Source organism: Citrobacter sp. wls706 (assembly GCF_005281305.1).
Taxonomy (GTDB): domain Bacteria; phylum Pseudomonadota; class Gammaproteobacteria; order Enterobacterales; family Enterobacteriaceae; genus Citrobacter; species Citrobacter werkmanii.
In genome coordinates, this window is sequence record NZ_SZXG01000004.1 from 1 (window position 1) to 230,686 (window position 230,686).

A 230,686-nucleotide genomic window follows, 5' to 3' on the forward strand; every position below is an offset into this window, starting at 1 on the left:
AGTGCCGTCGGTATTCAGCCAGAACCGTTTTATATTACCGTTGACTGCGGAAAAACTAACACAAATACGAATGCGCACCTGAGCATGGCCTCGACGTTCTTCAGCAACAGCAATGGAACGCTCAACAACGATGACTCCATCACCAACCCGGCAACTGGCGTTAACCTGGCGATCCACCAGGTCGATAACTCCGGCGCCGCGCTGGCCTATACCCAGGTCAAAGTAAATGACGCTGCCGACATTCACAATACAACTTTTAATACTGACGGCGTGGCGAAATTTAACTTTGTCGTTTCTTACGTTAAGCAGTCTGGTGCTGTCCCTGTAACCGCAGGCTACGTCAAATCTAACACAGCATATACCGTTACCTACGACTAATCATTCGTGTTTCACAGGAGGAAGAGCGTGTGCTTCAACATGATCCTCCTCCTTATTTACCCTCATGGAGGAACAATTATGACCAGGACGTGTCGCTCTCTTTTTTGTGTCATCTTTACCATTACTTCACTATCAGCTATTCAACCCGTGTTCGCAGATATTGTCCTTTCCGGCACTCGTATTGTTTATAAAGAGTCACAAAAGGACACCACCATCCGTCTGGAGAATAAAGGTTCAACTCCAGCGCTGGTACAAAACTGGCTGGATGACGGCGACTCAAATGCAGACCCCAGCACCATTAATGTGCCTTTTAACGCAACTCCACCGGTGTCCCGCATCGAACCAGGACGCGGACAGACGGTAAAATTAACCTACACTGGCAGTCGTGCATTACCGAAAGATCGCGAAAGCATCTACTGGTTTAACGTGCTTGAAGTGCCGCCCAAAATGAAAGACGCTGACGTGAATGAAAAAAACGTCCTGCAATTAGCTTTTCGTACACGTATTAAACTGTTTTATCGCCCGGAAGGACTGGAGGGTGCCGCGTCAGAAGCGCCGCAGAAATTACAGTGGCGTATACAACAGAATGCGGGGAAAACGGTACTTCACGTCACAAATCCCACTGGTTATTACATTTCGTTTAATAAAGTCGAAGCCGTTGTCAGCGGGCGAAAATATGCCGTTTCCTCTTCAATGGTTGCTCCCAAAGGAGAAGCCGACTTCATCATTCCTGGCTTAACAGGCGCGCCCGCCAAATCAAGTATTAACTATATCGCGATTAGTGATTTCGGCGGTGCAATCAACGGCAAGGTGGATATTTAACGCTTACCTATACCTATAAACTTTCGGATGCGCCAATGAAACAGCTGTCAAAAAATTTCAGGGTCACTTTCCTGGCTCGCTTTATTGTCTTTACGCTATTATCCGGCAGCGTCTGTGCCTGGGCCGAAAACGAAACGATTGAATTTGACAGCTCCTTTTTAATGGGCCCAGGTTCCAGTAAAGTCGACCTTAGTCGTTATTCCGACGGTAATACCATTGCCCCCGGCTTCTATGATGTCAGCGGCTATGTCAATAACGATCTGGTGACCACACTAAAGGTCGAATTTATTGATATTGCGAATAATGGCAAAACGCAGGCGTGTATTACACCCAAAATATTAAGCCAGTTGCATATCCGCATACCTGACGATCTGCCCGAAAAGGCGCTACTGTTGAAACGCGAAGAAAGCGTTAACAACTGCCTTGACCTGGCAAAAGCGATTCCTCTGTCGAAAAGCCATTACGACGGCGGCGACCAGCGACTGGATATTGGCGTCCCGCAAATGTGGGTACAAAAAGGCTTCGCCAACTATGTCGATCCCTCTCTATGGGATGATGGCATCCCTGCTGCAATGCTGTCCTACAACATCAGCGCCTGGAAAAATGAAAACAACTATGGTACTGAAGACAGCGTTTACGCTGGTTTTAACAGTGGCATTAACCTTGGCGCATGGCATTTTCGCGCCCAAGGCAACTACTCCTGGCAAAAAGACGGCGACAGCAATATTGAGTATCAGAACCGCTATGTTCAGCGGGATATCGCCGCACTGCGTTCCCAACTGGTCATCGGTGAATCCGGTACCAGCGGCGAAGCTTTCGACACTGTCAATATACGCGGTGTTCGCCTGTATAGTGAATCACAGATGCTGCCACCACAGCTTGCCAGCTATGCGCCAACAATCCGTGGCGTAGCCAACAGTAACGCCAAAGTTACCATCACGCAGAACGGCTATAAAATTTACGAAACCACAGTACCACCAGGACCATTTGTCATTGATGACCTTTCGCCATCCGGGTATGGCGCCGATTTAGAAGTCACCATTACTGAAGCCGACGGCTCGAAACACAGCTTTAGCCAGGCGTTTTCATCGCTGGTGCAAATGATGCATCCCGGAGTCGGCAAATGGGACCTCAGTGTAGGCCAGGTCAATGACGACAGCCTGCATGATGAGCCGGGTCTGGCTCAGGGCACCTTCTATTACGGTTTTAACAGTACCTTCACCGGTTTTAGCGGTATTCAGGCCACAGATAATGGCTATTTTGCCGGGTTACTGGGACTTGGAATGAACACTCTAATCGGCGCCGTATCTTTTGACATAACCCAATCTCAGACCGACATTCCTGACGATAAAACCTATCGCGGTCAGAGCTATCGCGTATCGTGGAATAAATTCTTCGCGCCGACGGACACCTCGTTAAACATCGCCGCTTATCGCTATTCGACAAAAGACTATCTCGGTCTGAACGATGCGCTAAGCATTATTGATGATGTCAAACACAGTAACGATAACACTGATCACGGCATGAACAGCTATTCGCGAATGAAAAATCAGTTCACGATCAGCCTCAATCAAAGTCTGCAAAGCGAAGACACAAACTACGGCTCACTCTATCTGAATGGCAGTTGGGCCGACTACTGGGTGACCAATGATTCCCGCAGCAGTTTCTCAGCGGGCTACAGCAACAGCCTGGGCTGGGCCAGCTATAGCATCAACCTGCAACGGACATATGATGAAAACGATAAACGTGATGACTCCATCTATCTGAGCGTGACTATCCCCCTGGATAAATTGCTCGGTACTGACAGAGACAAGGGCGGCTTTCACACCCTAAACAGCAGCATCAGCAGTGATTTCGATGGCAGTAATCAGTTCAATACCAGCGCCAATGGTTACAGCGCCGATAACCGATGGAGCTACAGCGTCAGTACCGCCTACGACATGGAGAAAGAGGAGAAAGATCTCTCCACCATCAGCTCCTACGTCAGCTACGACTCCGACTATGGCAGTATCGCCGCGTCAGCTTCCGCCAGCAACGACAGCTCGCGTCAGTATTCCTTAAATACCGACGGGGGCTTTGTGCTGCACAGCGGAGGACTCACCTTCAGCAACCAGAGCTTTGGCGATAGCGATACGCTGGTCCTTATTGATGCACCAGGCGCGGAGGGTGCGCGCATCGATTATGGTAACAGCACTATCGACCGTTTCGGTTACGGTATTGGCAGTTCGTTAACACCGTACAGGGAAAATCTCGTCTCGCTCGATATTAACGAGCTGGATAATGATATTGAAATGAAAAGCACCAGTGCGACCGTGATTCCACGGCGTGGTGCGGTGGTGGTGAGTCAGTTCGAAACTGACCAGGGGCGCTCTGCAATTATTAACCTTATCCGTAGTGATAGCCAGCCGGTTCCTTTTACCGCCGAAGTCTTCGATATGAACAATACTCTGCTGGGAACTGTTGGTCAGGGTAGCCAGGCATTTGTTCGTGGAATCAATGAGAGCGGCGAGCTGGAGGTGCGCTGGAATCAGCAGAATAAAATGCAGAGCTGCCGATTGCACTACCAGACCACATCAGGCAATGAAAAGGTGGTGGGTAAAACCACCATTTTCAACGCCGTCCCTTGCAAGATGCAATAGATTACGAGGACACAGGATGAGAACACACCACGTAGTCAACTCACTGGCACTCACCAGCGCGCTGCTGACGCAGTCAGCCTTTAGCAGTACTCAGGGATTGAGTCTTAACTTCACCGCCGTCATTGAAGAAACGACCTGTCTCATGAAGGTCAGCCCCCTTAGTAATGCATCGCTCAGCGGTAGCGACGCACAGTATGCGCTCACTATTCCCAATATCGGGATCGCCGAACTGCTTAAGGCCACCGCCAGCACCGAGGGCAGCTTTAAGCTCAAGCCGGAGGAGTGCAACAACGCAATCGCTTCAATCGCGATGACCATCAAAGGCGTCACGCTGTCGACGACCAACTTCATGATAAAAAACGACCTGACCGAGGGAAACGCTGAAAACGTTGGGCTAGGCTTTAAGCCCGCCGGCAGTGACGACAGCAGCCGCCTGAGACTCGATGGCACGCAACAAACCGACTGGAGCCAGAGCCAAATTGCCGACGGTATGGGGCTAAGCGCCTTTTTCCGCCGCGCAAGTACCTCAGTGACACCGACAACCGGTGATTTTCAGGCTAAGGCCATTTTTACCTTTACTTATAAATAAGCGGGAGGCTGCGTTGATGCGATATCTCATTCGGCTATGTAGCACACTGTCTGTTCTCCTTGCCGCCGCACCGGGCTACGCGGGCACAAACTCACTGGAAATGACGGTATCCACTACCATTACGCCGTCAACCTGCCAGGCCACGCTGCACGACGACAGCGGCAAAGCGAACGGGATTGTTGATATTGGCGACGTTTATATTCCGCAGGTTGTGAATAAAACCAACTCACGCGCCTTTTCGCTGGTATTCAGCGACTGCGTAGGTCTGGCTAAAAAGCAGGCGAATGTCACCCTGACGGCAAAAACCGGCTGCGATGGCGCTTCCGGCGGCGGCAATGGATTCCGCAATGCCTTAAACGGTAGCAACGACGCGGCAAACGTCTCTGCCGAGGTGTGGACCACCTCAACGCCGGGTAGCAGCGGCAGCAAACAGCTAAGCTGCGCCAACCCGGCGCAGCAACTGATCGATCTGGCGCAGGCCAGCGATGAAACCACGGTCGTCATGCCGCTCAGCGCCCGCATCGTGCTCGCCTCCGGCAGCACCGTCGCGGATTTACACACCGGCTCCTTCTCTACCCAGGGCCTGTTCACCATTACCTATGAGTAACATGTGATGAGCAAATTATTGTATGGCGCTGTCGGCATCGGCTTATCGTTGCTGGCCTCGCTAAGTCAGGCTGATACCGATGTGGAAATCAAAGCCAATATTGTCAATACCAGCTGTGAAGTCTCGCTTGACAATAATGGGCTCGTTGAGTTGGGCACCAAAGGCTATGACTACTTCGCCAGCGGCATCACCGCCGAAGACCTATACGATGGCGGCAGCACCTTCTATGTGCACGTGAAAGACTGCATGCCGGTCAGCGGCAAAGATCCGTCGAAAATTATCCTGCATTTCTCCCCATTGTCCGGCAGCTTTGCCCCCGGCTCTATGCAAATTTTCGCCAACGATGAAAGTAATGGAGCAAAAAATGTGGGGGTGGTGATTTTCTCCATTAACGATGCCAACAATATCTATAACGTGATGAACACCGACGGCACGCCGCGCAGCCAATATGACGTCACTGCCGCCGACTACGCCGATAGCCGCTATTCGTTTTACGCCCGGATGCAGAAGGTGCAGCCAGGGCAGTCAATTGTCAGCGGCCCGGTGAAATCCAGCGTGCTGGTGTCTGTTTATTATGAGTAAAAATTCACCGGTTTGAGAAGGAGATTTCAATGAGAAGGAGCGCGCCGATGCAATATGATAAAAACAGAGGATGGCAGAGGTCATTTCCCTTCATTTTATCAATGTATTTAATAATACAGATATTTTTTTCTGCCACAGCCTGTGCCCAGACGGATACTTTCGTATTAGGCAACGGTAAGCAGAACTATGAATATGATGGCCCATCAAGAGATGGTACCTATAAGCTCATCTATCCTGCTGGACGCACCGTCTACTTCAGCCGGACAAACGAGCTGGCGCCTGCTAACGTCACCATCAACTGGAACGACTCTCATGGCTCAGCATCAGCAGATAATAGCCTTTTCTGCTACGTTTCAGAGCAGGGCCAAAGCACTACGGGTGCCCTGTCCATCGAGTCTGGCCTCGTTTCCGCAGGAAGCTACGGCGGAGTCGATATTTTTAAGACGAACATTACGGGTCTCTATTTCTCACTCACGCTACGCAGCTTCCATTCGTACGTTCTGCAGGTAAGCGGTCCATCAACGGCAATGCAAAACGGCATCATGCACAACCTGATTTCAGTCAGTGCGGGTAACGGAAGGGGATGTACAGGGCCAGATTTATCAGGACCAGGGCATTACTATACCTGGGGTGGGTTGTCGTTTTATGCCGCAATCACCTTTTATACCGATCAAACCTATACACCAGGCAATTCAAAGATCACCTTGCTCAAAAACGGCGACTATCATCTCCGCATCTGGAATGAAAACCCAGCGGCAGGCGTTAATAGTTTTTATCAGAATGTAACCTTTGATATTAGCTCAGTAACCATCGCGGAGCCCACCTGCACCACACAGCCCGTCGCCAGCGGTAGCACCGTTAGCGGCACCACTGTCGATCTGGGCCGCTACAGTCCGAACGACATTATCAACGGTGCCACTGCTGTTCCATTTTCCATCCAGTTGGCAGGTTGCAAGGGTCTGCGCAATATTAACGTGACGCTCACCACCACCACGATGGCCAAAACGCCTACCCTGCTTGGCAATATTCTCACGATGAATAACGCCACCGGCGTGGGGCTGGAGATCAGCGGCGCGGCCAATAACTATAGCTCGCAAATGGTAATGATTCCAAACGACCCAACATCAGTCTATAACGATCAGCGCGATACTTCCGGCGATGATAATATCTACGGCAGCAGCGAAAACGGGAAGGTCCAGTCTCAAACTCTCAACTTCCTGGCCACGCTTAAACGTGATGGAACCCAGTCAATTGGGTCTGGAAATTTCAAAGCGAACGGTGTTTTTACCATCGACTATCCCTGATGACTGTTTAAGTGGTGGTCGATAAGATTCCCACAAAGGGCTAACGCTATTCCGCTTCATTCCCCTACAATGCGGCCATTCTATTCATCAATATTATGGCCGGAGAGGTTATGAGCAAACCCACTACTATCGCTGTGCTGCAGAAATGCAAACAAGAGAAAAAGCGCTTCGCGACGATTACCGCCTACGACTATAGCTTTGCCAAACTGTTCGCCGATGTTGGCATCAACGTGATGCTGGTGGGCGACTCCCTGGGCATGACAATTCAGGGGCACGACTCTACCCTGCCGGTCACCGTGGAGGATATCGCCTATCACACCCGCGCCGTACGCCGTGGCGCGCCCAACTGTCTGTTGCTCGCCGACCTACCGTTTATGGCTTATGCCACGCCGCAACAAGCGTTTGAAAACGCGGCCACGGTTATGCGAGCAGGCGCTAATATGGTCAAAATCGAAGGCGGCGCATGGCTTACGGATACGGTGAAAATGCTCACCGAACGCGCGGTGCCGGTTTGCGGTCATCTGGGATTAACACCCCAGTCGGTGAATATCTTCGGCGGCTATAAAATTCAAGGCCGCGGCGACGCCGGACAGATACTACTGGATGATGCGCTGGCCTTAGAAGCCGCGGGCGCTCAGTTGCTGGTACTCGAGTGCGTGCCGGTTGAACTGGCGAAGCGCGTCACTGAGGCTCTGTCGATTCCGGTAATCGGCATTGGCGCGGGCAACGTCACCGACGGTCAGATCCTGGTGATGCACGATGCGTTTGGCATCACCGGCGGTCATATTCCAAAATTCGCGAAAAATTTCCTTGCCGAAGCGGGCGACATGCGCACCGCCGTACGGCAGTATATGGCTGAAGTGGAGTCCGGCGTTTATCCGGGCGAAGAACACAGTTTCCATTAAGGAGTCTCGTTGTGTTAATTATCGAAACCCTGCCGCTGCTGCGCCAGCATATTCGCCGTCTGCGTCAGGAAGGCAAACGCGTCGCCCTGGTTCCCACCATGGGCAACCTGCACGACGGCCATATGAAGCTGGTCGATGAGGCAAAAGCCCGGGCCGATGTGGTCATCGTCAGCATTTTCGTCAATCCGATGCAGTTTGACCGGCCGGACGATCTGGTGCGTTATCCGCGCACGCTGCAGGAAGACTGCGAAAAGCTGAACAAGCGCAAAGTCGATTATGTATTTGCCCCAGCCGTGGAAGAAATTTATCCGCAGGGTCTGGAAGGCCAGACTTTCGTTGATGTTCCCGGTCTCTCCACCATGCTGGAAGGCGCCAGCCGCCCAGGCCACTTCCGTGGCGTTTCCACGATCGTCAGCAAGCTGTTTAACCTGATCCAGCCAGATATCGCCTGCTTCGGTGAGAAAGATTTCCAACAACTTGCGCTGATCCGCAAAATGGTGGCGGATATGGGTTATGACATTGAGATCGTTGGCGTGCCAATTATCCGCGCCAAAGATGGTCTGGCGCTTAGCTCACGTAACGGTTATCTGACCGCAGAGCAGCGCAAAATTGCGCCAGGTCTGCACAAAGTGATGAACGGCATCGCTGAAAAACTGATTGCGGGTAATCGTGAGCTGCAAGAGATTATTGCCATTGCCGAGCAGGAATTGAATGAAAAAGGCTTCCGTGCCGACGACATTCAAATCCGTGATGCCGACACGCTGCAGGAACTGACGGAAACCAGTAAACGAGCGGTAATTCTGGCCGCCGCCTGGCTGGGTCAGGCGCGTCTGATCGATAATCAAAGCGTTACATTAGCCCAGTAGACAGGGGTTAAAAATCAGGCAATACTGCCTGAGAATTTCTCAAAGCAGGCCATTCGCGCCTGCTTAGCCAAGGTAAACGACAGGGTATAGAAGTTATGATTCGCACCATGCTGCAAGGCAAGCTCCACCGCGTAAAAGTCACGCAGGCGGACCTGCACTACGAAGGCTCCTGCGCCATCGACCAGGATTTCCTCGATGCCTCTGGTATTCTGGAAAACGAAGCTATTGATATCTGGAACGTGACCAACGGGAAACGTTTTTCAACCTATGCTATTGCGGCTGAACGCGGCTCCAGAATCATCTCGGTGAACGGTGCGGCGGCGCACTGTGCTGAAGTCGGCGACATTGTGATTATCGCCAGCTTCGTCACTATGTCTGATGAAGAAGCCCGTACCTGGCGGCCGAAAGTGGCCTACTTTGAAGGCGACAACGAAATGAAGCGCACCGCGAAAGCTATTCCGGTCCAGGTTGCCTGATATTCTTACACTTCTCATTTAAGTCATCGATAGCCTCCAATGTATTATGGATGGAGGCTATTTAAGATGGTTCAATCTGGCTTACCCACTTTATTGCTTTACTTTTATTGCTGACAGACCATAAAGGTGACGCAAGCAAAAGATAAGTTAATACGTTTAGTTTTACATAAAGCACAAGCAGATTAATGGCTTTCACTTCTTTTATATTTATTACTCGGACCTTTAATACCAAAACCAATTTCCCGCCTGCTAATGATATTAGAAGAAACTGTATCTAGAATATAATATTAATTTTTTAAAATTTATTTTTACATCATATCAAAATAGATGAACCCCCTCAATTAAAACATAAAAATCCAGTTGTTTCATAAATACAGAAAGCAGAAAAAGGCACGACAACCCATTGAAAACAAATAACATTATTTTTCATTAAAAATTATTTAAGCAATTCTAATTATTAGAAAGGGAAAGTATTACTATATACTAAAAAAGTTAATATTATTAATGGCTAACGCTATGTAAATTAACCTCATTCTCGAGACGAGAAATATTTTTTTATATGGATATTAATCATGGCTTTTAAAAAATATACCTTAGCTGCATTCGTTTTGGCTGCATTCTCTGGTTCTGCGCTAGCCGCTAACACCGATGCAGGTACGATTACTTTCCACGGTCTGGTTTCTGGCAACACCTGCCAAATCTCACTGAAAGATGATCCAATCAATACTCAGGCAGCAACTAACGATTTCAACGTTACTCTGCCAACGGTATTTGTGAAAGACTTCGTGACCGGCTCGACTGACAGCGTTGATAGCGCGCTGGGGAAAACGCCGTTTACCCTGGTACTCTCGAACTGTGATGCCAGCGCAAAAGGCGCCAGCGCCCAATTTGACTCCTGGTCAGGCTCAAGCGCAAGCACCGCTGGTGCACTGGTCCCTCAAAGCGGCCTGCAAGGCGCCGCCTCCAACGTTAACCTGGTTCTGCACAACGCCGGTAACGGTGCAAGTGATCTGATCAAAATCGATCAGACCAACAACACTCAGCACGTCACCTGGGATCCAGATAATAATGAAAGCGGCGGTGAACTGATTTACAACGTAGCGTATATGAACACTGGCGCAGTCAGCAGTGGCGTTGTGCAGGCGCAGGTTGCTTTCACCATGCAGTACGAATAAGTCTCATCATTATGCTTCACTCCTCTGGCGTCAGGTCAGAGGAGTTTTTGCCAGATCCAACAGAGAGTGGATATTTCCATGCGTAATTTGACCTTCAGTACCGGCTTAAAAAGCTTTATTGTAGCAATGACTTGTGTCGCAGCCTTTCAGGCAAGCGCTGATATTGTCATTTCCGGCACTCGTATTATTTATCCGCAGTCTGTAAAAGATGTCGTTATTTCATTAGAAAATCGTGGGCAACGGCCGCTGCTGGTTCAAACCTGGTTGGATGACGGCCGTGATACAACCAACCCACAAGAACTCAAGCTGCCTTTCGTTATTACCCCCCCTGTTTCGCGCGTCGATCCACACAAAGGACAGTCAATACGTATTACCTATCTCGGGCAACCTTTGCCACAAGATAAAGAATCCATGTTCTGGTTTAACGCCCTGGAAATTCCCCCCAAAGCTAAACTAAAAGAAGGGGAATCCCCCAATCAGCTACAGTTGGCATTTCGTACCCGGATTAAACTTTTCTTCCGTCCTGATGGTTTAAAAGGAACGCCGGGACAGGCGGTCAAAGATCTGAAATGGTCGCTGCAAAAACAAAACGGTAATTATGCACTGGTCGCTCAAAATAACTCACCGTGGAACGTCTCTCTTTCCGCGGTCACCTTTAAGGTCGGTACCAGAGAGTTCCCGGTGAGCAGTAAATCTATTTTACCCTTTTCCAGTAGCGAAATGCCGGTTACCGACCTAAACAGCCAAACCTCAGGCACTGTGAAATATATGTCAATAAACGATAATGGTGGTGTGGAAGAGAATAACGCCTCAATATAACTCGGCGATAATCACCCTTATTACATAATAATATTATGCCGGTAGTGAGTACTGGCGTTGACGATTTGGGCTCATCATGCAGTTTCGATTTTCATTATTATCTCTGGCTATCTTTGTCTCGTTGCCACAATATGTTCTGGCAGATGGCAAAATTGCGCCATCTTCAAAATCAGATACCGTAGACGTAGAAGAAGCCATCGAATTTAATGAGCAATTCTTGCTTAATAGTGGTGGCGCCATTGATGTTAGCCGTTATACCTTAGGCAACCCAATCCCTGCAGGAAAATACCGTGCGACCGTCAATTTAAACGGTAAAATAAAAACTACAGTTGATATTGAATTTAAAGATAATGGCACGCCGCGCGCATCCCCTTGCCTGACGCCTCTATTATTAGCGCAGGCAGGTATTGATACCAGTAAATTAAACGAATCACATGATGATACGGTGACGTGTATTGATATCAAAGCGCAATATCCAGGCGCCAGCGTGAGTTACGATACGGGAAAACAATCCCTTGATCTGAACTTTCCGCAACTGTATGTACTTAAACTCCCGCAAGGATATGTTGACCCTTCACTTTGGGACAACGGTATCCCGGCGGCGCTATTATCTTATGATCTCAACGCGTGGCACAACGAAAGCAGTAGCAGTACTTCGGATACGGCGTATATGGGGCTGCATTATGGCCTGAATATGGGGCCGTGGCGCTTACGCTCACGCGGAAATATTGACTGGAACAGCGATAATGGCAGCCATTATTCCAGTCAGGATATCTATCTACAGCGTGATATTGCTCCGCTACGCGCGCAAATGGTCGCTGGCGACTCCTACACGCGCGGCGATACATTTGACTCTGTCAGCCTACGCGGTCTGCGCATGTACAACGATGACCGCATGTTGCCCGGCGCCAGTTCCACCTTCGCCCCAGTGGTTCGCGGAGTCGCTAACAGCAACGCCAAAGTCACCATTACTCAGAGCGGGAACAAGATTTATGAAACCACGGTTCCGCCTGGCGCATTTGAAATCAGCGATATCAGCACCACGGGGTATGGTAACGATCTGAACGTCACCATCGAAGAGTCCGACGGTAGCAAGCGAACGTTTTCGATCCCTTTTTCCTCCGTCACCCAGATGCTTCGTCCGGGCTCGGTTCGCTGGGATATCGGCGCCGGCGAACTCAATGACGATAGCCTGAGCGACAGGCCGAATGTGGCTTACGGTACACTGTATTATGGGATTAATAACACCTTTACTGGTTATCTCGGCGCTCAAGCAACGGATGACCACTTCTTTGCCGGACTGTTAGGGATTGCCATTAATACGTCCGTCGGCGCCTTCGCCTTTGACGTTACCCAATCGCAAGCCAAAATCGACGAAATTGGCACGTTAACCGGCCAGAGCTATCGCCTGAACTACAGCAAAATGGTCGAGATGACGAAAACCTCGTTTAACGTTGCCGCCTACCGTTTCTCTACTGAAGACTATTTGAGCCTGCACGATGCGGCTTCGCTGGCTAACGACGTCAAACATGGCGAATACCGGAATCAGTCCTACACTTCCGGCGAAGAGCTGTATAACCACTTTCAGCGGATGAAAAACCAGGTACAGATCAGCGTGAATCAACCGTTATCCACGGTCGATAGCGCATACGGCTCACTGTATATCAGCGGTAGCTGGCAGGATTACTGGAACGAAAGCGATGCCACCTCAAACTACAGCATCGGTTATAACAACAGTTTCCGCTACGGCAGCTATAGCTTGTCCGTGCAACGAACCTATGATGACAATGGCAACAAGGACGACAGCGTCTATTTAAGCCTCAATATCCCCTTTAACACCCTATTTGGCCAGGACAGCGCGACCGCCGGATTCTCCAGTCTCAACGTCGGCATGCGCTCCGACCTCAGCGGGAGCAACAGCATAAACACCACTGCCAGCGGCAGCACAAAGGACACCAGCCTGAGCTACTCCGTGACTGCCTCATCCAGCGGCGGAGATTATGGCGACATTAACCAAATTGGCGGTTATGCGACCTGGAACAGCCCATATGGGCCTCTGGGGACATCGATCTCCGCCGGCGACGACGGCAGCAAACAATATTCCGCAAGCTACAACGGCGGCATGGTTATCCATTCCGGCGGTATCACGCTGGCGCCGGGTAGTATCGGTGATAACGACGCGCTGGCGCTAATCAATGCCAACGGAGCCAAAGGGGCGCGGCTGAACTATGGCCATGGTGAGATTGGCAGTTCCGGCTACGGCATTTTGCCTTATATGTCGCCTTACCGTGAAAACCGCGTGGGTATTGATATTACCACCCTGGAAAACGACGTTGAACTTAAGAGTACCAGCACGGTTGTCGTGCCACGCGATGGATCCGTAGTCCGTGTCGATTTTAAGACTGACGAAGGTAAGTCGCTGATTCTGGAGCTATCACGTAACGATGGGGGCTTTATTCCTCTGGGCGCAGACGTACTCAATAGCAAAGGCGAGCTGGTCGGTAGCGTCGGTCAGGCAGGCCAGGCCTATGTTCGCGGGATAGAACAACAAGGAACACTACGAGTTGTCTGGGGTAATGCCAATGATAACGCCTGCGTAGTTCATTACCGGATCGCTGCAAACGCACCGAAAGCAGGGCTCACCACCGTTCTGGATAACCAAACATGTCAGATGCAATAAGCCATTTTATACAGGGAGTTCCCTTTATGACTTTTAACACATCCAAGTACCTCGCCCGCTTCTCCGCAGCGGCATTAGCGCTGGCGATATCCCAGCCCGTGTGGGCAAATGGTGATAGTTTGCAAGTCACCTTTAAAGCGACGATCCGCGAAACCACCTGCGATATGACCATTGACGGCGCCAGCGGCGCTGACAATACGATCACCCTTGGCGATAGCGGCCAGACGCGTCTGGATAATATTCTCTCAGGCACAGGCAATATTAGCGCGCCATTTACGCTTAAAATCGTCGAATGCCCGGATTCGCTGAACGCCATCAAAACCACAATTAAAGGTACCGGTTCAACAAGAATATCTACCGCCCTGATAAATACCTACACCGGCACCTCTCCAGCACCGACGTCTTATGTTGGCTTAACGATTGCCCGCGCCAGCGCGCTGAATGCCCCTTTCGTCATCAACAGTACAACCGACAGCGAAAGATTGGTATGGACAACCAATGAAATCAAAACGGCAAAAGCCGTCCCACTGGTCGCCACAATGGTGGCAACAGGTACCTCTACGCAGGTTAAAGCGGGCCGATTTGAATCCACCGCAACATTTGAATTTACTTACGAATAATTTCCCCAGCGCAATGGAGTCATTAAGATGAAACATACCCCCTTTTTTCTTGCACTGGCCCTCTGCGGTGGATTATTCACCCATACAGCGCATGCAGATATCGTCGGTACCCCCAGTCTGTCGGCTAAATTTGTCACAACAGTGGTTGCAGGCACCTGCTCCGCCACGGTGAAACAGGGCTCAACCACCACGGACACCATCAATTTTGGCGATGTCTTTAAGTCTGATATTGGCACCCGTACCGAACCTTTTAAGATTGCTTTCACCGGTTGCGCAGGCGTCGATTCGGCAAAAATCGCCGCCCAGGCCGGCAGCGGGAATACATGCGATAGCAATAGCGCCTCATTCGCCACCACCGGTACTGTCAATACCCATACGGCTGTTGAAATCTGGGGCGGCGCGGCCGGGAGCGGTACGCAACTGGCATGCACCAGCGGTACGCCTTCAAATACGGTCACAACCGCAATTAAAGGCGCTTCAACAGCGGAATACGCGATGAACGCGCGTTGGGTAGCGGCCAGCGGTTATACCGCCGCGCAGGCCGTTGCTGGCGACGCCTCGTCGGCAATTACCTTTGTTGTAACTTACGAATAAACCAGAACGGCAGGTGACGATGCGATATTTATTATTTTCTGTTCGCCCCACGACACTGGCTCTGTTCATGGGGTTGGCTACCGGGCAGTGGTCAGCGGCCAGCTATGCGGGCGATGGCCTGGATGTTAATTTCTCGGCAAGGATCGTCAATAACACCTGTCAAATCAGCCTGGACAATGGCGGAGACATTACGCTACCTACCGTCATGCGCAGTTGGTTTTATAATAGCGACGGCAGCGACCGCCTTCAGCCCACCACGGATGCAGGCGGCACACCTTTTACCATTCGGGTGGAGCAATGTGATGCCGTCGGTTCCGGCGGGAATACACTCCAGTCGCTGCATTTCCAGTTTAGTCCCCAGTCCGGCATCACCGCCGGAAATAAACAAGTCTTTATAAATGAAGCGAGAAATGGCGCAGCAACTAACGTCGGGGTAGTCATTTTCTCCGCAACTTACCACACCAACGTACTGAATAACGATGGCGAATCAGATGTCGAATATGACGTAAAAGGGAAATCAGCCGATGACTATTTGACTGAATATGCCTTTTACGCCCGCTATCAAAATACCGGCGCGGTGAGCAGCGGGAAGGTGCTCAGCAACGTCGTCGTCAACGTGACTTACGAATAATAAAAGAACTTATTATGCAAAAGCGCTATTTATTTCCTCTCCTGGGCTGTGCCTCGTTAGCTTTTTCCGGCAGCGTGATGGCATCAAGCGAATGTTATATTACTACTGGTGCAGCGGGTGATTACCACGTCATTATCGAACCAACCATCATTCAGCTACCTGTTACCTATATGGGCGCCATCGTGACTAACATGAACATTCCCGCCAGTTACACAATCCCCTTACGAGGAGGGATGGATTGCAATAACAGCAGGAGCAATAGCAACCAAATAACCTTAGGTGAGGCCGATGCGGGCCTGATGGATGTTTATACGGTTCCAGGAACAGGGGGGGGATTACTCAAAACCGATATTGAGGGCATCAGCTATACTTATATGCTGCGTTGCGTTAAAGGCAGCGGGTGCAACCACTCATCGGACGTTGGCGATGTTTATCTCAATTTCCCCGCCAGTGGATTAGCCACTATACCGTCACAAACCGGTGCCCCATGGAAGAATGCCGACAGCAACTGGGATCTGTTTTTCGATGTTTATCAGACCCCGAATTATCAACCCAGAGCTGGCCAAACCGATGGCTATGCCAAACCGGGTAAAATTGGTACTTTCCGTATGGGTTCAGTGGACCAGCCAAATACAATCACCTTCTCTGTTGACGCCTCCTCTTTGCATTTCAAGGTGATGGAGCCAACCTGCCAATGGGCCTCAGTCAACGATGCGTATTCAACGACGGTGGATCTTGGGCATTTCTTCGTTTCTGATATTAATAAAAATACCGCTCGCGAGATCCCTTTCACCTTTGAATTAACCAACTGCCTGATGACCAAGGTGACCGTCAAAATGAGTGGCAATTACCTGGCTGGCGACCCTACGATTCTGACGCAAAGCGGCGGTAATGCGAGCGGCGTCGGCGTAAAAGTTTACTCCGTGAAAGATGGCTACAAACAGATGAAAGCCGATGGCTCCAATTCATCAGGCACCGCCTTTTCTACCTGGGGCAACAATAGCGTCAGCCTTGATTATGCCGCGAAACTGGTCCCTACCGGAGCGACCGTCAAAGCCGGTGATTTCGAATCCGTCGCCACGTTTACTTTTACCTACGAATAAGCTTACCCCTGCGGCTGATTGACTATCAGCCGCGACATCGTCTCCAGCGAATCCGTTCTTAAAATATAAAGTCTTTTCAATAAGAACGGATTATCCCCCGGCTTCACCTTCCCTCTCACCGTGGTTACCGCCAGATGGAAACCGGCGTCGTTCGCCGCTTTTACCGCCGTGGCGTTATAACCGCCAAACGGATACGAAAGATACAGGACGTGGGGATTGAACTGGGACAGCGCCCGACGCGAACGAGCAAAATCGAACAGAATGTTGTGATAGTTGCGGCTCAGCAGGATCGGCCGATGATGAGCGTCCACTCGATGTAAAAAATGGGTATGCGACTGAAAGTCAAACACGTCCCTGATCGCATTCAGTTCAGAGACACTCATAAACTGTAGCGATTTCGGATCCCACTTCTGCGGATGGCGCTTAATGCGTGACGAGATGATAAACGCCGTTGCCTTCATGCCGTTCTGTTTCAACACCGGATAAGCATAACGACTCACCGACTTCAGACCATCGTCGAACGTCAGCACCACCGCCCGCGCCGGGAGGTTCATATTGTTGCGTACATAGCCTTCCAGTTGATACATCGTCAGCGTCGTGTAGCCGCGGTCGTGTAGCCAGGCCATCTGGTTGCTAAACGCGCGTACAGAGGTTGTCGTGGAGGTGTGGCGAAAGCGGGTATTCTCTTCATCGCGCAGAATATGATGATAGGTTAACACCGGTATACCGTTGTCTTCCTGCGCATCCAGAGCACTGATATAGGCCAGTCTGCCGCCAATGCGGATCTGGTACCACGTCTGGTTGAGTCGGTCTTTAAGCTTACTGATAATGGGATAGCGCAGATTATCCGCCAGCACGCCAAACGGGGCGCTACCGACATCCGGAGCATTATAAACCGGGGTATCTTTCCAGGTAATCAAGCTTTGATTGCTGAGCGGTTTATTGAGATCGCCCAGACCATCGTCAACTTTCTGCCGCCCCTGCACAGGCTCCAGATGTCCCTTATCAATAAACCCGGTCCCCAAGCCAAAGGTGAATTCGTAATAGTCTGCCGCAATCGGCTCTACGGCAAGGATCTGCCCGGCGCGAATATTTCCCACCGTCACCATTTTATCACCTATCTGCGCCCACACGGCAGCCGCTTCGGTAGTTTGCATGTAGCGAGCAGGCAAAGCCGCAGCTACGCTGCCAGAAGACAGGAGCAACAAAATAAGCACAACGCGCATAACCATATGAGATAACCGAACCGAGGCGAGAAACCTCGGCTATTGTAGCAAAAGCACCATCAATACCAACGATTAATACTCATACAAATCATGCTTCAATACGAAGGGGGGATTTTTTTGTTGTTGATGCCATAGACTTGAGACTTCCGGCCCGCCAAGCGTAACAATGCAATCGCGAAACGCAGAGCTGCTCATTGATTCCCGCGACGAAAGCATTCTCTCAAGCAATGAATAGCTGATACCTGAAATCACTTCACACTGGGGGTGTTTGTGGCTCATTAACGAGGCCACGCGGTATGGTGCGGCCCCCGCGGTATCCGTCAGGAAGATCACGCCCTCGCCTGAGTCAGTAGCATGCAGAGCGTGGCACATCATGCGGCTCAACATATTTGAGCTGAGTCCACGCCAAAAACTTACCGCCTGGCATTGGGCCAACGGGCCGTGCTTCTGCTCCAGACGATGCAGCATATCCTGTGCCTTATCGTCATGACAGGTAATTACCCAACCTAACATTGCCTACCTCCTTAGCAGGCAAGTAGTTTATCAGTGTGATAAATCCATAATGGTGATAAGCGTCAAAAGTCTTCCTCTCCCGAGCAGAGAGAGGAAGAAAGAATTAACTGCGCAAACCGCGCCCACGCTGGATCAGGTACCAGCACAGCAAATAAAACACCGCGATGAACACCACCAGCACGCCAAACGTGGTGACCAGCGGAACATCATGGATACCCAGGAAGCCGTAGCGGAACCCGCTGATCATGTAGACAATTGGGTTCAGGTGCGACAGTCCCTGCCAGAACGGCGGCAGCAGCGTTAACGAATAGAAAACGCCCCCCAAATAGGTCAGCGGCGTCAGCACAAAGGTTGGGATCAGGCTGATATCGTCAAAGGTTTTGGCGAAAACCGCGTTCAGCAGCCCGGCCAGTGAAAACAGTACCGCCGTTAACACTAGCGTGAGCGCAACAAAGACCCAGGAGTGCACCTGGAACGGCACGAAGAACAGTGAAATAGCCGTTACAAGGATCCCTACGCACAGGCCACGCGCCACGCCACCGCCGACAAAACCCGCGATAATGACGTGCGTCGGTACCGGAGCGACCAGCAGTTCTTCAATATTGCGTTGAAACTTGGCGCTAAAGAATGACGATGCCACGTTAGCGTACGAGTTGGTGATCACCGCCATCATAATCAGCCCCGGCACAATAAATTGCATGTAGCTAAAACCATGCATTTCGCCGATACGCGAGCCAATCAAATTACCAAAAATAATAAAATAGAGCGTCATGGTGATGACGGGAGGAACCAGAGTCTGGACCCAGATACGCATAAAGCGGTGGATCTCTTTCGCCCAGATGCTTTTTAGCGCAACCCAATAAAGCTGCATCATGCGCGATCTCCTTGTTTTTCATGCACCAGAGAAACAAACAGTTCTTCCAGTCGGTTCGCTTTGTTACGCATACTTAATACCTGAATACCCTGGGCGCTCAGTTGTGAGAACACGCTGTTAACCCCTTGCTCACGCAGAACTTCCACTTCCAGCGTCGAGGTATCAACCAGACGATACTGATACCCTTCCAGTTTTGGCAGCGGGCTTTTTGGCGCCAGATCGAGGATAAAAGTTTCAGATTTCAGTTTAGAGAGCAGACTCTTCATTGAGGTATTTTCCACCAGCTCACCGTGCTGAATAATACCGATATTACGACACAGCATTTCCGCTTCTTCGAGATAGTGGGTAGTCAGAATAATCGTGGTGCCTTTGTCGTTTAAATCTTTTAAAAAGCCCCACATTGAACGACGTAGCTCAATGTCGACGCCCGCCGTCGGTTCATCGAGAATCAACAGCTTTGGCTGATGCATCAGCGCCCGCGCGATCATCAGACGACGTTTCATCCCACCGGAAAGCATACGCGCACGTTCGTTACGTTTTTCCCACAAGTCGAGCTGTTTTAGATATATTTCGCTACGCTTAACGGCTTCTTTATGCTCAACGCCATAGTAGCCTGCCTGGTTGACCACGATCTGCTGCACGGTTTCAAACGGGTTAAAGTTAAACTCCTGTGGCACCAGACCAAGCTGACGTTTAGCGTTAACCGTATCTTTATCGAGATCGTATCCGAAGACGCTTACCCGTCCGGAAGTTTTATTCACCAGCGAACTGATAATGCCGATGGTGGTAGATTTACCTGCGCCATTCGGTCCCAAAAGCGCATAAAAATCACCCGCTTCGACTTGCAAATCTATGCCGCGTAGCGCCTGCACGCCACCGGGATAGGTTTTCTTAAGTTCTTGAAGTTCCAGAGCAATGGTCATGGTTTTTTACTTACCTTACGTTCTGACATTTCATATATAGTTTAATTAATGCTGGAGTTACCCTATATTAGCCCATCGAATTTATCTGGTTTCGGGTCGTACAACTCCATGAAAGACATAGATACACTCATCAGCAACAATGCACTATGGTCAAAGATGCTGGTAGAAGAGGATCCCGGATTTTTTGAAACGCTGACACATGCGCAGAATCCACGTTTTCTATGGATTGGATGTTCCGATAGCCGCGTTCCCGCTGAACGATTGACCGGTCTGGAACCGGGCGAATTATTCGTCCACCGTAATGTTGCCAATCTGGTTATTCACACCGACCTGAACTGCCTCTCAGTGGTTCAGTATGCGGTGGATGTGCTGGAAGTGGAACATATTATTATTTGCGGCCACTACGGATGCGGCGGCGTCCAGGCAGCGATTGAAAATAAAGAACAGGGGCTGATTGATAACTGGTTACTGCATATTCGCGATATCTGGTTTAAACACAGCTCACTGCTTGGCGAAATGCCGCAGGAACGCCGCATGGACACCCTGTGCGAACTGAATGTCATGGAGCAGGTCTATAACCTGGGTCATTCAACGATTATGCGATCCGCCTGGAAGCGCGGTCAGAAAGTCACCATTCACGGCTGGGCCTACGGTATTCATGATGGCCTGCTGCGCGATCTCGACGTCACCGCCACCAGCCGCGAAACGCTGGAGCAGCGCTATCGCCAGGGCTTATCTAACCTCAGCCAGAAACACTGCAACCATAAATAATGAGACATTGCCGGGAGGCGGCTATGCCTTACCCGGCCTACAAACCTGCGCCGTAGGCCTGATAAGTGAAGCGCCATCAGGCACTCCAGCCAATTACTCGTCCAGCAGCACCACTTTGCCAACGTACGGCAGATGGCGATAACGCTGAGCATAGTCAATGCCGTAGCCGACCACAAACTCATCTGGAATAGAGAATCCGATAAACTCAACCGGGACATCCACTTCACGACGGGAAGGTTTATCCAGCAGCGTACAGATAGCCAGGGATTTTGGCTCGCGCAGGCTCAGAATCTCACGCACTTTAGACAGCGTGTTGCCGGAGTCGATGATGTCTTCGACAATCAGCACGTCCTTGCCACGAATGTCTTCATCCAGGTCTTTCAGGATTTTAACATCACGCGTGGTAGACATTCCGCTGCCATAACTGGATGCAGTCATGAAATCGACTTCGTGGGAGACATGCACTTCACGGCACAGGTCCGCCATAAACATAAATGAACCGCGTAACAGACCAACCAGCACCATATCGCTGCCGCTGTCCTTATAACGTTCGTTAATCTGACGTCCCAGTTCAGCAATACGCGCTTTGATCTCCGCTTCCGGGATCATGACTTCAACAGTATGTTTCATATCTCTAACCATATGATTTAAAAACAAATCACTCAATGCTTACTTTTAATAAGCGAGCATCTAAGCGCAAGGCACGCAGTATACCAGCAAAAGCATTCATCCGCGGCATCTGTTGATAAAGTTCATAATGTGACAATCGTCACGCGTTTTAACTCCTATAATTAACTGCTATTAAAGAAATAACACCTGTGATGGTATTTTTTATGGCAAATAACAACGTACGATCCCAACGACTTATCGTGACACTGAGTGCTCTGTTCGCCGCACTTTGTGGACTCTATCTTCTGATTGGCGGAGGCTGGCTGGTCGCCATCGGTGGCTCCTGGTATTACCCGATAGCGGGTCTGGCCATGCTCGGCGTGGCCTTCCTGCTATGGCGTAGTCAACGCTCCGCGCTTTGGCTGTATGCCGTCCTGCTTCTCGCCACCATGATTTGGGGCGTATGGGAAGTCGGCTTTGATTTCTGGGCATTAACACCGCGTAGCGACATCCTGGTCTTCTTCGGTATCTGGCTGATTCTGCCGTTCGTCTGGCGTCACCTGCTCATCCCTTCCAGCGGCGCGGTAACGGCGCTGGTCGTCGCACTACTGATTAGCGGCGCGATCCTGACTTGGGCGGGTTTCAACGATCCGCAGGAAGTACACGGCACGCTGAGCGCGAATACCACCCCGGCTGAAGCAATTTCACCGGTGGCCGACGAGGACTGGCCCGCTTACGGGCGCAATCAGGAAGGTCAACGCTACTCACCGTTAAAACAAATTAACGCCGACAATGTACATCAATTGAAAGAAGCCTGGGTATTTCGCACCGGTGATTTAAAACAGCCAAACGATCCGGGTGAAATCACCAATGAAGTCACGCCGATCAAAGTTGGTGATACGCTCTATCTGTGTACCGCCCACCAGCGTCTGTTTGCGCTCGATGCGGCGAGTGGTAAAGAGAAGTGGCATTTCGATCCCCAACTCAATACCAACACCTCTTTCCAGCACGTAACCTGTCGCGGCGTTTCTTATCATGAAGCACGTGCCGATAACGCCAGCCCGGAAGTGGTGGCTGACTGTCCGCGCCGCATCATCCTGCCGGTGAACGATGGCCGTCTGTTTGCCCCTGAACGCGGAAACCGGCAAGCTGTGCGCAACCTTCGCCAATCAAGGCATCCTCAACTTACAAACCAACATGCCGGATACCACGCCGGGTCTGTATGAGCCGACGTCACCGCCCATCATCACTGATAAAACCATTGTGATTGCCGGGTCGGTGACCGATAACTTCTCCACCCGCGAAACTTCCGGCGTTATCCGTGGCTTCGATGTGAATACCGGTAAGCTGCTGTGGGCATTCGACCCAGGTGCCAAAGATCCCAATTTCATCCCGTCAGATGAACATACGTTCACCTTTAACTCACCAAACTCCTGGGCCCCTGCGGCCTATGACGCGAAGCTGGATCTGGTGTATCTGCCCATGGGCGTCACCACACCGGACATCTGGGGCGGTAACCGCACGCCGGAACAGGAACGTTATGCCAGCGCCATCCTGGCGTTAAATGCCACTACCGGGAAGCTGGCCTGGAGCTATCAAACCGTTCATCACGATCTATGGGATATGGACTTACCGGCGCAGCCAACGCTGGCGGATATCACCGTTAAAGGCCAGAAAGTCCCGGTCATTTACGCCCCGGCGAAAACCGGTAACATCTTCGTGCTCGACCGCCGTAATGGTGAACTGGTGGTACCTGCCCCGGAAAAACCGGTGCCGCAGGGTGCAGCCAAAGGTGATTACGTCAGCAAAACCCAGCCGTTCTCCGACCTTACCTTCCGTCCGCAGAAAGATTTGAGCGGCGCGGACATGTGGGGTGCCACCATGTTCGACCAGTTGGTGTGTCGCGTAATGTTCCACCAACTGCGTTATGAGGGCATCTTCACCCCACCTTCAGAGCAGGGCACGCTGGTGTTCCCTGGCAACCTGGGGATGTTCGAATGGGGCGGAATCTCCGTTGATCCCAACCGTCAGGTGGCGATAGCCAACCCGATGGCGCTGCCGTTTGTATCGAAGCTGATCCCACGCGGCCCAGGTAATCCGATGGAGCCGCCGAAAGATGCCAAAGGCACCGGCACAGAATCAGGAATTCAGCCACAGTACGGCGTGCCGTTCGGCGTCACGCTGAATCCGTTCCTGTCGCCATTTGGCCTGCCGTGTAAGCAGCCAGCCTGGGGCTACATCTCCGCCGTGGATCTGAAGACCAATGAAGTGGTGTGGAAAAAACGTATTGGCACCCCGCAGGACAGCATGCCGTTCCCAATGCCGGTTCAGGTACCGTTCAATATGGGAATGCCAATGCTGGGAGGGCCTATCTCCACAGCCGGTAACGTGCTGTTCATTGCCGCAACCGCCGACAACTATCTGCGCGCCTACAATATGAGTAACGGTGAAAAACTGTGGCAGGGCCGTCTACCGGCAGGTGGACAGGCGACACCGATGACCTATGAAGTGAATGGCAAGCAGTATGTGGTGATCTCCGCCGGAGGCCACGGGTCGTTTGGCACGAAGATGGGCGATTATATCGTGGCGTATGCATTGCCGGACGACGCTAAATAACTGAAAAGCGCGGTGGCGCTAAGCTTACCGGGCCTACGGATGCGACATGTCGGCCGGGCAAGGCGAAGCCGCCCCCGGCTTTTTTATACCGTGAATCCGAGCATCATGCCGGTATCTTCATGCTCTAACAGATGACAGTGCGCCATATAGGCATGCTCTTTCGGCGCGTCGTGGTCAAACTTCACCAGCACCTCGCTGACGCCGCCTTCTACCCGCACCGTATCCTTCCATCCCGCGCGGTGCGCGGCAGGCACTTTGCCATTCTCAGACAAAATGCGGAACTGGGTGCCGTGAATATGGAACGGATGCAGCATCATGTCGCCCTGACCGGAAATTACCCAGCGCTCATGCTGACCTTTCGCCGCGGCGAACATGGGTTTATTCATATCAAACGCCAGACCGTTAATCCGGTTGGCATTATGGAAATCAAATGATCCCGCCTGCTTCATGTTGCCATGCTGCATATTCCCCATGTTGCCATGGTTCATATTGCCATGATTCATCTTCCCGTGGCCCATATTGTCATTATTCATATGGTCCATCATCTTCCCATGATCCATACCCGCCATCGCCTGACCGCCGTATTTCTTCATCAGCATTTGCATGCCCATCATGTCGAGCATCGGATCCATAGACAGCTGTAGTTTGCGTACCGTCAGGCCATCCAGTGACGGCAATGACGGCATGGATGTCAGCGAATCAGGCAGCGTTGCGGAAGCGGTAATCAGCAACGGCTGAACGCGCATCACCGGGTGCGGCTTATCAAATGGCGCAACCGCCATCCCCATCTGGCTGACAGGCAGAGTGACCAGATCAAACGCCTTACCGTCGCTCACATCCACCAGCACTTCAAAGCGCTCGCCCATCAGCATAGGAAGTTCAGTTACTTTGACCGGTTCCGCCAACAGTCCACCATCGCTGGCAATAACGTACAGAGGACGATTGTCGCTGGCGGCAATATTCAGCGAGCGAGCGTTACACCCGTTCAGCAGGCGCAAACGCAGCCAACCGCGCGGCGCGGCATGTTGAGGATAAATCGCGCCGTTGGTCAGCAGCGTATCGCCAAACCAGCCGACGGCAGCGGTCATCATGTCCAGTTGATAGTTGATCTGTCCATCGGCGGAAAACTGCTTGTCCTGAATAATCACCGGCACATCATCAATGCCCCACTGCTTCGGCAGCAGCAGTTTGTGGATCTCTTCATCTTCAATCAGCACCAGTCCGGCCAGCCCCATCGCCACCTGGCGACCGGTTTTACCATGCTGATGTGGATGGAACCAACAGGTTGCTGCCCGTTGATCCGGTGTGAAAGTGACGGAACGTTTCCCGCCTGCCGGGATAATACCTTGCGGCCCACCATCAACTTCACCAGGAATTTCCAGCCCGTGCCAGTGCAACGTCGTCTCTTCGGCAAGCTGGTTGTGGATATCCACCGTCACCGATTGCCCTTTGTTTAGCTTTAGCGCCGGTCCGAGCAAATTGCCGTTATATCCCCACGTCGTGGCGGTTTTACCTGCAAAGTTCGACTGCCCGGCTTGTGCAATCAACTGAATGCGATTAGAAGCATCGGCGGTTAACAGGTCTGGAATGGGTAATGCCGGACGGTCGGCGGCAAATACGCTACGGCTCCACAGAGGTAATGCTGACGCGACGCCCAGCGCCACGGAGTACTTTAAAAAGTCACGACGTTGCATAATCACTTCCTTATATTCAGCAGCTTAAGCAGGCTATCTTTTAAGCATAAGCCTTCCCCTTACGGGAAGGTCAAGTAAACGGCTAATAATAAAGGTCGTCGCTTCGCTCGCAGTGTGCTAACGTTTAAATTCCGTGATGCAGTGGTAGAAGCAATGAAGACGTTTTTCAGAACAGTTTTGTTCGGCAGCCTGATGGCCGTATGCGCAAATAGCTACGCGCTGAGCGAGTCCGAAGCCGAAGATATGGCCGATTTAACGGCAGTTTTTGTTTTTCTGAAAAATGACTGTGGATACCAGAATTTGCCAAATGGGCAGATCCGTCGCGCACTGGTCTTTTTTGCCCAGCAAAACCAGTGGGACCTGAGCAATTACGACACCTTCAACATGAAGGCACTGGGTGAGGACAGCTATCGCGATCTCAGCGGTATCGGCATCCCAACGGCAAAAAAATGCAAAGCGCTGGCGCGTGACTCGTTAAGCCTGCTGGCGTACGTGAAGTAACAGACATAGCGGAGCCCGCTGGCTCCGCATGGATTAACGCTGTTGCACAAATTCGCGGTACGCCGCGACCACTTGCAGAAAATCCTCTACGCCGCAGAGCGAAAAGCTTTCTTCGTCGTAGTAGCTCATCCCCTCTTCCATTTCATCGCCCGAGAACTCGAGCTGATTGGCGCGAACCATCACCTCTTCGCCATCCAGCCAGAGCGTGTATTCATGCCCTGCTCGCCGCCAGGAGCGCTCACTGCCCTTCACCGCACGCGCCGCCTGTTCCACTTCATCAAGTAAGGCCAGGTTCTCTTTCACTTCCTCATTAAACCAGTGCCCCACCACCTCATGGCCCATGGACATACGCACTTTTACCACTCCGGTAATATCGCGCAGAAATTCGTAATCCATAATGTCTTCCTCTGCTCCCGGCAATGCGCCAATACCGCATTGCGCCTTGCTGTAATTATCGCAGCAGCGCGGCAGAAAAAAAGCGTAGCGGGTATAAGGAATAGAAATAAAAATGCCCGGAGAAGCTGACTTCTCCGGGCATTGATGCGTTTTTACACAAAACGCGTTAACGCATTAGACTGCGGTCTGGAAAATCACGCCGTCCGCTTTCTCAGTGTACTGAGAGAGCTGGTCGAAGTTCAGGTAACGGTAGGTATCCACCGCCGTCTTATCCACCTGCGCTACGTAGGTCTGGTACTCTTCCGGCGTCGGCAGTTTGCCGATCAGCGCCGCAACCGCCGCCAGCTCCGCAGAAGCCAGGAAGACGTTCGCACCGGTACCTAAACGGTTCGGGAAGTTACGGGTGGAAGTCGAAACCACCGTCGCGCCGTCAGCCACACGCGCCTGGTTACCCATACACAGGGAACAGCCAGGGATCTCAATACGCGCACCGCTCTTACCGAACACGCTGTAGTAACCTTCTTCCGTCAGCTGCGCGGCGTCCATACGGGTTGGCGGCGCCACCCACAGGCGCGTCGGCAGCTGGCCTTTGTGCGCATCCAGCAGCTTACCAGCAGCGCGGAAGTGGCCGATGTTGGTCATGCAGGAGCCGATGAACACTTCGTCGATCTTCTCGCCCTGCACGTCAGACAGCAGACGCGCGTCGTCCGGATCGTTCGGCGCACACAGGATTGGCTCTTTGATATCCGCCAGATCGATGTCGATCACCGCCGCGTATTCCGCATCAGCATCGGCTTCCAGCAACTGCGGATCCGCCAGCCATTTTTCCATGCCCTGCACGCGACGTTCCAGCGTACGACGGTCGCCGTAGCCTTCTGCAATCATCCACTTCAGCAGCACGATGTTGGAGGTCAGGTACTCGATAATCGGTTCTTTGTTCAGCTTGATGGTACAACCGGCAGCGGAACGCTCGGCGGAAGCATCGGTCAATTCGAACGCCTGCTCGACTTTCAGATCCGGTAGACCTTCAATTTCCAGAATGCGGCCAGAGAAGATGTTTTTCTTCCCTTTTTTCTCAACGGTCAGCAGACCCTGTTTGATCGCGTACAGCGGGATCGCGTGTACCAGATCGCGCAGCGTGATACCCGGCTGCATTTTGCCTTTGAAGCGCACCAGAACGGATTCCGGCATATCCAGCGGCATCACGCCGGTCGCGGCAGCAAACGCCACCAGACCAGAGCCAGCCGGGAAGGAAATACCAATCGGGAAACGGGTATGGGAGTCACCGCCGGTACCCACAGTATCCGGCAGCAGCATGCGGTTCAGCCAGGAGTGGATAACGCCGTCGCCAGGACGCAGGGAGACACCGCCACGGTTCATAATGAAGTCTGGCAGCGTGTGGTGCGTGGTCACGTCAACCGGCTTCGGATATGCGGCAGTGTGACAGAAGGACTGCATTACCAGGTCAGAAGAGAAGCCCAGGCACGCCAGGTCTTTCAGTTCGTCACGGGTCATCGGGCCAGTGGTATCCTGGGAACCCACGGAAGTCATCTTCGGTTCGCAGTACGCGCCCGGTCGGATGCCTTTCACGCCGCAGGCACGGCCAACCATTTTTTGTGCCAGAGAGAAGCCACGGCTGCTTTCTGCCACGTCTTTCGCCTGACGGAAAACGTCTGAGTGCGGCAGACCCAGCGCTTCACGCGCTTTGGTGGTCAGGCCACGGCCGATAATCAGCGGGATACGGCCACCGGCGCGGACTTCGTCGAGCAGCACGTCGGTTTTCAGTTCGAAGGTTGCCAGCAGCTCACCGGTTTCGTGGTTGCGCACTTCACCACTGTAAGGGTAAACGTCAATCACGTCGCCCATGTTCATGTTCGACACGTCGACTTCAATCGGCAGCGCGCCCGCATCTTCCATGGTGTTGAAGAAGATAGGCGCAATTTTGCCGCCGAGGCACAGACCGCCGCCGCGCTTGTTCGGCACATGCGGGATATCATCGCCCATAAACCACAGTACGGAGTTGGTCGCCGATTTACGGGAGGAACCTGTGCCGACAACGTCACCGACGTAGGCCAGCGGGTAGCCTTTTTTCTGTAATGCTTCGATTTGTTTGATCGGGCCAACTACGCCCGGCTGATCCGGGTCAATGCCTTCACGGGCGTTTTTCAGCATCGCCAGCGCGTGCAAAGGAATATCCGGGCGGGACCAGGCATCCGGGGCCGGAGAAAGGTCATCGGTGTTGGTTTCACCCGTCACTTTAAAGACGGTAACGGTAATTTTTTCAGCAAGCTGAGGACGGTTCAGGAACCATTCGGCATCAGCCCAGGACTGCATTACCTGCTTCGCATATTCGTTGCCCGCTTTGGCTTTTTCTTCTACATCGTAGAAGTTATCGAACATCAGCAGCGTTGAAGAGAGCGCTTTGGCGGCAATCGGCGCCAGTTTTGCGTCGTCCAGCGCATCGATCAGCGGATGAATGTTGTAACCACCCTGCATGGTGCCCAGCAATTCAATGGCTTTTTCTGGCGTGACCAGTGGGGAGGTGGTGTCGCCTTTCGCGACAGCAGCGAGAAAACCGGCTTTAACATATGCGGCTTCATCTACGCCAGGAGGAACGCGGTTGATCAACAGGTCTAACAGGAATTCTTCTTCGCCCACAGGCGGGGTCTTCAGCAGCTCGACAAGTGCGGCCATTTGGGTTGCGTCTAAAGGTTTTGGCACAATCCCCTGGGCAGCACGCTCAGCTACGTGCTTACGGTATTCTTCTAGCACGACGATATCTCCTCGCTCTCATTGTCATAATGCGGCGCTTTTGTTGATGGGCGATTCTCTTCACGCTCCTGTGAGACAGTAGTTAGTAGGGTAAATGCCCGGTACCGCATAAGGCACAATAACAGGATTTTCTTTAAGTGTTAATCCGTTTACAAAAAAGCAACATAAAAAATTGGCTGAATCGTTAAGAATGGTGTAGCGGCGAGGCGAGGCGCATTTCAGAGGGATTAAGATTGCCGTAAAGCGGTTGATTTTCAAGCGCGACATGCTGAATTTTCCAGCGTTTTTTAAGCCATCAGATATAATTGTGTAATAAATACTCACACTCTTTTTCCGGACCTGCCGGCTGAATCCCCAATAAAAGTCAAAACTGTCAAACACGGGTGCATGATACTCGCGACAACAGGAACGCCTCACGGCACAGCACTTGTCTCGTTGGAGTCATTTTATGAAGTTGCCATTTAAGCCACACCTGCTTGTTCTTCTGTGCAGTGCCGGGTTGTTTGCCGCCTCTGGCGTGATGTTCGTTAAAAGTCGCGTAACGGAGCCCGCTGCTCCGGCCCCCGTCGCACAACAACCTTCAGCGCCGGCTCCCGCCCCCGTAGCGGCCCCTGCTCCAGTTGACCAACCTGCGCCTGCTGCTGCGCCGACATACTCGGCTGCGCAAATCGATCAGTGGGTGGCACCTATCGCGCTCTATCCGGACTCACTGCTGTCACAAATTTTGATGGCCTCAACCTATCCGGCTAACGTCATCCAGGCCGCGCAGTGGTCAAAAGATAATCCCAAAATGCAGGGCGATGCCGCCATTCAGGCCGTTGCTGGTCAACCCTGGGATCCCAGCGTGAAATCACTGGTCGCCTTCCCACAACTGATGTCGCTGATGGGCGAAAATCCGCCGTGGGTACAAAGCCTGGGTGACGCTTTCCTCGCGCAACCGAAAGATGTCATGGACTCTGTGCAACGTCTGCGCGCGCTGGCGCAACAAACCGGGGCGTTGCAATCAACACCGCAACAGACCGTCACTACTGTGACAAAAGCAGCACCGGCTAAAACCGTCACCAGCGAGTCAACAACCAGTTCTACTACCACGACCGCCACGACAAGCCCAACGGTTATCAAAATTGAATCCGCCGATCCGCAGGTGGTGTACGTCCCCACCTATAATCCGAACACGGTTTACGGTACCTGGCCCAATACCGCCTATCCGCCAACCTATCTACCGCCAACGCCCGGCGAGCAGTTTGGCAACAGCTTCGTGAACGGTTTAGGCTTCAGTCTCGGTGTTGCCACAACCTATGCCATCTTCAGCAATATCGACTGGGATGATGACGATGACTGGGACCACCATCATCACGATGACTGGGATAACCATGGCGGGTATAACCGCAACGGCGATAACAACATCAATATAAACGTTGATAACTTCAATAAAATCAGCGGGCAACGGCTGACGGACGCCAACCGTACCTGGCAGCACAACCCGGCCTATCGCGAGGGGGTGCCGTACCCTAATAGCCAGCTTAATAACCGCTTTCACCCCACTAACACGGCAACGGGCTTAAGCTCAACCCAGCAACGACCAGTCAACCGTGATAGCCAGCGTCAGGCAGCCCTGAGCCAGATGGAAAAATCAACGGGGAAAACATTCCCGCAAACGGCGCGTACGGGCACGAGAGACGCCCAGCGTCAGGCATCCAGCCAACAGCTGAAGCAAATTTCTCAGCGTAATAACTACCGTGGTTACGATACCAAGCCGCAAACGGCGCAGCGGGCAAACACTCAGCAGCGTGAAAATCGCCAGGCTGCCGCCCAGCGCCAGGAGAAACGGATCACGCAACCGGCGCAGCAACGCAATGTGCAGCAGCGTAATCTTCAACAGTTCCAGCCGCGCGCCAATGCGCTGAGCGGTAATGACAGTCGCTCCGCCAACTGGCAGGCACAGCAGCAGCGAGGGGCCCAAAGCAGGCAGTTCGCCCGCAACCAACCATCTCGCCAGCTATCCGGCGGTCGTGCTGAACACCGTGAATTCCGTCATCGTTAAGGGAACCGACATGAAAAATAAACTACTCAGTGGAATGGTGTTGTTCATGGTTTCGGCCACCGCGATGGCACAGCAATCCTTCAGCACGCCGGACCAGGCCACCGATGCGCTGGCAAACGCTATCAGTGAGCAAAATGAAAGTGCGATGAACAACCTGCTTGGGGAAAACTGGCGCGAGTTTCTGCCGCCGGAAGGCGTCGACCCCGATGCGGTAGACCGCTTCCTGCGCGACTGGAAGGTTCGCCATAACACCGTTGTCGACGGTAATACCGCGCACCTGGTGGTCGGGGACAGCGACTGGCAACTGCCGATCCCGGTGGTTAAAACCACTTCTGGCTGGCAATTTGATATTAAGGAAGCGGCCGAAGAGATCCTGACCCGTGAGATTGGGCGCAACGAACTCGCTGCCATCGAGGCATTACATGCCTATGTCGATGCTCAGCAAAGCTACTTTGCGATGAACCAGACGTACGCACAAAAGATTGTCAGCTCTGAAGGGAAAAAAGATGGTCTGTACTGGCCCGTTTCACCCGGTGAAGCGCCAAGCCCGCTGGGGCCAGCCTTCAGTCCGCAGGAACCCGGCACAGGCTATCACGGTTATCATTTCCGTATTCTTCCCGACAAAGCCAGCGGCTTTGCGATGGTAGCCTGGCCCGTCAGCTACGATCATACTGGCGTGATGAGCTTTATGGTCAACGGTGATGACAAGGTCTATCAGGCGGATCTTGGAGAGGAGTCGCAGCGAAAAGCACAGGCGTTAACCGCCTACCACCTGGATAAAACCTGGCAGCCTGTCGCGCCCTGAATCCCCAGAATCGAAGGATGAGTTGCCGGGTAAGCGTAGCCACCCGGCAACTCGCAACAAATTACAGGATGTTAGCGACAGATTTCGCCAGTTGAGCTTCCAGAACCGGCTTCGCTTCTTCGAACTTCAGGTTCACTTTATTGGCATTAGATACTACTCGGGTCTGATATTTGGCGCGATCGCCTTGCGCAGTGCTGGTTTGCAGCTTGATGCCGGACGTCCCCTGACGCAGCGCGGCAACGTTATCTGTTGTCACTTTCGCTTTGCTGCGCTCGGAGATTTGCAGGTCAGTGACCATGGTGTAGTTTACGTCTTCCACCATCGCATCAGCAGCCATACCGATCAGTCCCGCTGCCAGGCCAACGCCCAGCGCCGCACCGGAGGAGTTGCTGTTATAAGCGGTAATCCCCGCGCCTAAAGCAGCCCCCATCGCCGCCCCTTCATAACCGGTCTTCAGGAAGCCCTGAGCTTCGCGCAGATCCATTTTGTCCGCTTTCAGTACGTTCGCCTGCACCCAGTAGTAAGCGCTGTCCGGTGAACTGGTCACTTTATAGCCCTTCGCGGACAGGTCATTTGCCAGCAGGGTTTGCAGGTTGCTCATGTCTTTATCGGAAGTGTTTTTCACCTGAATGTAGACGGTCTTCTCGCTGGAAGGCTCCAGCCAGATGGTCTCACTCATCTGCGTTTTCACTTCAAGATTACGTTTTTTAACGGCGGTGGTCATGGCGCCACACCCGGCCAGCGTCATTGTCGCGACAACCATGCCAACAACCGCGATTTTTTTTAAAGACATGTTTTTTCCTTTTTTCGTGTAATAGAGAGTCCAGAGCCTCTTAACCGCGCGGCCAGTAGCCACACAATGGCGAAAAAAGTATCGGCAGTTGCGCAATTTTTTTTAGCGGAAATATCAATAAGATGACTACCAGAACTGGTAGTTTGGAATTGGCGACGCTCACGTCAGCGTGAATTTGTCTGACGTGAGCGGGAGAGTTAATTCTGATGCGGCATTAATTCAGGATAACCTTTAAACGCCGGCTTCGTGCTGGTAAGTGCTACTTCATCAGCTCGAATGCTGCCAGAGTTTGTGGCCCACACACCTTCCTGTGTCTGGCTAATCTGCTGATGCTGCGCATTCAAATTTTGTCCCATTGCTGCAATATGCGTGCTTTCGGTACCACCGCTGTTGATAGCCCATGGGATGACGGCGTCCTGCGCCAGCGCCATGCCGGAAATAAACACGGTAGTCATTACTGCTGCTTTTAAAAAACGTTTCATCATTTCCCCTCTCAATTTGTTATCACGCTATTAGTTTAGAGGGTTATTAGTTTCATCTAATGACAAGATAAGGTGATTTATTTCTTGTGAAACAGTACGTTGACTTGGAATGGAGATTTCATGCGGTTCGGGCGTATCGTGCGGTACGGGAAAAAACATTTTCTGGCAATTCGGCGACTTACCTTAATTTTTGCCAGATTTTGACACTATTGTGTAACAAACACATAAAAAAAAGCGGCCATTCAGCCGCTTTTTATCATTTTGGAAAAATTACTTTTTCTTCGCTTTCGGGTTCGGCAGGTCGGTGATGCTACCTTCGAACACTTCAGCTGCCAGGCCAACGGACTCGTGCAGAGTCGGGTGAGCGTGGATGGTCAGCGCGATGTCTTCAGCGTCACAACCCATTTCGATCGCCAGACCGATTTCACCCAGCAGCTCGCCGCCGTTGGTACCGACAATCGCCCCACCGATCACACGGTGAGATTCTTTGTCGAAAATCAGTTTGGTCATACCGTCTGCGCAGTCAGAAGCGATAGCACGGCCAGAAGCAGCCCACGGGAAAGTGGCGGTTTCGTAGCTGATGCCTTTTTCTTTCGCTTCTTTCTCAGTCAGACCAACCCATGCAACTTCTGGTTCAGTGTACGCGATGGATGGGATAACTTTCGGATCGAAGTAGTGTTTCTTACCGGCGATAACTTCAGCGGCAACGTGACCTTCGTGAACACCTTTATGCGCCAGCATCGGCTGACCGACGATATCGCCGATAGCAAAGATGTGCGGCACGTTGGTGCGCAGCTGCTTGTCAACGCGGATGAAGCCACGGTCGTCAACTTCCACGCCAGCTTTGCCCGCATCGAGGTTTTTGCCGTTCGGTACACGACCGATAGCCACCAGCACGGCATCGTAACGCTGTGCTTCAGCAGGCGCTTTTTTGCCTTCCATGGAAACGTAGATACCGTCTTCTTTCGCTTCAACGGCGGTCACTTTGGTTTCCAGCATCAGGTTGAATTTCTTGCTGATGCGCTTGGTGAAGACTTTAACCACGTCTTTATCGGCAGCCGGGATAACCTGATCGAACATTTCAACCACGTCGATCTCTGAACCCAGCGCATGGTACACGGTACCCATTTCCAGACCGATGATACCACCGCCCATAACCAGCAGGCGCTTAGGAACAGTTTTCAGTTCCAGCGCGTCAGTGGAATCCCACACACGCGGATCTTCATGCGGAATAAACGGCAGTTCGATCGGACGGGAACCCGCCGCGATGATCGCGTTGTCGAAGTTGATCACGGTTTTGCCGTTTTCGCCTTCAACTTCCAGGGTGTTCGCCCCGGTAAATTTACCCAGACCGTTAACCACTTTCACTTTACGGCCTTTAGCCATACCAGCCAGACCGCCGGTCAGTTGAGTGATAACTTTTTCTTTCCAGGTACGAATCTTGTCGATATCGGTTTTCGGCTCGCCAAAAACGATACCGTGTTCAGCCAGCGCTTTGGCTTCTTCGATAACTTTTGCTACGTGCAGCAGCGCTTTAGAAGGGATACAGCCGACGTTAAGACAAACACCACCGAGGGTGCTGTAACGTTCTACGATGACGGTCTCCAGACCTAAATCTGCGCAACGGAAGGCAGCAGAGTAACCTGCAGGGCCTGCCCCAAGTACCACGACCTGAGTTTTGATTTCAGTGCTCATCATGACCTCTTAATTTATACCCGTCGTCCACCGGGTTGTTCTATCCGCCCGTATTTTACAAAATTGTTAACAATTTTGAAACAACAAACGGCAACCGATTTGTCTTTCGCACAATAACCTCACTGACTTCATGAGATTACCAGAAAAAAGCCGGCCGTCGGGCCGGCTTTTTCGCTTACATCACCAGGCGGCGAATGTCAGACAGCATGTTGTTGATGATGGTGATAAAGCGCGCACCATCCGCACCGTCAATTACGCGGTGGTCGAAGGAGAGCGAAATCGGCATCATCAGACGCGGCATAAACTCTTTACCGTTCCACACTGGCTCCATAGAGGACTTGGAGACACCGAGGATCGCCACTTCCGGCGCGTTAACAATCGGCGCGAAGTGGGTGGTACCCAGGCCGCCGATGCTGGAGATGGTGAAGCAACCGCCCTGCATTTCGCCAGCGGTCAGCTTGCCATCACGCGCTTTCTTGGAGATGGTGGTCAGTTCGCGAGACAGCTCAGTAATGCTCTTCTTGTTCACGTCTTTGAAGACCGGAACAACCAGACCATTCGGGGTATCTACCGCAACGCCGATGTTGATGTATTTCTTCAGGGTCAGACGCTGACCGTCTTCGGACAGAGAGCTGTTGAAGCGCGGCATCTGTTCCAGAGCGGCGGCAACGGCTTTCATGATGAAGACTACTGGGGTGAATTTCACGTCCAGTTTACGTTTTTCAGCTTCGGCGTTCTGTTGTTTACGGAACGCTTCCAGATCGGTGATATCGGTCTTGTCGAAGTGAGTAACGTGCGGGATCATCACCCAGTTACGGCTCAGGTTAGCACCAGAGATTTTCTGGATACGGCCCAGTTCCACTTCTTCGATTTCACCAAACTTGCTGAAGTCCACTTTCGGCCAGGGCAGCATGCCCGGAATACCGCCGCCTGCTGCTGCAGCCGGAGCCGCTTCAGCACGCTTGATAGCGTCTTTCACGTAAGCCTGAACGTCTTCGCGCAGGATACGACCTTTACGGCCAGACCCTTTCACTTTCGCCAGGTTCACGCCGAATTCGCGCGCCAGGCGACGAATCAGCGGAGTAGCGTGGACGTAAGCGTCGTTCTCAGCAAACTCAGATTTGCCTTCCGCTTTTGCGGCCGGAGCAGGCGCTGCTGCTTGTGCAGGCGCGGCGGCCGGAGCCGGAGCTGCTGCCTGAGCCGGCGCGGCAGCAGGTGCTGCGCCTTCAACTTCGAAGACCATAATCAGAGAACCGGTTTTCACTTTGTCGCCGGTGCTGATTTTGATTTCTTTCACGGTACCCGCGAACGGAGCCGGAACTTCCATAGAGGCTTTGTCGCCTTCTACGGTGATCAGTGATTGTTCAGCAGCAATTTTATCGCCCACTTTAACCATCACTTCAGTGACTTCAACTTCATCACCGCCGATGTCCGGTACGTTAACTTCTTTGGAGCCAGAGGCTGCCGGAGCCGGAGCTGCTGCTGGGGCCGCTTCAGCTTTCGCCGGGGCAGCCGCGCCAACTTCGCCCGCCACTTCAAAGATCATAATCAGGGAGCCGGTAGACACTTTGTCGCCGGTGCTGATTTTGATTTCTTTCACGGTACCCGCGAACGGAGCCGGAACTTCCATAGAGGCTTTGTCGCCTTCTACGGTGATCAGCGACTGCTCAGCCGCAACGGTGTCGCCCACTTTAACCATGACTTCGGTAACTTCAACTTCGTCGCCGCCGATGTCCGGTACGTGTACTTCTTTCGCCGCTGCCGCAGCAGGTGCTGCTGCCGGAGCCGCTTCTTTCTTCTCTTCTGCCGGAGCAGGTGCAGCGGCTGCTGCACCTTCGGCGGAATCGAAAATCATGATCAGTTTGCCGGTTTCAGTTTTATCGCCAACAGAGACTTTGATCTCTTTAACGATACCAGCCTGAGGAGACGGAACTTCCATAGAGGCTTTGTCGCCTTCTACGGTGATCAGTGATTGTTCAGCAGCAATTTTATCGCCCACTTTAACCATCACTTCAGTGACTTCAACTTCATCACCGCCGATGTCCGGTACGTTAACTTCTTTGGAGCCAGAGGCTGCCGGAGCCGGAGCTGCTGCTGGGGCCGCTTCAGCTTTCGCCGGGGCAGCCGCGCCAACTTCGCCCGCCACTTCAAAGATCATAATCAGGGAGCCGGTAGACACTTTGTCGCCGGTGCTGATTTTGATTTCTTTCACGGTGCCTGCGAACGGCGCCGGAACTTCCATAGAGGCTTTGTCGCCTTCTACGGTGATCAGCGACTGTTCAGCTTCAACTTTGTCGCCCACTTTGACCAGGATCTCGGTGATTTCAACTTCATCAGCCCCGATGTCCGGTACATTGATTTCGATAGCCATTATTCTTTTACCTCTTACGCCAGACGCGGGTTAACTTTATCTGCATCGATGTTGAATTTGGTGATTGCGTCAGCAACCACTTTCTTATCGATTTCGCCACGTTTAGCCAGTTCGCCCAGGGCCGCTACAACCACGTAGGAAGCGTCAACTTCGAAGTGGTGACGCAGGTTTTCACGGCTGTCAGAGCGACCGAAGCCGTCAGTACCCAGTACGCGGTAATCATCAGCCGGTACATAAGTACGAACCTGTTCGGCAAACAGTTTCATATAGTCAGTAGATGCTACTGCCGGTGCGTCGTTCATCACCTGAGCGATGTACGGAACGCGCGGCGTTTCCATCGGGTGCAGCATGTTCCAGCGCTCACAATCCTGGCCATCACGCGCCAGTTCAGTGAAGGAGGTTACGCTGTACACGTCAGAACCCACACCGTAGTCGTTCGCCAGGATCTGTGCTGCTTCACGCACGTGACGCAGGATAGAACCGGAGCCCAGCAGCTGAACTTTACCTTTGCTACCTTCGAGGGTTTCGAGTTTGTAGATACCTTTACGGATACCTTCCTCGGCGCCTGCTGGCATTGCCGGCATGTGGTAGTTTTCGTTCAGGGTGGTGATGTAGTAGTAAACGTTCTCTTGTTTCTCACCGTACATACGCTCCAGACCATCGTGCATGATGACCGCAACTTCGTACGCGTAAGACGGATCGTAAGAGATACAGTTCGGGATAGTCAGAGACTGAATATGGCTGTGACCATCTTCGTGCTGCAGACCTTCGCCGTTCAGCGTAGTACGACCGGAAGTACCACCAATCAGGAAGCCGCGCGCCTGCTGGTCACCAGCCTGCCAGCACAGGTCGCCGATACGCTGGAACCCGAACATGGAGTAGTAGATGTAGAACGGGATCATCGGCAGATCGTTGGTGCTGTAAGAAGTCGCAGCAGCCAGCCAGGATGCGCCGGCACCCAATTCGTTGATACCTTCCTGCAGGATCTGACCTTTCTCGTCTTCTTTATAGTAAGCAACCTGCTCACGGTCCTGCGGGGTGTACTGCTGGCCGTTCGGGCTATAGATACCGATCTGACGGAACAGACCTTCCATACCGAAAGTACGCGCTTCGTCAGCGATGATCGGAACCAGACGATCTTTGATCGACTTGTTCTTCAGCATCACGTTCAGGGCACGAACGAACGCGATAGTGGTGGAGATTTCTTTGTTCTGCTCTTCCAGCAGCGCACCGAAGTCTTCCAGAGCCGGCAGTTCCAGCTTCTCGGTGAAGTTCGGCTGACGAGCAGGCAGGTAACCGTGCAGTTTCTGACGCTGAGCGTGCAGATAGGTATGCTCTTCAGAACCTTCCGGGAAGGTGATGTAAGACAGGTTTTCAACCTGCTCATCGGTCACTGGAACGTTGAAACGGTCGCGGATATAACGCACGCCGTCCATGTTCATTTTCTTAACCTGGTGAGCGATGTTTTTACCTTCAGCGGTGTCACCCATGCCGTAACCTTTAATGGTATGGGCGAGGATTACAGTTGCTTTGCCTTTGGTTTCCTGCGCTTTTTTCAGTGCAGCGTAGACTTTCTTCGGATCGTGACCACCACGGTTCAGAGCCCAAATCTGCTCATCGGTCCAGTCAGCAACCAGCGCTGCGGTTTCCGGGTATTTACCGAAGAAGTGCTCACGTACGTATGCGCCATCTTTGGATTTGAAGGTCTGGTAGTCGCCGTCAACGGTTTCGTTCATCAGTTGGATCAGTTTACCGCTGGTGTCTTTACGCAGCAGCTCATCCCAACGACCGCCCCACATGACTTTGATAACGTTCCAGCCAGCACCTGCAAAGATGCCTTCCAGTTCGTTAACAATCTTGCCGTTACCGGTGACCGGGCCGTCAAGACGCTGCAGGTTACAGTTGATAACAAAGACCAGGTTGTCCAGTTTTTCACGGGTCGCGATAGTGATCGCACCTTTAGATTCTGGCTCATCCATCTCGCCGTCGCCGAGGAAAGCGTAAACGGTTTGTTTAGAGGTATCTTTCAGGCCACGGTGTTCCAGATATTTCAGGAATTTAGCCTGGTAGATAGCACCGATTGGGCCCAGACCCATAGAGACGGTCGGGAACTGCCAGAATTCCGGCATCAGTTTCGGGTGCGGGTAGGAAGACAGGCCTTTACCATGTACTTCCTGGCGGAAGTTGTTCATCTGCTCTTCGGTCAGACGACCTTCCAGGAATGCGCGTGCGTAGATACCCGGAGAGATGTGACCCTGGAAGTATACCAGGTCGCCGCCATCCTGCTCGTTGCGTGCACGGAAGAAGTGGTTGAAGCAAACATCATATACCGTTGCGGAGGACTGGAAGGATGCCATGTGGCCACCCAGCTCAAGGTCCTTTTTAGACGCGCGCAGTACGGTCATGATGGCGTTCCAGCGGATAGCAGAACGGATACGACGTTCCAGATCCAGATTACCCGGGTATTCCGGTTCATCTTCAACGGCAATAGTGTTTACATAATTGCTGGCCCCTGCACCTGCCGCTACTTTCACGCCGCCTTTGCGCGCTTCTGAAAGCAGTTGGTCGATCAGATACTGAGCACGCTCAACACCTTCTTCACGGATGACCGATTCGATCGCCTGTAGCCAGTCGCGAGTTTCGATCGGATCCACGTCATTTGGGAAACGTTCTGACATGGGGGTATTCCTTATCTATCTAATACGTTGAGTTATCTGGAACCTGTCCCATTACGTTCTCGTCAGAGAGCGTAATAAGACAGGTTCTGCGTTTAGTTGCCGCGCTTTTAGTTCGCGCTTGATTTACAACATCTTCTGGTTAACGTTCTGCCAGAAAAATCACTAATTCTTTCGTTGCTCCAGACGGCGTAAGGCGCGTTCACGACGGCTTTCCTCACGGCTTCTGTCCAGTAAAATCTCTTCGATAAACGCCAGGTGACGGTGAGACGCTTCACGCGCCTCTTCAGGCTTCCCGGCGATGATTGCTTCAAAGATACGGGTACGGTGACTGCTTACCAGCGGCAGCATCTCGCGACGCGCGTACAGCAATTCGAAGTTTTGCCGAACATTCTGGGCCAACATCGGCTCCATACACCTTAGCAGATGGAGCAGTACCACATTGTGTGCGGCTTCGGTGACAGCAATTTGATACTGGAGTACCGCATCGGATTCGCCGTCCAGATCGCCGGACTGTTGCGCAAGCTCGATCGCATGGTGGAGTTCACGGATACGCGTTTTGTCTTCATCCGTGCTGCGTAATGCAGCGTAATAGGCTGCAATACCTTCCAACGCATGGCGCGTCTCAAGCAGGTCAAACTGGGATTCAGGATGGTCAGAGAGCAGCTCTACCAGTGGGTCGCTAAAGCTCTGCCACAGGCTGCTCTGAACAAAAGTGCCACCGCCCTGACGACGAAGCAGTAACCCCTTCGCTTCAAGGCGTTGGATCGCCTCGCGTAAGGAGGGGCGGGAGACGTCAAACTGTTTTGCCAGCTCGCGTTCCGGTGGGAGTTTTTCTCCGGGGCGAAGTGTCCCCTCAAGAATTAAAAACTCCAGCTGCTGCTCAATCACATCGGAGAGTTTTGGTTGGCGGATTTTGCTGTAGGCCATGATTTCCTGTCTTAAGCCATTTGCCCGGAGTCAATTGGTCTTACCAATTTCATGTTCTTGACGCTAAAGTAACAAAGTATTCACCTTCTGTCCATACAGGTTTTGATTGAAATCAGTAAAGGGGGCATATTTTAACAACATTACAGAAATAACGTTTCAAACATGTAACTATGCACAAATGTTAAATTTACCCACCATGGGGTAGTTTTAACCGAATTGAAACGAAAAAATATATTATCTGAACCGATTCACCCACCTAATTATCGACTTTTAAAGCGAAATTAATGAATAAAAATTCAAAATGGAAATTTTGAGGTAGATAAACTCGCATTTACAAATGGTTTCTTTTTATTCAACTCGTCAACACCCTCGCATAAAGCAGGTGCATTCGCGCTCGCATAACATTATTCTGATCAAGACAAAAGTATTGAGGCAACATTTCCTTATTGGCATCTGTAAACAAATTAATACAACAAACGGAATTGCAAACTTACACACGCATTGCTGCGTAGTTCAAAAAATAAGTACTCGAAATATGAAGAGTAAAACCACACACGAGGTTTAATGATGGAAAGTCAACCGCATGGCGATCAGCTCAAGCGCGGCCTTAAAAACCGCCATATACAGCTAATCGCGCTGGGTGGCGCGATTGGTACCGGGTTATTCCTTGGTAGCGCATCCGTTATCCAGTCTGCAGGACCGGGGATTATTCTCGGTTACGCTATTGCCGGCTTTATCGCCTTTTTGATTATGCGTCAGTTAGGTGAAATGGTGGTTGAAGAGCCGGTTGCAGGCTCCTTTAGCCACTTTGCTTATAAATACTGGGGCGTTTTCGCGGGTTTCTCTTCCGGCTGGAACTATTGGGTACTGTACGTTTTGGTTGCCATGGCAGAGCTGACTGCCGTAGGTAAATACATTCAGTTCTGGTATCCGGAGATCCCAACCTGGGTTTCTGCGGCGGCCTTCTTCGTGCTGATCAACGCCATCAACCTGACCAACGTGAAGGTGTTTGGCGAGATGGAGTTCTGGTTTGCCATTATTAAAGTCATTGCCGTAGTTGCGATGATCCTGTTCGGCGGCTGGTTGCTGTTTAGCGGTAACGGCGGCCCACAGGCCAGCGTCAGCAACTTGTGGAGCCAGGGGGGCTTCCTGCCACACGGCTTCACCGGTCTGGTGATGATGATGGCGATTATCATGTTCTCCTTTGGTGGGCTGGAACTGGTCGGCATCACCGCAGCAGAAGCCGATAACCCGGAGCAAAGCATTCCGAAAGCGACTAACCAGGTTATCTACCGCATCCTGATTTTCTATGTCGGTTCGCTGGCGGTTCTGCTTTCCCTGATGCCGTGGACACGCGTCACGGCTGATACCAGCCCGTTTGTCCTTATTTTCCACGAGCTGGGCGACACCTTTGTTGCCAATGCGCTGAACATCGTGGTGTTGACCGCCGCCCTTTCTGTCTATAACAGCTGTGTATACTGCAATAGCCGCATGCTGTTCGGTCTGGCGCAGCAGGGCAACGCGCCGAAAGCGCTGATGAACGTCGACAAGCGCGGCGTACCGGTAAACACCATTCTGGTCTCCGCGCTGGTAACGGCTCTGTGTGTGTTGATCAACTATCTGGCGCCGGAATCCGCCTTTGGCCTGCTGATGGCATTGGTGGTTTCCGCCCTGGTGATCAACTGGGCGATGATCAGCCTGGCGCACATGAAGTTCCGCAAAGCCAAACAGCAGCAGGGCGTAACCACCCGCTTCCCGGCTCTGCTCTACCCGCTTGGTAACTGGGTGTGCCTGCTGTTCATGGCCGCAGTGCTGGTGATTATGCTGATGACGCCGGGCATGGCGATCTCAGTGTACTTAATCCCGGTATGGATTGGTATTCTTGGCATCGGCTATCTGTGCAAGCAGAAAACGGCCCGCGCGGTTAAAGCGCATTAAACTTCCCTCCCCCACCTGGACCGGGTGGGGGTTGTTACCTGCCTCACACTTTCCCATTCACGACTGTTTCGTCCATATCAGCGGCGTTATCCTGCAACGTAAAAACACCGGTACCAGACAATAATTCTCTCCATATCTCATTAATGGAGTGCAGTTGATGGAAACCAGTAAGCTCACGGTGAAAGAAAAGATCGGCTATGGAATGGGCGACGCCGGATGCAACATCATCTTTGGCGCCATCATGTTGTTTGTTAACTACTTTTACACAGATATTTTTGGTCTGGCGCCTGCCCTGGTCGGCGTATTACTACTCTCAGTACGCGTTATCGATGCCGTTACCGACCCTATAATGGGCGCGATGGCCGACCGCACACGCAGTAAATATGGTCGATTTCGTCCATGGCTTTTGTGGATGGCTTTCCCTTACGCATTATTCAGCGTGCTTATGTTTACCACCCCTGAGTGGACGTATAACAGCAAAGTTATCTATGCCTTCGTCACCTACTTCCTGCTCTCTATTACCTATACGGCGATCAACATTCCCTACTGTTCGCTCGGCAGCGTTATCACCAACGATCCCAAGGAACGCGTCGCCTGTCAGTCATATCGCTTTGTATTGGTAGGGATTGCAACCCTGCTACTCTCCCTCACCCTGCTGCCGATGGCTGACTGGTTTGGCGGGGAAGACAAAGCTAAAGGGTATCAGATGGCGATGGCGGTGCTCGCCTTCATCGGCATGTGTATGTTCCTGTTTTGCTTTGCATCAGTCCGTGAACGCGTTCGCCCCGCCGTGCAGACTAACGACGATTTAAAAGCCGACCTGAAAGATGTGTGGAAGAACGATCAGTGGGTAAAAATCCTGCTGTTAACCCTGTGCAACGTCTGCCCGGGCTTTATTCGCATGGCCGCCACCATGTACTACGTTACGTGGGTTATGCAACAAAGCACGCAGTTCGCCACGTTGTTTATCAGCCTCGGCGTCGTCGGCATGATGATCGGCAGCATGCTGGCGAAGGTATTAACCGATCGCTGGTGCAAACTGAAGGTGTTCTTCTGGACCAACATCATCCTGGCGATTTTCTCCGCTGCATTTTATTTCTTCGACCCGAAAGCCACCATGATGATCATGGTGCTCTACTTCCTGCTCAACATCCTGCATCAGATCCCTTCCCCGCTGCACTGGTCGTTGATGGCGGATGTCGATGACTACGGTGAGTGGAAAACCGGTAAGCGCATCACCGGGATCAGTTTCTCCGGTAACCTGTTCTTCCTCAAGCTGGGCCTGGCGATTGCCGGGGCGATGGTTGGCTTCCTGCTCTCCTGGTACGGCTACGACGCAGGGGCGAAAGCGCAAAGCGACTCTGCCATCAACGGTATTATGCTGCTGTTTACCATCATACCCGGCGTAGGCTACCTGATTACCGCAGGCGTGGTTCGCCTGCTAAAAGTTGACCGCGAGTTTATGCAGCAAATCCAGACCGATCTGGAAAAACGCCGTACCAACTACCGTGAACTGAATGAATACCACGATATAAAAACGACTGAACCCGTAAGGAAAGCCTAATGAATCAGTGGCCAAATCCCTTTATCGAACAACGCGCCGATCCGTTTATCTTACGCGACGGTAGCCACTACTATTTCATTGCGTCAGTACCAGAATATGACCGACTGGAGATTCGCCGGGCCGACTCTCTGGAGGGTTTGCGCTCCGCCACTCCCGTTGTCGTCTGGCGTAAGCCGGAAAGTGGTCCTATGAGCCAACTCATCTGGGCGCCAGAACTTCATCATCTGGCAGGCAAGTGGTACATCTATTTTGCCGCTACCCATACTCAGGCGCTTGATAAGCTGGGGATGTTCCAGCACCGCATGTTTGCTTTGGAGTGCGCAGACGCCGATCCGTTGACCGGCAAGTGGACAGAGAAAGGCCAGATTAAAACGCAGTTTGATACCTTCGCCCTGGATGCCACCACCTTTAATCATCAGGGAAAACAGTGGTATCTATGGGCACAAAAATCGCCCGATATCGCCGGCAATTCCAATATTTATCTCGCAGAGCTGGAAAACCCATGGACGATTAAAGGCGAGCCGGTCATGCTCAGCCATCCTGAGTATGACTGGGAATGCCGGGGTTTCTGGGTCAACGAAGGTCCGGCCGTCATGGTGCATGGCGACAAGCTGTTTATCAGCTATTCGGCCAGCGCCACCGATGAGAATTACTGTATGGGGTTACTGTGGATTGACCTCAACGACGATCCGCTCACCCCGCAGAACTGGCAAAAATCACCGCGCCCGGTCTTTACCACCAGCTATGAAAATCGCCAGTATGGACCGGGACACAACAGTTTTACGCAAACGCCGGATGGTGAAGATGTACTGGTGTACCATGCGAGAAATTACACCGAAATTGAAGGCGATCCGTTGTACGATCCAAACCGCCATACGCGTCTGAAACTGGTGCGCTGGGACGAAAACGGAATGCCTGATTTTGGCGTGCCGCCTGCTGATACGATCTAAGCCGTTGTACTGCCCGGTGGCGCTAATGCTTACCGGGCCTACACGTTTTACATTACAGGCCGGATAAGCGTTAGCGCCATCCGGCACAACGCTACACTAATGTGCCATAAATGGTGAGCAATGCGATAATCACCACCACCACAAAAGAGGTCTTCTTCGCCATTGAAACAGCCGCTTTTGGCGTTTCGACTTTATCAGTATGCGGTTCACGCGCCAGAGAGAACTGCGCCAGACGCGTTAACACCTGATATTGCGAAGTATGTAGATCGGCAAGCGATGCAAACCAGGCTGGCAGCGCCTTCTCGCCGTGTCCTAACAGCGCATAGACCACGCCCGCCAGACGCACAGGGATCCAGTCCAGCACATGCAGGATCGCATCAATACCCGATTGCAGACGCTGATGCGGGGTCTGATAGCGCGCCAGCCAGGACTGCCAGGCACGTAAAAAGGCATAACCCACCAGCGTCACCGGTCCCCACGGACCACCAACAATCAACCAGAATAACGGCGCCAGATAAAAGCGGAAGTTGTTCCATAACAACGCGTTCTGCAACTCGCGCAAGAACTCTCGCTCATCGCAATCCGGCGGAACCCCATGTATAAGCGTCAGCTCGCTGGCCATCGCTTCACGAGCATGTACATCATCACGAGATGCCGCCTGTAAATAGGCGTGATAATGAAGACGCGCCTTGCCTGCGCCAATGCACAGCAAGCCAATTAAGATCCACGCCACCAGTAACGGAACGTTAAACAGCAGCCCATGAACCGCGCGCAGCAGCAGGAATGTCAGCCCCATTGCAATCAGGGTCATGCCCACCGTACGCATCATCGAGAAGTGCTTAATTCGGCGGAAAAAAGCTTCCACCCGATGATCAAGCTGCCAGTGCTCACCCAGCTTAAACAGGCGTTCAACAATCAACACCAGTAATGTTGTAAACAACGTCATGTCATCTCCTTGTGCGACGAGGGGGTGACCAGGGCGCGAAATTTTGCCCAGTCAAAAGACGGCCCGGGATCGGTCTTACGTTCGGGGGCAATATTACAGTGTCCAGTCATATTGTTGGCAATGGCCGGATAACGCGTAATCAGTGCATTCGTCACGGCGGCCAGCTGCTTATACTGTGCATCGGTATAGGCCAGCGTATCCGTTCCTTCCAGCTCAATACCAATTGAAAAATCATTACAGCGCTCACGCCCCTGATAATTTGACACGCCCGCATGCCAGGCTCGTTTATCAAAAGGGACGTACTGCACAATCTCACCATCACGGCGGATCAAACAATGGGCCGAGACGCGCAAATGGGCAATCTCAGCAAAAAAAGGATGGGCCTTGGGATCAATCGTGCCGGTAAACAACGCGTCTATCCACGGGCCGCCAAATTCGCCGGGCGGCAGGCTGATATTATGCACCACCAGCAGAGAAGGGTTTTCGTCATCCGGGCGGCAATCGTAATGAGGAGAGGGAACGCGTCGCGCCTCTGCCAGCCAACCCTCATCTAACAACATGCAGAATCTCCTTATTGGTGGTGCTCATATCAGGTTCAGGGTAGCATGTTTCTACCTTATGATTCGTTAGCAATTTGGAGTTTTATCATGCCGCCTCGCCGCTATAACCCTGACTACCGACGTGACGCGCTGTTGGAACGCATAAATCTGGATATCCCTGCCGCTGTAGCCCAGGCACTGCGCGAAGATTTAGGCGGAGAAGTTGATGCCAATAACGATATCACCGCGCAGCTTTTACCCGAAGACATGCGCTCCCACGCCACCGTGATCACCCGAGAAAATGGCGTTTTTTGCGGGAAACGTTGGGTGGAAGAGGTCTTTATTCAATTGGCTGGCGATGATGTCAACATCACCTGGCATGTCGAGGATGGCGACAGCATTAAAGCTAATCAACCGCTGTTTGAGCTGGACGGACCTTCCCGCGTACTGCTGACCGGCGAACGTACCGCGCTTAATTTTGTGCAGACGCTTTCGGGTGTGGCGAGCGAGGTGCGTAAATACGTCGATCTGCTGGCGGGGACAAAAACCCAACTACTGGATACACGTAAAACGCTGCCAGGGCTGCGTACTGCCCTGAAATACGCCGTGTTATGCGGCGGCGGCGCGAATCATCGTCTGGGGCTTTCTGACGCCTTCCTGATTAAAGAAAACCATATTATTGCTTCTGGTTCGGTACGCCAGGCCGTTGAAAAAGCCTTCTGGTTGCATCCGGATGTACCCGTTGAAGTTGAAGTTGAAAGCCTGGAAGAACTGGACGACGCGCTGAAAGCCGGGGCGGACATCATCATGCTCGATAACTTCGAAACTGAGCAAATGCGCGAAGCGGTAAAACGCACCAACGGCCAGGCGCGTCTGGAAGTCTCGGGTAACGTCACCCATGAAACACTGCGAGAATTTGCCGAAACCGGTGTGGACTTTATCTCCGTTGGCGCACTGACCAAGCACGTCCGCGCGCTCGATCTCTCCATGCGTTTTCGTTAATTTCTAATAGCAAGGCCCGATGGCGCTTCGCTTATCGGGCATCCCCCAGCCGGATAAGGCATTTACGCCGTCATCCGGCAGTTTCTTCGAGCCCCTTCGCAAATACGTTGTCTGATGCTGTAATTTCGTAAATATCCTCTGAACCCGCCTTCCCGTTCTGTTTTTTGTCTCTCGCCAAAGATCCGTTCGATTTGCCAAAGTAGCGCCAGCTAACTCCAGGAGCGAATCAACAATGGATAAACAACGAGGCTTCACGCTTATCGAACTGATGGTGGTCATTGGCATCATTGCCATTCTTAGCGCCATCGGTATTCCGGCTTATCAAAACTATCTACGCAAAGCCGCCCTGACAGACATGCTGCAAACCTTTGTCCCCTATCGCACCGCGGTCGAACTCTGTGCGCTGGAGCATGGTGGAACTGAGACTTGCGATGCCGGGACCAATGGCATCCCCTCCCCCACAACCACCCGTTATGTCTCAGGCATGAGTGTTGAAAAAGGCGTTGTCAGTCTCACAGGCCAGGAAAGCCTGAACGGGCTAAGCATCACGATGACGCCGGGTTGGGATAATGCCAACGGTATTACCGGCTGGAGCCGTAACTGCGCCATTCAAAATGACAGCGCACTGCAACAGGCTTGCGAAGACGTTTTCCGCTTCGATACCTACTAAGGAAAAGAGATGAATACCACGCAACTTAAGGCGCTATGCCAACGTTATCAGGGAATATTACTCGATGCAGACAATGAAGTAGTACACATCGCCGTGGTGGATGCACCGTCCCATGAGCTGCTGGATGCCCTGCATTTTGCCACCACCCGACGTATCGACATTGTTTGCTGGACGCGCCAGCAAATGGAAGGGCACACGCATACGCCACAGAAAATGTTACCGGTCGTAGTGTCTGAAAGCAGCGCTACCGCAGCCGGGTTGCTGAATCAGACGTTTCAATCCGCCCTGGCTCAACGGGCTTCTGATATTCACTTTGAACCCGCGGAACATCGCTATCGGATCAGATTACGCGTGGATGGCGTATTACACGCTTTGCCGGAAGTCACAACTGAGATGGGCATCGCTATCACTGCGAGATTAAAAGTATTAGGCAGTCTGGATATCGCCGAGCACCGGCTGCCACAAGACGGACAATTTACCGTTGAGATTTCAGGGCAGCCCATTTCGTTTCGTATCTCCACCCTGCCCTGTCGCTGGGGTGAAAAGGTAGTGCTGCGGCTACTTCAACAGGTCGATCAGACGCTGGATATCACTACGCTGGGAATGCAGGACGAACAGCTGGCAGCATTTTCGCAAGCGTTGCAGCTGCCTCAAGGGCTGATTCTGGTTACCGGGCCTACCGGGAGCGGTAAAACGGTCACCCTGTACAGCGCGCTACAAACCCGAAATACATCAGATGTGAATCTTTGTAGCGTAGAGGACCCGGTAGAGATCCCGATCGCAGGCCTTAACCAGACACAAATTCACCCACGCGCAGGTCTTACTTTTCAGGGAGTATTGCGCGCTCTGCTGCGCCAGGATCCCGACATCATTATGGTCGGCGAAATCCGCGATGGCGAAACGGCTGAAATAGCGCTTAAGGCAGCACAAACCGGCCATCTGGTTCTGTCAACACTGCATACAAATTCCACCAGTGAAACCCTGGTGCGCCTGCAGCAAATGGGGGTTGCGCGTTGGATGATCGCCTCCGCGCTGACGCTCGTCATTGCCCAACGGCTGGTCAGAAAGCTATGCCCCCATTGCCGACAACGCCTGGAGACATCCATCACGCTCCCCAAAGCAATCTGGCCCATGCCACTGCCACGTTGGCATGCGTCTGGTTGCGAACATTGTTATCACGGGTTTTATGGCCGTACCGCATTGTTTGAAGTGCTGCCCGTTACTCCTGCATTACGCCAGAATATCGCCAGCGGCACATCCACAGACGGGGTCGAGTCAGATGCTCAGCTATCAGGGCGTACGCTTTTCGAGAATGGCTGTCAGGCTGTCGAACAAGGCTTAACGACATATGAAGAACTTATTCGCGTACTGGGCATGCCGCATGTCAGCTAAACAGCTTTGGCGCTGGCAAGGCATTAACAACGAAGGTGAGCCGTCGGAAGGCGTATTATGGGCTGAAACCCGACTCTCGCTGATACAAGCACTGGAGCAGCGGCATATCACGCCGTTACGTATTAAACGTATCCGTGTCAAAAACTCTCACTGGAGCCGTGAAAGAAGCGCCGAAACCATACATCAGTTGGCAACCTTACTGAAAGCAGGGCTAACACTCTCGGCAGCGCTAACCCTGCTGGCTGAACAGCATCCCAGCAGCCAGTGGCAGGCGCTACTGCGCACACTGGCTCACGATATGGAGCAGGGCATTTCCCTCTCCACCTCACTCGCAACATGGCAACACGTTTTTCCGCCACTTTATCAGGCAATGATCCGTACCGGAGAGCTTACAGGTAAGCTGGATGATTGCTGTTTTGAACTCGCCAGACAGCAAAAAAACCAGCAGCAACTCGCTGATAAAGTTAAAAAAGCCCTGCGCTATCCGATTATCATCATCACGATGGCGGTAATGGTCGTATTTGCGATGCTGCAGTTTGTGCTCCCTGAGTTTGCCGCCATCTACCAAACGTTCAACACCCCACTACCGGCGCTCACTCGGGGGATTATTGCCATCGCCGACTATAGCAGCCAATGGGGGTGGCTGGCGGTAGCATTCACTATGCTCTCGGTTATGACATATCACGTGATCAAACAAAAACCGTATTGGCTCATTCTGAGTCAGAAATGGTTGCTTGGGCTCCCTGTTACAGGAGCAATGGTCAGAGGGCAAAAACTCGCACAGATTTTTACCGTTCTGGCGTTAACACAAAACGCTGGCATTCCCTTTTTACAGAGTCTTGAGAGTGTTAGTGAAACGCTTGCCAGCCCTTTCTGGTCTCAACGTTTAGCGCAGGTTCATCACGATATCAGCGCCGGGAAACCTGTCTGGTTGGCGCTGAAAAATTGCGGTGAATTCAGTCCATTATGTATACAGCTGGTAAGAACGGGGGAAGCATCAGGTTCGCTGGATGCAATGCTGCGTAATCTCGCCCACCATCACGGAGAGAAAACGCTGTCTCAGGCGGAAAATCTGGCTGCGCTACTTGAGCCCGCGTTACTGGTCATTACGGGTTTGATCATCGGTACGCTGGTTGTCGCGATGTATTTACCGATTTTCCATTTGGGAGATGCAATGAGCGGCGTGGGATAAAGCTGGCGCATTACCACACGCCAGCTTGATCATGTTACAGACTATTGAAAACGCGGTTTTCTTGTTCCTGTACACGAATAAACGTTGTACGTTTGGTCAGCTCTTTCAGACGAGATGCACCGACATAAGTACAGGCTGAACGCAGGCCGCCGAGGATATCGCGAGCGGTATTATCAACCGGACCACGCAGCGGCAGCTTAACGGTTTTACCTTCTGCGGCGCGGTACTGTGCAACACCACCTACGTGACGCGTCATGGCAGATTCAGAGCTCATACCGTAGAACAGCATGAATTTCTCACCGTTCTCTTCAACAATTTTGCCGCCACTTTCTTCATGACCGGCCAGCATCCCGCCGAGCATAACGAAGTCCGCACCGCCGCCGAACGCTTTTGCCACGTCACCCGGCATTGTGCAGCCACCGTCGCTGACAATCATACCGCCCAGACCGTGGGCTGCATCGGCACATTCAATCACTGCTGAAAGCTGCGGATAGCCAACGCCGGTTTTTACACGCGTGGTACATACAGAACCTGGCCCAATACCGACTTTGACAATGTCCGCACCGGAAAGCACCAGCTCTTCACACATTTCGCCGGTAACTACATTGCCCGCACAGATCGTTTTCGTCGGCCATGCTTCACGCGCTTTTGAGACAAACTGAACAAAATGCTCTGAGTAGCCATTTGCCACATCAATGCAGATAAAGTTCAGCGCCGGGTTGAGCGCCAGAATCTGTTTGGTTTTTTCGAAATCAGCGTCAGAGGTGCCGGTTGAAACCATCACATGCTTGAGCACATCGGTAGAAGTCTCTGCGATAAAGGCAGACCAGTCTTCAACAGAATAGTGTTTGTGCACAGCCGTCAGGATGTCGAAAGATGCCAGAGCCTTTGCCATGGCAAACGTCCCGACAGTGTCCATGTTCGCAGCGATAATCGGTACGCCGGACCAGGTCTGACCTGAATGCTTAAAGGTAAATTGACGTTCCAGCTCAACATCGGAACGGCTTTTGAGAGTAGAACGCTTAGGGCGGATAAGAACGTCTTTGAAACCTAACTTCAGATCTTCTTCGATACGCATGTGCGGATTCCTGGGGTTAATGGCGAAAAATCGAAACTCACAACTCCAGTGACGCTATCATACGCACTAATCAATGCCGCGCAAGACTGCGAAATTCTCTTTTTTTACGCTACAATCCCATAAATTTACCTGGCGAATAGTAGGTTAATCCTGCAGCAGCCTCGCCTTCACGCGCTTAACTTTTAACTGTTTGATAATCAAACTTAAACTCCAGGATCTGCATCTATGAGGTATACAGTAGCCTTAACCGGCGGCATTGGCAGTGGTAAAAGCACCGTTGCAAATGCGTTCGCTGACCTCGGAATAAACGTGATTGATGCAGATATCATTGCGCGTCAGGTGGTTGAACCAGGTAAGCCTGCCCTCGTGGCGATTAAAGAACATTTTGGTTCCGACGTGATAGCCGCTGACGGGTCGCTACAGCGACGCATTTTACGCGAACGTATTTTTTCCAATCCTGAGGAAAAAAGCTGGCTAAATGCGCTGCTCCATCCGCTTATTCAGCAGGAAACACAGCGTCAGTTTGATCAAGCGACCTCGCCCTATCTGTTATGGGTTGTCCCGTTGCTGGTAGAGAATTCGCTGTATAAAAAAGCCAACCGCGTGCTGGTGGTGGATGTCACCCCTGAGACCCAGCTCAGACGAACCATGCAGCGTGATGATGTGACACGCGAGCATGTTGAACAAATTCTTGCTGCCCAGGCAACGCGTGAAGCGCGTCTGGCCGTGGCAGACGATGTTATTGATAATAATGGCGCACCGGAAGCCATCGCCTCGGATGTCGCCCGCCTGCACGCGCTCTATTTGCAATGCGCGTTGCAGTTTGTCTCACAGGAAAAACCGTAATGCACACCCAGGTCCTTTTTGAACACCCTCTCAATGAGAAGATGCGTACATGGCTGCGCATAGAGTTTTTGATCCAACAGCTCTCCGTTAATTTACCTATTGCAGACCATGCAGGGGCGCTGCATTTTTTCCGTAATATCGGCGACTTACTGGATGTCTTTGAACGCGGTGAAGTCCGAACCGAACTCCTGAAAGAACTTGAACGACAACAGCGTAAACTCCAGGCCTGGGTTGAAGTTCCCGGCGTCGATCAAAGCAGAATCGACGCATTGCGCCAACAGTTAAAAAGCGCGGGCAGCATTCTGATTTCGGCCCCACGCATTGGACAAACGCTGCGTGAAGATCGTCTGATTGGCCTCGTGCGTCAGCGTTTAAGCATTCCTGGCGGATGCTGCAGTTTCGATCTTCCCACCCTGCATATCTGGTTACATTTACCGCAGCCGCAACGCGACGCGCAGGTTGAAACCTGGCTTGCCAGCCTGAATCCGCTCAACCAGGCGTTGTCGCTGGTGCTGGATTTAATTCGTAACTCGGCGCCGTTTCGTAAACAAACCAGCCTGAATGGTTTTTACCAGGATAACGGCGAAGATGCCGATTTGCTGCGCTTGCAGCTGCCGCTGGATTCGCAGCTTTATCCGCAAATTTCTGGTCATAAGAGCCGTTTTGCCATTCGTTTTATGCCGCTGGATAGCGAGAATGGCCAGGTGCCTGAGCGTCTCGATTTTGATCTGGCGTGCTGTTAAGGAGTCAACATGTCTGAACAAACCATCGTCAACTGCCCAACCTGCGGTAAACCCGTAGTGTGGGCTGAAGTCAGTCCGTTTCGCCCATTCTGCAGCAAACGCTGCCAGTTAATCGATCTGGGAGAGTGGGCCGCAGAAGAGAAACGTATCCCAAGCTCTGGCGATCTGTCGGAAAGCGACGACTGGAGTGAAGAGCAGAAATAACTCTGCCAAAACGGGAGAAGGCAACGCCGCATCCGGCGTTGTATGTTGTTTTGCCTGATGGCGCTGCGCTTATCAGGCCTACGAACACCCTTAGCCCGCAATCAGCTTTTCAATTACCGGGGCATTCGCGGGCGGGAAGTCCTCCACATTCAGAGCATCTTGCACAATCCACTGCGCCGGTTGTCCCTCTTTGCCCCACGGTTCGCCTTCCCAGCTCTCAACCAGCCAGAACCATAGAGTGATGTGCCGGTCCGGAAACTGATACTCCAGCTTTTCGAACAGTGAATTCTGAGTCGGTGTGATCCCGACTTCTTCCTGTAGTTCGCGAATCAGCGCCTGCTCTGGCGTTTCACCCGCTTCAATTTTCCCGCCGGGGAATTCCAGCTTATTTGCCATATGGGCATCCGCCGCACGCTGGGTGATAAAAATTTCATTGTGCTGGTTACGAATAATCCCGACGGCGATCTGTAGTATTTTCATTTTCATCGTCCATAAAAAAGGCGCAGAAGTCTGCGCCTTTTCAATAAGTTATTTTCTTAGCTCAGACGGCCATGACACTGTTTGTATTTCTTGCCGGAACCGCAAGGGCACGGATCGTTACGACCCACTTTACGATCGCCGGTTTGTGCTGCCAGCTCTTCTGCTGCGGCGGAATCGTCACCTTTATGGCTCAACTGCTGCATCTGCGCTAAACGCTCAGCTTCTTCACGACGCTGCTGCTCCATCGCTTCTACTTCTTCTGGCATACGTACCTGAACTTTGCTCAGGGTACTGATCACTTCATACTTCAGTGATTCCAGCATTGATGCAAACATAGAGAAGGATTCGCGCTTATATTCCTGCTTCGGATCTTTTTGCGCATAACCACGCAGATGGATACCCTGACGCAGGTAATCCATTGCCGCAAGGTGCTCTTTCCACAGCGAGTCGAGCGTTTGCAGCATCACGCCTTTTTCGAAGTGACGCATCATCTCTGCGCCCACAACTTCTTCTTTGCGCTGATAAACTTCTACCGCGTTTGCCAGAATACGTTCGCGCAGCGTTTCTTCGTGCAGCTCAGGTTCTTTATCCAGCCACTCTGAAATCGGCATATCCAGATCGAAGTCGTTTTTCAGGCGCTCCTGCAGACCCGGAATATCCCACATTTCTTCCAGAGACTGCGGCGGAATATAGGCATCAATCGTCGCTTTGAAGACGTCTTCGCGGATACTGTTAATGGTTTCGCTAACGTCAGAGACGTCCAGCAGTTCGTTACGCTGGGTGTAGATTGCACGGCGCTGGTCGTTTGCAACGTCATCATATTCCAGCAGTTGCTTACGAATATCGAAGTTGCGGCTTTCCACTTTACGCTGCGCGTTTGCAATCGCTTTCGTCACCCATGGGTGTTCAATCGCTTCACCCGGCTTCATACCCAGTTTACGCATCATGCCGGACACGCGGTCAGAGGCAAAAATACGCATCAGCGCATCTTCCATCGACAGGTAGAAACGAGACGAACCCGCATCCCCCTGACGACCGGAACGGCCGCGCAGCTGGTTATCGATACGACGAGATTCATGGCGCTCAGTACCGATAATATGTAAACCACCGGCCGCTAACACCGCGTCATGACGAACCTGCCAGTCAGCTTTGATCTGGGCAATCTGTTCCGGAGTTGGGTCTTCCAGCTCGGCAACTTCCGCCTGCCAGCTACCACCCAACACGATATCGGTACCACGACCCGCCATGTTTGTCGCAATAGTTACGGCTGACGGATAACCCGCCTGAGCAACGATATCCGCTTCGCTGGCGTGGAACTTGGCGTTCAGTACGTTGTGCTTGATCCCCGCTTTGGTCAGCTCGTTAGAGACCACTTCCGATTTTTCAATGGAGATAGTACCCACCAGCACCGGCTGGCCATTTGCGGTACGCTCTTTAATATCTTCAATAATCGCCTGAATTTTTTCCGCTTCGGTCATGTACACCAGATCCGGTAAATCCTTACGGATCATCGGACGGTTGGTCGGAACGACCACGGTATCCAGTTTGTAGATGGAGCTGAATTCAAACGCTTCAGTGTCTGCAGTACCGGTCATACCGGCCAGTTTTTCGTACAAACGGAAGTAGTTCTGGAAGGTAATGGATGCCAGCGTCTGGTTTTCGTTCTGGATCTCCACGCCTTCTTTCGCTTCAACAGCCTGGTGCAGGCCATCGGACCAGCGACGCCCCTGCATCGTACGACCAGTGTGTTCGTCGACGATGATAACTTCGCCGTCTTTCACGATGTAGTCGACGTCACGGGTAAACAGCACGTGCGCGCGCAGTGCGGCAGTCACGTGGTGCATCAGCATAATGTTGCCCGGAGAGTACAGCGACTCGCCCTCATCCATAATGCCTTCGTTCACCAGCAGTTCTTCAATCAGCACCAGACCACGTTCGGTCAGGTTAACCTGGCGCGCTTTCTCATCAACGGAGAAGTGGCCTTCACCCTGGAACGTGTCGGAATCTTCCTTCTCCTGACGGATCAGGTGCGGAATGATTTTGTTCACTTTTTTATACATTTCCGAGCTATCTTCAGCCGGACCGGAAATGATCAGCGGCGTACGCGCTTCATCGATCAAGATGGAGTCGACTTCATCGACCAACGCATAGTGCAGTTTACGCTGAACGCGCTCTTCCGGGCTAAACGCCATGTTGTCACGCAGGTAGTCAAAACCGTATTCGTTGTTGGTACCGTAAGTAATATCAGCGTTGTAGGCTTCACGCTTGGCTGGTGCTGGCAGGCCAGACATGTTGATACCAACGGTCATGCCGAGGAATTCAAACAGTGGGCGGTTATTTTCAGCGTCACGCTGAGCCAGGTAGTCGTTCACGGTAACCACGTGTACGCCTTTGCCACTTAACGCGTTCAGGTACGCCGGCAGCGTTGCGGTCAGGGTTTTACCTTCACCTGTACGCATTTCCGCGATGCAACGGTCGTTCAGGACCATACCGCCCAGCAGCTGAACATCGAAGTGGCGCATGCCGAACACACGCTTACTCGCTTCGCGGACCACCGCGAACGCTTCCGGGATCAGGCTCTCAACGCTGGCGCCTTTTTCCAGACGGGCGCGGAATTCAGCGGTCTTCGCTTTCAGCTCATCATCGGAGAGTTTTTCCATCTCCGGTTCCATTGCGTTGATGACATTGACCACTTTACGCATACGACGCAGCGTACGTTCGTTACGGCTACCGAATACTTTTGTTAATAATTTGATTAGCATAATAAAATCTCAAACGCCCCGCGGTGCGGAGTCAAAAATTATAAGTTGGAAGGTTCTTTTTTAGCTGAGGCGTTGAGGGCCAGCGCGGATACCCTGCAGCTGGCTGATCCAGACCGGAACGCTAAACGCGGCCTGAGAGGTAAAGTGTGCGTATGTCACGCGACTTACTGTCGCGGGCGGAGTGCCTTCTTGCGTCAGCATCGCGCTGAGCGTATTCAGTAACGCAAGATGGTGCGCCTGGATTGGCAACGGCTCTTCGGCAACGGGCAGCGCCTGAGGAGCCATGGCAAAAGAAAGATGGCGAATGACCGTACGAATAGCATGCTGATGCCAGTAGTCGACGGTAAAATTCGGGCGGCGGTTGGTCGCTTCCAGCAAAGCAAGCTGGTTAAAGTTAACTTTAGCGCCTTGATCGTGATTGCTGGCGGTCGCCTTCGCGGGGGTATTAGGTTCAGCAGCATTACCGAGCGCGGGCAGGCCAAAACTAGCCGCGACCATCCCCAACAGGAGATGCGGCCAGAAGTACCGTCTGCCTAACTGTCGCCAGCGCGTCAGTATTCCACTCACGTTATTGCCACCTGATATACCCTGCGTTTGGGGTTACATATGCAAAACCATTTTTTGCGCACAAATATTACCATTAATGCGTTCGCACCACAGCAGTAATGACGCAAGTCGCGGGTAAATATGCTTAAGAAAGCAGCGATCGAACGCTATTTTACTCTGCCGGTGGGGAGAAAGTCGCTTCAGGGAAGGTGGTTTGCAATCGGAAAATAAAAAAACGACTGGTTCACCTGGCCGGAGAGAGTGCCAGATTAACCAGTCGAATTTATGCGACAGCGTATGTCGTTATGCCAGTACGGTCGAAGGTGCTTTGAACGCCAACGGCAGTTCTGCATCGTCCTGGAAGGTCACATATTCCCAGGCTTCCTGTTTCGCCAGGACCGCCTGCAACAGTTTGTTATTCAATGCATGACCGGATTTATACGCGGTGAATGCACCAATAATGTTGTGACCACACATGAACAAGTCACCAATCGCGTCGAGCATTTTGTGACGAACGAATTCGTCTTCAAAACGCAGGCCGTCTTCGTTCAATACGCGATAATCGTCAACAACGATGGCACAATCGAAGCTGCCGCCCAGGCACAGGCCGCGGGACTGCAGATATTCGATATCACGCATGAAGCCGAAAGTACGCGCGCGGCTGATCTGGCGCATGAACGCATCCGCAGAAAAGTTCATCGCGTAGCGCTGCGTGCTGGAGTCGATTGCCGGATGGTTAAAGTCGATGGTGAAATCCAACGTAAAACCATTATACGGCTTAAACTCAGCCCACTTATCGCCATCTTCGACACGAACGGTCTCTTTGATGCGAACAAATTTTTTGGCGCTGCTCAGTTCTTCAATACCTGCATCAAGCAGCAGATAAACGAACGGAGCGGCACTGCCATCCATGATCGGGATTTCCGGGGCGTTAACTTCAATAACGATGTTATCGATACCTAAGCCCGCCAGAGCAGCGTTAAGGTGCTCAACGGTTGAAATCCGTACATCATGCTCATTGACCAGACACGTACAGAGCATGGTATCACGCACAGATTTGGCATCGGCCGGGAAATCTACCGGAGGATTCAAGTCGGTGCGACGATAGATGACCCCGGTGTTGGCCGGCGCAGGGCGTAATGTCAGGGTGACTTTTTTGCCGGTATGCAAACCGACGCCAGTCGCCTGAACGATACGTTTAAGAGTCCTTTGTTTGATCATCGTATAATCTCGCCAAATTACCTATCCAACCGAAGTGTACTATACATTCGGTGGGCCAGTTTAGCACAAAGAGCCACAATTCCCAAATTCCAGCTAATTCTTAATCAGCTTGCTTACGCAGGAACGCAGGGATATCCAGATAATCCGGCTCTTTAGTGGTTTGCGGCGTATTGTCGTTCACCACTTTCGCAACCGGTTTTTGCTCTTGCGTCAACGGCGCCATACCGTGTTGCTGGTAACGATCCATTACCGGTTGCTGAACCTGCTTGTTGGTTACCAGAGTGATTTCAGGACGCTTGTCCATACCAATTCCAGTGGCAACAACGGTCACGCGCAGTTCGTCGTTCATATCCGGGTCCAGAGAGGTACCGATAACCACGGTCGCGTTATCCGATGCAAAGGCACGGATGGTGTTACCGACGGTTTCGAACTCATCCAGACGCAGGTCGAAGCCCGCAGTAATGTTGACCAACACGCCGCGCGCGCCGGACAGATCGATATCTTCCAGCAGCGGGGAAGAGATTGCCATTTCAGCCGCTTCTTCCGCACGGTCTTCACCGCTTGCCACGCCGGAGCCCATCATCGCGTAGCCCATTTCGGACATCACGGTGCGCACGTCTGCAAAGTCGACGTTCATCAGGCCCGGACGCGTAATCAGTTCAGCGATACCCTGGACTGCACCTTTCAGCACATCGTTCGCTGCGCCAAACGCATCCAGCAGGGAGATACCACGGCCCAGCACTTTCAGCAGTTTGTCGTTCGGGATAGTGATCAGAGAGTCCACGTGTTTGGACAGCTCGGTGATACCCTGCTCAGCGAATGCCATACGCTTCTTGCCTTCAAAGTTGAAAGGCTTAGTCACGACAGCAACGGTCAGGATACCTAAATCTTTTGCTACTTCAGCAACCACTGGCGCTGCACCGGTTCCGGTACCGCCGCCCATACCTGCTGCAATAAACACCATGTCTGCGCCGTCAAGCGCTGCACGCAGAGCTTCACGATCTTCGTCTGCCGCATTACGACCGACTTCCGGGTTTGCACCCGCGCCCAGACCTTTGGTGATGCCGCTACCAATCTGAATGGTCTGTCCAACCGCCGTTTTACGCAACGCCTGAGCGTCGGTATTCACCGCAAAGAATTCAACACCTTCGATGCGCTCGCGCACCATGTGTTCAACGGCATTACCGCCGCCGCCGCCGACGCCGATGACTTTAATCACCGCGTCATTGGTTAGTTCCATAGGTTCAAACATAGTTTCTCTCTCCGTTGTGCCTGTCGCCTGAGACCTTTAATGTGCGTCGGTCTCTTTAAAAATTAAAACTCTTTTCGCAGCCAGCTATTGAGTCGTTTAATCCACGAGCCAACTGACGCCGTTACGCGTTTTTCAACTTCAGCCTCACCACTTAAATGGGATTCTTTCCCGTAGTGAAGCAGCCCCACCGCCGTGGAATAGTACGGCTCCTGGGCATAATCCGTCAGACCGGTAATATTCAGCGGTGCGCCAATACGGACTTGCGTATGGAACACGCGCTGTGCGCAGGCCGCAAGACCTTCAATTTGCGCTGCGCCACCGGTTAACACAATCCCCGCCGCCAGATGATGTTTCACACCCTGCTGGCGAAGCTGTTCTTGTAATTGCAAAATTTCTTCGTTGACCAGGTTGAGCAGCTCGGTATAACGCGGCTCAATGACCTCTGCCAAAGTCTGACGCTGCAGGCTACGTGGCGGACGGCCGCCCACGCTTGGCACCTCAACGCTCTCGTCTTTACCGACGATGGAGCCCAGCGCGCAGCCATGACGAACTTTGATGGCTTCGGCATCGCTCGGCGGCGTACCGAAGGCATACGCGATATCGCTGGTCACCACATTCCCTGCATAAGGGATCACTTTGGTATGGCGCAACGCCCCGCCAGTATAAACGGCGATGTCCATTGTACCACCACCAATATCTACCACGCAGACACCCAGTTCACGTTCATCTTCCGTCAACACGGAATAACTGGCTGCCAGTCCGGCGAAAATCAGTTGGTCAACTTTCAGACCACAACGTTCAACGGCTTTGACAATATTCTTCGCCATGTCGTTATGGCAGGTAATAAGATGCACTTTTGCCTGCATGCGTACGCCGGAAAGACCGACCGGATTTTTAATACCTTCCTGGTAGTCAATGGCGTATTCCTGCGGAATAACGTGCAGAACACGATGTTCATCGCGCACGCGTACGGATTTTGCCGTATGTACGACGTTTTCCACATCTTCCTGTGTCACTTCCTCTTCGGAAATGGGCACCATACCAATTTCATTCTGACAGCTAATATGTTTGCCGGAAAGCGCCAGATATACCGAGGATATCTGGCAATCTGCCATCAGCTCAGCCTGGTCAATGGCGCGCTGTACGCATTTCACCACTGACTCAAGGTCATTCACCCCGCCTTTATCCATACCTCGCGATGGGCAACTGCCCACGCCAATGATATTGACCATACCGTCGGGCAGAACTTCCCCTACTAAAGCGGCTACCTTCGCGGTGCCAATCTCCAGTCCAACTACCAGTTTTCTGTCCGTCGCCTTGATCATTGTTGTTCTGCCTGTGCCTGATTCTGTTGCTGATTAGATTCCTCAGGAGGCAAGGGAACCCAGCCTACTGCCGCTCCTGAGTCATAACGCAAATCAACGTAGCTAATCCGTTTGCCATCGGTTTGCGCCTGCTGCTGTAAAACCGGGTAGAGTTCCACAAAGCGAGCCAAACGTTTTATCGTATCGCCCCTGCCCAGATTGAGCTTAATATCGTTATTCAGCGTCAACTGCCAGGAACGACGCGCGGTCATCGCCGCTTCCTTCAGGGTGAATCTATCCTTAGCCAGCACCTGCCCCATATCGCGGAACCCTTGCAGCACTTCACTTGCGCTGCCTTCCGGTCCGTACAACATGGGTAATACCTGCTTATTGGCCCGACCGGTTGGGACGCTGAACGTATTGCCTTCGGCATCCACCATATGCTGGTCATTCCAACGCGCAATTGGCACATATTCAACCAGATGAATCTTCAATTCATCAGGCCATTGCTTTCTGACGCTCGCCTGTTTAATCCACGGGAGGCGTTCAATCTGACTCTGGATGATGTTTACATCCTGCGTCATAAAGGTTCCCGGCGCGCCCAGCGCCAGAATGGACTGACGGATATCATCATTGCGCGTGTAATGCCGTTCGCCGGTTAACACCAGTTTTGACAACGGCAAACGCTGCGCATCTTCCATCCATCCCAACACTACCCAGCCGCTGACAAACACGGTGCACAGCACTGTCAGCAGGAACAGTATTCCTGCAAGACGCGTTCCATTATTGCGGCGTGAGGAGTTTACTTCTTCTTCATCACCGTTTCGCGTGTTCAGCGCAGCCTGCGACATATCAGTCCGCCAACTCCAGAATTCTTACCACCAACTGCGAGAAGCTCAGACCCGCCTGACGCGCCGCCATCGGCACCAGGCTGTGGCTGGTCATACCCGGAGAGGTATTGGCTTCCAGCAGATAAAACTGGCCATCGCTGTCCAGCATGACGTCAATGCGCCCCCAACCTTTACAGCCCAGGGCGGTCCACGCTTTCAGGACTAAATCCTGTAATCTGGCCTCTTGCTCGACTTCCAGACCTGCAGGGCAGAAATATTGTGTCTCATCAGAGAGATACTTCGCCTCATAATCATAGAAGGTTCCCGCGGGTTGGATACGTATTGACGGTAAAATTTCTTCGCCGAGTATCGCAACGGTAAATTCCGGGCCACTGAGCCATTTTTCAATCAGTACTTCTTCATCATGCTGAAAAGCCAATGCTAATGCACCCTGCAAAGCATTTTCTTCTTCAACTTTTGACATCCCTACGCTGGAGCCTTCACGGCTTGGCTTCACAATCAGCGGCAAACCTAACGCAGAGATTTTTGCAACCATCTCATTGCTAAGACCTTTTTCGAACTCAGCGCGGGTCAACGCAACCCATGGCGCGACGGGTAAACCTGCGCCCTGCCACAGCAGCTTGCTGCGCAGTTTGTCCATTGAGATCGCGGAAGCCATGACGCCGCTGCCGGTATACGGCAGGCCGATCTGCTCCAGCATGCCCTGCAACGTGCCATCTTCCCCGCCACGACCATGCAACGCAATAAACACCTTCTGAAAACCCATAGATTTCAGAAGAGTGACATCAACCTCTTTCGGGTCAACCGGATGGGCATCGACACCACCTTCGCGTAACCCTGCCAATACGGCCGCGCCGGAATTCAGCGACACTTCTCGCTCTGCGGAGGTACCTCCTGACAGGACCGCGATTTTATCAGCCATGTTGTTCTTCCTCCGGATTTTGCGGCTTCAGTTTGATTTCAGCTAAGGAACGCGCAATTTTGCCGATATTTCCAGCGCCTTGCACCAAAATCAGATCGTTGCCGGTTAATACCGGTGCCAACATTTCTGCCACCAGGGCCGGATCGGATACCAGAATAGGATCGATCTTACCGCGACCACGAATAGTACGGCACAGCGAGCGGCTGTCAGCGCCCGGAATGGCGGCTTCGCCCGCGGCGTATACATCCAGCATCAACAGCGTATCAACCTGAGTCAGCACGTTGGCAAAGTCGTCATACAAATCGCGAGTGCGCGTATACCGATGCGGCTGGAACAGCATCACCAGATTTTTGTCCGGCCAGCCTGCGCGTGCAGCTTTAATTGTGGCGTCCACTTCCGTTGGGTGATGGCCGTAATCATCAACCAGCATCGCGGTCCCGGCTTTACCGTTAACCGGCTCAAGTGGGAATTCGCCGAGGAAGTCAAAACGACGTCCGGTACCCTGGAAACTTTCCAGCGCGCGCAGGATCGCGTCGTCTTCAATACCTTCTTCCGTTGCGACAGCCACCGCAGCCGCGGCGTTCAGCGCATTGTGGCGGCCCGGCGCGTTTAACGTCACGCGTAGATCGGCCATCCCCTGACGCACCAGCGTGAAGTGCCCCTGCGGGCCGATCTGCTGGTAATCCTCAACGCGCACATCGGCATCATCACTGAAACCATAGGTTGTGGTTTGGCGGCCAACTCGCGGTAACAGTTCGCGGATCACCGGATCGTCAACGCACATCACCGCACGACCATAAAACGGCAAGTTATGCAGGAAATTAATAAACGTCTGCTTTAAATTTTCGAAGTCGCCATGGTAGGTATCCATATGGTCGGCTTCGATATTGGTGACAATCGCCACCATCGGCTGCAAATGCAGGAACGACGCGTCGCTCTCGTCCGCTTCGGCAATCAAATAACGGCTATGACCCAGGCGCGCATGGACGCCAGCAGCCTTCACCAGACCACCGTTAACAAAAGTCGGATCCAGCCCCGCTTCCGCGTAAATACTGGAGACCATCGCTGTGGTCGTGGTTTTACCGTGCGTCCCGGCAATGGCGATGCCGTGACGAAAACGCATTAACTCCGCCAGCATCTCAGCACGGCGGATCACTGGAATACGCGCTTCATGCGCCGCAACAATTTCCGGGTTATCCGCAGAAATAGCGCTGGAGACCACCACCACGCTCGCATCGCGCACGTTTTCAGGGCGATGGTTGAAGAAAATCGTGGCGCCGAGATTCGTCAACTGCTGCGTCACCGGATTTGGCGCTAAGTCAGAACCGCTGATCTGATAACCTTCATTGGCCAAAACTTCGGCAATACCGCCCATACCAGCACCACCGATGCCGACAAAGTGAATGTGCCGAACGCGACGCATTTCGGGCACGATGGAACGCAGTTTTGCCAGTTGTTGTGTATTCATTCTTTAGCCATTAACTTCTTAGTTCATGCGATGCAAAAGGCATCACCACAATTACGCCCGGGCAGCCCGGCTCACTTCATTTGCAACGCGTTCGGTGGCATCCGGTATGGATGCGGCGCGCGCACGTTCTGCCATGGTTAATAAAGTTTCTCGCGACCACCCGGCAAGGGTGCTGGCGACGGCGTCCACAGTAAACTGTGGTTGCTCTAAAATTTTGGCGGCGCCCGCTTTTTCCAGCGGCAACGCATTCCAGTACTGCTGTCTGTCTTTGTGCTGGAACGGCACAAACAGCGCAGGCAAGCCTGCGGCGGCAATCTCACTCACCGTCAGCGCGCCGGAACGGCACACGACAACATCCGCCCACGCATAAGCGGCGGCCATATCATCAATAAACTCAGTGACCTTATGCTGCGGTTGTCCCGCCTCGGCATAAGCGTGTTCAACGGTCTGCTGCGCGCCCTTACCGCTCTGGTGCCAGATAGTCACCGCCTCGCCAAGCTTTGCGGCAACCTGCGGCATCGTCTGGTTGAGGACGCGTGCGCCCTGAGAACCACCAACCACCAGCACACGAACCGGGCCTTCACGTCCAGCCAGACGCGCTTCGGGTAATGGCAGTGCCAGCACGTCCGTGCGTACTGGGTTCCCGACCACGTCCGCATTCGGGAAAGCGCCAGGGAAAGCCTGCATAACCTTCGTTGCAATCTTTGCCAGCCATTTATTGGTTAATCCCGCAATGCCGTTCTGTTCATGCAGTACGACCGGAATACCTAATGACCATGCAGCTAAACCTCCAGGACCTGACACGTAGCCGCCCATACCGAGCACCACATCAGGCTTGAATTGCTTCATGATGGCGCGCGCCTGACGCCAGGCGTTAAAAATACGCACGGGTGCGGCAAGTAGTGCGTTAACGCCTTTGCCACGCAGACCGGAGATGCGAATAAAGTCAATTTCAATGCCATGCTTCGGCACTAAATCCGCTTCCATACGATCGGCGGTGCCCAGCCAACGAACCTGCCAGCCCTGGGCCATTAAATGGTGCGCGACCGCCAGCCCCGGGAACACATGCCCGCCGGTACCGCCTGCCATCACCATTAACCGCTTCGGTTGACCACTCATCGTGCACCTCGTGTAAACGCCTGGGCTTTTTCCAGACGCGTTTCATAATCAATACGTAACAAAAACATGATGGCCGTCGACATAATCAACAAACTGGAACCACCATAACTGATCAGCGGCAACGTCAGACCTTTGGTTGGCAGCATACCTGCCGCCGCGCCGACGTTTACCAGCGCCTGGAAGCTAAACCAGATCCCGATGGAACAGGCTAAAAAGCCTGAAAAACGGTGGTCAATTTCCAGCGCTTTACGGCCAATCGACATCGCGCGAAAAGCGACGAAGAATACCATTAAAAGTGCCAATACCACACCGATATAACCCAGCTCTTCCCCAATGATGGCGAAGATGAAGTCGGTGTGCGCTTCCGGCAAATACTCCAGCTTTTGGACTGAGTTGCCTAACCCCTGCCCCCAAACCTCACCGCGGCCAAAAGCCATTAGCGATTGCGTCAGCTGGTATCCGCTGCCGAACGGATCTTCCCATGGATTCCAGAAAGAAGTTACGCGGCGAATACGATACGGTTCGGCAAGGATCAGCAGCACGACCGCCGATATCCCCATGCCGATAATCGCAATGAACTGCCATAATTTAGCGCCGGCAAGAAACAGCATCGCCAGCGTGGTGACAAACAGCACCACCACCGTACCGAGGTCAGGCTGCGCCAGCAGCAGCACAGCTAGCACCAGGATCACGCCCATCGGTTTCAGGAAGCCGCGCAGGTTGTTTCGCACTTCATCCACCTTGCGTACCAGGTAGTTGGCGAGATAACAGAACAGCGACAGCTTGGTAAATTCCGCAGGCTGAATACGCAGCGGCCCCAGAGCAATCCAGCGCGACGCCCCGTTAACGGAGCTCCCCACCACCAGCACGATCAACAGCATGATGATCGAGGCGATGAGCATCGTCGTACTGTATTTTTGCCAGAACTCCATCGGCAGACGCAGCGTGACCATCGCCAGACAGAACGCCAGGAAGATGTACAGCGCGTCACGTTTGGCAAACAGGAAGGGGTCGCCCGCCAGACGTTGTCCTACCGGCATCGATGCCGATGTCACCATGATGAAACCAATTGCCGCCAGACCAAAGGTCAGCCACAGCAGCATGCGGTCATACATGATTAGGCTGTCCGCGTCTTTATCGCGCGAAGCCATCACCCAGCCTTTAAGTGCCGCGAAGATCCACGCCAGGATACCCAGTCCCGGTAAGCGAGGCATTCTCAGACGAGGGAGAGATAAACGCATCAACCCAACTCCTTCGCCAGGCGCGTAAAGACGTCACCGCGTTGCTCAAAATTCTTGAACTGATCGAGGCTGGCACAGGCGGGCGACAGCAGCACCATATCACCGGGCTTCACGCGCGGCGCGAGCAGACGCATTGCCTGCTCCATGGTTTCAGTTTGTTCCGCAACCTCAGGTCGCAGCGCGGCAAGCTGCGCGCCATCGCGGCCAAAGCAGTACAGACGAATGTTGTCGCCGTTCAGATAACGTTGCAGCGGCATAAAGTCAGCGGATTTCCCGTCGCCGCCCAACAACAGGTGCAGCGTACCGTCAACGTGCAGGCCATTCAGCGCCGCTTCGGTACTGCCGACATTGGTCGCTTTTGAATCGTTGATCCAACGCACACCATTATGATTCAGTACCAGTTGGAAACGATGCGCCAGTCCGGTAAAGGTGGTCAGCGCTTTCAGGCTTGACGCCCGCGGCAGACCCGCAGCATCAGCCAGCGCCAGCGCTGCCAGAGCGTTGGTATAGTTATGCTGGCCGGTAAGCGTCATCTCTTTCACGTTGAGAACTTTTTCACCCTTCACCCGCAGCCAGGTTTCGCCCTGCTGACGATTAAGATGATAGTCACCCATGTTGACGCCAAAGCTCACGCAACGCTCATCGGCACCACGAACCGGCATGGTCAGCGCATCATCCGCATTGACCACGCAGACTTTCGCATTCTCATAAACGCGCAGTTTGGCCGCACGATACTGCTGCAAGCCAAACGGATACCTGTCCATATGATCTTCGGTGACGTTCAAAATAGTGGCGGCTACGGCCTGTAAGCTGGAGGTTGTTTCCAGTTGGAAGCTCGACAGTTCCAGAACATACAGCTCACGCTCATCATCCAGCAGCATCAGCACGGGCAGGCCAATGTTACCGCCCACCCCCACGTTCACACCGGCCGCTTTCGCCATTTCGCCAACCAACGTCGTAACGGTGCTTTTACCGTTAGAACCGGTGATCGCAACGATCGGCGCCTGCGCTTCGCGACAGAACAGCTCGATGTCACCGACAATTTCAATCCCCGCATCGGCGGCAGCGCTCAGCGAAGGGTGCGCCAGGGCAATACCAGGGCTGGCGACGATAAGATCGGCGTCCAGCAGCCAGTCATCATTCAGACTGCCAACATGACGCTCAACCGCTTCCGGTAATTTATCCAGGCCCGGCGGCGTCGCGCGGGTATCCATCACGCGCGGCGTTACGCCACGCGCCAGGAAGAAATCCACGCAGGACAGTCCGGTCAAACCCAGACCGATAATGACGACTTTTTTACCCTGGTAATCAGCCATGATTAACGTACCTTCAGCGTTGCCAGGCCAATCAGCACCAGCATCAGCGAAATAATCCAGAAGCGCACAATCACGCGCGGTTCCGGCCAGCCTTTCAGTTCATAGTGATGGTGGATCGGCGCCATACGGAAGATGCGCTGTCCGCGCAACTTAAAGGAACCGACCTGCAGAATGACCGACAGCGTTTCTACGACAAATACGCCGCCCATGATCACCAGCAGGAACTCCTGACGCAGCAGCACAGCAATAATGCCCAGTGCGCCGCCCAGCGCCAACGATCCGACGTCGCCCATGAAGACCTGCGCCGGATAGGTGTTAAACCACAGGAAGCCTAACCCTGCACCGACAATCGCCGTACAGACGATCACCAGTTCACCGGCATGGCGTAAATACGGAATGTGCAGATAGTTGGCAAAGTTCATGTTACCGGTCGCCCATGCCACCAGCGCAAAACCCGCAGCCACGAACACGGTCGGCATAATCGCCAGACCATCCAGACCATCGGTGAGGTTGACCGCGTTACCAGTACCCACAATCACAAAGTACGCCAGCAGGACGTAGAACAGTCCCAGTTGCGGCATCACGTCTTTGAAGAAGGGCACGACCAGTTCTGTCGCTGGGGTATCTTTGCCCGCGAGGTACAGCGCAAAGGCTACGCCCAGAGCAATCACCGACATCCAGAAATATTTCCAGCGCGCAATCAGGCCTTTGGTGTCTTTGCGTACCACTTTGCGGTAGTCATCGACAAAACCGATGATGCCGTAACCGACCAATACCACCAGCACGCACCAAACGTACGGGTTCGACGGGTATGCCCACAGCAGCACGGAGATAACAATCGCGGTGAGGATCATAATCCCGCCCATGGTCGGCGTACCGCGTTTACTGAAGTGTGATTCCGGACCGTCGTTACGTACGACCTGTCCAAAGGACATTTTTTGCAGGCGGGCGATCATGCGCGGGCCCATCCACAAAGAGATGAACAGCGCGGTCAGCAGGCTGACGATGGCGCGAAACGTCAGATAAGAAAAGACGTTAAAGCCGGAATAATATTTGACCAAATGTTCGGCCAGCCAAACTAACATGTCCCATTCTCCTGTAATGCGCGTACTACCTCTTCCATGGCGGCACTACGTGAACCCTTCACTAAAATCGTCATGATCTGATGTTCTGCAATCAGCGCCTTGAGATGCGCGACCAGCGCGGTTTTATCCGCAAAATGCTCGCCCACGCCGCTGGCGCCGCTAATTGCCTGACTCAGTTTCCCTGTACTCAGTACACGGTCGATGCCCGCGGTTTTCGCAGCAACACCTACCTGTACGTGACATGCTTCGCTTTCCGCGCCAAGCTCTGCCATATCGCCCACCACCAGCACGCGGTAGCCCGGCATTTCGGACAGCACCTGTACCGCTGCGGTCATCGAACCAACGTTAGCGTTGTAGGAGTCGTCCAACAGCAGCTGATTTTCTGCGAGTTGAATAGGGAACAGACGCCCCGGTACCGCTTGCAGATCCTTCAGGCCCGCTTTGATCGCCTCAGGCGTCGCGCCTACCGCCATAGAGAGCGCAGCCGCTGCCAGGGCGTTAGCTATGTTGTGACGACCCGGCAACGGCAGCAGAACATCAATGCTTCCGGTTGGCGTTTGCAATGAAAACTCCGTGCCGTGTGAAGTCACGTGAACGTTGGTCGCCGAAAAGTCGCTGTTGGCCGCATTCGGGGAGAAGCGCCAGACTTTGCGATCGCCAATGATGCTCTGCCAGTTCAGCCAGTCGTTGTTATCAGCATTCATGATGGCGATACCATTCGCCGACAGACCGCTAAAGATCTCACCTTTAGCCTTCGCAACGCCCGCCAGAGAGCCGAAACCTTCCAAATGCGCGGCGGCAAGATTGTTCACCAGCGCCGCTTCCGGGCGCGTCAGGCTAACGGTCCAGGCGATTTCGCCCTGATGATTGGCGCCGAGCTCAATCACGGCATAGTCGTAATCGTTATTTAAGCGCAACAGCGTCATCGGTACACCGATGTCGTTGTTCAGATTGCCTGCGGTATATAACGTTTTGCCGCACTGGCTGAGAATCGCGGCGGTCATCTCTTTAACAGACGTTTTGCCGGATGAGCCGGTCAGCGCGACAACGCGCGCCGGAACCTGGGCGCGAACCCACGCTGCCAGTTCGCCGAAAGCCAGACGGGTGTCTTTGACAATGACCTGTGGTAAATCAATATTGAGCGGACGGCTGACTAACAGCGCGCCTGCTCCCCCGTCTTTCGCCTTGTCGGCAAAATCGTGAGCATCAAAACGTTCGCCTTTCAGCGCCACAAACAGGCAGCCCGGCGTCACTTGACGCGTATCGGTTGTCACTGCATCGAGGGTCAGATCGGCCCCTTTTAGTTCGCCACGGAGGATTTCCGCCAGCTGGCTGAGCGTTACGCTAATCATGCGATCACCCCTAGCAGGCGCGCAGCCGTGACACGGTCAGAATAGTCGAGGCGCTGTGAGCCAACGATCTGGTAGTCTTCGTGACCTTTACCAGCCACCAGCACCACGTCGTTTTCTTTCGCCTGCATGATGGCGTTAGTCACTGCTTCTGCGCGACCCTCCATCACCCTCGCCTGTCCGGCATCCAGCATCCCCGCCAGAATGTCGTTGATGATGGCGCGCGGCTCTTCGGTACGTGGGTTGTCATCGGTCACCACGACAACATCAGCAAATTGTTCGGCAATCGCGCCCATCAGCGGACGTTTGCCTTTATCGCGATCGCCGCCGCAGCCAAAGACGCACCACAGTTTGCCAGTACAGTGCAGACGCGCCGCCTGCAGCGCTTTTTCCAGCGCATCCGGCGTATGAGCATAATCAACGACAACAGTGGTTTTACCCGGCGCGCTGAACACTTCCATGCGCCCGCAAACCGGCTGTAATTGCGCCGCCGTTTTCAGTAAATCGGCTAACGGATAACCCAGCGCCAGCAGCGTTGCCAGCGCCAGCAGCAGATTGCTGACGTTAAACGCCCCCATCAGGCGACTTTCTATTTCGCCCTCACCCCATGAAGAGGTAAAGCGAATCGTTGCCCCACTGTCGTGATACTTCACCTCAACCGCTTTTAACCAGCGACCATGACAGTTCGGGTTGATGTGGTCTTCCATCGAAACGGCCACCGCATCCGGGAGTTTAGCCAGCCAGCGACGGCCGACCTCATCATCCGCATTGACGATGGCCTGACCGCAATGGTGCGTGGAATACAGCAGCCATTTCGCAGCTTCGTAATGTTCCATGTCACCGTGGTAGTCGAGATGGTCACGGCTTAAGTTAGTAAATACCGATGCGGCAAACTTCAGCGCCGCAACGCGATGCTGAACCAGACCGTGGGAAGAAACTTCCATCGCGCCAACCGTTGCGCCCTGCGCAACCAGCCCCGCCAGCACATGCTGGACATCAACGGCTGAACCGGTGGTATTTTCCGTCGGGATCACTTTGCCCAACAGGCCATTGCCAACGGTTCCCATAACCGCGCTGGTTTCACCCAGCAGTTGGCTCCACTGCGCCAGCAATTGGGTCGTAGTAGTTTTACCGTTGGTCCCGGTCACGCCGACCAGACGCATTTTTTCAGAAGGCTCGTGGTAAAAACGGCCCGCCAGTGCAGATAAACGTTCGTTAAGCTGGCTGAGATAGATAACCGGAACGCCGTGCATTTCACGGATTTCACCGTCAGTCGCTTCATCTTTTGCTTCTGCAATAATGGCAGCCACACCTTGCGCTATCGCCTGCGGGATATACCGACGCCCGTCCGCCTGATGACCCAATACTGCTACAAAGAGATCGCCCGATGCAGCCACACGGCTGTCGAGCGTCATCTCCCGCAGTGCTCGCTCCGGTGCACCCGGCACCCATGGAGCAAGAAGGTCGCGCAAATTACGATCTGCCACCTGTTGCCTCGCCTTGATTATTCACAAATTCACTTTTATCGCTCGTTGCCAGCGCATCCGGCTCGATGTTCATGGTGCGCAATACGCCGCCCATGATGGCACCGAAGACCGGCGCGGAAACGGCGCCACCGTAGTATTTACCCGCCTGCGGATCGTTGATAACAACAACCAGCGCGAAGCGCGGCTGACTCGCAGGCGCAACGCCTGCGGTATAAGCAATGTATTTGTTGATGTAGCGACCATCCGGCCCTACTTTTTTCGCCGTACCGGTTTTGATAGCGATGCGATAGCCTTTAATCGCCGCCTTCACGCCGCCACCGGGCAGCGCCACGCTTTCCATCATGTGCACCACGGTACGAACGGTCGCTTCCGGGAAAATACGTTCGCCCGGTACAGGAGGGTCAACTTTGGTAATCGACAGCGGGCGATAAACGCCATAGCTGCCGATCGTTGCGTAGACTCGCGCTAACTGTAACGGGGTTACCATTAGCCCATAGCCGAAAGAGAAGGTGGCCCTCTCTATGTCAGACCACCGTTGTTTTTGAGGATATAAGCCACTGCGTTCTCCGACCAACCCCAAATTGGTCGCTTTTCCCAGCCCAAAACGTGAGTAAGTATCTACTAACGCTGAGGACGGCATCGCTAACGCCAGCTTAGAAACACCGACGTTACTCGACTTCTGCAAAACCCCGGTAAGGGTCAATTCGCTATAACGCGCCACGTCTTTGATTTCGTGGCCATTAATTCGGTAAGGAATCGTATTAAGTACGGTATTTTCGCGTACCACTCCACGCTGCAGCGCCGTCATTACCACCATTGGTTTGACGGTAGAACCCGGTTCAAACACGTCGGTAATGGTACGGTTACGCATGACATCTTTTTGCGTACCGGAGAGATTATTGGGGTTGTAGGACGGGCTGTTGGCCATCGCCAGCACTTCACCGGTGTTGACATCCACCAGCACGGCGCTGCCGGATTCCGCTTTGTTGAACGCGACGGCATTATTCAGTTCACGGTAGACCAGCGCCTGTAAACGCTCATCAATACTCAGCGCGAGGTTATGCGCCGCCTGGCTGTCAGTAGAGGAAATATCTTCAATTACGCGACCATAGCGGTCTTTACGCACGATACGTTCGCCCGGCTGTCCGGTGAGCCACTTATCGAAGCTCTTCTCAACGCCTTCAATCCCCTGGCTGTCAACGTTAGTAAAGCCAATGAGGTGAGCGGTCACTTCTCCGGAAGGATAGTAACGACGGGATTCTTCACGCAGGTGAATACCCGGCAGCTTGAGTTTTTTGATGTAGTCGGCCATGTCAGGGTTAACCTGACGCGCCAGATAGATAAAGCGTCCTTTCGGGTTGGCGTTAATGCGGGAAGCCAGCTGGTCGAGCGGTAGATTCAGCGCAGTCGACAGCGCTCTCCAGCGTTCACCAACGCTCACGCCGCCTGCGTCATGCACCTCTTTCGGGTCGGCCCAAATCGCTTTCACCGGAACGCTCACCGCCAGCGGACGACCGGAACGGTCGGTAATCATCCCGCGCGATGTGGAGACTTCCTGGACGCGCAGGGAACGCATGTCACCCTGACGCACCAGCATATCCGGCGCAATGATTTGCAGCCAGGCAACGCGCCCCAGCAGGAAACCTAATGCCAGCAAAATACAGCCGCACAGTAACGCAAAACGCCAACTGACAAAGTTGGCTTGTTCTTCCTGGCGTTTTGGTTTGTGCGTTTTTGCCGCTGCTTTCATGCGTCGCGTTTATCCTTATTTTTGTACTACGATATTTTCTTGTGAGGGATCAACATGCTGCATTTGCAGCTTTTCCGTTGCGATCCGTTCAACACGGCTATGGTCGCCGAGCGCGTTCTCCTCAAGGATCAAGTTGCGCCATTCGATATCCAGCGCATCTCGCTCCAGAACCAGTTGCTCACGCTGCGCGGTCAGTAACCGCGTATGGTGGGCTGTTGTCACGACGGTAACCGCCGTCAAAATAATGCAAATGAACAGGCAGAGTGGCAGCTTCCCATACCGCAAAAGATCGTCACCGATCACGCCAGGCAAGGCATGGCGCTCGTTGCTTCCTATCGATCCTTTAACTTTGCTGAGGGCTTCTGTCACTCTGCTGATCATGCGTTCGTCCTCTCTGCAATACGCAGAACTGAACTACGGGCACGAGGATTTTCAGCTACCTCTTCTTCACCCGGCATCATCTTGCCTAGTGCTCTTAACTCACGGCCGCCCAGCTTTTTGATCTGCGCTTCCGTCATCGGTATTCCAGCCGGAACCTGAGGACCACGGCTTTGTTCGCGCATAAAGCGTTTCACAATGCGGTCTTCAAGCGAATGGAAACTGATAATCGAAAGGCGACCACCTGGTGCCAGCACGCTGAGCGAGCTTTTTAGCGCCTGCTCTATCTCCTCCAGTTCACTGTTCACCCAGATGCGCACCGCCTGGAAGGTACGGGTCGCGGGATGTTTGAATTTGTCTTTCACCGGCATTGCCGCCGCAATCACTTCCGCCAGCTCTTTGGTGCGGGTCATCGGTTCGATGCGATTGCGCTCTACGATGGCGCGAGCAATGCGTTTACCAAAGCGCTCCTCGCCAAAGGTTTTAATCACCCAGGCAATGTCCGCTTCATCAGCGGTTTGCAGCCATTCGGCCGCGGACTGACCGCGTGTTGGATCCATACGCATATCCAACGGACCATCACGCATAAACGAAAAACCGCGCTCCGCGTCATCAAGCTGCGGTGAAGACACGCCAAGATCGAGGAGAATCCCGTCGATCTTACCGGTAAGCCCACGCTCGGCGACATAGTCAGCCAGCGCAGAGAAAGGTCCATGGACGATGGAGAAACGGGGATCGGTAATCGTCTGTGCAACGGCAATAGCCTGCGGATCGCGATCGATAGCCAGTAAACGTCCCTCTTCGCCAAGCTGGGAGAGGATCAGACGTGAATGACCACCGCGACCAAATGTCCCGTCTATGTAGATGCCGTCTGGACGAATATTCAGGCCGTTGACGGCCTCATCCAGCAACACCGTTGTATGTTTATAATTTTCCATCATTTTATAGAGACAAATCCTGCAATCGTTCCGACAGCGCGCCGGTAACAGACTGCTCAGCGTCGATATCTTCCTTGACCTGTTGATACCAGGTCGTTTCATCCCACAGCTCAAACTTATTGAACTGCCCAACCAGCATCACTTCTTTCGTTAGCCCCGCATGTTGCCGCAGAATGGGCGCTATCAATAATCGGCCAGCGCTATCCATCTGACATTCGCTGGCATGCCCCAACAACAGGCGCTGTACGCGACGCTCAACTGGATTCATGCTCGACAGACGCGATAACTTCTGCTCGATAATTTCCCATTCAGGCAGGGGGTACAGCAGCAGGCACGGGTGATGGATGTCAATGGTGCAAACCATTTGACCGGTAGCGCACTCGAGCAGTTGATCCCGATAACGGGTGGGCACCGATAAGCGCCCTTTACTGTCGAGATTAACTAACGTTGCTCCCCGGAACATGCCAGTCTCACCCCCGATTACCACTTTATCCCACAAAATCCCACTTAAAGGAGTTTACGGAGCGGAGGAAAACCTTGTCAAGCAAGTCACGGCGCTAAGCGGAGCAAAAAACACATTGTTTACGGCTAATATCAGCGTTGAACAAATTCCGTACAGCAAACGAAGCAAATTAACGTCATGAATATTTGTAAGAAAAAAATCCAACAACTCATGATTGTTTAAAACAACTGAATATCATCCAAAGAAAATATAAAGTGTCAGTTTGCGACGCGAGCGGCATTTTAGGACAATATGCAGCGAGATAACAGTACCAGTTAATCAGTCTGTATGCCGTGCAGGAGCGAGGTCAGCGTGAGGTTGTCGCCATAGGGCAGCAAAGTGTTTGTTAATTCGGCAAATCCCCACAAGCATGTAACAAAATAATACAACCGTAACGCATCTTTACGCTTCAATAACCCAAAAATGGCGAGTTGCATTTTTAATTCGGCATATTTCAAGAATCAATTTCAGATAATTCTAAAGAATATTCTTAATTATAATGAGGTTATTTCTGAGAATAGAATATTTGATGACGTCAGAGGCTTATGCCGTTGACGTCATCAAATGAGGCAACTTAGTTACGGCTCAGAATACCGCGACGGTACAGATTACGCCGTATACGCGTTAATCCTGGTTTGGGTTTACGCGGCTCATCCAGACTTGCCAGCACAATCTCCAGCACGCGTTCCGCTACATCACGATGGCGTTGAGCCACCGCAAGAACCGGACACTGCAGGAAGTCGAGCAGTTCGTGATCGCCAAAAGTCGCTATCGCCAAATCAGACGGCAACTGCCCATCGCGACGCAGGGTCACATCCATCACCCCCTGCAACAGAGCAAACGACGTGGTAAACAGCGCCTGAGGCATTGGATGCGTTTCCAGCCATTTATCAAACAGCTGCGCTGCCGCTTCGCGTTCATAGCTGTTGGCGTAGAGGAAATGCACCTCACGCGGATCATCTTTCCACGCGGTACGGAAGCCCTGCTCACGCAGGAAGCTGACAGATAATTCAGGGAGCGCGCCCAGATAAAGTACGGTTTCTGCAGGGAATTTACGTAACTCCTGCGCCAGCATTTCCGCATCATCCTGGTCCGCGCCCACGACGCTGGTGAAATGTTCGCGATCCAGCGCACGGTCCAGCGCCACAATCGGGAATGAACTGTTTGCCCAGCGCTGATAGAACGGATGTTCTGGCGGCAAGGAAGTCGACACAATGATGGCATCAACCTGGCGCTGTAAAAGATGCTCAATACAGCGCATTTCGTTATCTGGCTGATCTTCAGAGCAGGCAATCAACAGTTGATACCCGCGCTGACGCGCCTGGCGCTCCAGATAGTTTGCGATCCGGGTATAGCTTGTGTTTTCAAGATCCGGGATCACCAGCCCGATAGAACGTGTGCGTCCAGCACGCAGCCCGGCCGCCACGGCATTCGGGTGGTAATTATGCTCACGCACCACCGCCATGACTTTTTCAACCGTTTTGTCGCTTACGCGATATTGCTTTGCTTTGCCATTAATAACGTAGCTTGCAGTCGTTCGCGAAACGCCGGCCAACCGAGCGATTTCATCCAGTTTCACAATTGCCCCTTGCGTAAAATGTACAAACCATAACCTTTGTGATGGCATGGGTTAAGTTTCTTAACATCTAAGCGCAGAATAATGACTGCGGCAACCGCTTTTGTCTCTGGTTACTGCTGATTTCGCAAAAAAAAAAGCGCAACAGGAAGCATCAGCGAAAACGGGTACGTTACCTGTAGGCCGGATAAGGCGTTTACACCGCCATCCGGCATGACCTCCACGAGGATGCCTGATGACGCTGTGCTTGTCAGGCCTACAGTCGACTATTAGCGCATGATTTTATCGCCGCGAGAAAGCCCCACCACGCCGGAACGAGCTACCTCTACAATTTTGGCAACTTCCCGTAATGTTGCCAGGAACGCATCCAGCTTATCACTGGTGCCCGCCAACTGTACGGTGTAGATGGACGGCGTGACGTCGATGATTTGCCCGCGGAAAATCTCCGTGTTGCGTTTCACCTCTTCCCGACCATAGCCGCTGGCCTGAATTTTCACCAACATGATCTCGCGTTCAACATGGGCACCCTGCCCCAGTTCGCTCACGCGCAGAACATCCACCAGTTTGTGTAGCTGCTTTTCGATCTGCTCCAGGACTTTCTCATCCCCTACCGTCTGAATCGTCATCCGCGACAAGGTTGGATCGTCAGTGGGGGCGACGGTCAGGCTTTCAATATTGTATCCACGCTGGGCGAAAAGGCCTATCACACGCAACAAGGCACCCGACTCGTTTTCCAGCAATACCGATAATATCCGGCGCATAATCAGGTCCTCTCCGTTTTGCTTAACCACATTTCATCCATACCGCCCCCACGAATCTGCATCGGGTAGACATGCTCGCTGCCATCAACGGTGACATCGACAAACACCAGACGACGATTGCGCACATGCTCCAGCGCTTCACTCAGTTTGCTTTCCAGTTCTTCTGGATGGTTAATTTGGATACCAATATGCCCATAAGCCTCGGCAAGGCGCACAAAATCGGGCAGCGACTGCATATAAGATTGTGAGTGACGTCCGGAGTAGATCATGTCCTGCCACTGCTTGACCATGCCGAGATAACGGTTGTTCAGGTTGAGCACCAGTACCGGCAACTCATATTGCAGCGCCGTAGACAGTTCCTGGATGTTCATCTGAATACTGCCATCCCCGGTAACACACACTACCGTTTCATCCGGCAGCGCCATTTTCACGCCTAACGCCGCAGGTAATCCAAATCCCATGGTGCCGAGGCCGCCTGAGTTAATCCAACGGCGTGGTTTATCGAATGGGTAGTAGAGTGCGGCAAACATCTGATGCTGGCCAACGTCAGAGGTGACATACGCATCCCCTTTCGTCAGACGCCAGATGGTTTCAATCACCGCCTGTGGCTTAATGCTTTCACTTTGCGTGTCATATTTCAGGCACTGACGGGCGCGCCAGTGTTCAATCTGTTGCCACCAGTCACGGTTATCATCCAGCGGCTGCTGAGATTTCTCCTGATCCAGCAGTTCGAGCATCTGATCAAGTACCAGACGAGCATCGCCGACAATCGGAATATCCGCAGTGACGGTTTTCGAAATAGAGGTCGGATCGATGTCGATATGCAGCACGGTCGCATTTGGGCAATATTTTGCCAGGTTATTGGTCGTTCGATCATCAAAGCGCACGCCGACGGCGAAGATCACATCGGAATGATGCATGGTCATGTTTGCTTCGTAAGTTCCATGCATGCCCAGCATCCCAAGCGCCTGCCGATGTGTTGCCGGAAACGCGCCTAACCCCATCAGCGAGGAAACAACCGGCAGATTAAGTGCTTCAGCGATCTGGCCTAACTGCGCATGGCAGGCGGCATTAACGGCGCCACCACCCACGTACACAACCGGTTTTTTAGCCGCGACTAACGTCTGCAGAGCGCGTTTTATCTGCCCTTTATGTCCGGTCGTCGTCGGATTATACGAACGCATGCTCACCGACTCCGGCCAGCTATAAGGCAGTTTCTTAGCTGGATTCAGAATATCCTTCGGTAAGTCCACCACCACTGGCCCGGGACGACCGCTTGCCGCCAGCCAGAAGGCTTTTTTTAGCACCTGTGGGATGTCTTCCGTTTGTTTGACCAGGAAACTGTGCTTCACTACCGGGCGGGATATACCTACCATGTCGCACTCCTGGAAGGCATCGTAGCCAATCAGCGACGTTGCGACCTGTCCGGAGAGGATCACCAGCGGAATGGAATCCATGTAAGCCGTTGCGATTCCGGTAATCGCGTTGGTAGCGCCGGGTCCTGAAGTGACTAATACGACGCCCACCTTCCCCGTAGCGCGCGCAAGGCCATCAGCCATGTGTACCGCAGCCTGCTCATGGCGGACCAGCACATGATCAATACCACCGACTGTATGCAGCGCATCATAAATATCGAGGACGGCCCCCCCGGGATAACCGAATACCTGCTTTACACCCTGATCGATGAGCGATCGGACGACCATCTCGGCTCCAGACAACATCTCCATGGCTTGCCTCACTCTTATAATGAAAAACGGTTTAACAACACATTAACCGCTGACGATGACGCATGGCAATTGACTCCGCAGGGGTAGCCTCAGAGCAAATAAGAATAAAACGGAGGAAAGCGTCGATTTAATGGAGAATTAAACCAGGATAAGTAAATGATATGATAAATAATCGCTTAAAAAGGGGTACTTACAGCTATTACTCTATTTTTTTACACTTTTGGCTAAACCTGAAAAGTGGATTTCAGCATAAAATTTCATATACAAAGAAAAAAGCAGAACAAACAGGTTGCATTAACCGATTTGTTCTGCTGAATGCTATTGCTTACAGACGGAGACCAACAGCTCTTCCATCCATTGATGTCCTTTATCCCGGCCAGCAGCTTCATGCCAGGAAAGATAACATGTCCGACTATTCAATTTTAAAGGTAAAGGCAATATCTGAAGTTCTAACGAATCTGCGAACTCTTCTGCCAACCAACGTGGCGCAATCGAAACCAGATGCGTTTGCGATACAATATTAAGAACGCTAATTAATGCCATGCCCTGGTAAGCGACGCAAGATTGTTTATCCGGCGTGTCATACCACGGCTGACTGAAAGATGCGAAGCGGTCCAACGAAACCACCGCGTGCTGCTCATTATAAAGGTCGCTTTCCAATAATGGACCACTAATGCGCGGATGCTTTTTGCTCGCGACTAATACCATTTCATCATTGAATAACGGAATACTTGAGAATTCTGGACGGCGGAATTCTTCATAGCTAATAACAAACTCAGTTTCCTGGTAACGCAACTGATGCTCGGTATTTTGATTGAGTGAAGATTTAAATACGACATTAATGTTTGGCGCGACTTGTTCAACCCGATTATAAATCAATGATGTCAGGATATTATCTAATGGGCTGCATACGCAAAGATTGAATACACGTTCGCTGCTGGTTGGCTCAAAACCCGATCCAGGCAGCTCGTTTTGCACTAATTGCAATGCCTGACGAATGGAACCAAATAGCTGGAAAGCTCTTGCTGTCGGCTGGATCCCACGGCCGTAACGAACAAAAAGCTCATCATTAAACATGACCTTCAGGCGCGCTACCGCATTACTGACTGCTGGTTGCGACATTCCTAAGGTATGCGCTGCGCGGGTAATATTCTGTTCCTGCATCACCGCATCAAAAACAGTTAAAAGATTAAGGTCAACCATGCGAAGCTGCGGTTTTCCTGGCTCTAAAAGATTGGGTTTATCTATTATTTTTACTTCTGGCATAGTTAACTCCACTGTCACTCTAAACTCCCTTTTTCCAGACGGAGTGAAGAAATAACCTCCGTTAATATGATTTACCATGCATATAAAATGAGAAAAAGGAAAAACATTAAAATTAGGAAAACATAAAGGTACAAACCTAAATGAACAAAAGAGCAATGCGAGCGCAGTGTGGCAGAGGTCACTGCACGATGATTCATATGTTTAAATTTCAAAAACAATATAACCATAAGCACGGCGAATACACAATCATACATATTATGAATGTATATTTAAGTTTTAATTAAATGTTTATATTATTAATACATTAAAAGTTAACATTAATTTATCAATTATGAGCTTTTGCTCTCTTCCTATCTATTCAAAATTAGTATAAAAACAGGTAAATCATACAGATATAAAATCTCAAACAGGTCAACTACTTCAACCGATGGTTACAGTAAGTGCAAACAAATATGCTTAAATATGTCTAATCATGAAAAACATGTACAAGCATCAGCGGATTAATTTTATATACGGTAAAAAATTCAGCACAATTCGCTTAAGTTTTGCCTAAACTTTCCTCTGCTACAGGGGCATTTACAGAGGATGGGGTTGACATCGAAGTTCATATCCAGTACCACTAAAAGCATATCGCATTCGCCTGGAGCTTAATTGATGACTTACATTGCTCGTTTCAACGGTCTACTACTACTAAACGCATCTTCGTTGCGCGGTAGACTGGTGGACGACATTCAGCATTAAGTCAGCTCCAGTTAAGACAGAAACCCGCGCCGTTGCGCGGGTTTTTTTATGCTCGAAGCAAGGCGCCCTAAAGACCAAGGACCTAAACCATGAGCCAGCAAGTCATTATTTTCGATACCACCTTACGCGACGGAGAACAGGCGTTACAGGCAAGCCTGAGTGTGAAAGAAAAACTGCAGATTGCGCTGGCCCTCGAGCGTATGGGCGTTGACGTGATGGAAGTGGGTTTCCCGGTTTCTTCACCCGGTGACTTTGAGTCGGTTCAAACCATTGCTCGTCAGGTTAAGAACAGCCGCGTTTGCGCCTTAGCGCGCTGCGTTGAAAAAGATATCGATGTTGCCGCTGAATCCCTGAAGGTCGCTGAAGCTTTCCGCATTCATACGTTTATCGCCACCTCGCCGATGCATATCGCAACAAAATTACGCAGCACGCTGGATGAGGTTATCGAGCGAGCTATCTATATGGTTAAGCGAGCGCGTAATTATACGGATGACGTGGAATTCTCCTGCGAAGACGCGGGTCGTACTCCTATCGCAGACCTGGCTCGCGTGGTAGAAGCCGCCATTAATGCGGGTGCCAAAACCATCAATATCCCCGATACCGTCGGTTACACCATGCCTTTCGAATTTGGCGCAATCATTTCCGGTCTGTATGAACGCGTACCGAATATCGATAAAGCCATCATCTCCGTGCACACCCATGATGATTTAGGTCTGGGCGTCGGCAACGCGCTGGCGGCCGTTCATGCCGGTGCGCGTCAGGTGGAAGGCGCAATGAATGGTATCGGCGAACGTGCTGGTAACTGCTCACTGGAAGAAGTGATTATGGCGATCAAAGTGCGCAAAGATATCCTGAACGTACAGACCCGCATTAATCACCAGGAGATCTGGCGTACCAGCCAGTTAGTCAGCCAAATCTGTAACATGCCCATTCCGGCAAACAAAGCGATTGTCGGTAGCGGTGCCTTTGCGCACTCCTCCGGCATCCATCAGGACGGCGTACTGAAAAATCGTGAAAACTACGAAATCATGTCGCCTGAATCCATCGGCTTGAATCAGGTGCAGTTGAACCTGACCTCCCGTTCCGGACGCGCCGCGGTGAAACACCGTATGGACGAGATGGGCTATAAAGAAAATGAATACAATCTGGACAACCTGTATGACGCTTTCCTGAAACTGGCAGATAAAAAAGGTCAGGTATTCGATTACGACCTGGAAGCGCTGGCTTTTATTAACAAACAGCAGGAAGAACCAGAACACTTCCGTCTGGACTATTTCAGCGTGCAGTCTGGTTCTAATGATATTGCCACCGCCTCCGTCAAGTTGGCCTGTGGTGAAGACGTCAAAGCCGAAGCGGCGAACGGTAACGGCCCGGTCGATGCCATTTATCAGGCCATTAACCGCGTGACGGAATACAACATCGAACTGGTGAAATACAGCCTGACCGCCAAGGGGCACGGTAAAGATGCGCTGGGTCAGGTGGATATCGTCGCCAACTATAACGGTCGCCGCTTCCACGGCGTCGGTCTGGCAACAGATATCGTCGAGTCTTCCGCTAAAGCGATGGTGCATGTGCTGAACAATATCTGGCGCGCCGAGGAAGTCGAAAAAGAATTGCAACGCAAAGCTCAGAACAACGAGAACAACAAGGAAACCGTGTGATGTCGAAGAATTACCATATTGCTGTTTTGCCGGGTGATGGTATTGGCCCGGAAGTGATGGCGCAAGCCTTGAAAGTACTGGACGCAATTCGCCACCGTTTTAACCTGCGCATTACCACCAGCCACTACGATGTGGGTGGCGCCGCCATCGATAACCACGGTCATCCGCTGCCACCGGCAACAGTTGAAGGCTGTGAGCAAGCTGACGCCATTCTGTTTGGCTCCGTTGGCGGCCCGAAATGGGAAAACCTGCCGCCAAACCAGCAGCCTGAACGCGGTGCGCTGCTGCCATTGCGTAAGCATTTCAAATTATTCAGCAACCTGCGCCCGGCAAAGCTGTACCAGGGGCTGGAAGAGTTCTGCCCGCTGCGCGCCGACATCGCGGCTAACGGCTTCGATATCCTGTGCGTCCGCGAACTGACCGGCGGCATCTACTTCGGCCAGCCGAAGGGCCGCGAAGGCAGCGGCCAGCACGAGAAAGCGTTTGATACCGAGGTGTATCACCGTTTTGAAATCGAGCGTATCGCCCGCATCGCGTTTGAATCCGCACGTAAGCGTCGTCACAAAGTGACCTCGATTGATAAATCCAACGTGCTGCAATCGTCCATTCTGTGGCGTGAAATCGTCAGCGAAATCGGTAAAGAGTATGCGGACGTTGAGCTGGCGCATATGTACATCGACAACGCTACCATGCAGCTGATCAAAGATCCTTCCCAGTTCGACGTACTGCTGTGCTCCAACCTGTTTGGCGACATTCTGTCTGACGAGTGCGCCATGATCACCGGTTCAATGGGGATGTTGCCATCCGCCAGCCTGAACGAGCAGGGTTTTGGTCTGTACGAGCCTGCTGGCGGCTCCGCCCCGGATATCGCCGGGAAAAACATTGCTAACCCTATCGCCCAGATCCTGTCGCTGGCGCTGCTGCTGCGCTACAGCCTGGATGCCAACGATGCGGCAACCGCAATTGAGAGCGCCATTAACCGCGCATTAGAAGAAGGCATTCGCACTGGTGATTTGGCCCGTGGCGCTGCCGCAGTCGGTACCGATGAAATGGGCGACATCATTGCCCGTTACGTCGCAGAAGGGGTGTAATCATGGCCAAAACGTTATACGAAAAATTATTTGATGCGCACGTAGTCTTTGAGGCGCAAAACGAAACCCCGCTGCTGTATATCGACCGCCATCTGGTGCATGAAGTCACCTCTCCGCAGGCGTTTGATGGTCTGCGCGCACATGGCCGTCAGGTGCGCCAGCCGGGTAAAACCTTCGCCACCATGGACCACAACGTCTCCACGCAGACCAAAGACATTAACGCCTCCGGCGAAATGGCGCGTATTCAGATGCAGGAATTGATCAAAAACTGCAATGAATTTGGCGTCGAACTGTACGACCTGAACCACCCGTACCAGGGTATCGTGCATGTGATGGGGCCTGAACAAGGCGTAACGTTGCCGGGAATGACCATCGTCTGTGGTGACTCCCACACAGCCACCCACGGCGCGTTCGGCGCGCTGGCGTTCGGTATCGGCACGTCAGAAGTTGAACACGTGCTGGCAACGCAAACCCTGAAACAGGGCCGCGCCAAAACCATGAAGATTGAAGTCAACGGCAAAGCAGCGCCGGGCATCACAGCGAAAGATATCGTGCTGGCGATTATCGGTAAAACCGGCAGCGCGGGCGGTACCGGGCACGTGGTTGAATTTTGCGGCGAAGCCATCCGTGCGCTGAGCATGGAAGGCCGCATGACCCTGTGTAACATGGCCATTGAAATGGGGGCCAAAGCGGGTCTGGTCGCACCGGATGAAACCACGTTCAACTATGTGCAAGGTCGTTTACACGCACCGAAGGGCGAGGATTTTGCCCACGCGGTTGAGTACTGGAAAACGCTGCAAACCGACGACGGCGCAACGTTTGATACCGTCGTCACCCTGCAAGCAGAAGAGATCGCGCCGCAGGTGACCTGGGGAACGAATCCGGGTCAAGTGATCTCGGTGAACGATACTATTCCCGATCCGGCGTCATTTACTGATCCCGTTGAGCGCGCATCGGCAGAAAAAGCGCTGGCGTATATGGGGCTGAAACCGGGCATTCCGTTAACAGAAGTGGCTATCGATAAAGTGTTTATCGGTTCCTGCACCAACTCGCGCATTGAAGATTTACGCGCTGCGGCGGAAATCGCCAAAGGCCGCAAAGTCGCGCCGGGCGTACAGGCACTGGTGGTACCGGGTTCTGGTCCGGTGAAAGCGCAGGCGGAAGCGGAAGGTCTGGACAAGATCTTTATCGAAGCAGGATTTGAATGGCGCTTACCGGGCTGTTCCATGTGTCTGGCCATGAATAATGACCGCCTGAACCCAGGCGAGCGCTGCGCATCCACCAGCAACCGTAACTTTGAAGGTCGTCAGGGCCGCGGTGGTCGTACGCACTTAGTCAGTCCGGCCATGGCTGCCGCTGCCGCCGTCACCGGACATTTTGCCGATATTCGCAGCATCAAATAAGGAAACTACCATGGCAGAGAAATTTACCCAGCATACCGGCCTGGTTGTCCCACTGGATGCCGCCAACGTTGATACCGACGCAATTATTCCTAAACAGTTTTTGCAGAAGGTTACGCGCACCGGTTTTGGCGCTCATCTGTTTAACGACTGGCGTTTCCTGGACGAAAAGGGGCAACAGCCTAATCCAGAGTTTGTGCTGAACTTTCCGGAATATAAAGGCGCGTCGATTCTGCTGGCGCGGGAAAACTTTGGCTGCGGCTCTTCACGCGAACATGCGCCGTGGGCGCTGACCGATTACGGCTTTAAAGTGGTGATCGCGCCAAGCTTCGCCGACATCTTCTACGGCAACAGTTTCAACAACCAACTGCTGCCGGTGAAATTAAGCGACGAACAGGTCGATGAGCTGTTCAACCTGGTCAAAGCCAATCCGGGGATTACATTTGAAGTGGATCTGGTCGCGCAAGTAGTGAAAGCGGGCGATAAGTCCTACAGCTTTAAGATCGACGGCTTCCGTCGCCACTGCATGCTGAACGGTCTGGACAGCATCGGGCTGACGCTGCAGCACGAATCGGCCATCACCGAGTACGAAGACAAGCAGCCCGCGTTTATGCGCTAGTCATTGTTGTGCCGGATGCGCTGCGCATCCGGCAACATGATTAAACGTCCTTCACCCGCCCGGTCATCCACAGCGTGACCACCGAAATCGCCGCAATCACCCAGTAAACGGCAAAATGCCCGTAGCTTTGGGCAACCGCCCCCTGAATCACTCCCGCCAGAATCACGCCCGTTGAAATACTGTTGGTGAATAATGTGGTCGCAGAACCCGCGCGCCCCGGCATCAGATCCTGAAACCACAGCATTCCTATTCCGGCGATAATGCCGATAAACACCGCGTTAAACAGTTGCAGAACCAGCAGCGCCGTGCGGCTGTGAAAGAAGATCAAACCGAGATAAAACAGTACGCCCGCCGCTACGGCCGCAATCATCATGCGCCGCTTGCCAAAGCGTTTCACATAGTAGCCCGCCAGAATCATCGCCGGAATTTCCAGCCCGGCCGCGGTGCCCATCAGGATCCCGGCCAGCTTGTCCGGTAAACCCAGTTCAAGGCTGATCCACAGCGGCATATCGATGATGTACATGGTGTTGCAGGTCCACATCAGCGTGGAGGCAATAAACAGCATGCGTACATTTTTGTCCTGCCAACCGCCAGCCTGTTCCAGCGGCACATCGACAGGTTGTTCCACCCGCGCCACAGACGGCAGTATCAGCGCGATTAGCACGAGGCTAATAGCAAAAATGCCTGCGGCAATGGAAAACATCGCCGTGAAGCCGTAATTCAGCGCCAGCATAAAGGCCAGCGGCGGCCCAATCACCCAGGCCAGCGAAAGCTGCGCACGCATCACCGAGCTAAACATCACTACTTCACGCGCCGAGCTATCGGCATATTCCCGCGCCAGCGCAAACAGCTGCGGCATGGCGGTATTCGCCAGCGAAGCCAGCAGCACACCGCAGGTGATCAGAGTGAGATAGTGGCGATTAAAGGCAAACAGCAGCGCGTTGCCGATTGCCATCAAACAACAGAACATGATCAGTTTGCGCCGATCGCCCTGACTGTCGGATCGTTTCGCCAGACCAAGGCTGACTCCGATCCCGGCAATGGCGTTGACGGTGTAAAACAGCCCGACCCAAAATGGCTGCGCCCCGACTTCACGGCTCAGAAACAGGCTCAGCGTGGGAGCCTGCAACGCCCCGGCCACGCCCATCATAAAAGCGACCAGCATAAATGCCGCGTAAACGCCGTTGAGGCGCCGTCCCATGGTCATAATCCAGAGCATATCTTTCCTTTTAAGCGCAGCTGAAACGAAAAAAGCCAGCAGATAATACCTGCTGGCGCGGCGATTAACACCAATACTCAGTCACACATGATGTCTGCAACTCGCAATTCGGAGGTCAGGCTGTCACCTCCCACTGCATCAGTTCTTCAAGCATCTTTAAGCGCTGCGGTGCGCTCAGGCAAGCCAACCAGGACGATTTTTCCGTCGCAGTAAAGTACTTCAACCAGAACTGACGCATAGATGACCCCTTCGTTGTCTCATCGCTTCATCGGAATCTATTATTGGCTTAATATAGGGATAATAAAATTGCTGAGTTTTCCGCAGGAGTTCCCCTTTTATGTCTTCTGGTCGTTTGCAACAACAGTTCATCCGTCTGTGGCAATGCTGTGACGGCAAAACGCAAGACACGACGCTGAACGAACTGGCGGAGCTGCTGAGCTGCTCGCGCCGTCATATGCGCACCCTGCTTAATACCATGCAGGATCGCGGCTGGTTAACGTGGGAAGCCGAAGTTGGGCGGGGTAAACGCTCGCGCCTGACATTCCTCTATACCGGGCTGGCGCTCCAGCAGCAGCGAGCAGAAGACCTGCTGGAACAGGATCGTATCGATCAACTGGTACAACTGGTCGGTGATAAAACGGCCGTCAGACAAATGCTGGTTTCCCACCTGGGACGCAGTTTTCGCCAGGGGCGGCACATCATGCGCGTCCTCTATTATCGTCCTATGCGCAATCTGCTCCCCGGCACGGCGTTACGCCGCTCCGAAACCCATATTGCCCGGCAAATCTTCAGTTCCTTAATTCTGGTAAATGAGGAAAATGGGGAACTGGAAGCCGACATCGCCCATCATTGGCAACAGATTTCGCCTTTACACTGGCGATTCTTCCTGCGCCCGGGGATCCATTTCCACCATGGCCGCGAGCTGGAAATGGAGGATGTCATTACCTCGCTACAGCGTATCAACACGCTGCCGTTGTACTCGCACATTACGCAAATCGTCTCCCCCACCGCCTGGACGCTGGATATCCATCTTGCCCAACCGGACCGCTGGCTTCCCTGGCTACTGGGGCAAGTCCCCGCCATGATCCTGCCACGAGAATGGGAAACGCTAAGTAACTTCTCCAGCCATCCGATTGGCACCGGCCCATATGCCGTGATGCGCAATACTAATAACCAACTAAAAATTCGCGCATTTGATGATTACTTCGGCTACCGGGCGCTGATCGATGAAGTTAACGTTTGGGTATTACCTGACATCGGCGAAGAGCCGGGCGGCGGCTTGACGCTAAAAGGTCCCACGGAAGATGAAAAAGCGATCGAAAGCCGCCTCGAAGAAGGCTGCTATTACCTGTTGTTTGATGCGCGAACCCATCGTGGCGCGAACCAGGAGGTTCGCGAGTGGGCAAGCCGCGTTCTTTCACCGACAAATTTAATCTGTCACGCCGACGAACAGTACCAACGACTGTGGTTTCCCGCCTATGGGTTACTCCCCCGCTGGCACCACGCCAAACCCGGACATGGCGAAAAACCGGCCGGGCTGGAAACGCTAACGCTCACTTACTATCGCGATCACATCGAACACCGAATTATCGCGCAGATCATGAAAACGCTGCTGGCGGAACATCAGGTACAGTTAAATATTCAGGAGATCGACTACGATCAGTGGCATGCAGGTGAAATAGTCAGTGATATCTGGCTCAACAGCGCCAACTTTACCCTCCCGCTGGATTTCTCATTGTTCGCGCATCTCTGCGAAGTCCCATTACTGCAAAACTGTATCTCGCGTGACTGGGAAAACGATGCCGCCCGTTGGCGAACCGGTGAAATGAGCCTGGCGGCATGGTGCCAACAGTTGCTCGCCACAAAGGCCATTGTGCCGTTGATCCACCACTGGCTGATCATTCAGGGCCAGCGCAGTATGCGCGGGCTACGCATGAATACCCTCGGCTGGTTTGATTTTAAATCGGCATGGTTTGCGCCGCCGGATCCATAAGAGCCAGCTCTTAATTGCTGCCCGGCAACAAAATCACTACACTAACGCCGTTCTCAACGGGGTGCTAAATAAAAAACATACACAAAATCATTCATGATGCCTCAAGGCGGCAAGCGAGTGAATCCCCAGGAGCATAGATAACTATGTGACTGGGGTAAGCGAGCGCAGCCAACACAGAGGCAGCGTGAATGATGAAGTGTATGGGCTGAGAGATACCCGTCGAACCTGATCCGGATAATGCCGGCGAAGGGATTTGAGGCTTATCTCAAGTCCTTTGCCACCCAACTCTTGAGGTGCAAAGTGTTTAAAAAATGTCTTCCGCTTTTACTGCTGTGCGCAGCGCCTGCCTTCGCCAAACCGGTACTGACCGTCTATACCTACGATTCGTTCGCCGCGGACTGGGGCCCTGGCCCGACAATCAAAAAAGCCTTTGAAGCTGACTGCAACTGCGAACTGAAGCTGGTCGCGCTGGAAGATGGCGTCTCGCTGCTTAACCGCCTGCGCATGGAAGGAAAAAACAGCAAAGCCGACGTCGTACTGGGACTGGATAACAACCTGCTGGACGCCGCCACGCAAACCAAACTGTTCGCCAAAAGCGGTGTACCAGGTGACGCCATTAACGTGCCCGGCGGCTGGAAAAACGATACCTTCGTTCCGTTTGACTACGGCTATTTCGCCTTCGTTTACGATAAGAACAAGCTGAAGAATCCGCCCAAAAGTCTGAAAGAACTGGTCGAAAGCGATCAGAAATGGCGCGTCATTTATCAGGATCCACGCACCAGCACGCCAGGGCTGGGCCTGCTGTTATGGATGCAGAAAGTTTATGGCGACAAAGCGCCGGAGGCGTGGCAGAAACTGGCGGCCAAAACCGTCACCGTCACCAAGGGCTGGAGCGAAGCCTACGGCCTGTTCCTGAAAGGTGAAAGCGATCTGGTACTGAGCTACACCACCTCTCCGGCTTATCACATCATTGACGAGAAAAAAGATAACTACGCCGCCGCCAACTTTAGTGAAGGTCACTATTTGCAGGTGGAAGTTGCCGCCCGCACCGCGGCCAGCAAGCAGCCGGAACTGGCTGAGAAATTCCTGAAATTTATGGTGTCACCGGCATTCCAGAATGCCATTCCGACCGGCAACTGGATGTATCCGGTGACGCAGGTTGCTCTTCCGCCAGGATTTGAGCAACTGAATAAACCGGCCACCGCGCTGGAATTTACCCCGCAGCAGGTTGCGGCCCAGCGTCAGACATGGATCAGCGAATGGCAACGCGCCGTCAGCCGTTAATTCCCGGCTGGCTGGTTCCCGGGCTTTCTGCCGCCACGCTGATGGTCGCAGTTGCCCTGGCCGCGTTCCTGGCGCTATGGTTTAACGCCCCACAAGGTGACTGGCTCTCGCTGTGGCGAGACGACTACCTGTGGCACGTGGTGCGTTTTTCTTTCTGGCAGGCTTTTTTATCCGCAGTGTTGTCGGTTGTCCCGGCAATTTTCCTTGCCAGAGCACTTTATCGCCGCCGTTTCCCTGGACGTCTGGCGCTGCTACGCCTGTGCGCGATGACGCTAATCCTGCCGGTGTTGGTCGCGGTCTTTGGCATCCTGAGCGTGTATGGCCGTCAGGGTTGGTTAGCCTCGCTCTGGCAGACATTCGGGCTGGAGTGGACGTTTTCGCCGTACGGTTTGCAGGGCATCCTGCTGGCGCACGTTTTTTTCAATCTGCCGATGGCCAGCCGTCTGCTGTTGCAGTCGCTGGAAAATATTCCCGGCGAACAGCGACAGTTAGCCGCTCAGTTGGGTATCCGCGGCTGGCATTTCTTCCGCTTTGTCGAATGGCCATGGTTACGCCGTCAAATCCTTCCCGTCGCGGCGCTCATCTTTATGCTGTGCTTCGCCAGCTTTGCCACCGTTTTGTCGCTGGGTGGCGGGCCGCAGGCCACTACCATTGAGTTGGCTATCTATCAGGCGCTGAACTTTGATTACGATCCCGCCCGTGCCGCGATGCTGGCGTTGATCCAGATGCTGTGTTGTTTAGCGCTGGTGCTCCTCAGCCAACGCCTGAGCCGCGCCATTGCGCCGGGCACCACGCTGGTTCAGGGCTGGCGCGATCCCGACGATCGTTTGCACAGCCGTCTGGCCGACTCGCTGCTGATTATTCTGGCCCTGCTGCTGTTGCTGCCGCCGCTGCTGGCAGTGCTTGTCGATGGTCTTAACAGCCAGGTACTGGAAGTGCTTATGCAGCCGGTTCTGTGGCAGGCATTGGGAACCTCACTGCGCATCGCGCTGGCGGCAGGGGCATTGTGCGTGATACTCACCATGATGCTGTTATGGAGCAGTCGCGAACTGCGCGCCCGACAGCAGATTCTGGCAGGCCAGATGCTGGAGCTTAGCGGCATGATGATCCTCGCCATGCCGGGCATCGTGTTAGCTACCGGCTTCTTTCTGCTGCTCAATAACACCGTTGGACTCCCCGAATCTGCCGACGGCATTGTGATTTTCACCAACGCGCTGATGGCGATCCCTTACGCGCTGAAGGTACTGGAAAACCCAATGCGTGACGTGACCGCACGCTACAGTATGCTGTGCCAGTCGTTGGGAATTGAGGGATGGTCGCGCCTGAAAGTGGTTGAACTGCGGGCACTAAAACGTCCGCTGGCGCAGGCGATGGCGTTTGCCTGTGTATTGTCGATTGGCGACTTTGGCGTGGTGGCGTTATTTGGCAATGAGGATTTCCGCACCCTGCCGTTTTATTTATATCAGCAGATTGGATCTTATCGCAGTCAGGATGGCGCGGTTACGGCGCTCTTGCTGCTGATCCTGTGTTTTACGCTGTTTACCGTTATTGAGAAATTGCCGGGTCGAAATGTTAAAACTGATTGATATCACATGGCTTTACCACCATTTGCCCATGCGCTTTACGCTGTCAGTCTCGCGCGGTGAGCAGGTAGCAATACTCGGGCCCAGCGGTGCCGGGAAAAGTACGTTGCTGAATCTGATTGCCGGCTTTCTCACGCCTGCCAGCGGCACAATGATGATTGAAGGTGAAGATCACACCGCAACGCCTCCTTCGCGTCGTCCCGTCTCCATGCTGTTTCAGGAAAACAATCTGTTCAGCCATCTGAGCGTGTGGCAAAACATCGGCCTGGGTCTTGATCCGGGTTTAAAACTGAACGCGCTTCAGCGGGAGAAAATGCACAACATCGCCCGGCAAATGGGGCTCGATTCATTGCTGGAGCGACTCCCCGGTGAGCTTTCCGGCGGGCAGCGACAACGCGTGGCGCTGGCGCGTTGTCTGGTGCGGGAGCAACCCATATTGCTGCTCGATGAACCGTTCTCTGCGCTCGATCCCGCCCTGCGTCAGGAGATGTTAACCCTGGTCGCCGAGGTCTGCCGTGATAAGCAGCTTACGCTGCTGATGGTTTCCCACAGCGTAGAAGATGCGGCGCGAATTGCGCCCCGGTCAATCGTCGTCGCCGACGGACGCATTGCATGGCAAGGCAAAACAGACGAGCTACTAAGCGGTCAAGCCAGTGCCTCAGCGCTGTTAGGCATCAACCCTCATATTTCGTAGGCCGGATAAGGCGAAGCCGCCATCCGGCAAAGGAATCGCTAGTAACCCACAACTTTGCGCAGAATATCGATATACACCGGCATCAGCGGGTGACGCAACAGCGCCACCAGCGCGACCACGCCGATCCCGAGCGTTAACGGTGCCAGATACAGCAAACGACTGCGGGGGAAATACGCGGTTAAACGATCGACTGCCGCTTTGCCGCTACGCCACAGCCGCCAGCATAGCCAGCCCCCGACCCACAGCAGCAACGCCGTCGCCAGCAGCAGCCATTTGAAGTCTCCGCTCTGCATATCGGAAGGAATATCGATTGCCGCTCCCGCCAAAATACCCGGCAGGAAATAGAACGGCGGCCACAGCACGCAGCCTATAATATTCGGCACAATAAATTTTGCGACAGGCAGATCCAGCATGCCCGCCACCATCGGCACCAGCGGACGCGTTGGGCCGACAAAACGGCCCACCAGAATGGTAAACATGCTGTGCTGATGCAGCGCATGCTCGGTTTTATCCAGCAGCGCCTTGTTCTTTTTCATGAACGACCAACGGTGCAGCGGCTTTTTAAAGCGCCAGCCCAACCAAAAGGAGATCCAATCCCCCAACAGGCAACCGACGATGCCCGCAAGCCAGGCATGCCAGAAATTCAGTTCGCCACTGCCAATCAGCGCCCCCAGCCCCGCCATCATCACGGTGCCGGGCAGAATCAGACCAACCAGCGCCAGCGACTCCAAAAAAGCCACCAAAAGTACGGCGATCAGAGAGTACAGGGCGGACTGGAGAATAAAGTGTTCCAGCAATGCTTGCATAATGTGTCCGTCAGATTTACGAAGCAGGGATTTTGATAACCCTTCTCAACTTCGTCAAGCCATCAATTGTCTGAATAGATTGCCAGTTATGACAACTTTCAGGACACATCATTCACTTTTTATTCACATCCAGCACGGAACTCGCTCGGACTGGCGCCGGTACATTTTTTGAAAACGCGAGAGAAATAGAGCTGGTCATCAAAGCCGACGTTGCGACCCACCGTGGCGATAGGCATACGTGTGGTACTCAGCAGTAGCTTCGCCTGACTGATACGCTGATCCTCACGCCAGCTTAATACGCTGATGCCCAATTGCTGGCGGAACAGGTGTGACAAACGGGAAGGCGACAGGCAGACATGCTGTGCGACGCTGGCAATATCAAAATTGCTGTCCGCCAGATGATCGCTAATGTACTGGCAGGCATCGCGAACGCGGTTGTCCATTGGCGGATGCAGCGACTCATTAATGGCTTCCATACGTCGGAGTAACAATTGCTCCAGCAGATTAATCGCCAGCAGTTCGGAATAGCGCCCCTCCCCTTGCCCGGCATTAATGATCTGTCCAAACAGTTCATTAAAATGCGGTTGGTGCGCTTCATCAGGGCGAAAGAAACCGGTCTGGGCAAAAATGGCCGGCCAGGTCAGCCACTCCTGCCAGTAAGCGCGTGGCCGAAAGTAGACCCACTGGTGATACCACTCGCTGGCATCCGGGTGGCGTCCGTAGTGGTGAATTTCTCCGGGCGGAAACAGCAAAATATCGCCAGGTCGACAGACAAACTGCTTGCCCTGATTATTAATGACCCCTTCCCCACGGATAGTGAGATTAAGGATATAGCCCTTCATCCCCAGCGGCCTGTCGATAAAAAAGTCCAGGTATCCGTTCGCCTCAATGGGGGTTAATCCAGCCACCAAATGTGCGTTAAACGAATAGCCCGGCAGTAGGGGATCGTTTTGCGTTTCAGCCATAATTTCAATACTCCCTGGGTTCTGCTAAGAAACAATTTGTCCATATTACGCCAGACATCATCGCCGTCGCCCCTGCGGGTCACAGTGTTTGCAGTAATGGACCATCAACCCCGCTTGTGAAAAGCAATTTGTAAAAAACATGTACTACGCCAACGTCAAAATCGGCTAACGAAAGTGTCTATAACTACGGCAGAAATGTCCACATTGATTATTTGCACGGCGTCACACTTTGTGATACCACAGCATTTTAGTCCATAAGATTAGCGGATCCTGCCTGACGGTTTTTATCCCTTCTCACTACTGTTTATCCATACCCGTATTTTTGGATGGAGTAAGACGATGGCGATTGCAATTGGCCTCGATTTTGGTAGTGATTCGGTACGCGCTTTGGCGGTGGAATGTGCCACTGGTGAAGAAATCGCCACCAGCGTTGAGTGGTACCCACGTTGGCAGGAAGGGCAGTATTGCGACGGCCCAAACAACCAGTTTCGCCATCATCCGCGCGACTACATTGAGTCCATGGAAGCGGCGCTGAAAACCGTCCTGGCCGAGCTGAGCGCGGAACAACGCGCGGAAGTGGTCGGGATTGGCGTTGACAGTACCGGTTCAACCCCGGCGCCCATCGATGCCGACGGCAACGTACTGGCGCTGCGCCCGGAGTTCGCGGAAAACCCGAATGCGATGTTTGTTCTGTGGAAAGATCACACCGCGGTCGAAGAAGCCGAAGAAATTACTCGCCTGTGCCACACGCCGGGCAAGATCGATTACTCCCGCTATATTGGCGGTATTTATTCCAGCGAATGGTTCTGGGCAAAAATCCTGCACGTAACTCGCCAGGACCACGCGGTCGCCGAGGCAGCGGTCTCATGGATTGAGCTATGCGACTGGGTTCCGGCCCTGCTCTCCAACACCGTACGCCCGCAGGATATTCGTCGCGGTCGCTGCAGCGCCGGGCATAAATCCCTGTGGCATGAAAGCTGGGGGGGGCTGCCGCCAGCCAGTTTCTTTGACGAACTCGACCCCATCCTCAACCGCCATCTGCAATACCCAATGTTTAGCGACACCTTCACGGCGGACCTGCCGGTTGGCACCCTGTGTGCCGTGTGGGCGCAGCGCCTGGGGCTACCAGAAACCGTGGTGATTTCAGGCGGAGCTTTTGACTGCCATATGGGCGCGGTCGGCGCAGGCGCACAGCCCAATACGCTGGTGAAAGTCATCGGCACGTCTACCTGCGACATTCTGATTGCCGACAAACAAAACGTTGGCGAACGCGCGGTGAAAGGCATTTGCGGCCAGGTTGATGGCAGCGTGGTGCCGCATTTTATCGGTTTGGAAGCGGGGCAATCTGCTTTTGGCGATATCTATGCCTGGTTTAGCCGTGTGTTGAGCTGGCCGCTGGAACAGCTTGCCGCGCAGCACCCGGAACTGAAAACACAGATTAAAGCCAGCCAAAAACAGCTGCTGCCTGCGCTCACCGAAGCCTGGGCGAAAAATCCGTCGCTGGATCACCTGCCGGTGGTGCTCGACTGGTTCAATGGTCGTCGTACGCCGAATGCCAACCAGCGTCTGAAAGGCGTCATTACCGACCTGAATCTGGCAACCGATGCGCCAGCGCTGTTTGGTGGTCTGATTGCCGCCACGGCCTTTGGCGCGCGCGCCATCATGGAATGCTTCACCGAACAAGGCATTGCGGTTAACAACGTCATGGCGCTCGGCGGTATCGCGCGTAAAAACCCGGTCATCATGCAGGCCTGCTGCGACGTGCTAAACCGTCCGCTACAGATTGTCGCTTCAGACCAGTGCTGCGCGCTCGGTGCGGCTATCTTCGCCGCCGTTGCCGCGCAGGTCCATGCAGACATTCCAGCCGCCCAGCAACACATGGCGAGCGCAGTAGAAAAGACGATGCAACCTCGTCCAGAACAGGCTCAACGCTTTGAACAGCTTTACCGCCGCTACCAGCTGTGGGCGGTAAGCGCTGAACAACAGTACCTTCCGACTGCCGCACCGGCGCAGCAAGCCCCGGTAGACCTGGCAACCCTGACTCATTAAGGACACGACAATGACAATTTTTGATAACTATGAAGTGTGGTTTGTGATTGGTAGCCAGCATCTGTATGGCCCGGAAACACTGCGTCAGGTAACCCAACATGCCGAGCACGTTGTTAACGCACTGAATACGGAAGCTAACCTGCCCTGCAAACTGGTATTAAAACCGCTGGGTACTTCTCCTGACGAAATTACCGCTATCTGTCGTGATGCCAACTATGACGATCGCTGCGCAGGTCTGGTGGTCTGGCTGCACACCTTCTCTCCAGCCAAAATGTGGATTAACGGTCTGACTATTCTCAACAAACCGCTGATGCAGTTCCACACCCAGTTCAACGCCGCCCTGCCGTGGGACAGCATTGATATGGACTTTATGAACCTGAACCAGACCGCACACGGCGGTCGCGAGTTCGGCTTCATCGGTGCGCGTATGCGTCAGCAGCACGCCGTGGTCACCGGCCATTGGCAGGATAAGCAAGCGCACGAGCGTATTGGCTCCTGGATGCGCCAGGCGGTGTCCAAGCAGGATACCCGCCATCTGAAAGTCTGCCGTTTTGGCGACAACATGCGCGAAGTGGCGGTCACTGACGGCGATAAAGTTGCCGCACAGATCAAATTCGGTTTCTCGGTAAATACCTGGGCCGTGGGCGATCTGGTGCAGGTAGTGAACGCAATTAGTGACGGCGAAATCAACGCATTGATCGACGAGTACGAAAGCACCTACACCATGACGGCGGCCACGCAAGTCCATGGTGAAAAACGTCAGAACGTACTGGAAGCCGCCCGTATTGAACTGGGGATGAAACGCTTCCTGGAACAGGGCGGATTCCACGCCTTTACGACGACATTTGAAGATTTGCACGGCCTGAAACAACTCCCGGGTCTGGCCGTACAGCGTCTGATGCAGCAAGGCTACGGCTTTGCGGGCGAAGGCGACTGGAAAACCGCCGCTCTGCTTCGCATCATGAAGGTGATGTCAACCGGTCTGCAGGGCGGCACCTCATTTATGGAGGATTACACCTACCACTTCGAGAAAGGCAACGATCTGGTGCTCGGCTCGCACATGCTGGAAGTGTGCCCGTCAATCGCTGTGGAAGAGAAACCGATCCTCGACGTTCAGCACCTTGGTATTGGCGGTAAAGACGATCCTGCCCGTCTGATCTTCAACACTAAAACTGGCCCGGCAGTGGTTGCCAGCCTGATCGATCTCGGCGATCGCTATCGCCTGCTGGTTAACTGCATCGACACGGTGCAAACGCCGCATGACCTGCCGAAACTGCCGGTGGCTAACGCATTGTGGAAGGCCCAGCCGGATCTGCCAACCGCATCTGAGGCCTGGATCCTTGCCGGTGGCGCGCACCACACCGTCTTCAGCCATGCGCTGGATCTGAACGATATGCGCCAGTTCGCTGAAATGCATGATATCGAGATCGCAGTGATCGATAACGATACCCGTCTGCCGGCCTTTAAGGACGCGCTGCGCTGGAACGAAGTGTATTACGGGTTCAAACGTTAATTGGTGAAACGGATTGCCCGGTGGCATTTCATTTACCGGGCCTACAAATTACGTAGGCCGGATAAGCGAAGCGCCATCCGGCATTCAGGAGTTAACATGCTAGAAGATCTTAAACGTCAGGTACTGGAAGCGAATCTGGCGCTGCCAAAGCACAACCTGGTGACGCTGACCTGGGGAAACGTTAGCGCCGTCGATCGCGAACGCGGCGTGTTTGTGATTAAACCTTCCGGTGTCGATTACAGCGTCATGACCGCAGACGATATGGTTGTTGTCAGTATCGCCACTGGGGAAGTCGTTGAAGGCACGAAAAAGCCCTCCTCCGATACTCCAACACACCGTTTGTTATATCAGGCATTCCCGAGCATTGGCGGTATTGTTCATACCCACTCGCGCCACGCGACAATCTGGGCGCAGGCGGGTCAGTCGATTCCAGCGACAGGCACCACCCACGCGGACTATTTCTACGGCACGATTCCCTGTACACGGAAAATGACCGACAGCGAGATTAACGGTGAATACGAGTGGGAAACCGGAAATGTAATCGTTGAAACCTTCGAGAAACAAGGCATTGACGCAGCGCAGATGCCTGGCGTACTGGTGCACTCTCACGGTCCGTTCGCCTGGGGAAAAAATGCCGAAGATGCGGTGCATAACGCCATCGTGCTGGAAGAAGTCGCCTATATGGGGATTTTCTGCCGCCAGCTCGCGCCGCAACTGCCGGATATGCAACAAACCCTACTGGATAAGCACTACCTACGTAAACACGGTGCTAAAGCGTATTACGGACAGTAGTCTCTGCGGGTACAGGATAACTGTATAAAACCACAGCAAATCTATCAGAACCAGGCTATAATCATGCCTGGTTTTTTAATGGATACACAGCGTGGCGCAGGCAGGCTTTATTTTAACCCGGCACTGGCGGGACACCCCGCAGGGAACTGAGGTCTCATTCTGGCTGGCTACAGACGACGGGCCGCTGCTGGTTACGCTCGCGCCGCAGGAATCCGTCGCGTTTATACCAGGCAGTCAGGTTCCGCGCGTTACATCATTATTACGTACAGAGAACGGCTATCGCCTGACGCCGCTTCAACTACAAGATTTCCACCGCCAGCCCGTTTCGGGTCTGTATTGCCGCTCCCATCGCCAGCTCATGCGGCTGGAAAAACTCCTGCGCGAAAACGGCGTCACTGTCTACGAGGCGGATATCCGCCCGCCGGAGCGCTACCTGATGGAGCGCTTCATCACGTCCCCGGTCTGGGCCGAAGGCGACAAACAGCACGGCACGCTGATTAATACCCGTCTGAAGCCAAACCCGGGCTATCGTCCACCGCTAAAATGGGTATCGCTGGATATCGAAACCACGCGGCATGGTGAACTCTACTGCATTGGCCTTGAAGGTTGCGGGCAGCGTATTGTCTACATGCTCGGCCCGGCAAACGGCGATGCCTCGGCGCTGGATTTTGAACTTGAGTACGTGGCAAGCCGCCCGCAGTTGCTGGAAAAGCTCAACGACTGGATTGCCCGTCACGATCCCGATGTCATCATCGGCTGGAACGTGGTGCAATTCGATTTACGCGTCCTGCAAAAGCATGCCGAACGTTATCGCATCCCCCTGCGTTTTGGTCGTGATAATAGCGAACTGGAGTGGCGCGAGCATGGCTTCAAAAACGGCGTGTTCTTCGCGCAGGCCAAAGGTCGTCTGATCATTGACGGCATTGAAGCACTCAAATCCGCCTTCTGGAATTTCTCGTCATTCTCGCTGGAAACGGTGTCGCAAGAATTGCTAGGTGAAGGCAAGTCGATTGATAACCCGTGGGACCGAATGGACGAAATTGACCGTCGGTTTGCCCAGAATAAACCCGCGCTCGCCACCTACAATCTCAAAGACTGTGAGCTGGTCACGCGTATTTTTCATAAAACCGAGATCATGCCTTTTCTGCTGGAGCGCTCGACGGTCAACGGTCTACCGGTCGACCGTCACGGTGGTTCGGTTGCCGCCTTCGGCCACCTCTACCTTCCGCGCATGCACCGGGCGGGTTACGTGGCGCCAAATCTGGGGGAAGTTCCCGCGCACGCCAGCCCCGGCGGCTACGTGATGGACTCGCGCCCGGGATTGTACGACTCCGTGCTGGTACTGGATTACAAAAGCCTGTACCCCTCAATTATTCGTACATTTTTGATCGATCCGGTGGGGCTTATCGAAGGGATGGCGCAACCGGATCGGGAGCACAGCACCGAAGGTTTCCTTGACGCCTGGTTCTCACGCGAAAAACATTGCCTGCCGGAGATCGTTACTCAGATCTGGCACGGGCGTGAAGAAGCAAAACGCCACGGAAATAAACCGCTCTCGCAGGCGCTGAAAATTATCATGAACGCGTTTTACGGTGTGCTTGGCACGACCGCCTGTCGCTTTTTCGACCCAAGACTGGCCTCATCAATCACGATGCGCGGTCATGCGATCATGCGCCAGACCAAAGCGTTAATTGAGGCTCAGGGTTACGACGTCATCTATGGTGATACCGACTCGACCTTTGTCTGGCTTAAAAAGGCGCACTCAGAAGATGATGCCGCTCGGATTGGCCGGGAGCTGGTGAGCCATGTCAACTCGTGGTGGGCGCAATCGCTAAAGCAACAAAATCTGACCAGCGCGCTGGAGCTGGAGTTTGAAACCCACTTTTGTCGCTTTCTGATGCCGACTATTCGCGGTGCAGATACCGGTAGTAAAAAACGTTATGCCGGAATGATTCAGGAAGGGGCTGAACAACGCATGGTGTTTAAGGGGCTGGAAACGGTTCGCACCGACTGGACACCGCTGGCGCAACAATTCCAGCAGGAGCTGTACCTGCGAATTTTTCGTAACGAGCCGTATCAGGAGTTTGTCCGCGAGACCATCGACCGTCTGATGGCGGGTGAACTGGATGCGCAACTGGTGTACCGCAAACGTCTGCGCCGCCCGTTAAGTGAATACCAGCGTAATGTTCCGCCACATGTCCGCGCGGCACGACTGGCTGATGAACAGAATATAAATCGAGGTCGTGCGCCACAGTACCAAAACCGTGGCACCATTAAATATGTCTGGACAGTAAACGGCCCTGAACCTGTGGATTATCAGCAATCTGCTCTCGATTATGAGCACTATCTGACCCGTCAGATACAACCAGTTGCCGAGGGAATACTTCCCTTTATCGATGATAACTTTGCTACACTACTCACAGGGCAACTGGGGTTATTTTGACGCGTGACGAAACCGCCGCCATCCAGTACCATAGCGCCCTTTCCATTCCTGGACCCATTTAACACCACTACCACTGATTTATTAGCCTGGTAGCGGGGTCGTATGCTCTCAAAAACCGGGTTAGCCCGGAAAATGACGAGTATTGCCTGCAATTAAAGATATAGAGCCGAACATATATGCCTTTTACACTTGGTCAACGCTGGATCAGCGATACAGAAAGCGAACTGGGACTTGGTACTGTTGTCGCCATGGATGCGCGAACCGTCACTTTACTTTTCTCATCGACGGGCGAAAACCGTCTGTATGCGCGCAGTGATTCTCCCGTGACCCGCGTGATGTTCAATCCTGGCGATACGATAACGAGCCATGAAGGCTGGCAGCTGCATGTCGATGAAGTAAAAGAAGAAAACGGCCTGCTTGCCTATATCGGAACCCGCCTTGATACCGAAGAAACCGGTGTAACGCTGCGTGAAGTGCTCCTCGACAGTAAACTGGTATTCAGCAAACCACAGGATCGCCTGTTTGCTGGCCAAATTGATCGTATGGACCGCTTTGCGCTGCGCTATCGCGCGCGTAAATTTCAGAGCGAACAGTACCGTATGCCGTGGAGTGGTTTGCGCGGCCAGCGTACCAGCCTGATCCCCCACCAGCTCAACATTGCTCATGATGTTGGTCGTCGTCACGCCCCACGCGTTTTGCTGGCTGACGAAGTGGGTTTAGGTAAAACCATTGAGGCTGGGATGATCCTGCATCAGCAACTGCTTTCCGGCGCCGCTGAACGCGTACTGATCATCGTCCCGGAGACGCTACAGCACCAGTGGCTGGTCGAAATGCTGCGCCGTTTCAACCTGCGTTTTGCGCTGTTTGATGATGAGCGTTATGCAGAAGCGCAGCATGACGCCTACAACCCGTTTGAAACCGAACAATTAGTTATCTGTTCGCTGGACTTTGCCCGTCGCAGTAAACAGCGTCTGGAGCACTTGTGTGACGCCGAATGGGATTTGCTGATTGTCGATGAAGCCCATCACCTGGTGTGGAGCGAAGATGCGCCCAGCCGTGAATATATGGCCATTGAACAGCTGGCTGAACGCGTGCCAGGTATCCTGCTGCTGACCGCTACGCCAGAACAGCTGGGTATGGAAAGCCACTTTGCGCGTCTGCGTCTGCTGGATCCAAGCCGTTTCCACGATTTCGCCCAGTTTGTTGAAGAGCAAAAAAATTACCGTCCGGTCGCTGATGCCGTCGCCATGCTGCTGGCTGGCAACAAGCTGAGTAACGATGAGCTGAACATGTTAGGCGACATGATTGGCGAGCAGGACATTGAGCCGTTATTGCAGGCGGCAAACAGCGACAGCGAGGACGCCCAGAGCGCGCGCCAGGAGCTGGTTTCGATGCTGATGGACCGCCATGGCACCAGTCGCGTGCTGTTCCGCAACACCCGTAACGGTGTGAAAGGCTTCCCGAAACGCGAACTGCATACCATCAAATTACCGTTGCCAACCCAATACCAGACGGCGATTAAAGTCTCCGGCATTATGGGCGCGCGTAAGAGTGCGGAAGACCGGGCTCGCGACATGCTCTACCCGGAACAGATTTATCAGGAATTCGAAGGTGACACCGGCACCTGGTGGAACTTTGACCCGCGCGTGGAATGGCTGATGGGCTACCTGACCAGCCACCGCTCACAAAAAGTGCTGGTTATCTGCGCGAAAGCGACCACCGCACTGCAACTGGAGCAGGTCTTGCGCGAGCGTGAAGGGATCCGCGCCGCCGTGTTCCATGAAGGAATGTCGATCATTGAACGTGACCGCGCGGCAGCCTGGTTTAGCGAAGAAGATAGCGGCGCCCAGGTGATGCTGTGTTCTGAAATCGGCTCCGAGGGGCGTAACTTCCAGTTCGCCAGCAACCTGGTGATGTTCGACCTGCCGTTCAACCCGGACCTGCTGGAACAGCGTATTGGTCGTCTGGACCGTATCGGTCAGGCGCATGATATTCAGATCCACGTGCCGTTCCTGGAAAAAACAGCGCAATCCGTGCTGGTGCGCTGGTACCACGAAGGTCTGGATGCGTTCGAACATACTTGCCCAACCGGACGTACTATCTATGACACGGTATACAACAATCTGATCGGCTTCCTGGCTGAGCCGGAAAATACCGATGGCTTTGATGACCTGATCAAAACCTGCCGTGAGCAGCATGACGCGCTGAAAGCCCAGCTGGAGCAAGGCCGCGATCGCCTGCTGGAAATTCACTCCAATGGCGGCGAAAAAGCTCAACAGCTTACCGAAAGTATTGAAGAGCAGGATGACGACACCAGTCTGATCGCCTTTGCCATGAACCTGTTTGATATCGTCGGTATTAATCAAGATGACCGTGGCGACAATTTGATCGTGCTGACGCCGTCCGACCACATGCTGGTACCGGATTTCCCTGGCCTGCCGGAAGATGGCTGCACCATTACATTTGAACGTGATGTCGCCCTGTCGCGTGAAGACGCTCAGTTTATTACCTGGGAGCATCCGCTGATCCGCAATGGTTTGGATCTGATCCTTTCCGGCGATACCGGAAGCAGCACTATTTCTTTATTGAAAAACAAGGCATTACCAGTCGGCACTCTGCTGGTTGAACTGGTCTACGTTGTAGAGGCGCAAGCGCCGAAACAGCTGCAGTTGAACCGCTTCCTGCCACCAACGCCGGTACGCATGCTGCTGGATAAAAACGGTAATAACCTTGCCGCGCAGGTTGAATTCGAAACCTTTAACCGTCAGCTCAGCGCCGTTAACCGCCACACCGGCAGCAAACTGGTCAACGCCGTGCAGCAGGATGTTCATGCTATCCTGCAACTGGGTGAAGCGCAGGTGGAAAAATCCGCCCGCGCGCTGATCGACGCGGCGCGTAAGGAAGCGGACGAGAAGCTGACAGCAGAACTGTCGCGTCTGGAAGCCCTGCGTGCAGTTAACCCGAACATCCGTGATGACGAACTCAGCGCCATTGAAAGCAACCGCCAGCAGGTGTTGGAAAGCCTGGATCAGGCGGGCTGGCGTCTGGATGCCCTGCGTCTGATCGTTGTGACGCACCAGTAACGGAGCCATACATGGGGATGGAAAACTACAATCCGCCGCAGGAGCCCTGGCTGGTTATCCTGTATCAGGATGAGCACATTATGGTGGTCAATAAGCCGAGCGGCTTGTTGTCCGTGCCGGGCCGTCTGGATGAGCACAAAGACAGCGTGATGACGCGCATTCAGCGCGATTATCCGCAGGCTGAATCCGTGCATCGTCTGGATATGGCAACCAGCGGCGTGATTGTAGTCGCGCTAACCAAAGCGGCAGAGCGTGAACTAAAACGCCAGTTTCGCGAGCGCGAACCGAAAAAGCAGTATGTCGCACGCGTATGGGGACATCCCGCTCCGGCCGAGGGACTGGTTGATTTACCGCTGATTTGCGACTGGCCGAACCGGCCAAAGCAGAAAGTGTGTTATGAGACCGGGAAATCCGCGCAGACCGAGTATGAAGTGGTAGAGTTCGCGGCGGATAACACCGCCCGGGTGGTGCTCAAACCTATTACCGGACGCTCCCACCAGCTGCGAGTGCATATGCTGGCATTAGGGCATCCGATTCTGGGTGACCGCTTCTACGCCCCGCCACAGGCCCTGGCGTTAGCGCCGCGCCTGCTGCTGCACGCAGAGATGTTAACCATCACCCATCCCGAATACGGCAACAGCATGACGTTTAAAGTCCCGGCAGATTTTTAAAACGTTGCTGGGGACGCATTTCGTTTTTGCTTTGTGTCTCTATTTATAGACACAAATCATTCGAGATGCATCGAGGCGGCAAACGAAGAAATCCCCAGGAGCATAGATAACTATGTGACTGGGGTTTCACAGTGCAGCCAACAAAGAGGCAGCTTGAAGGATGCCGTGTATATTTACTTGAAGCCTTTCTGTTCTTTGATTAGCTCGTACGCCTTTTGAATTTCCTGCGCCTTCTGCTTAGCCATCTCCATCATCTCCGGCGGCAGCCCTTTCGCCACCAGTTTGTCCGGATGGTGTTCGCTCATCAGTTTACGATAAGCGCGTTTAATGGTGGTCGCATCGTCGGTTGTTTTAACACCGAGAACATTGCAGGCGTCTTCCAGCGTCGGGCCTCGTTGCGCTTGCTGCCAGCCGCCACCACCGGACTGCTGCTGATATCCGCCGCCGAACTGTGCCCCGCCCTGCATCATGCGCAGAAACTGATCAAACTGGGTGCGCGAAATCCCCAACTCTTCAGCGATCACATACAACACTTCGCGCTCGTTAGGATGCAATGACCCATCGGCAAATGCTGCCTGGATCTGGATCTCCAGAAACATGCGGATCAGATCGAATCGACCAAAACAGACGCTGCGAAACTGACGCATCTTTTCACGTAATGGGTAATTGTCTGATTTTCCCACCCGGAAGGCGTGTTGCGCGGCAGTACGGGAATCACCGTGCAAATTCATCCGATCCATCAACTGGCTGGCGATATGAATATCGGCTTCCGTGACGCGACCTTTGGATTTGGTCAGATGTCCCATCACCTCAAAAGTGGTGGCAAAAAAAAGCGCCTGGCGTTCACGTTGGTTGGCAAACCACGCCATTTTGCGCATGCGGGCTTTGTCGAACATGTGGCCGACTAACAGGCCCAGAACCACACCCCAGAAGCCGCCGCCCATCATTAAAGCCACGGCTACACCAATTATCTTTCCCCAATACTGCATAGACTCCCCAAATCTTTATGCTCTCAGCCAGACTATGTCCCACAATATAAGCTGCTTTTACCGTTTGACGGCTGCGGTCAATTGTGGGACATCGCCTATAATTTGCATTATCATACCTGTCATTCAATGCCGTGCCTAACACCACGGATGCCTAAATGGGCAGGATTAACACTAGCGCAGTGAAGATGAGATAAGTTAGGCTGTGACCGTTTGTCACGCGCGACGCTACCGATGATGGAACAATAAATACAACGTATGAAAAAACGTATTCCCACTCTTCTGGCCACCATGATTGCCAGCGCCCTTTATAGTCAACAGGGTCTGGCAGCCGATCTCGCCTCACAGTGTATGCTGGGCGTGCCGAGCTATAACCGTCCTCTGGTGAAGGGCGAAACCAATGAATTACCCGTCACCATCAATGCCGACAACGCGAAAGGGAATTACCCGGATGACGCAGTGTTTACCGGCAACGTGGATATTGCGCAGGGTAATAGCCGCCTGCAAGCCGACGAAGTTCAGCTTCATCAGAAGCAGGCAGAAGGCCAGCCGGAGCCAGTACGTACCGTCGATGCGTTGGGTAATGTCCATTACGATGACAATCAGGTTATTCTGAAGGGACCGAAGGGCTGGTCTAATCTGAATACCAAAGATACCAACATCTGGGAAGGTGATTACCAGATGGTGGGCCGTCAGGGACGCGGGAAAGCCGACTTGATGAAACAGCGTGGGGAAAACCGTTATACCATTCTGGAAAACGGTAGCTTTACCTCCTGTCTGCCCGGTTCCGATACCTGGAGCGTCGTCGGTAGCGAAGTCATCCACGATCGTGAAGAACAGGTCGCAGAGATCTGGAACGCCCGTTTTAAACTGGGTCCGGTTCCGGTCTTTTACAGTCCTTATTTACAGTTACCCGTCGGCGATAAGCGCCGTTCCGGTTTCCTGATCCCGAACGCAAAATACTCGACTAATAACTATTTTGAGTTCTATCTTCCGTACTACTGGAACATTGCGCCCAATATGGACGCCACCATCACGCCGCATTATATGCACCGTCGTGGCGGCATCATGTGGGAGAACGAATTCCGCTACCTCACCCAGGCGGGTGCAGGCCTGATGGAGTTCGACTATCTGAACTCCGATAAAGTATACGAAGATGATCACCCGAAGGATGACAATTCACGCCGCTGGCTGTTTTACTGGCGGCACGCTGGCGTAATGGACCAGGTGTGGCGTTTCAACGTCGACTACACCAAGGTCAGCGACACCAGCTACTTCAATGATTTCGATAATAAATACGGCTCCAGTACCGACGGCTATGCCACGCAAAAATTCAGCGTTGGCTATGCGGTACAGAACTTTGACGCCACGGTCTCGACCAAGCAGTTCCAGGTCTTCGATGCCGCAAACAGTAACAGCTACTCTGCGCAGCCGCAGTTAGACGTCAACTATTACCAGAATGACGTCGGTCCGTTTGATACCCGTATTTATGGCCAGGCGGTCCATTTCGTGAACACCAATGACAACATGCCGGAAGCCACGCGTGTTCACCTGGAACCGACCATTAATCTGCCGTTGTCAAATAACTGGGGCAGTGTCAATACGGAAGCGAAACTGCTGGCAACGCACTATCAGCAGACCAACCTGGATTGGTACAACAGTAACCCGAAAAATACCAAGCTGGATGATTCCGCCAACCGCGTCATGCCGCAGTTTAAAGTCGACGGCAAGATGGTCTTCGAGCGCGATATGAACATGCTGGCGCCGGGATATACCCAGACGCTGGAGCCGCGCGCGCAGTACCTGTACGTCCCATACCGCGACCAAAGTCATATCTATAACTATGACTCATCCCTGCTGCAATCTGACTACAGTGGCCTGTTCCGTGACCGCTCTTATGGCGGCCTGGACCGTATTGCTTCCGCCAATCAGGTAACGACCGGGGTCACATCTCGCGTTTATGATGACGCGGCCGTTGAACGTTTTAATATTTCTGTGGGTCAAATCTACTATTTCACCGAGTCTCGCACTGGCGATGACCATACAGAATGGGAGAATGACGACAAAACGGGCTCACTGGTATGGGCTGGCGATACCTACTGGCGCATCTCCGATCGCTGGGGTTTACGCAGTGGGATCCAGTACGACACGCGCCTGGATAGCATCGCAACCAGCAATAGCAGTATCGAATACCGCCGTGACGAAAACCGTATGCTGCAATTGAACTACCGTTATGCCAGCCCAGAGTATATTAAGGCCGCGGTACCTTCACGCGATGTAACTAACGCCCAATATGAAAATGGGATTTCACAGGTGGGTGCGGTGGCGAGCTTCCCGATTGCCGACCGCTGGTCGATTGTCGGTGCTTACTACTTCGATACCAATGTGAACAAAGAAGCAGATTCAATGCTGGGCTTACAGTACAACTCCTGCTGTTACGCTATTCGCTTCGGCTACGAACGTAAGCTGAACGGTTGGGATAACAAAATGCAGCACGCGATTTATGACAACACGATCGGCTTTAATATCGAACTGCGTGGCCTGAGCTCTAACTACGGTCTCGGCACCAACCAAATGTTGCGTTCGAACATTTTGCCGTATCAAAGCGCTTTATGATCTGATTGATTTACAACGTAATCCGCATTGCGGTTAATTGAAATGGAAAAAGTATGAAGAACTGGAAAACGCTGCTTCTCGGTATCGCCATGATCGCGAATACCAGTTTCACTGCCCCACAGGTAGTCGATAAAGTCGCAGCCGTCGTCAATAACGGCGTCGTTCTCGAAAGCGACGTCGATGGCTTAATGCAGTCAGTAAAACTTAATGCGGGTCAGGCTGGTCAGCAGTTACCGGATGACGCCACGCTGCGTCATCAGATCCTGGAACGTTTGATCATGGATCAAATCCTCCTGCAAATGGGTCAGAAGATGGGGGTTAAAATCTCTGACGAGCAGTTGGATCAGGCTATCGCCAACATCGCCAAGCAGAACAACATGACGCTGGATCAGATGCGCAGCCGTCTGGCACAGGATGGCTTAAGCTATTCGACCTATCGTAGCCAGATCCGCAAAGAGATGACCATCTCCGAAGTGCGTAACAACGAAGTCCGCCGTCGCGTCACCATTCTGCCGCAGGAAGTGGATGCCCTGGCGCAGCAGGTTGGCAACCAAAACGATGCCAGCACCGAGCTGAACCTGAGCCACATTTTGATCCCATTACCGGAAAACCCAACTTCAGATCAGGTAAACGCGGCTGAAAGCCAGGCGCGTTCCGTTGTTGATGAAGCGCGTAACGGTAGCGATTTCGGCAAACTGGCTATCACTTACTCCGCAGACCAGCAGGCGCTGAAAGGCGGCCAGATGGGTTGGGGACGTATTCAGGAACTACCGGGCATCTTCGCTCAGGCGTTAAGCACCGCGAAGAAAGGCGATATCATCGGCCCTATTCGTTCAGGTGTAGGTTTCCACATCCTGAAAGTCAACGATATGCGTGGTCAAAGTCAGAGCATCTCCGTGACTGAAGTGCACGCCCGCCATATTCTGCTGAAGCCATCGCCGATCATGACCGATCAACAGGCGCGTCTGAAGCTGGAACAAATCGCGGCAGATATTAAGAGCGGTAAAACCACCTTCGCGGCAGCAGCGAAAGAGTTTTCTCAGGATCCCGGTTCTGCCAACCAGGGCGGCGATCTGGGCTGGGCTGCAGCGGATATTTTCGATCCCGCTTTCCGCGATGCGCTGACCAAACTTAACAAAGGCCAGATGAGCGCCCCGGTGCATTCCTCTTTCGGTTGGCATCTGATCGAACTGCTGGACACGCGTAATGTGGATAAAACTGACGCAGCGCAGAAAGACCGTGCCTACCGTATGCTGATGAACCGTAAATTCTCGGAAGAAGCAGCGACCTGGATGCAGGAACAGCGCGCCAGCGCATACGTTAAAATTCTGAGCAACTAATGACTCGTATTCAACGCGTTGTCATCACTCCCGGCGAACCCGCCGGGATTGGCCCAGACCTCGTGGTTCAGCTCGCACAGCGTGAGTGGCCCGTAGAACTCGTCGTCTGTGCGGATGCCGCTCTTCTCAGTGACCGGGCAGCGATGCTCGGTTTACCGCTTTCACTCCTCCCCTACTCTTCAGATACTCCAGCCAGACCGCAATCAGCAGGTACGTTGACGCTGTTACCGATTGCGCTACGAGCACCTGTAGTCGCAGGTCAATTGGCGGTAGAAAATGGGCAATATGTCGTGGATACGCTGGCTCGCGCCTGCGATGGTTGTCTGCAAGGTGAATTTGCGGCGCTGATTACCGGCCCTGTCCACAAGGGCGTAATCAATGACGCTGGGGTGCCGTTTACCGGGCATACCGAGTTTTTTGAAGAGCGTTCACAGGCGAAGAAAGTGGTGATGATGCTGGCGACGGAGGAACTGCGCGTAGCGCTGGCCACCACGCATTTGCCGCTCAGAGCCGTTGCCGACGCTATTACACCCGCACTGTTGCAGGAAGTGATCGGCATTCTGCATCATGATTTGCGCACCAAGTTTGGCATTGCCGATCCGCATATTCTGGTGTGTGGCCTTAACCCGCATGCTGGTGAAGGCGGACATATGGGGACGGAAGAGTTAGACACCATCATTCCGGTCCTCGATGCCCTGCGTACGCAGGGGATGAAATTAAACGGCCCACTGCCTGCAGATACGCTGTTTCAGCCCAAATATCTCGACCACGCGGATGCCGTATTGGCAATGTACCACGATCAGGGTCTCCCCGTGCTAAAATACCAGGGATTTGGTCGCGGTGTGAATATCACGCTGGGCCTGCCCTTTATTCGCACATCTGTCGATCACGGTACCGCACTTGAACTTGCGGGTCGTGGGCAAGCAGATGTCGGCAGTTTTATTACGGCGCTTAACCTCGCCATCAAAATGATTGTTAATACTAATGAATAATCGAGTCCATCAGGGCCACTTAGCCCGTAAACGTTTCGGGCAAAACTTCCTTAACGATCAGTTTGTGATCGAAAGTATTGTCTCTGCTATCAATCCGCAGAAGGGTCAGGCAATGGTCGAAATCGGCCCGGGCCTGGCAGCATTGACCGAGCCAGTAGGTGAACGACTGGATAAGCTCACGGTCATTGAACTGGACCGCGACCTTGCCGCGCGCCTGCAAACTCACCCGTTTTTAGGGCCAAAGCTGACGATTTATCAGCAAGATGCCATGACGATGAACTTCGGCGAACTCGCACAAACGATGGGCCAGCCGCTGCGCGTTTTCGGCAACCTGCCGTACAACATCTCCACGCCGCTGATGTTCCATCTTTTTACCTATACTGATGCCATTGCCGACATGCATTTCATGTTGCAAAAAGAGGTAGTCAATCGTCTGGTTGCAGGGCCAAACAGTAAAGCGTATGGTCGATTAAGCGTCATGGCGCAATATTATTGCAATGTGATCCCGGTACTCGAAGTACCGCCATCCGCATTCACGCCTGCGCCTAAAGTCGATTCCGCCGTTGTGCGTCTGGTTCCACATGCGACGATGCCGTACCCGGTTAAAGATGTCCGCGTGCTGAGCCGTATTACCACCGAAGCGTTTAACCAGCGCCGTAAAACGGTACGTAACAGCCTCGGTAACCTGTTTAGCGTTGAGGTCCTGACCGAGCTGGGTATTGATCCGGCGATGCGAGCGGAAAATATCTCTGTCGCGCAATACTGCCGGATGGCTAACTATCTGTCAGAAAACGCGCCATCGAAGGAGAGTTAAAGATGATCAATTCGCCCCGAGTGTGCATTCAGGTACAAAGCGTCTACATTGAGGCGCAATCCTCACCTGATGATGAACGTTACGTTTTTGCTTATACCGTGACTATCCGCAATTTGGGGCGAGCGCCTGTGCAGCTGTTGGGGCGTTACTGGTTGATCACTAATGGTCATGGCCGCGAAACCGAAGTTCAGGGCGAAGGTGTGGTTGGCGTTCAGCCCCATATCGAACCTGGCGAAGAGTATCAGTACACCAGCGGAGCGGTAATTGAAACACCGCTGGGCACCATGCAGGGTCATTACGAAATGATCGATGAACAAGGCATTGCCTTTACCATCGACATTCCCGTGTTTCGGCTCGCCGTTCCAACACTCATTCACTAAAACAATAACTATGGCGACATACCTTATTGGCGACGTTCACGGTTGTTACGATGAACTGATCGCCTTGCTGCACCAGGTAGACTTTAACCCCGAACAAGACACCCTCTGGCTCACCGGCGATCTGGTCGCGCGTGGGCCAGGCTCTCTGGACGTTTTACGCTACGTGAAATCGCTGGGTGATAGCGTGCGGTTAGTCCTTGGCAATCACGATCTGCACCTGCTGGCCGTGTTTGCTGGTATCAGCCGTAACAAACCGAAAGACCGGCTCACACCGCTGCTCGAAGCAGCGGATGCGGATGAGTTACTTAATTGGTTACGCCGCCAGCCACTCTTGCAGATTGATGAAGAGAAGAAGCTGGTGATGGCGCATGCCGGCATTACCCCACAATGGGATCTGCAGACAGCGAGGAATTGTGCCCGCGATGTTGAAGCCGTATTGTCGAGCGACTCGTATCCCTTCTTCCTCGATGCCATGTATGGCGACATGCCAAACAACTGGACACCAGAACTCACGGGACTGGCGCGCCTGCGTTTTATTACCAACGCATTTACCCGTATGCGCTACTGCTTCCCCAACGGTCAGTTGGATATGTACAGCAAAGAGTCGCCAGAAGATGCGCCAGCCCCGCTGAAGCCCTGGTTTGCCATTCCTGGGCCTGTCAGTGAAGCCTATAGCATTGCTTTCGGGCACTGGGCATCGCTGGAGGGGAAAGGCACGCCTGAAGGTATCTACGCGCTGGATACGGGATGTTGCTGGGGGGGAGACCTCACCTGTCTGCGCTGGGAAGACAAACAGTACTTTGTGCAGCCATCAAATCGCCATCTGAATCTGGATCCCGGCGAAGCGGTCAACGCCTGATAGTCGTTTGCCGGATGCGGTGCTCGCACCTTATCCGGCCTACATTAGCTGGATGATAAGGCATTTCGCCGCCATCCGGCATTTACAGTATTAACGACGTTCAAGAATCTCGAAGCAGTAGCTGTGGGAGTTTTGCGCGTCGGCATCATGAAATTCGCTAAACACTGATTCCCAGTCGTCCGGTTCGTAGTCCGGGAAATGCGTATCCCCTTCAACTTCCGCATCAATGTGTGTCAGATACAGTTTTTGCGCTTTCGGCAGGAACTGCTCATACACGCGTCCACCGCCAATCACCATAATTTCAGGTTCATCGCCGCAGGCCGCTATTGCTTCATCAACAGACTTCACCCACTGCACACGATCGTCGGTGCCTGGCTTGCTGCTGATGACAATATTTTTACGCCCTGGCAACGGTCGCCCGATGGATTCCCAGGTATGGCGTCCCATGACAACCGGCTTGTTTAAGGTATTACGTTTAAACCAGGCGAGATCGGCAGGTAGGTTCCATGGCATGGCGTTTTCCATACCGATGACGCGATCTACCGCTAACGCCGCAATCAGACTGATCATTGAATGTTTCCCGGATACAAAAAAATTGTCGCCACTATACGGAAAGCGCAATCTTTCGTCGACTGGCGGAAAGAGGATGAGCATGAAAATTTTCCGTTCTGCTGGCGAACCGACCTATTTAAGGTGGTACGCCAGCATTACAGTAGTTCAAAAACAGTCAATTAGCAGTAAAGTTTGCAGAACATCACATTTTTTACTCTATGCTGACGGTTTCACTTCCGGCTCATCGGCGACGTCGCCCGTATGTTTACCTTCATCCGTGCCTTGCCAGCCATGGCGTTGAATTAACGATAAGTGTTGGCGATCTTCCGCAATAATTTCACTCAGCATTGCGCTGGTGCGTTTATAAACCGCTGCACGGGAAATCGCGTCATTTTCCCCTTTCACCATCTCCTCAACCATAAGCATATTGAAACGACGGAATACGTCGGCCCGCTCACGCGCTTCATAGCGCCCCAGCCCAAGCCCTTCCAGCGCCAGACGCCCGGTCTTCAGCGCGCCTTCAAAGGTTTCACGTTCCGGCATTTCCACCCCCGCCTGGCGCAGGCGAATGTAATGATCCACATCGCGCGCGCGGGCAATAATTTGCAGATGAGGGAAATGCTCCTTCACCATTTCGGTTAATTGCAGGCTGGTTTGCGGATCGTCAATGGCGTTAATAATGACTTCAGCTTTAGCCGCCCCGGCAGACTCCAGCAGATCCATCCGGGTCGCATCGCCATAGAAAACCTTCATGCCAAATTTACGTAGCGTTTCGATATGGTCCGGGTCATGATCAAGAACCACCATTTTGACGCCGCTCGACAACAGCAAACGACCGGTAATCTGACCAAATCGCCCAAACCCGGCGATGATCACTCGCGGTTGTTCTTCGTCGATTTCATCCGCTTCCCGCTCTTCACCGGTCGCTGATTTTTCCAGTCGCGTCAAAATCACCAGTAAAATTGGCGTCGCCGCCATCGACAGCGCCACCGCCAGGGTCAACGATTTCGCCCAATCAGGATCAAGCACGTCTGCCATTTGCGCCGCGCCAAACACCACGAAGGCAAATTCACTGCCCTGCCCTAATAATACGGCAAACCAGCGACGTTGCTTATTCGGCACCTGCAACGGTTTCGCTATCAGCCACAGCATGACGGTTTTGATAACCAGGAAACCAACCAGCAAGATGATAATGCGCAAAGGGTTATCAATCAGCGTGCCAAAATCGATAGACATCCCCACGCCGATGAAGAACAGACCCAACAACAGCCCTTTGAACGGTTCAATATCGCTTTCCAGCGCGTGGCGATACTCAGAGCTGGCCAGCAGCACACCGGCCAGGAACGCCCCCATCGCCATCGACAGTCCAACCTCTTCCAACAGCAGACCGAAGCCAAAAACGAGGAACAGCGCGACGGCGCTAAACACTTCCCGCAAGCCTGAACGGGCGACAAAACGTAAGGCCGGACGCGTCACATAGCGGCCTAACAACACCACCAGCACCAGTGCGCCCGCAACCTTTAGCGCAGAGAGCGCAAACGCCCCAAGCGTTGTCGATGCGCCGCTCGCCGCGAGTAATGGGATCATCGCCACCAGTGGAATAGCGGCGATATCCTGGAACAGCAGCACGGCAAATGTGCTACGTCCGAGTTGCGACACCATCAGGTTACGTTCATTCATCGCCTGCATAGCGATGGCCGTGGAGGAAAGCGCCAGCGTCATGCCGATAAGTTCCGCTACCTGCCAGCGCAGGCCGAGGAACATACAGAACAGACCGATCAGCCCACCGCAAACCACCATTTGTAATGCACCACCGCCAAACACCGAGGCTCGCAGCTTCCACAAACGTTGCGGATCCAGTTCCAGGCCGATGACAAACAGCATCAGCACCACGCCGATCTCGGCAAAATGGAGGATTGATTCGGCATCGGTCACCAGCCTCAAACCCCAGGGTCCGATAATACATCCGGCGATAAGATACCCCAGCACCGATCCCAGCCCCAGCCGTACGGCGATGGGGACAATCAGCGCCGCCGAACCGAGGTAAATCAGCGCCTGTATTAGCGTATGACTATCCATGATGCACCTCCTGCCACTCCAGCAGACGCTGTTTATAGTGGCGCGCCTGCGCCTGCAGCGTTTCATCATCACAAATAAACGTACAGTGCATCGCAAACGGCGGCAGCCATTTGAGGCCGCAATATAAAGCCGTTGCCTGTAAGGGCTGGGAAAGTACATCAAAGCCAGGATGGGATCCGATATCAAAGTGGTTTTCACCGCCGCCAGTCGTCACAGCCCACAGCAGATGTTTACCGTGCAGCGCTGTTCCGCCATGGCCATAGGCCCAGCCGTGAGAGAGGACTTTATCCATCCACAATTTGAGTAACGGAGGCGTGCTATACCACTGCATAGGATGCTGCCAGATAATTAAATCAGCGCGTGCCAACGCATCCTGTTCAGCGGCAATATCGATATTGAAATCGGGGTAGAGCTGGTAGAGCGAGCGGATCTCCACGCCCTCCAGCGTCCTTGCCTGATCAAGCATCCGCTTATTCGCATGCGAATGCTGCGGATAGGGATGCGCATAAATGATGAGAATCATGATTAGCCTGTGTCACTGCATTATTGTAATAACAGTGAGTTTAGTCAGTTAATCCACAGGCTAACAGTCAATATTATTGAGTAGATAAATGGAAAAATCTGAGTTAGTTGTCCAGCTCACTCATATCTTTAACCTGGTCGCGGTTAATCTGCTCCGTCTTACCTGTTTGCGCATTTTTATATGACACCAGGCCAGTATCATCATCCACTTGCGGTTTGCCGTCGGTAACGATGGTTTTGCCATCGGTGGTTTTCACCGCCTGGTTTGAGGAACAACCAGCGACGGTAAACAGTGCTGCTGCGGTAAAAATAGAGGTGATCAGGATATGTTTTTGCATGGTGTTCTCCCTGCTTTTCAGTCGTTTTCAGTGATATATACATTAACTGTAGGCTAACTGACTGAGTTACAGGGAAAATACAGAACACTCCTAATAGCCTGCCCTGGTCACGGGCTTACTGCGAATCGTCATCTGACTGGTTTGAGACAACGTCAGACCGCGTGTTTCTGGTGCAAAAGCAATGGACACGAGCAGGCCAATCAGCGAAATTCCTGCCCCCATCAGCATGACATTACTGATGCCGTATTTGCTAATGAACACCGGTAGCGCCCAGGTGGAAACAATGGTCCCGATGCGGCTTAACGACATAATCACCCCGACGGCAGACGCGCGAATATCGGTAGGAAACAGTTCGTTAGGATATAGCCACTGCAGATTCCCCGGACCACCAGAGAAAAATGCGTATACGGCAAAGGCCAGCACCACCAGCCACGCCCCCATATCAGGAATTAACCCCAGTACGGCCAGCGCCAGCGTCATCATAATAAAGCTGCCAATCAACAGCGGTCGCCGCCCCGCGCTGTTGAGCCAGAACATCGGCGGAATACACCCCAGCATAAAGCACAAGCTAATCACCACGTTGCCCAACGCGGCGCTTTTCCCGGCGCCCAGTCCCAGTAGTCCAACAATCTGCGGACCAAAGGTGTAAATGGCGAACATCGGGATCACCTGACAGGTCCAGATGGCGGCAACAAACAGCACAAATGGGAAATGGCGGCGGTTAAACAGCTGGAGAAAACGCGTCTCCTGCGGCGCTTCTTCGTCGAACACCACCGGTTCGCCGAACAGCTTGATCATCATCGCCTCGCACTCTTTCACCCGCCCCTTACGCAGCAGCCAGCGCGGCGATTCAGGCAGGTCGAAGCGTCCAATCAGGATCAAAATACAGGGGATCACCGCGCTACCTAGCATCCAGCGCCATCCGCCCTCAACATCATACAAACAGTAACCGACCAGATCGGCACAGGTTGCGCCGACATACCACATAGCCGCGATAAAACCGATAGAGAAGGCACGCTGGCGGGTATTGGAAAATTCGGTAATCATCGAGGTGGCGATCGGGTAATCGGCGCCAATCACAATGCCGATCAGCACGCGCATCACCAACAGTTCAACGGGCGAGGTAACGAACATCGTCGCCGCCGATATCACGCCAATGGCGATGATATCGATAATAAACATTTTGCGCCGCCCGACCTTATCGGAAATGTAGCCAAACAGCGATGTACCAATAAACAGGCCAGCCAGTGTACCGGCCCCCAGCAGACCAATCCAGTCAGCATCCAGTTTCAATGCTGGCGTGAGCTGTTCCAGCGCCACGCCAATCATTACCAGCACATAACCATCCAGAAACGGCCCACCGCTTCCCCATAGCATTATCCGGCGATGAATAGAGGTAAATTTGATATCATCAAAGTTCCTGGGCTGCTGCATGGTGATGTCCTGTTTTATTTAACTTAATGCCTGATGGCGCGTAGCTTTAAGGCCTACGTACTATGCCTGTAGGCCGGATAAGGCGAAGCCACCATCCGGCACCAGGTTTAGCCGTAGCGGAACTCCACACCAAACGTCCCGCGTGGGTATTCCCATTTTTCCAGCGCCGTATCAAGGCCGAGGATCCGGCACGTTCCGCACTCCAGGCACCCGGCGTAATCAAAACGAACGCTGCCGTCGTCCTGCTTTTTATACAGTCCCGCCGGACAGGCCTTAATCAGCACCTCCAGCGCCTGTTTATCAGGATCGGTTTTGAGAATGATGTGCGGGCTGTCTTCATCCACATTGAACTTATTGACGCCCAGTTTGACGTCCACATTGACGGGAGATGTCATAATACGGTCACTCCTTTCAGGCCATCTTTCATCAGGTTGATGAAGCCCACTTTCTTCGCATGGCGCAGGATTTTTTTACGCATTGGCACCGGAGCGGAGCCATCCACGGTGAACAGGTCGCGCGCGATACTGACCGCCATTTCGGGATAAGCGGTAAACATGCGGGGATTATCAAGAAAAGCTGGCAGTTTCTGATACATGCGCATATCGCGCATCGGACCTTCGTCCAGATGCTGACGGTATTCCCCCAACGACTGCTTGCTAAAATCGTCACGCTTCATCGCCGAAAGCACCGTCTTCGCCGCCGCTTCGCCTGCGGATATGGCGAGATCCATACCACGGATGGTAAAGCCGAGGTTCATACACATGCCGGCAGCGTCTCCGGCAATCAGTACGCCATCGCCCACCAGTTCAGGCTGCATATTCATTCCCGCCTCGGGTACAACGTGTGCGGCATATTCCACCAGCTTGCCACCGGCGATCAACGGCGCAACTGCCGGATGCTGTTTGAAATCTTCCAGCATTTGCGGGACCGATTTTTTCGCGTCTTTCAGATGATGAAGTCCACAGACCAGCCCCAGGGAAAGGGTTGTTTCATTCGTATACAGGAAGCCACCGCCCATCAGACCATCGGTTGGCGCCCCGGCAAACAGACAGGCGGCACCTTCGTTGCCCTGTAACTGGAAACGATCTTCAATTACCGACTTAGGCAATTCGATCAGTTCCTTCACGCCGACAGCAACATGCGATGCCTCAACACGCTTTGCCATGCCCAGCTTTTCAGCCAGCAGAGAATTCACCCCATCAGCGAGAATTACGACTTTGGCTTCCAGAATATCGCCATCGGCTTCCACGCCCACGACTTTGCCATCACGCTGAACGACATTATCCACGCGAATACCGGTGATCAGTTGCGCCCCCGCCTCTTCGGCCTGCTCCATCAGCCAGGCGTCAAATTTACTGCGCAAAACGGAATAAGAAACTTGCGACGATGCGGCGTCCTCGCCGTTGCAATAATCCATCGTCATCGCCCCTTTTTCGGTCATAAAGGCGAGTTTTTCGTGGGTGATCATGCGTTCAATGGGGGCCTGATCCGCAAAGCCGGGAATGATGCGTTCCAGGCTATGTGCATACAAACGCCCACCGGTGACATTCTTCGCGCCAGCAGAATTGCCACGCTCGATAACCAGCACCTGTGCACCTTCGCGAGCAAGCACCAGCGCCGCAACCGAACCGGCCAGACCTGCACCCACGATGATGGCATCAAAGATATCTTCGGACATACGTACTCCTGTCAGCGGCAGGATACCTTCGTATCCTGCCCGAAATGGTTTATCGCGCTAAGGCAGCCGTCAGCGCAGGCAGGATCTTCAGCGCATCGCCAACGATGCCAAAATCCGCATACTGGAAGATTGGCGCGTTTTTATCTTTGTTGATGGCGAAAATCGTCTGCGCGCCGTTGGCACCAACCATATGTTGGATCTGCCCGGAGATCCCCACCGCCAGATACAGTTCAGGCTTGAGCATCAGGTTGGAGATACCGACGTAGCGCTCGTGCTCCATCCACTTCTCGTTTTCCGCCACCGGGCGAGAGCAGGCCAGCTCGGCGCCAATCGTCTGGCACAGCGCTTCGGCCAGCGAGATATTCTCTTTGCTGCCGATGCCACGTCCCACGCTGACCACCAGACGCGCTTTGTCGAGGTCAACGCTGTTGCTCTGACGCGCCTGGGTTGCGGTGCGGGTCACGTTAATGGCCGGAGCCTGCCACTGCACGGTATGCATCTCGCCGCTGCGAGAAGTGTCCGGGTCTTGTGCGTCAAACGTTCCGCTGCTAAGCGTGATCACGGCAAACGGCGAAGCGATGGTTTCCGCTCCTATTGCCAGACCGCCGTAGACCATATGTTTAACCGCCGCTTTTCCATCCTGCAGGGCGACTTCGCTGGCGTCGTTGGAAACCGCAGCCGACAAGCGAAAGCCCAGTTTTGCTGCCAAAAGCTTGCCTCGACGCGTATTCGGCAGCAGCACCGCGCCGCCCTCGCTATGCTGACGAATAGTCTCAGCCATCGCATCAGCGTAGTCTTCGATCATGCGGTCTTCTGGTTTGCCGCTGAGCAGCCAGACATGATCCGCGCCCAAATGACATGCTGTCGCGCTGTCCGCTTCGTTCAGTACGAACGCGTTAACTTTTTCACCTACAGCCTGCGCGCCACTCATCAGTTCGGGCAGACGAGAAGGGGTATCGCTGAATACCCAGACACTGGAAAATTTGTTCATAACATCCCCTGATAATTAAATGATTTTGCGCAGATTCTCGACAAACGCGGCGATTTGTTCTTCCCCGTCACCTTCAATCACCACACGCTGACGCTCGCGCTGCTTCGGTGCGGCAACCTGTTGTGCGGAATACGCAGGTACGCTGTTCAGCCCGATATCCGCAGGCGACCAGACCTGAACCGGTTTTTTCGCCGCGCCAAGAATGGCTTTCATCGAAGGGATTTGTGGGGTGTTGATGTCGGTGGAAACCGCGATCACCGCCGGGAGCGGGATGCTCAGCGTTTCAACTTCATCTTCCAGTTCGCGTTCTACCGTCAATGTGCTGTCGGTAAGAGAGAGGATCTTACTCACGCCGTTAATCGCCGGAACGTTCAGCGCTTCGCCCACCAGCAGACCAACCTGCTGAGCATAAAGATCGGAAGAACCGTCACCGCAAATAAGCAGATCGAAACCTGATTTTTGCGCGGCGGCAGCCAGCGCGCTGGCGGTTTGTTGCGGCAGCGCCTGCTCAAATTGATCGTCAATCACAACAATCAGTTCATCAGGGCCACGAGAGAGGACATCTTTGCGCCCTTTTGCATTGGTCAGCGCTTTGCCGCCAACGCTCATGGCGACAACCTGAGCGTCTCCCAACTGCTGTTTTAACTGGCAAGCAGCTTCAATTGCATTCAGATCATATTGGCTGATTTTGCCATCCGCTTTGCTGAAATCGAGTGTTCCATCAGCATTATTAATCGCAATATCCTGTTCATCAGGTACGCATTTGTAGCAAGTAATTATCTTCATTGCATCTCCAGAAATCATGAAGGAAACGTATTTATATCGGCGGTGTTAAATACAGATATCACGCTCTTTAATTCGGAAATAAAACATTAATCACCAATATTGAAAATGTCACACATTGATATTCGTAACTTTCAATAGTGTTACGCACCTCACCAATATTGAAAGAAATATGCCAAATATGAAAATTTTCAATATTGTTTGCTGGCTCAACAATATTGAACGCCAGACACTTAAAAAAGTTAAAAAATCAGCATCAACTAAATGATTTACAAAACAAAAATAAGAATTTAAACACAAAATAACCAGCACAAAAAAGTGTGACGAAGATAACAGAATCACCCGAAATGAATACCCATTATGAGTTACTCATTGAGGCGTCCCAGAGGTTAAAAACTTATCAACAAATCATTAATAATAAATAAACAAACGTTCATGGACTGGCACGCTAAATAAATTTCGTTTTCACACTGGAATTCACTTATGAAAAATGAAAAGAGAAAATCGGGAATTGAACCGAAGGTTTTTTTCCCGCCATTAATAATTGTCGGGATACTTTGCTGGCTAACAGTAAGAGATCTTGATGCCGCTAACGTCGTTATTAATGCGGTATTCAGTTATGTCACCAATGTCTGGGGTTGGGCATTTGAATGGTATATGGTCGTCATGCTCTTCGGCTGGTTCTGGCTGGTTTTTGGCCCCTATGCTAAAAAGAGATTAGGCGACGAAAAACCGGAGTTTAGTACCGCCAGCTGGATTTTCATGATGTTCGCCTCCTGTACATCCGCTGCAGTTCTGTTCTGGGGCTCTATTGAGATCTACTACTATATCTCCACCCCGCCGTTCGGTCTGGAACCAAATTCCACAGGCGCGAAAGAGATAGGTCTGGCGTACAGCCTGTTCCACTGGGGGCCATTGCCGTGGGCAACCTATAGCTTCCTTTCCGTGGCCTTCGCCTACTTCTTCTTTGTACGCAAGATGGATGTCATCCGCCCCAGCTCCACGCTGGTACCGTTAGTGGGCGAAAAACATGCAAAAGGGCTGTTCGGCACCATCGTCGATAACTTCTACCTGGTGGCGCTGATCTTCGCAATGGGCACCAGCCTCGGTCTGGCTACCCCGCTGGTCACCGAGTGTATGCAATGGCTGTTCGGTATTCCGCATACGCTGCAATTGGATGCCATCATCATCACCTGCTGGATCATATTGAACGCTATTTGCGTGGCCTGCGGCTTGCAAAAAGGGGTCAGAATCGCCAGCGATGTGCGTAGCTACCTGAGCTTCCTGATGCTCGGCTGGGTGTTTATCGTCAGCGGCGCCAGCTTCATCATGAACTACTTCACCGATTCTGTAGGGATGCTGCTGATGCATCTGCCACGGATGCTGTTCTATACCGATGCCATCGGTAAAGGCGGCTTCCCGCAGGGCTGGACCGTTTTCTACTGGGCGTGGTGGGTTATTTACGCCATCCAGATGAGTATCTTCCTGGCTCGTATTTCTCGGGGTCGTACCGTACGTGAACTGTGCTTCGGGATGGTACTGGGCCTGACCGCGTCTACCTGGATCCTGTGGACTGTCCTTGGCAGTAACACGCTGCTGCTGATGGATAAAAACATCCTCAACATTCCGCAGTTGATTGAACAACACGGCGTGGCGCGCGCCATTATCGAAACCTGGGCCGCCTTGCCGCTCAGCACCGCCACCATGTGGGGTTTCTTTATCCTCTGCTTTATCGCCACCGTCACGCTGATTAACGCCTGCTCTTACACCCTGGCGATGTCGACCTGTCGCGAAGTTCGCGATGGTGAAGAGCCGCCGCTGCTGGTACGCATCGGCTGGTCCATTCTGGTCGGCATCATCGGTATCGTTCTGCTGGCGCTGGGCGGGCTGAAGCCCATTCAGACCGCGATTATCGCCGGAGGATGCCCGCTGTTCTTCGTCAACATTATGGTGACGCTGTCCTTTATTAAAGACGCCAAAGTGCACTGGAAAGACAAGTAATTCTAATTAACCCAATTGATCAAGAGGCTGAAAGATGGATTTCAACTTAAATGACGAGCAGGAACTGTTTGTCGCCGGTATTCGTGAACTGATGGCCAGTGAGAACTGGGAAGCTTATTTTGCCGAGTGCGATCGTGACAGCGTCTACCCTGAGCGTTTTGTAAAAGCGCTGGCGGATATGGGCATTGATAGCCTGCTGATCCCGGAGGAACACGGCGGTCTGGAAGCGGGTTTTGTCACCGTCGCCGCCGTCTGGATGGAGCTGGGACGTCTTGGCGCGCCAACTTACGTGTTGTACCAATTGCCGGGAGGTTTTAACACTTTCCTGCGTGAAGGGACTCAGGAGCAAATTGATAAAATCATGGCGTTCCAGGGCACCGGTAAGCAGATGTGGAACTCTGCTATCACCGAACCGGGAGCGGGATCGGATGTTGGTAGTCTTAAAACCACTTATACACGCAAAAATGGTAAGGTTTATCTTAATGGCAGTAAGTGCTTTATCACCAGTAGCGCCTATACCCCGTACATCGTGGTCATGGCGAGAGACGGTGCATCGCCGGATAAACCTGTTTACACCGAGTGGTTTGTTGACATGAGCAAAGCGGGTATCAAGGTCAACAAACTGGAGAAACTTGGTCTGCGCATGGATAGCTGCTGTGAAATCACCTTTGACGACGTTGAACTGGACGAAAAAGACATGTTCGGTCGGGAAGGTAATGGCTTCAACCGCGTGAAAGAAGAGTTTGACCATGAACGCTTCCTCGTCGCGCTGACCAACTACGGTACGGCAATGTGCGCTTTTGAAGACGCTGCGCGTTACGCTAATCAGCGCGTGCAGTTTGGTGAAACTATTGGCCGTTTCCAGCTGATTCAGGAGAAGTTTGCGCATATGGCGATCAAACTGAACTCCATGAAAAACATGCTGCTGGAAGCCGCGTGGAAAGCGGATAACGGCACTATTACCTCCGGCGACGCGGCAATGTGCAAATACTTCTGCGCCAACGCCGCGTTTGAAGTGGTAGACACCGCCATGCAGGTACTGGGAGGTGTTGGTATCGCGGGCAACCACCGCATCACGCGTTTCTGGCGTGACCTGCGCGTTGACCGTGTTTCTGGTGGTTCTGACGAAATGCAGATCCTGACGTTGGGTCGTGCGGTACTCAAGCAATACCGCTAATTCAGCACGATTCGTAGGCCGGATAAGGCGTTTACGCCGCCATCCGGCAACATGCCCGGTGGCGCCGTAGTTGCCGGGCCTACAAAAAATGCCAGGAGAAAAATGATGAATCATTTACCAATGCCAACCTTTGGTCCTCTTGCTGGGGTACGCGTTGTTTTTTCAGGGATCGAAATCGCCGGTCCGTTCGCCGGACAGATGTTCGCCGAATGGGGCGCCGAGGTTATCTGGATTGAAAACGTCGCATGGGCTGATACCATCCGCGTACAGCCTAACTACCCGCAGCTCTCACGCCGCAACCTGCACGCCCTGTCACTGAATATTTTCAAAGATGAAGGTCGGGAAGCGTTTCTGAAACTCATGGAAACCACCGATATTTTCATTGAAGCCAGTAAAGGCCCTGCCTTTGCGCGCCGCGGTATTACTGATGAAGTGCTGTGGGAACATAACCCGAAACTGGTCATTGCCCACCTTTCTGGCTTCGGCCAGTTTGGTACCGAGGAGTACACCAATCTTCCGGCGTATAACACCATCGCGCAGGCGTTCAGTGGTTATCTGATCCAAAACGGCGACGTTGACCAACCGATGCCAGCCTTCCCGTATACCGCCGATTACTTCTCCGGGATGACCGCGACAACAGCGGCGCTGGCTGCCCTGCACAAAGTGCGCGAAACGGGTAAAGGTGAAAGCATCGATATCGCCATGTACGAAGTGATGCTGCGCATGGGTCAGTATTTCATGATGGACTACTTCAACGGCGGCGAAATCTGTCCACGTATGACGAAAGGGAAAGACCCCTACTACGCCGGTTGCGGCCTGTATAAATGCGCCGATGGTTACATCGTCATGGAGTTGGTCGGCATCACGCAAATCAACGAGTGCTTTAAAGATATTGGCCTTGCCCACATTCTCGGTACGCCGGAAGTTCCGGAAGGCACGCAGCTAATTCATCGCGTGGAATGCCCTTACGGCCCGCTCGTCGAAGAGAAACTGGACGCCTGGCTGGCAACACACACTATCGCCGAAGTTCAGGCGCGCTTTGCTGAGCTGAATATCGCCTGTGCAAAGGTGCTAACCATTCCAGAACTGGAAGGTAATCCGCAGTACGTTGCCCGCGAATCCATTACTCAGTGGCAAACAATGGACGGCCGCACCTGTAAAGGGCCGAACATCATGCCGAAATTTAAAAACAACCCGGGGAAAATCTGGCGTGGCATGCCCTCACACGGCATGGATACCGCCGCCATTCTGAAAAACATTGGTTATAGCGAAGCAGACATAAATGAGCTGGTCGGCAAAGGCCTGGCCAGGGTTGAGGAATAAACGCGACGCGCTAACCTGCTCGTTGGTTAGCGCTCACGCCTGATTTCAGTGGATAAAGCAATATGGATATCGTTGGCGGACAAAACTTACGTCAGATGTGGGACGACCTGGCCGAAGTGTACGGAGATAAAACGGCGTTAATTTTCGAATCCTGTGAGGGAATCGTTCGGCAGTTTAGCTATGCCTCGCTAAATGAAGAGATTAACCGCACGGCGAACCTTTTTCATTCCTTAGGGATCCGCAAGGGCGATAGAGTCGCACTGCATCTGGATAACTGTCCGGAATTCATCTTTTGCTGGTTTGGACTGGCAAAAATCGGCGCCATTATGGTGCCGATTAATGCCCGCTTACTGGGCGAAGAAAGTGCCTGGATCCTGCAAAACAGCCAGGTGAGCCTGCTGGTTACCAGCGTCCAGTTTTATCCTATGTACCGTGAAATACGCCAGGAAAATAGCACTCCGCTTAATCATATCTGTCTGATTGGCGAGCAGCTTCCGGCTGACGATGGCGTGAGCCACTTTTCCCAACTGCAAGCACGTCAGTCGGCCACGCTGTGCTATACGCCAGCGTTATCCACTGACGATACGGCGGAAATTTTGTTTACCTCCGGTACCACCTCGCGTCCAAAAGGGGTGGTTATTACCCACTATAATCTGCGTTTTGCGGGCTACTACTCTGCCTGGCAAATCGCCCTGCGCGATGATGACGTGTACATGACGGTGATGCCCGCTTTTCATATCGACTGTCAGTGTACCGCGGCAATGCCAGCCTTTTCCGCCGGCAGTACCTTTGTGCTGCTGGAAAAGTACAGCGCCCGAGCATTCTGGGGTCAGGTACGTAAATATCAGGCGACGGTGACCGAGTGCATCCCGATGATGATCCGCACGCTGATGGTGCAGCCCGCCGCGCCAACGGACAGGCAACATCATCTGCGTGAAGTGATGTTCTATCTCAATCTATCGGCGCAGGAAAAAGACGCCTTTACCGAACGCTTTGGCGTCAGGCTGCTGACCTCTTATGGTATGACTGAAACCATTGTCGGAATTATTGGCGACCGTCCAGGAGACAAACGACGCTGGCCTTCCATTGGTCGCGTGGGTTTTAGCTATGAAGCTGAAATTCGCGACGATCAAAATCGCCCGCTGCCCGCCGGAGAAATTGGCGAAATCTGTATTAAAGGCATCCCCGGCAAGACTATCTTCAAAGAGTATTACATGCAGCCGGAGGCAACCGCCAGGGCGCTGGAACCAGAGGGCTGGTTACATACCGGTGATTCGGGTTACCAGGATGAGGATGGCTATTTCTATTTTGTCGACAGACGCTGCAACATGATTAAACGCGGCGGGGAAAATGTCTCCTGCGTCGAGCTGGAAAATATTATTTCTGCACATCCGAAAATTCAGGACATTGTAGTGGTTGGTATTAAAGATGCGATCCGTGATGAAGCCATTAAAGCATTTATTGTCCTTAATGAAGGTGAAACATTAAGCGAGGCCGAGTTTTTCAGCTTCTGCGAAAACAATATGGCGAAATTCAAGGTTCCCTCTTTTATGGAGATCAGAACCGACCTGCCGCGCAATTGTTCAGGAAAAATAATCAAAAAAAATCTGAAATAAACCTTCCGGCAGGAATCCCTCCCGCCGGGAAACTATTTATCTGGAGATGAACTATGAGTGAATCATTACATCTGACCCGTAACGGCCCGATCCTGGAAATTACCCTCGACCGACCTAAAGCGAATGCCATTGATGCCAAAACCAGTTTTGCGATGGGTGAAGCTTTTCTTAATTTCCGTGACGACCCGGAATTACGCGTAGCAATCATTACCGGCGGCGGTGAGAAATTCTTTTCTGCTGGCTGGGACTTAAAAGCGGCAGCGGAAGGTGAAGCGCCGGATGCCGATTTTGGTCCCGGCGGCTTTGCCGGTTTAACCGAAATATTTGACCTCGATAAGCCGGTCATCGCCGCGGTGAACGGCTATGCGTTTGGCGGCGGTTTCGAACTGGCGCTGGCGGCAGACTTTATTGTCTGCGCCGAAAACGCCAGCTTCGCGCTGCCGGAAGCAAAGCTCGGCATCGTGCCTGACAGCGGCGGCGTTTTGCGCCTGCCTAAGCTGTTGCCACCAGCTATCGTCAACGAAATGGTAATGACCGGCAGACGAATGAGCGCCGAAGAAGCGCTGCGTTGGGGGATCGTGAACCGCGTTGTCAGCCAGAGCGAACTGATGGATAGCGCGCGCGAACTGGCGCAACAACTGGTCAATAGCGCTCCGCTGGCTATCGCGGCGCTGAAAGAGATTTATCGCGCGACCAGTGAAATGCCGGTTGAAGAAGGCTACCGCTACATCCGCAGCGGCGTGCTGAAGCATTATCCTTCGGTACTGCATTCAGAAGATGCGCTCGAAGGACCGCTGGCATTTGCCGAAAAACGCGATCCGGTGTGGAAAGGTCGTTAATGTGACTATGCCGGATGGCGTTTCGCTTATCCGGCCTACAACACATGCACAACCGTAGGCCGGATAAGGTGTTTACGCCGCCATCCGACAAAAAAAACCGAGGTAAAACCATGAGCTATTACGCCTTTGAAGGACTGATCCCGGTGGTGCACCCGGACGCGTTTGTCCATCCCAGCGCCGTGCTGATTGGCGATGTCATCGTGGGTGCTGGTGTTTATATTGGCCCACTCGCGTCATTGCGTGGGGATTATGGTCGCCTGATCCTGGAGGCAGGATCTAATCTGCAGGATGGCTGCATTATGCATGGCTACTGCGATACCGATACCATCGTGCATGAAAACGGCCATATCGGCCACGGCGCTATTTTACATGGGTGCGTGGTGGGACGGGACGCCCTGGTCGGCATGAACAGCGTCATTATGGACGGCGCAGTGATTGGCGAAGAGAGCATTGTCGCCGCCATGAGTTTTGTCAAAGCCGGATTTCAGGGTGAGGCAAGGCAACTGCTGGTGGGTTCACCTGCGCGCGTACTACGCCAGGTCACAGACCAGGAGCTGCACTGGAAACGCCTCAACACCAAAGAATATCAGGATCTTGCGGTCCGCTGTCGAACAGGGTTATCTGAAACGAAGCCGTTAACGCAGGTCGAAGAAAACCGGCCGCGCCTGAAAGGCACGACGGACGTAAAGCCAAAATCAGCACAGTAATTGATGCCGGATGCGCTCACGCTTATCCGGCCTACGCGTCAATCACCGTTTATACAGCCATCAGGTAAACAGACAATTAGCGACGCATACTTTTTGACAGCATCATCTGCCATTTCTGCTCACGGTTCAGCTCTGTTGGAGGAACCGCTGACAGGCGCGGTGTTTTCGCCACGCTCACTTTTCTTTCCTGCAAATTATGATTCAATCGGCGATAGAGATGAGAATCAATACTCACGACTTTCACCAGACGCTGGCACTGACAGCCTCGTCCTGCAATCTGGTTAGGGATCATCTTCACTTCACAAACAATTTCCCCCACTTCTGACAGAATATAGGAGAGCGTATTAATTGCTTTGCAGTGTTCAATATCAAATTGACGGGAAATCTCCTTGGCAGTAATCCATCGGTCCTCTGCCATCATCCAGTCAGCAATTAACAAATAAAGCGGTCTTTCAACATATTTTTCACACATAAGCACACCATTTCACAAATTAAAAATCTGGCTACGGCCTGTCCAAATTAATAAAAACTAAGCCATATTAAAATTGTGGATATAAAGATAGTATGCGACTTGAATGTTGATTAGTGTGAGCAATATCGTGCTTATTACATTGAAAATGTGGTTACGTAAACGGACTTCTCCAGGAATGACCTGAAAGAGTAAAAAAAAACGGTTCCTATACAGGAACCGTTTGTAATTTATATTGCAGATCCAATTAACGGCAATATCACCGATATCTTCAGTTTATTACTTTTTGATCTGCGCGTGCATTTCCTGCACCGAGGTTACTTTCTCGGTAGCGTCCGCGTTCAGCGCCATCGCGGTGGCGAAACCGCCGTTCAGGGTAGTGTCGTAGTGCACTTTGTACTGCAGCGCGCTGCGGCGAATCAGCTTGGAGTCTTCAATCGCCTGACGACCTGCGGTGGTGTTGATGATGTAGGTGTATTCGCCATTCTTGATACGGTCCTGAATGTGCGGACGACCTTCATGCACCTTGTTCACCAGACGCGGGTTGATACCGGCTTCGCCCAGCACAATCGCGGTACCGTGGGTGGCATCCAGCTCGAAGCCCTGTTTCAGCAGCTTAGCGGCCAGGTCAACCACGCGCTCTTTGTCACCTTCGCGAACGGAGAGCAGCGCACGGCCCTGTTTCTTCATGGTGGAGTTACTGCCCAGCTGTGCCTTGGCGAACGCTTCCGCGAAGGTACGGCCCACGCCCATCACTTCCCCGGTAGAGCGCATTTCTGGCCCTAACAGCGGGTCAACGCCCGGGAATTTGTTGAACGGCAGCACCACTTCTTTCACCGAGTAGTACGGTGGAATAATTTCTTTGGTCACGCCCTGCTCGGTCAGCGATTTGCCGGCCATCACGCGCGCCGCCACTTTCGCCAGCGGTACGCCGGTGGCTTTGGAGACGAACGGTACGGTACGAGCCGCACGCGGGTTAACCTCAATCAGGTAGACTTCGTTGTCTTTCACCGCAAACTGCACGTTCATCAGGCCGCGCACCTGCAACTCGAAGGCCAGCTTCTGCACCTGCTGGCGCATCACATCCTGAATCTCCTGGCTCAGCGTGTAGGCTGGCAGGGAACAGGCGGAGTCACCGGAGTGTACGCCCGCCTGCTCGATGTGTTCCATGATGCCGCCAATCAGCACCATTTCGCCGTCGCAGATGGCGTCAACGTCGACTTCAATCGCATCATCAAGGAAGCGGTCCAGCAGCACCGGCGCATCGTTAGACACGCTGACCGCAGTCTGGAAGTAGCGACGCAGGTCGGCTTCGTCATAGACGATTTCCATCGCGCGGCCGCCCAGTACGTAGGATGGGCGCACCACCAGCGGGTAACCAATCTCTTTCGCCTTCTCAACCGCTTGTTCAATGGCGGTGACGGTGGCGTTCGCCGGCTGCTTCAGCTTCAGACGGTCAACCGCGTGCTGGAAGCGTTCACGGTCTTCCGCGCGGTCGATGGCGTCCGGACTAGTGCCGATAACCGGTACGCCTGCGGCTTCCAGTTCACGCGCCAGCTTCAGCGGGGTCTGGCCGCCGTACTGCACGATGACGCCCTTCGGCTTCTCGATGCGCACGATTTCCAGCACGTCTTCCAGCGTGACCGGCTCGAAGTACAGACGGTCGGAAGTGTCGTAGTCGGTGGAGACGGTTTCCGGGTTACAGTTGACCATGATGGTCTCGTAGCCGTCTTCGCGCAGCGCCAGCGAGGCGTGTACGCAGCAGTAGTCAAATTCGATACCCTGGCCGATACGGTTCGGGCCGCCGCCGAGGACCATGATTTTATCGCGGTCAACGGACGGGTTAGATTCGCACTCTTCTTCATAGGTGGAGTACATGTAGGCGGTATCGGTGGCGAATTCCGCCGCGCAGGTATCCACGCGCTTGTAGACCGGGTGCAGGTTGTACTGGTCGCGCAGCTTGCGGATTTCCGCTTCGCGCACGCCTGCCAGCTTCGCCAGGCGCGCATCGGCAAAACCTTTACGCTTCAGGTGGAACAGGAAGTCAGCGTTGAGGCCGTTAATGCCCACTTCCGCCACTTTCTCTTCCAGACGCACCAGCTCTTCAATCTGCACCAGGAACCAGCGGTCGATGTTGGTCAGGTTGAACACGCCGTCGACGGAGAGGCCCGCGCGGAACGCATCGGCGATGTACCAGATACGCTCAGCGCCCGCATCTTTCAGCTCGCGGCGGATTTTGGTCAGCGCTTCCGGGTCGTCGAGGCTCACTTTCGGGTCGAAACCGGTGGCGCCCACTTCCAGGCCGCGCAGCGCTTTTTGCAGGGATTCCTGCTGCGTGCGGCCAATCGCCATCACTTCGCCGACAGATTTCATCTGGGTGGTCAGACGGTCGTTAGCGCCAGCGAATTTCTCGAAGTTGAAGCGTGGAATCTTGGTGACAACGTAGTCGATAGACGGCTCGAAGGAGGCCGGCGTACGGCCGCCGGTGATGTCGTTCATCAGTTCGTCGAGGGTGTAACCCACCGCCAGTTTCGCTGCCACTTTGGCAATCGGGAAGCCGGTAGCTTTCGAGGCTAGCGCCGAGGAGCGGGAGACGCGCGGGTTCATTTCGATAACAATCAGGCGACCGTCTTTCGGGTTCACCGAGAACTGGACGTTAGAACCACCGGTTTCGACGCCGATTTCACGCAGTACCGCCATCGAGGCGTTACGCATGATTTGGTATTCTTTGTCGGTCAGAGTCTGCGCTGGCGCTACGGTGATGGAGTCACCAGTGTGGATACCCATTGCATCGAAGTTTTCGATAGAGCAGACGATGATGCAGTTGTCGTTCTTATCACGCACCACTTCCATCTCGTACTCTTTCCAGCCGATCAGCGATTCATCAATCAGCAGCTCGTTGGTTGGCGAGAGATCCAGACCGCGTTCGCAGATTTCTTCGAACTCTTCGCGGTTGTAGGCGATACCGCCGCCGGTGCCGCCCATGGTAAAGCTAGGCCGGATGATGCACGGGAAGCCGACGTCAGCGGCAACCGCCAGCGCTTCTTCCATAGTGTGCGCGATACCGGAACGCGCGGTGTCGAGGCCGATTTTCTTCATTGCCACATCGAAGCGACGACGGTCTTCTGCTTTATCAATCGCGTCGGCGGTGGCGCCAATCATGGTTACGCCGAACTCTTCCAGCACGCCCTGACGCTCCAGCTCCAGCGCACAGTTCAGCGCCGTCTGGCCGCCCATGGTCGGCAGCACCGCATCCGGACGCTCTTTTTCGATGATTTTGCGTACCACTTCCCAGTTAATCGGCTCGATGTAGGTCGCATCGGCCATTTCCGGGTCGGTCATGATGGTTGCCGGGTTAGAGTTCACCAGAATAACGCGGTAACCCTCTTCGCGCAGCGCTTTACACGCCTGGGCACCGGAGTAGTCAAACTCACACGCCTGACCGATAACAATCGGGCCCGCGCCCAGAATCAGGATACTTTTTATGTCTGTACGTTTTGGCATGGCTCTTATTACTCCTGATTATTTCGCGGACTGACGGTATTGCTCAATAAGTTCGATAAAGTGGTCGAACAGCGGCGCCGCATCGTGCGGGCCTGGGCTCGCCTCTGGGTGGCCCTGGAAGCTGAACGCCGGTTTATCGGTACGGTGAATCCCTTGCAGGGTACCGTCGAACAGGGATTTATGGGTTACGCGCAGGTTGGCTGGCAGCGAGTCTTCATCAACCGCAAAGCCGTGGTTCTGCGCGGTGATCATTACCACATTCTTATCCATGTCTTTCACTGGGTGGTTACCACCGTGGTGACCAAATTTCATCTTGATGGTCTTCGCACCGCTCGCCAGCGCCAGCAGCTGATGGCCGAGGCAGATGCCAAATACCGGAATGTCGGTCTGGAGGAATTTCTCAATCGCGTCGATGGCGTAGTCGCACGGGGCCGGGTCGCCAGGGCCGTTTGACAGGAACACGCCGTCCGGATTCATCGCCAGCACTTCTTCCGCGGAAGTTTTCGCCGGTACCACTGTCAGGCGGCAGCCGCGGTCCACCAGCATGCGCAGGATGTTGCGCTTGGCACCAAAATCGTAGGCCACCACGTGGAACGGCAACTCTTCTGCGGACTTGGCTTCCGGCAGGTCCCCCGAAATCGTCCAGCTACCCTGCGTCCAGCTGTAGGATTCAGCGGTAGTCACTTCTTTTGCCAGGTCCATCCCATTTAAGCCCGGGAACGCTTTGGCCTTTTCTAAGGCCAACGTAGCATCCAGATTATCGCCTGCAATGATGCAGCCGTTCTGAGCGCCCTTCTCACGTAGCAGACGCGTCAGCTTACGGGTATCGATATCGGCAATCGCCACGATGTTATGGCGTTTCAGGTAAGAAGAGAGGTCTTCGGTGTTGCGGAAGTTGCTGGCAATCAGCGGCAGGTCGCGAATAACCAGACCTTGAGCGTGAACCTGAGAAGACTCTTCATCGGCGGCATTGGTGCCGACATTACCAATATGGGGATAAGTAAGAGTGACGATTTGGCGAGAATAGGAAGGATCAGTGAGGATTTCTTGATAACCGGTCATTGAAGTATTGAAAACGACTTCCCCAACCGCCGAACCTGTTGCCCCTATGGCCCGACCGTGAAACTGGGTTCCGTCTTCCAGAACCAATAGCGCTGACTTAATCAAAACACCCTCCAGAGAATATTCACTCACTTTATTTGCATATTAATTCATTAACACCTCATGAATCAATGCAAATTTGCTTACCTATGGATTTCTGGCAAACGGCGGCATTCTAGAGATAGCCCACGTAAAAGTCTACCCAAAAGGGTAATTTTTATTATTATTTTACGCCACTGGAATAAATCATTCGATTTAACAGGCAAAAAGATCATCTAACTCAGGGTGGAAAACGCTTGCGGTAGGTAAAGAGTGTAAAAACCGGAAGAGTGATAGAAAAAAGTGGACCATTTGGTCAAAATTTACATTGAGATAACAGAATAAAGCATAAAGACATAAACAAATACGTCCTTAAATAAAAAACCAAGCCAAAATGCAAAAAAATAAAGGGCAATAAAATATTGCCCTATGTAATCAAATAATTATGATTACAATAACCACATCACGAAGGGTAACAAAATCTATAAACTGCGTAAATCAAGCACATCTTTCATATCAAAAAGACCGTTTGACTTAGATTTCAGCCAAACAGCCGATCTAACTGCGCCATTGGCAAACGTCATGCGACTGGATGCTTTATGGGTGATTTCAATACGCTCGCCAATATCAGCAAACATTGCGGTATGTTCGCCGACAATGTCACCGGCGCGTACGGTCGCAAAACCAATAGTGCCCGGCACACGCTCGCCGGTATAACCTTCGCGCGTGTAGACCGCGCAGTCTTTCAGATCTTTATCCAACGCCCCGGCGATCGCCTCGCCCATTGCCAGCGCCGTCCCCGATGGGGCATCCACTTTGTGGCGGTGATGCGCTTCGATAATCTCAATATCGGTATAGTCCCCCATCACTTTTGCCGCTTTCTCCAGCAGCTTGAGCATGACGTTAACGCCGACGCTAAAGTTCGCAGCGAAAACGATAGCAATCTCCTGCGCAGCATCGCGAATAGCCTGCTTACCAGCATCATCAAACCCGGTGGTGCCAATCACCATCCCTTTACTGTGCTGGCGGCAAAACGCCAGATGTGCCAGCGTGCCTTCCGGGCGCGTGAAATCGATGAAAACATCGAAATCATCTTTCACCGCCTCAAGGCTGCTTTGTACGGTAACGCCTGTTTTCCCGGCTCCCGCTAACTCTCCGGCATCGCTTCCCAGTAAGGAAGAGCCTTCGCGCTCCAGCGCCGCGCCAAGCTGTACGCCATCCATGCCAAGTGTGGCCTGAATCAACTGACGCCCCATGCGTCCTCCGGCTCCCGCGATGGCAACGCGGATTTGTGCATCATGCATAGCTATTCTCTTTTGTTAATTTTGCGTAAATCGTTTTCAGAGTAACCAGCGCATCGCTGCGCCGCCAGCCGAAAACGTCGATAATTAGAATTTAATGATAAACAGCCAGAGATATCAGTAAAAGGCATGACGATCAGCAAAAACCACATGATTCTCTGACTACCAGCGCCGGCGGCAGGATAATACGTTTCGGCGGTTCGTCATTTCCCTGAATACGGCTATAAAGCAGCTCTCCGGCCTTACGACCTATCTCTTTTGCCGCCACCGACACGGTGGTAAGCGCAGGTTGTACCAGCGCCGCTTCGGTGATGTCATCAAACCCCACCAGCGCAAAATCCCGCCCAGGTTCCCGCCCCATTTTACGTAGCGCCTGCATAACCCCAAGCGCCACAATATCCTGATAACATACGGCGGCGGTAATTTGCGGGTAACGCAGAAGAAGAGACTCCGCTACTTTTGCGCCGTCAATTTGGCTGGCCTGCGTAGCCACGATCCATTCTGGATTCGGCGATATTCCGTGCTCCAGCAATGTGCTGGTGAAGCCACCGATACGCTGTGTCCGACTGCCGGAACCAGGCGTCCCCCCAATAAACGCAATATTCTTGTGCCCCATTTTAACTAAATGGGTGGTGGCCATTTGCGTACCGAGAAAGTTATCGGTTCCGACAAAATCAAAATCAGGATCGCTAAGGGGACGGACGACCATAATGGCGGGGATATTGCGCCTTTTCAGCGCCTCGAAGAAGGATGTCGGCGTCTCGCGCGCCGCGCAGAGCACCATGCCGCAGGCATTATTGCGCATCAAAGAATCGACAAATTTTTGCTGCCGTTCCCCTGACTCTTCGCTATTTGCCAGAAACAACAACAGATCATGTCGTTCCATCTCATGGCTTAGCCCTGCAGTCATCTCGCCGTAAAAAGGGTTAGTGATATCGTGGAGCAACAATCCAACCTGATTACTGCTCCGGTTACGCAGGTTAGCGGCGGTTTGATTATACACATAGCCAGCATCATCCAGCGCTTTAAGCACCCGGTCGCGTGTAGCCTGAGAAATTCGCCCCCGGTTACGCAATACCATCGACACGGTCGCCGTGGAGACTCCCGCGCGCTCAGCTACCTGCGCCAAAGTGACTGTGGTCATACCTGCTCCTGATTTTTTATCGAAGGTTAATCGAATAACCGAAATATCGCTTTTTTACGTGTGATTCACATCACGCTAATGCGCTTTTCACCGCTCTTGATTCTGAATATGGCGGGTTAATCGCGTTAACCACACTATGAAAATAAGGTTAATCGATTAATCTTAAATAAGCCAACACGGAGAAAGAAAATGACGACAACCTATAATAAATTCCCTGAGGTTAACGTTCAGGGATATGACGATCACGCCTGGCAGGGTTGGGCGGAGATCCATTCTGTGCTTAACACCAGGGTTTCTGCTGCAGCCAAAACCGTATTGATCGTGGATTGCTATCCGGGCGTGCGGCTTGAAGAACTGGAACAACAGCTTGTCACGACGTTAGATACCGCGCTGGTGCTGAATATTGAATCCGCCCGCCGAGATGAGCAGGCCCTGCATGAGTTACTGGCGCGTAACCTTACCGACGATCGCGTATTCGGCGTCCTTTCCTGCCATCACCTGGATGAGTTTTTTGATAGCGACAAGCTCAGTCAGCTCCGCCAACAGATTGATGCCGTTGCCGAAGGTCTGGTCGTGGTATACGGACCCGGCGCGACGCTGGCGCACCCGGGTGACGTACTGGTTTATGCCGATCTTCCGCGCTGGGAAATTCAGCAACGCATGCGCCATAACGGGCTGGGGAACTGGGGGGCGGAAAACCAGGATGAAGATATTCTTCGTCGGTACAAACGAGCCTTCTTCATTGAGTGGCGGGTATTCGACCGACACAAAACGCCGTTACTCAAACGCGTCGATTATTTGCTTGATACCACGATAGAAAATAGTCCCGCGATGGTCAGCGGCGACGCGTTGCGCGCCGGTCTGCAACAAACAACTCAACAACCGTTTCGCGTTGCCCCGTTCTTCGACCCAGGCGTTTGGGGTGGGCAATGGATGAAACAACACTTCGATCTCGATCCCTCAGCCCCCAATTACGCGTGGTGTTTTGATTGCGTGCCCGAGGAAAACAGCCTGTTACTGCGTTTTGGCAACGTGCGGATCGAGATCCCCTCTCAGGATCTGGTGCTAACCTGTCCCCGCCCCCTGTTGGGCGAGAAAGTTCACGCACGTTTTGGTGCAGAATTCCCGATTCGTTTTGATTTCCTCGACACCATTGGCGGCCAGAATTTGAGCTTTCAGGTTCATCCGCTCACTGAGTACATTCAGCAGCAGTTTGGTATGCACTATACCCAGGATGAGAGCTATTACATTCTCGAAGCCGAGCCGAACGCCGTGGTGTATCTCGGCACCAAAACCGGGATCGCGCCGCAGGACATGCTCGACGATCTCCGAGCCGCGGGTCGTGGTGAAAAAGCCTTTGATGATGCGCGATTCGTTAATCAGATCCCTGCGCATAAACACGATCACTTCCTGATCCCCGCCGGAACCGTTCACTGCTCGGGTGCAGGAACCATGGTGCTGGAGATCAGCGCAACGCCATATATCTTCACCTTTAAACTGTGGGATTGGGGGCGTTTAGGGTTAGACGGCTTACCGCGCCCGGTCCATCTGGATCACGGTCAGCAGGTGATTGACTGGCAGCGCGACACGCAATGGGTACACGACAACCTGGTCAACCGTATCGAGCCTCTCGCTGAAGGAGAAGGTTGGCGGGAAGAAAGAACCGGAATGCACGAACGCGAGTTTATTGAAACGCGACGCCATTGGTTTACGGCACCGGTCACGCACCATACCCATGGCGGCGTAAACGTCCTGAACCTGGTCGAAGGTGCGCAGGCCGTTGTTGAAAGCCCGAGCGGCGCATTTGCCCCGTTTGTCGTCAACTATGCAGAGACCTTTATTATCCCGGCCGCCGTTGGAGAATACCGTATTTCGCCGTTTGGCAAGGGTATCAGCCAGCAGCTCGCTACGATTAAAGCCTGGGTCAGAGGATAAACGCATGATTAACGTTATTGTTGCCACCCATGGTCCCCTGGCGGAAGCGCTTCTCGCCAGCGGTCGTATGGTTTACGGAGAATTACCGCATGTTTACCCCGTCACGCTGAGTGAACAGGCGGGTATTGAAGGGTTTAAACAGACGTTTGCTCAGGTTCTCGCGAGCGCCGGGAAAGATGCTGACGGCGTACTGGTACTTTGTGACATGCAAAGCGGTACGCCGTGGAATGTCGCCTGCCATCATGCGTTTTCTGCACAAACGGTTCCCCCCGTTGCCGTCGTCGCGGGGGTCAATTTCCCGATGCTGTTACAAAGCGAGGAGATCTGTCAATTAACGGATGTTCACGCCGCAGCCGTCAAGCTGTTGGCGTTGACGGTACCCACGTTGATTAAAGCCGCCCCGGTTTTATCCGTTCAGTCCGACGATTTTTAAAGGAAACCACTATGAGTATTTCTTTTGTACGTATCGATGACCGCGTAATCCATGGGCAGCTCGTGACACGTTGGGCCAAAGAGCTGCCCTGTGACGGGATTGTCGCGATAGACGACGCCGTCGCGGCCGACCCTCTGCTCTCTTCGGTGATGAAAGGCGCCGTGCAGGACACCAAAGTCTGGTTGTTTGATACGGCCACCGCGATTGAAAAACTGCCGAAAGTCATTGCCAGCGAGAAGCGTTATTTCGTCATTGGTAAATCACCCGTCACGCTGAAGCGCATTGAAGAAGCAGGTATTAGCCTAAAAAATGCCAACGGCAAAATTAATGTAGGCCCAATGAGCGCCCGTGCCGATACCACCACCATCGGCCCAAACCAGTCGGTGAATGGCGAGGAAATCGCCGCCTTTGACTGGCTGACGCAGCATGGGCACCTGGTTGAGTTTCGCCTGGTCCCTGACGCCAGTTGCTACAGCTGGCAGGACGCACGTCAGAAGCTGAAATAAGGAGCGCACGATGATTATCGAAGCTACGTTGATTGGCATACTTTGCTACCTCGGCGCGCTCAGCAGCCCCTGGCTGCTGGGACTGACTGGCGGCTGGTATCTGATCACCCGTCCGCTGATTTCCGGAATGTTGGTCGGGATTATCCTTGGCGATATTAAAACGGGGATCATGATTGGCGTCGCGGTTCAGGCAGTGTATATCGCGATGGTTACACCTGGCGGTTCGATGCCCGCCGACCTCAACTTTGTTGCTTACCCGGCTATTGCTTTAGGGATCCTTTCCGGAAAGGGCCCCGAGGTCGCGGTCGCGCTGGCAGCCACCATCGGTATCGCCGGCACCATTTTGTTTAACGCAATGATGGTACTGAACTCCTTCTGGAATCACCGGGCAGATGTGGCGCTGGAGCGGGGCGACGAACGCGGTATTTACCTGAACAGCGCCATCTGGCCACAGGTGACAAACTTTGTCCTGCGTTTTGTACCGACCTTTATTGCGGTCTACTTCGGGGCGCAATACATCAGCGGTTTTATGGACAGTTTACCGAAAATTGTTCTGTCGACGATGAACGTACTGGGAGGCATTTTACCCGCCGTCGGGATCGCGATTTTGCTTAAGCAGATTATCAAAAATTACACCATGCTGATCTACTTCCTCGTCGGTTTTGTCTGCATCGTCTTTTTAAAACTCAACATGGTCGCGCTAGTGATCGTCGGTTCGCTGTTGGCGTTGATCCATTACAACTACAAACCAGAACCGCCACAGACTACGCATGCAAAGTCGGTCGTTGATGATGAGGATGAATTCTGATGGAAGAACGTACACTTACGCGTAAAGATCTTCGCCGCTGCTGGCGCGCATGGATGATGCACAACTTGTCATCCATGAGCTTTGAACGTCTGGAATCTTTTGGCTTTTGCCTGAGTATGCTCCCGGTGGCGAAAAAGCTCTATCCCGACGCCGCCCAACGTACTGAAATGCTGCGCCGTCACGCCTCGTTTTATAATACGGAGCCGCAGATAGGCGCGATCGTTAATGGCATGGTACTGGGGCTGGAAGAGAAAAAAGCGAACGGTGAGCCGATCGATGGGGAAACGATCAATACCCTGAAGGTTGGACTGATGGGCCCTATAGCCGGGATTGGCGATTCGATGATCCCGGGCATGCTGATCCCAATCCTGCTCAGTATCGGTATGGCCCTGGCGGCTGGTGGTAACATTCTGGGACCGCTGTTTTATACCGTCGCCTGGCTGGCAATCATTATTCCCGGCTCATGGTTTTTGTTCCTCAAAGGCTACAAAATGGGATCCGGCTCGGTGGAAATGCTGGTGAGCAGCAAATCTGCCCGCCTGCGTGAAGCGTTATCGCTGCTGGGGGTGTTTGTTATGGGGGGCGTAGCGGCGAGCTACGTTAAACTGGGCACCGGGCTGGAATTTATCACCAAGGATGGGGTAAATATTCATGTGCAACAGATGCTGGACGGAATTTTCCCGCAGCTATTGCCGCTGATTGTTGTATTGGGCACGTGGTATCTGATGGCCAAGCGTGGCGTGTCGCCAGTAAAAGCGATGATTTTATTGTTGATACTGGCTGCGCTCGGCGTTGCGACAGGCCTGTTTGCAGGGTAGTGCCTGTCATTTGCCGGATGGCGCATACGCTTATCCGGCCTACTCTACTGTACCGCGTTTTTCTGTTTGAAGGCCAGGCAAAATCAGAACCGGGGCTATGCCCCGGTTATTTTATGGATGGAAGTTTTGCCACAGCTCGGGGTGCCTGTCCGGGCGTGATATAAATTGAAAGCGCGCCGGGTCCTCGATGAATTGCTGGTAAACAGGCGCGGAAGTAATCGAGAATTCCGTATATTGTCGGGGCGTAACGGCGTGTAATCTCCCGGGTATGTACCGCGAATTATGCTGCCAGATAACACGGTCGCCCTGCAATAACGGGTACCACGCCAACCCTTTATGCGCGCGCACAGCCTCGTACTCAAAACCATATTCACGATCGCACCACGCACCAAAAGTTAACGGTATATTCGGATCTGCGGATATGGTCGCATGCCCCCAACCGGGCGGAACCAGCACTTTTTCACCGGGTCCGGCAATCACAGCAAAACAACGCCCAGGGTCGTCCTCGACATACTCCTGCATATAGATTATCGCTTTTCCCTGCCAGATTTCGTAAAGCTCCGGCGGGGACCAGCCGCTGTGCTGGCTGATACGATGAATATGCCCCTGGCTACGCACCGGCTCTTCCCCCAGCCGTCCCGCTGCATAAGTCACCACGCCAAACAACAGCATCCGCTTTTTCAGCTCTTCGCGATCCTGCATTCGTGCCACATCCATCGCAATGGCATACACCTCTTCCGGCCCCTCACAATGCGGATCGCGCAGTGAGGCGCGAATGTGATCGAGTCGGCGAATCTCCGGCATCGGCCCAGTGACTTCATCCCCATAGCTAAAGCCAAGCGGATGGTGATGAACCCTCATATCCAGGCCATAAGAATGCGCTAAGTCAGCCATTCTGTACCTCCTTCGCCTGAATCGTCTTATTTTCCTCAAAGACTCTTATTCTGAAGCCCCTGGTCAGCGCCGCATAATCATGGCCTGCAATCCCTGGCCATACGGCGAGCGCCGACAGAATCTCTTCCCCTGTGTTGATCAACCGGTGTGCGGTAAAACCGGGGATGATGTGGACGGATCCGGCGAATACCTTTTCCAGCCTCGCCTCACCCTGTTCAGTTTGCAACAGCAGCAACCCCGTGCCACGCAGACCAAAATAGACCTCACCCTGTTCGCGACGCGCATGGAAATGCCCACGGGTCATAAAATACTCGCGGCCGATCCGGCCAGGATAAAGATGGGTAACACCGGTGTAAAGTTCGCCTTCTGCGGGGGACGTATGCAACATCTCAACGTCATATACGACCTGCTCGCCTGACAGTTGCTGGCGGGCATTTTCATCGGCAAAAACGTCAGTAAGATCCTGAATGCGAGTGGATTTACGCAATAACGGGCCATCGGCTAATGCGCCGCTTGCCCACGCCACCTGCGGTGGCTGGATAAAAGAAAGGTTCATATGTGTCTCCGGCCCGAGGAGAACAACGGGATAAGATTAGCAGATTAATCGATTAACCTGCTAATTCTGTCTGCATATTGCGGGCCGGATCACAGCCTCAAGGTGCCAGCGCCAGCACCTCTGCCACCCACTGCTGGAACCCCTCAACGTCAAGATCCAGTGCAACCTGGGCATTTGCCGGATGCCCCAAACGCCCTTCAATATCCACCACCGTAGTACCCGAGGTATATTCCCCCTGAGTTTCCACCGCCACGAAGCACGGCTGCAGGGTAAACAGTTCCGGGCGCACCAGCCAGGCAATCGCGCACAGGTCGTGCATCCGCAGTCCTGTATTCATACTACCGCTGCGGTAATGGCTAAATAGCGCGTGCAGCATTTTTCCCGTCTGGTTAAGCTGCGGCAAGGTCGCCAGATAGTCCGGGGCGAGCATGGCCTGATTAGTGACATCCAGCCCACACATCACAATCTCCAGCCCGCTGTGGAAAACTTTCGCGGCGGCCTCAGGATCGATAGCAATATTAAACTCGGCGTTTGGCGTGAAGTTCCCGCGCCCGGCAGAACCGCCCATAATCACCAAACGGTGAATATTGAATACGCATTCAGGGTAATGAGTCAGCAGTAGCGCGATGTTGGTCAGCGGGCCAATCGCCACCAACGTCACGGGCTGCGGGGCATGCATCAGCGCGTCACGAATAGCCTGGAAGGCGGGTTTTGCCATCGCCTGGCGGTCATGTTCAACAAATTCATACCCTTCCATACCGGACTCGCCGTGCACGGAAGCGGCATCTCGCAGCGGCCGTACCAGTGGCATTGATGCCCCTTGCGCCAGCGGAATATCCGCATTCCAGAAATGCAGCAACTGCAACGCATTACGGGTAGTTTTTTCCACCGAAACGTTGCCTGCTACCGTGGTCATCAGTTGCAGATCCAGCTCAGGGGCAAACAGCGCGGCGGCAATAGCGGCGGCATCATCAATGCCGGGATCGGTATCAAGAATGATCGGTAAGCGCATGGTTTCTCCATAAAAAATGCCAGACGTTAAGTCTGGCATCTTCTCATAATCGTATCGTGAAAGACTTACTCTACTTCACGAACATCCACACGCAGCTCTTTAGGCACTTCGAAAACAATATTTTCTTCACGGCCTTCCAGGGGGATAGCTTCCCCACCGCCAAGCTCCTGCAGGCGAGCGATCACGTTTTGCACGAGGATATCCGGTGCCGAGGCTCCGGCCGTCACGCCCACACACTTCGCCTCTTTTACCCACGCTTCCTGGATATCGGTCGCATCGTCGATCAGATACGCCGCTTTCCCCATGCGCTGGGCTAGTTCAGCCAGACGGTTGGAGTTAGAGGAGTTTTTCGAGCCGACCACCAGCACCACATCAGCCTGTTCCGCCAGCGCGCGAACCGCTTCCTGACGGTTGGTGGTGGCATAACAGATATCGTCTTTGCGTGGCCCGACAATTTTCGGGAAGCGTTGACGCAGCGCGTCAATAACGTCAGAGGTGTCGTCAACGGAGAGCGTGGTCTGCGTCATGAAGGATAATTTTCCTTCATTTTTCACATTCAGTTTCAGTACATCTTCCGGTGATTCAACCAGATACATTCCCCCTTGCGGGTTGCTGTACTGCCCCATCGTGCCTTCGACTTCCGGGTGCCCGGCGTGTCCAATCAGAATTGACTCTTCACCGCGACGGCTGGCGCGCGCCACTTCCATATGCACTTTGGTGACTAACGGACAAGTGGCATCGAAAACCGTGAGGTCACGGCCTTTGGCTTCGTTACGCACAGCCTGAGAGACGCCATGAGCGGAGAAAATTAGGATCGCGCCGTCCGGCACTTCACTGATTTGTTCAATGAAAATAGCGCCGCGCTCGCGCAGGCTATCCACCACATAGCGGTTATGCACCACCTCATGACGGACATAAATTGGCGCGCCATAAATAGCCAACGCGTTTTCTACAATGCTGATAGCGCGGTCTACGCCAGCGCAAAAACCGCGCGGGTTAGCCAACAGGATCTGCATTTTACGCCTCCAGTGCCGGTTCGACTTCCAGCACTTCAATATCAAAATGAACGGTATGCCCTGCCAGCGGATGGTTGAAATCAACCGTGATCGAGTCACCGTTGATTTCACGAATCACACCTGGCATCTCACTGCCGTCCATTGCGGTAAAGAGCATGATAGCGCCAATTTCTGGCTCGCCCGCGTCCATAAAATCCCGACGCGAGAAATACTGAATTAAGTCCGGGCTTGACACGCCAAAGGCGGCATCCGGCTCCAGAGCAAAAGTGGTTTTATCACCCTCTTTTAGGCCCAGCAGGTGTTGTTCCAGTCCTTCAGACAGAGAACCATCGCCCAGGCGAAACAGCGCAGGCTTGCCGTTATTGCGGGTTGACTCTGCGGTGGAGCCATCGTCGAGCTTAAGGGTGAAGTGCACCAGCACCGCACTGTTACTCTGTACTGATTTAGACATGCAGGTTGCTCTTTAAAATTGCTGCCGCCTGTTTGCCCGGTGGCGCTACGCTTACCGGGCAAACAAGGTTCGCGATAGATTGTAAGCCGGATTAGCATAGCGCCATCCGGCATTTTTTTATGCGGCTTTTTTCTCTTTCGACGGTAAGAAGCCTTCGAGAACAATCAATGCCGCGCCGATACAGATTGCCGTATCAGCCAGGTTGAATGTCGCGAAATGCCAGTCACCGACGTAAAAGTCAATCATATCAACCACGAAGCCATGCCACAGGCGATCGAACAGATTGCCCAGCGCACCGCCAATGATTAACGCATACGCGATGTTGTTCAGCTTCTGCGTCGCCTTCGAGCGATACATCATCACCATCAGGATGACGCAGATACCAATAGCGATACCGGCAAAAAACCAACGTTGCCAGCCGCCGCTGTCGGCTAAGAAGCTAAACGCCGCGCCATAGTTTCGCGCGTAGTGCAGATTAAGCGACGGGAACAGCGATACCGTATCCCCCAGAGCAAAGTTCTGGAGGATCAGGTACTTGCTGCCTAAATCGATAATCAGCACGACTACCACCAGCCATAGCCAGCGTAGTCCTGTTGAACAAAGAGGCTTACTCATCAGGCAAACTTACGTTGTTCGCCATCACCGGCGATGTTGCTGACACAGCGTCCGCAGATATCTGCATGTTCCGCCACCTGGCCGACGTCGGTAGTGTAATGCCAGCAACGCGGGCACTTCTCACCTTCGGCTTTGCTCAGTACGATTTTCAGACCTTTGAGCAATTCGCTCTGCTGAGCATCAGCTGGCGCCGCGGCATAGTCCGCAACGCTCGCGCCGGAGGTCAGCAGCACAAAGCGCAACTCTTCGCCGAGTGCGGTCAGTTTCGCCGCCAGTTCGGGTTCAGCGTACAGGGTGACTGCCGCTTCCAGAGAACCGCCGACTTTCTTATCCGCACGCGCTTGCTCGATAACCTTGTTCACTTCGCCGCGTACTTTCAGCAGCTCGTCCCAGAAGGTATCGTTCATCGCCTCGGTTTCGCCTAAGCCAAACAGGCCTTCGTACCATTCACCGGTAAAGACGTATTTTTCACGATCGCCCGGCAGGTAGCCCCAGATTTCATCAGCGGTGAAGGACATGATCGGCGCCATCCAGCGAACCAGCGCTTCTGCAATGTGGAACAGCGCAGTCTGGCAGCTACGACGCGCCCGGCTTTCCGCTTTCGCGGTGTACTGGCGGTCTTTGATGATGTCGAGATAGAACGAACCCATTTCGACGGAGCAGAAACGCATCAGGCGCTGTACCACTTCGTGGAAGTCATAGGCTTCGTAAGCTTTCAGGATCTCTTCCTGGGCCGCTTGCGCACAACCTACCGCCCACCTGTCCAGCACCACCATCTCTTCCGGTTTCACCATGTCTTTTACTGGATCGAACCCGTTCAGGTTCGCCAGCAGGAAGCGCGCGGTGTTACGGATACGACGATAGCTGTCGGCTGCACGTTTCAGGATTTCGTCAGAAACCGCCATTTCACCGGTGTAATCGGTAGACGCGACCCACAGACGCAGAATATCCGCGCCGAGTTTGTTCATCACGTCCTGCGGAGAAACGGTGTTACCGATAGACTTGGACATCTTACGGCCCTGACCATCCACGGTGAAACCGTGAGTCAGTACCTGGCGATAAGGTGCTTTACCTTTCATGGCGGTGGAGATCATCAGAGAAGACATGAACCAGCCGCGGTGTTGGTCAGAGCCTTCCAGATACATATCCGCTGCGTGGCCAGCAAATTCAGGACGCACGTCCACAACGGATGAGTGGGTGGAACCAGAGTCAAACCATACGTCCAGCGTATCCGGGACTTTGACATACTGGTCTGCTTCATCGCCGAGGATATCTTTCGGATCGAGATCCCACCACGCCTGGATACCGTCAATTTCAACGCGTTTAGCCACTTCTTCCATCAGTTCGATAGCGCGCGGATGCAGCTCTTCGGTGTCTTTGTGAACGAACAGAGACATCGGCACACCCCACGTACGTTGACGGGAGATACACCAGTCAGGACGATTGGCAACCATGGATTCAATACGTGCCTGGCCCCAGTCAGGGATCCACTGCACGCCTTTGATCTCTTTCAGAGACTGCGCGCGCAAGCCTTTCTGATCCATGCTGACGAACCACTGCGGGGTCGCACGGAAGATGATCGGCGTTTTATGGCGCCAGCAGCACGGATAGCTATGCTGCATCTTCTCGACATGCAGCAACGCGCCTTTTTCGCTCAGCAGAGCGACAACAATATCGTTGGCTTTAAAGACGTTTACGCCGTCCAGGGTCGGGTAGGTGCCCGCCAGATAAGCGCCATCCGGACCAACCGGGTTCGCCACTTCCAGACCATATTTTTGACCGATGACATAGTCGTCCGGGCCGTGGCCAGGCGCGGTATGTACCGCCCCGGTACCCGCATCCAGCGTGACGTGATCGCCCAGAATCGCTGGCACGTCAAAACCCATAAACGGGTGGGTAAAGCGCAACAGTTCCAGCTCTGCGCCTTTAACGGTACCCAGAATGGTGTAGTCAGCCGCGCCAATACGCTGCATGACGCTTTCAACCAGATCTTTCGCCAGAATCACGGCCTGGCCATCGATCTGCACCAGCGCATAGTCAAAATCAGGCGCCAGGGAGATCGCGCGGTTCGCCGGCAACGTCCACGGGGTGGTGGTCCAGATAACCAGCGAGATCGGGCCGTTAACGTCAGAAACGGCAAATTTCGCTTTCACCGCGTCCTGATCGGCTGCGTGGAACGCCACGTCGATGGACGGGGAGGTTTTGTCATAATACTCAACTTCCGCTTCCGCCAGCGCGGAACGGCAGTCAACGCACCAGTGCACCGGCTTCGCACCTTTGTGCAGGTGACCGTTGCCGATGATTTTACCCAGCGCGCGAATGATGTTGGCTTCAGTTTTGAAGTCCATTGTCAGGTACGGATGCGACCAGTCGCCCAGCACGCCAAGACGGATAAAGTCTTTACGCTGACCGTCAACCTGTGTAGCAGCGTATTCACGGCATTTAGCGCGGAACTCAGCGGCGGTGAACTTCTCGCCCGGTTTGCCATATTCCTGCTCTACTTTCAGCTCGATCGGCAGACCGTGGCAGTCCCAGCCCGGAACGTAAGGCGAGTCATAGCCCGTGAGTCCTTTGGACTTCACGATAATGTCTTTCAGAATCTTGTTAACCGAGTGACCAATATGAATACTGCCATTCGCATAAGGAGGGCCATCATGCAGAATGAAGGTTTTTTTGCCTTTTTTGGCCGCACGAATGATGCCGTACAGGTCATCATCAGTCCAACGCGCCAGCATTCCCGGTTCGCGCTTGGCGAGATCGCCGCGCATCGGGAACCCTGTTTCCGGCAAATTCAGGGTTGATTTATAGTCACTCATCAGATTCTCGGTTCCGTATTTAAAACTCGTATAGGCATTAAGCCGGTTTTGTTAGCCCAAAAAAATCGCGGGCAGTCAACTCATCACGCGCAATCTGCGCTTTTAGTTCATCCAGCGAGGCAAATCGCTGCTCGCTGCGAATTTTTTTACGCAGCACTACATCTATATGGCGACCGTAGAGGTCCATTACAACGTCCAGTAGATGCACTTCCAACTGCTGACGTACGCCGGCTACCGTCGGGCGGGTGCCGATATTGGCAACGCCGGGAAAAGGTTTGTCACCCAGCCCCATCACTTCAACCGCATAAACCCCTTTCACCGGAGAAACCTGGCGACGAAGCGGTAAGTTTGCCGTCGGAAAACCAATGGTGCGTCCTAACTCGTCACCATGTACCACCCGTCCTGAGATGGTAAAAGGGTGCCCAAGCAGGCTTTCGGCCAACTGCAGGTTATCTTCAGCCAGCGCCTGACGTACCGCGGTGCTACTAATACGCACACCGCCTTCACAGAAGGTCTGGGTACTGGTGATATCAAAGCCATACTCAGCGCCCGCTTCCTGTAATAACAAGAAATCGCCCGCACGGCTAGCGCCAAAGCGGAAATCATCGCCCACGGCAAGGAATTGTACACCAAGGCGCTTAACCAGCAGATCGCTGATAAAATTCTGCGCCGTTAATGCCGCGAAGCGCCTGTCAAAACGCACGCACAGTACGTAATCTACGCCACACTCCGCCAGATAACGCAGTTTTTCTCGCAGGCGAGTAAGGCGCGCAGGCGACTTGTCCGTTGCAAACAGCTCTAATGGCTGTGGCTCGAAAATCATCACCATCACCGGCAAATTGCGTTTGCGCCCTTCTTCCCGTAAGCCCTGCAGCAACGCACGATGACCACGGTGCACGCCGTCGAAATTACCAATAGTCAGCACACACCCATGCGGGGCCTGACTGAGATTATGTATGCCTCGTATCAGCTTCATGTCTGGCTCAAAACAGTGAAAATCGTGAAAGTATACCCTGTACCGCGGTCAAGGTTAACCGGCGATTGTTTCTCCGAAACAGAAAGAGGATGGTTTTCATTGTTATGAAACAAATTGCAGACCTTTACGGGCAATCCAATGCAATTTTTCTCGTGGAAAAGCTGTATTCACGCCACGCAAGCTGGTAGAATCCTGCGCCATCACTACGCAACGAGTGCTGCAATTTAAACGGCGCTTATTTGCACAAATCCATTGACAAAAGAAGGCTAAAAGGGCATATTCCTCGGCCTTTGAATTGTCCATATAGAACACATTTGGGAGTTGGACCTTGGCTAATATCAAATCAGCTAAGAAGCGCGCCGTTCAGTCTGAAAAGGCCCGCAAGCACAACGCTAGCCGTCGCTCTATGATGCGTACTTTCATCAAGAAAGTATACGCAGCTATCGAAGCTGGCGACAAAGCTACTGCACTGAAAGCATTTAACGAAATGCAACCACTCGTGGACCGTCAGGCTGCTAAAGGTCTGATCCACAAAAACAAAGCTGCACGTCATAAAGCAAACCTGACTGCACAGATCAACAAACTGGCTTAATCGCCTGCTTGTTGTCGCTTTGTGAAAAAACCCGCGCAAGCGGGTTTTTTTATGTCTGTCGTTCAAGTCCACACTTTCTCCACAGCGGCCTGCTATCGCACCGTTCGTGCACTAGGCATGTTTAATCCCCTGTCCACCCACATCGCCATCAGGCAGATGAAAGTTATTTTCTTTCACTGTTTACTTTTTTTTATTTCATTACTGTCGAAATTGTGACCACCATAGCAAATAGTATCATTGCTCAACAAAAAACGAATAAACGCAATCCTGATGTGAGATTTGATAATTGATCGCCACGCCGGGGTTAACTACTTTTCATAAAACGTCTTTATCCCTATTTTACCTAAAGGTTAATTTTCCCCGGACAATAAAAAATAACGACAACCCTACTGCTTAGAAAGTAAAAGCTGTTTTTCTGGGCGTATCGCACCAATATCGGAGTTATCATTATGAGTTCTGTTATTGAGGATACCCAGTCTTGCGGGTCAACATCATTATCTTTACTACAGCGAATTAGCTACGGTTCTTTAGATGTAGCGGGAAATCTGCTGTACTGTTTCGGTTCAACATACATTCTATATTTCTACACAGACGTTGCCGGTATCAGCCTCGCCGTAGCGGGTGTCATCCTGCTGTTGGCGCGTATTGTTGATGGCGTAGATGCTCCAATCTGGGGGATCATCATCGACAAGACCCGTTCACGCTACGGTAAATGCCGTCCCTGGTTTTTATGGTTACCGCTGCCTTTTGCCGTATTCAGCGCGCTTTCATTTTGGTCTCCTGATATCAGTATGACCGGAAAAGCCATATATGCAGCAATATCCTACATGATAGCCAGTATTTTATTTACCGGACTTAACACCCCGCTCAGTGCAATATTGCCCTTAATGACCCTATCCCCCAAGGAACGGCTGGTCTTAAATTCCTGGAGAATGACCGGCGGGCAAATAGGGGTTTTATTAATGAACGCAACCGCCTTACCGTTAGTCGCTTTTTTAGGTAACGGTGATGACCATGCGGGTTTTATTTATACGGCAATTACATTTGCCATTATATCTTGCGCGCTAACGCTCTTTGCGTTTAAAAACATTCGTGAAATGGATGCGGATAAAATACAGCAAGAGCCAAGATTGCCGATGAAAAAAAGTTTCGCGGCTATGAAAGGCAACTGGCCATGGATCCTGATGGTGCTGGCTAATCTGATCTTCTGGGTAGCGCTTCAGCAGCGCTCAACGACCATTGTCTACTATCTGACCTACAACCTGGTTCGCAAAGATCTGGTCCCGCTAATCAACAGCCTGGCGACGATTCAGATCCTGTTTATCATCGCCATCCCTTTCTTTAGCAAATACCTCTCTAAAACCTGGATCTGGATCGGCGGTCTGCTGGTCGCTACGTTTGGCGGTGTGATGATGTGGCTGGCTGCGGATAACATTCCAATGCTGATTGCCGCCTGGGTTCTGGGCAATATCGGTAGCGGTATCGCCTGCTCAATGCCCTTCGCCATGCTCGGATTCGCCGTCGACTTTGGCGCATGGAAGACGGGTGTCAAAGCTACCGGCATTCTTATCGCCTTTGGCAGCACCTTCTGCATCAAAATGGGCAGTGGTCTCGGTACCGCTTTTGCCGCCTGGATCATGAAAAGTTTTGGCTACGTCCCTAACCATGCGCAGAGCGCTACAGGCCTGGAAGGGATAACCTGGGCTTTTATCTGGGCGCCCGCCCTCCTCTTCACGCTCGCAGCAATCCCCCTGCTTTTCTTCCGTAAATATGAAGCCATGGAAGACGAGGTTCGCCGCGATCTGGAAACGATCAATCACTAACGTTCTTATCTTTACCAGCCAAATATGGGAGAAACCACCATGCCATTTTTGCAACAAGACCCGCATCGTCTGGTCTGGCAGCAAAACGATCGCTATTTATGGATTGAACCCTGGGGCGAGAACAGCCTGCGCGTGCGTAGCGGCCGTCATCTGCCGGTTATGAGAAATGAAGACTGGGCGCTAACGGAGCCGGTGGCGGAGAGCGCCTGCCATATCGTCTACGACCAAAAGCAGGCCACGCTGACTAACGGCAAGATTATCGCTATCGTCAATCAAAAGGGCCAAATCAGCTTTTACCGCCATCCCCATAAATGTTTACTACAGGAGTTCTGGCGTCTGCGGGGAGAAATCGGCGAGGACGAATCTTCACACGGCCAGTACGTCAGCGCACTTAACCTTGAGGGGCGCGAATTTCGCCCTATTCAGGGTGGAAAATATGCGATTAAAGCCCGTTTCGAAGCCGCCGAAGACGAAAAAATTTATGGCATGGGCCAGTATCAGCAAGCCAATCTGGATCTCAAAGGGTGCGTGCTTGAGCTGGCACAGCGTAATTCCCAGGCCTCAGTACCGTTCATGCTCTCCAGTCTGGGCTACGGTTTTTTATGGAACAACCCGGCCGTAGGCCGCGTAACCTTCGCCCACAACCTTACCGAATGGGAAGCTCAGGTCAGCGAACAACTGGACTACTGGATCACCGCAGGTGATACGCCAGCGGAAATCAGCCAGGCTTACGCGCTCGCAACCGGCACGCCGCCGATGATGCCGGATTACGCCATGGGTTTCTGGCAGTGCAAACTCCGTTATCGTACCCAGGAAGAACTGCTGGCGGTCGCCCGCGAGTATAAACAGCGCAATCTGCCCATTTCGGTTATCGTTATCGACTTCTTCCACTGGCCGAATCAAGGTGACTGGATGTTCGACCCGCGCGACTGGCCCGATCCCGACGCCATGATCGCCGAACTGAAATCACTGGGTATCGAGCTGATGGTGTCCGTCTGGCCAACGGTAGATAACCGCACCGAAAGCTATCGGGAGATGCGTGAAAACGGCTGGCTGGTGCAAACGGAGCGTGGCTTGCCGATCAATATGGATTTCCTCGGGAATACCACTTTCTTTGATGCCACCCATCCGGGCGCTCGCGACTATGTCTGGGGCAAAGCCAAGCGCAATTATTACGATAAAGGCGTGAAGCTGTTCTGGTTAGATGAGGCCGAGCCTGAATTCAGCGTTTACGACTACGACAACTATCGCTACCACGCCGGTCCGGTACTGGAAGTGGGCAATATCTACCCGCGGATGTATGCCAAAACCTTTTTTGACGGCATGAAAGCCGATGGCGAAGACAAGGTTATCAATCTGCTGCGCTGTGCCTGGGCGGGGAGTCAGAAATACGGCGCGCTGGTATGGTCAGGTGATATTCACTCCTCGTTTCGATCGCTGCGCAATCAGTTTGCCGCCGGACTCAATATGGGGATTGCGGGTATCCCGTGGTGGACCACGGATATTGGCGGTTTTCATGGCGGCAATATTCACGATCCACGCTTTCATGAACTGTTGATCCGCTGGTTTCAGTGGGGCGTCTTTAGCCCGGTGATGCGCCTGCACGGCAATCGCGATCCGCAAATTTTGCCTGAACAACCGTATCGGGATGGCATTGCTCAATGCCCGACTGGAGCACCGAATGAAGTCTGGAGCTATGGCGAAGACGTTTACGATCTATTAACGGGTTGCCTGGCCTTGCGTGAAAAGCTGAAACCCTACATCAAGGCGCTGATGGCAGAAACGCATGAGCGCAATGCGCCGGTGATGCGCACCCTGTTTTTTGAATTTCCTGAGCAGGCTAAAAGCTGGGAGATCGCCGACCAATACTGTTTTGGTCCCGATCTGCTGATTGCACCGGTGATGCATGAAGGCATGCGCGAGCGTGATGTCTGGCTACCGGAAGGGGAAAAGTGGACAGATCTTGCGACCGGGGAAAGCTATTCAGGAGGGCAGACGCTGCATTACGCTACGCCACTGAACAGAATTCCGGTATTTATTCGCGAAGGTGGGCAATACCGTAGCCTACTGAGGTTGTAGATTGATTCCGGCTGCGGTAATTGCCCGCAGCCGGAAGTCTTACCGTGTTGATGTCTACTGCAGCTTAAATAACGCCGAGTAGTCCGCATTACAAATACGCTGCACCGCCGGATGCTGGATCATCCTTTCCGCAAATATAGCGTGGTACTCCTCCATCACATTCTCCACGCGCCCAATCTCAACAATCGAATCATCGGCATAGAAGTTGTTCGAATAGAGCGTCGGGGCAACGAATATAGCGTTATGCGTTGCACCAAAAGCTTTCATCAGCGCTGCGTCATCAAACTCGCCGAGGATTTCAACGTTCAAGCCTTGTGAGTTAATCCAGTTCAACAGCTTACGACCGAGCATCGAACGACGTCCAGGAATCAGTAATCGACGCTCTTCCAGGCAGGCCGGAAACGGCTTCTCAGGCAAAGGCTGGGTGCACCAAAAACTCACGCCGCATTCGCCTATGCGCACCGAGAACAACCCTTCCTGTTGCGTAGAATCAATCGGACAGTCAGAGATAATCATATCCAGCTTATGCTGGCTGAGTTGATCCAGCAGCATCTCGTGCGTTGATTCAAAACAACGCAGATGGATTTGTTCATCTTCCACCACCGCGGCATCCAACACACGGCTGACCAGCTGTTTGGATAGTGCATCCGCCACACCGACATCAAACAACAAGTTAGACTCTTTGCGGTAGTTCACGATATCCAGCATTTCCTGGCTTAACGTGAACATTTTATCCGCATAACGAAAGACTAACTCGCCCAACTCGCTTGGCTCCAGCCCACGCCCCTTCCGCTTGAACAACTTTCCCTGTAAACGTTCTTCAAGCGCTTTGATCTGCCCGGTAATGGTCTGCGGTGTCAGATAAAGCGCTTCTGCTGCACCAACCACCGAACCTTCTTTATAAACATGCCAAAAGTAATACAGGTGGTTGTAATTTATATGAGACATACTCTCTCCCTGAAAATTGTCACGAAAGGGTTATCCTGTCAGGCGGATGCGTTTAACCGGGTGCGTAACCAGCAGTAACCAATTACCGCCGACAGCAAGGAGCCAATCAGGATCCCCAGTTTCGCCCAGTTAATCAGCTCAGGATCGACATTACCAAACGCCAGGCTGGCGATGAAAATTGACATCGTAAAGCCAATACCGCACAGAATCCCAACCGCCATGATCTGCTGGAAATTCGTTCCTTCAGGTAATTGCGCCAGCTTTAAGCGTAACGCCAGCCAGCAAAACAGGCTGATACCCAGGGGTTTACCAATCAACAGACCTGCAATAATCCCCAACGGTAATACGGAGGTCAGCCCATCAATGGTGACACCCTGCAGTGAGACACCCGCGTTAGCGAAGGCAAACAGCGGCAGGATCAGGTATGCCACCCACGGATGCAAAACATGCTCCAGACGCTTTGCCGGTGAACGTCCGTGTTTTTCCTTTAACGGAATGAAGAAACCGACGATCACGCCAGCCAGCGTCGCATGCACGCCGGACTTCAGTACCGCAGTCCATAACACCACGCCCACCAGAATATAAATCCCGGTACGTCTCACGCCACATAGATTCAAGGCCGCCAGGACAAGAATGGCGCACGCAGCAACGCCCAGCGACAGCAGCGAGAGATCGCTGGTGTAGAACAGCGCAATGATCACGATAGCGCCAAGATCATCGATAATCGCCAGCGCCATGAGGAAGATTTTCAGCGCCAACGGAACACGACTGCCCAACAGTGCCAGCACGCCTAATGCAAAAGCGATATCCGTTGCAGCCGGGATCGCCCACCCTTCACGAGTGATAGGGTCAGCATAGTTAAATGCCAGATACAGCAGCGCCGGGACAATCATCCCCCCGATAGCGGCAATGATCGGAAATGCAGCCTGACGCAGACTGGCCAGCGACCCCTGCATTAACTCGCGCTTTACCTCCAGACCAATCAACAGGAAGAACACCGCCATCAACGCGTCATTGATCCACAGCAGCATATTTTTGTTGATCTCAAGCGCGCCAACCCGCAGTTGAACGGGCGTTTCCAGAAAGGCGTGGTACCATCCACTGGTGATCCCGATATTTGCCATCAACATAGCGACGACGGCTGCGATGATCAGGATGATGCCCCCCGAGGCGTCACTACTAAAAAAACGATGCAGATGTTTCACTTTTATTCTCTCTATTAGGTGAATACTTCGTAAATACTATCTTACACCCTCAAAAAGCTCGTTAAAATTAGATTATTTATGATGAATGATTCGGTTTTTACGATCCAATAAATTAAAGTCGACAAAGATTTTCCGAACGGAAAACAGAAATAAAAAAGCCTGAAACATTTCAGTCCCAGGCTTTTAATCGAAGATTTCTGAGTCGAGAATTAGCGCGTCAGATCGTCAAAGAATTTCTTCACACCGTCGAAGAAGCTTTTGGAACGCGGGCTGTTGTTTTCTCCGGTGGGACCGCCGAAACTTTCCTGCAGATCTTTCAGCAGTTGCTTCTGCTTGTCATTCAGACCAACCGGGGTTTCAACAACTACACGGCACAGCAGATCGCCCTGAGCGCCACCGCGAACCGACTTCACGCCTTTTCCGCGCATGCGGAACAGTTTGCCGGTCTGCGTTTCGCCCGGAATTTTTAACTTCACGCGACCGTCCAGCGTTGGGACTTCAATCTCGCCGCCCAGCGCTGCCATCGCAAAGTTAATCGGCACTTCACAGTACAGGTTGTTGCCTTCACGCTCAAAAATTGGGTGCTGTTTTACCTGCACCTGAACGTATAAATCGCCTGCTGGCGCGCCATGCTCACCAGCTTCACCTTCGCCAGACAGACGAATACGATCGCCAGTGTCAACGCCTGCCGGGATTTTAACGGACAGCGTTTTGCTTTTCTCAACGCGACCATGACCGTGGCATTTATTGCACGGATCTTTAATCAGCGTACCGCGCCCCTGACAATGTGGACAGGTCTGCTGTACGGCAAAAAAGCCCTGGCGCATCTGCACCTGGCCGGAACCGTGACAGGTTGGACAGGTCTGCGGTTGAGTACCTGCCTTCGCACCGCTGCCATGGCAGACGTCACACTCTTCCAGCGTCGGAATACGGATCTCTTTGGTGACGCCACGCACGGCTTCTTCCAGAGTGAGATCCATGTTGTAACGTAAATCAGCACCACGTGAGGCGCGCTGACGACCACGACCGCCGCCAAAGATATCGCCAAACACGTCACCAAAGATATCGCTGAAGTCAGCCCCGCCGCCAAAACCGCCGCCGCCGCCCATACCGCCTTGCTCAAACGCGGCATGACCGTACTGATCGTAAGCCGCGCGTTTTTGCGCATCGGTCAGGATCTCGTAGGCTTCTTTGATCTCTTTGAACTTGGCTTCGGCCTCTTTATCACCCTGGTTACGGTCCGGGTGATATTTCATGGCCAGGCGCTTGTAGGCCTTTTTGATTTCACGCTCTTCCGCTGATTTGGAAACGCCTAAAATCTCGTAATAGTCTTGCTTAGCCATCTCTTTTTATCTGCCCCTAACATGCGTGCACGGGCGGAGAGGAAACCTCTTCGCCCGTGCCAGTAATTACCCGTTCAAAGGGCGATTATTTTTTGTCTTTCACTTCTTCAAACTCAGCGTCGACAACGTCGTCATCTTTCGCGTTGTTTGCAGAAGCATCAGCGCCTGCTGCACCAGCCTGCTGCTGTGCGTGCTGCTGCTGAGCGATTTCCATCAGTTTCTGGGAAACCTGTGCCAGCGCCTGCATTTTCGCTTCGATATCCGCTTTGTCTTCGCCTTTCAGAGAAGTTTCCAGCGCGGTCAGTGCAGACTCGATGGCAGTTTTGTCGTCAGCCGGCAGTTGGTCGCCTGCTTCTTCAACCTGCTTACGAGTGCTGTGCAGCAGATGGTCACCCTGGTTACGGGTCTGAACCAGCTCTTCAAACTTACGGTCAGATTCTGCGTTCGCTTCTGCTTCGCGAACCATTTTCTGGATTTCTTCTTCGTTCAGACCAGAAGAAGCCTTGATGGTGATCTTCTGCTCTTTACCGCTGTTTTTATCTTTCGCGGAAACGTGCAGGATACCGTCGGCATCGATGTCAAAAGTTACTTCGATCTGCGGCATACCGCGCGGAGCCGGGCTGATACCATCCAGGTTAAACTGACCCAGATCTTTGTTATCGGCAGCACGTTTACGTTCACCCTGCAGCACGTGGATGGTTACCGCAGACTGGTTGTCTTCAGCGGTAGAGAACACCTGGCTGTGCTTGGTCGGTATAGTGGTGTTTTTCGCGATCAGTGGCGTCATCACGCCGCCCATGGTTTCGATACCCAGAGACAGCGGGGTAACGTCCAGCAGCAGCACGTCTTTCACATCACCAGTCAATACACCACCCTGAACGGCAGCACCGATTGCTACAGCTTCGTCCGGGTTAACGTCTTTACGCGGCTCTTTGCCGAAGAACTCAGCAACTTTCTTCTGGACCATCGGCATACGCGTCTGACCACCAACGAGAATAACGTCGTTGATATCAGAAACAGACAGGCCGGCGTCCTGCAGAGCAACTTTCAGCGGCTCGATAGAACGGTTAACCAGGTCTTCAACCAGGCTTTCCAGTTTCGCACGGGTCACTTTGATGTTCATGTGTTTCGGACCAGTCGCGTCTGCAGTGATGTACGGCAGGTTCACGTCGGTCTGCTGAGCGGAAGACAGCTCGATCTTCGCTTTCTCAGCGGCTTCTTTCAGACGCTGCATCGCCAGCGGGTCATTACGCAGGTCGATACCTTGATCTTTCTTAAACTCGTCAACCAGGTAGTTGATCATACGGCTGTCGAAGTCTTCACCACCCAGGTGGGTATCACCGTTGGTTGCCAGAACTTCGAAGGTTTTTTCGCCGTCAACTTCGTCGATTTCGATAATAGAGATATCGAAAGTACCACCACCGAGGTCATACACCGCGATAGTACGGTTGCCGACTTCTTTATCCAGACCGTAAGCCAGCGCAGCTGCGGTTGGTTCGTTGATGATACGTTTTACTTCCAGACCTGCGATACGACCGGCGTCTTTGGTTGCCTGACGCTGAGCATCGTTAAAGTATGCAGGTACGGTGATAACTGCTTCAGTTACCGGTTCACCCAGGTAATCTTCAGCCGTTTTCTTCATTTTTTTCAGCACTTCAGCAGAAATCTGCGGCGGTGCCATTTTCTGACCTTTTACGTCAATCCATGCATCACCGTTGTCAGCACCGATGATTTTGTACGGCATGATCGCTTCATCACGCTGTACTTCTTCGTCCTGGAAGCGGCGGCCAATCAGGCGTTTAATCGCAAACAGGGTGTTTTGCGGGTTTGTCACTGCCTGACGTTTAGCCGGCTGACCAACCAGAGTTTCACCATCCTGGGTATAAGCAATGATAGAAGGCGTGGTGCGATCGCCCTCGGCGTTCTCCAGCACACGTGCAGTAGTGCCATCCATAATCGCTACACAAGAGTTGGTAGTACCCAGGTCGATACCAATAATTTTACCCATCTAAACGTCTCCACTAAAAATTCGGTCATCATGTGGTTGTGAATCTGTAATAAGGGCGAAACGTGCGGTTTCAACTACCCTGAATCGTTTTTTTTCAGACTCACCACTGCGGTTGACTACTAAGTGGGGTCGTAACCCACTTCATCAAGGGGGGCATGAAAATTTTTTTTAGCGCAGAAGCAATAAATTTGCCGAAAAAAGGCACAAAACTACAAAAAATGAATAATCGCCAATCAAAATTAATTCATAAAACCGATTAATACGGTGCTGTCATTCACACAAAAATTGTAATAAAAAGAAAAGATTACGTGAATGAATCGTTTTTATGTCGGCGGTAAAATAGCGCGAAGCCACACACTTTTGCAGCCGTCAAAGAGAAATTCCATGAAATCCGTTTTAACCCTTTCCGCCAGCCTGCTTATGGGTCTGCTGCTGAGCAGCGCCGCGCACGCTAACGATCATAAAGTTCTGGGGATGATTGCTATGCCCCGCAATGCAACCAACGATCTCACGCTCAAAATTCCCGTTTGTCGGGTGGTGAAACGTATTCAACTCACCGCCGATCGAGGCGATATTAACCTTAACGGCGCATCCGTTTACTTCAAAGCTGCGCGCACCTCCAGCCAAAGCCTGAATGTCCCGTCTTCCATTAAAGAGGGACAAACCACCAATTGGATCAACATTAATAGCGACAACGACAACAAACGCTGCGTATCCAAAATTACTTTTTCAGGCCAGTCGGTAAACTCCTCTGACATGGCGACGCTTAAAGTCATCGGCGACGACTAATTCCGCCCTTTTATTCAGAAGCCATAGAAAACATGAATGTCACGTATTTGCATGACGACGACCTCGACTTTCTGCAGCATTGCAGTGAGGAACAACTCGCCACGATTACTCGCCTGTTAACGCATAATGAAAAAGGGAAAGCCCGTCTGTCGAGCGTTCTGAGCCACAACGAATTATTTAAATCGATGGAAGGACACCCGGAACAGCACCGCCGCAACTGGCAACTGATCGCCGGAGAACTTCAGCATTATGGTGGCGACAGCATTGCCAATAAACTTCGTGGCCATGGAAAGCTGTATCGGGCGATTTTGCTGGATGTTTCGAAGCGCTTGAAGCTTAAAGCCGACAAAGCGATGTCCACGTACGAAATTGAACAATATTTGCTGGAACACTTTCTACGGAATGCCTGGCAAAAAATGGATGCCGGGCATAAGCAGGAATTTCTGCAGGCGGTCGATGCAAAAGTCTCTGAACTGGAAGAGTTACTGCCGCTATTGATGAAGGATCGCCATCTGGCGACTGGCATTTCTCACCTGCTCTCCAGCCAACTCACTCAGATCCTGCGTACCCATGCCGCAGTGAGCGTCATTGGGCATGGATTGCTACGCGGTGCTGGGCTTGGCGGCCCGGTCGGCGCGGCTTTAAACGGGGTTAAAGCGGTGAGCGGCAGCGCCTATCGCGTGACGATTCCGGCGGTGCTACAAATCGCCTGTCTGCGCAGAATGATCAACAGCGCACAAGCGTGATGCCCATCACAGGGAAAATAATTCATTTTCCCTTCGTTAGATCATAGACAGTGCCCTCTCCCCTGATTATTATGCCGCGCCCCGAAGACAGTGATCGTTATTTGGGGAAACTATTTCACCATTCAATCAATGATGATTTTGAGGAATTATGGGCAACACTAAGTTGGCTAATCCGGCACCGCTGGGCCTGATGGGCTTTGGCATGACCACCATTCTGCTTAACCTGCATAACGCGGGTTTCTTCGCCTTTGACGTTATTATTCTGGCGATGGGCATTTTCTACGGCGGTATCGCGCAAATTTTTGCCGGGCTGCTGGAATATAAAAAAGGCAACACCTTCGGTTTAACCGCCTTTACCTCCTACGGCTCGTTCTGGCTGACGCTGGTTGCGATCCTGATCATGCCGAAAATGGGCCTGGCGGATGCAACCAACGGCCAGTTCCTGGGCGTATACCTGGGTCTGTGGGGCGTGTTCACACTGTTCATGTTCTTCGGCACGCTGAAAGCTGCTCGTGCGCTACAGTTTGTCTTCCTGAGCCTGACGGTGCTGTTCGCACTGCTGGCCGTGGGCAACATTGCAGGTAACGAAGCGATCATCCACGTTGCTGGCTGGGTTGGCTTAGTGTGTGGCGCAAGCGCCATTTACCTGGCGATGGGCGAAGTGCTGAACGAACAGTTTGGCCGTACCATCCTGCCGATTGGTGAAACACACTAATCTGACGCTATCCCCCCGAACGGGGGGATATTCCTTACAAGCGCTGTAACTCTCCCTGCACGCTGGTATCGCGATGATAAATATCCTGTCGCAGCCAAATCCCCAGTCCTAATCCCACCAGCGATAACGCCAGTACATACCAGGCAGGAGCCATTGGCGACACGCTCATTAACATCGTCACGGCGATTGGCGTCAGACCACCAAAAATGGCGTACGAAACGTTGTAAGAAAACGAGATACCGGTAAAGCGGACTTCCGCTGGAAACGCTCGTACCATGACATAAGGCACTGCCCCCACCACGCCAACGCACAAGCCCACCAGCCCATACAACAGGAACAAATGCTGAGGATGGCTACCGGTCAGATGATAGAAAAACCAGCTCGAACAGGCCAGCAGCAGGCTACCGACAATAAAGGTTTTGCTGGCGCCAACCCGGTCGACAATAAACCCGGCCAGCAGACAACCGACGCACAGCATAATGGTCGCGACGCTGTTGGCTTGTAACGTCAATGCTGGCGCAAAGCCATACTGCTTTTGCAACCAGACTGGCGACATCAGGATCACCACCACAATCCCGGCCGATAACAGCCAGGTCAGCAGCATGGAAATGACCACCGCTTTTTTATGTTTGCTCACCACCGACTTCACCGGTAGCTCTTGTGCCAACGCTTTACGCTGCTGCATTTCGAGGAAGATAGGCGTTTCCTGCAGCCAGCGGCGCAGATACATCGCCACCAGCCCAAACACGCCGCCCAGCAGGAAAGGAATACGCCAGCCGTAGTCATGCACCGCTTGCTGCGTCAGGCTGGTGTTCACCAGCGTTGCAACCACCGAACCCAGCAGAATCCCCACCGTCAGCCCGGCGGTCAGCGTTCCACAGGCAATGCCGATGCGACGCTCCGGTACGTGTTCCGCCACGAACACCCACGCCCCCGGCACTTCTCCCCCAATGGCAGCCCCCTGCAAAATGCGCATCAGTAATAACAGTAACGGCGCAAGGATCCCCATGGAGGCATAGGTAGGCAACAAACCAATCGCCAGCGTCGGTATCGCCATCAGCAAAATGCTCAGGGTAAACATTTTCTTGCGTCCGACCAGGTCGCCAAAATGCGCCATAATGATGCCGCCCAATGGGCGCGCCAGGTATCCGGCGGCAAAAATGCCGAAGGTTTGTACCTGACGTAGCCATTCAGGGATATCTGCCGGGAAGAAAAGTTCGCCAACAACAGCGGCAAAGAAGACGAAGATAATGAAATCATAAAACTCAAGCGCCCCGCCGAGAGCAGCAAGCGTAAGGGTTTTATAATCCTGGCGATTTAGCGGTCGAGTGTGTTGTGACATAGCAAACCATGAGTCAGTGGAGTAATTGATTATGTCTGTCGATATATGTAAAGCAAAAATTACTATATCGTAAACAATTCAATACTCCACCTTCATTGTTACTTATATCACGAATAGTCTACTTTCAGGCGTTTGTATCGCGTATTGCGCTTTTAGGGCGAAAAGATGCTACAACTGCCGGTGCAGTTTCGACATAAGGCCCATCTAACAGCTGTATACAATACGGTACACTTGCAAAGATACCTGGCACAATTACCTTACCCTCGGCATCTTTCACGCCTTCCAGCGTTTCTTTGATCGACTTCGGCTGCCCAGGCAGATTCAGGATCAGCGCCTGTTTGCGAATCACCCCAACCTGACGGGAAAGGATTGCGGTTGGCACAAAGTGCAGACTTATCTGGCGCATTTGCTCACCAAAACCTGGCATCTGGCGGTCAGCTACGGCCAGCGTAGCGTCTGGCGTTACGTCGCGACGTGCCGGACCCGTTCCGCCGGTCGTCAGCACCAGATGACAGCTCATTTCATCAACCAGCTCGCATAAGGTCTGTTCGATGATCGCCTGTTCATCCGGGATCAACCGCGTTTGCAGCTCAAAAGGGGTCGTAAGGGCTGATGCCAGCCACTCTTCAAGGGCCGGGATACCTTTATCCTGGTAAACGCCGCTGGAAGCACGGTCAGAAATGGACACCAGGCCAATGCGTAAAGTATTCATGATTATTCCATTTAAACAGTCTCGTTAAACAGAATGATACACTGCGAAAGGAAGGACAGACAGGTTTCAGAAGAGGTAGCGTGACCCCAGTCAGGGCCACGCCGAAATGATTACAGCAGATCGCCGATCATTTTTTCCAGTTTACCCTGGTCTACAGCAAACTTACGGATACCGTCCGCCAGTTTGTCTACAGCCATTGGATCCTGGTTGTGCTGCCACAGGAACTCAGCTTCTGTGATACGTGCCGGACGCGCTTTCACTTCGCCAGAGAAGGACAGTTTACGTTCGATAGCGCCTTCGCTTTCCGCCAGCTCTTTCAGCAGAGCCGGTGCAATCGTCAGACGATCGCAGCCCGCCAGCTCGATGATTTCGCCGATGTTACGGAAGCTCGCGCCCATAACTACGGTTTCGTAACCGTGCTGTTTGTAGTACTCGTAGATTTCCGTTACGGAAACCACACCCGGATCTTCTGCCGGTGCATACTCTTTCTTATCGGTATTGGCTTTGTACCAGTCAAGAATACGACCAACGAACGGAGAAATCAGGTATACGCCAGCTTCTGCACATGCACGCGCCTGCGCGAAGGAGAACAGCAGGGTCAGGTTACAGTTGATGCCTTCTTTTTCCAGCTGCTCAGCAGCACGGATGCCCTGCCAGGTTGAAGCCAGTTTGATCAGAATGCGATCGTTGCTGATGCCAGCATCGTTGTACAGTTTAATCAGACGTTTTGCTTTCGCGATGGATGCGTCGGTGTCGTAGGACAGGCGAGCGTCAACTTCTGTGGAAATGCGACCCGGGACCAGTTTCAGGATCTCCAGACCGATGTTTACCGCCAGTTTGTCGGTCGCGTCGACGACCTGCTGCGCGCGGTCGTTGCTCTGCTGCTTAGCCCAGGCTACAGCGTCATCAATCAGCTTGCGGTATTCCGGGATCTGCGCTGCGTTAAGAATGAGAGAAGGGTTAGTTGTGGCATCCTGAGGCTGATACAGCTTCATTGCCGCGATGTCTCCGGTGTCGGCCACTACTGTGGTGAACTGACGAAGGGAGGTCAATTTGTCCGTCATGATAGCGATTCTCTTTAAACAGCTTGTTAGGGGGATGTAACCGATCTTCCCTGATGATAGCACGACGCACTCTCAGCGCAACCGCCTGGATTGTCCTACCTGCCGCCCAGCCCTGATTACGCATCCCAAAGCCTGAGATGCGCAATTAAGGGGGATACCTATTGTTATGATAAACTCCCGCAATCAATCTGCTTATAAGGTATATACTGGTCGATAATTGGTAGCGCTTACATGGGATTATTCGCGCTTACCGGCATCAACAAGAGGGATGTTAATGCCTGATTTTTTCGCATTTATTAATGAAATACTCTGGGGATCGGTGATGATCTACCTCCTGCTTGGCGCAGGATGTTGGTTCACCTGGCGCACGGGGTTCATCCAGTTTCGCTACATTCGCCAGTTTGGCAGAAGTCTTAAAAACAGCATCAACCCGCAACCGGGCGGTTTAACCTCCTTTCAGGCTTTATGCACCAGTCTTGCCGCGCGGATCGGCAGCGGAAATCTGGCGGGCGTGGCGTTGGCAATCGCCGCAGGCGGCGCGGGAGCCGTTTTCTGGATGTGGGTCTCGGCAGTCATTGGTATGGCAACCTCGTTTGCCGAATGCTCACTTGCGCAACTGTATAAAGAACGCGACAGCAAGGGACAGTTTCGCGGCGGTCCTGCGTGGTATATGGCGCGTGGGCTGGGTATGCGCTGGATGGGCGTGCTTTTTGCCATCTTTTTACTCATCGCATATGGGCTGATTTTTAACAGCGTGCAGGCAAACTCGGTCTCGCGCGCACTTGCTTTTGCCTTCGATATCCCTCCCCTCTTCTCCGGTATCGTCCTGGCTATCGCATCATTACTGGTCATCGTCGGCGGTATTAAAGGCGTTGCCCGTCTGATGCAATGGTTTGTTCCGGTAATGGCTCTGTTGTGGGTCGGTTGTAGCCTCGTCATCTGCCTTTGGCATTTCGCTCAGCTTCCCGACATTATCATGACCATCGTTAAAAGCGCCTTTGGCTGGCAGGAAGCCGCCGCCGGCGCCGCCGGATACACGCTAAGCCAGGCCATTGCCAGCGGCTTTCAACGCGGTATGTTCTCGAATGAGGCCGGAATGGGCTCAACCCCGAACGCCGCCGCCTCGGCTGCCTCCTGGCCTCCGCATCCTGCGGCACAAGGCATTGTGCAAATGATTGGTGTTTTAGGCGATACGCTGATTCTCTGTACGGCCAGCGCGATGATCGTTCTGCTGGCGGGTAATGGCACCAGTTCCATGCCCATTGAAGGCATCCAGTTGCTGCAGAGAGCGATGGTCTCGCTGACGGGTGAATGGGGCGCCGGATTCGTCGCCTTTATTGTGATCCTGTTTGCCTTTAGCTCTATCGTCGCCAACTACATCTATGCGGAAAACAACCTTGTTTTCCTGAAGCTGGACAATATCCGGGTAATTTGGCTATTACGTATCGCGACCGTGAGCACCGTTGTCGGCGGCACATTACTCAGCTTCCCGCTGCTCTGGCAACTTGCCGACATCATCATGGCCTGTATGGCTATCACTAACCTGACGGCGATTTTACTGCTCTCGCCGGTTGTCCATACCCTCGCCAGCGACTATCTACGCCAGCGTAAACTCGGAGTGCGCCCGGAATTTGATCCGCGCCGTTATCCTGATATCAGACAGCAGCTTGCGCCTGAAAGCTGGGATGAAACGCCGCGTGATTAGCGCGGCAATCGCAACCATCGATCAATTCTGTCCATTTTTTTGCTAAAGTCGCAGTAAATTTCCTGCAAGGACTGGATATGCTGATTCTGATTTCACCTGCAAAAACGCTCGACTACCAAAGTCCGCTGGCAACCACACGCCACACGCTGCCTGAACTGCTGGATCACTCGCAGCAGCTTATTCACGTGGCGCGCCAACTCTCCGCACCGCAGATTGGCAAGTTGATGGGAATTAGCGACAAGCTGGCTGATCTGAACGCCACCCGTTTCCATGACTGGCAACCCGATTTCACACCGGAGAATGCGCGTCAGGCTATTCTGGCGTTTAAAGGCGACGTCTATACCGGGCTGCAGGCTGAAACCTTCAGCGAAGCGGATTTTGACTTCGCTCAGCAGCATTTACGCATGTTGTCCGGGCTGTACGGCGTGTTGCGTCCGCTGGATTTGATGCAGCCTTACCGTTTGGAGATGGGCATTCGTCTGGCTAATCCAAAGGGTAAAGATCTTTACCAGTTCTGGGGTGATACCATCACCGACAAACTTAACGAAGCACTGGAAGCGCAAGGTGACAGCGTGGTGATTAACCTCGCCTCGGATGAGTATTTTAAATCCGTGAAGCCGAAAAAGCTGAACGCCGAACTTATCAAACCGGTCTTCCTCGATGAGAAGAACGGTAAGTTCAAAGTCATCAGCTTTTATGCCAAAAAAGCGCGTGGCCTGATGAGCCGCTACATCATTGAAAATCGCTTAACGCAGCCAGAGCAACTGACGGCATTTAACAGTGAAGGCTATTTCTTTGATGAAGAAGCGTCAGGGAATGGCGAACTGGTGTTTAAACGCCACGAGCAGTAGTGTACATGCCGGATGGCGGCTAACGCCTTATCCGGCCTACAGGTTTTGTTGGCCCGCTAAGCAAAACGCCAGCGGGCACCACCGTTAACCGCGGGTCATCATCAGCTTACGTAGTGCAGAAAAATCCGCTGGCAGGTGATGAGAGAGCAGCGGCAGGTCCGCGCGCTCCGCCAGCTCTTTTGGCAGAGCCAGCGTAAGCTCAAGAATCTCTTCAACACTTTCCTTAAACTTCGCCGGATGCGCGGTGCCGAGGAACAAGCCATACTCGCCAGGATTCAACTGGTCACGCAGCGCACGGTAAGCCACCGCCGCATGCGGTTCTGAGGTGTACCCCATTTCATGCAGCTCGCGCATCGTATCCTGAGTGGTAGCATCGTCAACGGCGGCATAACCCAGCTCATTCAGACGCCAGATTTTACGGCGGAACAGTTCTTCCACGCGCGGCCAATTGTTCGGCTGGCTGACATCCATCGCGTTGGATAACGTCGCCTGCGTCGCCTTCGGCGCCCACTCGCCTTCTGCAAGGAAGCGTGGAACTGTATCGTTAACGTTGGTCGCCGCGATAAAACGTTTCACCGGCAAGCCCAGCGATTTCGCCAACAATCCGGCGGTCAGATCGCCAAAGTTGCCGCTGGGAACGGAAATAACCAGCTGGTTGCGCGATTCTTGCGGCAGTTGAGCCACAGCTTCAAAGTAGTAACAGATTTGCGCCAGCAGACGGCTGATATTGATTGAGTTAGCCGAGTTCAGCCCCAGCGCTACCTTCAGTTCTTCGTCATCAAACGCCTGTTTCACCAACGCCTGGCAAGCATCAAAATCACCATCAATAGCGACGGTTTCAATGTTACCGCCCAGCGTACAGAACAGTTTTTCCTGTAATGGGCTGATCTTGCCGTTCGGGTAGAGGATCACCACACGAACGTTCGGCAGGCCATAAAACGCATGCGCCACTGCGGCACCGGTATCGCCGGAGGTCGCCGTCAGAATCGTTACCGGTTTGTCGCCGCTGATGTGCGTCAGCATCTGCGCCATAAAGCGTCCGCCAAAGTCTTTAAATGCCAGCGTAGGGCCGTGGAACAGCTCCAGACAGCCAATGTCCGCTGCAACCTGAGCAACCGGCGCCGGGAACGCAAACGCCGCGCGCACGCGCTCTTCCAGAATCTCCTGCGAGATCTCGTCACCAATAAATGCGGAAAGGATCTTAGCGCTGCGGCTAACGAAGTCCTGGTTCAGCATCTCATCCACTTCTGTCAGATTGAATTCCGGCAGATCGTGCGGAAAAAACAACCCCTGATTCTTGCCAAGCCCTTGCGTGACGGCCTGCGCAAAGCTGACCTGTTCGTTATGATCTTTCAGATTATAGAGTTTCATTGATTATCCCAGTACCCGTGCGCCTGCCGTGTCCAACCGGCAAATATGAACAAAGCCTTCCTGATTTTGCAGATAATGTTTAGCCAGCCAGTCTGCGACACGCTGCGCCGTATCCGGCTTATCGCACAAGGCGAACAGCGTCGGCCCTGACCCGGAGATCCCGCTGGCCAGCGCGCCGATTTCCGCTACCGCCTGACGCGCCTGGCTGAAGCCTGGCAGCAAGCGGGTACGATACGGCTCAGCAATGACATCTTTCATCAGCTTCGCGGCCAGAAGAGGCTGACGGGAATAGCAGGCATGGATAAACCCAGCCAGATGCCGCCCGTGGGCGATACAGTCCTGACGGCGATACTGCGCAGGTAAAATGGCCCGCGCTTCCGCCGTCGATACTTTAATCCCCGGATACGCCAGTACCCACAACCACTCATCAAAGCCTGGCACCTGCTGGCTGATAATGCCGTTTTCTTCGATCATTAACTGCATACCGCCCAAAAAGCACGGGGCAACATTATCGTAATGAATACTGCCGGAGATACGTCCTTCCAGCTCACCCATGATCGCCAACAGACGCGTGTCGTTGAGCGGTTTCCCACAATGCTCGTTCATGGCGACCAACGCCGCCACAACGGAACAGGCGCTGGAACCTAATCCGGAGCCAATCGGCATATTTTTTTCCAGCGTCATCGCCACCGGAACGGTTTTACCCAGCTCCTGACAGAATCGCTCCCAGCACTGATAGACGATATTTTCTCGCGGCTCAGAAGGCAGTTTGTCAGCAAAGCGCCCAAGATTATTCAGACTGAACTGGTCGGCTGGCTCAACAGAGACCACATCACCCAATAGCGAACCGTCTACGGGGGTTACCGCCGCCCCAAGCACATCAAACCCGACGCTCATATTGGCACTGGAAGCCGGGGCATAAACTCTCACCATGTCAGACTCCTAACTTCCATGAAAGGGTACGTAGCAGGTCGGCAAATACGCCCGCCGCGGTTACGTCATTCCCCGCGCCGTATCCGCGCAGCACTAACGGTAACGGCTGATAGTAATGGCTATAAAACGCCAACGCGTTTTCACCGTTTTTCACTTTGAACAGCGGATCGTTGCCGTCTACTGCATCAATTTTCACGCGACAGATGCCATCCTCTTCAATATTGCCAACATAGCGCAATACTTTCCCCTCATCACGAGCTTTCGCCACCCGCGCGGCAAAGTCATCATCCAGTTGCGACAACTTCGTCATAAAGGTGGAAACATCGCCGGAATCATCAAATTCTGTTGGCAGAACCGGCTCAATGACAATGTCAGACAGCTCCAGCTCACGCCCGGTTTCACGAGCCAGAATCAGCAGCTTACGCGCCACGTCCGTACCGGAAAGATCGTCACGCGGATCGGGCTCGGTATAACCCAGCTCACGCGCCATGGTGGTCGCCTGGGAGAAGCTCATGCCTTCATCCAGCTTGCCAAAAATAAACGACAGCGAACCGGAAAGAATGCCAGAGAATCGTTGCAGTTCATCGCCTGCACTGAGCAGATTTTGCAGGTTTTCAATAACCGGTAAGCCCGCACCCACGTTGGTGTCATACAGGAATTTACGTCGCGACTTCGCCGCAGCACAACGCAGTTGATGGTAGTAATCCATCGACGACGTATTGGCCTTTTTGTTCGGGGTGACTACATGAAAGCCTTCACGCAGGAAGTCGGCGTACTGATCCGCCACCGCCTGGCTTGAGGTACAGTCGACGATCACCGGATTGAGCAGATGATATTCTTTCACCAGACGAATTAAGCGCCCAAGGTTGAATGGTTCTTTCGCACACTCCAGCTCAGACTGCCAGTTTTCCAGATTCAGACCATGAACGTTGGTCAGCAGGGCCTTCGAGTTCGCCACGCCGCACACGCGCAGATCGATATGCTTGTTTTTCAGCCAGGTTTGCTGACGTTTAAGCTGCTCCAGCAGCGCACCGCCCACGCCACCGACGCCAATCACAAACACTTCAATCACCTGATCGGTATTGAATAGCATCTGATGGGTCACGCGTACGCCGGTGGTTGCGTCGTCGTTGTTCACTACCACCGAAATAGAACGCTCAGAAGACCCCTGGGCGATCGCCACGATGTTGATGTTCGCGCGAGCCAGCGCGGCAAAGAATTTCGCCGAGATACCGCGCAGCGTGCGCATACCATCGCCAACGACCGAGATGATAGCCAGACGCTCAGTCACCGCCAGCGGCTCCAGCAGACCTTCTTTCAGTTCGAGATAGAATTCATCCTGCATGGCGCGTTGCGCACGCGCGCAGTCGCCCTGCGGGACACAGAAGCTGATGCTGTATTCAGAAGAGGATTGGGTAATCAGCACCACCGAGATGCCTGCACGCGACATCGCGGCGAAAACGCGCGCCGCCATGCCCACCATACCTTTCATTCCAGGGCCGGAGACGCTAAACATTGCCATGTTATTGAGGTTAGAAATACCTTTTACCGGCAAGTCGTCGTCATCGCTGCTGGCGCCGATCAGCGTACCGGGCGCTTGCGGATTGCCGGTATTTTTAATCAGGCACGGGATCTGGAACTGGGCAATAGGGGTAATGGTGCGCGGATGTAGTACTTTAGCGCCGAAGTAAGAAAGCTCCATCGCTTCCTGATAAGACATCGACTTCAGCAGTCGGGCGTCGGGTACCTGACGCGGATCGCAGGTATATACGCCGTCGACATCGGTCCAGATCTCGCAACAGTCCGCACGCAAACAGGCGGCCAGTACGGCGGCGGAGTAGTCAGAGCCATTACGCCCCAGCACCACTAACTCACCTTTTTCATTCCCGGCGGTAAATCCGGCCATCAGAATCATATGGTCCGCAGGAATACGGCTGGCGGCAATGCGGCGCGTAGACTCGGCGATATCAACAGTAGATTCGAGGTAATGGCCTACCGCCAGCAGCTTCTCAACCGGGTCGATGACCGTCACGTTGTGCCCGCGCGCTTCCAGCAGGCCAGCCATGATGGCGATCGACATTTTTTCGCCACGGCAGATAAGCGCGGCATTGATGCTGTCCGGGCACTGCCCCAACAGGCTGATACCGTGCAGGACGTGCTTAATCTGAGCAAATTCTTGTTCAACCAAGGCTTTGAGCTGAGCCAGCGGGAAACCCGGCTGTGCAGCGGCAAGACCAGCTAAAAGCTCTGAGAAAATGCGTTCGGCGTCGCTGATATTGGCTAAAGCATCCTGACCACCGATGGTCTTTTCAATCATCGCCACCAGATGGTTGGTAATTTTGGCGGGGGCAGAGAGAACGGTCGCGACCTGCCCCTGTCTGGCATTGCTTTCCAGAATGTCGGCAACCCGCAGAAATCGCTCTGCATTTGCCACTGATGTACCGCCGAACTTCAACACTCGCATGGTTTACCTCATTGCCTTTGGTCGAAAAAAAAGCCCGCACTGTTTAGGTGCGGGCTTTTTCTTGTGTTTCCTGTACGCGTCAGCCCGCACCGTTACCTGTGGTAATGGTGATGGTTGTGGTAATAGTGATGCTGATGCGTTTCATGATGTTGTGTGCTCTGTAATTATTATCTGTCTGTCTTGTATTCTTTTAGGGTTAAAGTATCTGCTGACCTAAGTCAATAAATTTTTAAATTGATCACATTCCGAAACTTGTTCATGAGCCACTGCTTGCCCTTTTACTTTCAACCAATACAGTATGCCTGCCCCACTTGAAACCAAAACAAAAAACCAATGATAAAACATTAACCAGCATTTTATTTTGTTATATTTTTTTCTATATCATGTAAAAAACGGTGCAGCATTGCCGTGTCTCGCTGCCCTAATAAGCCCATTCGCTGTTGCAGCCAGTCGGTGAGTTTGATGTCGTCAGAAACGTTCAGCGTGGCTAATAAACGTAAAACGCGCGCGCGCAATGCCTGCAACTGAAGTTCATCCGTCACCTCACTATTTTTGGCCGGTTGTTGTATTAAACCTGCTAATTGATAGCAATATACCATTACCGCCTGCCCCAGATTGAGTGAAGGGTAGTCAGCCACCATTGGTACCCCGGTAAGGATATCCGCCAGCGCTAATTCTTCGTTGGTCAGCCCGGAATCTTCGCGCCCAAACACCAGCGCGGCGTGATCCATCCACGCGGATTTTTCCTGCAGCAGAGGAACGAGTTCGACCGGTGTGGCGTAATAATGGAACTTCGCCCGGCTACGCGCCGTGGTCGCAACGGTAAAATCAACGTCGTGCAGCGCTTCGGCTAGCGTTGGAAAAACACTAATATTATCAATAATGTCGCCCGATCCATGTGCAACCCATCGCGTTGCAGGTTCCAGATGGGCCTCGCTGTCCACGATCCGCAATTGGGTGAATCCCATGGTCTTCATCGCGCGGGCAGCCGCACCAATATTTTCCGCTCTGGCAGGGGCAACCAGAATAATTGTTAAACGCATTTCGATACTCTTTTAGCCAGTCGGCAGGTAATAATGTGACCCACATCAACATATTACGCAGCGCGAATTTACATATTTTTAACAGAAATCACTGAAAAAGGATTTCGCATCCGATAAAAAATGCTAAACTATTTCCAACCTGTACTATTGCTTTTTATGTTAACAAAAGTTGCATATCCTGCTGTTTATCCATGATAATTTAATTTAAAATGGATAGCATTGGTTGGATTCATTACATTTATTAATTAGCTCGTGCAACTAGTTGTAATATTGCAATTTTGTGATGAAAGCAAACATTTGGATGCGTTGATTTCATCAAACTGTTAACGTGCTACAATTGAACTTGATATATGTCAACGAAGCGTAGTTTTATTGGGTGTCCGGTACGTCTTAGCCTGTTATGTTGCTGTTAAAATGGTTAGGATGACAGCCGTTTTTGACACTGTCGGGTCCAGAGGGAAACTACCCACGACCAAGCTAATGATGTTGTTGACGTTGATGGAAAGTGCATCAAGAACGCAATTACGTACTTTAGTCATGTTACGCCGATCATGTTAATTTACGGCATGCATCAGGCAGGTCAGGGACTTTTGTACTTCCTGTTTCGATTTAGTTGGCAATTTAGGTAGCAAACATGCAGACCCCGCACATTCTTATCGTTGAAGACGAGTTAGTAACACGCAACACGTTGAAAAGCATTTTCGAAGCAGAAGGCTATGATGTATTCGAAGCGACAGATGGCGCGGAAATGCATCAGATTCTCTCTGAATATGACATCAACCTTGTGATTATGGATATCAATCTGCCTGGGAAAAATGGCCTCCTGTTAGCGCGCGAACTCCGCGAACAAGCTAACGTTGCGCTGATGTTCCTGACGGGCCGTGATAACGAAGTCGATAAAATTCTCGGCCTCGAAATCGGCGCCGACGATTACATCACCAAGCCGTTTAACCCGCGCGAACTGACTATCCGTGCTCGTAACCTGCTGTCGCGTACCATGAATCTGGGTACCGTCAGCGAAGAACGCCGTAGCGTCGAGAGCTACAAGTTCAATGGCTGGGAGCTGGACATCAACAGCCGCTCTCTGATTGGTCCTGATGGCGAGCAGTATAAACTGCCACGCAGCGAATTCCGCGCCATGCTTCACTTCTGTGAGAATCCTGGCAAAATCCAGTCTCGCGCAGAACTGCTGAAAAAAATGACCGGTCGCGAACTGAAGCCACATGACCGTACCGTTGACGTGACTATCCGCCGCATTCGTAAACATTTCGAATCAACGCCGGATACGCCAGAAATCATCGCTACCATCCACGGTGAAGGCTACCGTTTCTGCGGCGACCTGCAGGATTAATTCAATTCTGCTGGGTAAAAAAAACGGCGCTTTATGCGCCGTTTTTCATTTCACCTCTCACCTATTTCCATATACGAAACTTGTCACTCTCATCGGGTTGCGGCTCAGGAAGCGCTTTCGACGTTGGTTTTGGCTGCGCCAGCGAGTGCCAGTCAAGATGACGCGTCAGGAACATCACCCCACACAGCGCGAATAACAGCACGCCGGTACCCAGCAGTAAAGAGCTGTCCTGTGAACGCAGCAGCACCCACATCACGCCATCCAGCGCCAGTAGCGCCACGGTGAACAAAATACTCTTGCGCCACCCCTGTAATATCGCCTGCAGATACACACCGTTCATCAATGCGCCCACAAGGCTTGCCGTAATCCACGCGGCGGTAAAACCAATGTGTTCTGACAACGCCAGCAGCAACAGATAAAACATCACCAGCGATAACCCCACCAGCAGGTACTGCATCGGGTGCAGTCGAAGGCTGGTCATGCTTTCAAGGACAAAGAAAGACATAAAGATCAGCACAATCAGCAAAATGGCATATTTTGTCGCCCTGTCCGTCAGTTGATATTGATCCGCTGGCGTGGCGACAGCAACGCTAAATGCAGGCATTCCCTCCCAGCCAATTTTTTCACCATCAAAGCGTTCTCCGAGGTTATTGGCAAACCAACTGCTTTGCCACTGGGCATTGAATCCAGACTCACTGATTTCGCGCTTCGCCGGAAGAAAATCTCCAAGAAAGTTGGGATGCGGCCAATTGCTGGTTAAGGTCATTTCACTGTTTCGGCCAACCGGAACGACGGAAAAGTCGCCGGTGCCGCTCAAATTAAGCGACAGCGTCATGCTGAGATTTTGCGCCGTCCAGCTCGCATCGGGCAGCGGAATATGGATCCCCTGAGCACGACCAGCCAGCCCCGTTCCAGGCTCAACGGCCAGCGACATGCCGTTAACCAGGGGGGCTTTCACCACGCCGATCCCACGCGCATCACCCACGCCCACCACAATAAACGGTTTGCCCAGTCTGACATTGGGATGGTTTAAATCACTCAAACGTTCAGCGTTAAACTCAGCTTTCACCGCCAAATCGTTATGCCAGACCTGGCCTTCATAAATACCAATTTTACGCGCTTCAACGTTTTGGCTTCCCTCAACGACCAACGATTCCGGTAACCAGAAATGGATATAGCTGCGCTTACGCTGGACCTCTTTACCCTCCTCCAGCTCGGTATAAAGTTCCGTCACCGGAATGGCAATCAACGGGCCGACCATCTTTTGCGGTCCGCTGGTGCTCTGGCGGATTGCATCTTCAACATCATTGCGATAGTCCGATCGCTCAACGATTATCTGCCTGACCATTGTCAGGGGAATTAACAACAGCAGCATAGCGCCGCCTAAGGTGACGATTTTCCAGAACAGGGGTGATTTCAACATAGCGTTCTCCTTTGCAATAGCAGCAAGGTAGAACAGCTATGTGCGGGGAATTTGAAGTTATGTGAAGTGACGGTGAAGCGTAAACGAAGCCTGTGCGCCGCCTTCCGGTCGATTGCGTAAGGTCACCGAGCCTGCATGCAGTCGCGCAACCTCACTGACAAACGCCAGTCCCAATCCGCTGCTCTTAAGCCCATTTTCACGGGGCAGCGAGTAGAAGCGTTCAAAAATACGCGGCAACGCAAAATCAGGGATCCCGCTGCCGCTGTCGGTAACCTGCAATATGATCTGCTCTTCGTGCTGATGCGCACTCAGCACAATCGTCCCGTCCTGTGGCGTAAAGTCGATAGCGTTGTCGAGCAAATTCCCCAATGCCTGCTCCAGCAGCGCGGGATCGGCATCGACGCTAAGCGATGAAGGCATAATGGTCAGCGTGATGTTTTTTGCCGCCAGCTGCACGCTCCGGGCCTCTTTGAGCTGGGCAAACAGCGCATCTACCGCTACTGGCGTCAACGTAATGTCCTGTCGATTCTCCAGTCGCGCCTGGCGTAACAAGGTTTCAACCAGCGCCTGCATGCGCGCATTTTGCGTCAGAATATTATCAGTAAAACGCGCAACCACGTTCGGCGGCGGGCCTTCGCGCAAAATTTCCGCCGCGCCGCGAATGGCCGCCAGCGGGCTTTTGAGTTCGTGCGTTAATGCATAAACGTATTGCTCAATATAATTCTTGCCCTCCAGCTTCAGACGCATACTTTCCAGCGCCTGCGCCAGTTTACGTAGCTCGCTGCTGCCTAAATCAGGTAGTGGGACGGGGCGATTCTCAGTAACGGAATCGGCATAGCGCGCCAGTCGGGCAATAGAACGGTTGATCCACCATACCATTCCGGCGCCAATCACTAAGGCGATCCCCAGCAACACCGCGCTGGCCCACAGCATCCGCCGTTCACTGCGTTTAATCACCGGCGCCATCGCCGCATTGGGTTTGCCGACGCTAAGCACGCCAATAATACGCCCGCCGTCAACGATCGGCGCGGCAACGTACATCACCGAACTTTCCGGATCGTTCGGATTCTGCAACGTACTGCGGGCACCATACTGCCCACGCAACGTTAACCACACATCATTCCAACGGGAGTAGTCCTGGCCGACCGCCTGGTTAGCGGAATCAAACAGCACCTTGCCCTGCGCGTCCGTCATGTAGACATGGTATTCATTACGCACTTTGTTAATGCCGCTGATATTGGCACTGAATGGGCGGTTATGCAGTTGGGAAAATGCCTGCGCCAACTTACCGCTGGCGGGAGCGTCAGACAGCAAGTCATCACGCGCCAGCGCAGCCAGCAACGTGGCGGTATCAATCAATGTGCCTTCCGTCGCCCGGCGGACGCCAGGCTTAATTTCCTGCACAAAGATCGACAACACAAACCAGGCGGCAACGGCGACAATCAGGAAATAGCCGAGCAGCAAACGCATACCAATGCGCATCAGACGCTCCTCAGGCTGTATCCCATACCGCGATGCGTATTAATAGGGGAAAACTCGGGGTTGATGGCGCGCAGCTTGGCGCGCAGCGTTTTGATGTGGGTATCGACCGTTCTGTCGAAGGTGTCCTGCGCATCGGCCCAGACTAAATCCATCAATTGCTGGCGAGAGTAAATGCGCCCCGGCGACATCAGCAGTGTTTTCAGCAACAGGAATTCATAGCGCGTCAGAGTTAACGGTATACCGAACCAGGTAATCTGCGCGGCCAGCTCATTAAGCTCAAAATCCCCGCAGCGCGTCGTTGAGGAAGGAGAGGCGAATTTTTGCACCCGCCGCAGCAGGGTACGTACGCGGGCGCACACCTCACGCGGCGAGAAGGGTTTGGCAACATAATCATCCGCGCCGATTTCCAGCCCCAGCAGACGGTCCACTTCATCGCTGCGCGCGGTGAGAAAGAGGATCGGCAATGCCGGATGGCGTTCAAGTAAACGTCGACACAGTTCAAAACCGCTGATATCCGGTAGGCCGACGTCCAGAATTATCGCATCGGGGCATCTCTGGCGCGCATTTTCCAGCACCGGTAGCCCGCGCTCGAACGCTTCTACGCTAAAACCTTCCTGCTGCAGCATATAGATAAGCGTATCGGCGATTCCCTGCTCATCCTCAACCAACCAGATCAACGGCTGTTGCATTTTGCTTCCTTGTTATTGCCGCCACGGCATGATTGGCACAGCGCTGATGGCATTTTTGGGCGATCCATCAACCACTTTATCTGAATAGGCCAGATAGGCCAGCGCATTACGTTTTGCGTCATAAAAACGTACGACCTGTAAGGATTTAAACACCAGCGAGGTCCGTTTTTTAAACACCACTTCGCCTTGCGCTTTACCGTTCTTGATTCTGTCGCTCAGTTCCACCGGTCCTACCTGCTGGCAGGAGATGGCGGCATCAGAGGTATCCTCAGCCAGCCCCAACCCACCTTTGATGCCGCCGGTCTTGGCACGACTCACGTAGCAGGTCACATTGGTTACATCCGGATCGTCAAACGCCTCGACCACAATTTTATGGTCCGGCCCAAACATTTTGAACACCGTATCGACAGATCCAATCTGCTCCGCATGGGCGACCTGCGCCAACATCAGCAAAATTGAGGAAATGGCTAAGCGCTTATATTTCATATTGTTACCATTCTTAAAAGTTACTCTGAGTAATTATTCGACATTCTAAGATAAAACGTATACAGATCACAGGATTACAATAATCACGCTTTCGAATGTCCAAAAAAAGCATTTATGAGCAAAAAAAACACTGAATGCTAAAACAACAAAAAATGCTATTATCCTCATACCTGACGTCAGGTACTCGTTGTTGAAAGGATGAGGATATTTTATGGATCAGGCTGGCATTATTCGCGACCTATTAATCTGGCTGGAAGGTCATCTGGATCAGCCTTTGTCGCTTGACAATGTGGCGGCAAAAGCAGGCTATTCCAAGTGGCACCTGCAGAGAATGTTTAAGGACGTGACGGGCCATGCTATTGGCGCCTATATCCGCGCCCGTCGTTTATCGAAATCCGCAGTGGCGCTTCGCCTGACTGCGCGCCCTATTTTGGATATTGCCCTGCAATACCGCTTCGACTCTCAACAAACCTTTACCCGCGCGTTCAAGAAACAGTTTTCTCAGACGCCTGCGCTGTATCGCCGCTCGCCGGAATGGAGCGCTTTTGGTATTCGCCCGCCAATGCGACTCGGTGAATTTGCTATGCCTGCGCACGAGTTTGTGACGCTGGAAGATACGCAACTGCTGGGCACCACGCAAAGCTATTCCTGCTCGCTGGAACAGATTTCAGATTTCCGTCATGAAATGCGTATTCAGTTCTGGCGCGACTTCCTTGGCCATGCGCCTTCAATCCCGCCGGTGCTGTACGGGCTGAACGAAACGCGTCCGAGCATTGAAAAGGACGACGAACAGGAAGTGTTTTACACCACGGCATTGACGCCGGAACAAGCCAATGGCTATGTACCGTCGGCGCAGCCTATCCTGCTGCAGGGCGGCGAGTACGTGATGTTTACCTATGAAGGGCTGGGGACCGGCGTACAGGAGTTTATCCTGACGGTATACGGCACCTGCATGCCGATGCTAAACCTGACCCGCCGTAAAGGGCAGGATATCGAGCGATACTACCCGGCAGAAGATGCCAAAGCGGGAGATCGCCCGATCAACCTGCGCTGCGAATTCCTGATACCGATTCGCCGCTAACGCTGCAGCTCATCCAACGCAGGGGCGTCCAGATGTGAGATGTCCCCTGCCGTTTCAACCACCCATCCCGGCGCAAGCCATAAACTTTCCTGGTAATCAACGCGGGAAATTGAGCAATTGCGCAGACGCAAGCGACGTTCAGCCCATGCCGGCAATCCCAGAATCGTACTCACCAGGCAGCCCAGCGCGATACCGTGGCTCACCAACAGTGGGCGGCTCCCCTGCGGAAGGTCCAGGCAGGCTGCTAGCGCCGCGTTGACGCGATCGCTCAGCTCCTGCATCGATTCCCCTTCCGGAATACGCCCATCAACCGTACCGTTCACCAACTGGCGACGCCAACCCTCTTCTTCTGGCGTCAGCGTGTCGATATGGCGTTTTTCCAGCACGCCCATATTCAGTTCACGCAGCCGGGAGTCATAAGTGATATCACAACCACAAGCCTGAGCGATGATTTCTGCTGTGCGTCGTGTACGACCTAAATCACTACTGATGACATGCGTAATACCCAACGAGCGGGCGCGTTCACCAACCTGCATGGCCTGCTGCTCACCTTTAGCGGTCAGTGGGCTGTCTGACTGGCCTTGAATACGTCGCTCGGCGTTCCACTGCGTTTCACCATGGCGAACAAGGTATACCTGTAACATGCTTTTTTTCCGTTATACTGCGATGCGATGAATTTTCAAACTGAGCTTTATTATGCACAAGGTTATCTCTGCTACCACCAATCCTGCCAAAATTCAGGCAATTCTCCGGGCATTTGAAGAGATTTTCGGGGAAGGATCCTGCCATATCGAACCCGTCGCCGTCGAGAGCGGCGTACCGGAACAGCCTTTTGGAAGCCAGGAAACGCGCACTGGCGCACGAAATCGCGTGGATAATGCGCGACGCCTGCATCCACAAGCTGATTTCTGGGTAGCCATTGAAGCCGGAATTGACGATGACGCCACCTTCAGTTGGGTGGTGATTGATAACGGCGTTCAGCGCGGTGAAGCGCGATCGGCCACGCTGCCGCTGCCCGCCGTCATTCTCGACAGAGTCCGCCAGGGGGAAGCGCTTGGCCCGGTGATGTCGCAGTACACAGGTATTGATGAGATTGGTCGTAAAGAGGGCGCGATTGGCGTGTTTACCGCGGGTAAGCTGACGCGCTCAAGCGTTTACCATCAGGCGGTGATTCTGGCGTTAAGCCCGTTTCATAACGCGGTGTATCGATAATTATTTGCGCTATGTTGTAGGCCTGATGGCGCTGTGCTTATCAGGCCTACGAGCAAATCAGACGCTTTTCAGCAGTACCTGCTCCAGCCACTGGCGCAGATCCACCGGCGCGGATTTCAGGCTGTTTGAACCGCGCGTAATGGTGGCGATGCCCGCCCCAAGCTCATTTTTCAGCTCGCGCTGGCTCATCTCGCCGCGCAACAGCTCTTCAATGATACGCACGCGCGTGCCCAACGCTTCGCGCTCATCCGGCGTCAACATCAAATTGAGCAGCGGCAGATGTAAATCTTGCTCATAGGCGTGTTTAAGTAAGTCGACAAAACGTAACCACTCCTGGTGACGCTGTTCTGCCATCTCTGCTGAATAGGGTGATTGCTGAGTCATAAGATATCGCCATCGTTGTGGGGGAAGCGTGCTTGCCTCCCCCTTTTGTACTCTTTAACGAGTACGATAGCATAACACAACCGATGCGATCAGTAACGACGTTGCCATTCTGCGTCGCTCATCAGCTCCGGTTTATCGCCAAGGAAATAACGATAGTACGCATCGTAAGCCAGCACGTTCTTCACATAACCTCGCGTCTCTGAGAACGGAATGCTTTCGACAAACGCCACGGCATCAATACGACCTGCGCTATTACCCAGCCAGGTGCGCACGCGCCCCGGTCCGGCATTATAGGCCGCCGATGCAAAGATGCGGTTATTGCCAAATTGCTGATAAACATACTGCAAATAGCTGGTGCCAATGTTGATGTTGGTATCAGGATCCAGCAGTTGACTCGGACTGCTGTAACCCGGAATCGAGAACATTTTCACCGTGTGCGTTGCGGTGCCCGGCATAATCTGCATCAGCCCACTGGCGCCAACCGGCGATTTCACTTTCGGGTTCCAGGCGCTTTCCTGACGCGCGATCGCCATCGCATAACTTGGCGGAATATCTTTCCCACTGGTATAGCGGGTAAACAGATCTTTATAGGCCAGCGGGAAGCGCTCTTCCAGATGATCCCACAGTTTACCGGCGATCGTGGCCTGTACGCTCAGATCCCACCAATGATTGTTAAACGCGTAGCGCGCCAGCTGCGCCTGCTCGGACTTGGTGCGGCTGGTGACCAGATTTGCCCATTCACTGCGCGCGGTATTATCCAGATTCCAGTACATCAGCTCGCGTACGCGCGCCATTTCCGGTCCTTGAGTCAGCGCAGAGTCAACGTTCGCTGGGGCTTTATCCACCTTCAGCTCGTACTCTTCGCCGAGGCGTTGCGCCGCCACCATCGGGTAGAAACCGCGCTGCTGCATGAGTTGATGCAGAATCTCTTTCGCTTCCGCCTCGCGTCCGCGCTCCAGCAGCAGATCCGCTTGCCAGTAGCGCCACTCATCTTTTTCTTTAGCGTCCATCGGCAGACGCGCCAGCCAGGTATTCAGGCCGCGACGATCACCAGTTCCCAGCGCCATCCGCACGCGACGCTCCACAAGCGAGGTAGAATTTGAGCGCATAATCGCATCATCACGCCATTTCGCCTGCTCGTCGGTGACGTCATTGCCCATCAGACGCCAGGCGACGATGTCGCGCAGCTCCTGAGTCTGCTCGTCATTTAGCTGCTGCGCCTGCACCAAAGAGGGGATCATCAGGCGGGCGTTTTCGACATCCTGACGCGCCACGCTGGCAAAAGCCACCGCCGCCATCTGCCGGGTGAAATCCGTTGCGCCAGTGGTGCGCGCAAAGGTCATTACGGTGTTTGGATCGTTAGCCAGCGCGATGATCGCCGACGCAATTGTCTGGTACTCCCCAGGCATTTGCCCGGCCAATGCCGTAACCAGCCCGGTATTACCCGCTTTCATCGCCAGACGAATACGCTCCAGATAAGCCAGCGGATCCTGAGTGCCTGAGGCGCGCCACACGCCGAATAATTTGTCACAGGCGTTCGGCTGACTTTTCCCGGTCAGCCACAGCTCTTTCGCGCCCCGCCAGGCCTCTTCGGTTTGTCCGGTACTCCATTTCGCGAAGTAATAGTTACATTGCGCTTCCGTGGTACCCGGTTTTTCCGGGCTAAACGCCAGCAGTCCACGCCAGTCTTCCCGTCGCGCCAGTTCATTCACAAAACGCGATTGCAGAGTACGCGCCGGGGGCAGCGTCGGGTTGGCGCGCACAAAATTGGTGACGGTAATGGTCGGCTGATTCATCAGATCGTCAGTAATCTGACGATATTCCAGATAGGGATACAGAGGATAGTTCTTCAGGCCGGGCATCATCTGCTCTACGACATCCATCTGTCGGTTGTCCCAGGCCTGCTTAATTTGCGCATAGCGATTGCGCTGCTCATCCAGGGAATCGGCTCGCGCCACTTGACTGACCGTCAGCAGACATACGCTGGCCGCCAGCAGGCGCCAGGTAAATTGTTTGGCTTTGTCCACAAGCTCTTCCTCTTGTCATGTTACGTCTGTGCAGCATCATGCCGCTTAATTCATTCATGCTAACCAGACATTGCAGAATGCGCCACGTCACGGACACTTTTTTACTTTTGTTGCGAGTGAGATCTGCTGGCTGGGATTGGGCAATGAAAAAGGCTACACTTCGCTTTTGATAACTCTATTCATCACTATAAAAGAGGCGAAGTCCACGTGGCTCAATTCGTTTATACCATGCATCGTGTCGGCAAAGTCGTTCCGCCGAAACGTCATATTCTTAAAAACATCTCACTGAGCTTCTTCCCTGGCGCCAAAATCGGTGTACTCGGTCTGAACGGCGCGGGTAAATCTACCCTGCTGCGCATCATGGCCGGCATTGATACCGAAATCGAAGGCGAAGCTCGCCCGCAGCCTGGCATTAAAATCGGTTACCTGCCGCAGGAACCAAAACTGAACCCGGAACACACCGTCCGTGAGTCTGTTGAAGAAGCGGTGGCCGAAGTGGTTAACGCCCTGAAAGGCCTGGATGAAGTGTATGCCAAGTACGCAGAACCGGACGCCGACTTCGATAAACTGGCCGCGCAGCAGGGCAAGTTTGAAGAGATTATTCAGGCGCACGACGGCCATAACCTGAACGTGCAGCTCGAGCGTGCCGCTGACGCCCTGCGTCTGCCGGACTGGGATGCCAAAATCGGGAACCTTTCCGGTGGTGAACGCCGCCGCGTCGCGCTGTGCCGCCTGCTGCTGGAAAAACCAGACATGCTGCTGCTCGACGAACCAACCAACCACCTGGACGCCGAATCCGTCGCCTGGCTGGAACGCTTCCTGCACGACTTCGAAGGGACCGTCGTGGCGATTACCCACGACCGTTACTTCCTCGACAATGTTGCGGGTTGGATTCTGGAGCTGGACCGCGGCGAAGGTATTCCATGGGAAGGCAACTACTCCTCCTGGCTGGAGCAGAAAGATCAGCGTCTGGCGCAGGAAGCTTCTCAGGAAGCCGCTCGTCGTAAATCTATCGAGAAAGAGCTGGAGTGGGTGCGCCAGGGCGCGAAAGGCCGTCAGTCTAAGGGCAAAGCCCGTCTGGCACGCTTTGAAGAGCTGAATAACACCGAATACCAGAAGCGTAACGAAACCAACGAACTGTTTATTCCACCTGGACCTCGTCTGGGCGATAAAGTCGTTGAGGTCAGCAATCTGCGTAAATCCTACGGCGATCGCGTGCTGATCGACGATCTGAGCTTCTCTGTACCGAAAGGCGCTATCGTCGGCATCATCGGTCCGAACGGCGCGGGTAAATCAACCCTGTTCCGTATGATGTCCGGTCAGGAACAGCCCGACAGCGGCACCATCACGCTGGGCGAAACCGTGAAGCTGGCCTCTGTTGACCAGTTCCGTGACGCAATGGATAACAGCAAAACCGTGTGGGAAGAAGTTTCCGGCGGGCTGGATATCATGAAGATCGGCAACACCGAAATGCCAAGCCGTGCTTACGTAGGCCGTTTTAACTTCAAAGGCGTGGATCAGGGGAAACGCGTGGGCGAACTGTCCGGCGGTGAGCGCGGTCGTCTGCACCTGGCCAAGCTGCTGCAGGTTGGCGGCAACATGCTGCTGCTCGATGAACCGACCAACGACCTGGATATCGAAACCCTGCGCGCGCTGGAAAACGCCCTGCTGGAATTCCCGGGCTGCGCGATGGTTATCTCGCACGACCGTTGGTTCCTCGACCGCATCGCGACCCATATTCTGGACTACCAGGATGAAGGTAAAGTGGAGTTCTTCGAAGGTAACTTTACCGAATACGAAGAGTACAAGAAACGCACACTGGGCGCCGATGCTCTGGAGCCGAAGCGTATCAAGTACAAGCGTATTTCTAAGTAATTACCGTTAAGTGCCGTATCCGGTCTACGAGGTTAGTACGACTTGTAGGCCGGATAAGCGCGGCGCCATCCGGCATTAAAACCTAACCCTGCTCACCCATCAATTCTTTCACCAACTCCACGCAGCGCAGGAATCGGCCATCGTAGTCAGGCTCCTGAACGTGCACGAAATTGATATTGTTTTCCTGCAGCATCTCGACCAACAGCGACTGAAACGCTTTTCGGTCAACCGAGCTGCCAAGGCTACGCAAACCATCCGCCACCCATGGAGTGTTGTTTTCCAGCAGGATCACCAGGTCAAAACGGTACTCATCAATCAGCGCCTGCACAAACGGGTGTTCGCGCCCTTCGTACTTTTTACAGAATGCCTGAGTGGTCACGAAATCGGTATCGATAAACGCCACTTTATTGGCATACTTGACAGCAAAATCAATGTATTGCGCTTGTCCGAGGGCAATCTTATCGTAGTCGGAATATTGCAACGCCATCTCGTCGCCGCCCAAATGGGAGAAGACGTAATCACGCCCGTATTCCCACGCACTGGTGGTGTTAAAGATATTGGCGAGCTTGTTCACCAGCGTGGATTTTCCGCTCGACTCCCCGCCAAGGATCGCCACGGTGCGCACGAAAAACGGTTTCACTTCGGTGGGAATATACTCCCAATAGCGAAACGGGTTTTCGCGAATTTGCCCGCCACTGATGTTCATAAACGTTCGTTTCGGATCCACCAGCACCGTTTCGATCCCCAGATGTTTCAGATACTGCGGCGCATCTGACTCTTCAGAGGTGTAGATCCAGTTTGGCTGGATCCCCTTCTCCTGCATAAACGTTTTGATACCGTTGCTCCACACGTCCCAACCGTGCGGATACGGCTCCATACCCTCTTCGTTGAAGGCATGAATTCGGATATTTTTCTGATATTTAAATGTTTGCAGCAGCCAACGTAAACGATCGGGCACCGTCGGCTGTTGCGACATGGCGCTGTCTTCAAACAGGCTGCGATCGCGCGTATCGTCATACCCCATGATGATATGCAGCTCATCGACCTGACTACAGGCGCGCTGGATCAGATAGATGTGGCCGGTGTGCAGCGGATAAAATTTACCGAATACCACACCGATATTTTTCTGCTGGCGCGGAAACTCCAGCCCGAGAAAACGGTGCAACGCCTCCAGCTTTTGCGCGCTGGGGCTTTTGATTTTGGCATTCAGCAGTTGGCTTAAATATCCCTTGGTCATGCCACTGGCATCCGCCACCTGTTGCAGGGTACAGCCCTTTTGCTTTATGGCGGTTTTGAGATAGTCGAACGATGACACAAGAGCCTCCTGCTGGAAAAATCGCGTAACACTGCCTGATGGCGCTTCGCTTATCAGGCCTACAACATCAATCCGTAGGCCGGATAAGACGCATTGCGTCGCCATCCGGCAAATTATACAACATCACTGCATACAGAGGATTATAAGTCGTCAAACACGCTTAACGCATCTGCAAGCTTTTTAACGCCGAAAACCTGCATCCCTTCCGGCACTTTTTTCGGGACGTTGGCGGCAGGCACAATCGCCCGACGGAAGCCATGCTTCGCCGCTTCAGAAATACGCTCCTGGCCGCTCGGCACCGGGCGAATCTCGCCCGCCAGTCCCACTTCGCCAAAGACCACTAAATCCTGCGGCAGCGGTCTGTCACGCAGGCTGGAGACCATTGCCAGCAGCAGCGCCAGATCGGCGCTGGTTTCGGTGACTTTGACACCGCCGACCACGTTGACGAACACGTCCTGATCCGCCATCTGTAAGCCGCCGTGACGATGCAGCACCGCCAGCAGAATCGCCAGACGGTTCTGTTCCAGACCGACCGCCACGCGACGCGGGTTCGCCATCATTGAGTGATCGACCAGCGCCTGAATCTCTACCAGCAGCGGACGCGTACCTTCCCAGACCACCATCACCGAACTACCGGAAGTAACTTCATCGCCACGGCTTAAGAAGATAGCGGAAGGGTTGCTGACTTCACGCAGGCCCTGCTCGGTCATGGCAAAGACGCCAAGCTCATTCACCGCGCCAAAGCGGTTTTTATGGCTACGCAGGGTACGAAAGCGGGAATCGGCGTCACCGTCGAGCAGCACCGAGCAGTCGATACAGTGCTCCAGCACTTTTGGCCCCGCCAGCGATCCGTCTTTAGTCACATGACCTACCATCACAATCGCCACGCCACGCGTTTTGGCAAAGCGCGTCAGGTAAGCGGCAGTTTCGCGCACCTGCGCCACGCTGCCCGGCGAAGACTGAATATCCGCCATGTGCATCACCTGAATGGAGTCGATCACCATCAGTTTCGGCTGTTCTTCTTCGGCAATCAGGCAAATTTGTTCGATGCTGGTTTCCGACAGCATGTTCAGATTCGCCGTCGGCAGGCCAAGCCGATGCGCGCGCATCGCCACCTGCTGTAGCGACTCTTCGCCAGTGACGTACAGCGTTTTCATCTGCTCCGCCAGCCTGCACAGAGTTTGCAGCAACAGGGTCGATTTGCCCGCGCCGGGGTTACCGCCAATCAGAATAGCGCTGCCGGGCACCACACCGCCGCCCAGCACACGGTCAAACTCTTTAAATCCGGTGGAAAAACGCGGCAATTCTTCAAGACTGATGTCAGACAGCTTCTGCACTTTTGCGACACCCGCATTCCCGGCATAGCCGCTGAGCCGCTCGTTACGCGCCACCGTCGGCGACGCGGCAAGGCGCACCTCGGTAATGGTGTTCCAGGCCTGGCAGGCGCTACATTGCCCCTGCCAGCGCGGGTAATCGGCCCCGCATTCATTACAAACAAAGGCGCGTTTTGGAGCTTTTGCCACGTTTTACCTCTTTCGTTAACGCTGTTGCCGGATGACGCTGACGCTTATCAGGCATCAAAACTATTTCTGGTTCATGCTGCCGGAGAGAATGCAGAACACCCCCATCAGATCGGCGTGACGGATAGTAATCTCTGTCTTTTCATTCACTTTGGGTTTGGCATGATACGCAATGCCCAACCCCGCGGTTTTGATCATCGGCAGATCGTTCGCGCCGTCGCCGATCGCCACCGTCTGCGCCATCGGGATCTCATACTCTTGCGCCAGACGGGTCAGCGTATTGGCTTTGTACTGCGCATCGACGATGTCGCCAATCACGTTGCCGGTAAATTTCCCGTCCATGATCTCCAGCTCGTTTGCTACAGCCGCCGTCAGACGTAACTTATTACGCAGATAATCCGCAAAGAAGGTAAACCCACCGGAGGCGATGGCCACTTTCCAACCCAGCGTTTCCAGCTTCAACACCAGTTGAGTCAGGCCAGGCATCAGCGGTAAATTTTCGCGTACCTGATGCAGAATATTGGCATCCGCACCTTTCAGCGTTGCCACACGGCTGCGCAGGCTGGCGGTAAAGTCCAGCTCACCGCGCATCGCACGTTCGGTAACTTCTGCAACCATCTCACCGGTGCCGGCCAGCTTCGCGATTTCATCAATGCACTCGATCTGGATCGCCGTTGAATCCATATCCATCACCAGCAAACCCGGCGTACGCAGATGTGGAATCTTGCCTAGCGGCGCAACATCCAGTTTGGCATCATGCGCCAGTTTTGCCGCACGCGGCGTTAACGAACCTGCCAGGCGAATCACCTGATAATCCTCAACGCACCAGGCGGCCACGATCACCATCGCCGCGCCCAGTTTGCTCTGGTATTGCGTGAGACGTTGTTTATCCAGCCCGCGACCATACAGCAGCCAGCCACTACGGCCCGCGTGGTAATCCAGCGGCATGACTTCATCGCCACTTAAAGAGAGGGGCAGACCTGGCCACAGAGAGACATCTTCGGGTAGATCGCACCAGGTAATGTTAGGCATTAAAGCTCCTGTAAAATCGTTCGGGTCGGAATCATCCAGGGGAAAATAACGCATGAGGCTACCCTGTAACCAGCGCTTCTGGCAACATTAAGTCTCAAATTTTCAGCAGGTGGAATATGGCTCGCACAAAACTGAAATTCCGACTACATCGTGCAGTGATTGTATTGTCCTGCCTGGCGCTGCTCGTCGCCCTGATGCAGGGCGCATCCTGGTTTAGTCAAAGCCACCAGCAACAACGTAACCCGCAACTGGAAGAGCTGGCCCGTACGTTGGCACGTCAGGTTGCATTAAACGTCGCGCCGCTGATGCATACCGAAACACCGGATGAAAAACGCATTAAAGCAGTGCTCACGCAGTTGACGGAAAGTAGCCGTATTCTGGATGCGGGCGTGTACGATGAACAGGGTGACCTGATTACCCGTACCGGTGAGAGCGTTAACGTTCGTGACCGACTGGCGCTGGACGGTAAAAAAGCCGGGGGATATTTCAACCAGCAGATTGTCGAACCCATTCAAGGCAAAAATGGTCCACTGGGCTATCTGCGCCTGACGCTGGATACCCACACGCTCGCCACCGAGGCCAAACAGGTGGATAACACCACCAACATTCTACGCCTTATGCTGCTCCTGTCACTGGCGATTGGCGTGGTGCTGACCCGGACCTTACTGCAAGGTAAACGCACCCGCTGGCAACAATCGCCGTTCCTGCTTACCGCCAACAAACCGGTGCAGGAAGAAGATAAAGATGATTAAGAAAAGGAAATCGCTATGACTACCCTGCGTCTGCTTATCTCAGACTCTTACGATCCGTGGTTTAACCTGGCGGTTGAAGAGTGCATATTTCGCCAGATGCCCGCCACGCAGCGCGTTCTGTTCTTATGGCGTAACGCCGATACGGTGGTGATTGGCCGGGCGCAAAACCCATGGAAAGAGTGCAATACCCGCCGTATGGAAGAGGATAACGTGCGGCTCGCTCGTCGCAGCAGCGGCGGCGGCGCGGTGTTTCATGATTTAGGCAATACCTGCTTTACCTTTATGGCCGGCAAACCGGAATACGACAAAACTATCTCTACCTCTATCGTACTCAACGCATTGAATTCATTGGGCGTTATGGCCGATGCTTCGGGACGCAACGATCTGGTGGTGAAAACGCCGGACGGCGATCGCAAAGTCTCTGGTTCAGCCTATCGCGAAACCAAAGATCGCGGCTTCCATCACGGTACGCTGCTGCTGAATGCTGACCTCAGTCGCCTGGCGAACTATCTGAATCCGGATAAAAAGAAACTCGCGGCGAAAGGGATTACCTCCGTTCGCTCTCGCGTGGCCAATCTTACCGAGCTATTACCGGGCATCACCCATGAACAGGTCTGCCAGGCGGTCACGGACGCCTTTTTCGCCCATTACGGCGAGCGCGTCGAAGCAGAAGTAATATCCCCGGATAAAACGCCGGATCTGCCGAATTTTGCCGAAACCTTTGCGCGCCAGAGCAGTTGGGAGTGGAATTTCGGCCAGGCGCCGGCATTCTCACATTTGCTGGACGAGCGTTTCACCTGGGGCGGCGTCGAGCTACATTTCGACGTCGAAAAAGGTCATATCACCCGTGCACAGGTCTTTACCGACAGCCTCAATCCCGCGCCGCTGGAAGCGCTGGCGGGGCGACTACAAGGGTGTTTGTACCGCGCGGATATGCTACAACAGGAGTGCGAGGCGCTGCTGGTTGATTTCCCGGAGCAGGAAAAAGAACTGCGGGAACTGTCGGCATGGATTGCACTCGCCGTACGTTAATAAAAAAAAGCCGGATGGCGGCTACGCCTTATCCGGCCTACGATCGCGAGGCCCGGTAAGCGCGGCGCCACCGGGCATAACACAGTCTTACTCTTTATCGCCCAGCAGAACGGATTCCAGCGCGATTTTGATCATGTCGTTGAAGGTCGTCTGACGCTCAGCGGCAGTGGTCTGCTCGTGGGTACGGATATGGTCGGACACGGTGCAGATAGTCAGCGCTTTCGCACCAAACTCAGCAGCAACGCCATAGATGCCCGCCGCTTCCATTTCCACGCCCAGTACGCCGTATTTTTCCATCACGTCGAACATTTCGCCGTCCGGAGAGTAGAACAGGTCAGCGGAGAACAGGTTGCCTACGCGCGCGTCAACGCCCAGCGCTTTTGCCGCATCAACTGCGTTACGTACCATGTCAAAGTCAGCGATAGCCGCAAAGTCATGATCTTTAAAGCGGATACGGTTCACTTTAGAGTCGGTGCAGGCGCCCATACCGATCACCACGTCGCGCAGTTTGACGTCCATACGCACAGCGCCGCAGGAGCCAACGCGAATGATTTTCTTCACGCCGAAATCGGTGATCAGCTCTTTGGTGTAGATGGAGCAGGATGGGATACCCATACCGTGGCCCATCACGGAGATCTTACGGCCTTTGTAAGTACCGGTGAAACCTAACATGCCGCGAACGTTGTTCACTTCACGAACATCTTCGAGGAAAGTTTCAGCAATATGTTTTGCACGCAGCGGGTCGCCCGGCATCAATACGACGTCAGCGAAATCACCCATTTCTGCATTAATATGTGGAGTTGCCATTTTTTTATCCTTATCTCGTTGTTATCGCCTGATGGCGGCTACGCCTTATCAGGCCTACAAAACGTGTGCAAAAACAGTGAAATACCCTAAGGATTTCGCGTTGTAGGAAGGCGACGAATTCGTGAATCCCCGGGAGCATAGATAAACTATGTGACCGGGGTGAACGAATGAAGTCAACGCATCTACAACGCGAAAGACAACGGGTATTACAGCATGTTTTTACCGTAGTCCATCGGCGATGTGCCAAAGTAGCTCGCCAGCGTCTGGCCGATATCCGCGAAGGTTTCACGATGACCTAAAGAGCCAGGTTTCACTTTCGGACCGTAGATCAGCACCGGAATGTGCTCACGGGTATGGTCGGTACCGGTCCAGCTCGGGTCGCAGCCGTGGTCGGCGGTGAGGATCAGAATATCATCTTCACCCACCAGCTCCATCAGCTCCGGCAGACGGCGGTCAAACAGTTCCAGACCTGCGGCATAGCCCGCGATGTCGCGGCGGTGGCCCCAGGAAGAGTCGAAGTCCACAAAGTTAGTGAAGACAATGGTCTCGTCACCCGCTTCTTTCATCTCTTTGATGGTGGCGTCGAACAGCGCATCCAGACCGGTCGCTTTCACTTTTTTAGTGATACCGCAGTTGGCGTAAATGTCCGCGATCTTACCGACAGAGACAACATGACCTTTTTTCTCGTCAACCAGTTTCTGCAGCACGGTCGGCGCTGGCGGCTCAACGGCCAGGTCGTGACGGTTACCGGTACGCTGGAAGTTACCGGCTTTATCACCGATAAACGGACGCGCGATAACACGACCGATGTTGTAACCGCCTTCGGTCAGCTCTTCACGGGCGATTTCGCACAGCTCGTAAAGTTTATCCAGGCCAAAAGTCTCTTCGTGGCAGGCAATCTGGAACACGGAGTCAGCGGAGGTATAGAAAATCGGCTTCCCGGTTTTCATATGTTCTTCGCCCAGTTGATCCAGAATCACAGTACCGGAAGAGTGGCAGTTACCGAGGTAACCCGGCAGGTTGGCACGCTTAACCAGTTTGTCCAGTAACTCCTGCGGGAAGCTGTTTTCATGATCGGAGAAATAGCCCCAGTCAAACAGAACCGGAACACCGGCGATTTCCCAGTGGCCAGACGGCGTATCTTTCCCGGAAGAGAGTTCATGCGCCCATGCATAGGCGCCAATGACTTCCGCGTTACCGTCCATACCAGCAGCAATTTTACCGGTAGAACCTTCGTGAGCTTTCACCAGGCCCAGACGGGTCAGGTTAGGCAGATTCAGTGGGCCTTTGCGACCATTATCAGCTTCGCCTTTCGCACAGGCTTCTGCAATGTGTCCCATAGTGTCTGAGCCTACGTCGCCAAAGCGATCCGCATCTTCAGTCGCACCAATACCAAAGGAGTCCAGCACCATAATAAATGCACGTTTCATCTTGTTCTCCATACATCTGCGCCGCAAAAAAGCGATCAGATCAGTATACAGTTATTCGGTTATACGACGATAGACTGTCGGTGTAATTTCTGGCGCTTTATCGTCAAGGCTGATTGCCGCTTTGACCGCTTTCGCCGCTTCCTGCCAGCTGGCTTCATCTTTCGCGTGGATCACTGCCAGCGGACGCTGTCCGTCTACGCTGTCGCCCAAACGGGCCATGTCGCTAAAGCCGACGCTGTAATCAATGGTGTCCGATGCCTGACGGCGTCCGCCGCCCATAGAAACGACTGCCATACCCAGCGCACGGGTATCCATCGCGCTGACGAAACCTTCGGTATCAGCATAGACGGCTTTACTGAGCATCGCCGTCGGCAGATACTTCGCATAGTTTTCGACGAAGTCGGTCGGGCCTTTCTGCGCCGCAACCATACGGCCAAAAATTTCCGCCGCTTTACCGTTGTCCAGCACCGCCTGCAATTTCGCGCGGGCTTCGGCGTCATCTTTCGCCAGATTGCCGGAGATCAGCATTTCCACGCACAGCGCCATGGTGACGTCTAACAGACGCGGATTACGGTATTCACCGGTCAGGAACTGGACGGCCTCGCGGACTTCTACCGCGTTACCTGCGCTGGAAGCCAGCACCTGGTTCATATCGGTTAACAGTGCGGTGGTACGGACACCCGCCCCGTTCGCCACGCCGACAATCGCTTCGGCAAGGGCTTCAGAAAGTTCATAGGTCGGCATAAACGCGCCGCTGCCTACTTTCACATCCATCACCAGCGCATCCAGCCCTTCCGCCAGCTTTTTCGCCAGGATAGAGCCGGTAATCAGCGGGATGGAATCCACCGTCGCGGTAATATCGCGGGTGGCATAAAAACGTTTATCCGCCGGTGCGAGCGAGCTGGTTTGCCCAATAATCGCCACACCCACGTCTTTAATAATTTCACGGAAACGTGCGTCGTCCGGGAAGATGTCAAACCCAGGAATCGCTTCCAGTTTATCGAGCGTACCGCCGGTATGACCCAGGCCGCGCCCGGAAATCATCGGAATATAGCCGCCGCAGGCAGCAACCATCGGGCCTAACATCAGTGACGTTACGTCACCCACGCCGCCGGTAGAGTGTTTATCCACAATCGGGCCGTTCAGTTGCAGGCTTTTCCAGTCCAGCACGGTTCCTGAATCACGCATTGCCATGGTTAGCGACACACGCTCGGGCATTGTCATATCGTGGAAGAAAATGGTCATCGCCAGGGCGGCGATTTGCCCTTCAGAGATGGTGTTGTCACGAATCCCATTGATAAAGAAACGAATTTCTTCATCGCTCAGCGCATGACCATCACGTTTTTTACGAATAATTTCTTGTGCGAGAAACACGTTAACCTCCCGATTATGGGCCGGGTAAGCAGTGCGCTCCCCGGCAAGTCGTATTGATGCCAGATGGCGGCTAGCGCCTTATCCGGCCTACGATGGGCAATTCAAACTTAGTAGCTGCTTGCGCTCTTACCGTCGCCGTGACCCAGCGCTTTGAGCAGGCTCGCCAGCAGGCTGGATGCGCCAAAGCGGTAATGACGGGAATCCGCCCAGTCGGCGCCAAACAGTTCGTCAGCAATCGCCAGGAACTGCTGTGCATCTTCTGCAGTACGTACGCCGCCAGCGGGTTTGAATCCAACGGTTTTAGAAACGCCCATATCACGGATCACTTCCATCATGATGCGTGCGCTTTCTGGCGTCGCATTGACCGGTACTTTACCGGTAGACGTTTTGATGAAATCAGCACCCGCTTTGATAGAAATTTCAGACGCTTTGCGAATCAGGGCTTCTTCTTTCAGCTCCCCAGTTTCGATGATCACTTTCAGCAGCACGTTTGCCGCTGCACAGGCGTCTTTACAGGCTTTAACCAGGTCAAAACCAACCTGCTCGTTACCCGCGATCAGCGCACGATACGGGAACACCACGTCAACTTCGTCAGCACCGTAGGCAATCGCCGCGCGGGTTTCAGCCAGCGCGATCTCGATGTCGTCATTGCCGTGCGGGAAGTTGGTGACGGTGGCAATACGGATGTCCGGCGTGCCCTGCTCTTTCAGAGTCTTACGTGCAACAGGAATGAAACGTGGATAGATGCAAATTGCTGCCGTGTTGCCAACCGGGGTCTTCGCCTGATGACACAGCGCGATCACTTTTTCATTGGTGTCGTCGTCATTCAGGGTGGTCAGGTCCATCAGTTTCAGGGCACGCAGGCTGCTTGCTGTTAAATCGGTCATAACATTCTCCAACGGCTTCGCCGTATAAAATTTCACCTTGCGAGTTTGTTAGTATTCTAACATCCGCTCGCCATTACACTTCGATATACATCACAGTTAATGAAAACCACATACAGATTTGCATTACTCTAATGAGATCTACTTCAAATAATTCATCTTTCCAGACACGATGGGGTGGCATCAGGCGCATCCGGATCAAAGGTTGGGGCGCTGTTGCTTTCTACAATGGCGCGATACCTTCGGCACATAAAGGAACCAACGATGCCCACTTCAAGCGAATTCGCGCTGCAACAGCGGTGCCAACAAATCGTGACCAGCCCGACGCTCAGTCCTGAGCAGAAACGCCACTTTCTGGCGCTGGAGGCTGAAAACGCGCTGCCTTATCCGCAACTGCCCGCTGAAGCCCGCCAGGCGCTGGATGACGGGGTGATCTGCGATATGTACGAAGGTCATGCCCCGTTCAAACCGCGCTATGTCTTACCCGACTATGCGCGTTTTCTGGCCAACGGCTCCTCATGGCTGGAGCTTGAAGGAGCCAGCGACCTTGATGATGCGTTATCCTTGCTCACCATCCTGTACCACCACGTTCCATCAGTGACCTCAATGCCGGTCTACCTCGGTCAGCTCGACGCCCTGTTGCAACCATATGTTAGAATTCTAACACAAGATGAGATCGATATTCGAATAAAACGTTTCTGGCGTTATCTCGACAGAACCCTGCCAGACGCGTTTATGCATGCCAATATCGGCCCCGCCGATACACCAGTTACTCGTGCAATTTTACGCGCAGATGCAGAGTTAAAGCAGGTTTCACCGAATCTGACATTTATTTATGATCCGCAAATCACCCCTGACGATCTGCTGCTCAACGTGGCGCAAAATATCTGCGAGTGCAGTAAGCCACATATATCCAACGGCACCGAAAATGATAAAATTTTCACAAAAGGTCAGTATGGCGTCGTGAGTTGTTACAACTCTTTACCGCTCTCCGGAGGCGGTAGCACGCTGGTCAGGCTTAATCTGAAAGCCATCGCAGAGCGCAGCACCTCTATCGATGACTTCTTTACGCGCACCCTACCGCACTACTGCCAGCAGCAAATCGCTATCATTGATTCACGATGTGAATTCCTCTACGAGAAATCACATTTCTTTGAGAATAGCTTCCTCGTACAGGAAGGGTTGGTTGATCCCGAACGTTTTGTGCCGATGTTCGGGATGTATGGTCTGGCGGAAGCGGTAAACCTGCTATGTGAAAAGGCAGGACAAAGCGCCCGCTATGGGAAAGAGGCGTTCGCCAATCAGCTCGGATACCGCATTAGCGCCCAACTGGCGGAGTTTGTCGAACGCACACCGGTGAAGTATGGCTGGAAGCAGCGCGCAATGCTGCATGCGCAGTCGGGGATCAGTTCTGACATCGGCACCACGCCCGGCGCGCGTCTGCCTTATGGTGATGAACCTGACCCGATCACCCATCTGCAAACCGTCGCGCCGCATCACGCATATTATCACGCCGGGATCAGCGATATCCTGACGCTGGATGAAACCATCAAGCGTAATCCACAGGCGCTGGTGCAACTGTGCCTCGGCGCGTTTAAAGCCGGAATGCGTGAATTCACCGCCAACGTGAGCGGCAACGATCTGGTCCGCGTCACGGGCTATATGGTGCGCCTGTCGGATCTGGAAAAATATCGTGCCGAAGGATCTCGCACTAACACCACCTGGCTTGGTGAAGAGGCCGCACGCAATACGCGTATTCTGGAACGACAACCTCGTGTGATAAGCCATGAACAGCAGATGCGCTTCAGTCAGTAAACTGATCCCTTTCTCCTGCGTCGACGGGCCGGGCAGCCGCCTGGCTCTGTTCCTGCAAGGGTGTAATCTGCGCTGTAAGAACTGCCACAATCCATGGACGATGGGGCGCTGCAACGACTGCGGAGAATGTGTGCTGCATTGCCCGCATGAAGCGCTAAGCCTGAGTGCAGGGAAAGTATGGTGGCAGTCCGATGTGTGTCAGCAGTGCGACACCTGCCTGCACCTGTGCCCGCAGCAGGCGACGCCGATGGCGCAAACCATGAGCGTTGATCAGGTGCTGCAGCATATTCGCAAGGCAGCCCTGTTTATTGAGGGAATTACGGTCAGCGGTGGCGAAGCAACTACCCAGTTACCGTTTATTGTGGCGCTGTTTACCGCGCTCAAAAGCGATCCTCTGCTGCAACATCTGACCTGCATGGTCGACAGTAACGGCATGCTGAGCGAAACCGGCTGGCAAAAACTATTGCCGGTGTGCGACGGCGTAATGCTCGATTTAAAAGCGTGGGATAGCACGTACCATCGCCAGCTTACCGGGAGAGATAATACGCTGATTAAACAAAGCATTACCTTTCTGTCAAGGCAGGGAAAGCTTGCTGAGCTACGCCTGTTAGTGATCCCCGACCATGTGGATTATTTGCAACATATTGATGCGCTGGCAGCGTTCATTAAGCAGTCAGGCGACGTACCGGTGCGGCTGAACGCCTTTCATGCGCATGGGGTGTATGGCGAAGCAAAAGACTGGCCGAGCGCAACGCCAGAGGATGTGGAGCAACTGGCGGCAGGATTGCGCGAACGTGGTGTGGATAACCTGATTTTCCCGGCGCTGTATCTGTGATTGCCGGATGCGACGACATCATTTGTAGGCCGGATAAAGCGCAACCGCCATCCGGCACCCAACAATCACACATTAAACAACGCGGTCGTATTGCGATACAGCGCATCTGCTATCACGTCCGCAGGCTCCGAACGCAGTTCGCATAATGTCCCAAATACTCTGACCGCCTGCTCGGGGCGGTTGGGCTGCCCCTGAAAGCCATTGAGCGGCATGTCCGGCGCGTCGGTTTCCAGCAGGAGTGATTCCAGCGGCAGTTGCGCCATCACCTCACGGGTTTTACTGGCGCGTGGATAGGTAATAGTGCCGCCAACGCCAATTTTGTACCCCAGTTGCACAAAGCGTTGCGCCTGCTGCAAACTCCCGGAAAAACCATGCACCACGCCGGTTCGTGGCAGAGCATGACGTTTCAGAAGCATCGCCAATTTGTCATGAGTCCGTCGCGAATGCAGGATCACCGGCAGTTCGTAACGCTTCGCCAGGTTAAGCTGCGCGTCCAGCACCCGTTCTTGTTTATCAAATTGCGGATCGTCCCGGTAAAGATCCAGTCCAATCTCGCCCACGGCTACCAGCTTTTGCGGGCGCGTATCCAGCGCCTGCTGCAGTTGGTCCAGACTTTCATCGCCGTGTTGTTCAATAACAATGGGATGCAGACCCAAAGCAGCAAACAACGGCGGATACTTTTCCGCTAACGCCAGTACGCGGGAAAAGTTTGCCGCCTGCGTCGCCGGAACAATGATGCAATTCACACCGACCGCCGCAGCACGTTGAATGCTGGCGGGCTCATCGTCAGTAAACGGCGGGAAATCAAAGTGACAATGTGTATCAATGAAGCGAAAACTCACGCCAGATCCTCGTTATCAAACGTTGTATCGTTAGCCTGAGGCGCATTGGTCACCACCGGCGCGTGGGCATCGTTGGCCACCGGTGCGGGAGGAACCACCACCGGTCCCGGCACGACAATCTTCGGCGTCTGACGAGGCAATGGCGCGTTTTTCGCCAACAACTTGCCGACGGTGGCCAGGAAGTAACGACCACACAAACGCCCGGTCTTATAGTCTTCTCGCAGCGCCGGAATACGGCTGCCCAGCGCCATGCTATGGAGCGGTTTTGGCGGATAGATCTCAAAGATTCGCAGCTTACCCGGCGGCTTTTCAATAAAGCTCTGGATCGCGCGATAGCTGGTTTCATGGTGCTGGACCAAATTCAGCAACGGTTGCAGACTGCTTTCGCCCAGCCAGCGCTCCATACGTTTAAACCACTGCGGGGTGTAGTACATTTGCGAAGGCACAGTGCGGATCACCACCAGCGTTTTTGCGCCGCGCTTCGCCGCCTCCTGCACGGGTATGGCATCGCTTACTCCCCCGTCCAGATAGTTCACACCGTCCAGCGCAACACCTGTGCGGTAGAATCCCGGAATAGCGCTGGAGGCGCGAATGAGATCGAGCCAGTTTTGTCGGTTCGGCGAAAAATAACCTGGCGTATAATCATCCCCCCGACAGGCGCACATATAAAACGCTTTCCCTGCGGCAAACAAACGCTCGGCGTTATCCATCGCCAGCGGCATCTGGGATGCGGTCGAATCCACCAGCCAGTCGAGATCGATTAAGTTTCCCCCGCGCACAAAGCGTACCGGGTCAAAAAACTCACGACGGGTGGTGTAACGCATAATGACTTTACGGCCATAACCAGGCTGGTTACACAGATAGGCTGAAAGGTTTTGCGCACCGGCGGACGTCCCGTAGTAAAGGTCAAAGGGATTAAACTGCGCACGCATGAATTCATCCAGTACGCCAGCGGTGAAAATGCCTCTTTGTCCCCCGCCCTCACACACCAGCGCCATACTGCCTGGTTGGAACGGACGTAACGATAACGGCGCAATATTACCGAGCGTGACGGGTATTCTCTGCCCCACCTCTGCCTTCCTGTTGTTTTTGTAATAGAACAACAAAGTAACGCAAATTGCCTGACGCTAAAACCGTAAAAGCCAGTCCACTGGACTGGCTTGGTAGCAAGTTATCTTTACGGTTTACTTACTAGGGTCGTTTACGACCGGTAAACAGGCTGACCAGAAACAGAATGATCCCCACCACGAAAACAATTTTCGCTGCGCCTGCAGCGGTACCTGCCAGTCCACCAAAACCCAGTGCGGCGGCAATTAACGCGATAACCAGAAATATGATGCCCCATCGAAACATGCGCTTCTCCTTTACCATAGTTAATGTCACCGCTTGTTATGAGCGCTCAGGCTGCTCATCGGCGATATTTTTAGTGTGGTGCACAACACGCCTCCCGACAAACGTCAGGAGGACGAATTAAGTCGAATTACTGAGTTTTAAGGTCGTTTTTGACGCTTTTCACGCCATCAACCGCTTTGGCGATGCTCTCAGCACGATCGCTTTGTGCTTTTGAGTCAACGGTGCCGGAAAGTTGAACCACTCCATCAGTGGTCTCTACTTTCACTTTACGGGAAGGGACAATGTCATCAGCCAGCAGTTTTGCTTTAACTTCGCTGGTGGTTGCCGTGTCGCCCGCATAGCCTTTTACGGATGTGCTTTTGCTGTCGCGTACGTGTAGTTTGTCGCTCACTGAGGTTACGCCCTCAACGCCTTTGGCCACTTTCACGGCTTCTTCAGCCTGTGCCTGGCTTTCAACAAACCCGCTTAACGTCACCACTTTCTGGTCTGTTTTCACGGAAATATCGGTGCTCTTGATGCTTTCGTGATCCACCAGCGCAGCTTTTACTTTTGCTGTGATAGTGCTGTCATCCATGAAATTACCGACTTTGTTCATAGAGCTATCGACTTTCTGCCCCGCACTTTCGACACCAGATTGCGCTTTATCCGTCGTGGCGTTTTCTGCAAAAGCAGAACCCGTTGCAACAGCGGAGGTCAGCATCACGGCCAGCAGCGTTTTAGAAATCTTAAGTCCTGTCATTGTCATCGATGTATTCCTGTATGTTTTGCTAAAAGCGATGGTCTGCCGTAAACGGCGTTAACCAGCAACTAATCTTGTAAGTGGAATAAATATCAGCAATAGAAGCTGCAACAGGCAGCCTAAAAAGCATTTAACGCCGATATTTATGTCATCACATTGTTAAATATAGTTCAGAATTTCGTGATCGCAGTCCGGATTGACTAAAAAACAGGCAAACAACAGAAAAACGAGAGGTTTTAAGAACATTCCGCAAGGGATTTAAAAGACAGGAAAAGTTACCGGGCACGGCGGATTCCGTGCCCTGGGAGGCGATTAGTGTTCGCGCGTTTTGCGGAACTGAACGTCAGGGTAACGTTCCTGGGTGAGATTCAGGTTAACCATGGTCGGTGCGATATAGGTGAGGTTATCGCCACCATCCAGCGCCAGCTGAACTTCGTTTTTACGCTTAAATTCTTCGAATTTTTTCACGTCAGAACATTCTACCCAGCGCGCGGTCGCCACGTTGACCGACTCATAAATCGCTTCAACGTTGTACTCGCTCTTCAGGCGTGAAACCACCACGTCGAACTGCAGCACACCGACAGCGCCCACGATGAGATCGTTATTAGCAATTGGACGGAAGACCTGCACCGCACCCTCTTCCGACAGCTGAACCAGCCCTTTCAGCAGTTGCTTCTGCTTCAACGGATCTTTCAGGCGAATACGACGGAACAGCTCCGGCGCGAAGTTCGGAATACCGGTGAACTTCATCATTTCACCCTGGGTGAAGGTATCGCCGATCTGAATAGTGCCATGGTTGTGCAGACCGAGAATATCGCCCGGATACGCTTCTTCCACATGAGAACGGTCACCGGCCATAAAGGTCAGCGCATCAGAGATCACCACGTCTTTACCAATGCGCACCTGGCGCATTTTCATGCCTTTCTCGTACTTACCGGAAACCACACGCATGAACGCCACGCGGTCACGGTGTTTCGGATCCATGTTGGCCTGGATTTTAAACACGAAGCCGGTGAACTTCTCTTCTGAGGCTTCCACGGTGCGGGTATCAGTTTTACGCGGCATCGGCGCAGGCGCCCACTCCACTAAGCCGTCCAGCATATGGTCAACGCCGAAGTTACCCAGCGCGGTACCGAAGAAGACCGGGGTGATTTCGCCCGCGAGGAACAGATCATGGTCGAACTCGTTAGACGCGCCCTGCACCAGCTCCAGCTCGTCGCGCAGCTGCTGCGCCAGATCTTCGCCCACGGCGGCATCGAGTTCCGGGTTATTCAGCCCCTTAACAATGCGCACTTCCTGAATGGTGTGGCCTTTACCCGTCTGGTACAGGTAAGTTTCGTCTTTATAAAGGTGATAAACGCCCTTGAACAGCTTCCCGCAGCCAATCGGCCAGGTGATCGGCGCACAGCCGATTTTCAGCTCGTTCTCGACTTCATCCAGCAGCTCCATCGGGTCACGGATGTCACGGTCGAGTTTGTTCATGAAGGTCAGGATCGGCGTATCGCGCAGACGGGTAACTTCCATCAGCTTGCGGGTACGATCCTCAACGCCTTTCGCGGCGTCGATAACCATCAGACAGCAGTCTACCGCCGTCAGAGTACGGTAAGTATCTTCGGAGAAGTCTTCGTGCCCCGGGGTGTCCAGCAGGTTCACCAGGCAGTCGTGATACGGAAACTGCATCACAGAGGTGGTAATGGAGATACCACGCTGCTTTTCCATCTCCATCCAGTCAGATTTTGCATGCTGGCTGGAGCCACGGCCTTTTACCGTACCGGCGGTCTGAATCGCCTGTCCGAATAACAGGACCTTTTCAGTAATGGTCGTTTTACCGGCATCCGGGTGAGAAATAATGGCAAAAGTGCGGCGCTTGGCCACCTCTTGCAAATAAGGAGACAACGTCATAATTCAATCTTCTTAGTAAACGCGGCAATGCGCCGCGCATGTTGAATACGAAAAAATTGCGGCTATTTTACCCATCAACGGGGGGGAGGCAATCAGTGTTTACACAGGAGCTGCTCCAGTTCGCTTAATGACGCCACCGTCCATGTCGGCTGAATGCCCGCTGGCAGCTCGCGATGGTGCGTATTTAGCCAGCAGGTGGATAGCCCAGCGTTAATGCCGCCCAGAATATCGGACTCTGCGGTATCGCCCACCATCAGCACGCGGGAACGATCAGGATTGCCCGCCTGCTCCAGCGCGTGGTCAAAAATACGGGGATCGGGTTTTGCCACTCCAACCTGCTCAGAAATCACCAGCAGATCGAAATAGTCGCGCAGCCCCGTCCGCTCAAGGCGGATTTGCTGCAACGCCGTAAAGCCGTTAGTAATGATACCGATTTTCGTTTTATCACGAATCGCATTGAGCAGAGAAACCGCCCCAGGCAACGGCGAGCAGATCTCCGCCATCGCATTGATAAATGCGTCATTAAGCTGGCCTGGTTCGACCTTCAGGCGTTCAGCCCAGCTCTGGAAACGGGCGTGCTGCAGTTGCAATGAAGTAATCGCGCCGTTTTGATAATCCACCCATAGCGGTTTATTCACGGCCTGGTAGTCCTGAAAATCTTCAGCGGTAAAGGTAATGCTATAGTCGAGAAACATCCGCTGTAAGCCGGTAAACGAGTCAAATGTAAACAGCGTTTCGTCGGCATCAAAGAAAATCCAGTCCCACTTCTTCATCATTACACCTTGTCTTACATGCTGATTGGCAATGCCATGATAATGGCGTCTTCATGACCATCGGCCGTCGGATAATAATTGCGCCGGATCGTCGCCTCGTTAAAGCCCAGGCTTTCATACAGTGCGATAGCGGCAGCATTTGAGGCGCGCACTTCCAGCCACAGCGTCAAAATGCCACGCTTTTCCAGCTCATCGATCAGGTGCTCCAGCAGCTCGCGCCCCAGGCCCTGGCGCTGAAAGTCAGGATCGACAGCGATATTGAACAGCGTAGCTTCATCCAGCACCACCTGCGTAATCGCAAAGGCGGCCATCACGTCGTCAACCCTCAACTGAAAATTGAGGTAGCGATCGCCCTGGTTGCTGGCAAATGTTTTTTCACTCCACGGAAAAGCGTGGGCGCGTTTTTCAATCTGAAATGCTGCAGGTAAATCAGTCGGTTCGAGGGAAGAAATCGTGTTCATATGCGCAGATTTGTTGCCATAACGCGGCACGGGCCGCTGGGTTTTCCCGTAATTCATTAAACGCAGGACTCTCGACCTGAGCGCCTTCCAGCAGCAGCGGCTCTTCGGTTCCCAGCCGCCAGCTATTACAGCGACTGCCCTGCGGTAGCATGGCGACACGGTCAGGCGTCAACTGTAAAACCTGATCCGGGCTGACGGTTATTGCGCGTAAAATATCGCTCATTAACGGTTCGGTTAGCGCGGGTAGTTGTGCAGCAACCATCACTAAACGGATATGCGCAGGAATGGAGATCGCGATTTCGCCCTGCAGTGCGCCAGGACGACGCAGCGACCACTGCGTAATGCCCAGTTGCTGTAACTGCCAGTCTCGTCGGGATGTCATAGCGAAACACTCCTGTCTATCAGGGGCGCAAATATAGCAAATTTGTCGAATCCGTGCCATCAAACAACTATAATCCCCGGCTGTACAATTTAAGGAGCACTCCATGTCTGCTTTTACCCCGGCAAGTGAAGTCTTGCTGCGCCACAGTGATGATTTCGAACAAAGCCGTATTCTGTTTGCCGGTGATTTGCAGGATGACCTACCTGCCCACTTCGAAAGCGCCGCCAGCCGTGCGCACACTCAACAACTTCATCACTGGCAGGTGCTGAACCGCCAGATGGGTGACAACGTCCGTTTCAGCCTCGTTGCCAGGGCCGATGACGTTGCCGATAGCGATACGCTAATCTACTACTGGCCGAAGAATAAGCCGGAAGCGCAGTTCCAACTGATGAATATTTTGTCGCTGTTACCGGTGGGCAGCGATGTTTTTGTTGTCGGTGAGAACCGCAGTGGCGTACGTAGTGCAGAGCAGATGCTGGCCGAATACGCACCGCTGAATAAAGTCGACAGCGCCCGTCGCTGTGGCCTGTACCACGGCCGTCTGGAAAAACAGCCAGTCTTTGATGCAGAAAAATACTGGGATGAATATCAGGTTGATAATCTGACCATCAAAACGCTGCCGGGCGTATTCAGCCGTGACGGCCTGGATATTGGCAGCCAATTGCTACTCTCCACACTGACGCCGCATACCAAAGGTAAAATTCTGGATGTCGGTTGTGGCGCTGGCGTACTTTCCGTCGCTTTAGCCAGCCACTCGCCAAAAGTTCGCTTAACCCTGTGTGATGTAAGTGCGGCCGCTGTTGAAGCCAGCCGCGCCACGCTTGCCGCCAACGGTATTGAAGGTGATGTGATCGCCAGTAACGTTTTTTCTGACGTGACGGGCCGCTTTGATATGATCATCTCCAACCCACCGTTCCATGATGGGATGCAGACCAGCCTCGATGCCGCGCAAACGCTGATTCGCGGCGCGGTGCGTCATCTCAACAGCGGCGGTGAACTGCGTATCGTGGCGAACGCCTTCCTGCCCTATCCAAAGGTGCTGGATGAGGTATTCGGATTCCATGAAGTTATCGCACAGACCGGACGCTTCAAGGTCTATCGCACCATCATGACGCGTCAGGCGAAAAAAGCGTAATTGTCTCGCAGCGAACGGCCATTCACATGGCCGTTTTTGCATCAATCGGCCCAGCCTGTACAATTAACTATTGACGAAAAGTTGAAAACAACTAGAATGCGCCTCCGTGGTAACGATACTTTTTGAGTGTCGATGGTATGCGAAGGTGGCGGAATTGGTAGACGCGCTAGCTTCAGGTGTTAGTGTCCTTTCGGACGTGGGGGTTCAAGTCCCCCCCCTCGCACCAACGAGGCGATATCAAAAAAATAAGATGACTGTGCGAAGGTGGCGGAATTGGTAGACGCGCTAGCTTCAGGTGTTAGTGTCCTTTCGGACGTGGGGGTTCAAGTCCCCCCCCTCGCACCATAATCCACATTGATATTGCTCGCACTGGGCGAAGGTGGCGGAATTGGTAGACGCGCTAGCTTCAGGTGTTAGTGTCCTTTCGGACGTGGGGGTTCAAGTCCCCCCCCTCGCACCAACGAGGCGATATCAAAAAAATAAGATGACTGTGCGAAGGTGGCGGAATTGGTAGACGCGCTAGCTTCAGGTGTTAGTGTCCTTTCGGACGTGGGGGTTCAAGTCCCCCCCCTCGCACCAACGAGGCGATATCAAAAAAATAAGATGACTGTGCGAAGGTGGCGGAATTGGTAGACGCGCTAGCTTCAGGTGTTAGTGTCCTTTCGGACGTGGGGGTTCAAGTCCCCCCCCTCGCACCAATTATCTTATTTTCCTCTCGCTTTCTTCCCTGTTTCGCTTATCCCTGATTCCAGTTCATCATTACCAGCACAATGCCGCCGATCAACGCCGCGCATGAAGGTAACAGAACAAAATGCCGTAAGCGCTTGTGATATAGCATGAGCGAAGTCAGTAGTAATCCTAATACAATCATTACCTTCCATACATAGACTGACAGATCGGTAAATGCCATTCCGGCAATGAGCATCCCCGGCAACAGAACTCCCCATCCACTGCCCAGCGTACGTTGCAACATGGTTCCACCTACGACATTGATAATGATAACCAATATCATATGATATATTTTCTCATTTGTCAGCTGGAAGGCACTATCAATTATATGAGTTTTACTTAACGATTGATGACATGAATAACCTAAGGTGATAAATTGCTCGCCGATTAACGCTTCAACTAAAAATAAAGACCTCAGCGAATGATGCCCCGTTCGTTATTTGTTTTATTTACCAACACATCTTCGTATATTACAGATAACTAACAATATTTACCTATGACAGTACAATCCTGGCGAACTCTGCGCACTAAAAAATATCAACTCTCGTTGCGTTTGTTTCTGCTTCTCAACGCAGTCTCCGCGCTGTTTACGCTTTTTTTCCCACTTTTTGCCGTCAAAGCCGTATCAGTACCGGCTCTGCTGATACTGATCACCAGCACGCTGCTGCTTATATGGCATGGGAAATATACGGATAAAAAAATTAATCTCCCTTTTATTTCAATAATTTTTGGCTTGTTATGGGCATTTCATATTTTTCAGAAATATTCCACGCTCGGTCATAATGACTATTATTTTCTGTTAATCGCGCTGCTCAGTGTACTGTTTATTGGATCTATTGCTTTTGCCAATAATATCATCGCGTTTACGCTTCACTCATTGCCTTCCGTCGCCGTCTGTTTATGGCTTAGCGGCAACGAGCACGGTTTACGAATTTTCTATTTTATGGCGTTACCGATGGCCGGGATCGCCATCCAGCATGTGATTCAAAAGCGCTACGATGGTTTCGCCCAGCAGTTGATGTACAAACTGCTGGAGGAACGAGAAACGCTCAGCGGACTCAGCATGCTTGATCCGCTTACTGGTTTATATAACCGCCGGGGGCTGCAACACAGACTCGATACACTGTTGGCGCTGAGCAACTCGAAGCACTACGTGTTGTTATTAGATATCGACCACTTCAAAGCCTATAACGATCATTACGGGCATATGATGGGTGACCAGGCGCTGATCCGCGTCTCAGCGGCCATTCGTGATTCCGTACGCTCCCGGGATGTGGTGGCGCGATTCGGCGGCGAAGAATTCATGGTTTTGCTGACCGCGATCGATCCGCAGCAGGCACAGGCTGCCGCCGAGCGTATTCGTCAGAAAGTGTACGACCTTAAAATACCCCACATGTTTAACGAAAGCGTGGCAACCAACGTGACCGTCAGTATTGGCATTGCGCCTCTGGTAGAGCAGGATATTGAGGCCGCTATCGCCAGAGCGGATAAAGCCCTATACGAGGCGAAAAACCTCGGGCGTAACAACACGCTGGTCAGCGATGAGCTACGGGTAAACCGCCCTTCACTCTGAGCTATATGTGCGGTGGCACCCAGCATCGTGACAAAGATCTTGCCATCGTTCATTGTCAACTATAGGATTAGCAATCATTATCATTTAGATTAACATCCGTATATTGCCATGGCTTATCGTTCCGCACCGATCGTTGAAGATGTCATCTGGCGTAGCCACCTCCCAGCAAAGATGCCCTCGCTGGCTGCTGCTGTACGCGAAACGATAGCCAAGACCCGTGAGCACCTACTGGACTTCATTCGTCTTGACGAAATCCCCGTACCGGGCGCGATGACGCTACATGAATGGACGCAACCGGCGACGCTCAGTTCGCTGTTGGCCGTTTATTCAGACCATATCTATCGCAACCAACCTACGCTGACACGCGAAAATAAACCGCTGATTTCTCTCTGGGCCCAGTGGTATATCGGCCTGATGATGCCTCCGCTCATGGTAGCTCTGCTGACGCAAAAAGAGGCTATCGATGTCTCTCCTGAACACATGCACGTAGAATTCCACGAAACGGGCCGTGCAGCCTGCTTCTGGATCGATGTGCATCAGGATCACCAGACCACGGCCCTGTCTCCTCAACAACGTATGGAAACGCTGATTCTCACAGCGCTGACGCCGGTTGTGCAGGCGCTGGAAGCGACAGGCGAGATCAACGCAAAGCTTATCTGGAGTAATACGGGATACTTAATTCACTGGTACTTAACGGAAATGAAGCCGTTGTTAGGTGAAGAACTGTTGAACACGCTGCGCCAGACCTGCTTTTTTGAGAAACAACTCTCCTGCGGCCAGGATAACCCCCTGTGGCGTACCGTTGTTCCACGCGAGGGACTGTTAGTTCGCAGAACCTGCTGCCAGCGCTATCGCCTGCCCGACGTTCAGCAATGCGGTGACTGTACGCTGAAATAAGCGAGGAACCGTAGCCCCTCGCCAATAAATTATGCAACCTGCTGATTTTCCTCTTCTATACGCTGTGCTTCTTCTTTTTCCTGTGCCAGAAGCTGCTTTTCATAAACCTTAAAGAACGGGAAATAGATGATCGCCGACACCAATGCCAGCAGGACAACCAGGATGGCCGCACGATAATCCCAGCCTAACGCCCATGCCGCACCAACCGGAGCCGGGGCCGTCCAGGGAACGACGGAAATCACCCGACCAATTAAATCCAGCTTCATCGCCGCCCATGCCAGCACCGCATTCACCATCGGGGCCAACAGGAACGGGATAAAGAACACCGGGTTCATAACAATCGGCGTACCGAAAATCACCGGTTCGTTAATATTGAAAATGCTGGGGACCACGCTCAAACGCCCAATCGAGCGTAAATGAGCCGAACGGCTGCGCAGATAGCAAATCACCAGCCCCATCGTCGCGCCGGACCCACCAACCACGATGAAAAACGTCCAGAATGCTTCCATAAAGATATGGGGCAAAGGCGCGCCCTGTGCCAGCGCCGACTGGTTCATTCCGAGATTGGTTAGCCAGAACATTTGCAGCATCCCCGATACAATCGCCGCACCATGGATCCCAGCAAACCACAGTAGATGACCAATCAGCACGGCCAGTAGTATCGCCGGGAGAGAATCAGCGGCGGATACCAGTGGTTTAAAGATGGCCATAATGGCCTGCGGGATTAGCATGTCAAACTGCGACTGTATAACCAGGCTCAGAGGGTACAGAGTTAGCACCACCACCAGCACCGGGATCAGCAGATCGAAGGAGTTTTTGATCATTGGCGGCACCTGATCGGGTAAACGGATACCGATGTTGCGCGCCTTCAGGAAACGCATCATTTCAACACAGTAAATCGCCACCAGGATAGCGGTGAAAATCCCCGTCCCACCCAGGCTATCAACGGGCATCGTGCCTTTGGTTTTCGGCGCAGCAATCAGCAAAAAAGCCATAATGGACAACATCGCGCACATAAACGGATCTAATTGATACGACTTCACATAGTGCTTCCCCAGGTTATAAGCGATAGCCGCACATATGTAGACCGACATGATCCCCATCGTCATATCAAACGGAGTGAGGATTTGGCCTTCAAACTGTTTTGCCATGTCCAGCCATGCGCGGGCAAATCCCCATGTTGTATCAGGAGAAAATGGCGGGTAGGCAAAAACCAACAGAAATGAGCCTACGATCATAAATGGCATAGCCGAAATAAAACCATCACGAATTGCCATCACGTGACGTTGCGAAGAGATACGCCCGGCGACAGGGCTGACGTAGTTTTCAACAAAGCGGAAAATCACATTAAACACAGCATGGTTAGTAGACATAGCCGCTCTCCCGTTGCGCAAAACCCTGCAGCCATGCAGTCATCAACACCACCACGTAAAGCCCATTACACTTTTTCGCAACCGTGCCGGGAAGAGCACCAGCGCAACTGCATTTTGAGTTAAGTTTCATAGATGGCTCTTATTATGTGATACAGAGGAAGTGACAACTTCAGTATTAATCGTCATTTCAACAATCTGCAACCGGTTACTGTAACCGGTTTCTTTGATTGTGAAGACGATCGAAAAACTGCCAATGTTGCCATGTTGTTACAATAAAATATTTACAGTGAGGTAAGCCCTATGACAAATTACGCCATGCGGTTTTCTGCTGTGCGGAGCTGCCTGTAGGCACCATGGAGAGAAGAATGAGTTTGCAATCAGTACGCCAATTTTTGGCGCAGCATGCCCCAGATATTGAGATCATCGAATTAGACCAGAGCACGGCAACTGTTGAACTGGCAGCTAAAGCCCATAATGTCGAACCCGGTCAGATCGCGAAAACACTTTCGCTAAAGGTGAAGAACGACATCATCCTGGTTGTCGCCAAAGGCGATGCCCGGCTGGATAATAAAAAGCTAAAGAGCACGTTCGGTGCCAAAGCCCGTATGCTGAGTAGTGATGAGGTAGTGAACGCGACGGGTCATCCCGTTGGCGGCGTTTGTCCTTTCGGGCTGGAAACACCGATCTCGGTTTATTGCGATGTCTCTCTGAAGCACTATGCTGAGGTGCTGCCTGCGGCAGGAGCCATTCACAGCGCGGTTCGCATCACACCGGAACGAATGGCTGAGCTAACTTCAGCCACCTGGGTTGATGTGTGTCAGTGATGTTTCACGCCCCAGCCCGGTGACTGAAACCGACACAAAATAGGTCTACGTTGATCGTTACGACGCCGCTTGTAGAAAAGGTGTCGATTCACCTGCGCGCAGATACAGCAGGATATCGGCGGCATCCAGTAACCCAACATCTGAGCTCACGCCCAGCTTGGACATTACGTTAAATTTATGCGCCCGAATGGTTTTAATATTCCGCTCAAGCTGAACGGCAATCTGCGGCATCGAATAGCCATTCGACATAAAACGCAGAATTTCTCGTTCTGTAGGGCTAAGCACACGGCTTTGATTGATAAACCAATGGTTTTTCGCGCTTTCGGTTACCTGGGTAGGGCAATTCAATGCTGTAAATAACGCGTCCTGCAACACAGTTAACGAAGAAGCTTTGCTAACAACCCCATCCAATGGCAATGGTGACAGAGAGCCAATTAAACGCGCCTCAGCATCGTCATCGGCAATAACTATACGCCTGATGCGAGGGAAATTTATCGCCAGTTCCGTCAAATAGGCGAGCCCTGCTCTGCGATCGGTCCTGATAGCAGAAAGAGAAAAAATAACTGCCGAAAATGACATTTTTAACATCGCCTGACTAAAGGCAAGCTGATTCGAAAAGAGATGAAGTGCGTATTGGTCACCCGGCATGGTATTAAATAAACTCTCAATACCCACGCTACTCATCGCACATTTTTCTATAAGTGCGACGTTTCTTTTAATGCTTCTGCTTTCCATTCCGTGGTCTCTCCATATACTGAAGGTAAATTCAGTTCTCGCGATCCTTGAGAACTGTTTATCCATGCGTACATTTCTGCATTGCTGTGTATTGATAAGCGACGCATGGCGCTGTTCTTTTGGGCGCTGATTGTTTTATTACTTTTCTTAAGCAACGACGCAATCTGGTTAATTCCCCAGCCTTTTCCCAGGAGTCTCAGCACTTTCCTCTCCGAGAGGGTAAGTACAATTGAGCGGACGCTATGGTCAGCCAACTCTGGCATTACGGGCGGAGAGAGCAGCGACTTGCTAATTCTCTCTGCTCGGGTATTTCCCGCATGAATTACATTCACTAAACTTTCAATCGGCTCTGCATCAGATAACAGCGAACTGATCGGGCACATCAGCAGTTCGATGGCGAGAGGGTAAAAAATACGAGATACAAGAAATACCCAATGAATATCACGGTATTGAGATAATAAAGAATAATATTGTTCGCAGACTGAGCGAGGATGATTACAGTCTGCGGGTAAATCAGCAATCACCAAATCAGCGCACCGCAACTGCAACAATGTCAGTTCTTCAACGGAACGACAGTAAGTTAATTCGCAATCAGCGAACTGTCCTTGCATTACACCTTTAAGCCCAGTTTGTACGATCGGTAATTTACTAATAATAATTGCGTTTTTGCAGCGTCCTGGCAACATATCCCCTCCACATTCACCAGTCCGTATTCGCACTTATTAAAAGCTTCCTGATAAATTAAATATATTAATTAACAGAAAAACCTAAACAATAGACGAGGTGAATTGTTTATCCTTGGATTTTATTAAAATATTAAAGTAATGGCGCTATAATCCCAATAGCGTCAAACTATTGAACCGTTATTACAAAATTACGCACAAATACATTCTATGTACAATTAAAAGAACTACAATAGAACATTAGCATTGCTTACGTATTTGCCATCCTTATAAATAACACGACCTTTTCATGTAGCGCTATCTTTATTGATAAGCAGGTAAGGCATGTAAGCGGCTGCGACCTGCGTCTTTTTTCAACGCAAAGATTGATCTTGCCAGAGCCAACGGGCTCGTGCTTCATGATAAAAAGAAAGCATTCACCCTTCAATGAGATCCTTTTCAGTCAGAGCGAGCCATGCAAACAGAGCAGTCGTCACAGCGAACGGTTACACGGTTATGTATACAATGTGGGCTTTTTTTACTCCAGCATGGTGCGGAAAGCGCGCTGGTTGACGAGCTATCCACTCGCCTCGGCCTGGCGCTTGGCATGGATAGCGTAGAAAGCGCCATCTCCTCCAACGCGATTGTCCTGACCACCATTAAAGATGGGCAATGTCTGACGTCGACCCGAAAAAATCATGATCGCGGCATTAACATGCACGTCGTGACGGAAGTGCAGCACATCGTTATTTTAGCGGAACACAAGCTGCTGGATATAAAAGGCGTTGAGAAGCGCTTTAGCCAGATTAAGCCGCTACGCTATCCAAGATGGCTGGTCGCATTGATGGTTGGTTTGTCCTGCGCCTGCTTTTGTAAACTTAATAACGGCGGATGGGATGGCGCAGTGATCACCTTTTTCGCCAGCATGGTAGCAATGTATATCCGCCAGGTCCTGGCGTCCCGGCATTTGCACCCGCAAATCAACTTTTGTATCACCGCCTTTGTGGCAACCACGATATCCGGCCTGTTGCTGACGCTGCCGACCTTTAATCACACCCCAACCATCGCCATGGCGGCCAGCGTGCTGCTGCTGGTTCCGGGTTTTCCGTTGATCAACTCTGTCGCGGATATGTTTAAGGGGCACATTAATACCGGGCTGGCTCGCTGGGCCATTGCCAGTCTGCTAACGTTGGCGACCTGCATTGGGGTGGTTATGTCGATGACCTTATGGGGGCTACGCGGATGGGCGTGATCGATTTCATTCTGGCGCTAATACAGGACATGATCCTGTCGGCGATTCCGGCACTGGGCTTTGCCATGGTATTTAACGTCCCGCATCGCGCGCTTCCCTGGTGTGCGTTACTCGGTGCGCTGGGCCATGGTTCACGAATGGTGATGATGAGCGCAGGATTTAATATTGAATGGTCAACCTTTATGGCGTCGCTGCTGATTGGCTGCATTGGGATCCAGTGGTCGCGCTGGTATCTGGCGCATCCTAAGGTCTTCACCGTCGCGGCTGTGATCCCCATGTTTCCTGGGATCTCCGCCTACACCGCCATGATCTCCGCGGTAAAAATCGGCCATTTCGGCTATAGCGAAGCGCTGATGATCACCCTGTTAACCAATTTCCTGAAAGCCTCATCAATTGTCGGTGCGCTCTCTATCGGCTTATCCGTACCAGGCTTATGGCTGTATCGCAAACGCCCGCGCGTCTAGCGCGATAATTTCTAAGCACATCGCAGAGGGGGAATCTCCCCCTCATCTGCTGCTCTCCTGGTTCTCTGTGTTACTATAAAAGCAGTCCCTTCTCAGTTGTTGTTCAGTTTTGAGAAACATTATGCCCTGCAAAATTTTGACGCCGGACGTCATCAGCATTGACGCCTTACTACACGATCATCACGCGGTACTGGCAAAGTCTGCGGGTGGCGCCGTAGCGGTATTCGCCAACAATGCGCCAGCCTTTTACGCGCTGACGCCTGCGCGACTGGCTCAGTTGTTGGAGCTTGAAGAGAAGCTGTCACGTCCAGGAAGTGATGTGACATTGGATGCGCAATTTTATGAAGAGCCGCAAGCTGCGCCCGTTGCCGTGCCAATGGGGAAATTTGCGATGTACGCTGACTGGCAGCCCGATGCCGACTTTCAGCGCCAGGCCGCTCTGTGGGGCGTGGCGTTAAGAGAACCGGTCACCGCCGAGGAACTGGCCTCATTCGTCGCCTACTGGCAGGCCGAAGGCAAAGTCTTTCACCATATTCAGTGGCAGCAAAAACTGGCGCGTAGCATCCAGATTGGCCGGGCCAGCAATGGCGGAATGCCAAAGCGCGATGTGAACAGTGTCAGCGAACCTGACAGCCATATTCCACCAGGTTTTAGAGGATAACGATGAAAAACGTTGGCGATCTGATGAAACGTCTGCAAAAAATGATGCCGCCCAATGTCGAGCCTGCCTTTAAAACGGGCGAAGAGCTACTGGCATGGCAAAAAGAGCAAGGTGAAATTCGTGCCGCAGCGCTGGCCCGCGAAAACCGGGCCATGAAAATGCAGCGCACATTTAACCGCTCCGGTATCCGTCCGCTGCACCAAAACTGTTCATTCGATAACTATCGGGTGGAATGCGAAGGTCAGATGAACGCCCTGAGCAAAGCCCGCCAGTACGTTGATGAGTTTGACGGCAACATCGCCAGCTTTATTTTCTCGGGCAAACCCGGCACCGGCAAAAATCATCTGGCGGCAGCCATCTGCAACGAACTGCTGCTCCGCGGTAAGTCGGTACTGATCATCACCGTGGCTGATATCATGTCGGCGATGAAAGAAACCTTTAGTAACCGTGAAGCCAGCGAAGAACAGTTGCTCAACGATCTTAGCAATGTGGATCTGCTGGTGATCGATGAGATCGGCATGCAGACCGAATCGCGCTATGAAAAAGTGATCATCAATCAGATCGTCGATCGCCGATCGTCCTCAAAACGCCCAACCGGCATGTTAACCAACAGCAATATGGATGAAATGAACAAACTGCTGGGAGAGCGCGTGATGGACCGTATGCGCCTTGGCAACAGCCTGTGGGTGATTTTTAACTGGGACAGCTACCGTAGCCGGGTAACAGGCAAAGAGTATTAAACGTATTAGGACCACTCCTAAAGCTGCCAGCGCTATACTGCGCTGAAAAGGCATAACACGAGTTGCATATAATGATGAAAACAACCAAACGTCTGCTGTGCTGTGCGCTTGCCGCCAGCACGCTCATCTCCACCAGCGTTTTTGCTGCCTCCTGGCAGGATTCGCTCTCCAGCGCGGCCAGCGAACTGAGCAAACAAAGCTCCGGCTCGCAGGGCAGCTCGTCGCTCTCTTCCCTGACCAGCCTGCTGAATGGCAGCAATCAGTCACTGACCTCAAGCAGCATGAATAACGCCGCCGGGATCCTGGAATATTGCGCCAAACAGAAACTGGCCTCGGTTACCGACACGCAAAACGTCAAAAACCAGGTGCTGGATAAACTCGGCCTCAGTGCTCCAGAGCAGAAACAAGATACCAACTACATGGACGGCATTCAGGGCCTGCTCAATGCCAAAGATGGCCAACAGCTGGACCTGAACACGATTGGTAATAGCTCGCTGGCGAAGCAGGTAAAAACCAAGGCCTGCGATCTGGTGTTAAAACAGGGCATGAACTTCATTTCCTGAGGCATTAAATGCCGCGCGTCCCCTGCGCGGCATCCCCCTATTCCTGCCGATACATACCGCCATCACGAAAGCCGTAATTACCCGCAAAAAAACGCGCATATCTAAACCAATTCTGAATAACAACGTAATTTAATGTCACTACAATTGCAGCAATATAACAACGCTATTACATTGTTCTCTCACCGAATGATTAGCCTGCCAGGCATGTGCCCGGTTTACTGAGGATCGACCGTGTCAGAATTAATCTCCATCACTCTGTTTCTCGCTTCAGTGCTGATTTACGCCTGGAAAGCGGGTCGCAATACCTGGTGGTTTGCCGCCACGTTAACGGTGCTGGGGATTTTTATCGTCTTGAATATCACACTGTATGCCAGTGACTATTTCACCGGCGACGGAATCAACGACGCAGTGCTTTACACTCTGACTAACAGCCTGACCGGCGCGGGTATCGGGAAATATATTCTGCCTGGCGTCGGAATTGCGCTGGCGCTGACGACCGTCTTCGTCGCCCTCGGCTGGATCCTTCGCCGCCGTCGCCATCACCCTCATCACGTGGGTTACAGCCTGCTGGCCCTGCTGCTGGCGCTGGCCTCCGTTGACGCCAGCCCGGCGTTTCACCAGATAACTGAACTGGTGAAATCTCAGTCACGCGATGGCGATCCGGATTTCCTGACCTATTATAAAGAGCCGTCGAAAACCATCCCTCATCCGAAGCTGAACCTGGTTTATATCTACGGCGAAAGCCTCGAACGCACCTACTTTAACAACGATGCGTTCCCGGATCTGACCCCGGAACTCGGCGCGTTGAAAAACGAAGGCATGGATTTCAGCAACACCATGCAGCTACCGGGGACGGATTACACCATCGCTGGTATGGTCGCTTCACAATGTGGCATCCCGCTGTTTGCGCCATTTGAAGGCAATGCCTCGGCATCGGTTTCCAGCTTTTTCCCCAACAATATCTGTCTCGGCGACATCCTGAAAAACTCCGGCTACCAAAACTACTTTGTGCAGGGGGCCAACCTGCGCTTTGCCGGGAAGGATGTGTTCCTGAAATCTCACGGATTTGATCATCTGTACGGCGCAGAAGAGTTAAAAAGCGTGGTGGCGGATCCCGCATATCGTAACGACTGGGGTTTTTACGATGACACCGTGCTGGACGAAGCCTGGAAAAAATTTGAAGAGCTATCGCGTTCAGGACAACGTTTTTCGCTGTTTACCCTAACCGTGGATACCCATCATCCGGATGGATTTATCTCACGTAGCTGTAACCGCAAACGTTATGACATCGACGGTAAGGCCAATCAGTCCTTCAGCGCGGTGAGCTGCAGCCAGGAAAACATCGCTGAATTTATCAATAAAATCAAAGCATCCCCGTGGTTTAAAGATACCGTGATCGTGGTTTCTTCCGATCATCTGGCGATGAACAACACCGCATGGAAGTATCTGAACAAGCAGGATCGCAACAACCTGTTCTTCGTGCTGCGCGGCGACCAGCCGCAGCAGGATACGCTGGCGGTGAAACGTAACACGATGGATAACGGCGCAACGGTGCTGGATATCCTGGGCGGTGATAACTTTATCGGCCTTGGCCGCAGCAGTTTGTCGGGCGAATCCGTGTCGGAAGTGTTCCTCAACATCAAAGAAAAAATGCTGGCGTGGAAACCCGACATCATCCGCCTGTGGAATTTCCCCAAAGAGATGAAAGAGTTCACCGTCGACCAGGACAAAAATATGATCGCTTTCTCCGGCAGCCATTTCCGCCTGCCGCTGCTGCTGCGCGTATCGGATAAACGCGTCGAGCCGCTACCAGAAAGCGAATATTCGGCCCCGCTGCGCTTCCAGTTGGCAGATTTCGCGCCGCGCGATAACTTTGTCTGGGTCGATCGCTGCTACAAAATGGCGCAGCTGTGGGCACCGGAGTTGGCGCTTTCCACCGACTGGTGCGTCTCGCAGGGGCAACTGGGCGGGCAACAAATCGTGCAGCACGTTGACAAAGCCAAATGGAAAAGCAAAACCGTCTTTAAAGACACGGTGATCGACATGGAGCGCTACAAAGGCAACGTCGATACGCTGAAAATTGTCGATAACGATATTCGCTACAAGGCAGACAGCTTCGTCTTTAACGTGGCGGGCGCGCCGGAAGAGGTGAAACAATTTAGCGGTATTTCACGCCCTGAATCGTGGGGACGCTGGTCCAATGCGCAGCTCAGTGAAGAGGTAAAAATCGAATACAAAGCGCCATTGCCGAAAAAATTCGATCTGGTCATCACTGCCAAAGCCTATGGCAATAACGCCAATCGCCCAATCCCCGTACGCGTTGGCAAAGAGGAACAGACGCTGGTGCTAAGCCATGATATCAGCACCACTACCTTACATTTTGATAACCCGGCGGATGCCGATACGTTGGTGATTATCCCACCCGATCCGGTCGCTACCAACGAGGGCAATATTCTCGGCCACTCGCCGCGTAAGCTGGGGATCGGGATGGTTGAAATCAAAGTGGTGGCAGCTCAGGGATAAAAAAACAGCGCCCAACACAACTCCGGGCGCTGCATGGCAACCTTATTCCAGACTGTTCACCGCCTGACGCATTCCCTGCACCAGAATCATTTCCAGGTTGGCTGTCACCTGCTCTGCAAGGCCTGGCAGCAACGTCAGATCTTCCCCCCAGTGCGCGGCATCGCCGAGCACGGTATCCACCAATTCACGCAGCGTCAGGTCATTGCCGACTCGCGGCCACAGGCTGGCATACAGATTTATCCACTGCTCGTCGTCCTGCAATGGATAGCTTTCCCCGGCCCGTTCGCCGCGATAAAACGCCAACAGCGCGGCCAGAGCAAAGGTTAAGCGTACAGGCCAACATCCATTTTGCTGGCCCGCCAGCAGCTGCGGCAATATACGGGTGCGGAATTTGGTCATGCCGTTAAGCGCGATGGAAAGTAACTGATGGCGAATGTAGGGGTTCTGAAAACGCCCGCTCACCGCACCGGCAAATTCGCACAGTTCATCGGCATCGAGATCCAATACCGGAATGATTTCTTCACCAATCGCTCGCTCAATATAATGGCGGACATCAGCATCCTGCATCGCTTCGCCAACGGTCTCCAGCCCGCACAGCCAGGCAACCGGCACCAGCGCCGTATGCGCGCCGTTCAGAATCGCGACCTTACGTTCCTTGTACGGCTTGATATCGCTCACCACCCGGATATTCAGCGGGCATTGCGCCAGTTTTAACTCTTCGGCCAACCATGCCGGTCCCTGGATCACGAACAGATAAAAGTGTTCCGCGGTATCGAGAAACGCATCGTGATAGCCAAGCGTAGCTTCCAGCGCGGCGGCTTCTTCACGCGGGTAGCCAGTAACAATGCGGTCGACCAGCGTGGAACAGAAGGTGTTCGCCGTTTCCACCCAGTCGGCAAACGCCGGAGGAAGGTGCCACTCCTGCGCATACCGCAGCACCAGCGTTTTGAGCGACTCACCGTTATAGTCGATTAGCTCGCACGGGATAATTACCCAGCCCTTATCCACCGCCCCCGCAAAATGGTTAAAGCGCTCCAGCAGCAGTCGCGTCAGTTTGGCCGGAAAACTCACCGGCGGGGCATCATCCACACTGTCCCCCGCGTGATAGCTAATCCCGGCTTCAGTGGTGTTCGAAAACACAAAACGGATATCTGCATTGTGCGCCAGCGCCAGATACGCCGCGAAATCCTTGTACGGGTTGATTTCGTTATTCACCGAACGAATCAGCCGCGCCTTGCTTACCGCCTCGCCCTGCTCGTTCAACCCACGAATAAGCGTGGTATATAGCCCATCCTGAGCGTTCAGCGACGGCGGAAAATCGGTATTAATCGGGCGAACAATGGTCACGCCAGCATTGAGATCCGTTTTCTCATTAAGGATATCCAGTTGCCAGTCAACAAACGCCCGCAGAAAATTACCTTCACCAAACTGGATCACGCGCGTAGGGTAGCTGGCACCCGGAAAATCACGTCGATTCAATGTTTTCATCACTCTTATCCTCTCAGAACGTGATCACGCCTTTAATCAGTTCCCGGTTGTTAATCACGTCCCGCTCGTAGATCTCTGCAAGCTGGGCAAACGCGTAACGGTGCGTGAGCATCATGTCGGCGGTCAGTTTGCCTGCCGACATCAGGCGCCCCACCTTGGCGAAATCTTCCGGGGTCGCGTTGCGACTGCCCATCATGGTGGTTTCTTTTTTATGGAACTCAGGATCGGAGAACTGTAAATCGCCTTTGAACAGCCCAACGAAAACGATGCTGCCGCCATGGCGAATCAAATTCACTGTGTTGTTCATCGCATGCTGATTCCCCGTGGCATCAATGACCTTTTGCGCCAACGAGCCGCCAAACTGAGCGCGCAATTGCGCATCAAAATCTTCAGCGGAGGGATCGATAACCGGAAGATCCAGTCGGGAAAGCACATGCTCCCGGCGCGCGGGGCTGGTATCCGCCACCACCACCTGTGCGCCATCGGCTTTGGCAATCGCCGCCGCGCCCAGACCAATCGGACCGGCACCGACCACCAGCACCTGCTCACCCGGCGCTACCGCCGCCCGACGTACCGCATGTGCGCTGATGGCATAAGGCTCAATCAACGCCGCAGCCTGCGGGTCAATGCCCTGCGCATCCAGCAGGTTGGTCACCGGCACGGACAAGTATTCGCTGAAGCCGCCATCCTGGTGCACGCCAATCACTGAAATATTCTCACAACAGTTGGTGCGCCCGCTCAGGCACGCCGGACACTGCTGACAGGCCACGTAAGGAATAACCGCCACCTGCTGGCCATTTTTCAGATTTTGTATATTTTTGCCCAACCCGACAATTTCCCCACATATTTCATGGCCTAATACACGTGGATAGCTGAAAAAAGGCTGATTGCCGCCCCAGGCATGAATATCGGTGCCACAAATACCCACCGACTTAATTTTTATTAATGCCTCGCCCTCACCAGGAATAGGTATTTCACGCTCTTTCCAGACTAATTTTTTAGGTTCCTGGCAAATCAACGTATTCATCGTAGACATGATTCTGCTCTCCTGTTTTTTGTTGCCTCAGATATCAACGAAAATAAAAAAACCGGAGAAAGCGGAAACGTAATCTGTGAATCTCAGCGCATAAAAATGTTTTAAATCGGGTTTTAATAGCCAAAAAGGAGACGCCATGAGCCGTTCACAAAACTTACGCCACAATGTGATTAACCAAATAATCGATGATATGGCGCGGGGTCATATCCCTTCCCCCCTTCCGTCGCAAAGCGCGCTGGCGGAGATGTACAACATCAGCCGCACCACCGTGCGCCATATGCTGAGCCACTTAGGCGAATGCGGCGTACTAACGCAGGTCGGCAGCCACTATGTCATCGTGCGTAAACCTGACCATGACGACGGTTTTGCCTGCACCACCGCCTCCATGACCGAGCAAAACCGGATCTTCGAGCAGGCTTTTTTCACCATGATCAACCAGCGCCAACTGCGCGCAGGCGAGAGTTTCTCCGAACTGCAGCTTGCCAGAGCCGCAGGCGTCAGTCCGGTAGTTGTGCGGGAATATCTTTTAAAATTCGAACGTTACAACCTGATTAAAAACGAAAAACGCGGTCAGTGGAGCATGAAGCAGTTCGATCAGGCCTATGCGGAACAGTTGTTTGAACTCAGAGAAATGCTGGAAACCCATTCTTTGCAGCATTTCCTCAATCTGCCCGATGATGACCCGCGCTGGCTGCAGGCAAAAACGCTGTTGGAGCGCCATCGCATCCTGCGCGACAGCATCGGCAGCAGCTTTCGTATGTTCTCGCAGTTAGACCGTGAGTTTCATGCTTTACTGCTCTCCGCTGCTGATAATATATTTTTTAATCAATCACTTGAAATCATCTCCGTGATTTTCCACTTCCACTATCAATGGGATGAAAGCGATCTTAAACAGCGCAACATCATTGCCATCGATGAGCATATGACCATCCTCAGCGCGCTAATTTGCCGCAGCGATCTGGATGCCACTCTGGCGCTGTGTAACCATTTGAATACAGCCAAACAATCGATGATTCGCTCTATCAATCAAAGTAGCGCTGCCGCGCATTAAGTACCGATAAAAAACAGCAAACCATTACCGGGAGCACGATTTTATAAAAATATAAACCCCTGAAAAATACCTCTTGCCTATGCTCACGCTAAGTCGACTGCATTAAAAACTTTTGTGAGCGGTGATGAGTAAATTGATTCATCACTGGTATTTTTTCAATACTGCACAGCCCACTGCTGTGTAAAAATAAATTATTGAGGTTCAGGAGTCCGGCGTGGAAAAAAATAATATTACCCTCGACCCGAGTTCTTCGTTTGACACGTCGTCATCAGCGGATATTAATGTTCCGCCTGAGGGCATGGTACAACGCAGTAGCCGAATAAAACGCATTCAGACCACAGCAATGATTTTATTATTTTTTGCTGCGGTGATTAATTACCTCGACCGTAGTTCATTATCGGTCGCCAACTTAACGATTCGGGAAGAACTGGGGCTGAGCGCCACGCAAATCGGCGTCCTGCTGTCGGTCTTCTCTCTCGCTTACGGTATTGCACAACTGCCCTGCGGCCCGCTGCTGGATCGCAAGGGTCCGCGCATTATGTTAGGACTCGGGATGTTCTTCTGGTCGCTGTTTCAGGCGCTGTCCGGGATGGTACACAGCTTCACACAGTTTGTGCTGGTGCGTATTGGCATGGGGATCGGCGAAGCGCCCATGAACCCGTGCGGCGTAAAGGTCATCAACGACTGGTTTAACATCAAAGAGCGCGGTCGCCCGATGGGGTTGTTTAACGCCGCCTCGACCATCGGGGTTGCCATTAGCCCGCCGATTCTGGCCGCCATGATGCTGGTAATGGGCTGGCGCTGGATGTTTATTACTATCGGCGTGCTGGGTATTTTTCTCGCCATCGGCTGGTACATGCTGTATCGCAACCGCGAGCAAATTGAGTTGAGCGCCACGGAACAGGCTTACCTGAACGCCGGCAGCGTCAATGCCCGCCGCGATCCGCTGAGCTTTGCCGAATGGCGTAGCCTGTTCCGCAACCGTACCATGTGGGGCATGATGCTGGGCTTCAGCGGCATCAACTACACCGCATGGTTATACCTGGCCTGGCTACCGGGCTACCTGCAGACCTCCTACAACCTGGATTTAAAAAGCACTGGCTTAATGGCGGCCATTCCGTTCCTGTTCGGCGCAGCTGGCATGCTGATTAACGGTTTTGTCACCGACTGGCTGGTGAAAGGCGGTATGGCACCGATTAAGAGCCGTAAGATTTGTATTATCGCCGGGATGTTCTGCTCTGCAGCCTTCACCTTCGTGGTACCGCAGGCGACAACATCAATGGCCGCGGTGTTACTGATCGGTATGGCGCTGTTCTGTATCCACTTCGCCGGAACCTCCTGCTGGGGCTTGATCCACGTCGCCGTCGCCTCACGTATGACCGCCTCCGTAGGCAGTATCCAGAACTTTGCCAGTTTTATCTGCGCGTCCTTCGCGCCGATCGTTACCGGCTTTATTGTGGATACCACCAACTCTTTCCGCCTGGCGCTGATCATCTGCGGCTGCGTCACGATGGCAGGTGCCCTCGCCTACATCATCCTGGTGCGTCAGCCCATTAGCGATCCGCGTAAAGATTAATCCTCCAGATGCCCGATAACACCGTGCTTATCGGGCATGTTATGCTCTCCGTATGAACATCATCTTGCGCGCGACTACTCTGGCAGAAACTGCCGCTCTTCCCGCCATCGAACGATCTGCGGGACAACGTTTTTTACTCATCCCCGACCTGGCGTGGATTGCTGACGACCAGATTATATCTGCTGCTCAGCATCGGGCATTTGCCGCCGCAGGCATGAGCTGGCTGGCGCAGGTCGATGAGCGTCCGGTCGGTTTTTTGGTAGCCGAAACGCTGGGGTCATCGCTGTTTATTGCTGAACTGTCGCTGCATCTGGAGTGGCAGGGAAAAGGAATTGGCCGCAGATTGATTGGCTATGTTGCCGAACAGGCTCGCGAGAAAGGTTATACGTCACTGACGCTGACCACCTTCCGCGATGTGCCGTGGAATGCGCCATTGTATGCGCGACTGGGTTTTGAAATGTTGGCTGACGAGACGCTTTCTCCGGAATTGCGCGAAAAAAGAGCTGAAGAGGTGGCGCACGGGCAGACGTACGAACGACGCTGCGCCATGCGCCTGATGCTGCGTTAATTGCCCGATGGCGGCTACGCCTTATCGGCCCTGGGTAACTTGTCCCCGTAGGCCGGATAAGCGACAGCGCCATCCGGCATCACAGGCTTAGAACGTTTCCCAGTTATCCCCGGCATCGGTTACCGCAGCTTTACGCGGTTGGACCGTTGAAACCGGTTTTGCGGCGGCAACGTCGCGCGCGCGCTGTTGGTCATGCTGAATACGGAACACGGCAACGGCCTGGGTCAGGCGGCTGGCCTGCTCTTCCAGCGCCGCAGCGGCGGCGGCGGATTCTTCCACCAGCGAGGCATTCTGCTGCGTCACGCGATCCATCTCTGCAACGGCCAGACCCACCTGGTCGATGCCACGGCTCTGCTCATCAGAGGCGGAGGCAATTTCACCCATGATATCGGTCACGCGGGTTACCGCATTGACGATCTCATCCATGGTTTCACCGGCGCTTTCCACCAGCGTTGAACCCACATCCACACGGCTGACCGAGTCTTCAATCAGGCTCTTGATCTCGCGCGCGGCCTGCGCACTTCGCTGGGCCAGGTTACGAACCTCACCCGCAACCACCGCAAAACCACGCCCCTGCTCGCCCGCACGCGCGGCTTCTACTGCGGCGTTGAGCGCCAGAATGTTGGTCTGGAAGGCAATCCCGTCGATAACGCTGATAATATCGGCGATTTTCTGCGAACTGGAAGCGATGTCGCGCATGGTTTGCACCACGTTATCAACCACTTTACCGCCTTTCTGCGCGGTTTCCGAAGCGCTCAGCGCCAGATGGCTGGCCTGACGCGCGTTTTCGGCGTTCTGCTTCACGGTCGCCGTCAGCTGTTCCATGCTGGCCGCCGTTTCTTCCAGAGAAGCCGCCTGCTGCTCGGTACGCGAGGAGAGATCGTTGTTGCCCATCGCAATCTCGCTGGCGCCGCTGTAAATCGCGTTGGCACCGTTACGCACGTCACCCACGGTGTTCATCAGTTCACCCTGCATGTGGCGCAGACTTTCCGCCAGCTGTCCAATCTCGTTGGATCCTTCCACCTCAATACGCTTCACCAAATCACCACTGGCGATATGACGAATGCTTTCAATCAGGCGGTTCATCGGAGAGATCAGCGTCAGTTTGATACCAAACCAAACCGCAACGATAGCGGCCAGCACGGTAATCAGTACACATGCCAGCACCCACATTGCCTGGCTATAGGAAGCGTTATTGTCCTCAACCGCGATGTCATACAGGCGATCGTTCTGCTGCATGTAACTCATGTACTGCTTCTCAAAACCGTCCTGATAGCTCTGCGTCGGTTGATCGAAAAACGCGTTGATCTTGCCTTCACCCAGTAACTGGATCAGCTCCGCCAGCGCACCGTGATAGATGTCATAGGTGCGGTTGATCTCCTGGAACGCGGCTTCGCTTTGACGCGGATCCCGCGGGAGCGACTCGTAAATCGCCCAGTTTTTTTCGGTCAGCTTCAGGGCATTGCTCGCCACCTGCATCAGTTCTGCAACGGTCGCGCCGCTGCCGATGTTGCTCTGATCCATCATGTAGCGAATACCCGCCCGGTTCAGAGTATTACGCGTTTGCAGCAGTTCAACCCAGGTAGCGTTCAGCGCAGATTGCTGCTGGCGAATGGTTTGCAGAACGGTAAAGTTCTCTTTGTCATTCTTCAGTGAGTTAAAAAACAAGCCGCCTGAGGCGAGCTGTAAAAGGCCAAATAGCGCCAATACCAGCAGTAAGCTGGTAACAATCTTCATTCGTTTTAACATGTTTTCTCTTTCCGCTAGACAGATGTCAGAATTTTCGGCCTGGAAAGGGAAAACTTTATGGAATTCGTTAGAAAAGCAGATGTTCCGGCGACATATCCCGCAGAAAAAAGCAGCAACACCCAATAGTTCAAGTAACGAACAATAGCATCAACGCCTTCCCCTACCTTTTCAGAGGGCTTTTCATTCATACGCACTTCGACTACCAATGATAGTCTTGTCTCCCATCGCTAAAACAAGGAAGTCCTTCTGTGAAAAAGAAATTTCTCGACTTACTCTCCCATTCGTTTGCCTTCATGATGCTGGGATTCATTTTAGGGTTATTTACCCCTGTCGTGCCGAAGCTATTTATCCCGGAGATTACGGGCATTTTAATGGAAAGTATCGCGCCCAAAAGTATCATGTTACTGTTAATCACTGATGCGTTATTCACCGTCGTTTTACTCAAGTTATGTGGAACATTCGATCCGCAAAAGAAAGTGGCTGCATGCTTCTACAAAATTTTTTCTTTTACACTCAATAAACTTGGAAAATCTATTACCGCGGCCACTTTTGGCGCTCTGTTCGGCCTCACACTGGCAACTTTGATCTACGGTGAGTTTTGCATGACGGGTGTCGGCGTAAAATTTTCTCTAATGTTGATTGTGATATGGGGCACGTTTGACTTCCTTAGTCACATGGGTAAAAACGCGGTCGACAAAATAGAGAGGCGTATGTTTTATTTCGTGGTTATCGGCATTACCGCCTACTACATCTACCTCATTGCCACTCAAACACAGGTATCTCCTCCCTGCGTGTGAACAACAGACCTGAAAATATGTGACTAAAATCACATATTTTCAATCTATTATGCTGAATCAAAACCGCTCACTGACACTTGAGACCGCTTAAGCTGACATACAACCGCTCACTTATTTACCTTACTTTACGCGCGTAATTCTCTGGCAAGATCCCTCCAACATAGCAGTCAATTTACCTCCTCAAACACAAGATCAAACCCACGCGGCTTCGGCCAATTATTAATTAGATACCAGGTTTTACTATGGATACGAAAAAGATATTCAAGCACATACCCTGGGTGATTCTCGGAATCATCGGTGCATTCTGCCTCTCGGTAGTGGCATTACGTCGGGGTGAGCACATTAGTGCCCTGTGGATCGTGGTCGCCTCAGTTTCTGTTTATCTGGTGGCCTATCGTTACTACAGTCTGTACATCGCCCAGAAAGTGATGAAACTTGACCCGACGCGCGCCACGCCGGCGGTCATCAACAATGACGGTCTGAACTACGTTCCAACCAACCGTAACGTATTGTTTGGTCACCACTTTGCTGCTATCGCTGGTGCAGGTCCGCTGGTTGGACCGGTACTGGCCGCGCAGATGGGCTACCTGCCCGGAACGTTATGGCTGCTGGCAGGCGTGGTACTGGCAGGTGCGGTACAGGACTTCATGGTGCTGTTTATCTCTTCCCGCCGTAACGGCGCATCTCTCGGCGAGATGATCAAAGAAGAGATGGGCCCGATCCCAGGAACCATTGCCCTGTTCGGCTGCTTCTTAATCATGATCATCATCCTGGCGGTACTGGCGCTGATCGTGGTGAAAGCGCTGGCGGAAAGCCCATGGGGTGTGTTCACCGTCTGCTCAACCGTACCGATTGCGCTATTCATGGGGATCTACATGCGATTCCTGCGCCCAGGACGTGTGGGTGAAGTGTCGGTAATTGGTATTGTGCTGCTGGTGGCTTCCATCTACTTCGGCGGCGTGATTGCGCACGACCCGTACTGGGGTCCGGCGCTGACCTTTAAAGACACCACCATTACCTTTACCCTGATTGGTTACGCGTTTATCTCTGCGCTGCTGCCGGTATGGCTGATCCTCGCCCCGCGCGACTATCTGGCGACCTTCCTGAAAATCGGCGTTATCGTCGGTCTGGCGGTGGGGATTGTTATCCTCAATCCGGAACTGAAAATGCCGGCGATGACGCAGTACGTTGATGGTACTGGCCCGCTGTGGAAAGGCGCTCTGTTCCCGTTCCTGTTTATTACCATCGCCTGTGGTGCGGTATCTGGCTTCCACGCGTTGATTGCTTCCGGTACCACGCCGAAGCTGCTGGCTTGTGAAACCGATGCGCGCTTTATCGGTTACGGCGCGATGCTGATGGAATCCTTCGTGGCGATTATGGCGCTGGTTGCTGCGTCTATCATCGAACCGGGTCTGTACTTCGCGATGAACACCCCGCCTGCGGGCCTTGGCATCACCATGCCGAACCTGCATGAAATGAGCGGCGAAAACGCACCGCTGATTATGGCGCAGCTGAAAGATGTTACCGCACATGCGGCAGCGACCGTCAGCTCCTGGGGCTTCGTGATTTCGCCTGAGCAGATCCTGCAGACCGCGAAAGACATCGGTGAACCGTCCGTTCTGAACCGCGCAGGTGGCGCACCGACGCTGGCTGTGGGTATCGCTCACGTGTTCCACAAAGTGCTGCCGATGGCTGATATGGGCTTCTGGTATCACTTCGGTATTCTGTTTGAAGCGCTGTTCATCCTGACCGCACTGGATGCCGGTACCCGTTCTGGCCGCTTTATGCTGCAGGATTTACTGGGTAACTTCGTGCCGTTCCTGAAGAAAACCGACTCTCTGGTTGCGGGCATCATCGGTACTGCGGGCTGCGTAGGCCTGTGGGGTTATCTGCTGTATCAAGGCGTGGTTGACCCGCTGGGCGGCGTTAAGAGCCTGTGGCCGCTGTTCGGTATCTCTAACCAGATGCTGGCTGCCGTGGCGCTGGTTCTCGGCACCGTGGTACTGGTTAAAATGCAGCGCACCAAATACATCTGGGTTACCGTGGTTCCGGCAGTCTGGCTGCTTATCTGCACCACCTGGGCGCTGGGTCTGAAACTGTTCAGCACCAACCCGCAGATGGAAGGCTTCTTCTTTATGGCGAATCAGTACAAAGAGAAGATTGCTAACGGCGGCGAACTGACCGCGCTGCAGATTGCCAATATGAACCATATCGTCGTCAACAACTACACCAACGCAGGTCTGAGTATTCTGTTCCTGGTGGTGGTGTACAGCATCATTTTCTACGGGTTCCGTACCTGGCAGAAAGCCCGCGCCATCAACGGTCGCTCTGATAAAGAGACGCCGTATGTACCGGTGCCGGAAGGCGGCGTGAAGACCTCTTCACACCACTAAGATGTATTCAGCCCCGCTTCGGCGGGGCTTTTC

The 230,686-nt window shown here is 53.0% G+C and carries 204 protein-coding genes, 5 tRNA genes, 2 pseudogenes, 1 riboswitch and 1 other annotated feature; of the genes and pseudogenes, 100 read left to right on the top strand and 111 right to left on the bottom strand.

Features of this window, described 5'->3' with window-relative positions:
- The 17 genes from FDW92_RS00160 to FDW92_RS00240 form a co-directional block, all read left to right on the top strand.
- Positions 1-378 (top strand): fimbrial protein (locus tag FDW92_RS00160; RefSeq protein WP_349290310.1); only part of this gene is annotated, 378 nt, incomplete at its 5' end.
- Between the two features lie 78 nt (positions 379-456).
- Positions 457-1,200: a fimbrial chaperone gene (locus tag FDW92_RS00165; RefSeq protein WP_042312230.1), complete on the top strand. Its 744-nt coding sequence runs from the start codon at positions 457-459 to the stop codon at positions 1,198-1,200.
- A 35-nt stretch (positions 1,201-1,235) separates the two neighbouring features.
- On the top strand, positions 1,236-3,839 hold the full coding sequence (locus tag FDW92_RS00170; RefSeq protein ID WP_052511199.1) for an outer membrane usher protein: 2,604 nt from the start codon (positions 1,236-1,238) through the stop codon (positions 3,837-3,839).
- Positions 3,840-3,855: 16 nt separating this feature from the next.
- Positions 3,856-4,428 (top strand): fimbrial protein, encoded by a 573-nt coding sequence (locus tag FDW92_RS00175; RefSeq protein ID WP_042312233.1) that lies wholly within the window; start codon positions 3,856-3,858, stop codon positions 4,426-4,428.
- Between the two features lie 16 nt (positions 4,429-4,444).
- Positions 4,445-5,035 carry a fimbrial protein gene (locus FDW92_RS00180; RefSeq protein ID WP_042312234.1) on the top strand — a complete coding sequence of 197 codons (591 nt, stop codon included), beginning with the start codon at positions 4,445-4,447 and terminating at the stop codon, positions 5,033-5,035.
- 6 nt (positions 5,036-5,041) lie between these two features.
- Positions 5,042-5,617, top strand: coding sequence for a fimbrial-like protein (locus tag FDW92_RS00185; protein WP_042312236.1), 576 nt, complete (start codon positions 5,042-5,044; stop codon positions 5,615-5,617).
- Positions 5,618-5,664: 47 nt separating this feature from the next.
- Positions 5,665-6,921, top strand: coding sequence for a fimbrial protein (locus FDW92_RS00190; protein ID WP_157716792.1), 1,257 nt, complete (start codon positions 5,665-5,667; stop codon positions 6,919-6,921).
- 110 nt (positions 6,922-7,031) lie between these two features.
- Positions 7,032-7,826 carry a 3-methyl-2-oxobutanoate hydroxymethyltransferase gene (gene panB / locus FDW92_RS00195; RefSeq protein WP_042312239.1) on the top strand — a complete coding sequence of 265 codons (795 nt, stop codon included), beginning with the start codon at positions 7,032-7,034 and terminating at the stop codon, positions 7,824-7,826.
- Between the two features lie 11 nt (positions 7,827-7,837).
- Positions 7,838-8,692 carry a pantoate--beta-alanine ligase gene (gene panC, locus FDW92_RS00200; RefSeq protein ID WP_042312241.1) on the top strand — a complete coding sequence of 285 codons (855 nt, stop codon included), beginning with the start codon at positions 7,838-7,840 and terminating at the stop codon, positions 8,690-8,692.
- 95 nt (positions 8,693-8,787) lie between these two features.
- Positions 8,788-9,168 carry an aspartate 1-decarboxylase gene (gene panD, locus FDW92_RS00205; RefSeq protein ID WP_000621526.1) on the top strand — a complete coding sequence of 127 codons (381 nt, stop codon included), beginning with the start codon at positions 8,788-8,790 and terminating at the stop codon, positions 9,166-9,168.
- A gap of 572 nt (positions 9,169-9,740) precedes the next feature.
- Entirely contained in the window at positions 9,741-10,343 is a 603-nt protein-coding gene (locus FDW92_RS00210) for a fimbrial protein (RefSeq protein ID WP_042312249.1), read from the top strand.
- 78 nt (positions 10,344-10,421) lie between these two features.
- Positions 10,422-11,162 carry a fimbrial chaperone gene (locus tag FDW92_RS00215; RefSeq protein ID WP_042312250.1) on the top strand — a complete coding sequence of 247 codons (741 nt, stop codon included), beginning with the start codon at positions 10,422-10,424 and terminating at the stop codon, positions 11,160-11,162.
- Positions 11,163-11,238: 76 nt separating this feature from the next.
- The gene (locus FDW92_RS00220; RefSeq protein ID WP_137400519.1) at positions 11,239-13,842 is read left to right on the top strand and encodes an outer membrane usher protein; all 2,604 of its coding nucleotides are present in this window, start codon (positions 11,239-11,241) and stop codon (positions 13,840-13,842) included.
- A gap of 26 nt (positions 13,843-13,868) precedes the next feature.
- The gene (locus FDW92_RS00225) at positions 13,869-14,462 is read left to right on the top strand and encodes a fimbrial protein (RefSeq protein WP_052511202.1); all 594 of its coding nucleotides are present in this window, start codon (positions 13,869-13,871) and stop codon (positions 14,460-14,462) included.
- A gap of 27 nt (positions 14,463-14,489) precedes the next feature.
- Entirely contained in the window at positions 14,490-15,056 is a 567-nt protein-coding gene (locus tag FDW92_RS00230) for a hypothetical protein (RefSeq protein ID WP_042312256.1), read from the top strand.
- Positions 15,057-15,075: 19 nt separating this feature from the next.
- Positions 15,076-15,687, top strand: coding sequence for a fimbrial-like protein (locus FDW92_RS00235; RefSeq protein WP_042312257.1), 612 nt, complete (start codon positions 15,076-15,078; stop codon positions 15,685-15,687).
- Between the two features lie 14 nt (positions 15,688-15,701).
- Entirely contained in the window at positions 15,702-16,790 is a 1,089-nt protein-coding gene (locus FDW92_RS00240) for a fimbrial protein (protein ID WP_042312260.1), read from the top strand.
- 2 nt (positions 16,791-16,792) lie between these two features.
- Here the strand turns inward: FDW92_RS00240 and FDW92_RS00245 are convergent, their stop codons facing one another.
- The 4 genes from FDW92_RS00245 to FDW92_RS00260 form a co-directional block, all read right to left on the bottom strand.
- The gene (locus tag FDW92_RS00245; RefSeq protein WP_042312262.1) at positions 16,793-18,022 is read right to left on the bottom strand and encodes a polysaccharide deacetylase family protein; all 1,230 of its coding nucleotides are present in this window, start codon (positions 18,020-18,022) and stop codon (positions 16,793-16,795) included.
- Between the two features lie 66 nt (positions 18,023-18,088).
- The gene (locus FDW92_RS00250; protein WP_038637318.1) at positions 18,089-18,529 is read right to left on the bottom strand and encodes a PTS sugar transporter subunit IIA; all 441 of its coding nucleotides are present in this window, start codon (positions 18,527-18,529) and stop codon (positions 18,089-18,091) included.
- Positions 18,530-18,632: 103 nt separating this feature from the next.
- Positions 18,633-19,403 carry an ABC transporter permease gene (locus FDW92_RS00255; protein WP_042312267.1) on the bottom strand — a complete coding sequence of 257 codons (771 nt, stop codon included), beginning with the start codon at positions 19,401-19,403 and terminating at the stop codon, positions 18,633-18,635.
- Positions 19,400-20,326 carry an ABC transporter ATP-binding protein gene (locus tag FDW92_RS00260; RefSeq protein ID WP_042312269.1) on the bottom strand — a complete coding sequence of 309 codons (927 nt, stop codon included), beginning with the start codon at positions 20,324-20,326 and terminating at the stop codon, positions 19,400-19,402. Before FDW92_RS00260 ends, FDW92_RS00255 begins: the two co-directional genes overlap by 4 nt.
- A gap of 108 nt (positions 20,327-20,434) precedes the next feature.
- Between FDW92_RS00260 and can the strand changes: the two genes are divergently transcribed.
- Positions 20,435-21,097: a carbonate dehydratase gene (gene can / locus FDW92_RS00265; protein ID WP_038637306.1), complete on the top strand. Its 663-nt coding sequence runs from the start codon at positions 20,435-20,437 to the stop codon at positions 21,095-21,097.
- 93 nt (positions 21,098-21,190) lie between these two features.
- On the opposite strand, the gene hpt is transcribed toward can, so the two are convergent.
- Entirely contained in the window at positions 21,191-21,727 is a 537-nt protein-coding gene (gene hpt, locus FDW92_RS00270; protein ID WP_042312274.1) for a hypoxanthine phosphoribosyltransferase, read from the bottom strand.
- A gap of 203 nt (positions 21,728-21,930) precedes the next feature.
- Between hpt and FDW92_RS00275 the strand changes: the two are divergent.
- Positions 21,931-24,322: pseudogene (locus FDW92_RS00275) on the top strand (glucose/quinate/shikimate family membrane-bound PQQ-dependent dehydrogenase).
- Positions 24,323-24,405: 83 nt separating this feature from the next.
- On the opposite strand, the gene cueO reads toward FDW92_RS00275, so the two are convergent.
- Positions 24,406-26,016, bottom strand: coding sequence for a multicopper oxidase CueO (gene cueO, locus FDW92_RS00280; protein WP_042312277.1), 1,611 nt, complete (start codon positions 26,014-26,016; stop codon positions 24,406-24,408).
- 153 nt (positions 26,017-26,169) lie between these two features.
- On the opposite strand from cueO, the gene FDW92_RS00285 reads away from it, so the two are divergent.
- Complete coding sequence (locus FDW92_RS00285) at positions 26,170-26,517, top strand: YacC family pilotin-like protein (protein WP_003018667.1); 348 nt, start codon at positions 26,170-26,172, stop codon at positions 26,515-26,517.
- A gap of 33 nt (positions 26,518-26,550) precedes the next feature.
- On the opposite strand, the gene yacL is transcribed toward FDW92_RS00285, so the two are convergent.
- From yacL to FDW92_RS00300, 3 genes are all read right to left on the bottom strand, one after another.
- Entirely contained in the window at positions 26,551-26,913 is a 363-nt protein-coding gene (yacL, locus tag FDW92_RS00290; protein WP_137400520.1) for a protein YacL, read from the bottom strand.
- A gap of 174 nt (positions 26,914-27,087) precedes the next feature.
- Positions 27,088-29,685, bottom strand: coding sequence for a bifunctional aconitate hydratase 2/2-methylisocitrate dehydratase (acnB, locus tag FDW92_RS00295; protein ID WP_042312279.1), 2,598 nt, complete (start codon positions 29,683-29,685; stop codon positions 27,088-27,090).
- Between the two features lie 60 nt (positions 29,686-29,745).
- Complete coding sequence (locus FDW92_RS00300) at positions 29,746-30,009, bottom strand: hypothetical protein (protein ID WP_137400521.1); 264 nt, start codon at positions 30,007-30,009, stop codon at positions 29,746-29,748.
- A 124-nt stretch (positions 30,010-30,133) separates the two neighbouring features.
- Between FDW92_RS00300 and FDW92_RS00305 the strand changes: the two genes are divergently transcribed.
- On the top strand, positions 30,134-31,729 hold the full coding sequence (locus FDW92_RS00305) for a DUF3300 domain-containing protein (RefSeq protein WP_042312282.1): 1,596 nt from the start codon (positions 30,134-30,136) through the stop codon (positions 31,727-31,729).
- 10 nt (positions 31,730-31,739) lie between these two features.
- A complete protein-coding gene (locus tag FDW92_RS00310; protein WP_042312284.1) occupies positions 31,740-32,534 on the top strand; it encodes a DUF2950 family protein in 795 nt (264 codons plus the stop codon).
- Between the two features lie 61 nt (positions 32,535-32,595).
- Here FDW92_RS00310 and traT read toward each other — a convergent pair whose 3' ends face one another.
- The 6 genes from traT to pdhR all read right to left on the bottom strand — a co-directional run bounded on the left by traT (position 32,596) and on the right by pdhR (position 41,480).
- The gene (gene traT / locus FDW92_RS00315; RefSeq protein ID WP_042312286.1) at positions 32,596-33,327 is read right to left on the bottom strand and encodes a conjugal transfer complement resistance protein TraT; all 732 of its coding nucleotides are present in this window, start codon (positions 33,325-33,327) and stop codon (positions 32,596-32,598) included.
- A 197-nt stretch (positions 33,328-33,524) separates the two neighbouring features.
- A complete protein-coding gene (locus FDW92_RS00320) occupies positions 33,525-33,809 on the bottom strand; it encodes a hypothetical protein (protein ID WP_042312288.1) in 285 nt (94 codons plus the stop codon).
- A gap of 270 nt (positions 33,810-34,079) precedes the next feature.
- The gene (gene lpdA, locus FDW92_RS00325; RefSeq protein ID WP_003018686.1) at positions 34,080-35,504 is read right to left on the bottom strand and encodes a dihydrolipoyl dehydrogenase; all 1,425 of its coding nucleotides are present in this window, start codon (positions 35,502-35,504) and stop codon (positions 34,080-34,082) included.
- 175 nt (positions 35,505-35,679) lie between these two features.
- A complete protein-coding gene (gene aceF / locus FDW92_RS00330) occupies positions 35,680-37,875 on the bottom strand; it encodes a pyruvate dehydrogenase complex dihydrolipoyllysine-residue acetyltransferase (RefSeq protein WP_137400522.1) in 2,196 nt (731 codons plus the stop codon).
- A gap of 14 nt (positions 37,876-37,889) precedes the next feature.
- Complete coding sequence (gene aceE / locus FDW92_RS00335; RefSeq protein WP_042312295.1) at positions 37,890-40,553, bottom strand: pyruvate dehydrogenase (acetyl-transferring), homodimeric type; 2,664 nt, start codon at positions 40,551-40,553, stop codon at positions 37,890-37,892.
- 162 nt (positions 40,554-40,715) lie between these two features.
- Positions 40,716-41,480: a pyruvate dehydrogenase complex transcriptional repressor PdhR gene (gene pdhR / locus FDW92_RS00340; protein ID WP_003018699.1), complete on the bottom strand. Its 765-nt coding sequence runs from the start codon at positions 41,478-41,480 to the stop codon at positions 40,716-40,718.
- A gap of 564 nt (positions 41,481-42,044) precedes the next feature.
- Between pdhR and aroP the strand changes: the two genes are divergently transcribed.
- From aroP to FDW92_RS00360, 3 genes are all read left to right on the top strand, one after another.
- Positions 42,045-43,418: an aromatic amino acid transporter AroP gene (aroP, locus tag FDW92_RS00345; protein WP_169742018.1), complete on the top strand. Its 1,374-nt coding sequence runs from the start codon at positions 42,045-42,047 to the stop codon at positions 43,416-43,418.
- Positions 43,419-43,575: 157 nt separating this feature from the next.
- Positions 43,576-44,982, top strand: coding sequence for an MFS transporter (locus tag FDW92_RS00355; protein ID WP_042312300.1), 1,407 nt, complete (start codon positions 43,576-43,578; stop codon positions 44,980-44,982).
- The gene (locus FDW92_RS00360; RefSeq protein WP_042312302.1) at positions 44,982-45,932 is read left to right on the top strand and encodes a family 43 glycosylhydrolase; all 951 of its coding nucleotides are present in this window, start codon (positions 44,982-44,984) and stop codon (positions 45,930-45,932) included. Before FDW92_RS00355 ends, FDW92_RS00360 begins: the two co-directional genes overlap by 1 nt.
- Before the next feature lie 91 nt (positions 45,933-46,023).
- Here FDW92_RS00360 and ampE read toward each other — a convergent pair whose 3' ends face one another.
- Both ampE and ampD read right to left on the bottom strand, forming a co-directional pair.
- The gene (ampE, locus tag FDW92_RS00365) at positions 46,024-46,878 is read right to left on the bottom strand and encodes a beta-lactamase regulator AmpE (RefSeq protein ID WP_042312304.1); all 855 of its coding nucleotides are present in this window, start codon (positions 46,876-46,878) and stop codon (positions 46,024-46,026) included.
- On the bottom strand, positions 46,875-47,438 hold the full coding sequence (gene ampD / locus FDW92_RS00370; protein WP_042312305.1) for a 1,6-anhydro-N-acetylmuramyl-L-alanine amidase AmpD: 564 nt from the start codon (positions 47,436-47,438) through the stop codon (positions 46,875-46,877). The genes ampE and ampD overlap by 4 nt, the downstream gene beginning before the upstream one ends.
- Positions 47,439-47,525: 87 nt before the next feature.
- On the opposite strand from ampD, the gene nadC reads away from it, so the two are divergent.
- From nadC to hofC, 4 genes are all read left to right on the top strand, one after another.
- Positions 47,526-48,419 carry a carboxylating nicotinate-nucleotide diphosphorylase gene (nadC, locus tag FDW92_RS00375; protein WP_042312634.1) on the top strand — a complete coding sequence of 298 codons (894 nt, stop codon included), beginning with the start codon at positions 47,526-47,528 and terminating at the stop codon, positions 48,417-48,419.
- A gap of 232 nt (positions 48,420-48,651) precedes the next feature.
- A complete protein-coding gene (ppdD, locus tag FDW92_RS00380) occupies positions 48,652-49,089 on the top strand; it encodes a prepilin peptidase-dependent pilin (protein WP_042312306.1) in 438 nt (145 codons plus the stop codon).
- Positions 49,090-49,098: 9 nt separating this feature from the next.
- Entirely contained in the window at positions 49,099-50,481 is a 1,383-nt protein-coding gene (gene gspE / locus FDW92_RS00385) for a type II secretion system protein GspE (protein ID WP_042312307.1), read from the top strand.
- Complete coding sequence (gene hofC / locus FDW92_RS00390) at positions 50,471-51,673, top strand: protein transport protein HofC (RefSeq protein ID WP_042312310.1); 1,203 nt, start codon at positions 50,471-50,473, stop codon at positions 51,671-51,673. Before gspE ends, hofC begins: the two co-directional genes overlap by 11 nt.
- A gap of 34 nt (positions 51,674-51,707) precedes the next feature.
- Here the strand turns inward: hofC and FDW92_RS00395 are convergent, their stop codons facing one another.
- Positions 51,708-52,751, bottom strand: a complete 1,044-nt coding sequence (locus FDW92_RS00395) for a GMP reductase (protein ID WP_042312312.1) — start codon at positions 52,749-52,751, stop codon at positions 51,708-51,710.
- A 225-nt stretch (positions 52,752-52,976) separates the two neighbouring features.
- On the opposite strand from FDW92_RS00395, the gene coaE reads away from it, so the two are divergent.
- The 3 genes from coaE to yacG are packed head-to-tail and all read left to right on the top strand — an operon-like array spanning position 52,977 to position 54,544.
- Positions 52,977-53,597 (top strand): dephospho-CoA kinase, encoded by a 621-nt coding sequence (gene coaE / locus FDW92_RS00400; RefSeq protein ID WP_042312315.1) that lies wholly within the window; start codon positions 52,977-52,979, stop codon positions 53,595-53,597.
- Positions 53,597-54,340 carry a cell division protein ZapD gene (gene zapD / locus FDW92_RS00405; protein ID WP_038637234.1) on the top strand — a complete coding sequence of 248 codons (744 nt, stop codon included), beginning with the start codon at positions 53,597-53,599 and terminating at the stop codon, positions 54,338-54,340. The genes coaE and zapD overlap by 1 nt, the downstream gene beginning before the upstream one ends.
- Positions 54,341-54,349: 9 nt before the next feature.
- On the top strand, positions 54,350-54,544 hold the full coding sequence (gene yacG, locus FDW92_RS00410) for a DNA gyrase inhibitor YacG (RefSeq protein WP_003018740.1): 195 nt from the start codon (positions 54,350-54,352) through the stop codon (positions 54,542-54,544).
- A gap of 90 nt (positions 54,545-54,634) precedes the next feature.
- Here the strand turns inward: yacG and mutT are convergent, their stop codons facing one another.
- From mutT to leuO, 23 genes are all read right to left on the bottom strand, one after another.
- A complete protein-coding gene (gene mutT, locus FDW92_RS00415) occupies positions 54,635-55,024 on the bottom strand; it encodes an 8-oxo-dGTP diphosphatase MutT (RefSeq protein WP_042312636.1) in 390 nt (129 codons plus the stop codon).
- A 56-nt stretch (positions 55,025-55,080) separates the two neighbouring features.
- Entirely contained in the window at positions 55,081-57,786 is a 2,706-nt protein-coding gene (secA, locus tag FDW92_RS00420; protein ID WP_042312318.1) for a preprotein translocase subunit SecA, read from the bottom strand.
- A 60-nt stretch (positions 57,787-57,846) separates the two neighbouring features.
- Positions 57,847-58,353 carry a secA translation cis-regulator SecM gene (gene secM / locus FDW92_RS00425; RefSeq protein ID WP_042312321.1) on the bottom strand — a complete coding sequence of 169 codons (507 nt, stop codon included), beginning with the start codon at positions 58,351-58,353 and terminating at the stop codon, positions 57,847-57,849.
- Positions 58,354-58,635: 282 nt separating this feature from the next.
- Complete coding sequence (lpxC, locus tag FDW92_RS00430; RefSeq protein WP_006686706.1) at positions 58,636-59,553, bottom strand: UDP-3-O-acyl-N-acetylglucosamine deacetylase; 918 nt, start codon at positions 59,551-59,553, stop codon at positions 58,636-58,638.
- Between the two features lie 100 nt (positions 59,554-59,653).
- Positions 59,654-60,805, bottom strand: a complete 1,152-nt coding sequence (ftsZ, locus tag FDW92_RS00435) for a cell division protein FtsZ (protein WP_003018753.1) — start codon at positions 60,803-60,805, stop codon at positions 59,654-59,656.
- A gap of 62 nt (positions 60,806-60,867) precedes the next feature.
- Positions 60,868-62,130, bottom strand: coding sequence for a cell division protein FtsA (ftsA, locus tag FDW92_RS00440; protein WP_003018755.1), 1,263 nt, complete (start codon positions 62,128-62,130; stop codon positions 60,868-60,870).
- The gene (ftsQ, locus tag FDW92_RS00445) at positions 62,127-62,960 is read right to left on the bottom strand and encodes a cell division protein FtsQ (RefSeq protein WP_003018758.1); all 834 of its coding nucleotides are present in this window, start codon (positions 62,958-62,960) and stop codon (positions 62,127-62,129) included. Before ftsQ ends, ftsA begins: the two co-directional genes overlap by 4 nt.
- A 1-nt stretch (position 62,961) precedes the next feature.
- Positions 62,962-63,882 carry a D-alanine--D-alanine ligase gene (locus tag FDW92_RS00450; RefSeq protein ID WP_042312323.1) on the bottom strand — a complete coding sequence of 307 codons (921 nt, stop codon included), beginning with the start codon at positions 63,880-63,882 and terminating at the stop codon, positions 62,962-62,964.
- Positions 63,875-65,350, bottom strand: coding sequence for a UDP-N-acetylmuramate--L-alanine ligase (murC, locus tag FDW92_RS00455; RefSeq protein WP_042312325.1), 1,476 nt, complete (start codon positions 65,348-65,350; stop codon positions 63,875-63,877). Before murC ends, FDW92_RS00450 begins: the two co-directional genes overlap by 8 nt.
- 51 nt (positions 65,351-65,401) lie before the next feature.
- Entirely contained in the window at positions 65,402-66,469 is a 1,068-nt protein-coding gene (murG, locus tag FDW92_RS00460; RefSeq protein ID WP_042312327.1) for an undecaprenyldiphospho-muramoylpentapeptide beta-N-acetylglucosaminyltransferase, read from the bottom strand.
- Positions 66,466-67,710, bottom strand: coding sequence for a cell division protein FtsW (gene ftsW, locus FDW92_RS00465; protein ID WP_042312329.1), 1,245 nt, complete (start codon positions 67,708-67,710; stop codon positions 66,466-66,468). The genes murG and ftsW overlap by 4 nt, the downstream gene beginning before the upstream one ends.
- Positions 67,710-69,026 (bottom strand): UDP-N-acetylmuramoyl-L-alanine--D-glutamate ligase, encoded by a 1,317-nt coding sequence (gene murD, locus FDW92_RS00470; RefSeq protein WP_042312331.1) that lies wholly within the window; start codon positions 69,024-69,026, stop codon positions 67,710-67,712. The genes ftsW and murD overlap by 1 nt, the downstream gene beginning before the upstream one ends.
- Before the next feature lie 2 nt (positions 69,027-69,028).
- Positions 69,029-70,111 carry a phospho-N-acetylmuramoyl-pentapeptide-transferase gene (gene mraY / locus FDW92_RS00475; protein ID WP_016151694.1) on the bottom strand — a complete coding sequence of 361 codons (1,083 nt, stop codon included), beginning with the start codon at positions 70,109-70,111 and terminating at the stop codon, positions 69,029-69,031.
- Positions 70,105-71,463, bottom strand: coding sequence for a UDP-N-acetylmuramoyl-tripeptide--D-alanyl-D-alanine ligase (murF, locus tag FDW92_RS00480; protein WP_042312334.1), 1,359 nt, complete (start codon positions 71,461-71,463; stop codon positions 70,105-70,107). Before murF ends, mraY begins: the two co-directional genes overlap by 7 nt.
- On the bottom strand, positions 71,460-72,947 hold the full coding sequence (murE, locus tag FDW92_RS00485) for a UDP-N-acetylmuramoyl-L-alanyl-D-glutamate--2,6-diaminopimelate ligase (RefSeq protein WP_042312337.1): 1,488 nt from the start codon (positions 72,945-72,947) through the stop codon (positions 71,460-71,462). The genes murF and murE overlap by 4 nt, the downstream gene beginning before the upstream one ends.
- Positions 72,934-74,697, bottom strand: coding sequence for a peptidoglycan glycosyltransferase FtsI (gene ftsI, locus FDW92_RS00490; RefSeq protein ID WP_137400523.1), 1,764 nt, complete (start codon positions 74,695-74,697; stop codon positions 72,934-72,936). Before ftsI ends, murE begins: the two co-directional genes overlap by 14 nt.
- Before the next feature lie 15 nt (positions 74,698-74,712).
- Positions 74,713-75,078, bottom strand: a complete 366-nt coding sequence (gene ftsL / locus FDW92_RS00495) for a cell division protein FtsL (RefSeq protein ID WP_006686695.1) — start codon at positions 75,076-75,078, stop codon at positions 74,713-74,715.
- Positions 75,075-76,016: a 16S rRNA (cytosine(1402)-N(4))-methyltransferase RsmH gene (gene rsmH / locus FDW92_RS00500; RefSeq protein WP_042312345.1), complete on the bottom strand. Its 942-nt coding sequence runs from the start codon at positions 76,014-76,016 to the stop codon at positions 75,075-75,077. The genes ftsL and rsmH overlap by 4 nt, the downstream gene beginning before the upstream one ends.
- A gap of 1 nt (position 76,017) precedes the next feature.
- A complete protein-coding gene (mraZ, locus tag FDW92_RS00505) occupies positions 76,018-76,476 on the bottom strand; it encodes a division/cell wall cluster transcriptional repressor MraZ (RefSeq protein ID WP_038637194.1) in 459 nt (152 codons plus the stop codon).
- 613 nt (positions 76,477-77,089) lie between these two features.
- Positions 77,090-78,094 carry a catabolite repressor/activator gene (cra, locus tag FDW92_RS00510; protein WP_032940373.1) on the bottom strand — a complete coding sequence of 335 codons (1,005 nt, stop codon included), beginning with the start codon at positions 78,092-78,094 and terminating at the stop codon, positions 77,090-77,092.
- 266 nt (positions 78,095-78,360) lie between these two features.
- Positions 78,361-78,852 carry an acetolactate synthase small subunit gene (gene ilvN, locus FDW92_RS00515; RefSeq protein ID WP_137400524.1) on the bottom strand — a complete coding sequence of 164 codons (492 nt, stop codon included), beginning with the start codon at positions 78,850-78,852 and terminating at the stop codon, positions 78,361-78,363.
- Positions 78,853-78,854: 2 nt separating this feature from the next.
- Entirely contained in the window at positions 78,855-80,579 is a 1,725-nt protein-coding gene (gene ilvI / locus FDW92_RS00520) for an acetolactate synthase 3 large subunit (RefSeq protein ID WP_072014802.1), read from the bottom strand.
- 318 nt (positions 80,580-80,897) lie between these two features.
- Positions 80,898-81,845: a transcriptional regulator LeuO gene (gene leuO / locus FDW92_RS00525; protein ID WP_042312350.1), complete on the bottom strand. Its 948-nt coding sequence runs from the start codon at positions 81,843-81,845 to the stop codon at positions 80,898-80,900.
- Positions 81,846-82,499: 654 nt separating this feature from the next.
- Between leuO and leuL the strand changes: the two genes are divergently transcribed.
- The 5 genes from leuL to leuD all read left to right on the top strand — a co-directional run bounded on the left by leuL (position 82,500) and on the right by leuD (position 87,357).
- Positions 82,500-82,586: a leu operon leader peptide gene (gene leuL / locus FDW92_RS00530; protein WP_048998978.1), complete on the top strand. Its 87-nt coding sequence runs from the start codon at positions 82,500-82,502 to the stop codon at positions 82,584-82,586.
- An 89-nt stretch (positions 82,587-82,675) separates the two neighbouring features.
- On the top strand, positions 82,676-84,247 hold the full coding sequence (gene leuA, locus FDW92_RS00535) for a 2-isopropylmalate synthase (RefSeq protein ID WP_042312352.1): 1,572 nt from the start codon (positions 82,676-82,678) through the stop codon (positions 84,245-84,247).
- On the top strand, positions 84,247-85,338 hold the full coding sequence (gene leuB / locus FDW92_RS00540; protein WP_042312354.1) for a 3-isopropylmalate dehydrogenase: 1,092 nt from the start codon (positions 84,247-84,249) through the stop codon (positions 85,336-85,338). Before leuA ends, leuB begins: the two co-directional genes overlap by 1 nt.
- Positions 85,339-85,340: 2 nt before the next feature.
- On the top strand, positions 85,341-86,741 hold the full coding sequence (gene leuC / locus FDW92_RS00545) for a 3-isopropylmalate dehydratase large subunit (RefSeq protein WP_042312356.1): 1,401 nt from the start codon (positions 85,341-85,343) through the stop codon (positions 86,739-86,741).
- A gap of 10 nt (positions 86,742-86,751) precedes the next feature.
- Positions 86,752-87,357, top strand: coding sequence for a 3-isopropylmalate dehydratase small subunit (leuD, locus tag FDW92_RS00550; protein WP_042312359.1), 606 nt, complete (start codon positions 86,752-86,754; stop codon positions 87,355-87,357).
- 40 nt (positions 87,358-87,397) lie between these two features.
- Here leuD and FDW92_RS00555 read toward each other — a convergent pair whose 3' ends face one another.
- Positions 87,398-88,576, bottom strand: a complete 1,179-nt coding sequence (locus FDW92_RS00555; RefSeq protein ID WP_042312361.1) for a sugar efflux transporter — start codon at positions 88,574-88,576, stop codon at positions 87,398-87,400.
- Positions 88,577-88,691: 115 nt separating this feature from the next.
- Positions 88,692-88,814 carry a glucose uptake inhibitor SgrT gene (gene sgrT / locus FDW92_RS00560; RefSeq protein WP_016151681.1) on the bottom strand — a complete coding sequence of 41 codons (123 nt, stop codon included), beginning with the start codon at positions 88,812-88,814 and terminating at the stop codon, positions 88,692-88,694.
- 99 nt (positions 88,815-88,913) lie between these two features.
- On the opposite strand from sgrT, the gene sgrR reads away from it, so the two are divergent.
- The 4 genes from sgrR to thiQ all read left to right on the top strand — a co-directional run bounded on the left by sgrR (position 88,914) and on the right by thiQ (position 94,130).
- Complete coding sequence (sgrR, locus tag FDW92_RS00565) at positions 88,914-90,569, top strand: HTH-type transcriptional regulator SgrR (RefSeq protein WP_042312363.1); 1,656 nt, start codon at positions 88,914-88,916, stop codon at positions 90,567-90,569.
- Between the two features lie 47 nt (positions 90,570-90,616).
- Positions 90,617-90,839, top strand: a riboswitch (TPP riboswitch).
- Positions 90,840-90,869: 30 nt separating this feature from the next.
- Positions 90,870-91,853 (top strand): thiamine ABC transporter substrate binding subunit, encoded by a 984-nt coding sequence (thiB, locus tag FDW92_RS00570; RefSeq protein ID WP_042312365.1) that lies wholly within the window; start codon positions 90,870-90,872, stop codon positions 91,851-91,853.
- Positions 91,829-93,439 carry a thiamine/thiamine pyrophosphate ABC transporter permease ThiP gene (gene thiP / locus FDW92_RS00575; protein ID WP_042312366.1) on the top strand — a complete coding sequence of 537 codons (1,611 nt, stop codon included), beginning with the start codon at positions 91,829-91,831 and terminating at the stop codon, positions 93,437-93,439. Before thiB ends, thiP begins: the two co-directional genes overlap by 25 nt.
- Positions 93,423-94,130 carry a thiamine ABC transporter ATP-binding protein ThiQ gene (thiQ, locus tag FDW92_RS00580; RefSeq protein ID WP_042312368.1) on the top strand — a complete coding sequence of 236 codons (708 nt, stop codon included), beginning with the start codon at positions 93,423-93,425 and terminating at the stop codon, positions 94,128-94,130. The genes thiP and thiQ overlap by 17 nt, the downstream gene beginning before the upstream one ends.
- 38 nt (positions 94,131-94,168) lie before the next feature.
- Here the strand turns inward: thiQ and FDW92_RS00585 are convergent, their stop codons facing one another.
- Together FDW92_RS00585 and araC are read right to left on the bottom strand one after the other, a co-directional pair.
- Positions 94,169-94,936, bottom strand: coding sequence for a DedA family protein (locus tag FDW92_RS00585; protein WP_038637157.1), 768 nt, complete (start codon positions 94,934-94,936; stop codon positions 94,169-94,171).
- A 119-nt stretch (positions 94,937-95,055) separates the two neighbouring features.
- Complete coding sequence (gene araC / locus FDW92_RS00590) at positions 95,056-95,901, bottom strand: arabinose operon transcriptional regulator AraC (RefSeq protein WP_003018834.1); 846 nt, start codon at positions 95,899-95,901, stop codon at positions 95,056-95,058.
- Between the two features lie 339 nt (positions 95,902-96,240).
- Here araC and araB point away from each other — a divergent pair, with 339 nt between their 5' ends.
- The 6 genes from araB to rluA all read left to right on the top strand — a co-directional run bounded on the left by araB (position 96,241) and on the right by rluA (position 106,452).
- On the top strand, positions 96,241-97,950 hold the full coding sequence (gene araB, locus FDW92_RS00595) for a ribulokinase (protein ID WP_042312371.1): 1,710 nt from the start codon (positions 96,241-96,243) through the stop codon (positions 97,948-97,950).
- 10 nt (positions 97,951-97,960) lie between these two features.
- On the top strand, positions 97,961-99,463 hold the full coding sequence (gene araA / locus FDW92_RS00600; RefSeq protein ID WP_042312373.1) for an L-arabinose isomerase: 1,503 nt from the start codon (positions 97,961-97,963) through the stop codon (positions 99,461-99,463).
- 96 nt (positions 99,464-99,559) lie between these two features.
- Positions 99,560-100,255 (top strand): L-ribulose-5-phosphate 4-epimerase, encoded by a 696-nt coding sequence (gene araD / locus FDW92_RS00605; protein ID WP_042312376.1) that lies wholly within the window; start codon positions 99,560-99,562, stop codon positions 100,253-100,255.
- A gap of 91 nt (positions 100,256-100,346) precedes the next feature.
- Positions 100,347-102,698 (top strand): DNA polymerase II, encoded by a 2,352-nt coding sequence (gene polB / locus FDW92_RS00610; RefSeq protein ID WP_042312378.1) that lies wholly within the window; start codon positions 100,347-100,349, stop codon positions 102,696-102,698.
- A gap of 176 nt (positions 102,699-102,874) precedes the next feature.
- Complete coding sequence (gene rapA, locus FDW92_RS00615; protein WP_042312380.1) at positions 102,875-105,781, top strand: RNA polymerase-associated protein RapA; 2,907 nt, start codon at positions 102,875-102,877, stop codon at positions 105,779-105,781.
- An 11-nt stretch (positions 105,782-105,792) separates the two neighbouring features.
- The gene (gene rluA / locus FDW92_RS00620) at positions 105,793-106,452 is read left to right on the top strand and encodes a bifunctional tRNA pseudouridine(32) synthase/23S rRNA pseudouridine(746) synthase RluA (RefSeq protein ID WP_042312382.1); all 660 of its coding nucleotides are present in this window, start codon (positions 105,793-105,795) and stop codon (positions 106,450-106,452) included.
- Between the two features lie 173 nt (positions 106,453-106,625).
- Here rluA and djlA read toward each other — a convergent pair whose 3' ends face one another.
- Positions 106,626-107,441, bottom strand: a complete 816-nt coding sequence (gene djlA, locus FDW92_RS00625) for a co-chaperone DjlA (protein ID WP_003845702.1) — start codon at positions 107,439-107,441, stop codon at positions 106,626-106,628.
- Positions 107,442-107,696: 255 nt separating this feature from the next.
- Between djlA and lptD the strand changes: the two genes are divergently transcribed.
- The 6 genes from lptD to apaH are packed head-to-tail and all read left to right on the top strand — an operon-like array spanning position 107,697 to position 114,439.
- A complete protein-coding gene (gene lptD / locus FDW92_RS00630) occupies positions 107,697-110,054 on the top strand; it encodes an LPS assembly protein LptD (RefSeq protein WP_042312385.1) in 2,358 nt (785 codons plus the stop codon).
- A gap of 53 nt (positions 110,055-110,107) precedes the next feature.
- The gene (gene surA / locus FDW92_RS00635; RefSeq protein ID WP_137400525.1) at positions 110,108-111,394 is read left to right on the top strand and encodes a peptidylprolyl isomerase SurA; all 1,287 of its coding nucleotides are present in this window, start codon (positions 110,108-110,110) and stop codon (positions 111,392-111,394) included.
- Positions 111,394-112,386: a 4-hydroxythreonine-4-phosphate dehydrogenase PdxA gene (gene pdxA / locus FDW92_RS00640; RefSeq protein WP_042312390.1), complete on the top strand. Its 993-nt coding sequence runs from the start codon at positions 111,394-111,396 to the stop codon at positions 112,384-112,386. The genes surA and pdxA overlap by 1 nt, the downstream gene beginning before the upstream one ends.
- The gene (gene rsmA, locus FDW92_RS00645; RefSeq protein ID WP_005124503.1) at positions 112,379-113,200 is read left to right on the top strand and encodes a 16S rRNA (adenine(1518)-N(6)/adenine(1519)-N(6))-dimethyltransferase RsmA; all 822 of its coding nucleotides are present in this window, start codon (positions 112,379-112,381) and stop codon (positions 113,198-113,200) included. Before pdxA ends, rsmA begins: the two co-directional genes overlap by 8 nt.
- 2 nt (positions 113,201-113,202) lie before the next feature.
- Positions 113,203-113,580, top strand: a complete 378-nt coding sequence (apaG, locus tag FDW92_RS00650; RefSeq protein ID WP_003018867.1) for a Co2+/Mg2+ efflux protein ApaG — start codon at positions 113,203-113,205, stop codon at positions 113,578-113,580.
- 10 nt (positions 113,581-113,590) lie between these two features.
- Positions 113,591-114,439 (top strand): bis(5'-nucleosyl)-tetraphosphatase (symmetrical) ApaH, encoded by an 849-nt coding sequence (gene apaH, locus FDW92_RS00655; RefSeq protein ID WP_042312394.1) that lies wholly within the window; start codon positions 113,591-113,593, stop codon positions 114,437-114,439.
- Positions 114,440-114,529: 90 nt separating this feature from the next.
- Here the strand turns inward: apaH and folA are convergent, their stop codons facing one another.
- The 9 genes from folA to FDW92_RS00700 form a co-directional block, all read right to left on the bottom strand.
- A complete protein-coding gene (gene folA, locus FDW92_RS00660) occupies positions 114,530-115,009 on the bottom strand; it encodes a type 3 dihydrofolate reductase (RefSeq protein ID WP_003018873.1) in 480 nt (159 codons plus the stop codon).
- Between the two features lie 198 nt (positions 115,010-115,207).
- Positions 115,208-117,070: a glutathione-regulated potassium-efflux system protein KefC gene (gene kefC / locus FDW92_RS00665; protein WP_042312396.1), complete on the bottom strand. Its 1,863-nt coding sequence runs from the start codon at positions 117,068-117,070 to the stop codon at positions 115,208-115,210.
- Positions 117,063-117,593 carry a glutathione-regulated potassium-efflux system oxidoreductase KefF gene (gene kefF / locus FDW92_RS00670; protein WP_038637110.1) on the bottom strand — a complete coding sequence of 177 codons (531 nt, stop codon included), beginning with the start codon at positions 117,591-117,593 and terminating at the stop codon, positions 117,063-117,065. The genes kefC and kefF overlap by 8 nt, the downstream gene beginning before the upstream one ends.
- 103 nt (positions 117,594-117,696) lie before the next feature.
- Positions 117,697-117,930, bottom strand: a complete 234-nt coding sequence (locus tag FDW92_RS00675) for a YgdI/YgdR family lipoprotein (RefSeq protein WP_003018880.1) — start codon at positions 117,928-117,930, stop codon at positions 117,697-117,699.
- 90 nt (positions 117,931-118,020) lie between these two features.
- Positions 118,021-119,364 carry an MFS transporter gene (locus tag FDW92_RS00680; RefSeq protein WP_042312400.1) on the bottom strand — a complete coding sequence of 448 codons (1,344 nt, stop codon included), beginning with the start codon at positions 119,362-119,364 and terminating at the stop codon, positions 118,021-118,023.
- A gap of 107 nt (positions 119,365-119,471) precedes the next feature.
- The gene (gene fixX / locus FDW92_RS00685) at positions 119,472-119,759 is read right to left on the bottom strand and encodes a ferredoxin-like protein FixX (protein WP_000203736.1); all 288 of its coding nucleotides are present in this window, start codon (positions 119,757-119,759) and stop codon (positions 119,472-119,474) included.
- A complete protein-coding gene (locus tag FDW92_RS00690) occupies positions 119,756-121,042 on the bottom strand; it encodes an FAD-dependent oxidoreductase (RefSeq protein WP_042312403.1) in 1,287 nt (428 codons plus the stop codon). Before FDW92_RS00690 ends, fixX begins: the two co-directional genes overlap by 4 nt.
- A gap of 49 nt (positions 121,043-121,091) precedes the next feature.
- The gene (locus FDW92_RS00695) at positions 121,092-122,033 is read right to left on the bottom strand and encodes an electron transfer flavoprotein subunit alpha/FixB family protein (RefSeq protein WP_061382909.1); all 942 of its coding nucleotides are present in this window, start codon (positions 122,031-122,033) and stop codon (positions 121,092-121,094) included.
- A gap of 15 nt (positions 122,034-122,048) precedes the next feature.
- Positions 122,049-122,819, bottom strand: a complete 771-nt coding sequence (locus FDW92_RS00700; RefSeq protein WP_042312408.1) for an electron transfer flavoprotein FixA — start codon at positions 122,817-122,819, stop codon at positions 122,049-122,051.
- Between the two features lie 480 nt (positions 122,820-123,299).
- On the opposite strand from FDW92_RS00700, the gene caiT reads away from it, so the two are divergent.
- From caiT to caiE, 6 genes are all read left to right on the top strand, one after another.
- A complete protein-coding gene (gene caiT, locus FDW92_RS00705) occupies positions 123,300-124,817 on the top strand; it encodes an L-carnitine/gamma-butyrobetaine antiporter (RefSeq protein WP_042312410.1) in 1,518 nt (505 codons plus the stop codon).
- Between the two features lie 34 nt (positions 124,818-124,851).
- Positions 124,852-125,994 (top strand): crotonobetainyl-CoA dehydrogenase, encoded by a 1,143-nt coding sequence (caiA, locus tag FDW92_RS00710; RefSeq protein ID WP_003018898.1) that lies wholly within the window; start codon positions 124,852-124,854, stop codon positions 125,992-125,994.
- A 105-nt stretch (positions 125,995-126,099) separates the two neighbouring features.
- Complete coding sequence (gene caiB / locus FDW92_RS00715) at positions 126,100-127,317, top strand: L-carnitine CoA-transferase (protein WP_042312412.1); 1,218 nt, start codon at positions 126,100-126,102, stop codon at positions 127,315-127,317.
- Positions 127,318-127,379: 62 nt separating this feature from the next.
- On the top strand, positions 127,380-128,933 hold the full coding sequence (gene caiC, locus FDW92_RS00720; RefSeq protein ID WP_061382904.1) for a crotonobetaine/carnitine-CoA ligase: 1,554 nt from the start codon (positions 127,380-127,382) through the stop codon (positions 128,931-128,933).
- Between the two features lie 53 nt (positions 128,934-128,986).
- Positions 128,987-129,772, top strand: a complete 786-nt coding sequence (gene caiD, locus FDW92_RS00725) for a crotonobetainyl-CoA hydratase (protein ID WP_042312416.1) — start codon at positions 128,987-128,989, stop codon at positions 129,770-129,772.
- Between the two features lie 110 nt (positions 129,773-129,882).
- On the top strand, positions 129,883-130,479 hold the full coding sequence (gene caiE / locus FDW92_RS00730) for a carnitine operon protein CaiE (protein WP_000122864.1): 597 nt from the start codon (positions 129,883-129,885) through the stop codon (positions 130,477-130,479).
- Positions 130,480-130,555: 76 nt separating this feature from the next.
- Here caiE and caiF read toward each other — a convergent pair whose 3' ends face one another.
- The 5 genes from caiF to FDW92_RS00755 all read right to left on the bottom strand — a co-directional run bounded on the left by caiF (position 130,556) and on the right by FDW92_RS00755 (position 138,037).
- Entirely contained in the window at positions 130,556-130,951 is a 396-nt protein-coding gene (caiF, locus tag FDW92_RS00735) for a carnitine metabolism transcriptional regulator CaiF (RefSeq protein WP_042312419.1), read from the bottom strand.
- Between the two features lie 276 nt (positions 130,952-131,227).
- The gene (carB, locus tag FDW92_RS00740; protein WP_042312421.1) at positions 131,228-134,452 is read right to left on the bottom strand and encodes a carbamoyl-phosphate synthase large subunit; all 3,225 of its coding nucleotides are present in this window, start codon (positions 134,450-134,452) and stop codon (positions 131,228-131,230) included.
- Between the two features lie 18 nt (positions 134,453-134,470).
- Positions 134,471-135,619 (bottom strand): glutamine-hydrolyzing carbamoyl-phosphate synthase small subunit, encoded by a 1,149-nt coding sequence (carA, locus tag FDW92_RS00745; RefSeq protein WP_042312424.1) that lies wholly within the window; start codon positions 135,617-135,619, stop codon positions 134,471-134,473.
- Positions 135,620-136,074: 455 nt separating this feature from the next.
- Positions 136,075-136,896, bottom strand: coding sequence for a 4-hydroxy-tetrahydrodipicolinate reductase (dapB, locus tag FDW92_RS00750; protein WP_042312426.1), 822 nt, complete (start codon positions 136,894-136,896; stop codon positions 136,075-136,077).
- 133 nt (positions 136,897-137,029) lie between these two features.
- On the bottom strand, positions 137,030-138,037 hold the full coding sequence (locus FDW92_RS00755) for a LacI family DNA-binding transcriptional regulator (protein ID WP_042312428.1): 1,008 nt from the start codon (positions 138,035-138,037) through the stop codon (positions 137,030-137,032).
- Between the two features lie 189 nt (positions 138,038-138,226).
- On the opposite strand from FDW92_RS00755, the gene FDW92_RS00760 reads away from it, so the two are divergent.
- The 5 genes from FDW92_RS00760 to FDW92_RS00780 are packed head-to-tail and all read left to right on the top strand — an operon-like array spanning position 138,227 to position 142,537.
- Entirely contained in the window at positions 138,227-139,972 is a 1,746-nt protein-coding gene (locus FDW92_RS00760) for a class I mannose-6-phosphate isomerase (protein ID WP_042312431.1), read from the top strand.
- A 4-nt stretch (positions 139,973-139,976) separates the two neighbouring features.
- Positions 139,977-140,405: a PTS fructose transporter subunit IIA gene (locus FDW92_RS00765; protein WP_042312433.1), complete on the top strand. Its 429-nt coding sequence runs from the start codon at positions 139,977-139,979 to the stop codon at positions 140,403-140,405.
- A gap of 11 nt (positions 140,406-140,416) precedes the next feature.
- Positions 140,417-140,911, top strand: a complete 495-nt coding sequence (locus tag FDW92_RS00770) for a PTS sugar transporter subunit IIB (RefSeq protein ID WP_042312435.1) — start codon at positions 140,417-140,419, stop codon at positions 140,909-140,911.
- A 10-nt stretch (positions 140,912-140,921) separates the two neighbouring features.
- Positions 140,922-141,719 (top strand): PTS sugar transporter subunit IIC, encoded by a 798-nt coding sequence (locus tag FDW92_RS00775; protein ID WP_042312436.1) that lies wholly within the window; start codon positions 140,922-140,924, stop codon positions 141,717-141,719.
- Positions 141,719-142,537 (top strand): PTS system mannose/fructose/sorbose family transporter subunit IID, encoded by an 819-nt coding sequence (locus FDW92_RS00780; protein ID WP_016151643.1) that lies wholly within the window; start codon positions 141,719-141,721, stop codon positions 142,535-142,537. The genes FDW92_RS00775 and FDW92_RS00780 overlap by 1 nt, the downstream gene beginning before the upstream one ends.
- Before the next feature lie 111 nt (positions 142,538-142,648).
- On the opposite strand, the gene FDW92_RS00785 is transcribed toward FDW92_RS00780, so the two are convergent.
- From FDW92_RS00785 to FDW92_RS23145, 9 genes and pseudogenes are all read right to left on the bottom strand, one after another.
- Positions 142,649-143,431, bottom strand: a complete 783-nt coding sequence (locus FDW92_RS00785) for a glucose-6-phosphate isomerase family protein (RefSeq protein WP_137400526.1) — start codon at positions 143,429-143,431, stop codon at positions 142,649-142,651.
- Positions 143,424-143,987, bottom strand: a complete 564-nt coding sequence (locus FDW92_RS00790) for a glucose-6-phosphate isomerase family protein (RefSeq protein WP_042312440.1) — start codon at positions 143,985-143,987, stop codon at positions 143,424-143,426. The genes FDW92_RS00785 and FDW92_RS00790 overlap by 8 nt, the downstream gene beginning before the upstream one ends.
- Positions 143,988-144,084: 97 nt before the next feature.
- On the bottom strand, positions 144,085-144,999 hold the full coding sequence (gene rihC, locus FDW92_RS00795) for a ribonucleoside hydrolase RihC (protein WP_042312442.1): 915 nt from the start codon (positions 144,997-144,999) through the stop codon (positions 144,085-144,087).
- Positions 145,000-145,064: 65 nt separating this feature from the next.
- Positions 145,065-146,015, bottom strand: a complete 951-nt coding sequence (ispH, locus tag FDW92_RS00800; RefSeq protein WP_032948486.1) for a 4-hydroxy-3-methylbut-2-enyl diphosphate reductase — start codon at positions 146,013-146,015, stop codon at positions 145,065-145,067.
- A gap of 1 nt (position 146,016) precedes the next feature.
- Positions 146,017-146,466, bottom strand: a complete 450-nt coding sequence (gene fkpB / locus FDW92_RS00805; protein WP_042312446.1) for an FKBP-type peptidyl-prolyl cis-trans isomerase — start codon at positions 146,464-146,466, stop codon at positions 146,017-146,019.
- Positions 146,467-146,583: 117 nt separating this feature from the next.
- Positions 146,584-147,081: a signal peptidase II gene (gene lspA / locus FDW92_RS00810; RefSeq protein WP_003018932.1), complete on the bottom strand. Its 498-nt coding sequence runs from the start codon at positions 147,079-147,081 to the stop codon at positions 146,584-146,586.
- A complete protein-coding gene (ileS, locus tag FDW92_RS00815; protein ID WP_042312449.1) occupies positions 147,081-149,897 on the bottom strand; it encodes an isoleucine--tRNA ligase in 2,817 nt (938 codons plus the stop codon). Before ileS ends, lspA begins: the two co-directional genes overlap by 1 nt.
- Positions 149,898-149,934: 37 nt before the next feature.
- Positions 149,935-150,873 (bottom strand): bifunctional riboflavin kinase/FAD synthetase, encoded by a 939-nt coding sequence (gene ribF, locus FDW92_RS00820; protein ID WP_042312451.1) that lies wholly within the window; start codon positions 150,871-150,873, stop codon positions 149,935-149,937.
- A gap of 7 nt (positions 150,874-150,880) precedes the next feature.
- Positions 150,881-151,096 (bottom strand): annotated as a pseudogene (locus FDW92_RS23145) (DUF2575 domain-containing protein).
- A gap of 105 nt (positions 151,097-151,201) precedes the next feature.
- On the opposite strand from FDW92_RS23145, the gene rpsT reads away from it, so the two are divergent.
- The 3 genes from rpsT to FDW92_RS00840 all read left to right on the top strand — a co-directional run bounded on the left by rpsT (position 151,202) and on the right by FDW92_RS00840 (position 155,367).
- Positions 151,202-151,465, top strand: coding sequence for a 30S ribosomal protein S20 (gene rpsT / locus FDW92_RS00830; protein ID WP_038637070.1), 264 nt, complete (start codon positions 151,202-151,204; stop codon positions 151,463-151,465).
- A gap of 449 nt (positions 151,466-151,914) precedes the next feature.
- Positions 151,915-153,288 carry an MFS transporter gene (locus tag FDW92_RS00835; protein WP_042312455.1) on the top strand — a complete coding sequence of 458 codons (1,374 nt, stop codon included), beginning with the start codon at positions 151,915-151,917 and terminating at the stop codon, positions 153,286-153,288.
- Between the two features lie 39 nt (positions 153,289-153,327).
- Positions 153,328-155,367, top strand: coding sequence for a glycoside hydrolase family 31 protein (locus FDW92_RS00840; protein ID WP_042312458.1), 2,040 nt, complete (start codon positions 153,328-153,330; stop codon positions 155,365-155,367).
- Between the two features lie 54 nt (positions 155,368-155,421).
- Here FDW92_RS00840 and nhaR read toward each other — a convergent pair whose 3' ends face one another.
- The 4 genes from nhaR to dnaK form a co-directional block, all read right to left on the bottom strand.
- Positions 155,422-156,315 carry a transcriptional activator NhaR gene (gene nhaR, locus FDW92_RS00845; protein WP_006686630.1) on the bottom strand — a complete coding sequence of 298 codons (894 nt, stop codon included), beginning with the start codon at positions 156,313-156,315 and terminating at the stop codon, positions 155,422-155,424.
- Between the two features lie 38 nt (positions 156,316-156,353).
- Positions 156,354-157,520, bottom strand: coding sequence for a Na+/H+ antiporter NhaA (gene nhaA, locus FDW92_RS00850; RefSeq protein ID WP_042312462.1), 1,167 nt, complete (start codon positions 157,518-157,520; stop codon positions 156,354-156,356).
- A gap of 209 nt (positions 157,521-157,729) precedes the next feature.
- Entirely contained in the window at positions 157,730-158,863 is a 1,134-nt protein-coding gene (dnaJ, locus tag FDW92_RS00855) for a molecular chaperone DnaJ (RefSeq protein ID WP_003018956.1), read from the bottom strand.
- An 85-nt stretch (positions 158,864-158,948) separates the two neighbouring features.
- Entirely contained in the window at positions 158,949-160,871 is a 1,923-nt protein-coding gene (gene dnaK / locus FDW92_RS00860) for a molecular chaperone DnaK (RefSeq protein ID WP_042312465.1), read from the bottom strand.
- Between the two features lie 384 nt (positions 160,872-161,255).
- Here dnaK and FDW92_RS00865 point away from each other — a divergent pair, with 384 nt between their 5' ends.
- The 3 genes from FDW92_RS00865 to satP all read left to right on the top strand — a co-directional run bounded on the left by FDW92_RS00865 (position 161,256) and on the right by satP (position 163,121).
- Positions 161,256-161,660, top strand: a complete 405-nt coding sequence (locus tag FDW92_RS00865; RefSeq protein WP_042312469.1) for a DUF2541 family protein — start codon at positions 161,256-161,258, stop codon at positions 161,658-161,660.
- A gap of 32 nt (positions 161,661-161,692) precedes the next feature.
- Positions 161,693-162,406: an acidic protein MsyB gene (gene msyB, locus FDW92_RS00870; RefSeq protein WP_042312471.1), complete on the top strand. Its 714-nt coding sequence runs from the start codon at positions 161,693-161,695 to the stop codon at positions 162,404-162,406.
- Positions 162,407-162,554: 148 nt separating this feature from the next.
- Positions 162,555-163,121, top strand: coding sequence for an acetate uptake transporter (gene satP, locus FDW92_RS00875; protein ID WP_042312473.1), 567 nt, complete (start codon positions 162,555-162,557; stop codon positions 163,119-163,121).
- A 34-nt stretch (positions 163,122-163,155) separates the two neighbouring features.
- Here satP and FDW92_RS00880 read toward each other — a convergent pair whose 3' ends face one another.
- The 3 genes from FDW92_RS00880 to tal form a co-directional block, all read right to left on the bottom strand.
- The gene (locus tag FDW92_RS00880; protein ID WP_003829746.1) at positions 163,156-164,463 is read right to left on the bottom strand and encodes an MFS transporter; all 1,308 of its coding nucleotides are present in this window, start codon (positions 164,461-164,463) and stop codon (positions 163,156-163,158) included.
- A gap of 124 nt (positions 164,464-164,587) precedes the next feature.
- Positions 164,588-165,175 (bottom strand): molybdopterin adenylyltransferase, encoded by a 588-nt coding sequence (mog, locus tag FDW92_RS00885; RefSeq protein WP_038637056.1) that lies wholly within the window; start codon positions 165,173-165,175, stop codon positions 164,588-164,590.
- A gap of 110 nt (positions 165,176-165,285) precedes the next feature.
- Positions 165,286-166,239 carry a transaldolase gene (gene tal / locus FDW92_RS00890; RefSeq protein ID WP_005124064.1) on the bottom strand — a complete coding sequence of 318 codons (954 nt, stop codon included), beginning with the start codon at positions 166,237-166,239 and terminating at the stop codon, positions 165,286-165,288.
- Positions 166,240-166,513: 274 nt separating this feature from the next.
- On the opposite strand from tal, the gene FDW92_RS00895 reads away from it, so the two are divergent.
- On the top strand, positions 166,514-167,944 hold the full coding sequence (locus FDW92_RS00895) for a sodium:alanine symporter family protein (RefSeq protein ID WP_061382884.1): 1,431 nt from the start codon (positions 166,514-166,516) through the stop codon (positions 167,942-167,944).
- A 77-nt stretch (positions 167,945-168,021) separates the two neighbouring features.
- On the top strand, positions 168,022-168,795 hold the full coding sequence (yaaA, locus tag FDW92_RS00900) for a peroxide stress protein YaaA (RefSeq protein ID WP_042312480.1): 774 nt from the start codon (positions 168,022-168,024) through the stop codon (positions 168,793-168,795).
- Positions 168,796-168,879: 84 nt separating this feature from the next.
- Here yaaA and thrC read toward each other — a convergent pair whose 3' ends face one another.
- The 6 genes from thrC to yjjY form a co-directional block, all read right to left on the bottom strand.
- Complete coding sequence (gene thrC / locus FDW92_RS00905) at positions 168,880-170,166, bottom strand: threonine synthase (RefSeq protein ID WP_042312482.1); 1,287 nt, start codon at positions 170,164-170,166, stop codon at positions 168,880-168,882.
- A 3-nt stretch (positions 170,167-170,169) separates the two neighbouring features.
- Positions 170,170-171,099 (bottom strand): homoserine kinase, encoded by a 930-nt coding sequence (thrB, locus tag FDW92_RS00910; RefSeq protein WP_038637046.1) that lies wholly within the window; start codon positions 171,097-171,099, stop codon positions 170,170-170,172.
- Position 171,100: 1 nt separating this feature from the next.
- The gene (gene thrA, locus FDW92_RS00915; RefSeq protein ID WP_042312486.1) at positions 171,101-173,563 is read right to left on the bottom strand and encodes a bifunctional aspartate kinase/homoserine dehydrogenase I; all 2,463 of its coding nucleotides are present in this window, start codon (positions 173,561-173,563) and stop codon (positions 171,101-171,103) included.
- A gap of 23 nt (positions 173,564-173,586) precedes the next feature.
- Positions 173,587-173,713, bottom strand: a sequence feature (Thr leader region).
- Positions 173,643-173,708: a thr operon leader peptide gene (thrL, locus tag FDW92_RS00920; protein ID WP_032337689.1), complete on the bottom strand. Its 66-nt coding sequence runs from the start codon at positions 173,706-173,708 to the stop codon at positions 173,643-173,645. Its footprint overlaps the feature before it by 66 nt.
- A gap of 206 nt (positions 173,714-173,919) precedes the next feature.
- A complete protein-coding gene (locus FDW92_RS00925) occupies positions 173,920-174,606 on the bottom strand; it encodes a tRNA/rRNA methyltransferase (protein ID WP_042312489.1) in 687 nt (228 codons plus the stop codon).
- A 398-nt stretch (positions 174,607-175,004) separates the two neighbouring features.
- Complete coding sequence (gene yjjY / locus FDW92_RS00930; protein WP_042998021.1) at positions 175,005-175,145, bottom strand: protein YjjY; 141 nt, start codon at positions 175,143-175,145, stop codon at positions 175,005-175,007.
- Positions 175,146-175,240: 95 nt separating this feature from the next.
- On the opposite strand from yjjY, the gene arcA reads away from it, so the two are divergent.
- Positions 175,241-175,957 (top strand): two-component system response regulator ArcA, encoded by a 717-nt coding sequence (gene arcA / locus FDW92_RS00935; protein ID WP_001194359.1) that lies wholly within the window; start codon positions 175,241-175,243, stop codon positions 175,955-175,957.
- Positions 175,958-176,018: 61 nt separating this feature from the next.
- On the opposite strand, the gene creD is transcribed toward arcA, so the two are convergent.
- Genes creD through creA form a run of 4 tightly spaced genes read right to left on the bottom strand, consistent with a single transcriptional unit; the run spans position 176,019 to position 180,037 of the window.
- Positions 176,019-177,380, bottom strand: a complete 1,362-nt coding sequence (gene creD, locus FDW92_RS00940) for a cell envelope integrity protein CreD (protein ID WP_042312491.1) — start codon at positions 177,378-177,380, stop codon at positions 176,019-176,021.
- A gap of 57 nt (positions 177,381-177,437) precedes the next feature.
- Positions 177,438-178,862 (bottom strand): two-component system sensor histidine kinase CreC, encoded by a 1,425-nt coding sequence (creC, locus tag FDW92_RS00945; RefSeq protein WP_042312494.1) that lies wholly within the window; start codon positions 178,860-178,862, stop codon positions 177,438-177,440.
- Positions 178,862-179,551 (bottom strand): two-component system response regulator CreB, encoded by a 690-nt coding sequence (gene creB, locus FDW92_RS00950; RefSeq protein ID WP_042312498.1) that lies wholly within the window; start codon positions 179,549-179,551, stop codon positions 178,862-178,864. Before creB ends, creC begins: the two co-directional genes overlap by 1 nt.
- Before the next feature lie 12 nt (positions 179,552-179,563).
- Positions 179,564-180,037, bottom strand: a complete 474-nt coding sequence (creA, locus tag FDW92_RS00955; protein WP_042312501.1) for a protein CreA — start codon at positions 180,035-180,037, stop codon at positions 179,564-179,566.
- Positions 180,038-180,248: 211 nt separating this feature from the next.
- Between creA and robA the strand changes: the two genes are divergently transcribed.
- Positions 180,249-181,118, top strand: a complete 870-nt coding sequence (gene robA, locus FDW92_RS00960; RefSeq protein ID WP_038637031.1) for an MDR efflux pump AcrAB transcriptional activator RobA — start codon at positions 180,249-180,251, stop codon at positions 181,116-181,118.
- Here the strand turns inward: robA and gpmB are convergent.
- Complete coding sequence (gpmB, locus tag FDW92_RS00965) at positions 181,115-181,762, bottom strand: 2,3-diphosphoglycerate-dependent phosphoglycerate mutase GpmB (RefSeq protein ID WP_006686609.1); 648 nt, start codon at positions 181,760-181,762, stop codon at positions 181,115-181,117. The genes robA and gpmB overlap by 4 nt on opposite strands.
- A gap of 52 nt (positions 181,763-181,814) precedes the next feature.
- On the opposite strand from gpmB, the gene yjjX reads away from it, so the two are divergent.
- Positions 181,815-182,330 carry an inosine/xanthosine triphosphatase gene (yjjX, locus tag FDW92_RS00970; RefSeq protein WP_042312503.1) on the top strand — a complete coding sequence of 172 codons (516 nt, stop codon included), beginning with the start codon at positions 181,815-181,817 and terminating at the stop codon, positions 182,328-182,330.
- A gap of 57 nt (positions 182,331-182,387) precedes the next feature.
- On the opposite strand, the gene trpR is transcribed toward yjjX, so the two are convergent.
- Positions 182,388-182,714, bottom strand: coding sequence for a trp operon repressor (trpR, locus tag FDW92_RS00975; protein WP_032934222.1), 327 nt, complete (start codon positions 182,712-182,714; stop codon positions 182,388-182,390).
- A gap of 89 nt (positions 182,715-182,803) precedes the next feature.
- Positions 182,804-184,741, bottom strand: coding sequence for a murein transglycosylase (gene sltY / locus FDW92_RS00980; protein ID WP_038637023.1), 1,938 nt, complete (start codon positions 184,739-184,741; stop codon positions 182,804-182,806).
- Between the two features lie 207 nt (positions 184,742-184,948).
- Between sltY and ettA the strand changes: the two genes are divergently transcribed.
- Positions 184,949-186,616 (top strand): energy-dependent translational throttle protein EttA, encoded by a 1,668-nt coding sequence (ettA, locus tag FDW92_RS00985; RefSeq protein ID WP_042312506.1) that lies wholly within the window; start codon positions 184,949-184,951, stop codon positions 186,614-186,616.
- A gap of 82 nt (positions 186,617-186,698) precedes the next feature.
- Here ettA and nadR read toward each other — a convergent pair whose 3' ends face one another.
- From nadR to serB, 3 genes are all read right to left on the bottom strand, one after another.
- On the bottom strand, positions 186,699-187,931 hold the full coding sequence (nadR, locus tag FDW92_RS00990; protein ID WP_042312507.1) for a multifunctional transcriptional regulator/nicotinamide-nucleotide adenylyltransferase/ribosylnicotinamide kinase NadR: 1,233 nt from the start codon (positions 187,929-187,931) through the stop codon (positions 186,699-186,701).
- Between the two features lie 140 nt (positions 187,932-188,071).
- Positions 188,072-189,454, bottom strand: a complete 1,383-nt coding sequence (radA, locus tag FDW92_RS00995; RefSeq protein WP_001728171.1) for a DNA repair protein RadA — start codon at positions 189,452-189,454, stop codon at positions 188,072-188,074.
- A 60-nt stretch (positions 189,455-189,514) separates the two neighbouring features.
- A complete protein-coding gene (gene serB, locus FDW92_RS01000) occupies positions 189,515-190,483 on the bottom strand; it encodes a phosphoserine phosphatase (RefSeq protein WP_038637014.1) in 969 nt (322 codons plus the stop codon).
- A gap of 116 nt (positions 190,484-190,599) precedes the next feature.
- On the opposite strand from serB, the gene FDW92_RS01005 reads away from it, so the two are divergent.
- Both FDW92_RS01005 and lplA read left to right on the top strand, forming a co-directional pair.
- A complete protein-coding gene (locus FDW92_RS01005; RefSeq protein WP_038637011.1) occupies positions 190,600-191,235 on the top strand; it encodes a YtjB family periplasmic protein in 636 nt (211 codons plus the stop codon).
- A gap of 15 nt (positions 191,236-191,250) precedes the next feature.
- A complete protein-coding gene (gene lplA, locus FDW92_RS01010) occupies positions 191,251-192,267 on the top strand; it encodes a lipoate--protein ligase LplA (RefSeq protein WP_042312508.1) in 1,017 nt (338 codons plus the stop codon).
- 87 nt (positions 192,268-192,354) lie between these two features.
- Here lplA and deoD read toward each other — a convergent pair whose 3' ends face one another.
- From deoD to deoC, 4 genes are all read right to left on the bottom strand, one after another.
- Positions 192,355-193,074 carry a purine-nucleoside phosphorylase gene (deoD, locus tag FDW92_RS01015; protein WP_000224864.1) on the bottom strand — a complete coding sequence of 240 codons (720 nt, stop codon included), beginning with the start codon at positions 193,072-193,074 and terminating at the stop codon, positions 192,355-192,357.
- A gap of 206 nt (positions 193,075-193,280) precedes the next feature.
- Positions 193,281-194,504, bottom strand: a complete 1,224-nt coding sequence (gene deoB / locus FDW92_RS01020; protein WP_042312511.1) for a phosphopentomutase — start codon at positions 194,502-194,504, stop codon at positions 193,281-193,283.
- A 51-nt stretch (positions 194,505-194,555) separates the two neighbouring features.
- Complete coding sequence (gene deoA, locus FDW92_RS01025) at positions 194,556-195,878, bottom strand: thymidine phosphorylase (RefSeq protein ID WP_016151609.1); 1,323 nt, start codon at positions 195,876-195,878, stop codon at positions 194,556-194,558.
- A 107-nt stretch (positions 195,879-195,985) separates the two neighbouring features.
- Positions 195,986-196,765 carry a deoxyribose-phosphate aldolase gene (gene deoC, locus FDW92_RS01030; RefSeq protein WP_042312514.1) on the bottom strand — a complete coding sequence of 260 codons (780 nt, stop codon included), beginning with the start codon at positions 196,763-196,765 and terminating at the stop codon, positions 195,986-195,988.
- A 261-nt stretch (positions 196,766-197,026) separates the two neighbouring features.
- Between deoC and FDW92_RS01035 the strand changes: the two genes are divergently transcribed.
- Complete coding sequence (locus FDW92_RS01035) at positions 197,027-198,577, top strand: YjjI family glycine radical enzyme (RefSeq protein WP_042312517.1); 1,551 nt, start codon at positions 197,027-197,029, stop codon at positions 198,575-198,577.
- The gene (locus FDW92_RS01040; protein ID WP_042312519.1) at positions 198,549-199,412 is read left to right on the top strand and encodes a YjjW family glycine radical enzyme activase; all 864 of its coding nucleotides are present in this window, start codon (positions 198,549-198,551) and stop codon (positions 199,410-199,412) included. The genes FDW92_RS01035 and FDW92_RS01040 overlap by 29 nt, the downstream gene beginning before the upstream one ends.
- 65 nt (positions 199,413-199,477) lie before the next feature.
- Here the strand turns inward: FDW92_RS01040 and FDW92_RS01045 are convergent, their stop codons facing one another.
- The 8 genes from FDW92_RS01045 to holD all read right to left on the bottom strand — a co-directional run bounded on the left by FDW92_RS01045 (position 199,478) and on the right by holD (position 205,864).
- Positions 199,478-200,254: a metal-dependent hydrolase gene (locus FDW92_RS01045; protein WP_042312521.1), complete on the bottom strand. Its 777-nt coding sequence runs from the start codon at positions 200,252-200,254 to the stop codon at positions 199,478-199,480.
- Positions 200,251-201,324: a patatin family protein gene (locus FDW92_RS01050; protein ID WP_042312523.1), complete on the bottom strand. Its 1,074-nt coding sequence runs from the start codon at positions 201,322-201,324 to the stop codon at positions 200,251-200,253. The genes FDW92_RS01045 and FDW92_RS01050 overlap by 4 nt, the downstream gene beginning before the upstream one ends.
- A gap of 121 nt (positions 201,325-201,445) precedes the next feature.
- Complete coding sequence (locus tag FDW92_RS01055) at positions 201,446-201,607, bottom strand: DUF1328 family protein (protein ID WP_003019081.1); 162 nt, start codon at positions 201,605-201,607, stop codon at positions 201,446-201,448.
- A 127-nt stretch (positions 201,608-201,734) separates the two neighbouring features.
- Entirely contained in the window at positions 201,735-202,352 is a 618-nt protein-coding gene (gene osmY, locus FDW92_RS01060) for a molecular chaperone OsmY (RefSeq protein WP_038636996.1), read from the bottom strand.
- 306 nt (positions 202,353-202,658) lie between these two features.
- The gene (gene prfC, locus FDW92_RS01065; protein WP_006686587.1) at positions 202,659-204,248 is read right to left on the bottom strand and encodes a peptide chain release factor 3; all 1,590 of its coding nucleotides are present in this window, start codon (positions 204,246-204,248) and stop codon (positions 202,659-202,661) included.
- Between the two features lie 92 nt (positions 204,249-204,340).
- Positions 204,341-205,021 (bottom strand): pyrimidine 5'-nucleotidase, encoded by a 681-nt coding sequence (yjjG, locus tag FDW92_RS01070; RefSeq protein ID WP_042312525.1) that lies wholly within the window; start codon positions 205,019-205,021, stop codon positions 204,341-204,343.
- 14 nt (positions 205,022-205,035) lie between these two features.
- Positions 205,036-205,482, bottom strand: coding sequence for a ribosomal protein S18-alanine N-acetyltransferase (rimI, locus tag FDW92_RS01075; protein WP_038636994.1), 447 nt, complete (start codon positions 205,480-205,482; stop codon positions 205,036-205,038).
- The gene (gene holD / locus FDW92_RS01080) at positions 205,451-205,864 is read right to left on the bottom strand and encodes a DNA polymerase III subunit psi (RefSeq protein ID WP_038636992.1); all 414 of its coding nucleotides are present in this window, start codon (positions 205,862-205,864) and stop codon (positions 205,451-205,453) included. The genes rimI and holD overlap by 32 nt, the downstream gene beginning before the upstream one ends.
- A gap of 103 nt (positions 205,865-205,967) precedes the next feature.
- Here holD and rsmC point away from each other — a divergent pair, with 103 nt between their 5' ends.
- From rsmC to FDW92_RS01110, 6 genes are all read left to right on the top strand, one after another.
- Entirely contained in the window at positions 205,968-206,999 is a 1,032-nt protein-coding gene (gene rsmC, locus FDW92_RS01085) for a 16S rRNA (guanine(1207)-N(2))-methyltransferase RsmC (RefSeq protein ID WP_042312527.1), read from the top strand.
- 139 nt (positions 207,000-207,138) lie between these two features.
- Positions 207,139-207,225, top strand: a tRNA-Leu gene (locus tag FDW92_RS01090).
- A 32-nt stretch (positions 207,226-207,257) separates the two neighbouring features.
- Positions 207,258-207,344: transfer RNA gene (locus FDW92_RS01095), tRNA-Leu, on the top strand.
- A gap of 28 nt (positions 207,345-207,372) precedes the next feature.
- Positions 207,373-207,459: transfer RNA gene (locus tag FDW92_RS01100), tRNA-Leu, on the top strand.
- A 32-nt stretch (positions 207,460-207,491) separates the two neighbouring features.
- Positions 207,492-207,578: transfer RNA gene (locus FDW92_RS01105), tRNA-Leu, on the top strand.
- A 32-nt stretch (positions 207,579-207,610) separates the two neighbouring features.
- Positions 207,611-207,697: transfer RNA gene (locus tag FDW92_RS01110), tRNA-Leu, on the top strand.
- 38 nt (positions 207,698-207,735) lie between these two features.
- On the opposite strand, the gene FDW92_RS01115 is transcribed toward FDW92_RS01110, so the two are convergent.
- On the bottom strand, positions 207,736-207,972 hold the full coding sequence (locus FDW92_RS01115; RefSeq protein ID WP_072277010.1) for a DUF1435 domain-containing protein: 237 nt from the start codon (positions 207,970-207,972) through the stop codon (positions 207,736-207,738).
- Between the two features lie 252 nt (positions 207,973-208,224).
- Between FDW92_RS01115 and FDW92_RS01120 the strand changes: the two genes are divergently transcribed.
- Both FDW92_RS01120 and fhuF read left to right on the top strand, forming a co-directional pair.
- Positions 208,225-209,301 carry a GGDEF domain-containing protein gene (locus FDW92_RS01120; RefSeq protein WP_042312533.1) on the top strand — a complete coding sequence of 359 codons (1,077 nt, stop codon included), beginning with the start codon at positions 208,225-208,227 and terminating at the stop codon, positions 209,299-209,301.
- 108 nt (positions 209,302-209,409) lie between these two features.
- Positions 209,410-210,198: a siderophore-iron reductase FhuF gene (gene fhuF, locus FDW92_RS01125; protein WP_042312536.1), complete on the top strand. Its 789-nt coding sequence runs from the start codon at positions 209,410-209,412 to the stop codon at positions 210,196-210,198.
- 29 nt (positions 210,199-210,227) lie between these two features.
- Here fhuF and FDW92_RS01130 read toward each other — a convergent pair whose 3' ends face one another.
- Positions 210,228-211,571 (bottom strand): PTS sugar transporter subunit IIC, encoded by a 1,344-nt coding sequence (locus FDW92_RS01130; protein WP_042312538.1) that lies wholly within the window; start codon positions 211,569-211,571, stop codon positions 210,228-210,230.
- A 365-nt stretch (positions 211,572-211,936) separates the two neighbouring features.
- Here FDW92_RS01130 and FDW92_RS01135 point away from each other — a divergent pair, with 365 nt between their 5' ends.
- The gene (locus FDW92_RS01135) at positions 211,937-212,395 is read left to right on the top strand and encodes a YbaK/EbsC family protein (RefSeq protein ID WP_038636987.1); all 459 of its coding nucleotides are present in this window, start codon (positions 211,937-211,939) and stop codon (positions 212,393-212,395) included.
- Between the two features lie 57 nt (positions 212,396-212,452).
- On the opposite strand, the gene bglJ is transcribed toward FDW92_RS01135, so the two are convergent.
- Positions 212,453-213,130 (bottom strand): DNA-binding transcriptional activator BglJ, encoded by a 678-nt coding sequence (gene bglJ, locus FDW92_RS01140; protein WP_042312540.1) that lies wholly within the window; start codon positions 213,128-213,130, stop codon positions 212,453-212,455.
- Complete coding sequence (locus tag FDW92_RS01145) at positions 213,091-213,816, bottom strand: response regulator transcription factor (RefSeq protein ID WP_042312542.1); 726 nt, start codon at positions 213,814-213,816, stop codon at positions 213,091-213,093. Before FDW92_RS01145 ends, bglJ begins: the two co-directional genes overlap by 40 nt.
- A 451-nt stretch (positions 213,817-214,267) precedes the next feature.
- Here FDW92_RS01145 and FDW92_RS01150 point away from each other — a divergent pair, with 451 nt between their 5' ends.
- The 6 genes from FDW92_RS01150 to opgB all read left to right on the top strand — a co-directional run bounded on the left by FDW92_RS01150 (position 214,268) and on the right by opgB (position 219,995).
- Complete coding sequence (locus FDW92_RS01150) at positions 214,268-215,044, top strand: threonine/serine exporter ThrE family protein (protein ID WP_042312543.1); 777 nt, start codon at positions 214,268-214,270, stop codon at positions 215,042-215,044.
- Positions 215,035-215,508: a threonine/serine exporter gene (locus FDW92_RS01155; RefSeq protein WP_038636981.1), complete on the top strand. Its 474-nt coding sequence runs from the start codon at positions 215,035-215,037 to the stop codon at positions 215,506-215,508. The genes FDW92_RS01150 and FDW92_RS01155 overlap by 10 nt, the downstream gene beginning before the upstream one ends.
- A gap of 121 nt (positions 215,509-215,629) precedes the next feature.
- Positions 215,630-216,169 (top strand): primosomal protein DnaT, encoded by a 540-nt coding sequence (gene dnaT, locus FDW92_RS01160; RefSeq protein WP_079225556.1) that lies wholly within the window; start codon positions 215,630-215,632, stop codon positions 216,167-216,169.
- Between the two features lie 2 nt (positions 216,170-216,171).
- Positions 216,172-216,909, top strand: a complete 738-nt coding sequence (dnaC, locus tag FDW92_RS01165) for a DNA replication protein DnaC (protein WP_137400527.1) — start codon at positions 216,172-216,174, stop codon at positions 216,907-216,909.
- A gap of 71 nt (positions 216,910-216,980) precedes the next feature.
- Positions 216,981-217,472 carry a DUF2501 domain-containing protein gene (locus FDW92_RS01170; protein ID WP_042312547.1) on the top strand — a complete coding sequence of 164 codons (492 nt, stop codon included), beginning with the start codon at positions 216,981-216,983 and terminating at the stop codon, positions 217,470-217,472.
- A 231-nt stretch (positions 217,473-217,703) separates the two neighbouring features.
- The gene (gene opgB, locus FDW92_RS01175) at positions 217,704-219,995 is read left to right on the top strand and encodes a phosphatidylglycerol--membrane-oligosaccharide glycerophosphotransferase (RefSeq protein ID WP_042312550.1); all 2,292 of its coding nucleotides are present in this window, start codon (positions 217,704-217,706) and stop codon (positions 219,993-219,995) included.
- 42 nt (positions 219,996-220,037) lie between these two features.
- Here opgB and FDW92_RS01180 read toward each other — a convergent pair whose 3' ends face one another.
- Together FDW92_RS01180 and FDW92_RS01185 are read right to left on the bottom strand one after the other, a co-directional pair.
- On the bottom strand, positions 220,038-221,483 hold the full coding sequence (locus FDW92_RS01180) for a tagaturonate reductase (protein WP_042312553.1): 1,446 nt from the start codon (positions 221,481-221,483) through the stop codon (positions 220,038-220,040).
- Positions 221,484-221,496: 13 nt separating this feature from the next.
- Positions 221,497-222,519, bottom strand: a complete 1,023-nt coding sequence (locus FDW92_RS01185; RefSeq protein ID WP_042312556.1) for a zinc-binding alcohol dehydrogenase family protein — start codon at positions 222,517-222,519, stop codon at positions 221,497-221,499.
- 136 nt (positions 222,520-222,655) lie between these two features.
- Here FDW92_RS01185 and FDW92_RS01190 point away from each other — a divergent pair, with 136 nt between their 5' ends.
- The 3 genes from FDW92_RS01190 to FDW92_RS01200 all read left to right on the top strand — a co-directional run bounded on the left by FDW92_RS01190 (position 222,656) and on the right by FDW92_RS01200 (position 225,714).
- Positions 222,656-223,570, top strand: a complete 915-nt coding sequence (locus FDW92_RS01190; RefSeq protein ID WP_042312558.1) for a GntR family transcriptional regulator — start codon at positions 222,656-222,658, stop codon at positions 223,568-223,570.
- Positions 223,571-223,784: 214 nt separating this feature from the next.
- Positions 223,785-225,146, top strand: coding sequence for an MFS transporter (locus FDW92_RS01195; RefSeq protein WP_042312560.1), 1,362 nt, complete (start codon positions 223,785-223,787; stop codon positions 225,144-225,146).
- A gap of 52 nt (positions 225,147-225,198) precedes the next feature.
- A complete protein-coding gene (locus tag FDW92_RS01200; RefSeq protein ID WP_042312563.1) occupies positions 225,199-225,714 on the top strand; it encodes a GNAT family N-acetyltransferase in 516 nt (171 codons plus the stop codon).
- An 87-nt stretch (positions 225,715-225,801) separates the two neighbouring features.
- Here the strand turns inward: FDW92_RS01200 and tsr are convergent, their stop codons facing one another.
- Positions 225,802-227,463 (bottom strand): methyl-accepting chemotaxis protein, encoded by a 1,662-nt coding sequence (tsr, locus tag FDW92_RS01205; RefSeq protein ID WP_042312566.1) that lies wholly within the window; start codon positions 227,461-227,463, stop codon positions 225,802-225,804.
- A 248-nt stretch (positions 227,464-227,711) separates the two neighbouring features.
- Here tsr and FDW92_RS01210 point away from each other — a divergent pair, with 248 nt between their 5' ends.
- Together FDW92_RS01210 and btsT are read left to right on the top strand one after the other, a co-directional pair.
- Complete coding sequence (locus FDW92_RS01210; protein ID WP_042312570.1) at positions 227,712-228,260, top strand: hypothetical protein; 549 nt, start codon at positions 227,712-227,714, stop codon at positions 228,258-228,260.
- A 242-nt stretch (positions 228,261-228,502) separates the two neighbouring features.
- A complete protein-coding gene (gene btsT / locus FDW92_RS01215) occupies positions 228,503-230,653 on the top strand; it encodes a pyruvate/proton symporter BtsT (protein WP_042312572.1) in 2,151 nt (716 codons plus the stop codon).
- Positions 230,654-230,686: the final 33 nt, after the last annotated feature.

Coding starts and splice junctions, on each gene's coding strand:
- panB (WP_042312239.1), top strand. CDS start 7,032: ATGAGCAAACCCACTACTATCGCTGTGCTGCAGAAATGCAAACAAGAG.
- dnaC (WP_137400527.1), top strand. CDS start 216,172: ATGAAAAACGTTGGCGATCTGATGAAACGTCTGCAAAAAATGATGCCG.
- FDW92_RS00355 (WP_042312300.1), top strand. CDS start 43,576: ATGGAAACCAGTAAGCTCACGGTGAAAGAAAAGATCGGCTATGGAATG.
- FDW92_RS00360 (WP_042312302.1), top strand. CDS start 44,982: ATGAATCAGTGGCCAAATCCCTTTATCGAACAACGCGCCGATCCGTTT.
- ppdD (WP_042312306.1), top strand. CDS start 48,652: ATGGATAAACAACGAGGCTTCACGCTTATCGAACTGATGGTGGTCATT.
- caiD (WP_042312416.1), top strand. CDS start 128,987: ATGAGTGAATCATTACATCTGACCCGTAACGGCCCGATCCTGGAAATT.
- bglJ (WP_042312540.1), bottom strand. CDS start 213,130: ATGGAAAGCAGAAGCATTAAAAGAAACGTCGCACTTATAGAAAAATGT.
- rsmH (WP_042312345.1), bottom strand. CDS start 76,016: ATGATGGAAAATTATAAACATACAACGGTGTTGCTGGATGAGGCCGTC.
- mutT (WP_042312636.1), bottom strand. CDS start 55,024: ATGAAAATACTACAGATCGCCGTCGGGATTATTCGTAACCAGCACAAT.
- dapB (WP_042312426.1), bottom strand. CDS start 136,896: ATGCATGATGCACAAATCCGCGTTGCCATCGCGGGAGCCGGAGGACGC.
- FDW92_RS00840 (WP_042312458.1), top strand. CDS start 153,328: ATGCCATTTTTGCAACAAGACCCGCATCGTCTGGTCTGGCAGCAAAAC.
- gpmB (WP_006686609.1), bottom strand. CDS start 181,762: ATGTTACAGGTATACCTTGTTCGCCATGGTGAAACGCAGTGGAACGCC.
- lptD (WP_042312385.1), top strand. CDS start 107,697: ATGAAAAAACGTATTCCCACTCTTCTGGCCACCATGATTGCCAGCGCC.
- FDW92_RS01035 (WP_042312517.1), top strand. CDS start 197,027: ATGCCCACTTCAAGCGAATTCGCGCTGCAACAGCGGTGCCAACAAATC.
- thrA (WP_042312486.1), bottom strand. CDS start 173,563: ATGCGAGTGTTGAAGTTCGGCGGTACATCAGTGGCAAATGCAGAGCGA.
- FDW92_RS00690 (WP_042312403.1), bottom strand. CDS start 121,042: ATGTCCGAAGATATCTTTGATGCCATCATCGTGGGTGCAGGTCTGGCC.
- FDW92_RS01055 (WP_003019081.1), bottom strand. CDS start 201,607: ATGTTTCGATGGGGCATCATATTTCTGGTTATCGCGTTAATTGCCGCC.
- FDW92_RS01135 (WP_038636987.1), top strand. CDS start 211,937: ATGAGTTTGCAATCAGTACGCCAATTTTTGGCGCAGCATGCCCCAGAT.
- caiC (WP_061382904.1), top strand. CDS start 127,380: ATGGATATCGTTGGCGGACAAAACTTACGTCAGATGTGGGACGACCTG.
- dnaT (WP_079225556.1), top strand. CDS start 215,630: ATGCCCTGCAAAATTTTGACGCCGGACGTCATCAGCATTGACGCCTTA.
- can (WP_038637306.1), top strand. CDS start 20,435: ATGAAAGACATAGATACACTCATCAGCAACAATGCACTATGGTCAAAG.
- ispH (WP_032948486.1), bottom strand. CDS start 146,015: ATGCAGATCCTGTTGGCTAACCCGCGCGGTTTTTGCGCTGGCGTAGAC.
- yjjX (WP_042312503.1), top strand. CDS start 181,815: ATGCACAAGGTTATCTCTGCTACCACCAATCCTGCCAAAATTCAGGCA.
- ilvI (WP_072014802.1), bottom strand. CDS start 80,579: ATGGAGATGTTGTCTGGAGCCGAGATGGTCGTCCGATCGCTCATCGAT.
- prfC (WP_006686587.1), bottom strand. CDS start 204,248: ATGACGTTGTCTCCTTATTTGCAAGAGGTGGCCAAGCGCCGCACTTTT.
- rihC (WP_042312442.1), bottom strand. CDS start 144,999: ATGCGCTTACCGATCATTCTTGATACCGATCCCGGCATTGATGATGCC.
- thiP (WP_042312366.1), top strand. CDS start 91,829: ATGGCAACGCGCCGTCAGCCGTTAATTCCCGGCTGGCTGGTTCCCGGG.
- FDW92_RS01115 (WP_072277010.1), bottom strand. CDS start 207,972: ATGTTGCAACGTACGCTGGGCAGTGGATGGGGAGTTCTGTTGCCGGGG.
- thrB (WP_038637046.1), bottom strand. CDS start 171,099: ATGGTGAGAGTTTATGCCCCGGCTTCCAGTGCCAATATGAGCGTCGGG.
- leuC (WP_042312356.1), top strand. CDS start 85,341: ATGGCCAAAACGTTATACGAAAAATTATTTGATGCGCACGTAGTCTTT.
- murG (WP_042312327.1), bottom strand. CDS start 66,469: ATGAGTGGTCAACCGAAGCGGTTAATGGTGATGGCAGGCGGTACCGGC.
- araA (WP_042312373.1), top strand. CDS start 97,961: ATGACAATTTTTGATAACTATGAAGTGTGGTTTGTGATTGGTAGCCAG.
- ileS (WP_042312449.1), bottom strand. CDS start 149,897: ATGAGTGACTATAAATCAACCCTGAATTTGCCGGAAACAGGGTTCCCG.
- ampE (WP_042312304.1), bottom strand. CDS start 46,878: ATGACGTTGTTTACAACATTACTGGTGTTGATTGTTGAACGCCTGTTT.
- yacL (WP_137400520.1), bottom strand. CDS start 26,913: ATGGATTACGAATTTCTGCGCGATATTACCGGAGTGGTAAAAGTGCGT.
- secA (WP_042312318.1), bottom strand. CDS start 57,786: ATGCTAATCAAATTATTAACAAAAGTATTCGGTAGCCGTAACGAACGT.
- fkpB (WP_042312446.1), bottom strand. CDS start 146,466: ATGTCTAAATCAGTACAGAGTAACAGTGCGGTGCTGGTGCACTTCACC.
- ilvN (WP_137400524.1), bottom strand. CDS start 78,852: ATGCGCCGGATATTATCGGTATTGCTGGAAAACGAGTCGGGTGCCTTG.
- dnaJ (WP_003018956.1), bottom strand. CDS start 158,863: ATGGCTAAGCAAGACTATTACGAGATTTTAGGCGTTTCCAAATCAGCG.
- creC (WP_042312494.1), bottom strand. CDS start 178,862: ATGCGCATTGGTATGCGTTTGCTGCTCGGCTATTTCCTGATTGTCGCC.
- FDW92_RS00695 (WP_061382909.1), bottom strand. CDS start 122,033: ATGAACAAATTTTCCAGTGTCTGGGTATTCAGCGATACCCCTTCTCGT.
- FDW92_RS00765 (WP_042312433.1), top strand. CDS start 139,977: ATGATTAACGTTATTGTTGCCACCCATGGTCCCCTGGCGGAAGCGCTT.
- FDW92_RS00585 (WP_038637157.1), bottom strand. CDS start 94,936: ATGCAAGCATTGCTGGAACACTTTATTCTCCAGTCCGCCCTGTACTCT.
- msyB (WP_042312471.1), top strand. CDS start 161,693: ATGAATGTCACGTATTTGCATGACGACGACCTCGACTTTCTGCAGCAT.
- yacG (WP_003018740.1), top strand. CDS start 54,350: ATGTCTGAACAAACCATCGTCAACTGCCCAACCTGCGGTAAACCCGTA.
- FDW92_RS00220 (WP_137400519.1), top strand. CDS start 11,239: ATGCAGTTTCGATTTTCATTATTATCTCTGGCTATCTTTGTCTCGTTG.
- thrC (WP_042312482.1), bottom strand. CDS start 170,166: ATGAAACTCTATAATCTGAAAGATCATAACGAACAGGTCAGCTTTGCG.
- cueO (WP_042312277.1), bottom strand. CDS start 26,016: ATGCAACGTCGTGACTTTTTAAAGTACTCCGTGGCGCTGGGCGTCGCG.
- ftsQ (WP_003018758.1), bottom strand. CDS start 62,960: ATGTCGCAGGCTGCGCTGAACACGCGAAACGGTGATGAAGAAGAAGTA.
- carB (WP_042312421.1), bottom strand. CDS start 134,452: ATGCCAAAACGTACAGACATAAAAAGTATCCTGATTCTGGGCGCGGGC.
- btsT (WP_042312572.1), top strand. CDS start 228,503: ATGGATACGAAAAAGATATTCAAGCACATACCCTGGGTGATTCTCGGA.
- FDW92_RS00320 (WP_042312288.1), bottom strand. CDS start 33,809: ATGAAACGTTTTTTAAAAGCAGCAGTAATGACTACCGTGTTTATTTCC.
- djlA (WP_003845702.1), bottom strand. CDS start 107,441: ATGCAGTATTGGGGAAAGATAATTGGTGTAGCCGTGGCTTTAATGATG.
- deoD (WP_000224864.1), bottom strand. CDS start 193,074: ATGGCAACTCCACATATTAATGCAGAAATGGGTGATTTCGCTGACGTC.
- caiB (WP_042312412.1), top strand. CDS start 126,100: ATGAATCATTTACCAATGCCAACCTTTGGTCCTCTTGCTGGGGTACGC.
- tal (WP_005124064.1), bottom strand. CDS start 166,239: ATGACGGACAAATTGACCTCCCTTCGTCAGTTCACCACAGTAGTGGCC.
- mraZ (WP_038637194.1), bottom strand. CDS start 76,476: ATGTTCCGGGGAGCAACGTTAGTTAATCTCGACAGTAAAGGGCGCTTA.
- murC (WP_042312325.1), bottom strand. CDS start 65,350: ATGAATACACAACAACTGGCAAAACTGCGTTCCATCGTGCCCGAAATG.
- rimI (WP_038636994.1), bottom strand. CDS start 205,482: ATGAACACGATTTCTTCCCTCGAACCGACTGATTTACCTGCAGCATTT.
- ftsI (WP_137400523.1), bottom strand. CDS start 74,697: ATGAAAGCAGCGGCAAAAACGCACAAACCAAAACGCCAGGAAGAACAA.
- FDW92_RS00250 (WP_038637318.1), bottom strand. CDS start 18,529: ATGTTAGGTTGGGTAATTACCTGTCATGACGATAAGGCACAGGATATG.
- FDW92_RS00755 (WP_042312428.1), bottom strand. CDS start 138,037: ATGACCACAGTCACTTTGGCGCAGGTAGCTGAGCGCGCGGGAGTCTCC.
- lpxC (WP_006686706.1), bottom strand. CDS start 59,553: ATGATCAAACAAAGGACTCTTAAACGTATCGTTCAGGCGACTGGCGTC.
- araD (WP_042312376.1), top strand. CDS start 99,560: ATGCTAGAAGATCTTAAACGTCAGGTACTGGAAGCGAATCTGGCGCTG.
- FDW92_RS00450 (WP_042312323.1), bottom strand. CDS start 63,882: ATGGCTGATAAAATCGCGGTCCTGTCAGGAGGTACCTCCGCAGAGCGA.
- fixX (WP_000203736.1), bottom strand. CDS start 119,759: ATGACATCTCCCGTCAATGTGGACGTCAAACTGGGCGTCAATAAGTTC.
- fhuF (WP_042312536.1), top strand. CDS start 209,410: ATGGCTTATCGTTCCGCACCGATCGTTGAAGATGTCATCTGGCGTAGC.
- lpdA (WP_003018686.1), bottom strand. CDS start 35,504: ATGAGCACTGAAATCAAAACTCAGGTCGTGGTACTTGGGGCAGGCCCT.
- leuO (WP_042312350.1), bottom strand. CDS start 81,845: ATGCCAGAAGTAAAAATAATAGATAAACCCAATCTTTTAGAGCCAGGA.
- gspE (WP_042312307.1), top strand. CDS start 49,099: ATGAATACCACGCAACTTAAGGCGCTATGCCAACGTTATCAGGGAATA.
- murF (WP_042312334.1), bottom strand. CDS start 71,463: ATGATTAGCGTAACGCTCAGCCAGCTGGCGGAAATCCTCCGTGGCGAA.
- FDW92_RS00555 (WP_042312361.1), bottom strand. CDS start 88,576: ATGCTCTGGATTATGACCATGGGACGGCGCCTCAACGGCGTTTACGCG.
- ftsA (WP_003018755.1), bottom strand. CDS start 62,130: ATGATCAAGGCGACGGACAGAAAACTGGTAGTTGGACTGGAGATTGGC.
- aroP (WP_169742018.1), top strand. CDS start 42,045: ATGATGGAAAGTCAACCGCATGGCGATCAGCTCAAGCGCGGCCTTAAA.
- FDW92_RS00235 (WP_042312257.1), top strand. CDS start 15,076: ATGCGATATTTATTATTTTCTGTTCGCCCCACGACACTGGCTCTGTTC.
- creD (WP_042312491.1), bottom strand. CDS start 177,380: ATGTTGAAATCACCCCTGTTCTGGAAAATCGTCACCTTAGGCGGCGCT.
- FDW92_RS00680 (WP_042312400.1), bottom strand. CDS start 119,364: ATGCAGCAGCCCAGGAACTTTGATGATATCAAATTTACCTCTATTCAT.
- FDW92_RS00175 (WP_042312233.1), top strand. CDS start 3,856: ATGAGAACACACCACGTAGTCAACTCACTGGCACTCACCAGCGCGCTG.
- panD (WP_000621526.1), top strand. CDS start 8,788: ATGATTCGCACCATGCTGCAAGGCAAGCTCCACCGCGTAAAAGTCACG.
- caiF (WP_042312419.1), bottom strand. CDS start 130,951: ATGTGTGAAAAATATGTTGAAAGACCGCTTTATTTGTTAATTGCTGAC.
- FDW92_RS00770 (WP_042312435.1), top strand. CDS start 140,417: ATGAGTATTTCTTTTGTACGTATCGATGACCGCGTAATCCATGGGCAG.
- trpR (WP_032934222.1), bottom strand. CDS start 182,714: ATGACTCAGCAATCACCCTATTCAGCAGAGATGGCAGAACAGCGTCAC.
- FDW92_RS00925 (WP_042312489.1), bottom strand. CDS start 174,606: ATGCGTTTAACAATTATTCTGGTTGCCCCTGCCAGAGCGGAAAATATT.
- rapA (WP_042312380.1), top strand. CDS start 102,875: ATGCCTTTTACACTTGGTCAACGCTGGATCAGCGATACAGAAAGCGAA.
- lplA (WP_042312508.1), top strand. CDS start 191,251: ATGACTACCCTGCGTCTGCTTATCTCAGACTCTTACGATCCGTGGTTT.
- FDW92_RS01040 (WP_042312519.1), top strand. CDS start 198,549: ATGAACAGCAGATGCGCTTCAGTCAGTAAACTGATCCCTTTCTCCTGC.
- arcA (WP_001194359.1), top strand. CDS start 175,241: ATGCAGACCCCGCACATTCTTATCGTTGAAGACGAGTTAGTAACACGC.
- FDW92_RS00190 (WP_157716792.1), top strand. CDS start 5,665: ATGCAATATGATAAAAACAGAGGATGGCAGAGGTCATTTCCCTTCATT.
- leuB (WP_042312354.1), top strand. CDS start 84,247: ATGTCGAAGAATTACCATATTGCTGTTTTGCCGGGTGATGGTATTGGC.
- FDW92_RS00170 (WP_052511199.1), top strand. CDS start 1,236: ATGAAACAGCTGTCAAAAAATTTCAGGGTCACTTTCCTGGCTCGCTTT.
- creA (WP_042312501.1), bottom strand. CDS start 180,037: ATGAAATATAAGCGCTTAGCCATTTCCTCAATTTTGCTGATGTTGGCG.
- coaE (WP_042312315.1), top strand. CDS start 52,977: ATGAGGTATACAGTAGCCTTAACCGGCGGCATTGGCAGTGGTAAAAGC.
- ribF (WP_042312451.1), bottom strand. CDS start 150,873: ATGAAGCTGATACGAGGCATACATAATCTCAGTCAGGCCCCGCATGGG.
- zapD (WP_038637234.1), top strand. CDS start 53,597: ATGCACACCCAGGTCCTTTTTGAACACCCTCTCAATGAGAAGATGCGT.
- FDW92_RS01145 (WP_042312542.1), bottom strand. CDS start 213,816: ATGTTGCCAGGACGCTGCAAAAACGCAATTATTATTAGTAAATTACCG.
- FDW92_RS00245 (WP_042312262.1), bottom strand. CDS start 18,022: ATGGTTATGCGCGTTGTGCTTATTTTGTTGCTCCTGTCTTCTGGCAGC.
- leuA (WP_042312352.1), top strand. CDS start 82,676: ATGAGCCAGCAAGTCATTATTTTCGATACCACCTTACGCGACGGAGAA.
- nhaR (WP_006686630.1), bottom strand. CDS start 156,315: ATGTCTCATATAAATTACAACCACCTGTATTACTTTTGGCATGTTTAT.
- FDW92_RS01120 (WP_042312533.1), top strand. CDS start 208,225: ATGACAGTACAATCCTGGCGAACTCTGCGCACTAAAAAATATCAACTC.
- tsr (WP_042312566.1), bottom strand. CDS start 227,463: ATGTTAAAACGAATGAAGATTGTTACCAGCTTACTGCTGGTATTGGCG.
- FDW92_RS01180 (WP_042312553.1), bottom strand. CDS start 221,483: ATGAAAACATTGAATCGACGTGATTTTCCGGGTGCCAGCTACCCTACG.
- apaG (WP_003018867.1), top strand. CDS start 113,203: ATGATCAATTCGCCCCGAGTGTGCATTCAGGTACAAAGCGTCTACATT.
- FDW92_RS01200 (WP_042312563.1), top strand. CDS start 225,199: ATGAACATCATCTTGCGCGCGACTACTCTGGCAGAAACTGCCGCTCTT.
- yjjY (WP_042998021.1), bottom strand. CDS start 175,145: ATGACTAAAGTACGTAATTGCGTTCTTGATGCACTTTCCATCAACGTC.
- ftsZ (WP_003018753.1), bottom strand. CDS start 60,805: ATGTTTGAACCTATGGAACTAACCAATGACGCGGTGATTAAAGTCATC.
- aceE (WP_042312295.1), bottom strand. CDS start 40,553: ATGTCAGAACGTTTCCCAAATGACGTGGATCCGATCGAAACTCGCGAC.
- rsmA (WP_005124503.1), top strand. CDS start 112,379: ATGAATAATCGAGTCCATCAGGGCCACTTAGCCCGTAAACGTTTCGGG.
- FDW92_RS00675 (WP_003018880.1), bottom strand. CDS start 117,930: ATGCAAAAACATATCCTGATCACCTCTATTTTTACCGCAGCAGCACTG.
- FDW92_RS01150 (WP_042312543.1), top strand. CDS start 214,268: ATGCAAACAGAGCAGTCGTCACAGCGAACGGTTACACGGTTATGTATA.
- FDW92_RS00785 (WP_137400526.1), bottom strand. CDS start 143,431: ATGGCTGACTTAGCGCATTCTTATGGCCTGGATATGAGGGTTCATCAC.
- yjjG (WP_042312525.1), bottom strand. CDS start 205,021: ATGAAGAAGTGGGACTGGATTTTCTTTGATGCCGACGAAACGCTGTTT.
- FDW92_RS01185 (WP_042312556.1), bottom strand. CDS start 222,519: ATGTCTACGATGAATACGTTGATTTGCCAGGAACCTAAAAAATTAGTC.
- FDW92_RS00780 (WP_016151643.1), top strand. CDS start 141,719: ATGGAAGAACGTACACTTACGCGTAAAGATCTTCGCCGCTGCTGGCGC.
- FDW92_RS00835 (WP_042312455.1), top strand. CDS start 151,915: ATGAGTTCTGTTATTGAGGATACCCAGTCTTGCGGGTCAACATCATTA.
- FDW92_RS00865 (WP_042312469.1), top strand. CDS start 161,256: ATGAAATCCGTTTTAACCCTTTCCGCCAGCCTGCTTATGGGTCTGCTG.
- ftsW (WP_042312329.1), bottom strand. CDS start 67,710: ATGCGTTTATCTCTCCCTCGTCTGAGAATGCCTCGCTTACCGGGACTG.
- folA (WP_003018873.1), bottom strand. CDS start 115,009: ATGATCAGTCTGATTGCGGCGTTAGCGGTAGATCGCGTCATCGGTATG.
- sgrT (WP_016151681.1), bottom strand. CDS start 88,814: ATGCGTCAGTTCTGGTTGAAGTACTTTACTGCGACGGAAAAATCGTCC.
- deoB (WP_042312511.1), bottom strand. CDS start 194,504: ATGAAACGTGCATTTATTATGGTGCTGGACTCCTTTGGTATTGGTGCG.
- leuL (WP_048998978.1), top strand. CDS start 82,500: ATGACTTACATTGCTCGTTTCAACGGTCTACTACTACTAAACGCATCT.
- rsmC (WP_042312527.1), top strand. CDS start 205,968: ATGTCTGCTTTTACCCCGGCAAGTGAAGTCTTGCTGCGCCACAGTGAT.
- mraY (WP_016151694.1), bottom strand. CDS start 70,111: ATGTTAGTTTGGCTGGCCGAACATTTGGTCAAATATTATTCCGGCTTT.
- creB (WP_042312498.1), bottom strand. CDS start 179,551: ATGCAACAGCCGTTGATCTGGTTGGTTGAGGATGAGCAGGGAATCGCC.
- sgrR (WP_042312363.1), top strand. CDS start 88,914: ATGTCTTCTGGTCGTTTGCAACAACAGTTCATCCGTCTGTGGCAATGC.
- FDW92_RS00790 (WP_042312440.1), bottom strand. CDS start 143,987: ATGAACCTTTCTTTTATCCAGCCACCGCAGGTGGCGTGGGCAAGCGGC.
- yaaA (WP_042312480.1), top strand. CDS start 168,022: ATGCTGATTCTGATTTCACCTGCAAAAACGCTCGACTACCAAAGTCCG.
- osmY (WP_038636996.1), bottom strand. CDS start 202,352: ATGACAATGACAGGACTTAAGATTTCTAAAACGCTGCTGGCCGTGATG.
- rluA (WP_042312382.1), top strand. CDS start 105,793: ATGGGGATGGAAAACTACAATCCGCCGCAGGAGCCCTGGCTGGTTATC.
- FDW92_RS01155 (WP_038636981.1), top strand. CDS start 215,035: ATGGGCGTGATCGATTTCATTCTGGCGCTAATACAGGACATGATCCTG.
- FDW92_RS01130 (WP_042312538.1), bottom strand. CDS start 211,571: ATGTCTACTAACCATGCTGTGTTTAATGTGATTTTCCGCTTTGTTGAA.
- surA (WP_137400525.1), top strand. CDS start 110,108: ATGAAGAACTGGAAAACGCTGCTTCTCGGTATCGCCATGATCGCGAAT.
- FDW92_RS00180 (WP_042312234.1), top strand. CDS start 4,445: ATGCGATATCTCATTCGGCTATGTAGCACACTGTCTGTTCTCCTTGCC.
- FDW92_RS00185 (WP_042312236.1), top strand. CDS start 5,042: ATGAGCAAATTATTGTATGGCGCTGTCGGCATCGGCTTATCGTTGCTG.
- FDW92_RS00210 (WP_042312249.1), top strand. CDS start 9,741: ATGGCTTTTAAAAAATATACCTTAGCTGCATTCGTTTTGGCTGCATTC.
- serB (WP_038637014.1), bottom strand. CDS start 190,483: ATGCCTAACATTACCTGGTGCGATCTACCCGAAGATGTCTCTCTGTGG.
- mog (WP_038637056.1), bottom strand. CDS start 165,175: ATGAATACTTTACGCATTGGCCTGGTGTCCATTTCTGACCGTGCTTCC.
- hofC (WP_042312310.1), top strand. CDS start 50,471: ATGTCAGCTAAACAGCTTTGGCGCTGGCAAGGCATTAACAACGAAGGT.
- FDW92_RS00230 (WP_042312256.1), top strand. CDS start 14,490: ATGAAACATACCCCCTTTTTTCTTGCACTGGCCCTCTGCGGTGGATTA.
- FDW92_RS00255 (WP_042312267.1), bottom strand. CDS start 19,403: ATGATGCAGCTTTATTGGGTTGCGCTAAAAAGCATCTGGGCGAAAGAG.
- FDW92_RS00895 (WP_061382884.1), top strand. CDS start 166,514: ATGCCTGATTTTTTCGCATTTATTAATGAAATACTCTGGGGATCGGTG.
- FDW92_RS00305 (WP_042312282.1), top strand. CDS start 30,134: ATGAAGTTGCCATTTAAGCCACACCTGCTTGTTCTTCTGTGCAGTGCC.
- FDW92_RS00285 (WP_003018667.1), top strand. CDS start 26,170: ATGAAGACGTTTTTCAGAACAGTTTTGTTCGGCAGCCTGATGGCCGTA.
- FDW92_RS00880 (WP_003829746.1), bottom strand. CDS start 164,463: ATGTCACAACACACTCGACCGCTAAATCGCCAGGATTATAAAACCCTT.
- FDW92_RS01170 (WP_042312547.1), top strand. CDS start 216,981: ATGATGAAAACAACCAAACGTCTGCTGTGCTGTGCGCTTGCCGCCAGC.
- ampD (WP_042312305.1), bottom strand. CDS start 47,438: ATGTTGTTAGATGAGGGTTGGCTGGCAGAGGCGCGACGCGTTCCCTCT.
- FDW92_RS01005 (WP_038637011.1), top strand. CDS start 190,600: ATGGCTCGCACAAAACTGAAATTCCGACTACATCGTGCAGTGATTGTA.
- ftsL (WP_006686695.1), bottom strand. CDS start 75,078: ATGATCAGCAGAGTGACAGAAGCCCTCAGCAAAGTTAAAGGATCGATA.
- thiQ (WP_042312368.1), top strand. CDS start 93,423: ATGTTAAAACTGATTGATATCACATGGCTTTACCACCATTTGCCCATG.
- leuD (WP_042312359.1), top strand. CDS start 86,752: ATGGCAGAGAAATTTACCCAGCATACCGGCCTGGTTGTCCCACTGGAT.
- pdhR (WP_003018699.1), bottom strand. CDS start 41,480: ATGGCCTACAGCAAAATCCGCCAACCAAAACTCTCCGATGTGATTGAG.
- caiA (WP_003018898.1), top strand. CDS start 124,852: ATGGATTTCAACTTAAATGACGAGCAGGAACTGTTTGTCGCCGGTATT.
- FDW92_RS00760 (WP_042312431.1), top strand. CDS start 138,227: ATGACGACAACCTATAATAAATTCCCTGAGGTTAACGTTCAGGGATAT.
- hpt (WP_042312274.1), bottom strand. CDS start 21,727: ATGAAACATACTGTTGAAGTCATGATCCCGGAAGCGGAGATCAAAGCG.
- robA (WP_038637031.1), top strand. CDS start 180,249: ATGGATCAGGCTGGCATTATTCGCGACCTATTAATCTGGCTGGAAGGT.
- FDW92_RS00165 (WP_042312230.1), top strand. CDS start 457: ATGACCAGGACGTGTCGCTCTCTTTTTTGTGTCATCTTTACCATTACT.
- caiT (WP_042312410.1), top strand. CDS start 123,300: ATGAAAAATGAAAAGAGAAAATCGGGAATTGAACCGAAGGTTTTTTTC.
- araC (WP_003018834.1), bottom strand. CDS start 95,901: ATGGCTGAAACGCAAAACGATCCCCTACTGCCGGGCTATTCGTTTAAC.
- FDW92_RS00395 (WP_042312312.1), bottom strand. CDS start 52,751: ATGCGTATCGAAGAAGATCTGAAGTTAGGTTTCAAAGACGTTCTTATC.
- lspA (WP_003018932.1), bottom strand. CDS start 147,081: ATGAGTAAGCCTCTTTGTTCAACAGGACTACGCTGGCTATGGCTGGTG.
- FDW92_RS00260 (WP_042312269.1), bottom strand. CDS start 20,326: ATGACCATTGCTCTGGAACTTCAAGAACTTAAGAAAACCTATCCCGGT.
- dnaK (WP_042312465.1), bottom strand. CDS start 160,871: ATGGGTAAAATTATTGGTATCGACCTGGGTACTACCAACTCTTGTGTA.
- FDW92_RS01190 (WP_042312558.1), top strand. CDS start 222,656: ATGAGCCGTTCACAAAACTTACGCCACAATGTGATTAACCAAATAATC.
- traT (WP_042312286.1), bottom strand. CDS start 33,327: ATGTCTTTAAAAAAAATCGCGGTTGTTGGCATGGTTGTCGCGACAATG.
- nadC (WP_042312634.1), top strand. CDS start 47,526: ATGCCGCCTCGCCGCTATAACCCTGACTACCGACGTGACGCGCTGTTG.
- araB (WP_042312371.1), top strand. CDS start 96,241: ATGGCGATTGCAATTGGCCTCGATTTTGGTAGTGATTCGGTACGCGCT.
- FDW92_RS00225 (WP_052511202.1), top strand. CDS start 13,869: ATGACTTTTAACACATCCAAGTACCTCGCCCGCTTCTCCGCAGCGGCA.
- FDW92_RS00310 (WP_042312284.1), top strand. CDS start 31,740: ATGAAAAATAAACTACTCAGTGGAATGGTGTTGTTCATGGTTTCGGCC.
- caiE (WP_000122864.1), top strand. CDS start 129,883: ATGAGCTATTACGCCTTTGAAGGACTGATCCCGGTGGTGCACCCGGAC.
- pdxA (WP_042312390.1), top strand. CDS start 111,394: ATGACTCGTATTCAACGCGTTGTCATCACTCCCGGCGAACCCGCCGGG.
- aceF (WP_137400522.1), bottom strand. CDS start 37,875: ATGGCTATCGAAATCAATGTACCGGACATCGGGGCTGATGAAGTTGAA.
- FDW92_RS00240 (WP_042312260.1), top strand. CDS start 15,702: ATGCAAAAGCGCTATTTATTTCCTCTCCTGGGCTGTGCCTCGTTAGCT.
- murD (WP_042312331.1), bottom strand. CDS start 69,026: ATGGCTGATTACCAGGGTAAAAAAGTCGTCATTATCGGTCTGGGTTTG.
- satP (WP_042312473.1), top strand. CDS start 162,555: ATGGGCAACACTAAGTTGGCTAATCCGGCACCGCTGGGCCTGATGGGC.
- apaH (WP_042312394.1), top strand. CDS start 113,591: ATGGCGACATACCTTATTGGCGACGTTCACGGTTGTTACGATGAACTG.
- FDW92_RS00215 (WP_042312250.1), top strand. CDS start 10,422: ATGCGTAATTTGACCTTCAGTACCGGCTTAAAAAGCTTTATTGTAGCA.
- FDW92_RS00700 (WP_042312408.1), bottom strand. CDS start 122,819: ATGAAGATAATTACTTGCTACAAATGCGTACCTGATGAACAGGATATT.
- holD (WP_038636992.1), bottom strand. CDS start 205,864: ATGACATCCCGACGAGACTGGCAGTTACAGCAACTGGGCATTACGCAG.
- kefC (WP_042312396.1), bottom strand. CDS start 117,070: ATGGATAGTCATACGCTAATACAGGCGCTGATTTACCTCGGTTCGGCG.
- kefF (WP_038637110.1), bottom strand. CDS start 117,593: ATGATTCTCATCATTTATGCGCATCCCTATCCGCAGCATTCGCATGCG.
- FDW92_RS00775 (WP_042312436.1), top strand. CDS start 140,922: ATGATTATCGAAGCTACGTTGATTGGCATACTTTGCTACCTCGGCGCG.
- deoC (WP_042312514.1), bottom strand. CDS start 196,765: ATGACCGATTTAACAGCAAGCAGCCTGCGTGCCCTGAAACTGATGGAC.